General features: G+C 70.4%; 256 protein-coding genes, 2 tRNA genes, 3 pseudogenes and 1 riboswitch (2 of these 262 only partly in view). Of the genes and pseudogenes, 80 read left to right on the forward strand and 181 right to left on the reverse strand.

The genetic code is table 11. The features are described from left to right. Nucleotides 1-328: the final stretch of a Gfo/Idh/MocA family oxidoreductase gene (locus CP983_RS05360; RefSeq protein ID WP_150498715.1), read on the forward strand. It extends 665 nt beyond the left edge of the window; only the last 328 of its 993 coding nucleotides appear in the window; the start codon falls outside the window, past its left edge; the stop codon is at nucleotides 326-328. 64 nt (nucleotides 329-392) lie between these two features. On the opposite strand, the gene CP983_RS05365 is transcribed toward CP983_RS05360, so the two are convergent. Continuing rightward, on the reverse strand, nucleotides 393-1,412 hold the full coding sequence (locus CP983_RS05365) for a LacI family DNA-binding transcriptional regulator (protein WP_107908643.1): 1,020 nt from the start codon (nucleotides 1,410-1,412) through the stop codon (nucleotides 393-395). A 107-nt stretch (nucleotides 1,413-1,519) separates the two neighbouring features. On the opposite strand from CP983_RS05365, the gene CP983_RS05370 reads away from it, so the two are divergent. From CP983_RS05370 to CP983_RS05385, 4 genes are read left to right on the forward strand one after another with little or no spacing between them, the layout of a single operon-like run. After that, the gene (locus CP983_RS05370; protein WP_150498716.1) at nucleotides 1,520-2,686 is read left to right on the forward strand and encodes a phytanoyl-CoA dioxygenase family protein; all 1,167 of its coding nucleotides are present in this window, start codon (nucleotides 1,520-1,522) and stop codon (nucleotides 2,684-2,686) included. A 15-nt stretch (nucleotides 2,687-2,701) separates the two neighbouring features. Next, nucleotides 2,702-3,478, forward strand: a complete 777-nt coding sequence (locus CP983_RS05375) for an SDR family oxidoreductase (protein ID WP_150498717.1) — start codon at nucleotides 2,702-2,704, stop codon at nucleotides 3,476-3,478. A 47-nt stretch (nucleotides 3,479-3,525) separates the two neighbouring features. Beyond that, entirely contained in the window at nucleotides 3,526-4,530 is a 1,005-nt protein-coding gene (locus CP983_RS05380) for a Gfo/Idh/MocA family protein (RefSeq protein WP_125526169.1), read from the forward strand. Then, a complete protein-coding gene (locus CP983_RS05385) occupies nucleotides 4,527-5,549 on the forward strand; it encodes a Gfo/Idh/MocA family protein (RefSeq protein WP_150498718.1) in 1,023 nt (340 codons plus the stop codon). Before CP983_RS05380 ends, CP983_RS05385 begins: the two co-directional genes overlap by 4 nt. A gap of 88 nt (nucleotides 5,550-5,637) precedes the next feature. Here CP983_RS05385 and CP983_RS05390 read toward each other — a convergent pair whose 3' ends face one another. From CP983_RS05390 to CP983_RS05410, 5 genes are read right to left on the reverse strand one after another with little or no spacing between them, the layout of a single operon-like run. After that, a complete protein-coding gene (locus tag CP983_RS05390) occupies nucleotides 5,638-6,660 on the reverse strand; it encodes a Gfo/Idh/MocA family protein (RefSeq protein WP_107908654.1) in 1,023 nt (340 codons plus the stop codon). 25 nt (nucleotides 6,661-6,685) lie between these two features. Beyond that, a complete protein-coding gene (locus CP983_RS05395; RefSeq protein ID WP_150498719.1) occupies nucleotides 6,686-7,588 on the reverse strand; it encodes a sugar phosphate isomerase/epimerase family protein in 903 nt (300 codons plus the stop codon). A gap of 1 nt (nucleotide 7,589) precedes the next feature. Then, nucleotides 7,590-8,498 carry an ATP-binding cassette domain-containing protein gene (locus CP983_RS05400; RefSeq protein ID WP_125526172.1) on the reverse strand — a complete coding sequence of 303 codons (909 nt, stop codon included), beginning with the start codon at nucleotides 8,496-8,498 and terminating at the stop codon, nucleotides 7,590-7,592. A 5-nt stretch (nucleotides 8,499-8,503) separates the two neighbouring features. Then, nucleotides 8,504-9,583, reverse strand: coding sequence for an ABC transporter permease (locus CP983_RS05405; protein WP_107908659.1), 1,080 nt, complete (start codon nucleotides 9,581-9,583; stop codon nucleotides 8,504-8,506). Continuing rightward, the gene (locus tag CP983_RS05410; protein ID WP_125526173.1) at nucleotides 9,583-10,599 is read right to left on the reverse strand and encodes a sugar ABC transporter substrate-binding protein; all 1,017 of its coding nucleotides are present in this window, start codon (nucleotides 10,597-10,599) and stop codon (nucleotides 9,583-9,585) included. The genes CP983_RS05405 and CP983_RS05410 overlap by 1 nt, the downstream gene beginning before the upstream one ends. Before the next feature lie 298 nt (nucleotides 10,600-10,897). Between CP983_RS05410 and iolC the strand changes: the two genes are divergently transcribed. Genes iolC through CP983_RS05440 form a run of 6 tightly spaced genes read left to right on the forward strand, consistent with a single transcriptional unit; the run spans nucleotide 10,898 to nucleotide 17,903 of the window. Next, complete coding sequence (gene iolC, locus CP983_RS05415) at nucleotides 10,898-11,857, forward strand: 5-dehydro-2-deoxygluconokinase (RefSeq protein ID WP_125526174.1); 960 nt, start codon at nucleotides 10,898-10,900, stop codon at nucleotides 11,855-11,857. 34 nt (nucleotides 11,858-11,891) lie between these two features. Beyond that, nucleotides 11,892-12,770 carry a Cgl0159 family (beta/alpha)8-fold protein gene (locus tag CP983_RS05420; RefSeq protein ID WP_125526175.1) on the forward strand — a complete coding sequence of 293 codons (879 nt, stop codon included), beginning with the start codon at nucleotides 11,892-11,894 and terminating at the stop codon, nucleotides 12,768-12,770. 26 nt (nucleotides 12,771-12,796) lie between these two features. Then, nucleotides 12,797-13,684: a 5-deoxy-glucuronate isomerase gene (gene iolB / locus CP983_RS05425; protein ID WP_150498720.1), complete on the forward strand. Its 888-nt coding sequence runs from the start codon at nucleotides 12,797-12,799 to the stop codon at nucleotides 13,682-13,684. 8 nt (nucleotides 13,685-13,692) lie between these two features. After that, nucleotides 13,693-15,570: a 3D-(3,5/4)-trihydroxycyclohexane-1,2-dione acylhydrolase (decyclizing) gene (gene iolD / locus CP983_RS05430; RefSeq protein WP_150498721.1), complete on the forward strand. Its 1,878-nt coding sequence runs from the start codon at nucleotides 13,693-13,695 to the stop codon at nucleotides 15,568-15,570. Nucleotides 15,571-15,600: 30 nt separating this feature from the next. Continuing rightward, entirely contained in the window at nucleotides 15,601-17,094 is a 1,494-nt protein-coding gene (locus CP983_RS05435; protein ID WP_150498722.1) for a CoA-acylating methylmalonate-semialdehyde dehydrogenase, read from the forward strand. A gap of 23 nt (nucleotides 17,095-17,117) precedes the next feature. Beyond that, nucleotides 17,118-17,903 carry a GntR family transcriptional regulator gene (locus CP983_RS05440; RefSeq protein WP_093865545.1) on the forward strand — a complete coding sequence of 262 codons (786 nt, stop codon included), beginning with the start codon at nucleotides 17,118-17,120 and terminating at the stop codon, nucleotides 17,901-17,903. On the opposite strand, the gene CP983_RS05445 is transcribed toward CP983_RS05440, so the two are convergent. From CP983_RS05445 to CP983_RS05465, 5 genes are all read right to left on the reverse strand, one after another. Then, nucleotides 17,893-18,696, reverse strand: coding sequence for a DUF427 domain-containing protein (locus CP983_RS05445; protein WP_150498723.1), 804 nt, complete (start codon nucleotides 18,694-18,696; stop codon nucleotides 17,893-17,895). The two genes, CP983_RS05440 and CP983_RS05445, sit on opposite strands and share 11 nt — an antisense overlap. Nucleotides 18,697-18,742: 46 nt before the next feature. Further along, nucleotides 18,743-19,729, reverse strand: coding sequence for an aldo/keto reductase (locus CP983_RS05450; protein WP_150498724.1), 987 nt, complete (start codon nucleotides 19,727-19,729; stop codon nucleotides 18,743-18,745). An 83-nt stretch (nucleotides 19,730-19,812) separates the two neighbouring features. After that, nucleotides 19,813-20,475, reverse strand: coding sequence for an NUDIX domain-containing protein (locus CP983_RS05455; protein ID WP_150498725.1), 663 nt, complete (start codon nucleotides 20,473-20,475; stop codon nucleotides 19,813-19,815). Nucleotides 20,476-20,612: 137 nt separating this feature from the next. Next, complete coding sequence (locus tag CP983_RS05460) at nucleotides 20,613-21,044, reverse strand: HIT family protein (RefSeq protein WP_125526182.1); 432 nt, start codon at nucleotides 21,042-21,044, stop codon at nucleotides 20,613-20,615. Between the two features lie 137 nt (nucleotides 21,045-21,181). Beyond that, nucleotides 21,182-21,255: transfer RNA gene (locus CP983_RS05465), tRNA-Pro, on the reverse strand. A 116-nt stretch (nucleotides 21,256-21,371) separates the two neighbouring features. On the opposite strand from CP983_RS05465, the gene CP983_RS05470 reads away from it, so the two are divergent. The 3 genes from CP983_RS05470 to CP983_RS05480 all read left to right on the forward strand — a co-directional run bounded on the left by CP983_RS05470 (nucleotide 21,372) and on the right by CP983_RS05480 (nucleotide 24,917). Then, on the forward strand, nucleotides 21,372-21,890 hold the full coding sequence (locus CP983_RS05470) for a DUF309 domain-containing protein (protein WP_150498726.1): 519 nt from the start codon (nucleotides 21,372-21,374) through the stop codon (nucleotides 21,888-21,890). An 84-nt stretch (nucleotides 21,891-21,974) separates the two neighbouring features. Next, complete coding sequence (gene cobF / locus CP983_RS05475) at nucleotides 21,975-22,760, forward strand: precorrin-6A synthase (deacetylating) (protein WP_150498727.1); 786 nt, start codon at nucleotides 21,975-21,977, stop codon at nucleotides 22,758-22,760. 75 nt (nucleotides 22,761-22,835) lie between these two features. Further along, nucleotides 22,836-24,917 (forward strand): MDR family MFS transporter, encoded by a 2,082-nt coding sequence (locus CP983_RS05480; protein WP_107908316.1) that lies wholly within the window; start codon nucleotides 22,836-22,838, stop codon nucleotides 24,915-24,917. A 12-nt stretch (nucleotides 24,918-24,929) separates the two neighbouring features. Here CP983_RS05480 and CP983_RS05485 read toward each other — a convergent pair whose 3' ends face one another. After that, a complete protein-coding gene (locus tag CP983_RS05485) occupies nucleotides 24,930-25,676 on the reverse strand; it encodes a cobalt-precorrin-6A reductase (RefSeq protein WP_150498728.1) in 747 nt (248 codons plus the stop codon). Between the two features lie 274 nt (nucleotides 25,677-25,950). On the opposite strand from CP983_RS05485, the gene CP983_RS05490 reads away from it, so the two are divergent. Then, the gene (locus tag CP983_RS05490) at nucleotides 25,951-27,420 is read left to right on the forward strand and encodes an alpha/beta hydrolase family protein (protein ID WP_150498729.1); all 1,470 of its coding nucleotides are present in this window, start codon (nucleotides 25,951-25,953) and stop codon (nucleotides 27,418-27,420) included. A 73-nt stretch (nucleotides 27,421-27,493) separates the two neighbouring features. After that, the gene (locus CP983_RS05495; RefSeq protein ID WP_150498730.1) at nucleotides 27,494-28,312 is read left to right on the forward strand and encodes an HAD-IIA family hydrolase; all 819 of its coding nucleotides are present in this window, start codon (nucleotides 27,494-27,496) and stop codon (nucleotides 28,310-28,312) included. On the opposite strand, the gene CP983_RS05500 is transcribed toward CP983_RS05495, so the two are convergent. Together CP983_RS05500 and CP983_RS05505 are read right to left on the reverse strand one after the other, a co-directional pair. After that, nucleotides 28,292-29,065 (reverse strand): sulfite exporter TauE/SafE family protein, encoded by a 774-nt coding sequence (locus CP983_RS05500; RefSeq protein ID WP_030955907.1) that lies wholly within the window; start codon nucleotides 29,063-29,065, stop codon nucleotides 28,292-28,294. The two genes, CP983_RS05495 and CP983_RS05500, sit on opposite strands and share 21 nt — an antisense overlap. Nucleotides 29,066-29,131: 66 nt before the next feature. After that, nucleotides 29,132-30,319: a thiolase family protein gene (locus tag CP983_RS05505; protein WP_150498731.1), complete on the reverse strand. Its 1,188-nt coding sequence runs from the start codon at nucleotides 30,317-30,319 to the stop codon at nucleotides 29,132-29,134. 163 nt (nucleotides 30,320-30,482) lie between these two features. On the opposite strand from CP983_RS05505, the gene CP983_RS05510 reads away from it, so the two are divergent. From CP983_RS05510 to CP983_RS05520, 3 genes are all read left to right on the forward strand, one after another. After that, nucleotides 30,483-31,292: an alpha/beta hydrolase gene (locus CP983_RS05510; RefSeq protein WP_167537648.1), complete on the forward strand. Its 810-nt coding sequence runs from the start codon at nucleotides 30,483-30,485 to the stop codon at nucleotides 31,290-31,292. Nucleotides 31,293-31,480: 188 nt separating this feature from the next. Beyond that, entirely contained in the window at nucleotides 31,481-31,963 is a 483-nt protein-coding gene (locus tag CP983_RS05515; protein ID WP_107908312.1) for a Dps family protein, read from the forward strand. Nucleotides 31,964-32,015: 52 nt separating this feature from the next. After that, a complete protein-coding gene (locus CP983_RS05520; RefSeq protein ID WP_107908311.1) occupies nucleotides 32,016-32,348 on the forward strand; it encodes a DUF3140 domain-containing protein in 333 nt (110 codons plus the stop codon). 58 nt (nucleotides 32,349-32,406) lie between these two features. Here CP983_RS05520 and CP983_RS05525 read toward each other — a convergent pair whose 3' ends face one another. The 6 genes from CP983_RS05525 to CP983_RS05550 all read right to left on the reverse strand — a co-directional run bounded on the left by CP983_RS05525 (nucleotide 32,407) and on the right by CP983_RS05550 (nucleotide 37,218). Beyond that, nucleotides 32,407-33,099 (reverse strand): SDR family oxidoreductase, encoded by a 693-nt coding sequence (locus CP983_RS05525; protein ID WP_107908310.1) that lies wholly within the window; start codon nucleotides 33,097-33,099, stop codon nucleotides 32,407-32,409. Further along, on the reverse strand, nucleotides 33,096-33,971 hold the full coding sequence (locus CP983_RS05530; RefSeq protein WP_150498732.1) for a cupin domain-containing protein: 876 nt from the start codon (nucleotides 33,969-33,971) through the stop codon (nucleotides 33,096-33,098). Before CP983_RS05530 ends, CP983_RS05525 begins: the two co-directional genes overlap by 4 nt. Then, on the reverse strand, nucleotides 33,968-35,320 hold the full coding sequence (locus CP983_RS05535) for an amidohydrolase family protein (RefSeq protein WP_150498733.1): 1,353 nt from the start codon (nucleotides 35,318-35,320) through the stop codon (nucleotides 33,968-33,970). The genes CP983_RS05530 and CP983_RS05535 overlap by 4 nt, the downstream gene beginning before the upstream one ends. A 22-nt stretch (nucleotides 35,321-35,342) precedes the next feature. Next, nucleotides 35,343-36,323: an alpha-ketoacid dehydrogenase subunit beta gene (locus CP983_RS05540; RefSeq protein WP_150498734.1), complete on the reverse strand. Its 981-nt coding sequence runs from the start codon at nucleotides 36,321-36,323 to the stop codon at nucleotides 35,343-35,345. Further along, nucleotides 36,311-36,766 (reverse strand): thiamine pyrophosphate-dependent enzyme, encoded by a 456-nt coding sequence (locus CP983_RS05545; protein ID WP_229914646.1) that lies wholly within the window; start codon nucleotides 36,764-36,766, stop codon nucleotides 36,311-36,313. The genes CP983_RS05540 and CP983_RS05545 overlap by 13 nt, the downstream gene beginning before the upstream one ends. A gap of 212 nt (nucleotides 36,767-36,978) precedes the next feature. Beyond that, the gene (locus CP983_RS05550; protein ID WP_150498735.1) at nucleotides 36,979-37,218 is read right to left on the reverse strand and encodes a hypothetical protein; all 240 of its coding nucleotides are present in this window, start codon (nucleotides 37,216-37,218) and stop codon (nucleotides 36,979-36,981) included. Nucleotides 37,219-37,462: 244 nt separating this feature from the next. Between CP983_RS05550 and CP983_RS05555 the strand changes: the two genes are divergently transcribed. Next, nucleotides 37,463-37,702: a helix-turn-helix transcriptional regulator gene (locus tag CP983_RS05555; RefSeq protein WP_150498736.1), complete on the forward strand. Its 240-nt coding sequence runs from the start codon at nucleotides 37,463-37,465 to the stop codon at nucleotides 37,700-37,702. Between the two features lie 119 nt (nucleotides 37,703-37,821). Here CP983_RS05555 and CP983_RS05560 read toward each other — a convergent pair whose 3' ends face one another. Beyond that, complete coding sequence (locus tag CP983_RS05560; protein ID WP_150498737.1) at nucleotides 37,822-38,001, reverse strand: hypothetical protein; 180 nt, start codon at nucleotides 37,999-38,001, stop codon at nucleotides 37,822-37,824. Beyond that, nucleotides 37,998-38,195, reverse strand: coding sequence for a hypothetical protein (locus CP983_RS05565; RefSeq protein WP_150498738.1), 198 nt, complete (start codon nucleotides 38,193-38,195; stop codon nucleotides 37,998-38,000). Before CP983_RS05565 ends, CP983_RS05560 begins: the two co-directional genes overlap by 4 nt. A gap of 159 nt (nucleotides 38,196-38,354) precedes the next feature. Here CP983_RS05565 and CP983_RS05570 point away from each other — a divergent pair, with 159 nt between their 5' ends. The 4 genes from CP983_RS05570 to CP983_RS05585 all read left to right on the forward strand — a co-directional run bounded on the left by CP983_RS05570 (nucleotide 38,355) and on the right by CP983_RS05585 (nucleotide 39,626). Continuing rightward, nucleotides 38,355-38,621 (forward strand): GntR family transcriptional regulator, encoded by a 267-nt coding sequence (locus CP983_RS05570; RefSeq protein WP_150498739.1) that lies wholly within the window; start codon nucleotides 38,355-38,357, stop codon nucleotides 38,619-38,621. A gap of 57 nt (nucleotides 38,622-38,678) precedes the next feature. Further along, the gene (locus CP983_RS05575; RefSeq protein WP_150498740.1) at nucleotides 38,679-38,903 is read left to right on the forward strand and encodes a hypothetical protein; all 225 of its coding nucleotides are present in this window, start codon (nucleotides 38,679-38,681) and stop codon (nucleotides 38,901-38,903) included. 33 nt (nucleotides 38,904-38,936) lie between these two features. Then, a complete protein-coding gene (locus CP983_RS05580; protein ID WP_150498741.1) occupies nucleotides 38,937-39,140 on the forward strand; it encodes a hypothetical protein in 204 nt (67 codons plus the stop codon). Nucleotides 39,141-39,398: 258 nt separating this feature from the next. Further along, complete coding sequence (locus CP983_RS05585) at nucleotides 39,399-39,626, forward strand: hypothetical protein (RefSeq protein WP_189748455.1); 228 nt, start codon at nucleotides 39,399-39,401, stop codon at nucleotides 39,624-39,626. On the opposite strand, the gene CP983_RS05590 is transcribed toward CP983_RS05585, so the two are convergent. Both CP983_RS05590 and CP983_RS05595 read right to left on the reverse strand, forming a co-directional pair. Continuing rightward, on the reverse strand, nucleotides 39,623-40,024 hold the full coding sequence (locus tag CP983_RS05590; RefSeq protein WP_150498742.1) for a DUF6221 family protein: 402 nt from the start codon (nucleotides 40,022-40,024) through the stop codon (nucleotides 39,623-39,625). The two genes, CP983_RS05585 and CP983_RS05590, sit on opposite strands and share 4 nt — an antisense overlap. A gap of 103 nt (nucleotides 40,025-40,127) precedes the next feature. Next, entirely contained in the window at nucleotides 40,128-40,337 is a 210-nt protein-coding gene (locus CP983_RS05595; protein WP_150498743.1) for a hypothetical protein, read from the reverse strand. Nucleotides 40,338-40,361: 24 nt separating this feature from the next. Between CP983_RS05595 and CP983_RS05600 the strand changes: the two genes are divergently transcribed. After that, nucleotides 40,362-40,766: a DUF6233 domain-containing protein gene (locus CP983_RS05600; RefSeq protein ID WP_150498744.1), complete on the forward strand. Its 405-nt coding sequence runs from the start codon at nucleotides 40,362-40,364 to the stop codon at nucleotides 40,764-40,766. Nucleotides 40,767-40,831: 65 nt separating this feature from the next. On the opposite strand, the gene CP983_RS05605 is transcribed toward CP983_RS05600, so the two are convergent. The 8 genes from CP983_RS05605 to CP983_RS44650 form a co-directional block, all read right to left on the reverse strand. Continuing rightward, nucleotides 40,832-41,647 (reverse strand): recombinase family protein, encoded by an 816-nt coding sequence (locus CP983_RS05605; RefSeq protein ID WP_229914647.1) that lies wholly within the window; start codon nucleotides 41,645-41,647, stop codon nucleotides 40,832-40,834. A gap of 188 nt (nucleotides 41,648-41,835) precedes the next feature. Beyond that, nucleotides 41,836-42,114, reverse strand: coding sequence for a phage fiber-tail adaptor protein (locus tag CP983_RS05610; protein ID WP_150498745.1), 279 nt, complete (start codon nucleotides 42,112-42,114; stop codon nucleotides 41,836-41,838). 4 nt (nucleotides 42,115-42,118) lie between these two features. Beyond that, nucleotides 42,119-43,093, reverse strand: coding sequence for a hypothetical protein (locus CP983_RS05615; RefSeq protein WP_150498746.1), 975 nt, complete (start codon nucleotides 43,091-43,093; stop codon nucleotides 42,119-42,121). Between the two features lie 2 nt (nucleotides 43,094-43,095). Beyond that, on the reverse strand, nucleotides 43,096-43,542 hold the full coding sequence (locus tag CP983_RS05620) for a hypothetical protein (protein ID WP_150498747.1): 447 nt from the start codon (nucleotides 43,540-43,542) through the stop codon (nucleotides 43,096-43,098). Nucleotides 43,543-43,560: 18 nt separating this feature from the next. Continuing rightward, nucleotides 43,561-43,893: a hypothetical protein gene (locus tag CP983_RS05625; RefSeq protein WP_150498748.1), complete on the reverse strand. Its 333-nt coding sequence runs from the start codon at nucleotides 43,891-43,893 to the stop codon at nucleotides 43,561-43,563. Continuing rightward, a complete protein-coding gene (locus CP983_RS05630) occupies nucleotides 43,890-44,315 on the reverse strand; it encodes a hypothetical protein (protein ID WP_150498749.1) in 426 nt (141 codons plus the stop codon). Before CP983_RS05630 ends, CP983_RS05625 begins: the two co-directional genes overlap by 4 nt. Further along, on the reverse strand, nucleotides 44,316-44,687 hold the full coding sequence (locus tag CP983_RS05635; protein ID WP_150498750.1) for a hypothetical protein: 372 nt from the start codon (nucleotides 44,685-44,687) through the stop codon (nucleotides 44,316-44,318). An 18-nt stretch (nucleotides 44,688-44,705) separates the two neighbouring features. Then, complete coding sequence (locus tag CP983_RS44650; protein WP_229914648.1) at nucleotides 44,706-45,635, reverse strand: N-acetylmuramoyl-L-alanine amidase; 930 nt, start codon at nucleotides 45,633-45,635, stop codon at nucleotides 44,706-44,708. Nucleotides 45,636-46,001: 366 nt separating this feature from the next. On the opposite strand from CP983_RS44650, the gene CP983_RS05645 reads away from it, so the two are divergent. The 13 genes from CP983_RS05645 (at nucleotide 46,002) to CP983_RS05700 (ending at nucleotide 53,013) form a co-directional block, all read left to right on the forward strand. Next, nucleotides 46,002-46,397: a hypothetical protein gene (locus tag CP983_RS05645; protein WP_150498751.1), complete on the forward strand. Its 396-nt coding sequence runs from the start codon at nucleotides 46,002-46,004 to the stop codon at nucleotides 46,395-46,397. Next, entirely contained in the window at nucleotides 46,394-46,912 is a 519-nt protein-coding gene (locus tag CP983_RS05650) for a DUF6221 family protein (RefSeq protein ID WP_150498752.1), read from the forward strand. The genes CP983_RS05645 and CP983_RS05650 overlap by 4 nt, the downstream gene beginning before the upstream one ends. Beyond that, nucleotides 46,909-47,238, forward strand: a complete 330-nt coding sequence (locus tag CP983_RS05655; RefSeq protein ID WP_150498753.1) for a hypothetical protein — start codon at nucleotides 46,909-46,911, stop codon at nucleotides 47,236-47,238. Before CP983_RS05650 ends, CP983_RS05655 begins: the two co-directional genes overlap by 4 nt. Continuing rightward, entirely contained in the window at nucleotides 47,235-47,510 is a 276-nt protein-coding gene (locus CP983_RS05660; RefSeq protein ID WP_150498754.1) for a hypothetical protein, read from the forward strand. Before CP983_RS05655 ends, CP983_RS05660 begins: the two co-directional genes overlap by 4 nt. Beyond that, nucleotides 47,507-47,653 carry a hypothetical protein gene (locus tag CP983_RS43855; protein WP_167537649.1) on the forward strand — a complete coding sequence of 49 codons (147 nt, stop codon included), beginning with the start codon at nucleotides 47,507-47,509 and terminating at the stop codon, nucleotides 47,651-47,653. Before CP983_RS05660 ends, CP983_RS43855 begins: the two co-directional genes overlap by 4 nt. Continuing rightward, nucleotides 47,650-48,600, forward strand: a complete 951-nt coding sequence (locus CP983_RS05665) for an NAD-dependent epimerase/dehydratase family protein (protein ID WP_150498755.1) — start codon at nucleotides 47,650-47,652, stop codon at nucleotides 48,598-48,600. Before CP983_RS43855 ends, CP983_RS05665 begins: the two co-directional genes overlap by 4 nt. A 17-nt stretch (nucleotides 48,601-48,617) precedes the next feature. After that, the gene (locus CP983_RS05670; protein WP_150498756.1) at nucleotides 48,618-48,938 is read left to right on the forward strand and encodes a hypothetical protein; all 321 of its coding nucleotides are present in this window, start codon (nucleotides 48,618-48,620) and stop codon (nucleotides 48,936-48,938) included. Between the two features lies 1 nt (nucleotide 48,939). Continuing rightward, entirely contained in the window at nucleotides 48,940-49,953 is a 1,014-nt protein-coding gene (locus CP983_RS05675) for a glycosyltransferase family 4 protein (RefSeq protein WP_150498757.1), read from the forward strand. Between the two features lie 166 nt (nucleotides 49,954-50,119). Next, nucleotides 50,120-50,980 (forward strand): NAD-dependent epimerase/dehydratase family protein, encoded by an 861-nt coding sequence (locus tag CP983_RS05680; protein WP_167537650.1) that lies wholly within the window; start codon nucleotides 50,120-50,122, stop codon nucleotides 50,978-50,980. Continuing rightward, the gene (locus CP983_RS05685; protein WP_150498759.1) at nucleotides 50,977-51,735 is read left to right on the forward strand and encodes a glycosyltransferase family 2 protein; all 759 of its coding nucleotides are present in this window, start codon (nucleotides 50,977-50,979) and stop codon (nucleotides 51,733-51,735) included. The genes CP983_RS05680 and CP983_RS05685 overlap by 4 nt, the downstream gene beginning before the upstream one ends. Beyond that, entirely contained in the window at nucleotides 51,732-51,923 is a 192-nt protein-coding gene (locus CP983_RS05690; protein WP_150498760.1) for a hypothetical protein, read from the forward strand. The genes CP983_RS05685 and CP983_RS05690 overlap by 4 nt, the downstream gene beginning before the upstream one ends. Then, entirely contained in the window at nucleotides 51,920-52,786 is an 867-nt protein-coding gene (locus CP983_RS05695; protein ID WP_150498761.1) for a hypothetical protein, read from the forward strand. Before CP983_RS05690 ends, CP983_RS05695 begins: the two co-directional genes overlap by 4 nt. Further along, nucleotides 52,786-53,013, forward strand: coding sequence for a hypothetical protein (locus CP983_RS05700; RefSeq protein ID WP_150498762.1), 228 nt, complete (start codon nucleotides 52,786-52,788; stop codon nucleotides 53,011-53,013). Before CP983_RS05695 ends, CP983_RS05700 begins: the two co-directional genes overlap by 1 nt. Nucleotides 53,014-53,023: 10 nt before the next feature. Here the strand turns inward: CP983_RS05700 and CP983_RS05705 are convergent, their stop codons facing one another. The 23 genes from CP983_RS05705 to CP983_RS05815 form a co-directional block, all read right to left on the reverse strand. Continuing rightward, the gene (locus CP983_RS05705; protein WP_150498763.1) at nucleotides 53,024-53,254 is read right to left on the reverse strand and encodes a hypothetical protein; all 231 of its coding nucleotides are present in this window, start codon (nucleotides 53,252-53,254) and stop codon (nucleotides 53,024-53,026) included. A gap of 10 nt (nucleotides 53,255-53,264) precedes the next feature. Next, on the reverse strand, nucleotides 53,265-54,368 hold the full coding sequence (locus tag CP983_RS05710) for a hypothetical protein (protein WP_150498764.1): 1,104 nt from the start codon (nucleotides 54,366-54,368) through the stop codon (nucleotides 53,265-53,267). Further along, complete coding sequence (locus CP983_RS05715; protein WP_150498765.1) at nucleotides 54,361-54,942, reverse strand: hypothetical protein; 582 nt, start codon at nucleotides 54,940-54,942, stop codon at nucleotides 54,361-54,363. Before CP983_RS05715 ends, CP983_RS05710 begins: the two co-directional genes overlap by 8 nt. A gap of 7 nt (nucleotides 54,943-54,949) precedes the next feature. Beyond that, a complete protein-coding gene (locus CP983_RS05720; protein WP_150498766.1) occupies nucleotides 54,950-57,811 on the reverse strand; it encodes a phage tail protein in 2,862 nt (953 codons plus the stop codon). A 3-nt stretch (nucleotides 57,812-57,814) separates the two neighbouring features. After that, entirely contained in the window at nucleotides 57,815-59,029 is a 1,215-nt protein-coding gene (locus CP983_RS05725; RefSeq protein WP_150498767.1) for a hypothetical protein, read from the reverse strand. Then, complete coding sequence (locus CP983_RS05730; protein ID WP_150498768.1) at nucleotides 59,029-63,621, reverse strand: hypothetical protein; 4,593 nt, start codon at nucleotides 63,619-63,621, stop codon at nucleotides 59,029-59,031. Before CP983_RS05730 ends, CP983_RS05725 begins: the two co-directional genes overlap by 1 nt. 3 nt (nucleotides 63,622-63,624) lie before the next feature. Then, nucleotides 63,625-64,002, reverse strand: a complete 378-nt coding sequence (locus CP983_RS05735; protein WP_150498769.1) for a hypothetical protein — start codon at nucleotides 64,000-64,002, stop codon at nucleotides 63,625-63,627. 11 nt (nucleotides 64,003-64,013) lie between these two features. Continuing rightward, nucleotides 64,014-64,433, reverse strand: a complete 420-nt coding sequence (locus CP983_RS05740) for a hypothetical protein (RefSeq protein WP_150498770.1) — start codon at nucleotides 64,431-64,433, stop codon at nucleotides 64,014-64,016. Between the two features lie 41 nt (nucleotides 64,434-64,474). Then, nucleotides 64,475-65,035, reverse strand: coding sequence for a hypothetical protein (locus CP983_RS05745; RefSeq protein ID WP_150498771.1), 561 nt, complete (start codon nucleotides 65,033-65,035; stop codon nucleotides 64,475-64,477). 3 nt (nucleotides 65,036-65,038) lie between these two features. Continuing rightward, nucleotides 65,039-65,236, reverse strand: a complete 198-nt coding sequence (locus CP983_RS05750) for a hypothetical protein (protein WP_150498772.1) — start codon at nucleotides 65,234-65,236, stop codon at nucleotides 65,039-65,041. After that, nucleotides 65,233-65,463 (reverse strand): hypothetical protein, encoded by a 231-nt coding sequence (locus CP983_RS05755; protein ID WP_150498773.1) that lies wholly within the window; start codon nucleotides 65,461-65,463, stop codon nucleotides 65,233-65,235. The genes CP983_RS05750 and CP983_RS05755 overlap by 4 nt, the downstream gene beginning before the upstream one ends. Beyond that, the gene (locus CP983_RS05760) at nucleotides 65,460-65,927 is read right to left on the reverse strand and encodes a hypothetical protein (RefSeq protein WP_150498774.1); all 468 of its coding nucleotides are present in this window, start codon (nucleotides 65,925-65,927) and stop codon (nucleotides 65,460-65,462) included. Before CP983_RS05760 ends, CP983_RS05755 begins: the two co-directional genes overlap by 4 nt. After that, entirely contained in the window at nucleotides 65,924-66,295 is a 372-nt protein-coding gene (locus tag CP983_RS05765; RefSeq protein WP_150498775.1) for an HK97 gp10 family phage protein, read from the reverse strand. Before CP983_RS05765 ends, CP983_RS05760 begins: the two co-directional genes overlap by 4 nt. Before the next feature lie 110 nt (nucleotides 66,296-66,405). After that, a complete protein-coding gene (locus CP983_RS05770; RefSeq protein WP_150498776.1) occupies nucleotides 66,406-66,735 on the reverse strand; it encodes a hypothetical protein in 330 nt (109 codons plus the stop codon). After that, nucleotides 66,735-67,181: a hypothetical protein gene (locus CP983_RS05775; RefSeq protein WP_150498777.1), complete on the reverse strand. Its 447-nt coding sequence runs from the start codon at nucleotides 67,179-67,181 to the stop codon at nucleotides 66,735-66,737. The genes CP983_RS05770 and CP983_RS05775 overlap by 1 nt, the downstream gene beginning before the upstream one ends. 1 nt (nucleotide 67,182) lies before the next feature. After that, on the reverse strand, nucleotides 67,183-67,560 hold the full coding sequence (locus CP983_RS05780) for a hypothetical protein (RefSeq protein WP_150498778.1): 378 nt from the start codon (nucleotides 67,558-67,560) through the stop codon (nucleotides 67,183-67,185). Between the two features lie 66 nt (nucleotides 67,561-67,626). Then, nucleotides 67,627-68,541, reverse strand: coding sequence for a phage major capsid protein (locus CP983_RS05785; RefSeq protein WP_150498779.1), 915 nt, complete (start codon nucleotides 68,539-68,541; stop codon nucleotides 67,627-67,629). 138 nt (nucleotides 68,542-68,679) lie between these two features. Further along, nucleotides 68,680-69,399 carry a phage scaffolding protein gene (locus CP983_RS05790; protein ID WP_150498780.1) on the reverse strand — a complete coding sequence of 240 codons (720 nt, stop codon included), beginning with the start codon at nucleotides 69,397-69,399 and terminating at the stop codon, nucleotides 68,680-68,682. A 54-nt stretch (nucleotides 69,400-69,453) separates the two neighbouring features. Further along, nucleotides 69,454-70,470, reverse strand: a complete 1,017-nt coding sequence (locus CP983_RS05795) for a hypothetical protein (RefSeq protein WP_150498781.1) — start codon at nucleotides 70,468-70,470, stop codon at nucleotides 69,454-69,456. Next, a complete protein-coding gene (locus tag CP983_RS05800; protein ID WP_167537651.1) occupies nucleotides 70,470-72,002 on the reverse strand; it encodes a phage portal protein in 1,533 nt (510 codons plus the stop codon). The genes CP983_RS05795 and CP983_RS05800 overlap by 1 nt, the downstream gene beginning before the upstream one ends. A gap of 44 nt (nucleotides 72,003-72,046) precedes the next feature. After that, nucleotides 72,047-73,597 (reverse strand): hypothetical protein, encoded by a 1,551-nt coding sequence (locus tag CP983_RS05805; protein ID WP_150498783.1) that lies wholly within the window; start codon nucleotides 73,595-73,597, stop codon nucleotides 72,047-72,049. Nucleotide 73,598: 1 nt separating this feature from the next. Continuing rightward, a complete protein-coding gene (locus tag CP983_RS05810) occupies nucleotides 73,599-73,841 on the reverse strand; it encodes a hypothetical protein (RefSeq protein ID WP_150498784.1) in 243 nt (80 codons plus the stop codon). Further along, nucleotides 73,838-74,506, reverse strand: a complete 669-nt coding sequence (locus tag CP983_RS05815; RefSeq protein ID WP_150498785.1) for a hypothetical protein — start codon at nucleotides 74,504-74,506, stop codon at nucleotides 73,838-73,840. Before CP983_RS05815 ends, CP983_RS05810 begins: the two co-directional genes overlap by 4 nt. 111 nt (nucleotides 74,507-74,617) lie before the next feature. Here CP983_RS05815 and CP983_RS45175 point away from each other — a divergent pair, with 111 nt between their 5' ends. After that, on the forward strand, nucleotides 74,618-74,806 hold the full coding sequence (locus CP983_RS45175; RefSeq protein WP_425282252.1) for a DUF7218 family protein: 189 nt from the start codon (nucleotides 74,618-74,620) through the stop codon (nucleotides 74,804-74,806). A 614-nt stretch (nucleotides 74,807-75,420) separates the two neighbouring features. Here the strand turns inward: CP983_RS45175 and CP983_RS05825 are convergent. Continuing rightward, nucleotides 75,421-75,816, reverse strand: a complete 396-nt coding sequence (locus CP983_RS05825; RefSeq protein ID WP_150498787.1) for a hypothetical protein — start codon at nucleotides 75,814-75,816, stop codon at nucleotides 75,421-75,423. A gap of 105 nt (nucleotides 75,817-75,921) precedes the next feature. Between CP983_RS05825 and CP983_RS05830 the strand changes: the two genes are divergently transcribed. Then, nucleotides 75,922-76,170: a hypothetical protein gene (locus tag CP983_RS05830; RefSeq protein ID WP_150498788.1), complete on the forward strand. Its 249-nt coding sequence runs from the start codon at nucleotides 75,922-75,924 to the stop codon at nucleotides 76,168-76,170. A gap of 55 nt (nucleotides 76,171-76,225) precedes the next feature. Then, a complete protein-coding gene (locus CP983_RS05835; RefSeq protein ID WP_150498789.1) occupies nucleotides 76,226-76,420 on the forward strand; it encodes a hypothetical protein in 195 nt (64 codons plus the stop codon). A gap of 6 nt (nucleotides 76,421-76,426) precedes the next feature. On the opposite strand, the gene CP983_RS05840 is transcribed toward CP983_RS05835, so the two are convergent. The 14 genes from CP983_RS05840 to CP983_RS05895 all read right to left on the reverse strand — a co-directional run bounded on the left by CP983_RS05840 (nucleotide 76,427) and on the right by CP983_RS05895 (nucleotide 84,367). Further along, the gene (locus tag CP983_RS05840; RefSeq protein ID WP_150498790.1) at nucleotides 76,427-76,615 is read right to left on the reverse strand and encodes a hypothetical protein; all 189 of its coding nucleotides are present in this window, start codon (nucleotides 76,613-76,615) and stop codon (nucleotides 76,427-76,429) included. A 9-nt stretch (nucleotides 76,616-76,624) separates the two neighbouring features. Continuing rightward, nucleotides 76,625-77,143 carry a hypothetical protein gene (locus CP983_RS05845; protein WP_150498791.1) on the reverse strand — a complete coding sequence of 173 codons (519 nt, stop codon included), beginning with the start codon at nucleotides 77,141-77,143 and terminating at the stop codon, nucleotides 76,625-76,627. Nucleotides 77,144-77,156: 13 nt separating this feature from the next. Further along, nucleotides 77,157-77,792 (reverse strand): hypothetical protein, encoded by a 636-nt coding sequence (locus CP983_RS05850; RefSeq protein ID WP_150498792.1) that lies wholly within the window; start codon nucleotides 77,790-77,792, stop codon nucleotides 77,157-77,159. A gap of 176 nt (nucleotides 77,793-77,968) precedes the next feature. Then, complete coding sequence (locus tag CP983_RS05855) at nucleotides 77,969-80,035, reverse strand: FtsK/SpoIIIE domain-containing protein (RefSeq protein WP_150498793.1); 2,067 nt, start codon at nucleotides 80,033-80,035, stop codon at nucleotides 77,969-77,971. Between the two features lie 9 nt (nucleotides 80,036-80,044). Beyond that, nucleotides 80,045-81,214: a hypothetical protein gene (locus CP983_RS05860; RefSeq protein WP_150498794.1), complete on the reverse strand. Its 1,170-nt coding sequence runs from the start codon at nucleotides 81,212-81,214 to the stop codon at nucleotides 80,045-80,047. A gap of 22 nt (nucleotides 81,215-81,236) precedes the next feature. Continuing rightward, nucleotides 81,237-81,443, reverse strand: coding sequence for a hypothetical protein (locus CP983_RS05865; protein ID WP_150498795.1), 207 nt, complete (start codon nucleotides 81,441-81,443; stop codon nucleotides 81,237-81,239). A gap of 365 nt (nucleotides 81,444-81,808) precedes the next feature. Continuing rightward, nucleotides 81,809-81,982, reverse strand: coding sequence for a hypothetical protein (locus CP983_RS43860; RefSeq protein WP_167537652.1), 174 nt, complete (start codon nucleotides 81,980-81,982; stop codon nucleotides 81,809-81,811). A 98-nt stretch (nucleotides 81,983-82,080) separates the two neighbouring features. Beyond that, nucleotides 82,081-82,461, reverse strand: a complete 381-nt coding sequence (locus tag CP983_RS05870) for a RapZ C-terminal domain-containing protein (RefSeq protein ID WP_150498796.1) — start codon at nucleotides 82,459-82,461, stop codon at nucleotides 82,081-82,083. After that, nucleotides 82,461-82,637: a hypothetical protein gene (locus CP983_RS43865; RefSeq protein WP_167537653.1), complete on the reverse strand. Its 177-nt coding sequence runs from the start codon at nucleotides 82,635-82,637 to the stop codon at nucleotides 82,461-82,463. The genes CP983_RS05870 and CP983_RS43865 overlap by 1 nt, the downstream gene beginning before the upstream one ends. Before the next feature lie 35 nt (nucleotides 82,638-82,672). Then, the gene (locus CP983_RS05875) at nucleotides 82,673-82,870 is read right to left on the reverse strand and encodes a hypothetical protein (protein ID WP_150498797.1); all 198 of its coding nucleotides are present in this window, start codon (nucleotides 82,868-82,870) and stop codon (nucleotides 82,673-82,675) included. A 51-nt stretch (nucleotides 82,871-82,921) separates the two neighbouring features. Then, nucleotides 82,922-83,329 (reverse strand): hypothetical protein, encoded by a 408-nt coding sequence (locus CP983_RS05880; RefSeq protein WP_150498798.1) that lies wholly within the window; start codon nucleotides 83,327-83,329, stop codon nucleotides 82,922-82,924. Nucleotides 83,330-83,439: 110 nt separating this feature from the next. After that, nucleotides 83,440-83,658 (reverse strand): RNA-binding protein, encoded by a 219-nt coding sequence (locus tag CP983_RS05885; protein ID WP_150498799.1) that lies wholly within the window; start codon nucleotides 83,656-83,658, stop codon nucleotides 83,440-83,442. Then, nucleotides 83,655-83,897 (reverse strand): hypothetical protein, encoded by a 243-nt coding sequence (locus tag CP983_RS05890; RefSeq protein ID WP_150498800.1) that lies wholly within the window; start codon nucleotides 83,895-83,897, stop codon nucleotides 83,655-83,657. The genes CP983_RS05885 and CP983_RS05890 overlap by 4 nt, the downstream gene beginning before the upstream one ends. Further along, entirely contained in the window at nucleotides 83,894-84,367 is a 474-nt protein-coding gene (locus CP983_RS05895; protein WP_150498801.1) for a hypothetical protein, read from the reverse strand. Before CP983_RS05895 ends, CP983_RS05890 begins: the two co-directional genes overlap by 4 nt. Before the next feature lie 215 nt (nucleotides 84,368-84,582). On the opposite strand from CP983_RS05895, the gene CP983_RS05900 reads away from it, so the two are divergent. The 5 genes from CP983_RS05900 (at nucleotide 84,583) to CP983_RS05920 (ending at nucleotide 86,910) form a co-directional block, all read left to right on the forward strand. Continuing rightward, the gene (locus tag CP983_RS05900; protein WP_150498802.1) at nucleotides 84,583-84,918 is read left to right on the forward strand and encodes a hypothetical protein; all 336 of its coding nucleotides are present in this window, start codon (nucleotides 84,583-84,585) and stop codon (nucleotides 84,916-84,918) included. An 81-nt stretch (nucleotides 84,919-84,999) separates the two neighbouring features. Next, nucleotides 85,000-85,638: an NUDIX hydrolase gene (locus CP983_RS05905; protein ID WP_150498803.1), complete on the forward strand. Its 639-nt coding sequence runs from the start codon at nucleotides 85,000-85,002 to the stop codon at nucleotides 85,636-85,638. Continuing rightward, entirely contained in the window at nucleotides 85,635-86,045 is a 411-nt protein-coding gene (locus tag CP983_RS05910) for an NUDIX hydrolase (protein WP_150498804.1), read from the forward strand. Before CP983_RS05905 ends, CP983_RS05910 begins: the two co-directional genes overlap by 4 nt. Nucleotides 86,046-86,201: 156 nt before the next feature. After that, on the forward strand, nucleotides 86,202-86,501 hold the full coding sequence (locus CP983_RS05915; protein WP_150498805.1) for a hypothetical protein: 300 nt from the start codon (nucleotides 86,202-86,204) through the stop codon (nucleotides 86,499-86,501). Between the two features lie 163 nt (nucleotides 86,502-86,664). Further along, the gene (locus CP983_RS05920; protein WP_150498806.1) at nucleotides 86,665-86,910 is read left to right on the forward strand and encodes a hypothetical protein; all 246 of its coding nucleotides are present in this window, start codon (nucleotides 86,665-86,667) and stop codon (nucleotides 86,908-86,910) included. 50 nt (nucleotides 86,911-86,960) lie between these two features. On the opposite strand, the gene CP983_RS05925 is transcribed toward CP983_RS05920, so the two are convergent. From CP983_RS05925 to CP983_RS06005, 18 genes are all read right to left on the reverse strand, one after another. Beyond that, complete coding sequence (locus tag CP983_RS05925) at nucleotides 86,961-87,395, reverse strand: hypothetical protein (RefSeq protein ID WP_150498807.1); 435 nt, start codon at nucleotides 87,393-87,395, stop codon at nucleotides 86,961-86,963. Further along, on the reverse strand, nucleotides 87,392-87,634 hold the full coding sequence (locus tag CP983_RS43870) for a helix-turn-helix domain-containing protein (RefSeq protein WP_167537654.1): 243 nt from the start codon (nucleotides 87,632-87,634) through the stop codon (nucleotides 87,392-87,394). The genes CP983_RS05925 and CP983_RS43870 overlap by 4 nt, the downstream gene beginning before the upstream one ends. Then, complete coding sequence (locus CP983_RS43875; protein WP_167537655.1) at nucleotides 87,631-87,822, reverse strand: hypothetical protein; 192 nt, start codon at nucleotides 87,820-87,822, stop codon at nucleotides 87,631-87,633. Before CP983_RS43875 ends, CP983_RS43870 begins: the two co-directional genes overlap by 4 nt. 160 nt (nucleotides 87,823-87,982) lie before the next feature. Then, nucleotides 87,983-88,483: a hypothetical protein gene (locus CP983_RS05935; protein WP_150498809.1), complete on the reverse strand. Its 501-nt coding sequence runs from the start codon at nucleotides 88,481-88,483 to the stop codon at nucleotides 87,983-87,985. Beyond that, nucleotides 88,480-88,881, reverse strand: coding sequence for a DUF7736 domain-containing protein (locus CP983_RS05940; RefSeq protein WP_150498810.1), 402 nt, complete (start codon nucleotides 88,879-88,881; stop codon nucleotides 88,480-88,482). Before CP983_RS05940 ends, CP983_RS05935 begins: the two co-directional genes overlap by 4 nt. Nucleotides 88,882-88,949: 68 nt before the next feature. After that, a complete protein-coding gene (locus CP983_RS05945; protein ID WP_150498811.1) occupies nucleotides 88,950-89,426 on the reverse strand; it encodes a hypothetical protein in 477 nt (158 codons plus the stop codon). A 47-nt stretch (nucleotides 89,427-89,473) separates the two neighbouring features. Further along, complete coding sequence (locus CP983_RS05950) at nucleotides 89,474-89,773, reverse strand: hypothetical protein (protein WP_150498812.1); 300 nt, start codon at nucleotides 89,771-89,773, stop codon at nucleotides 89,474-89,476. After that, nucleotides 89,770-90,057, reverse strand: a complete 288-nt coding sequence (locus CP983_RS05955) for an FDXHR family putative zinc-binding protein (RefSeq protein WP_150498813.1) — start codon at nucleotides 90,055-90,057, stop codon at nucleotides 89,770-89,772. Before CP983_RS05955 ends, CP983_RS05950 begins: the two co-directional genes overlap by 4 nt. Nucleotides 90,058-90,216: 159 nt before the next feature. After that, nucleotides 90,217-90,435, reverse strand: coding sequence for a hypothetical protein (locus tag CP983_RS05960; protein WP_150498814.1), 219 nt, complete (start codon nucleotides 90,433-90,435; stop codon nucleotides 90,217-90,219). Continuing rightward, nucleotides 90,432-91,184 carry a hypothetical protein gene (locus CP983_RS05965; RefSeq protein WP_150498815.1) on the reverse strand — a complete coding sequence of 251 codons (753 nt, stop codon included), beginning with the start codon at nucleotides 91,182-91,184 and terminating at the stop codon, nucleotides 90,432-90,434. The genes CP983_RS05960 and CP983_RS05965 overlap by 4 nt, the downstream gene beginning before the upstream one ends. A 77-nt stretch (nucleotides 91,185-91,261) precedes the next feature. Beyond that, the gene (locus tag CP983_RS05970; protein WP_150498816.1) at nucleotides 91,262-91,633 is read right to left on the reverse strand and encodes a hypothetical protein; all 372 of its coding nucleotides are present in this window, start codon (nucleotides 91,631-91,633) and stop codon (nucleotides 91,262-91,264) included. 43 nt (nucleotides 91,634-91,676) lie between these two features. Continuing rightward, a complete protein-coding gene (locus tag CP983_RS05975) occupies nucleotides 91,677-92,054 on the reverse strand; it encodes a hypothetical protein (RefSeq protein WP_150498817.1) in 378 nt (125 codons plus the stop codon). Nucleotides 92,055-92,105: 51 nt separating this feature from the next. After that, a complete protein-coding gene (locus tag CP983_RS05980) occupies nucleotides 92,106-92,420 on the reverse strand; it encodes a hypothetical protein (RefSeq protein ID WP_150498818.1) in 315 nt (104 codons plus the stop codon). Then, nucleotides 92,417-92,722, reverse strand: a complete 306-nt coding sequence (locus CP983_RS05985) for a zinc finger domain-containing protein (RefSeq protein ID WP_150498819.1) — start codon at nucleotides 92,720-92,722, stop codon at nucleotides 92,417-92,419. Before CP983_RS05985 ends, CP983_RS05980 begins: the two co-directional genes overlap by 4 nt. Further along, on the reverse strand, nucleotides 92,719-93,027 hold the full coding sequence (locus CP983_RS05990) for a hypothetical protein (protein WP_150498820.1): 309 nt from the start codon (nucleotides 93,025-93,027) through the stop codon (nucleotides 92,719-92,721). The genes CP983_RS05985 and CP983_RS05990 overlap by 4 nt, the downstream gene beginning before the upstream one ends. Further along, complete coding sequence (locus tag CP983_RS05995) at nucleotides 93,024-93,779, reverse strand: zinc finger domain-containing protein (RefSeq protein ID WP_150498821.1); 756 nt, start codon at nucleotides 93,777-93,779, stop codon at nucleotides 93,024-93,026. Before CP983_RS05995 ends, CP983_RS05990 begins: the two co-directional genes overlap by 4 nt. Then, nucleotides 93,776-94,684: a hypothetical protein gene (locus tag CP983_RS06000; RefSeq protein ID WP_150498822.1), complete on the reverse strand. Its 909-nt coding sequence runs from the start codon at nucleotides 94,682-94,684 to the stop codon at nucleotides 93,776-93,778. Before CP983_RS06000 ends, CP983_RS05995 begins: the two co-directional genes overlap by 4 nt. Then, nucleotides 94,684-95,322: an HNH endonuclease gene (locus CP983_RS06005; RefSeq protein WP_150498823.1), complete on the reverse strand. Its 639-nt coding sequence runs from the start codon at nucleotides 95,320-95,322 to the stop codon at nucleotides 94,684-94,686. Before CP983_RS06005 ends, CP983_RS06000 begins: the two co-directional genes overlap by 1 nt. Nucleotides 95,323-95,526: 204 nt before the next feature. Here CP983_RS06005 and CP983_RS06010 point away from each other — a divergent pair, with 204 nt between their 5' ends. After that, on the forward strand, nucleotides 95,527-95,721 hold the full coding sequence (locus CP983_RS06010) for a hypothetical protein (RefSeq protein WP_150498824.1): 195 nt from the start codon (nucleotides 95,527-95,529) through the stop codon (nucleotides 95,719-95,721). A 57-nt stretch (nucleotides 95,722-95,778) separates the two neighbouring features. Here CP983_RS06010 and CP983_RS43880 read toward each other — a convergent pair whose 3' ends face one another. The 27 genes from CP983_RS43880 to CP983_RS06120 all read right to left on the reverse strand — a co-directional run bounded on the left by CP983_RS43880 (nucleotide 95,779) and on the right by CP983_RS06120 (nucleotide 107,909). Continuing rightward, the gene (locus CP983_RS43880; RefSeq protein ID WP_167537656.1) at nucleotides 95,779-95,937 is read right to left on the reverse strand and encodes a hypothetical protein; all 159 of its coding nucleotides are present in this window, start codon (nucleotides 95,935-95,937) and stop codon (nucleotides 95,779-95,781) included. Continuing rightward, nucleotides 95,934-96,782 (reverse strand): hypothetical protein, encoded by an 849-nt coding sequence (locus CP983_RS06015; protein ID WP_150498825.1) that lies wholly within the window; start codon nucleotides 96,780-96,782, stop codon nucleotides 95,934-95,936. The genes CP983_RS43880 and CP983_RS06015 overlap by 4 nt, the downstream gene beginning before the upstream one ends. Beyond that, the gene (locus CP983_RS06020) at nucleotides 96,779-97,114 is read right to left on the reverse strand and encodes a hypothetical protein (RefSeq protein ID WP_150498826.1); all 336 of its coding nucleotides are present in this window, start codon (nucleotides 97,112-97,114) and stop codon (nucleotides 96,779-96,781) included. The genes CP983_RS06015 and CP983_RS06020 overlap by 4 nt, the downstream gene beginning before the upstream one ends. Beyond that, nucleotides 97,111-97,251, reverse strand: a complete 141-nt coding sequence (locus CP983_RS43885; RefSeq protein WP_167537657.1) for a hypothetical protein — start codon at nucleotides 97,249-97,251, stop codon at nucleotides 97,111-97,113. The genes CP983_RS06020 and CP983_RS43885 overlap by 4 nt, the downstream gene beginning before the upstream one ends. Then, on the reverse strand, nucleotides 97,251-97,586 hold the full coding sequence (locus CP983_RS06025) for a hypothetical protein (RefSeq protein WP_150498827.1): 336 nt from the start codon (nucleotides 97,584-97,586) through the stop codon (nucleotides 97,251-97,253). Before CP983_RS06025 ends, CP983_RS43885 begins: the two co-directional genes overlap by 1 nt. After that, nucleotides 97,583-97,852, reverse strand: a complete 270-nt coding sequence (locus tag CP983_RS06030; RefSeq protein WP_150498828.1) for a hypothetical protein — start codon at nucleotides 97,850-97,852, stop codon at nucleotides 97,583-97,585. The genes CP983_RS06025 and CP983_RS06030 overlap by 4 nt, the downstream gene beginning before the upstream one ends. A 70-nt stretch (nucleotides 97,853-97,922) precedes the next feature. Then, complete coding sequence (locus CP983_RS06035; RefSeq protein ID WP_150498829.1) at nucleotides 97,923-98,558, reverse strand: hypothetical protein; 636 nt, start codon at nucleotides 98,556-98,558, stop codon at nucleotides 97,923-97,925. Continuing rightward, on the reverse strand, nucleotides 98,555-99,421 hold the full coding sequence (locus CP983_RS06040; protein ID WP_150498830.1) for a hypothetical protein: 867 nt from the start codon (nucleotides 99,419-99,421) through the stop codon (nucleotides 98,555-98,557). Before CP983_RS06040 ends, CP983_RS06035 begins: the two co-directional genes overlap by 4 nt. Then, nucleotides 99,414-100,286, reverse strand: a complete 873-nt coding sequence (locus CP983_RS06045) for a PD-(D/E)XK nuclease-like domain-containing protein (RefSeq protein ID WP_167537658.1) — start codon at nucleotides 100,284-100,286, stop codon at nucleotides 99,414-99,416. The genes CP983_RS06040 and CP983_RS06045 overlap by 8 nt, the downstream gene beginning before the upstream one ends. Next, complete coding sequence (locus CP983_RS43890) at nucleotides 100,283-100,480, reverse strand: V-type ATPase 116kDa subunit family protein (RefSeq protein WP_167537659.1); 198 nt, start codon at nucleotides 100,478-100,480, stop codon at nucleotides 100,283-100,285. Before CP983_RS43890 ends, CP983_RS06045 begins: the two co-directional genes overlap by 4 nt. Then, the gene (locus CP983_RS06050) at nucleotides 100,477-101,124 is read right to left on the reverse strand and encodes a 3'-5' exonuclease (RefSeq protein WP_150498832.1); all 648 of its coding nucleotides are present in this window, start codon (nucleotides 101,122-101,124) and stop codon (nucleotides 100,477-100,479) included. The genes CP983_RS43890 and CP983_RS06050 overlap by 4 nt, the downstream gene beginning before the upstream one ends. Nucleotides 101,125-101,255: 131 nt before the next feature. Further along, the gene (locus CP983_RS06055) at nucleotides 101,256-102,350 is read right to left on the reverse strand and encodes a DNA polymerase III subunit beta (protein ID WP_167537660.1); all 1,095 of its coding nucleotides are present in this window, start codon (nucleotides 102,348-102,350) and stop codon (nucleotides 101,256-101,258) included. 8 nt (nucleotides 102,351-102,358) lie between these two features. Then, nucleotides 102,359-102,517 (reverse strand): hypothetical protein, encoded by a 159-nt coding sequence (locus CP983_RS43895; RefSeq protein WP_167537661.1) that lies wholly within the window; start codon nucleotides 102,515-102,517, stop codon nucleotides 102,359-102,361. Nucleotides 102,518-102,600: 83 nt separating this feature from the next. Next, nucleotides 102,601-103,539 carry a hypothetical protein gene (locus CP983_RS06060; RefSeq protein WP_150498834.1) on the reverse strand — a complete coding sequence of 313 codons (939 nt, stop codon included), beginning with the start codon at nucleotides 103,537-103,539 and terminating at the stop codon, nucleotides 102,601-102,603. A gap of 100 nt (nucleotides 103,540-103,639) precedes the next feature. Further along, nucleotides 103,640-104,089 (reverse strand): hypothetical protein, encoded by a 450-nt coding sequence (locus tag CP983_RS06065; protein WP_150498835.1) that lies wholly within the window; start codon nucleotides 104,087-104,089, stop codon nucleotides 103,640-103,642. Beyond that, complete coding sequence (locus tag CP983_RS06070) at nucleotides 104,086-104,289, reverse strand: hypothetical protein (protein ID WP_150498836.1); 204 nt, start codon at nucleotides 104,287-104,289, stop codon at nucleotides 104,086-104,088. Before CP983_RS06070 ends, CP983_RS06065 begins: the two co-directional genes overlap by 4 nt. After that, entirely contained in the window at nucleotides 104,289-104,507 is a 219-nt protein-coding gene (locus tag CP983_RS06075) for a hypothetical protein (protein ID WP_150498837.1), read from the reverse strand. Before CP983_RS06075 ends, CP983_RS06070 begins: the two co-directional genes overlap by 1 nt. Further along, entirely contained in the window at nucleotides 104,504-104,806 is a 303-nt protein-coding gene (locus CP983_RS06080; protein WP_150498838.1) for a DUF6197 family protein, read from the reverse strand. The genes CP983_RS06075 and CP983_RS06080 overlap by 4 nt, the downstream gene beginning before the upstream one ends. Continuing rightward, nucleotides 104,806-104,979, reverse strand: coding sequence for a hypothetical protein (locus CP983_RS43900; RefSeq protein ID WP_167537662.1), 174 nt, complete (start codon nucleotides 104,977-104,979; stop codon nucleotides 104,806-104,808). Before CP983_RS43900 ends, CP983_RS06080 begins: the two co-directional genes overlap by 1 nt. Next, nucleotides 104,979-105,323, reverse strand: coding sequence for a DUF6197 family protein (locus CP983_RS06085; protein ID WP_150498839.1), 345 nt, complete (start codon nucleotides 105,321-105,323; stop codon nucleotides 104,979-104,981). The genes CP983_RS43900 and CP983_RS06085 overlap by 1 nt, the downstream gene beginning before the upstream one ends. After that, complete coding sequence (locus CP983_RS06090; RefSeq protein WP_150498840.1) at nucleotides 105,320-105,553, reverse strand: hypothetical protein; 234 nt, start codon at nucleotides 105,551-105,553, stop codon at nucleotides 105,320-105,322. Before CP983_RS06090 ends, CP983_RS06085 begins: the two co-directional genes overlap by 4 nt. Beyond that, entirely contained in the window at nucleotides 105,550-106,305 is a 756-nt protein-coding gene (locus CP983_RS06095; protein WP_150498841.1) for a hypothetical protein, read from the reverse strand. The genes CP983_RS06090 and CP983_RS06095 overlap by 4 nt, the downstream gene beginning before the upstream one ends. Beyond that, nucleotides 106,302-106,688: a hypothetical protein gene (locus CP983_RS06100; protein ID WP_150498842.1), complete on the reverse strand. Its 387-nt coding sequence runs from the start codon at nucleotides 106,686-106,688 to the stop codon at nucleotides 106,302-106,304. The genes CP983_RS06095 and CP983_RS06100 overlap by 4 nt, the downstream gene beginning before the upstream one ends. Next, nucleotides 106,685-106,969 (reverse strand): hypothetical protein, encoded by a 285-nt coding sequence (locus CP983_RS06105; RefSeq protein WP_229914649.1) that lies wholly within the window; start codon nucleotides 106,967-106,969, stop codon nucleotides 106,685-106,687. Before CP983_RS06105 ends, CP983_RS06100 begins: the two co-directional genes overlap by 4 nt. Beyond that, nucleotides 106,966-107,247, reverse strand: a complete 282-nt coding sequence (locus tag CP983_RS06110) for a hypothetical protein (RefSeq protein ID WP_150498843.1) — start codon at nucleotides 107,245-107,247, stop codon at nucleotides 106,966-106,968. The genes CP983_RS06105 and CP983_RS06110 overlap by 4 nt, the downstream gene beginning before the upstream one ends. Before the next feature lie 93 nt (nucleotides 107,248-107,340). Then, complete coding sequence (locus CP983_RS06115) at nucleotides 107,341-107,631, reverse strand: helix-turn-helix transcriptional regulator (RefSeq protein WP_150498844.1); 291 nt, start codon at nucleotides 107,629-107,631, stop codon at nucleotides 107,341-107,343. Nucleotides 107,632-107,669: 38 nt separating this feature from the next. Next, nucleotides 107,670-107,909, reverse strand: coding sequence for a hypothetical protein (locus CP983_RS06120; RefSeq protein WP_150498845.1), 240 nt, complete (start codon nucleotides 107,907-107,909; stop codon nucleotides 107,670-107,672). A 250-nt stretch (nucleotides 107,910-108,159) separates the two neighbouring features. Here CP983_RS06120 and CP983_RS06125 point away from each other — a divergent pair, with 250 nt between their 5' ends. The 3 genes from CP983_RS06125 (at nucleotide 108,160) to CP983_RS06135 (ending at nucleotide 110,516) form a co-directional block, all read left to right on the forward strand. Continuing rightward, entirely contained in the window at nucleotides 108,160-108,597 is a 438-nt protein-coding gene (locus tag CP983_RS06125) for a hypothetical protein (protein ID WP_150498846.1), read from the forward strand. A 164-nt stretch (nucleotides 108,598-108,761) separates the two neighbouring features. Continuing rightward, nucleotides 108,762-109,208, forward strand: a complete 447-nt coding sequence (locus CP983_RS06130) for a hypothetical protein (protein ID WP_150498847.1) — start codon at nucleotides 108,762-108,764, stop codon at nucleotides 109,206-109,208. Nucleotides 109,209-109,223: 15 nt separating this feature from the next. Beyond that, a complete protein-coding gene (locus CP983_RS06135; RefSeq protein WP_150498848.1) occupies nucleotides 109,224-110,516 on the forward strand; it encodes a tyrosine-type recombinase/integrase in 1,293 nt (430 codons plus the stop codon). A 100-nt stretch (nucleotides 110,517-110,616) separates the two neighbouring features. On the opposite strand, the pseudogene CP983_RS06140 reads toward CP983_RS06135, so the two are convergent. The 3 genes and pseudogenes from CP983_RS06140 to CP983_RS06150 all read right to left on the reverse strand — a co-directional run. Continuing rightward, a pseudogene (locus CP983_RS06140) lies at nucleotides 110,617-111,147 on the reverse strand (thiamine pyrophosphate-dependent dehydrogenase E1 component subunit alpha); the annotation flags it as partial. After that, on the reverse strand, nucleotides 111,147-112,484 hold the full coding sequence (locus CP983_RS06145) for a M24 family metallopeptidase (protein WP_107908413.1): 1,338 nt from the start codon (nucleotides 112,482-112,484) through the stop codon (nucleotides 111,147-111,149). The gene CP983_RS06145 and the pseudogene CP983_RS06140, both read right to left, overlap by 1 nt. 45 nt (nucleotides 112,485-112,529) lie before the next feature. After that, the gene (locus tag CP983_RS06150) at nucleotides 112,530-113,237 is read right to left on the reverse strand and encodes a helix-turn-helix domain-containing protein (protein WP_150498849.1); all 708 of its coding nucleotides are present in this window, start codon (nucleotides 113,235-113,237) and stop codon (nucleotides 112,530-112,532) included. 241 nt (nucleotides 113,238-113,478) lie between these two features. Here CP983_RS06150 and CP983_RS06155 point away from each other — a divergent pair, with 241 nt between their 5' ends. The 6 genes from CP983_RS06155 to rox all read left to right on the forward strand — a co-directional run bounded on the left by CP983_RS06155 (nucleotide 113,479) and on the right by rox (nucleotide 120,034). Then, nucleotides 113,479-114,288, forward strand: coding sequence for a hypothetical protein (locus CP983_RS06155; RefSeq protein WP_107908304.1), 810 nt, complete (start codon nucleotides 113,479-113,481; stop codon nucleotides 114,286-114,288). A 140-nt stretch (nucleotides 114,289-114,428) separates the two neighbouring features. Then, nucleotides 114,429-115,238: an SAM-dependent methyltransferase gene (locus CP983_RS06160; protein ID WP_150498850.1), complete on the forward strand. Its 810-nt coding sequence runs from the start codon at nucleotides 114,429-114,431 to the stop codon at nucleotides 115,236-115,238. Between the two features lie 59 nt (nucleotides 115,239-115,297). Next, the gene (locus tag CP983_RS06165) at nucleotides 115,298-116,701 is read left to right on the forward strand and encodes a type I glutamate--ammonia ligase (protein ID WP_150498851.1); all 1,404 of its coding nucleotides are present in this window, start codon (nucleotides 115,298-115,300) and stop codon (nucleotides 116,699-116,701) included. Between the two features lies 1 nt (nucleotide 116,702). After that, nucleotides 116,703-117,857, forward strand: a complete 1,155-nt coding sequence (locus CP983_RS06170; protein ID WP_150498852.1) for an amidohydrolase family protein — start codon at nucleotides 116,703-116,705, stop codon at nucleotides 117,855-117,857. 42 nt (nucleotides 117,858-117,899) lie between these two features. Further along, nucleotides 117,900-118,427 carry an NUDIX hydrolase family protein gene (locus tag CP983_RS06175; RefSeq protein ID WP_030955617.1) on the forward strand — a complete coding sequence of 176 codons (528 nt, stop codon included), beginning with the start codon at nucleotides 117,900-117,902 and terminating at the stop codon, nucleotides 118,425-118,427. Nucleotides 118,428-118,609: 182 nt separating this feature from the next. Continuing rightward, nucleotides 118,610-120,034 carry a rifampin monooxygenase gene (gene rox / locus CP983_RS06180; RefSeq protein ID WP_150498853.1) on the forward strand — a complete coding sequence of 475 codons (1,425 nt, stop codon included), beginning with the start codon at nucleotides 118,610-118,612 and terminating at the stop codon, nucleotides 120,032-120,034. Between the two features lie 13 nt (nucleotides 120,035-120,047). On the opposite strand, the gene CP983_RS06185 is transcribed toward rox, so the two are convergent. Further along, nucleotides 120,048-120,680: a TMEM175 family protein gene (locus tag CP983_RS06185; protein WP_150498854.1), complete on the reverse strand. Its 633-nt coding sequence runs from the start codon at nucleotides 120,678-120,680 to the stop codon at nucleotides 120,048-120,050. Nucleotides 120,681-121,056: 376 nt separating this feature from the next. Between CP983_RS06185 and CP983_RS06190 the strand changes: the two are divergent. The 4 genes and pseudogenes from CP983_RS06190 to CP983_RS06205 form a co-directional block, all read left to right on the forward strand. Then, nucleotides 121,057-121,920: pseudogene (locus CP983_RS06190) on the forward strand (chitinase); the annotation flags it as partial. Nucleotides 121,921-122,016: 96 nt separating this feature from the next. After that, nucleotides 122,017-124,221 (forward strand): RICIN domain-containing protein, encoded by a 2,205-nt coding sequence (locus CP983_RS06195; RefSeq protein WP_150506418.1) that lies wholly within the window; start codon nucleotides 122,017-122,019, stop codon nucleotides 124,219-124,221. A gap of 87 nt (nucleotides 124,222-124,308) precedes the next feature. Then, a complete protein-coding gene (locus tag CP983_RS06200) occupies nucleotides 124,309-125,424 on the forward strand; it encodes a chitinase (protein WP_189748459.1) in 1,116 nt (371 codons plus the stop codon). A gap of 13 nt (nucleotides 125,425-125,437) precedes the next feature. After that, a complete protein-coding gene (locus CP983_RS06205; RefSeq protein ID WP_150498856.1) occupies nucleotides 125,438-126,205 on the forward strand; it encodes an NPP1 family protein in 768 nt (255 codons plus the stop codon). Nucleotides 126,206-126,268: 63 nt separating this feature from the next. Here the strand turns inward: CP983_RS06205 and CP983_RS06210 are convergent, their stop codons facing one another. From CP983_RS06210 to CP983_RS06220, 3 genes are all read right to left on the reverse strand, one after another. Next, nucleotides 126,269-127,624 carry an MFS transporter gene (locus CP983_RS06210; RefSeq protein ID WP_150498857.1) on the reverse strand — a complete coding sequence of 452 codons (1,356 nt, stop codon included), beginning with the start codon at nucleotides 127,622-127,624 and terminating at the stop codon, nucleotides 126,269-126,271. Between the two features lie 50 nt (nucleotides 127,625-127,674). Next, nucleotides 127,675-129,150: an NAD-dependent succinate-semialdehyde dehydrogenase gene (locus CP983_RS06215; RefSeq protein WP_150498858.1), complete on the reverse strand. Its 1,476-nt coding sequence runs from the start codon at nucleotides 129,148-129,150 to the stop codon at nucleotides 127,675-127,677. 148 nt (nucleotides 129,151-129,298) lie between these two features. Continuing rightward, the gene (locus CP983_RS06220; RefSeq protein ID WP_125526501.1) at nucleotides 129,299-130,087 is read right to left on the reverse strand and encodes an IclR family transcriptional regulator; all 789 of its coding nucleotides are present in this window, start codon (nucleotides 130,085-130,087) and stop codon (nucleotides 129,299-129,301) included. Nucleotides 130,088-130,317: 230 nt separating this feature from the next. Between CP983_RS06220 and fae the strand changes: the two genes are divergently transcribed. From fae to CP983_RS06245, 5 genes are all read left to right on the forward strand, one after another. After that, complete coding sequence (gene fae / locus CP983_RS06225) at nucleotides 130,318-130,857, forward strand: formaldehyde-activating enzyme (RefSeq protein WP_125526502.1); 540 nt, start codon at nucleotides 130,318-130,320, stop codon at nucleotides 130,855-130,857. Beyond that, complete coding sequence (locus CP983_RS06230; protein WP_150498859.1) at nucleotides 130,854-131,966, forward strand: mandelate racemase/muconate lactonizing enzyme family protein; 1,113 nt, start codon at nucleotides 130,854-130,856, stop codon at nucleotides 131,964-131,966. The genes fae and CP983_RS06230 overlap by 4 nt, the downstream gene beginning before the upstream one ends. Further along, complete coding sequence (locus tag CP983_RS06235) at nucleotides 131,963-133,483, forward strand: aldehyde dehydrogenase (protein ID WP_189748462.1); 1,521 nt, start codon at nucleotides 131,963-131,965, stop codon at nucleotides 133,481-133,483. The genes CP983_RS06230 and CP983_RS06235 overlap by 4 nt, the downstream gene beginning before the upstream one ends. A 77-nt stretch (nucleotides 133,484-133,560) precedes the next feature. Beyond that, nucleotides 133,561-134,487, forward strand: a complete 927-nt coding sequence (locus tag CP983_RS06240) for an NAD(P)-dependent oxidoreductase (protein ID WP_150498860.1) — start codon at nucleotides 133,561-133,563, stop codon at nucleotides 134,485-134,487. A gap of 64 nt (nucleotides 134,488-134,551) precedes the next feature. Then, nucleotides 134,552-135,712 carry an iron-containing alcohol dehydrogenase family protein gene (locus tag CP983_RS06245; protein WP_150498861.1) on the forward strand — a complete coding sequence of 387 codons (1,161 nt, stop codon included), beginning with the start codon at nucleotides 134,552-134,554 and terminating at the stop codon, nucleotides 135,710-135,712. A gap of 82 nt (nucleotides 135,713-135,794) precedes the next feature. Here CP983_RS06245 and CP983_RS06250 read toward each other — a convergent pair. From CP983_RS06250 to CP983_RS06300, 11 genes are all read right to left on the reverse strand, one after another. Next, nucleotides 135,795-135,868: transfer RNA gene (locus tag CP983_RS06250), tRNA-Pro, on the reverse strand. Nucleotides 135,869-135,968: 100 nt separating this feature from the next. Next, nucleotides 135,969-137,276, reverse strand: coding sequence for an MFS transporter (locus CP983_RS06255; protein WP_373309803.1), 1,308 nt, complete (start codon nucleotides 137,274-137,276; stop codon nucleotides 135,969-135,971). 140 nt (nucleotides 137,277-137,416) lie between these two features. Then, on the reverse strand, nucleotides 137,417-137,776 hold the full coding sequence (locus tag CP983_RS06260; protein WP_189748465.1) for an MmcQ/YjbR family DNA-binding protein: 360 nt from the start codon (nucleotides 137,774-137,776) through the stop codon (nucleotides 137,417-137,419). 279 nt (nucleotides 137,777-138,055) lie between these two features. Beyond that, complete coding sequence (locus CP983_RS06265; protein WP_373309785.1) at nucleotides 138,056-138,535, reverse strand: GNAT family N-acetyltransferase; 480 nt, start codon at nucleotides 138,533-138,535, stop codon at nucleotides 138,056-138,058. A gap of 29 nt (nucleotides 138,536-138,564) precedes the next feature. Then, entirely contained in the window at nucleotides 138,565-139,155 is a 591-nt protein-coding gene (locus tag CP983_RS06270) for a helix-turn-helix domain-containing protein (protein WP_150498864.1), read from the reverse strand. A 46-nt stretch (nucleotides 139,156-139,201) separates the two neighbouring features. After that, nucleotides 139,202-140,104 carry a LysR family transcriptional regulator gene (locus CP983_RS06275; protein WP_150498865.1) on the reverse strand — a complete coding sequence of 301 codons (903 nt, stop codon included), beginning with the start codon at nucleotides 140,102-140,104 and terminating at the stop codon, nucleotides 139,202-139,204. Between the two features lie 37 nt (nucleotides 140,105-140,141). After that, a complete protein-coding gene (locus tag CP983_RS06280; RefSeq protein ID WP_150498866.1) occupies nucleotides 140,142-141,335 on the reverse strand; it encodes a glycine C-acetyltransferase in 1,194 nt (397 codons plus the stop codon). Between the two features lie 39 nt (nucleotides 141,336-141,374). Then, nucleotides 141,375-142,403, reverse strand: a complete 1,029-nt coding sequence (tdh, locus tag CP983_RS06285) for an L-threonine 3-dehydrogenase (RefSeq protein WP_150498867.1) — start codon at nucleotides 142,401-142,403, stop codon at nucleotides 141,375-141,377. Nucleotides 142,404-142,570: 167 nt separating this feature from the next. After that, entirely contained in the window at nucleotides 142,571-142,942 is a 372-nt protein-coding gene (locus CP983_RS06290) for a YybH family protein (protein ID WP_150498868.1), read from the reverse strand. 14 nt (nucleotides 142,943-142,956) lie between these two features. Next, nucleotides 142,957-143,670 (reverse strand): SDR family NAD(P)-dependent oxidoreductase, encoded by a 714-nt coding sequence (locus CP983_RS06295; protein WP_150498869.1) that lies wholly within the window; start codon nucleotides 143,668-143,670, stop codon nucleotides 142,957-142,959. Nucleotides 143,671-143,820: 150 nt separating this feature from the next. Beyond that, complete coding sequence (locus CP983_RS06300) at nucleotides 143,821-144,750, reverse strand: LysR family transcriptional regulator (RefSeq protein WP_150498870.1); 930 nt, start codon at nucleotides 144,748-144,750, stop codon at nucleotides 143,821-143,823. Nucleotides 144,751-145,140: 390 nt separating this feature from the next. Here CP983_RS06300 and CP983_RS06310 point away from each other — a divergent pair, with 390 nt between their 5' ends. After that, complete coding sequence (locus tag CP983_RS06310; protein ID WP_150498871.1) at nucleotides 145,141-145,755, forward strand: GPP34 family phosphoprotein; 615 nt, start codon at nucleotides 145,141-145,143, stop codon at nucleotides 145,753-145,755. Between the two features lie 19 nt (nucleotides 145,756-145,774). Here the strand turns inward: CP983_RS06310 and CP983_RS06315 are convergent, their stop codons facing one another. The 7 genes and pseudogenes from CP983_RS06315 to CP983_RS06345 all read right to left on the reverse strand — a co-directional run bounded on the left by CP983_RS06315 (nucleotide 145,775) and on the right by CP983_RS06345 (nucleotide 152,983). After that, entirely contained in the window at nucleotides 145,775-146,368 is a 594-nt protein-coding gene (locus CP983_RS06315) for a TetR/AcrR family transcriptional regulator (protein ID WP_107908282.1), read from the reverse strand. A 145-nt stretch (nucleotides 146,369-146,513) separates the two neighbouring features. Continuing rightward, nucleotides 146,514-147,092, reverse strand: coding sequence for a GAF domain-containing protein (locus tag CP983_RS06320; RefSeq protein WP_150498872.1), 579 nt, complete (start codon nucleotides 147,090-147,092; stop codon nucleotides 146,514-146,516). A gap of 61 nt (nucleotides 147,093-147,153) precedes the next feature. Further along, a complete protein-coding gene (locus CP983_RS06325; protein ID WP_030956515.1) occupies nucleotides 147,154-147,753 on the reverse strand; it encodes a GTP-binding protein in 600 nt (199 codons plus the stop codon). Further along, nucleotides 147,731-148,102 (reverse strand): DUF742 domain-containing protein, encoded by a 372-nt coding sequence (locus tag CP983_RS06330; protein ID WP_030956514.1) that lies wholly within the window; start codon nucleotides 148,100-148,102, stop codon nucleotides 147,731-147,733. The genes CP983_RS06325 and CP983_RS06330 overlap by 23 nt, the downstream gene beginning before the upstream one ends. 2 nt (nucleotides 148,103-148,104) lie before the next feature. Beyond that, entirely contained in the window at nucleotides 148,105-148,539 is a 435-nt protein-coding gene (locus CP983_RS06335) for a roadblock/LC7 domain-containing protein (protein ID WP_030956513.1), read from the reverse strand. A 794-nt stretch (nucleotides 148,540-149,333) separates the two neighbouring features. Then, nucleotides 149,334-151,253: pseudogene (locus CP983_RS06340) on the reverse strand (sensor histidine kinase); the annotation flags it as partial. Nucleotides 151,254-151,807: 554 nt separating this feature from the next. Further along, nucleotides 151,808-152,983 (reverse strand): MBL fold metallo-hydrolase, encoded by a 1,176-nt coding sequence (locus tag CP983_RS06345; RefSeq protein WP_150498874.1) that lies wholly within the window; start codon nucleotides 152,981-152,983, stop codon nucleotides 151,808-151,810. Nucleotides 152,984-153,254: 271 nt separating this feature from the next. On the opposite strand from CP983_RS06345, the gene CP983_RS06350 reads away from it, so the two are divergent. Together CP983_RS06350 and CP983_RS06355 are read left to right on the forward strand one after the other, a co-directional pair. Further along, nucleotides 153,255-154,451, forward strand: coding sequence for a Glu/Leu/Phe/Val dehydrogenase dimerization domain-containing protein (locus CP983_RS06350; RefSeq protein WP_107908279.1), 1,197 nt, complete (start codon nucleotides 153,255-153,257; stop codon nucleotides 154,449-154,451). Between the two features lie 67 nt (nucleotides 154,452-154,518). Beyond that, complete coding sequence (locus CP983_RS06355) at nucleotides 154,519-155,121, forward strand: TetR/AcrR family transcriptional regulator (protein WP_189748468.1); 603 nt, start codon at nucleotides 154,519-154,521, stop codon at nucleotides 155,119-155,121. Between the two features lie 109 nt (nucleotides 155,122-155,230). On the opposite strand, the gene CP983_RS06360 is transcribed toward CP983_RS06355, so the two are convergent. The 3 genes from CP983_RS06360 to CP983_RS06370 form a co-directional block, all read right to left on the reverse strand. Next, the gene (locus CP983_RS06360) at nucleotides 155,231-156,016 is read right to left on the reverse strand and encodes an SGNH/GDSL hydrolase family protein (RefSeq protein WP_150506427.1); all 786 of its coding nucleotides are present in this window, start codon (nucleotides 156,014-156,016) and stop codon (nucleotides 155,231-155,233) included. A 245-nt stretch (nucleotides 156,017-156,261) separates the two neighbouring features. Next, a complete protein-coding gene (locus CP983_RS06365; protein ID WP_150498875.1) occupies nucleotides 156,262-157,191 on the reverse strand; it encodes a LysM peptidoglycan-binding domain-containing M23 family metallopeptidase in 930 nt (309 codons plus the stop codon). Nucleotides 157,192-157,195: 4 nt separating this feature from the next. Then, nucleotides 157,196-157,361, reverse strand: a riboswitch (cyclic di-AMP (ydaO/yuaA leader). 299 nt (nucleotides 157,362-157,660) lie between these two features. Beyond that, nucleotides 157,661-159,730, reverse strand: coding sequence for an alpha-galactosidase (locus CP983_RS06370; RefSeq protein WP_150498876.1), 2,070 nt, complete (start codon nucleotides 159,728-159,730; stop codon nucleotides 157,661-157,663). 180 nt (nucleotides 159,731-159,910) lie between these two features. Here CP983_RS06370 and CP983_RS06375 point away from each other — a divergent pair, with 180 nt between their 5' ends. Further along, complete coding sequence (locus CP983_RS06375; RefSeq protein WP_150498877.1) at nucleotides 159,911-160,708, forward strand: tyrosine-protein phosphatase; 798 nt, start codon at nucleotides 159,911-159,913, stop codon at nucleotides 160,706-160,708. Nucleotides 160,709-160,720: 12 nt separating this feature from the next. On the opposite strand, the gene CP983_RS06380 is transcribed toward CP983_RS06375, so the two are convergent. The 20 genes from CP983_RS06380 to CP983_RS06470 all read right to left on the reverse strand — a co-directional run bounded on the left by CP983_RS06380 (nucleotide 160,721) and on the right by CP983_RS06470 (nucleotide 182,027). Continuing rightward, entirely contained in the window at nucleotides 160,721-160,840 is a 120-nt protein-coding gene (locus tag CP983_RS06380) for a DUF6126 family protein (protein WP_107908273.1), read from the reverse strand. Further along, nucleotides 160,837-161,469 carry a helix-turn-helix domain-containing protein gene (locus CP983_RS06385; protein ID WP_150498878.1) on the reverse strand — a complete coding sequence of 211 codons (633 nt, stop codon included), beginning with the start codon at nucleotides 161,467-161,469 and terminating at the stop codon, nucleotides 160,837-160,839. The genes CP983_RS06380 and CP983_RS06385 overlap by 4 nt, the downstream gene beginning before the upstream one ends. Nucleotides 161,470-161,623: 154 nt before the next feature. Next, complete coding sequence (locus CP983_RS06390; protein WP_030945604.1) at nucleotides 161,624-163,009, reverse strand: aspartate aminotransferase family protein; 1,386 nt, start codon at nucleotides 163,007-163,009, stop codon at nucleotides 161,624-161,626. Further along, the gene (dxs, locus tag CP983_RS06395; protein ID WP_150498879.1) at nucleotides 163,006-164,964 is read right to left on the reverse strand and encodes a 1-deoxy-D-xylulose-5-phosphate synthase; all 1,959 of its coding nucleotides are present in this window, start codon (nucleotides 164,962-164,964) and stop codon (nucleotides 163,006-163,008) included. The genes CP983_RS06390 and dxs overlap by 4 nt, the downstream gene beginning before the upstream one ends. Nucleotides 164,965-164,995: 31 nt before the next feature. After that, nucleotides 164,996-166,171, reverse strand: coding sequence for a flavodoxin-dependent (E)-4-hydroxy-3-methylbut-2-enyl-diphosphate synthase (ispG, locus tag CP983_RS06400; protein WP_107908270.1), 1,176 nt, complete (start codon nucleotides 166,169-166,171; stop codon nucleotides 164,996-164,998). A gap of 4 nt (nucleotides 166,172-166,175) precedes the next feature. Continuing rightward, complete coding sequence (gene hpnH / locus CP983_RS06405) at nucleotides 166,176-167,198, reverse strand: adenosyl-hopene transferase HpnH (RefSeq protein WP_030945596.1); 1,023 nt, start codon at nucleotides 167,196-167,198, stop codon at nucleotides 166,176-166,178. Between the two features lie 5 nt (nucleotides 167,199-167,203). Then, a complete protein-coding gene (locus CP983_RS06410) occupies nucleotides 167,204-167,845 on the reverse strand; it encodes a 5'-methylthioadenosine/S-adenosylhomocysteine nucleosidase family protein (protein WP_150498880.1) in 642 nt (213 codons plus the stop codon). Further along, nucleotides 167,845-169,878, reverse strand: coding sequence for a squalene--hopene cyclase (shc, locus tag CP983_RS06415; RefSeq protein ID WP_150498881.1), 2,034 nt, complete (start codon nucleotides 169,876-169,878; stop codon nucleotides 167,845-167,847). The genes CP983_RS06410 and shc overlap by 1 nt, the downstream gene beginning before the upstream one ends. A 143-nt stretch (nucleotides 169,879-170,021) precedes the next feature. Then, nucleotides 170,022-171,158, reverse strand: a complete 1,137-nt coding sequence (locus tag CP983_RS06420) for a polyprenyl synthetase family protein (protein ID WP_150498882.1) — start codon at nucleotides 171,156-171,158, stop codon at nucleotides 170,022-170,024. Then, nucleotides 171,158-172,585, reverse strand: a complete 1,428-nt coding sequence (gene hpnE, locus CP983_RS06425) for a hydroxysqualene dehydroxylase HpnE (protein WP_150498883.1) — start codon at nucleotides 172,583-172,585, stop codon at nucleotides 171,158-171,160. The genes CP983_RS06420 and hpnE overlap by 1 nt, the downstream gene beginning before the upstream one ends. Then, entirely contained in the window at nucleotides 172,582-172,725 is a 144-nt protein-coding gene (locus tag CP983_RS44655; RefSeq protein WP_229914651.1) for a DUF6380 family protein, read from the reverse strand. Before CP983_RS44655 ends, hpnE begins: the two co-directional genes overlap by 4 nt. Further along, complete coding sequence (gene hpnD / locus CP983_RS06430; protein WP_107908265.1) at nucleotides 172,725-173,672, reverse strand: presqualene diphosphate synthase HpnD; 948 nt, start codon at nucleotides 173,670-173,672, stop codon at nucleotides 172,725-172,727. Before hpnD ends, CP983_RS44655 begins: the two co-directional genes overlap by 1 nt. After that, complete coding sequence (gene hpnC, locus CP983_RS06435; RefSeq protein ID WP_150498884.1) at nucleotides 173,669-174,568, reverse strand: squalene synthase HpnC; 900 nt, start codon at nucleotides 174,566-174,568, stop codon at nucleotides 173,669-173,671. Before hpnC ends, hpnD begins: the two co-directional genes overlap by 4 nt. A gap of 389 nt (nucleotides 174,569-174,957) precedes the next feature. Further along, nucleotides 174,958-175,737 (reverse strand): ABC transporter ATP-binding protein, encoded by a 780-nt coding sequence (locus tag CP983_RS06440; RefSeq protein WP_107908264.1) that lies wholly within the window; start codon nucleotides 175,735-175,737, stop codon nucleotides 174,958-174,960. Continuing rightward, the gene (locus CP983_RS06445; protein ID WP_107908263.1) at nucleotides 175,730-176,659 is read right to left on the reverse strand and encodes an ABC transporter permease; all 930 of its coding nucleotides are present in this window, start codon (nucleotides 176,657-176,659) and stop codon (nucleotides 175,730-175,732) included. The genes CP983_RS06440 and CP983_RS06445 overlap by 8 nt, the downstream gene beginning before the upstream one ends. A 93-nt stretch (nucleotides 176,660-176,752) precedes the next feature. Next, complete coding sequence (locus tag CP983_RS06450) at nucleotides 176,753-177,625, reverse strand: glycosyltransferase family 2 protein (protein ID WP_150506429.1); 873 nt, start codon at nucleotides 177,623-177,625, stop codon at nucleotides 176,753-176,755. Between the two features lie 5 nt (nucleotides 177,626-177,630). After that, on the reverse strand, nucleotides 177,631-178,410 hold the full coding sequence (locus CP983_RS06455) for a CDP-alcohol phosphatidyltransferase family protein (RefSeq protein ID WP_150498885.1): 780 nt from the start codon (nucleotides 178,408-178,410) through the stop codon (nucleotides 177,631-177,633). Next, entirely contained in the window at nucleotides 178,388-179,449 is a 1,062-nt protein-coding gene (locus CP983_RS06460) for an iron-containing alcohol dehydrogenase family protein (protein WP_107908262.1), read from the reverse strand. Before CP983_RS06460 ends, CP983_RS06455 begins: the two co-directional genes overlap by 23 nt. Beyond that, on the reverse strand, nucleotides 179,437-180,189 hold the full coding sequence (locus CP983_RS06465) for a phosphocholine cytidylyltransferase family protein (protein ID WP_125525336.1): 753 nt from the start codon (nucleotides 180,187-180,189) through the stop codon (nucleotides 179,437-179,439). The genes CP983_RS06460 and CP983_RS06465 overlap by 13 nt, the downstream gene beginning before the upstream one ends. Then, a complete protein-coding gene (locus CP983_RS06470; RefSeq protein ID WP_150498886.1) occupies nucleotides 180,186-182,027 on the reverse strand; it encodes a DUF5941 domain-containing protein in 1,842 nt (613 codons plus the stop codon). The genes CP983_RS06465 and CP983_RS06470 overlap by 4 nt, the downstream gene beginning before the upstream one ends. 280 nt (nucleotides 182,028-182,307) lie before the next feature. On the opposite strand from CP983_RS06470, the gene galE reads away from it, so the two are divergent. The 3 genes from galE to idi all read left to right on the forward strand — a co-directional run bounded on the left by galE (nucleotide 182,308) and on the right by idi (nucleotide 185,185). Continuing rightward, a complete protein-coding gene (gene galE / locus CP983_RS06475; protein WP_150498887.1) occupies nucleotides 182,308-183,279 on the forward strand; it encodes a UDP-glucose 4-epimerase GalE in 972 nt (323 codons plus the stop codon). 157 nt (nucleotides 183,280-183,436) lie between these two features. Further along, a complete protein-coding gene (locus tag CP983_RS06480) occupies nucleotides 183,437-184,378 on the forward strand; it encodes a cation diffusion facilitator family transporter (RefSeq protein WP_150498888.1) in 942 nt (313 codons plus the stop codon). Between the two features lie 213 nt (nucleotides 184,379-184,591). Continuing rightward, a complete protein-coding gene (idi, locus tag CP983_RS06485) occupies nucleotides 184,592-185,185 on the forward strand; it encodes an isopentenyl-diphosphate Delta-isomerase (protein ID WP_150498889.1) in 594 nt (197 codons plus the stop codon). A gap of 105 nt (nucleotides 185,186-185,290) precedes the next feature. On the opposite strand, the gene CP983_RS06490 is transcribed toward idi, so the two are convergent. Next, nucleotides 185,291-185,800, reverse strand: a complete 510-nt coding sequence (locus CP983_RS06490) for an ATP-binding protein (protein WP_125525340.1) — start codon at nucleotides 185,798-185,800, stop codon at nucleotides 185,291-185,293. A gap of 174 nt (nucleotides 185,801-185,974) precedes the next feature. Continuing rightward, a complete protein-coding gene (locus tag CP983_RS06495) occupies nucleotides 185,975-186,568 on the reverse strand; it encodes an HdeD family acid-resistance protein (RefSeq protein ID WP_150498890.1) in 594 nt (197 codons plus the stop codon). 113 nt (nucleotides 186,569-186,681) lie between these two features. Between CP983_RS06495 and CP983_RS06500 the strand changes: the two genes are divergently transcribed. Then, complete coding sequence (locus tag CP983_RS06500; RefSeq protein ID WP_150498891.1) at nucleotides 186,682-187,437, forward strand: enoyl-CoA hydratase/isomerase family protein; 756 nt, start codon at nucleotides 186,682-186,684, stop codon at nucleotides 187,435-187,437. Here CP983_RS06500 and CP983_RS06505 read toward each other — a convergent pair. Next, nucleotides 187,424-188,059 (reverse strand): DJ-1/PfpI family protein, encoded by a 636-nt coding sequence (locus CP983_RS06505; RefSeq protein ID WP_107908257.1) that lies wholly within the window; start codon nucleotides 188,057-188,059, stop codon nucleotides 187,424-187,426. The genes CP983_RS06500 and CP983_RS06505 overlap by 14 nt on opposite strands. Before the next feature lie 40 nt (nucleotides 188,060-188,099). Next, the gene (locus tag CP983_RS06510; protein ID WP_150498892.1) at nucleotides 188,100-189,059 is read right to left on the reverse strand and encodes a GlxA family transcriptional regulator; all 960 of its coding nucleotides are present in this window, start codon (nucleotides 189,057-189,059) and stop codon (nucleotides 188,100-188,102) included. A 113-nt stretch (nucleotides 189,060-189,172) separates the two neighbouring features. Here CP983_RS06510 and CP983_RS06515 point away from each other — a divergent pair, with 113 nt between their 5' ends. Both CP983_RS06515 and CP983_RS06520 read left to right on the forward strand, forming a co-directional pair. Then, a complete protein-coding gene (locus CP983_RS06515; protein ID WP_167537663.1) occupies nucleotides 189,173-190,042 on the forward strand; it encodes an SCO6745 family protein in 870 nt (289 codons plus the stop codon). 272 nt (nucleotides 190,043-190,314) lie between these two features. Next, complete coding sequence (locus CP983_RS06520) at nucleotides 190,315-192,729, forward strand: Tex family protein (protein ID WP_150498893.1); 2,415 nt, start codon at nucleotides 190,315-190,317, stop codon at nucleotides 192,727-192,729. 99 nt (nucleotides 192,730-192,828) lie between these two features. Here CP983_RS06520 and CP983_RS06525 read toward each other — a convergent pair whose 3' ends face one another. The 5 genes from CP983_RS06525 to CP983_RS06545 form a co-directional block, all read right to left on the reverse strand. Next, the gene (locus tag CP983_RS06525) at nucleotides 192,829-194,469 is read right to left on the reverse strand and encodes an ABC-F family ATP-binding cassette domain-containing protein (protein ID WP_150498894.1); all 1,641 of its coding nucleotides are present in this window, start codon (nucleotides 194,467-194,469) and stop codon (nucleotides 192,829-192,831) included. Between the two features lie 45 nt (nucleotides 194,470-194,514). Continuing rightward, on the reverse strand, nucleotides 194,515-195,537 hold the full coding sequence (locus CP983_RS06530; RefSeq protein WP_150498895.1) for an oxidoreductase: 1,023 nt from the start codon (nucleotides 195,535-195,537) through the stop codon (nucleotides 194,515-194,517). Nucleotides 195,538-195,707: 170 nt separating this feature from the next. Next, nucleotides 195,708-197,411, reverse strand: coding sequence for a BCCT family transporter (locus CP983_RS06535; protein ID WP_150498896.1), 1,704 nt, complete (start codon nucleotides 197,409-197,411; stop codon nucleotides 195,708-195,710). Between the two features lie 88 nt (nucleotides 197,412-197,499). Beyond that, nucleotides 197,500-198,759 (reverse strand): M14 family metallopeptidase, encoded by a 1,260-nt coding sequence (locus CP983_RS06540; RefSeq protein WP_150498897.1) that lies wholly within the window; start codon nucleotides 198,757-198,759, stop codon nucleotides 197,500-197,502. Further along, nucleotides 198,756-200,729, reverse strand: a complete 1,974-nt coding sequence (locus CP983_RS06545) for a Xaa-Pro dipeptidyl-peptidase (RefSeq protein ID WP_150498898.1) — start codon at nucleotides 200,727-200,729, stop codon at nucleotides 198,756-198,758. The genes CP983_RS06540 and CP983_RS06545 overlap by 4 nt, the downstream gene beginning before the upstream one ends. Nucleotides 200,730-200,936: 207 nt before the next feature. Here CP983_RS06545 and CP983_RS06550 point away from each other — a divergent pair, with 207 nt between their 5' ends. Next, nucleotides 200,937-202,427, forward strand: coding sequence for a M1 family metallopeptidase (locus tag CP983_RS06550; protein ID WP_189748471.1), 1,491 nt, complete (start codon nucleotides 200,937-200,939; stop codon nucleotides 202,425-202,427). 79 nt (nucleotides 202,428-202,506) lie between these two features. On the opposite strand, the gene CP983_RS06555 is transcribed toward CP983_RS06550, so the two are convergent. From CP983_RS06555 to CP983_RS06565, 3 genes are read right to left on the reverse strand one after another with little or no spacing between them, the layout of a single operon-like run. After that, nucleotides 202,507-203,409 (reverse strand): PfkB family carbohydrate kinase, encoded by a 903-nt coding sequence (locus tag CP983_RS06555; RefSeq protein WP_150498899.1) that lies wholly within the window; start codon nucleotides 203,407-203,409, stop codon nucleotides 202,507-202,509. Further along, a complete protein-coding gene (locus CP983_RS06560) occupies nucleotides 203,406-203,894 on the reverse strand; it encodes a macro domain-containing protein (protein WP_150498900.1) in 489 nt (162 codons plus the stop codon). Before CP983_RS06560 ends, CP983_RS06555 begins: the two co-directional genes overlap by 4 nt. Nucleotides 203,895-203,934: 40 nt before the next feature. Continuing rightward, nucleotides 203,935-205,401: an amino acid permease gene (locus tag CP983_RS06565; protein ID WP_107908249.1), complete on the reverse strand. Its 1,467-nt coding sequence runs from the start codon at nucleotides 205,399-205,401 to the stop codon at nucleotides 203,935-203,937. A 221-nt stretch (nucleotides 205,402-205,622) separates the two neighbouring features. Here CP983_RS06565 and CP983_RS06570 point away from each other — a divergent pair, with 221 nt between their 5' ends. After that, nucleotides 205,623-206,354, forward strand: coding sequence for a MerR family transcriptional regulator (locus CP983_RS06570; RefSeq protein ID WP_107908248.1), 732 nt, complete (start codon nucleotides 205,623-205,625; stop codon nucleotides 206,352-206,354). Here the strand turns inward: CP983_RS06570 and CP983_RS06575 are convergent. Continuing rightward, on the reverse strand, nucleotides 206,331-207,056 hold the full coding sequence (locus tag CP983_RS06575; RefSeq protein WP_150498901.1) for an SDR family NAD(P)-dependent oxidoreductase: 726 nt from the start codon (nucleotides 207,054-207,056) through the stop codon (nucleotides 206,331-206,333). The two genes, CP983_RS06570 and CP983_RS06575, sit on opposite strands and share 24 nt — an antisense overlap. Before the next feature lie 164 nt (nucleotides 207,057-207,220). Between CP983_RS06575 and CP983_RS06580 the strand changes: the two genes are divergently transcribed. Genes CP983_RS06580 through CP983_RS06590 form a run of 3 tightly spaced genes read left to right on the forward strand, consistent with a single transcriptional unit; the run spans nucleotide 207,221 to nucleotide 210,784 of the window. Next, complete coding sequence (locus CP983_RS06580) at nucleotides 207,221-208,252, forward strand: ABC transporter permease (RefSeq protein WP_150498902.1); 1,032 nt, start codon at nucleotides 207,221-207,223, stop codon at nucleotides 208,250-208,252. 14 nt (nucleotides 208,253-208,266) lie between these two features. Further along, complete coding sequence (locus CP983_RS06585; RefSeq protein ID WP_150498903.1) at nucleotides 208,267-209,319, forward strand: sugar ABC transporter substrate-binding protein; 1,053 nt, start codon at nucleotides 208,267-208,269, stop codon at nucleotides 209,317-209,319. A gap of 1 nt (nucleotide 209,320) precedes the next feature. Then, on the forward strand, nucleotides 209,321-210,784 hold the full coding sequence (locus tag CP983_RS06590; RefSeq protein WP_150498904.1) for a sugar ABC transporter ATP-binding protein: 1,464 nt from the start codon (nucleotides 209,321-209,323) through the stop codon (nucleotides 210,782-210,784). Between the two features lie 65 nt (nucleotides 210,785-210,849). On the opposite strand, the gene CP983_RS06595 is transcribed toward CP983_RS06590, so the two are convergent. From CP983_RS06595 to CP983_RS06615, 5 genes are all read right to left on the reverse strand, one after another. Continuing rightward, nucleotides 210,850-211,278: a hypothetical protein gene (locus tag CP983_RS06595; RefSeq protein WP_167537664.1), complete on the reverse strand. Its 429-nt coding sequence runs from the start codon at nucleotides 211,276-211,278 to the stop codon at nucleotides 210,850-210,852. Between the two features lie 93 nt (nucleotides 211,279-211,371). Next, nucleotides 211,372-212,118 carry an IclR family transcriptional regulator gene (locus CP983_RS06600; RefSeq protein WP_150498906.1) on the reverse strand — a complete coding sequence of 249 codons (747 nt, stop codon included), beginning with the start codon at nucleotides 212,116-212,118 and terminating at the stop codon, nucleotides 211,372-211,374. Between the two features lie 59 nt (nucleotides 212,119-212,177). After that, a complete protein-coding gene (locus CP983_RS06605; protein ID WP_150498907.1) occupies nucleotides 212,178-213,806 on the reverse strand; it encodes a thiamine pyrophosphate-binding protein in 1,629 nt (542 codons plus the stop codon). 119 nt (nucleotides 213,807-213,925) lie between these two features. Next, complete coding sequence (locus CP983_RS06610; protein WP_150498908.1) at nucleotides 213,926-216,100, reverse strand: 3-hydroxyacyl-CoA dehydrogenase NAD-binding domain-containing protein; 2,175 nt, start codon at nucleotides 216,098-216,100, stop codon at nucleotides 213,926-213,928. Between the two features lie 34 nt (nucleotides 216,101-216,134). After that, on the reverse strand, nucleotides 216,135-216,295 hold the 3' end of the coding sequence (locus CP983_RS06615) for an acetyl-CoA C-acetyltransferase (RefSeq protein WP_107908241.1). 1,054 nt of this gene lie beyond the right edge of the window; the window shows 161 of its 1,215 coding nt (coding positions 1,055-1,215); its start codon lies beyond the right edge, outside the window; the stop codon is at nucleotides 216,135-216,137.

Here is a 216,295-nt window from a genome sequence, read left to right on the forward strand (position 1 = left end):
CGAGACCTTCCTCAACGCCCGCTACGGCTACGAGGTCCGCTGCGAGGTCGTCTGCGAGCGCGGCGCGCTGCAACTGGCCGACCCTGCGCTGGTCGTGAGCCACCTCGACCGGACGCGGTCCACCGGCCACCCGGCCGACTGGCGGCCCCGGTTCGCGGACGCCTACCGGCTGGAGCTGAAGGCGTGGATCGACGCCGTGGTCGCCGGCCGGCCCTCCCCGCTGGCCTCGGCCCGCGAGGGCCTGACCGCCTCTGCGGTCGCCGACGCGGTGATCACCTCCATGCGGGACGGCGGCCGAACGGTACCGGTGCCGGTCCCGACCGTCTGACGCCCGGGGCGCGACCAGCCCGACGCGCCCGCAACCACACCCGCACCCGCACCCGCGCGACGGCCTAACCCGGCATGTTGTACGGCGTGACCACCTGAATCGCCGAAGGCATCGTCACCCCGGCCGGCGGCAACGCCCCGTGGGCCCGCATCACCACATGACACGCCTCCCGCATGTCCTGCCGCAGATCGTGATGCAGCACGACGGACAGCCGATGCTCCCGCAGCAGCCGCGTGTTGTCGTGGTCGAGGTCGTGCGCGACGAACACGGCGCACTCACGGCCCGCGTCCTGAAACGCCCTCAGCGTCGCGATGTTGCCGCCGCCGATCGAGTACACGGCACGGATGTCCGGGTCGCGTTCCAGCGCGGCCCGGACGAGGTCGTACTGCGTGGCGTCCAGTCCCTGCCCCTCGGCGATCTCGACGAGCGTGCGGTCCGGATGGAGGGTGCGCATGGCGCTGCGGAAGCCCATCTCGCGCTCCTCCTCGTTGCGGAAGAACCCGCTGCTGAGGCTGGTCAGCACATTGCCGGGACGGTCGCCGAGCCACTGGCCCATGAGGTACGCGGCGGTCGCACCCGCGGCCCGGTTGTCGATGCCGACGTACGCGAGGCGCGCGGTGGCGGGCAGGTCCGTCACCAGGGTCACCACCGGGATACCGGCCTCGGCGAGCCGGGCGACGGCCGCGGTGACCTCGGGGACGTCCGGGGCCTTGAGGATCACGCCCTGTGAGCCGCGCCGCGCGATGCGGTCCAGCGTCCGGGTCAGCTCCGGCACCGGCCCGGTCTCGCGGAAGTGGAAGCGCGAGCGCACCACCGCCGGGTGCAGGGACGGCAGCTCGGCCTCCAGGGCGGCGCGTACGGCGGTGGTGAACCGCTCCGGCGCCTGCACCACCATGTCGATCATGAACGTACGCCCCACCAGCCGCACCTGGGTGCGCTGCCGGTCCAGGTCGGCTATCGCCTGCTGGACCTCCCGCACAGTGCTCTCCCGCACCCCTCCGCGCTCGTTGAGCACCCGGTCGACCGTGGCCTCGCTCAGGCCCGCCTGACGTGCGATCTCCCGGATCGGGAAGGGGTGCCCCATGCGACGGCTCCTTGAGGGGTTTTTGATGGTCGCCTGCTGGTTGTTCGACGGGATTGTCATGACAAGAATGGCATCGCTGAGTCGCCCCTGTCACCGAGAGGACACCGATGTCCTTCACCTCCGTACACCGCCGGACCTGGCTGTCCGAGCACGACTGCGACCTCGCGGACTTCCGTGAGCTGGTCGAACGCAGGACCGACCTCGCCGACTACCCGTACGCCTCCGCCGTGGAGCGCGAGGTCCTGGTCTACGACAGCGACCGGCTGCGCGGGGCCGAGGACGACCGGGAGGTGCGGGCCGAGCTGGCCCGTGCGCTGACCGACGGTCCGGGCATCGTGGTCTTCCAGGGTGCCTTCGCGGACCACGGCGTCGTCGACCGGCTCAGTGCCGTGTTCGACGCCCTGATCGCCGAGCAGCGCGCCTCGGGCGCGACGGCCGGGGACCACTTCGCCAGGCCGGGCGCCAACGACCGGGTCTGGAACGCGCTGGAGAAGGCGGCCCTGTACGACCCCGAGGCGTTCGCCGACTACTACGCCAACGACATCCTCGCGCTGGTCTCGACCGCCTGGCTCGGGCCCGGCTACCAGGTGACCTCGCAGGTCAACGTGGTCAACCCGGGCGGTGCGGCGCAGAGCGTGCACCGCGACTACCACCTGGGCTTCCTCTCCAACGAGGTCGCGGCGGCCTACCCGGCCCACGTCCACCGCCTCTCCCCCGTGCTCACCCTCCAGGGCGCCGTCGCGCACTGCGACATGCCGGTGGAGTCCGGGCCGACGATGTACCTGCCGTACTCGCAGGCGTACGAGCCGGGTTACCTGGCGTGGCGACTCCCGGAGTTCCAGGAGTACTTCGAGGCGCACCACGTCCAGCTCCCGCTCGCCAAGGGTGACGCGGCTTTCTTCAACCCGGCGCTGTTCCACGCCGCCGGAACCAACCGGTCGGCGGGCATCCGGCGCATGGCGAACCTGCTCCAGGTGTCCTCCGCCTTCGGGCGGGCCATGGAGACCGTGGACCGCGAGGCCGTCGCGAACGCCGTGTTCCCCGTGCTGCTGCGGCGTGCGGGCGAGGGCGCGGACGAGGCGTGGACGACGAACGTGATCGCCGCGAGCGCCGAGGGCTACCCCTTCCCCACCAACCTGGACAGCGACCCGCCGGTCGACGGGCTGGCCCCGCCGTCCCAGGCGGACGTCGTACGGCGTGCGCTGGCCGGGGCGTGGACCCCCGAGGCCCTGCGTGCCGAACTGCGGGCCGGCGCCGAGCGGCGCCAGAGCTGAAAGGACTCCGAAAGCATGGGACTTCTCGACGACAAGGTCGTCCTCGTCAACGGCGGCAGCCAGGGCGTCGGCGCCGCCATCGCGCGGGCGGCCGTCCGCGAGGGGGCGGTCGTGGCCGTCACCGGGCGTCGCCCGGAACCCGGCGAGGCCCTGGTGGCCGAGCTGGCCGCCGCCGGCGGCAAGGCCATGTTCGTGCGGGCCGACCTGACGGACGCCGAGCAGGCCAAGGCGTCCGTCGCCGAGGTCGTCGACGCCTACGGGCGGGTCGACTGCCTGGTCAACTCGGCGGGGCTGACGTCCCGGGGCACACTGCTGGACACCACGCCCGAGCTGTTCGACCAGCACATCGCGATCAACCTGAAGGCGCCGTTCTTCGCCATGCAGGTGGCCGTGACGGACATGGTCGGCCGCAAGGCGCCCGGCACGATCGTCAACATCATCACGTCCTCGGCGCACGGCGGGCAGTCCTTCCTCGCGCCGTACGTCTCCGCCAAGGCGGGCCTGATCGGGCTCACCCGCAACGCCGCGCACGCGCACCGCTGGGACCGGATCCGGATCAACGGCCTCAACATCGGCTGGACCGCGACCGAGGGCGAGGACGCCACGCAGAGGGCCTTCCACGGCGCCGGCGACGACTGGCGCGAGGAGGCCGCCGCGAGGCTGCCGATGGGCAAGCTGGGCCAGCCCGACGAGATCGCCGACTTCGTGGTGTTCCTGTTGTCGGAGCGGTCCGGGGTGGTCACGGGGTCGGTGATCGACTGGGACCAGAACGTCCTGGGCGGCCTGGACTGAAGAAGCAGCACGGACAGCAATCACACCCGACGAAAGCAGCACAGCTCATGCGTATCGGAATCCTCGGCCTCGGCCGTATCGGCGCCTTCCACGCCGAGACCCTCTCCGGACTCGACGCGGTCGACTCCCTCGTCGTCACGGACCCGTTCGCGGAGGCCGCCAAGGCCGCCGCGGAGCGGTTCGGGGCGGAGGTCGTGGACTCGCCTGAGGCCCTGCTGTCGGCCGGTGTGGACGGCATCGTCGTCGCCGCCGCGACCGACGCCCACCCCGCGCTGATCCTGGCCGGCGTCGAGGCCGGCATCCCCGTCTTCTGCGAGAAGCCCGTCGCGAAGACCATGGCCGAGGGCGTCGAGGTGCTCAAGGCCGTCCAGGGCCGGGACGTGCCGATCCAGATCGGCTACAACCGGCGCTTCGACACCGGGTTCGTCAACGCCCGCGCCGCGGTGCAGGGCGGCGAGCTGGGCAAGCTGCACACCGTGCGCTCGACCACCCTGGACCCGGCGCCGCCGCCGGCCGCCTACATCGCCGCCTCCGGTGGCATCTTCCGGGACTGCTCGGTGCACGACTTCGACATCATCCGCTGGGTGACGGGGCGCGAGGTCGTCGAGGTGTACGCCGTGGGCGGCAACCGCGGCGCCGACTTCATCAAGGAGGCGGGCGACGCCGACACCACGGGCGCGATCCTCACGCTGGACGACGGCACGATCGCGGTGGTGTCCAACTCCCGCCACAACGCCCGTGGTTACGACGTCCGTATGGAGATCCACGGCTTCGCCGACTCCATCGCCGTCGGCCTGGAGGACAAGCTGCCGCTGCGTTCGGTCGAGCCCGGGGTGACGTTCCCCGCGGGCACGCCGCACGACTTCTTCATGGACCGCTTCACCGCGGCCTACCGCGCCGAACTCACCGCGTTCACCGAGGTCGTCGCCGGCACGAGGCCCTCCCCGTGCACGATCGAGGACGCGCTGGAGGCGGGCTGGATCGCGGACGCCTGCACACTGTCGCTGCACGAGCACCGTCCGGTCACGATCGAGGAGGTACGTCAGGGATGAACGACACGGGCCGGGAACCGCTGCGCATCGGCGTGCTGGGCGCGGCACGCATCACCGAGCTCTCTCTCGTGGGTCCGGCCCGCACGACCGGCCACCGCCTCGTGGCGGTGGCCGCGCGCGACCGGTCCCGCGCCGCGGCGTTCGCCGACGAGCACGACGTGGAGCGGGTGGTGGACTCCTACGCCGACCTGCTCGCCGACCCCGAGGTCGAGGTCGTCTACAACCCGCTCGCCAACGGTCTGCACGGGCCGTGGAACCTCGCCGCGCTCGCGGCCGGCAAGCACGTCCTGTCGGAGAAGCCTTCGGCGAGCAACGCCGAGGAGGCGGCCGAGGTACGGGACGCCGCCGTCAAGTCCGGGAGCGTCTTCATGGAGGCGTTCCACTACCTGTTCCACCCGGTGACCCGGCGTCTGCACGAGATCGTCGAGAGCGGCGAACTGGGCGAGCTCCGGCGGGTGGAGACGCTGGTGGCGATCCCGGCCCCCGGCGACTTGGACCCGCGCTGGTCGCTGTCGCTGGCCGGCGGCGCCCTGATGGACCTCGGCTGCTACAGCCTGCACGCGGTGCGGATGCTCGCGCCCTGGGCGGGCGGCGCGCCACGGCTCGTCTCGGCACGCGGTGGACCGCGGGCGGGCGCTCCCGGCGTCGACGAGTGGCTGGACGCCGACCTGGAGTTCCCCGGCGGTGCGACCGCGTCGGCCCGCTGCCACATGGCGTACGACGACCTGGAGATGAGCTGCCGCGTCATCGGCACCCGCGGCGAGGCTCTGGCCCCGAACTTCGTCCTGCCCCATCTCGACGACCGTCTCGTGGTGCGCACCCCCGACGGTGAACGCACGGAACGCCTCGGCACCCGCTCGTCGTACACCTACCAACTGGAGGCCCTGGCCGCCCACATCCGCCGGGACGGTCCGCTCCCGCTGGACGCGGACGACGCCCTGGCGACGATGCGGCTGATCGACGAGTCGTACCGGGCGGCGGGGTTCGAGCCGCGGCCGCGTACGACGCTCACGGGCTGAGGGCCGCGGGCGAACCGGACACACGGGAGGGCCGGGGGAAGTTCCCCCGGCCCTCCGGTGCGTCGTGGCGACGTGCGGCGGATCGTCGTCAGGCGTACAGCGCGGGCCGCTCCACCAGTTCGACCCGCATCCGGCCGCCCTCCTCCAGGGCCCGTACCGCCGCCTCGCACACCGCGGCCACCGCATAGCCGTCCCAGGCACTGGGGCCGGTGACCTCGTCGCGGCGGGTGGCGTCCACCCAGGCCTGGACCTCGCGGTCGTAGGCATCGGCGAACCGTTCGATGTAGTCCTGGGCGATGATGCCGCCCCAGCGGCCGGCCGCGTTGGTGACCATGGCGTGGCCGTCGCCGACGCGGGCGGTGCCGCGTTCGCAGACGACCTCGGCCTGGACCTGGTAGCCGAAACCGCAGTTGACGTAGATCTCGACGTCGACGATGGCGCCGCCGTCCGTCTCGAAGACCACGAACTGCGGGTCGCGAATGCCGTCCGGGGCGTTCGCGGACGGCGTCGGGGCGAGCACCGTGACGGCCGTGATCTCGTGGCCGAGCAGCCAGCGGGTCACGTCCATCTCGTGCGTGACGGAGTCGTTGATGAGCATCTCGGAGGTCCAGCCCGGCGGGCTGGCGACATTGCGGTGCCGGTTGTGCAGCATCAGCGGACGGCCCAACTGGCCCGTCTCCAGGAGGGACTTGAGCTTCATGTACTCGGCGTCGTAGCGCCGCATGAAGCCGACCTGGACCCGGCGCCGGCCCAGCTTCTGCTCGGCCTGAAGGACCCGCAGCGCGGACGCCGCGTCCGGGGTGAGCGGTTTCTCGCACAGCACCGGCAGGTCGTGCTCGAAGGCGGCGAGCAGGGCCGCCTCGTGGGCGGGGCCCGGCGAGGCGACGATCACCGCGTCGACGTCGGCCGACGCCATCGCGGCGGCCGGGTCGGTGTGGACGGTGCAGCCGTCGACACGGGCCGCGACCGATTTGGCGCGTTCCGCGTCGACGTCCACGACGGCGGTCACCCGTGCCCCGCTGATGACCTCCTGGATGCGGCGCACATGGTCCGCGCCCATCCTTCCGGTACCGATGACTGCGACTCCGAGCGTGTGCGGACGCTGGGTCATGGTGATCGGCCGTCCTTTCGGATCATCAGGCGCCGCAGGACCTGAGGAACTTGCGGGTGCGCACCGCGATGGGCATCGGCTTGTCCGGCTCGCAGGGGTACATGTCCTGCTCGACGATGGCGAACAGGTCCACGTTCAGCTTCTGCGCGGCCTCCAGAACGGGCCCCAGCGCGGGTACGCCGGACGGGGGTTCGCACATCACGCCGCGCTGCACCGCGGGTCCGAACGGGATCTCGTTCTTCACCACGTCCGCGAGGATCTCCGGGTCCACCTGCTTGAGGTGCAGATAGCCGATGCGCTCGCCGTAGGTCTCGATCAGCTTGACGCTGTCGCCGCCGCAGTAGGCGTAGTGACCGGTGTCCAGGCAGAGGTTGACCAGGTCGGAGTCGGTCGAGTCGAGGAATCGCTCGACGTGGGCCTCGGTGTCGATGTGCGTGTCGGCGTGCGGGTGCACGACGATGTCGAGGCCGAACGTCTCCCTCACCTCGTGCCCGAGCCGCTCCATGCCCTTGGTCAGGTGGGCCCACTGCTCGGCGGTGAGCTCCGGCGGCTCCAGGATCTCGGCGGTCTTGTCGTCCCGCCAGAAGGACGGGATGACGACGAGGTGCTTCGCTCCCATGGCCTGCGTGAGCGCGGCGACCTCGCTGACGTGCTGCCAGGTCGACTCCCAGACGGCGGGGCCGTGGTGCAGGCCGGTGAAGATCGTGCCGGCCGAGACCTTGAGGTTGCGCTTGACGATCTCGTCGGTCAGACGTGCGGGGTCGGTCGGCAGATAGCCGTACGGGCCCAGTTCGATCCAGTCGTAGCCGGCCTCGGCGACCTCGTCGAGGAAGCGTTCCCAGGGCACCTGGACGGGGTCGTCGGGGAACCAGACGCCCCAGGAGTCGGGGGCCGAGCCGACCCGGATTCGGTCCAGCGCAGGGGCCATGTCAGGACTTCCCTTCCGAGGAGGCCACGGGTGCGGTGAGGTCGGACTCCTCGGGGAGTTCCTCGACGTCGACGCCGCGTACCTGGGACAACTCGTGCTTGAGTGCGGCGAGTTCGGTGCCGCCGGCCATGTGGTTGGTGAGCTCTTCCAGGCTCACCTCGTCACGGGAGGCGTTCAGCTCCATGGTGCCGAGGCGCAGGACGCTGAAGTGGTCGCCGACCATGTAGGCGTGGTGGGGATTGTGGGTGATGAAGATGACGCCGAGGCCTCGGTCGCGGGCCGCGGCGATGTACTTCAGGACCACGCCGGACTGCTTGACGCCGAGGGCGGCGGTCGGCTCGTCCAGGATGAGGACGCGGGCGCCGAAGTAGACGGCGCGGGCGATGGCCACGCACTGGCGCTGGCCGCCGGAGAGGGTCCCGATGGGCTGCTCCAGGTCGTCCAGGACGATGCCCATGTTGCGCAGCTCTTCGTCGGCGGTCTTCTTCATCTTCTCGATGTCGAGACGGCGCACGGGCCAGGGGCCCTTGGTCATCTCGGAGCCGAGGAAGAAGTTCCGCCAGACCGGCATCAGGGGGACCACCGCGAGGTCCTGGTAGACCGTCGCGATGCCCTTGTCCAGCGCCTCGCGCGGGGTGGAGAAGCGCACCGGTGTGCCGTCGACGAGGAACTCGCCCTCGGTGTGCTGGTGCAGACCCGAGATGATCTTGATGAGGGTCGACTTGCCGGCGCCGTTGTCGCCGAGCACGCAGGTGACCTGGCTGGGGAAGACCTTCAGGTCGACGCCGTGCAGGGCGCGGATGTTGCCGTACGCCTTGCCCGCGCCGCGCAGTTCGACGATCGGGGCGTCCTTGTCGGGAACCTCGTCCTGGAGGACGGCGCCGTGGGTGCCGGTTTCTTTGCTGGTCATTCGGGTCACCTCCGGGTCGCCGTGCGCTGGACCCACAGATTGATGAGAACGGCGCCGAGGAGCATCACGCCGAGGAAGGCCTTGAACCAGTCCGGGTTCCAGCCGGCGTAGACGATGCCCTGCTGGACCATGCCGAACATGAAGGCACCGAAGACCGGACCGATCGCGGAACCGGCACCACCGGTCAGCAGACAGCCGCCGATCACGGCCGCGGCGATGTAGATGAGCTCCTGGCCCACGCCCTCGCCGGACTGCACCGTGTTGAACGAGAACAGCTGGTGCATGCCGACGAACCAGGCGCCGAAGCCGACCAGCATGAACAGCGAGATCTTCGTGAACGTCACCGGCACACCGACGGCGCGGGCGCTGCCCTGGTTGCCGCCGACCGCGAAGATCCAGTTGCCGTACTTGGTACGCAACAGCACCCACGTGGCCAGCGCCGCGAAGACCAGCCACCACACCACGGTGATCTTGACCTGGACGCCGCCGATGTCGAAGGAGGACGCGAACAGGGCCTTGGCCTGCTCGAAGCCGTCCATGTCACTGATGTCGTCGGTCGCGACGTTGCCGGTGACCAGCTTGGTCACGGCGAGGTTCACGCCCTGGAGGATCAGGAACGTGCCGAGGGTGACCAGGAAACTCGGGAGCCCGGTCTTGACCAGCAGCCAGCCGTTGAACAGGCCGACCGCGAGCGACACGATCAGGGCGACGATCACGCCGACCCAGACGTTCATCGTCAGCTGGTAGCTGACCATGCTCGCGGTCAGGGCCGAGGTGATCACGGCGACACCGGCGGACAGGTCGAACTCGCCGCCGATCATCAGCAGCGCGACCGGGAGCGCCATGATCCCGATCGTCGACGACTGATACAGGATGTTCGCCATCGAGCTGCCGTCACGCACGGCCGGGGCCGTGATGAGGAAGAAGATCAGCACCGCGACGGCGCCGAGGAAGACGCCGACCTCGGGACGGGCGAGGAGGCGCAGCGCAAGGGGCCGCTGCCGGGTCCGCCCGTCGGATTCCTTGCCGGGGCCGGAGGCCGGCGGTGTGGTCACCGCCGGCTCAGCCTGTTGGGTCATGCTCATCACCGAGTGCCCTTCGCGGCGAACGCGTCGATCTTCTCGACGTTCGTCTTGTCGACGAAGGCCGGACCGGTCAGGACCGGGGCCTCGCCGCCGCCCATGTAGTTGCCGTTGTTCTTGTAGAGCCACAGGGAGTCGATCGCCAGGTAGCCCTGGAGGTAGGGCTGCTGGTCGACGGCGAACTCGATGTCGCCCTTGCTGATCGCTCCGGTCAGTTCCTTGTTGAGGTCGAAGGTCGCGACCTTCGCCTTGCTGCCCGACTCGTCCACGGACTGCGCGGCCGTCAGCGCGAACGGGGCGCCGAGGGCGACGACGTAGTCGATGTCCTTGTCCGTCTTGAGCTTGGCGGTGATCGTGGACTTCACGGACGGCATGTCCGTGCCGTTGACGTTCAGGGTCTCGGTCGTGCCCTCGAACGTCTTCTTCACGCCGTCACAGCGCTGGGTGAGGCCGATGTTGCCCTGTTCCTGGATGACACAGACGGCCTTCTTGGCGCCGGCCTCGTTCAGCCGCTTGCCGAGCGCCTCGCCGGCGACCGTCTCGTCCTGGCCGAAGAACTCCATCAGGCCGAGCTTCTGCCACTCGCTGACACCGGAGTTCAGGCCGACGACCGGGATGTTCGCCTTCTGCGCCTTGCTGACGACGTCCTTGAGGGCGTCGGGCTTGGCGAGGGTGATCGCGATGCCGTCGACCTTCTGGTCGATCGCGTTCTGCACCAGGTTGGCCTGGTTGCCCGCGTTCGGGTCCGCGGAGTAGATCAGCTTGATGTTGTCCTTGGCGGCGGCGGCCTCGGCGCCCTTGCGGACGATGTCCCAGAACGTGTCGCCGGGCGACTGGTGGGTCACCAGGGCGACCGTCATCCGGGGCGTGTTGGCCTTGCCCGCGGAGGCGTTCGCCCCGCCCTCCTCGGACTCCTTTCCACCAGAGCTGCTGGAGCAGCCTGCGAGAGTCAACGCGGCCGCGGCGGCCATGGCCACCATGGGGACCAGCTTGCGGGAGCGGGGGTAAGAGCGGTCCATCTTTCCAGCACCTCACTGTGCGACGGGGTGTGCGACGGGGGAAAGGGATTGATCACTGGGATCCATGACCCGGACCTCGTGGTCCGCGTCCTGTGTGCCGTGGAACACGGCGGTTTCGCTGGGACGGGATCCAATCCCTAGATGCGCCCGCTGTCAATACTTTGTTAAGACATCATTTCACACTCAGGTCCGAATGTAAGTACAAACTATTGACAGCGTCGGCCTCCACGACCTACACCTGGGAGGCGGCAGGCCCCTTGGGACCCGCAACCCCTGTCCAGCTCTAGGAGCGTCACGCATGGCCGAGTCAGCCAAGTCCTTCGACTTGATCACGATGGGAAGAATAGGAGTCGACCTCTACCCCTTGCAGTCCGGCCTCCCCCTGGCGCAGGTGGAGACGTTCGGCAAATTCCTCGGAGGCTCCGCCGCGAACGTCGCGGTGGCCGCCGCCCGGCTCGGCCGCGACACCGCCGTGATCACACGCACCGGCGACGATCCGTTCGGCGCCTACCTGCACGAAGCCCTCAAGGGCTTCGGCGTCGACGACCGCTGGGTGACGCCGGTCGCGGCCTACCCGACGCCGGTGACGTTCTGCGAGATCTTCCCGCCGGACGACTTCCCGCTCTACTTCTACCGGCAGCCTAAGGCGCCTGACCTGGAGATACATTCCGACGAGCTCGACTACTGGGCAGTTCGTTCGGCCCGGGTCTTCTGGATCACCGGCACCGGCCTGAGCGAGGAACCGAGCCGCTCCGCCACTCTCGCCGCCCTCAAGGCGCGCGACAAGGCGGGCACCACGGTCTTCGACCTCGACTGGCGCCCCATGTTCTGGCGCGACCCCGACCAGGCCCGCCCGTACTACGCCGAGGCGCTGCGGCACGCCACGGTCGCCGTGGGCAATCTCGACGAGTGCGAGGTCGCCACCGGGGTCCGTGAGCCCCGCGAATGCGCCGAGGCACTGCTGGCGGCCGGCGTGGAGCTGGCGGTCGTCAAGCAGGGCCCCAAGGGCGTGCTGGCGGTGCACCGGGACGGCACGGAGGCCGAGGTGCCGCCGGTGCCCGTCGAGGTCGCCAACGGACTCGGCGCGGGCGACGCCTTCGGCGGCTCGCTGGTCCACGGGCTGCTGTCCGGCTGGGAGCTGGAGAAGGTCATGCGATACGCCAACGCCGCCGGCGCACTCGTCGCCTCCCGCCTCGCCTGCTCTTCCGCGATGCCCACCGGGGCCGAGGTCGAGGCCCTCCTCGCACAGGCGTCGTGACGGCCGCCCCAGCCACCCCTGAACGGAGCTTTCCTTGAGCATCAGCATCCCCGACCTCACCGCGGTCAGAGCCCGGCACCCCGAGGCGATCGCGGAGGCCGCGGCCCGCCGGGTGCGCCGCCCGCTGATCGGCGACAGCGGCCGCATGATGATCGTGGCCGCCGACCACCCGGCCCGCGGTGCCCTCGGCGTGGGCGACCGGCGCCTGGCGATGGCCGACCGGGCCGATCTGCTGGAACGTCTCTGCACGGCACTCTCCCGGCCCGGCGTCGACGGAGTACTGGCCACCGCGGACATCCTGGAGGACCTGCTGCTGCTCGGCGTCCTCGAGGACAAGGTTGTCATGGGGTCCATGAATCGCGGGGGCCTGGCGGGCGCGTCCTTCGAGATGGACGACCGCTTCACCGGCCACCGGGCCGAGGACATCGCCCGGCTGCGCTTCGACGCGGGCAAGCTGCTGGTCCGTATCGACTACGACGACCCGGGCTCGCTGACCACCCTGGAGTCCACGGCCCGCGCCATCGACGCCATGGCGGAGCTGCGGCTGCCGCTGTTCGTCGAGCCCTTCATCTCCCGGCGCGTCGACGGCAGGGTGCGCAACGACCTGTCCGCCGAGGCCGTCACCAGGTCGATAGCCATCGCGTCCGGCCTCGGCGGCACCTCGGCCTACACCTGGCTGAAACTGCCCGTCACCGACGATCCGGACGACATGGCCGAGGTCCTGGAGACGTCCACGCTCCCCGTCGTCCTGCTGGGCGGCGAGGTCGGCGGCGACCAGGAGGGCGCCTACGAGCGCTGGCGCAAGGCGCTGCGGCTGCCCACCGTCCAGGGCATGGTCGTCGGCCGCTCGCTGCTCTACCCGGCCGAGGGCAGTGTGGAGACGGCGGTGGACACGGCCGTCGGCCTGTTGTGACACGCACTGTGACGCGGAGGAACACGATGACGTATCACCTTCCTGCGGGTAAGGCGCCCGACGGCCCCTACGTCGTGGACGTCACGCCCGAGAAGGCCGGCTGGGGCTACTCCGGCCTGAAGGTGCTCCAGCTGCCGCCCGGCGGCTCGCACACCTTCGAGACCGGCGACAGCGAGTGGATCGTGCTGCCGCTGAACGGTGGCTGCACGGTCGAGGCGACGGACGATTTCGGCCACGACATCTTTCAACTGACCGGCAGGGAGGGCGTGTTCAGCGGAGTCACCGACTTCGCCTACCTGCCCCGGGACTCCCGCGCGACCGTCTCGTCGGCCGAGGGCGGACGGTTCGCGCTGACCGGCGCACGCTGCTCGCGCCGGCTGCCCGCCCGCTACGGGCCGGCCTCCTCGGTGCCGGTGGAGCTGCGCGGCACCGGCAACAGCAGCCGCCAGGTGAACAACTTCGGCGCGGCCGGGGTCTTCGAGTGCGACAAGCTCATCGCGGTCGAGGTCATCACGCCCGGCGGCAACTGGTCCTCCTTCCCGCCGCACAAGCACGACGAGCACCGGCCCGGCGAGGAGTCGGTGCTGGAGGAGATCTACTACTTCGAGTTCGCCGACCACGAGGGCATCCCCGGCCTCGGCTACCAGCGGGTCTCCCCTTCCGGCCACGGCCGGAACACCGACGTCCTCGCGGAGGTGCGCGGCGGCGACGTCGTGCTGATCCCCGACGGCTGGCACGGGCCCTCGATGGCCGTGCCGGGCCACCACATGTACTACCTCAACGTCATGGCCGGCCCCGAGGCCGAGCGCTCCTGGCTGATCTGCGACCACCCCGATCACGCCTGGGTCCGCGGCACCTGGCCGGACCGGCCCGTCGACCCCCGTCTCCCCCTCTACACCGCTCCGTCCCAGTGAGGTCCCCGATGAGCCCATCCACCGTCCGTCTCACCGTCGCCCAGGCGCTGGTGCGGTTCCTGGCCGCCCAGTACACCGAGCGCGACGGCGTACGGCACCGGCTGATCGCCGGCACCTGGGGCATTTTCGGCCATGGCAACGTGGCCGGCCTCGGGCAGGCCCTCCTCCAGGCGGGCGAGGACGTCATGCCCTACCACCAGGGCCGCAACGAGCAGTCCATGGTGCACGCGGCCGTCGGCCACGCCCGTCAGCTCGACCGGCTCTCCGCGCAGGCCGTGACGACGTCGATCGGTCCGGGCGCGACGAACCTCGTCACCGGTGCCGCGCTCGCCACCATCAACCGGCTGCCGGTCCTGCTGCTCCCCGGCGACTACTTCGCCTCGCACGCCCCGGACCCGCTGCTCCAGCAGCTGGAGCACCCCACCGAGGCGGACGTCTCGGTCAACGACACCCTGCGTCCGGTCTCGCGTTACTTCGACCGGATCACCCGCCCCGAGGCCCTGATCCCGTCGGCGCTGAACGCCATGCGTGTGCTCGCCGACCCGGCCGAGACCGGCGCGGTGACGCTGGCCCTCCCCCAGGACGTGCAGGCGGAGGCGTACGACTGGCCCGAGGAGTTCTTCGCCGACCGCGTCTGGTACGTACGGCGTCCCGCGCCCGACCCGGTCGAGCTGGCAGCGGCCGTCGAGGCGATCCGCGCCGCCCGGCGCCCGCTGATCGTGGCGGGCGGCGGTGTCCACCACAGCGAGGCCGAGGCGGCGCTGAAGGCCTTCGTGGAAGCCACCGGCATCCCGGTCTCCTCCACCCAGGCCGGCAAGGGCTCGCTGCGCCACGACCACCCGGCCGACCTCGGCGGCATCGGCCACACCGGCACCTCGGTCAGCGACGACATCGCGCGCGCCGCGGACCTGGTGATCGGTGTCGGCACGCGGTACACGGACTTCACCACCGCCTCGGGCACGCTCTTCCAGCACCCGGACGTGCGCTTCCTGAACCTCAACATCACCGGCTTCGACGCGCACAAGCTCGCCGCGCGGACGCTGGTCTGCGACGCGCGCGCCGGCCTCACGGCCTTGACGGAGGCGCTTTCCGGCCATCGCGTGGAGGCCGCCTACGAGGCGGAGTACCGCGCCGGCAAGGAGCGCTGGGACGCGGTCGTCGAGGCCGCCTACCGCGCCGACGACGACACGGCCGTACCGACGCAGACCCAGGTGCTGGGCGCGCTGGACGCGGTCGTCGGCGACGACGACGTGGTGATCAACGCGGCCGGTTCGCTCCCCGGCGACCTGCACAAACTGTGGCGGGCCCGCTCGCGGCGCCAGTACCACCTGGAGTACGGCTACTCCTGCATGGGCTACGAGATCCCGGCCGGGATCGGCATCCAGCAGGCCGCTCCGGACGTCGCGGTGTGGTCACTGGTCGGCGACGGCACCTATCTGATGATGCCGACGGAGATCGTGACCGCGGTCCAGGAGGGGCTGCCGGTCAACATCGTCCTGATCCAGAACCACGGGTACGCCTCCATCGGCGGGCTGTCGAACGAGGTCGGCGGTGAGCGCTTCGGCACCGACTACCGCTACCGCGCCGCCGACGGCACCTTCACCGGCGCGGCGCTCCCGGTCGACCTCGCCGCCAACGCGGCCAGCCTCGGCATGGACGTGCTGCGCGCCAAGACGGTGGGTGAGCTGCGCGAGGCGCTGGCCAAGGCCCGTGCCTCCGACCGGCCGACCTGTGTGTACGTCGAGACGGACATCCTGAACCCGAACTCGCCGGGCCCCGAGGCCTGGTGGGACGTGCCCGTGGCCGAGGTCGCCGACCGCGAGGCCGCGGTCGAGGCCCGCGGACGCTACGACCAGCACGTCGCCGGACGCCGTCGTCACCTCTGAACTCCCCTTTACGAAAGGCACTTTCGCACCATGAAGACCATCACCCACTGGATCGACGGCAAGCCGGTCGAGGGCACCTCCGGCCGCTTCAGCCCCGTCTACAACCCGGCCACCGGCGCCCAGGAGAAGCAGGTCGCCTTCGCGACCGTCGACGAGGTCGACGCCGCCGTCGCCTCCGCCAAGGCCGCGTTCGAGAGCTGGGGCCAGTCGTCCCTGGCCAAGCGGACCGCGATCCTGTTCAAGTACCGCGAGCTGCTGGACGCCCACCGCGACGAGATCGCCGAACTGATCACCGCCGAGCACGGCAAGGTGCACTCCGACGCCCTCGGCGAGGTCGCGCGCGGCATGGAGATCGTGGAGCTGGCCTGCGGGATCTCCGTGCAGCTGAAGGGCGAGCTGTCGACGCAGGTGTCGACCCGGGTGGACGTGGCCTCGATCCGGCAGCCGCTGGGCGTGGTCGCCGGCATCACGCCGTTCAACTTCCCCGCCATGGTGCCGATGTGGATGTTCCCGCTGGCCATCGCGTGCGGCAACACCTTCGTGCTGAAGCCGTCCGAGAAGGACCCGTCGGCGTCGTACCGGCTCGCCGAGCTGGCCACCGAGGCGGGGCTGCCGGAGGGTGTGCTGAACGTCGTGCAGGGCGACAAGGTCGCCGTGGACCGCCTCCTGGAACACCCGGACATCGAGGCGGTCTCCTTCGTCGGCTCGACGCCGATCGCGAAGTACATCCAGCTCAAGGCGGTCGAGCACGGCAAGCGGGTGCAGGCCCTGGGCGGCGCAAAGAACCACATGCTGGTCCTGCCGGACGCCGACCTCGACTTCGCCGCCGACCAGGCGATCAACGCCGCGTACGGCTCGGCGGGCGAGCGCTGCATGGCCGTGTCGGTCGTGGTCGCGGTCGGTGACACCGGCGACGAGCTGGTCGGCAAGATCGCCGAGCGGGCGAAGAACCTGCGCATCGGCCCCGGCAACGACCCGGCCTCGGAGATGGGCCCGCTGATCACGCGGGAGCACCGCGACAAGGTCGCCTCGTACGTGGCGTCGGCCGCCGGACAGGGCGCCGAGGTCGTCGTGGACGGCACCGGCTACTCGGTCGAGGGCCACGAGGACGGCTTCTTCCTCGGTGTCTCCCTGCTGGACCGGGTGCCGCTGACGGCGGACGCCTACCGCGACGAGATCTTCGGCCCCGTCCTGGCCGTGGTGCGTGCGGAGACGTACGAGGAGGCCATCAAGCTGATCAACGACTCCCGCTGGGGCAACGGCACCGCGATCTTCACCCGGGACGGCGGCGCCGCCCGCCGCTTCCAGCTGGAGGTGAAGGCGGGCATGGTCGGCGTGAACGTGCCGATCCCGGTGCCGGTCGGCTACCACTCCTTCGGTGGCTGGAAGGACTCACTCTTCGGCGATCTGCACATCTACGGCAACGACGGCATCGCCTTCTACACCCAGGGGAAGGTGATCACCACGCGCTGGCCGGACCCGTCCGACGGCGGCATCAACCTCGGTTTCCCCAGCAACTCCTGACCCCCTGACAGGGAGGCCGTCCCATGGCGAAGACCCGCGGCTCCGCACGCACCGCGTCCGCCTCCGCGCTGGACTCGCTGAACTTCGCCCTGGACCGGGGCAGTCCCGTGCCGCTGTACTACCAGCTCGCGCAGCAGCTGGAGGCGGCGATCGAGCACGGGGCGCTCGCCCCGGGCAACCTCCTGGGCAACGAGGTGGACCTGTCGGTACGGCTGGGCCTGTCCCGGCCCACCGTCCGGCAGGCCATCCAGTCGCTCGTCGACAAGGGACTGCTGGTGCGGCGGCGCGGGGTGGGCACCCAGGTGGTGCACAGCCAGGTCAAGCGCCCGCTGGAGCTCAGCAGCCTCTACGACGACCTGGAGGCGGCCGGTCAGGGCCCGACCACGCAGGTCGTCCGCAACGAGCGGGTCCCGGCGACCGCCGATGTCGCGGCCGCGCTCGGCATCGCGGAGGGCGCGGAGGTCACGCTCCTGGAGCGGCTGCGCTGCACCCACGGGCAGCCCGTGGCCATCCTGTGCAACTACCTGCCCGCGAACCTGCTCGACCTCGACACCGCCCGGCTGGAGTCGACGGGCCTGTACCGGATGATGCGGGCCGTCGGCATCACCCTGCACAGCGCCCGCCAGACCGTCGGCGCCCGCTGTGCCACCGCCGAGGAGGCGCAGCGGCTGGACGAGAAGGAGGGCGCCGCGCTGCTGACCATGCAGCGCACGGCGTACGACGACACCGGCCGGCCGGTCGAGTACGGGACGCACATCTACCGCGCGTCCCGGTACGCGTTCGACTTCCAGCTGCTGGTCAGGACTTGAGGCTCGCGGTGAACGGCGTGACGGGCCGCTTCAGTCGCTCGCCGTCCACGACGATGTCCACCGCCTCGTTGTAGAAGGCCACCATCTCCTTGATCGGCCCCACCGCGGGCAGCGGCTCGGCATAGCTCCAGACGATGTTCCGCGGGACGTCGCCCTCACCGCGCCAGGTCCAGTACTGGGCCGTGCCCTTGTACGGGCACCCGGTGTGGTGGTCGTTGGGCTCGAACAGGTCGAGCCGGACATCCTCGCGGGGCACGTAGTACCGGATCGGCAGCCCGGTCTCGAACAGCAGCACCGGGCGCAGTGTGTCCGCGACGACCGTGCCGTCGATCTCGACCTGCACATGACGGCTGCTGGGCATGGCGTCCACCCGTTTGTGCGGGTCGCGGGGGTGGATGAAGATCTCTTCCTCCTCCTCGAACCAGTGGTCGAGGCCGCTGCCCCGGCGCCAGAACCACTCGAAGGCGATGTGCCCGGCGAGGTCGGCGGAGGGGAAGGTCCACGCCGCGTTCTCCACCTGCTCTCCGTCGGCCTGAAGGTCGTAGAAGATCTGCGATCCGGTGTGCGAGCCGGTCGGCGGGTTCTTCGCCGGGCTCAGCAGGTCCGTGCGGACCTCCTCGCGTGGGAACGCGTAGCACGGGACGGGCAGATCGGGTTCCCACACGAGGACGGGGTGCCGGCTGTCGACGACGGTGACGTCGCCCTTGAGGCCGCGCACCCAGCGCTCGCTGGGCTCCCACAGGAGACCTTCGGGGGTCGTGCGGACGGACCGCTCGTTGGGGAACAGAGGCATGGCCCACTCTCCTTCGGCTCCTCTTCGGAGCGTACTCCCGGGGTGGTCAGTGGGCCGCGTCGAGCCGGTCCCGCTGCTCCGGGGTGAGCTCCAGGTCCACGGCCGCCAGGCTCTCCTCCAGCTGGGCCACGGACGACGCCCCGACCAGGGGGAGGATCGGCAGTTCGGCGCCGATCTGCCAGGCCAGGACGACCTGGTTGACGGTGGCACCGGTCTCCCGGGCGACCTCGCGCAGCACCTTCAGCCGGGGCGGGGTGCCCGGGTGGTCGAAGTCGCCCGGCAGCGCGACGTCCGGGCGGGTGTACGCGCCCTTCAGCAGCGGTGAGTAGGCGACCAGCGTCAGACCGGGCTCGGCCCGCAGATAGCTCAGCAGCTCCGGGCCGGCGTGGCCGAGGCTGCCGTCGGGGAACAGTCCCTCGGGGACGTCGATGCGGGGCCGCAGATGGCTGTGGGCGTACTGGAGCACCTCGTAGCCGGGCAGTCCCGCCGCCACGGCGAGCGCGCGGGCCCGCTCGACCCGCCAGATCGCGTGGTTGCTGACGCCGAGGAGGCCGACCGTGCCCTCGGCGACCAGCTCGGCGAAGCCTTCGACGGTCTCCTGGAGGGGGACGTCCCGGTCCTCGATGTGGGCGTAGAGCACGTCCAGCTTGTCCACGCCGAGCCGGTCGCGGCTGCGCTCGGCGGACTCGCGGATCACCTTCGCGGACAGGCCCTCGGCGTTGTCGACGTAGCCGGTGCCCGGGGCGAGCGGGCGGGCGCCGAGCTTGGTGGCGATGACGATCTCGTCGCCGACGCCGCGGCTGCGCCGCCACCGGCCGAGGAGTTCCTCGCTCTGTCCGCCCTGGCCGCCGTCCTCCCAGAAGGCGTAGTTGTCGGAGGTGTCGATGAAGGTCCCGCCGGCCTCGACATAGCGGTCGAGTACGGCGAAGGAGGTCTCCTCATCGGTCCGTGAGCCGAAGAGCATCGCGCCGAGGGCGAGGACGCTGACCTCGCGGCGGGTGCTCGGGTTGGTGCCGATGGTGCGGTACTTCATGGATGAATCCCTCCCGTTCGCGCTCCCGGATTGGGGGCACGAACGGGAGTGTTCATCTTGAAGCGCACTTCAAGTCAAGGGCGTCACTTGGCGAAAGGGCCCTCCAGGGCGGCCCATTGGAGCAGCATGATGGTCTTGGCGTCGGCGATCTCCCCGGTGCGGATCATCTCCAGGGCCCGGCGGAAGGGCAGTTCGAGGATCTCGATGTCCTCGCCCTCCTCGTCCAGGCCGCCGCCCTCGTGGGTGCGGGTCGAGGGGCCGTACGCGGCGGCGTAGAAGCTGACGCGTTCGGTGACCGAGCCCGGGCTCATGTAGATGTCGAAGACGTGCTGGACGTCGCCGATGGTGTGCCCGGTCTCCTCGACGACCTCGCGCCGCACGGCGATCTCCGGGTGCTCGTCATCGTCGTCGAGCAGCCCGCCCGGCGTCTCGATCAGCATGCCGTCGGGGTGGCCGTTGACGTACACCGGGAAGCGGAACTGGCGGGTGAGCAGGACGGTTTCGCGTTCGGCGTCGTAGAGCAGCATGGTCGCGCCGTTGCCCCGGTCGTGCGTCTCGCGCTGCTGGGTCCGCCAGGTGCCGTCGGCGTGCCGGAAGTCGAAGGTGGTGGCGCGCTCGACGTACCAGTGGCTGGACAGGAGCTGCACGTCGCGCACCTTGACCCGGGGGTTGCCGGTCAGGTCCCGGCCCGTCCGGTCGAGTCCGGTGCGGCCGCGGCGGTCGGGGGTGTCGATACCGGCGGTCATCGGGCACCGGCCGGAGGGATGAGCGAGTTGGTCATGGCCCGCTTCTACCATCCGGGCGCAGCCGGCGTCGTACGGTCCGGGTGACGGGCGGGCGACCTCCGGGCGTCGTCACCCGCCTGCCCGGGCCTCGATAGCGGTCAGGCCCCGGGCGCCACGGCATGCTCGAAGCCGAGCTCGCGCAGTGCGACGCGGAGCCTGTCGGCGGCCTCGTCCAGGACCGCCGTGTCCGCCACGGGCTTGGCGTGGTCGAAGTTCAGGTTGCCCATGCCCCACATCGGCGCCACGTGAATGTGCAGGTGGGGCACCTCGAAACCGGCGATGAGGAGCCCGGCGCGCGGCGCGTCCCACGCCCGCTGCACACCCTGGCCGACCGCCTGCGCGACCTGCATGCAGTGGGCCAGCAGCTCACCGTCGGCCTGGGTCCACTGGTCGATCTCCTGCCGGGGCACGACGAGGGTGTGGCCGGGCGTGAGCGGCGCGTGGGACAGGAACGCCGTCGCGTGCGGGTCCTGCCACACGAATTGGGCGGGAAGCTCGCCGTCCATGATCCGGGAGAAGACGGTGGTCATGCGTGCCCCTTCGCTGCGGACGATCTCTCGACGCGGAGCCTACGCAGTCGGGCGGGCGCTCGGCCGCGTATTCGATCTCGCTCCGGCAACGCGAAAGGGCCTCCGCGGGCTGCTGCCCGCGAAGACCCTTCGCACCGTCGGGACGACAGGATTTGAACCTGCGACCCCTTGACCCCCAGTCAAGTGCGCTACCAAGCTGCGCCACGTCCCGGTGCCTCTCGCGCGGTGAACCGCGTGATCGCGCGAGCAGCACTTTACCTCACGACGACGACCGCACCGAAGCGGGCGTCCGTCCGCCCGGGGACGGGGCGATGGACAATCGGGGGTATGGGCAGCACATCGTCAGGACGGCAGGCGGCGGCACGGGACCGGGACAGCGAGGGGCGGGCGCGCAACGCGCGGCCCCGGGACGGTCTGGGGCGGCCCCTGCCGTATGGCGCGGACGGCGTCGCCCGCCAGCCGGAGGGTGTCGTACGCACTCCGCGGGCGTCGGTCGCGGAGGCACAGGAACTGCTGGACGCGGGGAAGCCGTTCCATGCGCACGAGGTCTTCGAGGACGCGTGGAAGACGGGACCGGAGGAGGAGCGGGCCCTGTGGCGCGGGCTGGCGCAGCTGGCCGTCGGGCTCACGCACTCGGCACGGGGGAACGTGACGGGAGGCGCGAGGCTGCTGCGGCGCGGGGCCGGGGCCGTGGAGGAGTGGGCCGCCGGGAGCGGTGAGTCGCGGCCGTACGGGATGGATCTCGCGGGGCTGACCGCTTGGGCGCGGGAGCTGGCGGGGGACGTGGAGGCCGGAGGTCGGGTGGACGCGCGGGAGCGGGCGCCTCGGCTGCGGGGGCGGGCGTAGGCGGGTCCGGTGCGCAGCAGGGCCGCCGGTCCGGTGCCTGGACTCGGTGACGGCTCTGTCAGTGGCGTGCGGCAGACTCGGGGCGTGCGAAAGATTCATGTCATCGGGATCGGGGCGGGTGACCCCGAGCAGCTGACGCTCCAGGCGGTCAGGGCGCTGCGCGGTACGGATGTGTTCTTCATCCTCGACAAGGGCGAGGTGAAGTCGGACCTCACGCAGCTGCGCCGGGACATGCTGGACGCGCACATACCCGAGGGGACGTACCGGGTCGTCGAGGCCCGCGACCCCGAGCGGGACCGCTCGGCCGGCGGCTCGGCCTACTCCCCCGCCGTCGGGGACTGGCGCAGTGCCCGCGCCGGGATCTACGAGCGGCTGATCGCCGAGGAGCTGGGCGAGGACGAGACCGGCGCGTTCCTGGTGTGGGGTGATCCCGCGCTGTACGACAGCACGCTCGGGATCCTTCAGGAAGTGCTGGACAAGGGCGCGGTGGAGTTCGAGTACGACGTGGTGCCCGGCATCAGCAGCGTCTCGGCGCTCGTCGCCCGGCATCGGACGGGGCTGAACCGGGTGGCGCGGCCGGTGCAGATCACCACGGGGCGGCGGCTGGCCGAGGGCTTCCCCGAGGACGTGGACGACGTGGTCGTGATGCTCGACGCCCACCAGACCTTCCTGCAGTACGCCGACCAGGACATCGAGATCTACTGGGGTGCCTACATCGGCACGCCGGACGAGATCCTCGCGTCGGGTCCGATCGCGGAGGCCGCGCCCCGGATCGAGCGGCTGCGCGCGGAGGCGCGGGAGCGCAAGGGCTGGATCATGGACACGTATCTGCTGCGCCGCCGGGATGCGGAGGAGCGGAAGGAGCAGTAGGCGGAGGGTTCCTTACGCCACCCGAGTGGCCCGGCCCCGCATGCGGCACGGGTTCCGCGCTGTGATCGTGGCCCCGTGACGCTCGCCGAGGAATCCGCGCCGCCGGCCGCCTCCCAGCCACCCGTGCTGGACAGGCGTCGCCGGAACGTCGTCTTCGTGACGATCATGCTGGGGATGCTGCTGGCGGCTCTCGACCAGACGATCGTGGGCACGGCGCTGCCGACGATCGTGTCGGACCTGGGCGGCGCCGAGCACATGTCCTGGGTCGTGACGGCGTATCTGCTCGCGGAGACCGTGGCGACGGTCCTGGTCGGCAAGTTCGGCGACCAGTTCGGGCGGAAGCTGGTCTTCCAGGTCTCCGCGATCGTGTTCATCACAGGCTCGTTCCTGTGCGGGCTGGCCTCGAACATGACGATGCTGATCCTGTGGCGGGCGATGCAGGGCGTCGGGGCCGGCGGGCTGATGGTGACGGCGATGGCGCTGATCGCGGACGTCATCCCGCTGCGCGAGCGCGGCAAGTACCAGGGCGCGATCGGCGCGGTGTTCGGTGTGGCGACGGTGATCGGGCCGCTGCTGGGCGGGTTGTTCACGGACCATCTGACCTGGCGCTGGGCGTTCTACGTCAACGTCCCGATCGCGATCGTCGTCGTCTTCGCGGCGGCCCGCACGATCCCGGTGGTCAAGTCGGCCGCCCGGCCGGTGATCGACTATCTGGGCATCGGGCTGGTCGCGGTCGGCGCGAGCGCGCTGATCCTGGCGACGAGCTGGGGCGGCAACGAGTACGCGTGGGGCTCCGGCGTCATCATCGGGCTGTTCGTCGGGGGCGCGGTCGCGCTCGGGCTGTTCTGCTGGGCGGAGACTCGGGCGGCGGAACCGATGCTGCCGATGCGGCTGTTCACCGACCCGGTCTTCTCGGTCTGCTCCGCTCTCAGCTTCATCGTCGGCTTCGCCATGCTCGGGGCGCTGACGTATCTGCCGACGTATCTCCAGTACGTCGACGGCGACTCGGCAACGGTGTCCGGGGTGCGGACCCTGCCGATGGTGATCGGGCTGCTCATCGCCTCCGTCTTCAGCGGCAACGTGGTCAGCAAGACCGGGAAGTACCGCATCTTCCCGATCGTCGGCTCCCTGGTGATGGGCGTCGGGCTGTTCCTGATGTCCATGATGGGGCCGTCGACCGGTGCGTGGCTGGAGTCGCTGTACATGTTCGTCCTCGGCACCGGCATCGGGCTGTGCATGCAGGTGCTGACGATCGCCGTGCAGAACACCGTCGACTACGCCGACCTCGGCACCGCGACCTCCGGCGTGACCTTCTTCCGTACGCTGGGCAGCTCGTTCGGCACGGCCGTCTTCGGCACGATCTACACCAACACGCTCACGCCGAACCTCGCCGACGGGGTCGAGGCCGCCGCGGGGGCGGGCTCCGGGCTCGATCCGGCGGCCATCAGCCGGGCCGCGACCAGCCCCGAGGGCCTGAACGGGCTGCCGTCGCCGGTCGCCGCGCCGATCGTCGAGGCGTACGCCGACACGCTCCAGACCGTGTTCCTGTGGACGGTGCCGGTCGCGGCCCTCGGCTTCGTGATCGCGCTGTTCCTCAAGCAGGTCCCGCTGCGCGACAGCGCCCGCATGGCCTCCACCGACCTGGGTGACGGGTTCGCGTCCCCGCACGACCCCAACGCCCAGCGGGTGCTGGAGGCGACCGTCGGGAAGATCATCGGCGGCACGGGCCCCGATGCCGCACGCCGGATCGTCAGCGCGTCCGAAACCCGCCTCGACGTGGCCGGCGCCTGGGCGGTGATGCAGGTGGAGATCCTGAACACCCTCGTCGGCCACGCCGGCCTCGGGCTGATCGCGGCCCGCCGCCACCTCCCTCCGGAGGTACTGCTCCCCGTCTTCGACCGGATGGTCGACGAGGGCTATCTCACCCGCGACGGCTCCCTCCTGTCCCACACCCCGGCGGGCGCCCGGGAGGCCCGCGCCATCGGCACGGCCTGGGCGTCCTGGCTGGAGGAACGGGTCCACGAGGACATCGGCCGCCCACCCGGCACGGACCTGCGCGCCGCCGTCCACACCATCGCCAAGCGCCTCCTGGTCGAGGACCTCACCGAGGGCCTGACGGGACGGGTGCAGGAGCGGGCGCTGAGCGAGCCCCGCTGAAGACCGGCCTCGTCAGGGCGTCAGGCCGAGTCGCTCCAGCACCCCCGCCACGTCCGGCACCGCGTCCACGCCTTCGGGCAACGGAGGGCGGCGTACGACCACGACCGGGAGGGCGAGGCTACGGGCGGCGGTGAGTTTGGCCGATGTGGCGGTTCCGCCGCTGTCCTTGGTCACCAGGACGTCGATGCGGTGGTCGCGCAGCAGGGCCGATTCGTCGGACGGGGTGAAGGGGCCGCGGGCCAGGAGCACATCGGTGTGCCGGGGCATGGGGGGCTCGGGCGGTTCGACGGAGCGTGCGACGAAGTGCAGGTCGGACAGGTGGGCGAACGCCGCGAGGCCGAGGCGGCCGGTGGTCAGGAACACGCGCCGGCCGAGGCTCGGCAGCAGCGCGGCGGCCTCGTCGAGGGAGGCGACGTCGTGCCAGCGGTCGCCCGGTCCGGGCTGCCAGCCGGGGCGGCGCAGGACCAGTGCCTGGACGGCCGCCGACCGCGCGGCGCGGACCGCGTTGGCCGTGATCGACTCGGCGAAGGGGTGGGTCGCGTCGACGAGGTGGTCGACGTGCTCGGCGCGGAGCCAGTCGGCCAGCCCTTCCGCGCCGCCGAAGCCCCCGATCCGCACGTCCCCTTCGACCGCGCCCGGCCGTGACACCCGCCCCGCGAGCGAGGTGGTGACGCGGAGATCGGGCCGCGCCGCGAGCAGGGCGGCGAGCTCACGGGCCTCGGTGGTGCCACCGAGGATCAGGATGTGGCGGGGGGACATGGGGTGAGCGTACGAGGTGGGGTCGCAGGGGCGGGCGGCGGAGGTCGGGGTGCGGCCGGAGTTCACGCCGCCCCGTCCCGCGCCCGTTCGGGCGGTCGCTGTGCCCGGATCCGTCAATTCCGGTGCCCGTGGGGGCTCGTGACCGTCCCCGTTCTTGTTCGACCCGGCGAACACTATGAACACAACGGTCAGACCGTGGCCCCTCGGCCCGCCCGCTCCCTAGCATCGCGGCGCACGGCTCGGCGACGCGCCGACTAGGACGAGGAGCAGCGTCTTGGACTGGACGAGAACCAACTCAGTGATCCGCAGGTCTGTCCCATCGCCCGCACGACGGCGCACCACGCTGGCCGCGGTGCTGGCGGGTGCGCTCGCCGTCGGCATCCTCGTCGGCGCCTCGAACGCCCGGGGCGAGACGGCGGAAGCACCGGCACTCGCCGCGTGCCCGGCGGATCTCGTGGGCAAGGCCGACTGCTACACCGGCCGGGACGCGAACGGCGCCTACTACGCCGTCGCCATACCCGACGACTGGAACAAGTCCCTCGTCGTGCACGCCCACGGCGGCCCCGACCTCGGCGCGGAGTCGGACCCCACGCGCAGCATCGACGACCTGGGCCGCTGGTCGGTGATGGTGAAGGAGGGCTACGCCTGGGTCGGCTCGTCCTACCGCCGGGGCGGCTACGGCACGCGCATGGCCGCCGCCGACACGGAGAGCGCCCGCCGGCTGTTCGTCGAGGAGTTCGGCAAGCCCCGGCGGACGTATGTGCACGGCCAGTCGTGGGGCGGGAACGTCGCCGCGAAGGTCGTGGAGACCTATGCCAAGAAGCCGGGGGCGTACGACGGGGCGCTGCTCACCAACGGCGTCCTGGGCGGCGGCTCGCGCGGCTACGACTACCGCGTCGACCTGCGCGTCGTCTACCAGTACTACTGCGGCAACCATCCCCGCCCGAGCGAGCCGCAGTACCCGCTGTGGCAGGGGCTGCGCGCCGGCTCGACCATGACGTCCGCCGGGCTGCGCGCCCGCCTCCAGGAGTGCACCGGGTTCTCGTCACCGGCCGCGGAGCGGACCGCGCTCCAGCAGCGCAACCTGGACGACATCCTCGCGGTCACGCGGATCCCCGAGCGCACGCTGGAGTCGCATCTGCGGTTCGCGACCTTCACGTTCCGGGACATCGTGCACGAGCGCCTCGGAGACCGGAATCCCTTCGGGAACGTGGGCGTCCGCTACTCCGGGTCGCACGACGACGCGGCGCTGAACGCCGGTGTCGAACGCTTCGCCCCCGACCCCACGGCCGTACGGGACCTGTCCTACGACAGCGATCTCACCGGCAAGGTCTCGATCCCGGTGCTCACCCTGCACGCCATCGACGACCCGACGGCGTTCATCGAGCACGAGGCGGCCTACCGGGCCACGCTCAAGGGCGCCGGGCGCGACGGGCATCTGGTGCAGACGTTCACGCGGGAGCACGAGCACAGCGAGCTGAGCGACGCCGAGTACGCCACGTCCGTCGCGGCCCTCGACACCTGGGTGCGCAAGGGGAAGAAGCCCACGCAGAAGTCGGTCGCGGCGGCGTGCGGCGCCTTCGACGAGAGGTACGGCACGGGCTGCCTGTACGACCCCGAGTTCCGCCCGGCGCCGTACGCCTCGCGCGTCGAGCCGCGGCCGGGCGGGCTGGACTGGCCGGCCATGACGTCCCGTCAGGAGCGGGCCTGGAGCGGCATCGCGGGCGTCGGTATCGCTCCCTGAGCGGAGGTGACGGGCCGGCCCGGTGAAGGCGACCGGGCCGGGCCGGGCGGGTTCCGGCCGCTATCGTCCCGGTATGGGATCCGTACGGGCCGTCCTCATCGACATCGACGGAGTCCTCACCGTCTCGTGGCAGCCGCTGCCCGGCACGGTCGAGGCGTTGCGGGAGATCCGCGGGGCGGGGCTCGGCGTCGCGCTGGTCACCAACACGACCTCGCGGACCCGGGCGTCGATCGCACGCACATTGGCGGACGCCGGGTTCCCGGTGTCCGCCGGCGACATTCTGACGGCGCCCGCCGTCACCGCCGCTCATCTCGCCGAGCACTACCCGGGTGCGCGGTGTGTGCTCCTGAACAGCGGCGACATCGCGGAGGACCTCGCCGGGGTCACCCTCGTCGACGAGGACCGGGGCGACGGTGAGCCGCCCGACGTCGTGGTCGTCGGCGGTGCCGGGCCCGAGTTCGGGTACGCGGCGCTCGACCGGGCCTTCGGGCATCTCCAGCGCGGGGCGCGCCTGGTGGCCATGCACCGGAACCTGTACTGGCGTACGGACCAGGGGCTGCGGCTGGACACCGGCGCGTTCCTGGCCGGGCTGGAGAAGGCCGCGCGGGTCGAGGCCGAGATCACCGGCAAGCCGTCGCCCGCGTTCTTCGAGGCGGCGCTGGCGCATGTCGGGGCCGGCGCCGACGAGGCGGTGATGGTGGGGGACGACATCGAGTCCGACGTGCTGGCGGCGCAGCGGGCCGGTGTCACGGGTGTGCTGGTGCGGACCGGGAAGTATCTGCCGCAGACGCATCGGGACGCCAGCGGTACGCCGGACCGGGTGATCGACTCGTTCGCCGATCTGCCCGCCCTGCTGAGGGATCTGCGGGGCTCAGCGCAGCAGCAGCTGTAGGCCGCCCACGACGGTCGCCGCGATCACGAGCTGCTCGAACAGCCGCTGGTTGATGCGGTCCACGGCCCATTTGCCGAGCACCGCGCCGGGCACGACGAAGATCACCAGCGCCGCGTCCAGCAGGAGCGAGTTCCCGTCGATGAGTCCGAGCCCGGCGCTGAAGGGCACCTTGGAGACGTTGACGATCAGGAAGAAGAAGGCCGACGTCCCCAGGAAGCCGAGCTTGCGGAAGCCCGCCGACAGCAGGTACATCGACATCACGGGGCCGCCCGCGTTGGCGACCATGGTGGTGAAACCGCCGAGGACGCCGTACGAACGGGCCTTGACCCGGCCGGCCCGGGTGGCGACGGAGTCGGGCTCGGCCTCCTTCTCGGCCGTGCGACGGCGCCACACCGTGACGCCCGCCATCAGCAGCAGGATCGCGCCGATCGACGTACGGACGATCTCGTCGTCGGCCCACACCAGGAACACCGTGCCGAGGACCACTCCGGCGGCGACCGCGGGGAACAGCCGCCACAGGGTGGGCCAGTGGGCGTGCCGCCGGTAGGTGAGCACGGCGAGCACGTCGCCCGCGATCAGGATCGGCAGCAGGATGCCGGTGGAGGCGCGGGCGGGCAGTACGGCGGCGAAGACCGCGAGGCTGACCGTGTTGGCCCCGCTCACGGCGGTCTTGGAGAAGCCGACGAGCAGGGCCGCGAAGGCGAGCGCGGCGAACTCCCACCCTGTTATGTGCCAAAGCGTCATCGTGTCCATGCGGAGACCGATGGTATGTGCAGACAACAGGTACTGGTAAGGACCGTCTCGCCAGATGGGAGGTTGCTAATGCCTCTCCACCAGCACCGCACTTCCCTGCCCGACACCTACACACATCGTCGCCAGCCCGCGCTCGGCGCCCGTCCGCCGCATCCGGTGCAGCAGCGTGGTGAGGATCCGTGCGCCCGAGCAGCCCAGCGGGTGGCCCAGCGCGATGGCGCCGCCGCTGGGGTTGACCAGTTCGGGGTCGATCCCGAGCTGGTCGACGCAGGCGAGCGCCTGGGCGGCGAACGCCTCGTTGAACTCGGCCTCCTGCACGTCGGCGACCGTCCAGTCGGCGCGGGCCAGGGCCTTGCGGGTGGCGGGGACCGGGCCGATGCCCATGACGTCGGGGTGGACGCCCGCGGAGGCGCCGGCGACATAGCGGCCGAGGGACTCCAGGCCCAGCTCGTTCAGGGCCTCCTCGCTGACCAGGAGCAGTCCGGCGGCGCCGTCGTTCATCGGTGAGGCGTTGCCCGCGGTGACGGTGCCGCCCTCGCGGAAGACCGGCTTCAGCCGGGACAGCTTCTCGTACGAGGTGTCCTCGCGGATGCATTCGTCGCTGTCGACGAGGACGCCGTCCGGGCGGGTCACCGGCAGGAGTTCGTCGTCGAAGTGGCCGTTCTTGCGGGCGTCGGCCGCTCGTTGGTGGCTGCGCAGCGCGAACTCGTCCTGGCGTTCGCGGGAGACGCCGTAGCGCCCGGCGACCTCCTCGGCCGTCTCGCCCATCGCCAGCAGGCCGTGGAGTTCCTTCATCGCCGGGTTGACCAGCCGCCAGCCGAGCCGGGTGTCGTACGTCTCGATGCGGTGCGGCAGCGCATCGTCGGGGCGGGGCAGGACGAAGGGGGCGCGGCTCATGGACTCGGAGCCGCCGGCGAGCACGATGTCGGCCTCGCCCGCCGCGATGGTGCGGGCGGCCGTCGTCACCGCCTCCAGGCCGGAGGCGCACAGGCGGTTGACCGTGGCGCCGGGCACGGACTCCGGGAGGCCGGCGAGCAGCGCGGCCATGCGGGCGACGTTGCGGTTGTCCTCGCCGGCCTGGTTGGCGGCTCCCCAGTAGACGTCGTCGACACGCGCCGGGTCGAGGGCGGGGACGTCGGCGACGAGGCCCCTGATCACGGCGGCGGCCAGGTCGTCGGGCCGGACGGACGACAGCGCTCCGCGCAGTTTGCCGATGGGGGTGCGGCGGGCGGCCGCGAAGTGGACGGGACGCACGACAGGACTCCTGACCGGGCAGTTTGGACGGCACCCTGTTAATTAGCACCGCTAGTTTTGGACTATAGACCGACCTGCCGCACCCTGGGAAGATCCCCTCGGTGACCTTCACCGACGCAGCCGAACACAGCCGATCGGGCAGCCGGTCGCAGCCGGAGGAGCCATGGCCGACATCCGCGAGCATGCCCTCGACGGACACCGGGGATCGATCGTCGTGACCGAATGGCCGAATCCCCGGCCCGGGTTCGTCGCGCTCGTGGTCCACGGCTACGGCGAGCACGTGGGCCGATACGCCGAGTTGGCGGACGTGCTGGTCGGGCGGGGCGCGGCGGTGTTCGGGCCGGATCACGTCGGTCACGGGCGGTCGGCGGGCGAGCGCGTGCTGATCGAGGACTTCGAGGACGTGGTCGCCGATCTGCGCGCCGTCGCCGCGCTGGCCCGCACCGCGCATCCGGACGTACCGGTCGTCCTGGTCGGGCACTCGATGGGCGGACTCGTCGCGGCCCGGTACGCGCAGCTGTACGGCGACGAGCCGGCCGCCCTGGTGCTGTCCGGGCCGGTGATCGGCGACTGGGAGCTGCCGCGACGGCTGCTCGCCCGTGACGAGATCCCCGACACGCCCATCAGCCCGGCCGCGCTGTCCCGCGATCCCGCGGTGGGGGCGGCGTACGCGGGGGATCCGCTGGTCTGGCACGGGCCCATGAAGCGGCCGACGGTGGAGGCGTTCGCCCGGATGCTGGACACCGTGTCCAGGAGCGGTGGGGTCGGAGGGCTGCCGTTGCTGTGGCTGCACGGCGACGACGACCGGCTCGTCCCGCTCGCCGGGAGCCGCGTCGGGATCGAGGAGCTGCGCGGGACGGACGTGACCGAGCGCGTCTACACCGGGGCCCGGCACGAGGTGTTCCACGAGACGAACAAGGCGGAGGTCTTCGCGGACCTGATCCGCTTCCTGGACGGCGTGCTCGCTCGCTGAGACACGTCGCGTTTGCACCGGTCCGGGCCTGGGCACCCGCGCCGCCATGGAGTGGTCGCAGTGACGGAAGCGGTCACGCACCGCAGTGCCCGGACAGGGCACTGACGCCAGTGACCGAGGGACCGGACACCGCTTCCGCACCGCATCGCTCCGTCCGGCCTGGACCAAACCAGAAGGAGGAGCCCGGAATGACTGGGGTGAACAGCACGCTTCCCGAGCCGGCCCGCCGGGTCGCCGGTGACGCACTTCAGGGCACGCTCGTCGACCTTCTCGGACTCTCACTGATCGGGAAGCAGGCGCACTGGAACATCGTGGGTCCGCGCTTCCGGTCGATCCATCTCCAGCTCGACGAGGTGGTCTCCACCGCCCGCTCGTACGCCGACACCGTCGCCGAACGCGCCTCGGCGCTCGGCGTGCCGCCCGACGGCCGGCCGGAGACGATCGCCGCGGCCTACACGCTGCCCGGCCCGAAGGAGGGCTGGATCCGCGACACGGAGGTCGTCCAGCTGGTCGTGGACACCCTGGGGGCGGCCATCGAGCGGCTGCGCGAACGCATCACCGCCACCGCCGAGCCTGACCCGGTGACCCAGGACCTGCTCATCGGCATCACCGGCGAGCTGGAGAAGCAGCGGTGGATGTTCGACGCCGAGAACTGGCCGCGCGACGAGTGATCCGAGCCGCCGTACCGGACGACCGCCCGCACCCGAAGACAAGGGGCACACCGTGACCGACGCCCTCGAACTCGACGCGCTGTGGGAGGACTTCCACCGCGTGGTGAACATGACCTCGCAGGAGCTGGCCGGCTGGCTGCGGGTCAGCGACGCCCAGGAGGACAGCGAGCCGCTGCCGGACCGGGCCGGCCCACCGACCGGGCAGCACGTCCTCTCGATCCTCCAGAAACGACGCACGGACCTCACTGACGCCGACATCCAGGTCATGTACGACGTCGTGGACACCGTGACCGAGGAGGCGGACCTCGAGAACGAACCCGAGCCCGAACAGACCCGCCGACGCCACCAGTTGATGACGATCGGCCACGACCCGCTGAAGCCGTGAGCGACGACAGGAGCGTCGCAGAGGAGGCCGAGCTGTCGGGCGAACGGTGGCTCGGCCCTCAGCCCAGCAACCACCCTCCGTCCACGGCGAGTTCGACCGCGTTCACCGATCGGTTGCGCAGCAGGAAGTCCACCGCGTCCACGACGTCCGCCATCGTGGCGAGCCGTCCGGCGGGCGTCCTGGCCCGTAGTCCCGCCAGCAGCTCCTCGGGTTTGCCGGCCCAGTAGGGGCTGTCACCGACGACGCCGGGATGCACGGCGTTGACCCGCACGGGGGCCAGCTCGACGGCGAGGGTGTTCACCAGACCCCGCACGCCCGCGTTGACCGTCGCCACGGTCGTGGCCCCCGGGTAGGGCCGTTCCTTGGCCTGGCCGCCGAACAGCACGACGGCGCTGTCGTCGTGCAGCCGTGGACCGAGGGCGTGCACGACCTCGGTGTAGCCGACGAGTTTGAGCGTGACGAGACGCAGGGCCGCCTCGATGTCGTAGTCGGCGACCCGGTTCTCGTCCCGTGAGACGCCCGCGATCACCAGATGGTCCACGCGTCCGGCCCCGGCGAGCGCGGCGGCGATCCCGGTCGGCCGGGAGAGATCGAGGGCAAGGCCCTGAGCAGCCCCGATCTCCTTGGCGACCGTGCCGGCGCGATGGGCGTCCCGGCCGGTGACGACCACTTCGTCGCCCCGCCGAGCGCGCATGCGGGCGAACTCACGGCCGATCCCGGACGTACCGCCCACCACAAGGACACTGCTCATCGGTCCAGCGCCTCCCTCAGATACTCCCAGTCCCGGGTGAACCGGTACGAGTGCCGCGGCGGCGGCTGCGGCGCCTGCGTCTCCAGCCAGCGCACCGGCCCCTGACCCGCGTTGGAGAACCCGTGCACACAGCCGGCGCCCGCCCACGCGACGTCCCCCGGCCCGAGCCGGTACCGCTCGCCGTCGAAGGTGGCGTCGACCAGGCCCTCGACGATCAGGTACGTCTCCTCGAAGGGGTGGTCGTGGCTGCCCGCGACGCCGTCGGGGGCGTACTGCACCATGAACATGGTCGAGGCGACCGCGCCGAGGTCGCTGTCGACCATCATCTTCACGGTGATGCCGCTGTACACGAGGAGCGCGGTCCGCATGCTCGCCGACACCGCGAGCAGGTCCTGCGACTGCTTGCCGGGGTCCATCTGCGCCGGTTCGAAGTGCCCGAAGGACCGCGTGCGCGGGTCGCGCACGTCGATGCGGACGGGGTCGCGTTCCGGCAGCGCGGGGACGGCCTGGGTGTCGTGGCCGTAGCGGGCCCGCGGCACCGGCGCGAGCATGTCGGCCCAGCGGCCGCCCGTGTCCCCGGCGCCGCGCCAGGCGTGCGGGACGCCGGCCGGGAGGAGGCCGTAGTCGCCCTCCTCCAGGAGGTACGCGCCCTCGGGCACGTCGAGGATCACGGCACCGTCGAGGATGTGGAAGCTCTCCTCGTAGGAGTGCACATGGGCGGCGACCCGGCCGTCGGGCCGCAGCTCGCACAGGCCGAAGCCGGTGTGCACGCTGCCGTCCGCCTCGCCCACCAACTCCCGCCGCCGGTGGCCGAGTTCGTCGTACGGCGGCTCGGGGACGTCGGCGGCGAGGCGCACCAGGTGTCGGGTCATGCGGCGCTCTTCGCCTCCTTCGCGGCCAGGAGCCGGTCGCGGGACTCCTGGACCAGCCGGCGGGCGCGGTCGACGTCGGCGACGAGCCTGCCGTCGCGCTTGCGGATCACGCCGTCGACGATGACGGTGTCGACGTTGGAGACGTCGGCCGACAGGGTCACCGCGGCGGCCGCGTCGTGCACGGGGGCGACGTTCAGCGCGGTGGCGTCGACGGCGACGACGTCGGCGCGCTTGCCGGGGGTGAGCGAGCCGGTGCGGTCCTCGACGCCCGCGACGTGGGCGCCGTTGAGCGTGGCGAACTCCAGCATCTGACGTGCCGTCAACATGGTTTCCGGCACCGGCATGTTGGCCTTCCAGCAGTCGGCGTTGACGCGGGCGCGCTCGGCACCGAAGGCGGCACGCATCTGGGTGAACATGTCGCCGGGCACGGTGGTGACGACGTCGATGCTCAGCGAGGGGCGCAGTCCGTACTCGACGGCCGTCATCACGGGCGGCCAGCCGTGCCCCATCTGGAGCTCGACCTGCGGCGCGATCGAGACCGTACCGCCGCTGTCGGCGACCATCCGCCACTCCTCCTCGCTGAGGTAGCAGCAGTGGATGTAGGTGGTGTCGGCGCCGAGGAGCCCCAGGTCGTTCAGCTGCTTGACCATGCCGAAGCGCCCGGCGAGGCGGCCCATGGCCACATGCACGGTGATCGGGATGTCCAGTTCGCGGGCGAGCGCCCACTCGGCGGTGACGACGTCGTTGAGGCAGAAGCCGGGACCGCGGGTGGCCAGCGCCATGGTGAGCAGGCCGTCGTCGGTGGCGAAGTACTTCCCCCGGATCCGCCGGACGTCGTCGCCGGGGATCGCGATCTTGCTCTCGAACCAGTAGTCGGCGAGGGAGGTGTTGGCGCTGCCGTACGCGTACTGGGCGCGGATGCCGCTCTCCGCGAGGCCCCGGATCGCCGCGTCCGGATGCTCGGGGGAGTTGTTGATGTGGGACCAGTCGACGAGCGTGGTGATGCCGGCGTTCAGACACTCCAGCGCGCCGGCGAGGTTGGCCGCGTACACGTCCTCGGGTGTGTACAGCGGGGCGAAGGTGTCGAGGATGTCGACGAAGTAGTCGTCGAGGGTGGCGTCGGGGGCGACGTTGCGGATGGACGCCTCCCAGGTGTGCCGGTGGGTGTCCACGAAGCCGGGGATCACGATCCGGCCGGTCATGTCGAGCACTTCGGCGTCGGCGCTGATGTCGGGCCGCACCGCCGCGATCCTGCCGTCCTCGATCAGGACGTCCCCCTGGGGCAGGTCCCCGATGTCGGGGTCCATCGACAGCACGTGACCGCCACGCAGGACTGTTCGATTGGTCATCGCCCTTCCTCCCATGGGGTGTTCAGTAGGCGGCGAGGCCGCGTACGGCCGCCACGACCTTGTCGACGGTGGGGATCACCCGTTCCTCCAGCGCGTCGGCGAACGGCAGCGGGACGCACTCCCCCGCCACCCGCCTGACCGGCGCGTCCAGCAGGGTGAACCCCTCGTCGGCGACGACGGAGACGAGCGTCGCGCCCCAGCCGCCCTGGTACGGGTTCTCCTCGACGGTGACGAGCCGCGAGGTCCGCCCGAGCGAGGTCAGTACGGTGGTGACGTCCAGCGGCACCAGGCAGCGCAGGTCGACGACCTCGGCCTCGATGCCCTCACCGGACAGCAGCTCGGCGGCCTTCAGGGCGAGGGGCACCATCGAGGCGAGTGCGACGAGGGTGACGTCGGCGCCCTCGCGGACGACGGCTGCACGGCCCAGCTCGACCACATGGTCCGCCGGCGGGGGCGCGCCCTTGGACGCGAGGAGCCCCTTGTGCTCGAAGAAGACGACCGGGTCGTCGCTGCGCACGGCCGCCGCCATCATGCCGATCACGTCGGCGGGGGTGGCCGGTGCGGCGATCTTCAGGCCGGGCACGGTGAGGGCCCAGTTCTCGGTGGCCTGGGAGTGCTGGGCGCCGAAGCCGAGCCCGCCGCCGTTGGCGGTGCGCACCACGAGCGGGACGGTGACCTGACCACCCGTCATGTACCGGACCTTCGGGATCTCGTTGGCGAGGTAGTCCCAGCAGCAGGCCAGGAAGTCGGAGAACATGATCTCGGCGACGGGCCGCATCCCGGTCATCGCGGCGCCCATGGCGGCTCCCACGATGGCCTGTTCGGAGATCGGCGTGTCCCACACCCGCTCGGGCCCGAACTCCTTGAACAGCCCGGCGGTCGTCTTGAACACCCCGCCCGCCTCGCCGATGTCCTCGCCCAGGCACACGACGGACGGATCGCGCCGCATCTCCCGCGCGATGCCCTCGGCGACCGCCTCCCGGTAGCTGATCACGTCCGCCACGCCGCACCTCCGTCCGCCCACACATCGGTCAGCGCCTGGTCCGGATCCGGCGGCGGGGCGGCCTTCGCGGCCTCGACGGCCTGCCGTACCACGGTCGTCGCGCGCTCGTCCGCCTCGCTGAGGACGGCCTCGGACACCCCCATCTCGACGAGCCGCCCCCGCGCCAGGTCCAGCGGGTCGTGCTTCAGCCAGCGTTCGACCTCCTCGGCCGGACGGTAGGTCGCCGGGTCGGCGCGGCTGTGCCCGAAGTGCCGGTAGGTCTGTGCCTCCAGCAGTGCGGGCCCGTCTCCTGCCCGGGCCCGCGCCGCGAGGCGGGCCACCGCCTCCTGGACGGCGACGACGTCGTTGCCGTCCACGACCTCGCCCTCGATGCCGTAGGCCGGCGCCCGGTCGGCGGCGGGCCGGGGGACGGCGGTGACGTCGGCGATCGGCGTGTACTCCATGTACTGATGTAGCTGAGGCTGCGACCTGCTGCTCTTCGATGGCGATCCCTCACGAGTGGCCCTGACCTGCTTACCTACGCTGACCGTGACTTACCGCAGACTTCACGCGGCCCGAGTTCGGCACTCCCCCCAGCCGCTCCCCGCGTGACTCTGCTCCCCAGATTCTCCCCAGGATCCCGGCCCGCTGACAGCCTGCGAGCTGCCTCGATGCCCTATCGCAGCACCTCACCGAGATGCCCCGGCTCGTACTCGCCCCCCGACCGTGCGGCGTCCTCACGCCTTATGTCTTCCATGCCGATGACGCACTCGGCGCAGCCGCGGACTTCGCGTTCGCCGTCCTCGCGGGGATGGACGTGGCCAACGACGGCGGTGGGGACCTCCCCCTTACTGGGATGGCGGAAGCAGACGCCGTCTTCCCACTCGTAGAGGCTGAGGATCTGCTCGCGGTCCATCTCCGTCTCCCGTGGGGTCGGCCGGCGGTTGGTGCGGGGGGTGTCGCCCTGATTCCCGCGCTGGTCAGTGGGATGCCTGGGCTAGTGGATGTTCACCCTTTCGAGCGAACAGGTGTGCGAATCTTGGACACTACCTGGAGCCTTGCGGCATATGCCAGGCCGCAAGGCTGCTGATTCGAGACGAAGATCGGAAGCGACAGTTTAGGTACTGACACAAGATCGGCAACCCTCAACGGTTTGTCGAGTGCCAGCCCGCCGCAACCCACGCCCCGACTGGGTCCGCTCCAGACAGATCGCCTTAGGTCGACGCATCGCCGACCTACGCCGGCAAGCCGAGCTCTCCCAGGACCAGCTAGCTGAGCGGATGGGCGTCGAGCGGCGGACCGTGCAGCGGTACGAGAACGCGGTCACCGACCCGCGCTACGCGGACCTGCTGCTCATCGCTCACGCCTTGCGGGTGCACGTCACCGACCTCCTCAGCTAACTGAAAATGAGTCAACAGGACGGGTTCCCGCCAGGAAAGCGTGAGTGTTGCATTTATGCGTGCAGACCCTGCGTGCGCCGTGTGAAAAAGTGACCGCCCGCCGATGCTCTGGCCTGCGGTTAGGCGCGCCTCGCCAGGCGAATCCCGCCGTGACAGCTGCACGCGCATCGGTGCAGCGGCACAGCAGGCCCGGCGCCGCCCTTGATGTCGTGGTTGCCGTAGCAGGCGCCGTGCTCGTCGTGGCGGCAGTACTCCGAGACGTCGTCGTCGCGGTCCTGCTCGGCCAGGCGGGCGTTCATAGCGCGCCTTGGAGGCCGTTCGCGGACTCGCCGGGGCACACGTAGACCGGGCCTATCCCGACGCCGGCGGCCGACAGGCGTTCCCCGATGCGGATGGCCTGGTGTTCGAGGCTGCCGCAGCGGCACGGCTCGGGTTCCGCCTCGCCCGTGTGTGTGGTCTGGCGTTCGGGCTGAGGATCTCTAGGCTCGTCCATGCTGACGGCTCCCGTGCTGTCGGCCATGCCCCCGGGCCGTGACCGCGGCCGCGGGGGTCTTGCAATTGCAGGCTAGCCCGACTTGTATCGGCCTGTCTCGCGACGTCTCGATACGTAGCTGAAGATGCTGACCTGTAGGGGCGTATCTAGCTTCGGATCATGGCGACTGATCCTGATGCGGAGATTGGCCACGAAGGTCCGGTGACGCCGTACCGGCAGCTGGCGGAGATCCTGAAGGCGCGGATCGCGCGCGGCGACTGGCAGGACGGGCGGCCGATCGCCAGCGAGACGCGGCTGGTGCAGGAGTACGGGATCGCCCGGACGACGGTGAGGCGCGCGCTTGACGTCCTCGTCGAAGAGCGCGTCGTGTGGAAGGTTCAGGGGCGCGGCACCTACGTTGGCCAGCCGCCCAAGACCGAGGCGTAGAAAGTCGCTCACCGTTTCCCCTTGGGAGCGGCACTCCCCGTAGTCGACGCTGGTCACATGAACGCAATCAACGCTGATGAGCGTGGGACCGAGGCTGCCCAGCCCGCCTACGACGGAGCAACCTGCGGATGCGGCGAGGCGTGGTTCGTCCTCGACGGCGACAGCACGGCACCCAATGGCGCCGTCTGTATGACGAAGGACGGAGTCGTCACCGGCTACGCGGGGAAGCCGCGCTGCATGTCCTGCGGGCGACGCTACGAGGTCGAGGCAGCGAAGGCGTAGCCCGTTGTCAGACCCCGCCGATACGATCTCTGTATGCCCCCCACTCCGCCTTCGCGTGGATGCGCGCGCACGGCCGCCGAGCTCGCGGCCGACCTGAACGAGCGCATCCGTGCGCTGTGGACCGGCCCCGGCGGGCATCCGACGGTGCGGCTTACCAAGGAGCAGCGGGCCGAGTACGACCGGCTGTGCGAGCAGCTGCGACGGGTGGAGCGCGGGGACATCACCACGGCGGCATGAAGAAACCCCGCCCACAAGGGGGCGGGGTGGGTTGTGCGTGGCCGCTCGGCTTGAGCCGGTGTGCATCCGTCCCTGACGGAGAGAGCCGGGTGCTCAGGTTCCCCGGAGCAGGCGAGCGTTCCGTGGACCATGATGCCAGACGCGACCGGGAGCCGCCTATCACTTTCGAGGGTCCTCGAAAGTGATAACGGTGCAGGCCAGCGCCACAGTTGGCTAGCCTGCGATGCTCCGGCGACGATGGCCGCTTAGGATCCCTGGGTGGCACATACCTTCGAAGATCTCGTGGAGCTTGAGCGCGCAGCCGTCACAGCCCACACCCAGCTCCACACCGCCGACGACTACCCCGCCGCCCGCGCGGCCTGGCTCGACGCCGCAGCCGCCTTCCAAGCCGCCGTCACCACACACGCGGCGGCGGAAGGCAGCAGCCGGTACGAGGTGGAGATGGCCGTGAAGAAGGCCGTCAGGCACCCGGAGACGGTGAGCTAGGGCCGCCACGCCTCGCGGTAGCCGGGCCGGTCCGCGTAGGGCAGGGCGAGCACCTTCGCGGCCTCGTAGGCAGCGCAGTCGAGGTGGTGCTCCAGCGGCGTCGTCCAGTTGGTGCCCGGGTTCTTGGGCTCGTTGTCCGGGTCGTCGCAACTGCTGGTGCAGAACGGACCGCCCCGTGCGATCAGCTTGCGCTTGGCGTCGATCTCCCGCAGCACTCGCGCCGGATCGTGGCGGTCGACGTGCTTCAGCTCGTCAGGGCGCAGCCAGTGTGCGTCTCCCAGCTCCGCGTCGTCGAGCGGTGTCGTCAGCTTCCATTGCAGGCTGCGCGCTCCCGCCTCCTTAGCGATCCGCTCGTCCTCATCGAGCTGCTCGCCGAGCCACCCCACCAGATCGTCCACAAACTCCTCCCGGGTATCGCAGCGCCCCGCCGGGCATCACACCGGCGGGGCGCCATTCGACTAGCTGTCCCGCAGAGCATGCACGGACAACGATGAGGCCATGCTACGAGGTGGCACCGACAACGCCGGGCCAGTCGTCCAGCGTCTCGCCCGTCTCCTCGTCGACGAGGGTGACGCGGGCGCCGGGCCGCCCCCAGTCGCCGACCCACTCGGTGAACTTGTCGCGGGCAGTCGCCTCGCTCCACCACCAGCCCTGCGCGGCGACGGGGCCCGCGACGGTGAGGTGGTAGCGGCCGGGGAGGTTGCTGTTCACGCCCACCATCATAGAATCGAACACGTGAACGATCTGCCGCCTGATGCGCGCCGCCTCCGCGTCATCCTGGAACACCTCGACCAGGAGCAGGCCGACAACGACACCGTCCTCACCTACCTGGGGCTGCAGCGCAAGGCCGTCCGGGCAGCACTCCAGCGGGCCGACGGGGAACCGCTGCAGCAGAGCGCGCCACCCCCGACCACCACCCCACCACCGAGCCGCGGCGCGCGTCCGGCCGGCTACCTCCTCGACCGGGCACGCACACCCGACGGCCCCATCCCCTCATCCATCCACACCGGCGACTGCCACATGACCAGCCCCCTCGCCCGCACCATCAGCGGCCACGAAGCCGCCACGTTCATCGCCGACGGGCTCGAAGCGTGCGCGTTCTGCCGGCCCGACAGCGCGCTCGGGCTGCTCGACGGATAGCAGAAGCCCCGCCAAGACGGGGGAGCCTGGCGGGACCTGACAGCAGTGTGGCACGCGATCGGCGGCTACAGGACCCGCCCCAACACCTTGTTGGCCCGCGTGCGCTGCTGCTCTTCCTTGGCCCGCTTCCGACCGAGGGCCGCCTGAGCGTTCGCCTTCTCGCGAGCAGCGTTGCTCAGCATGCGCTGGACCGTGGTCGCATGCCACTCGCCGCCCCGCTTCGCCTTCCATCCCAGCGCGTTGGCGCGCTGGGCGATGGCGCGGTAGCCCAGGCCCTCCTCTGCATGCCAGCGCTCCATCTGCCGACGCCGGTCCTCCTCTTCAGGGAGGACCGTGAGCTCCTTGTCCTTCGTGGTCTGCTGGCCATATCGCGGAGCACCGTGGGCGTACCCACCGACGGCGGCCTTGTTGCGGCGCCCGTTGCGGAGCCGCTTAGCGATCAGGCCGCGCTCCAGTTGGGCGGCCGCACCCATGACCTGGCGGACGAAGGTGCGCATGGGGTCATCTTCATCGTCGGGGACTACTTCCCCGCCGTCGGCAGAGAAGGCCCGTCCGCCGTGGGCCCAGACCACGGCGAGGATGGCCTCCTGCTGGGTCATGTTGCGGGCCAGGCGGTCCATGTTGGGGAAGACAATGCCGTCGGCGTCCCCGTTGGCCACCATCGTCAGGGCTTCGGCGAGCCCGAGGCGGTCGTCCTCGTCGGCCCGCCCAGTGACAGCTTCGTCTCGCAGGGTCTTGACGATGCGGTGAGGCGAGGAGCGTGCCCAGCGCTTCACGTCCTTGTCCTGGCTGTCGAATCCGTAGCCGTCGACCTGGCCCGCGGTGGAGACGCGGAGCAGTGCGACGAGGCGCAGGCGGGGCGCTTCTGAAGGCTTCACCATGCCGAGAGCGTACACAATATTTGGCATAGATGTAACACGGCAGGTCAAAGAGATGCCCTCGCCGCCAGGTGGTGGCGAGGGCGCCTCTCACTCGCCTTCGTCGTCGGGTGGCGGCAGGTCCGGTTCGAGAAACGGGTGCGGCGACAGCCAGAACGGCGGGGCTTCGTCATCGGCCATGGGATGCCCCTTCACCGCTCGGCGATCGTGAGGTAGATCGACCGCTCATCGATCAGCCCGCCGACAGTAGTGATCTGACAGACCAGGGTGTACGCGACGTCGACAATCCCACCCGATACCCGCTGAGTCACCATCGTGTCGCCGACCACCGGGCTGCCGACAGCCGTGAGCCCCTCGGGCACGGTGACCGTCGCAGAGCTGATCATGTCGTCGACCTCCGCGAGCCACAGCGACCAGTCCCAGCTGTAGTCCAGCAGCGCCGCCGGGTCCTTGGTGTAACTGTCCGACATGGGCCTACCTCACTGTCAGGGTGCGATGCTCGGCCAGCACGGCGAGCCGTCGGCGCTCGGCGGGGATCCTGTACGTGCGCTCCGGGCTCGGCATAGTCGTCGACGGCACGGTGAGCGGGCGCGCCGTATCAACCTCCAGCGCGGTCGACAGGGCTGCGGTCTTGGAGCCGACGAGCGGCATCGCCACCTCAACGGAGACGGCGGTACCGAGCGTGGCCGTCTTCACCCCAGCGAGCGCCTGCGCAGTGTCCTGTTCGACGACCGGCGCGAGGGAAGCCGCCTTGGCCCCGACCAGTGGCTGCGCGGACTCGACCGTACTGGCGACGCCGAGGGCGGCAGCCTTCGTTCCGGTGAGGCCCTGCGCTGTCTCCGTCGACGTGGCTGGAGTGAGCGTCGCGGTCTTGGCCCCGCTGAGCGGCTGGGCGCTGTCGACCTCCGTGGCAGTACCGAGGGCTGCGCCGGCCACCACGTCCGCAGCGGCGAAGTCGTCGTAGCGAATCGCGGACGCCGACTCGCTGCGAATGCCGACGCTGGTGCCTGTCGTGACGCCGGTGTCCGTGACGCTGATGCGTTGGACGCCGTTGACGTAGGCGGTGATGGTGCTGCCGACGGCCTGGACCTTCGCGACGTCGCCCGGTGCGGCTGCCGCCGCGTAGGTACCGATGACGCTGAAGCTGCCGCCGATGACGCTGAAGAGGTCCCAGGTCGAGCCGTCGTTGCGGAACAGGTAGCCGGAGCTGATGTTGCTGTTGCCGCGGCACCACACGCCCTGGCTGACGCTCGTGGTCGCGGCGATCGTCATCTGCGCGTAGTGATCGTTGCTGTCCATCGCCCCGGCGGCGCGCAGGATGATCGTGCCGCCCGCTGCGCCCGGCGAGAGCCGGTTGGTGTCAATGGACCATTCGCCGGACACCTCGACCCACCCGGCCCCCAGGTCAGACGAGTTGGCCCTGTTGAAGTCGTCGGTGAAGATCGCCATGACTACGCGCTGGAGCTGGCCCGGACGAAGTCCGCGATGCTCAGCGTGAAGTTGTTGCCGTCCGGCGTCCAGGTCACGTCGTGCTTGCTGAGCGGGATGAGGTCGGCGTCGGTGCCGGTGGTGGTGTCCGGGTCGTAGCAGATCACCACCGCCCCGACCGCGCTGCCGGTCGGCGCAGTCCAGGTCACGTCCGCGGCGTCGGACTCGACGCGGTCGCTGCTGTCGTTGACGGTCACGGACACCGACGTGAGGCTCTTCCTGCCGACCGTCGTCTGCTCGTTGGAGGCACCGGCGAGGAGGTCGGCGAGGGTGTCGTAGTCGCGCATGGTCGAGTCCGCGACGAGCCCTGACGATTCCAGCGGCACCAGGACGAGACCGTCGTTGGCGTTGGGCAGGGCGGCCAGCGAGGCGACGCGGCCCAGCGCCACGTTAAAGACAAGGTTGGCCATGCTGTTGTACTCCAGTTCTCACAGCTCGATGTGCTCGAGGAACGGCCTAGCCCGTGCAGGGATGGCACGCGGGGCCGGCGGCTCGAGGCCCGCCTTACGGATGTAGCCGACGAGTCGGCCGCGGTCGTCGACGAGCCACGCGATTGCCGCGCCTTGGCCGGTGAGCTGCTCCTGCTGCAGATCGAGCTTCTCGCCCTGCCGCTTCAGCTCCTTGTCCATGCGGTCCGTGACCACGGAGAAGTCGTCGCGCTTCTCCTGTCGCTTGGTGCGGCGGGCGGACCGGGCGGCAACCACACCGCCCGCTGCGCCTACGATCGCCAGCCCTGCCTGAACCCAGGTGTCGACGGTCATGCGTTGCTCACTCTCTTCATGCGGGGCGGCTCACGCCATCCCGCCACGACCAGCACGGGTACGGCGATCACAGCCCATACGAGAGCGGCAACCCACCCTCTCGGGAAGTCGCCCGCGACCCAGGCCCCGAGGTAGGAGGCCATCCAGGGCAGCACCATCAGCGGCAGCGCCAGGAAGCCGGGCCAGTCGCGTCCCTGCGGCATCCAGGCTGAGACGATCGCGACCAGCCCGGTTGCCACCCACAGCCAGCCCCACACGGTGAGCGACATCAGCTCCAGCAGGGGCTGGAGTCCGCGTTGGTCGGGCTGTGGGGAGGTGATCTGCGCGAAGCCGTAGAGGCTCCACACGGCGCCGTAGCTGAGGAGGATGGCGCCGCGGCGGCCCAGCGTTCTGCCCAGCCGCCGGACCACACGGCGCGGCATCTACGCCGCCTTGACGACGCTGGACTGCTCCAGCTTCATCGCCGCGATCGGGGCAGTGACCTGCGGACGTATCACGACCAGGGCGAGACCACCCTCGATGAGCAGCATCCACAATGCCTGCGTCTCTGCGCTCATCTCCAGGCCGAAGCCGAGGAACAGGGCGAGGGCGCCATGGCCGAGGTTGACGAGCGCAGCGAACGCGGCGCCGGTCTTGAGGATGAACGCCTCGGCGACCGCGACGACACAGGCGAGGAACGCCATGACGAGCGCCTGCTGGTCGGCGGTAACGCCGAGGCCATAGGCGGCGCCCAGCTTCAGGGTGAGGGCAATGAACGCGAGGATCGTCGCGGGCTCGCGACCGAAGATGCGCATGGCGGGTCTCGTTTCTGGTCAGGCGTCGGGGACGTCGAGGTGGATGGTGATGTTCTCGAGTTCGGCGCGGAGTTCCGCGACGATGGCAGCGGGGTCGAGGTCGCCGATGTTCGCGGCGAGGGTGGCGACGGCGCCGACGAGCTTGTCGTTGGTGGCTGTGAGCGTGGCGAGCTTCTTCTCGAGGGCGCGCACGCGGGCGTTGGTGTCCTTGAGGAAGGACTGGTACTGCCAGGTGGGGTTGGTGGCCCGGTCGGGGGCGTCGTCCGGGGCGGCGGCTTTGTCGCTTTCCCAGACTGTCTTGCGGACCTTCTCGAGGTCGTCGGCGCTCAGCGCCATGTCATCCTCCTGCTGCTGGTTGCCGCCGAGGCGGGCCGCGATCCGGCCGCGCATGTCCTGCATCGTGAAGCCGCGCGGATCCGACTTCCCGGGCTGCCACTCCAGGTGTCCGATCACGGAGCCCGCACCCCACCCGTGGTGGCGGCAGATCGCCGCGGACACCTTCTCGATCGCGAGCTTCTGCACTGCGGGCCACGGGTCGGCGCCGTCGCCGAGGTTCTCGCACTCGAAGCCGTAGAAGTGGCGGTTGCCGTCGGTGTCCGCCTCGTTGTCGGACGGCAGGGAGGTTTCGTTGATGACCGCCTGGAGGACGTCGCCGTCGCCGAGGCCGGCATGGTTAGCGCGGCCGTTTCCGACGAGGTGGACGTGCCCCTGCTTGTCGATGACGCCATGGCACAGCGGGCCGGGTAGCCCGGAGTAGCCGTCGTAGCAGATGGCCACGGTGTTGTCGGTGCCCTTGGTGACGGTGTGGTGGATCATCACGCCGTTCACCGGGCCCCAGGCGCCCTTGCTGTTGCGGTTGTGGGTGCGCCAGCTGCGGACCTCGTGGACCGTGAGGCCCTCCTTGCGGAGGATCTCCACCAGCTTGGACGCGCTCAGTGGTTCAGCCATGCGTATCCTCCCGCGCGAACACTCCCCTTGGAATCGTAGCCTTGAGCGGGGCATCTACCTACGATTCGTAGGCTACAGTTCAAGCAGCCTTTGCTCAGAGGCTGCGCGGCAGGGGGGTTCTCTTGCGGGTTGCCCCCTGCCGCACCAACCCGCAATGAGCCCGCAGGAGAAGCGCCATGGCCGAACCATTCGCCGCCCAGGGCCTCTGCGAGGGCGAGCGCCCGCTCCGCGTCGCCAACGTCCCGGTCGACGGAGGTGGGTCGTGAGGGTCATCTGCCAGGCGCTGGCCTGCCTGTTCGCGATCGTCGCCCTGTCGCAGCCCGGCGTCGTCCGCTACGACTACCAGCCCGCCGTGTGGAGTAGCCGATGAGCAGGCCCAGGTTCCGATTCATCGACGTCGGCGACGGTTGGAGGTGGGAGTGCGCCTGCTGCAACGGCTACAGCCGAAAGTTCCAGACCGAGCAAGAAGCGCGTGACAACGCCCGCACCGATCACGCCACATGCCACCCCGAGGCCGAGGAGCGCGACGCGAAGTCCGAGGGCGTGGGCTCATGGCAGCTTGCCCCACCCCAGCCGCCGACCATCGCCATCATTGGCGAAGACGGCCGCACGCCGCTCGTCACGATCCATCCCGACGGTGAGCTGGAGTACGGGCCCGACTACACCCCGGACGAAGCCGCACGCCGCTTCTGGGACGCACTGCGCCACCTTGCGCCCGCCCGCTGCCCAGCATGCGGCCACCTCGGGCTGGAGGTGCCGTGACGGACCTCCACGGCTGGATCACCCAGCAGATCAAGCGGTATGAGACGGCGGCCAACGACGCCACCGACGGCCCCTGGTTCGCCGAGCACCCAGACGAAGCCTGGGGCGAACAGAAGGACGCGTACCTAATCGGCGGCGGGAAGTGCCTCGCCACCCTGCGGTACGACCGCAACGGGCACCTCAACGTCGACCACATCGAACTCAACGAGCCGGCCGCCGTGCTCCGCAGGTGCGCGGCCGACCGGAAGATCCTCGAAGTGCACGAGCCCGTCGGCTACGAGCGCGCGTGCGACGGCTGCGGTTTCGACCGTGAAGAGGGCTACTACGTCGACCACATCAACGACTGCCCCACGCTGCTCGCGCTCGCCGAGGGCTACGGGCTGACGCCGGCCATCCTCGCCACCCTCGACCGGCCCGAACCACTGAAGCCCGCGTACAAGCCCAGAGGGCCCCTGCCCGACACCAGCCGCGTCCCGCCCGCGCTGCGCGGCCCGAACTGGAAGGCGCGGCGATGACCGAGCAGCCCATGACCGTCCGCCGTGTCGAAGACGCCACCGGCAGCCGCATCGAGCCCGACTTCGATCAGACGTGGGACGAGGAGACCAAGCTCCGCTGGAAGACCGCGCTCACCGCCCACGACACCGGGCTTGTCATCGCGCTCTACCCGCACCCCACGCCTGGCAGGCCGACCCAGTACGGCGTCACCATCGGCGAGGTCAACAAGGGTGGTCAGCAGTCCCTGAGCCTGGGCCGCTACTTCGACGCGTGGGACGCCCTCACCCTCATCGGGATCGGCGCCGAAGCGGTCCGCAACGCGATCGCCCACGGGGAGGCGCCGTGACCGAGCAGCAGCCGACCAGTGAACGCCCCCGTGCGTCCGTCATCGAGATCATCGCCAAGGGGCAGCAGCCAACCGAAGACGGCGCAGGCAGCATCATCGTCCCCCGCGAAGTCCGCATCAACGGCGTCTCCGTCTACACCGCCGACCGCGACAACCGCATCAAGGTCAACGACATCAGCCTCGGCGACGACATGGTCACCGTGACCCTCACCCTCGTCGCCCGGAAACTCGTCATCGCCGCCGACGGCGACCTCAACGAGGAGCAGCCGTGAACACCGCCGCCACCATCACCGCGATCATCGCCGCCGTGGTCGTCATCAACATCATCGTCACGGCCATCCGAGACACCGCCGCGGCAAAGCACAAGACCTGCCCCAACTGCGGGCGCGACAAGACCAAGGAGAACAGCGCATGAGCGTCTACGGAGTATCGGGCGGGCAGGGCTTCATCGGCTCCTACGTGAGGCGTGAACTCCTCGCACGCGGCCACGAGGTCGTCGTCTTCGACCGCCACCCCCACACCGAGATGGCGCCCGGCGAGACGTTCTTCCTCGGCGACATCCGCGACGAGACCAGCGTCGTCGAACTGGCCGCGCACGTCGAGGGCATCGTCCACCTCGCCGCTGTGCTCGGCACGCAGGAGACGATCGGCAACCCGCGGCCCTCGGCGGAGACGAACATCCGGGGAAGCCTCAATGTGTTCGAGGCCGCCAACCAGTACGGGATCCCCGTCGTCTACGCGGGAGTCGGGAACGCGTTTATGCGCGACATCGGCACCGGCTCCTACACGATCAGCAAGACCGCGGCCGAGGACTATGCCCGCATGTTCAACGCGTACCGAGACGGCCGCATCACGATCGTCCGCCCCGTCAACGCCTACGGCCCCGGCCAGAGCATCGCAGCCCCGTTCGGGACCTCCCGAGTTCGCAAGATCCTCCCGGCCCTGACGTGCCGTGCCCTCACCGGCGCGGACATCGAGGTCTACGGGGACGGCACCCAGATCAGCGACTGCGTGTACGTCGCCGACGTCGCCCACACCTTCGTCGCCGCGCTGGAGCACACCGCCGCCCACGGGCCCACCAAGCGGCCGGTCGAGGTCGGCCCGCTCACCTCGGTCACCGTCAACGACATCGCCCGCCTGGTCGCCGAGTACGCGGCCAAGGTCACCGGCCGGGAGCCAGTCGGCATCGTGCATCTGCCGATGCGGCCGGGCGAGGTCCCGAACGCGGTCGTCTCCTCGGACACGTCGACGCTCCAGCAGGTCGGGATGACGGCGGCGGACTTCGTGTCGCTGGAGGACGGCATCGGCCGGACCGTCGACCACTACGCCGAGCACTGGCTCCCCGGCTACCTGGCCGCCTGACACAGAAGGAGGCCATCGTGGCCCGCTACCGCAAGAAGCCCGTCGAGGTCGACGCCGTCCAGCTCACCTGGCCCACCTGGGGCGAGGTGTGCGAGTTCGTCGGAGAGTTCCCCGACGGCATGCGCGGCGTGTACGTCGACGAAGACGGCACCGCCCGCGACGACTTCCCCGGTGACCAGTCCGACGGAAACGTCGCCCGCATCGGCCTGCTCATCCCGACACTCGAAGGGACCATGCTCGCCGTGCAGGACGACTGGATCATTCGTGGAGTCCAGGGCGAGTTGTACCCCTGCAAGCCCGACATCTTCGCCGCCACCTACGAGCCCGTCGAGGCCTGACGTGCGCGTGCACATCTGGACCGCCGACACGGCAGGGTCAGGCTGGTACCGCGGCCACCTCACCGCCACCGCCCTCTCCTGGCTCGGCCACCTTGTGTCCGCCGGCATGCGCCTCCCCCGCGCACCGCTCGACACGATCATCGGCTGCCGCATCGCCATGCCCGGCCCGTCAAGGGCGTGGCGCGAGCTGAAGGACCAGGGCGTCAGGCTGGTCCTCGACCTGGACGACGACTACTTCCACCTCGACCCCTCCAACGCACGAGCCGTCGAGGTGTGGACTCCGGAAATGCAGCTGTCGCTCGCGGCGAACCTCGCGATCTCCGACGTCGTCACCTGCTGCTCGGAGCCGCTCGCCGAGGTGCTCCGCGAGTTCGCCGATGACGTCCGGGTCGTGCCGAACGGTCTGCCCGCCCAGTTCCTCGGCACGCCGCGCGACTACCAGGCGGAGGGCCGGCCGCTGTACGTCGGCTGGGCAGGGTCGGGCAGCACCATCGCCGAACTCCCACTCGCGGTACGGGCACTGAACCGGATCTCCCAGTATCGGCGGCCCGGCGGCGGCGAGGTGATGGTGCGCCTGGTCGGGATCACGCCCGAGGATGCGATGGCGCGGGGGATGAAGGGCAAGCAGGTCGGTGCGCTGGGCTGGGTGCCGCATCCGGAGCAGTACGTGCGGGATGTGGTGTCCGAGTTCGATGTGTGGTGTGCGCCGTACCGGGACATCGCGTTCAACCGGGCGAAGTTCCCGACGAAGTGGTTGGAGTCGTCGATGCTGGGGATTCCGCTGATCGCCTCGGATATCGAGCCGTACCGGCGGGTGATCCGGCATGGGGAGACCGGGTTCCTCGTGCGGTACGAGCACGAGTGGGGCCGGTACTTGAAGCAGCTCGCGGATGATCCGGAGTTGCGGCAGCGGATCGGGATGGCGGCGCGGGCGGAGGCGTCGGGGTCGATCCTTCAGGCGGTGCAGTTCCAGTGGGACGCAGTCGTACAGAGGCCCGCGGAGGTGGCGACATGAGGTGCATTCACCCGCCCGACGGGCCAGCCGTGGCGCGCTGGAAATGCCAGAACGGGAACGTCGTCCACCTCTGCCAGGCATGCCTGGACGCCTGGTTCGACAATGCGGACGATGACGAACTGTTGGAGCCTGCCGCATGGTCGTGGCTGCCGCAGGGGGTGGCGGCGTGAGAGTCCTCGTCACCGGCGCGGCCGGATTCATCGGCAGCCACCTCGTCACCCAACTCGCCGCCCGCAGCCACCACATCATCGCCATGGACAAGCGGAACGGGCTGCCCACGACCGACCTGTCACGCCTCCAGCGAATCGTCCGCCGCACCGAACCGGACATCATCGTCCACCTCGGCGCGTCCTGCTCCACCCAGGTCTCCCTCGAAGACCCCGCCCGGGACTTCACCGACAACGTCGTCGGCACGTTCAACGTCGCCGAGGCCGCCCGCCAGGCCAGCGTCCCCGTCATCTACACCAGCACCGTCAAAGTGCACCACGGGGCCGACGGACTCATCGCCCCGCTCGGCCTGTCCAAGATGGTCGGCGAGGACTACCTCGCCCTCTACGGCGACCTCTACGGACTCCGCCACATCATCCTCCGCCCCTCCACCGTGTACGGGCCCGGCCAGGACGGCAGCCCGGAAGCCGGCTGGGTGACCTGGTTCCTGCGCGCCTACCTCGACCAGCAGCAGATCACCATCCACGGCGACGGCAGGCAGAGCCGCGACATTCTCCACGTCGACGACTTCACCACCCTCCTCGTCGACATGGTCGAGCGCTTCCCCGAGTACGGCGGCTTCCCGCACATGGGCCGCACCTACGACGTCGGCGGCGGCCCGGAGAACGAGGTCTCCCTGCGCGCCCTGCTCGCCCTCCTCGGCCACGACAACGTCATCCACGGCCAGCGGCTCCCCGGCGACCTCCAGCGCGTCGTCACCGACAACACGGACGTCAGCGCGGTCCGAGGCTGGAAGCCCTGCGTGCCCTGGAAAGACGGCGTCCTCGCCACCCTCGACCACATGCGGAGGCAGCCGTGAAGGTCGGCATCGTCATCCCCGCCCGCAACGCCACGCCGTACCTCGCCGAGATGCTGGGAACCATCAGGCGGCAGACCCATCCCCTGCACACGTACATCGTCGAGGACCGCGGCGACGACGGCACCTACGACTGGCTCAAGCAGAACCCCGACTGCTGGTCTGGCCTCAGCCGCAACCGCACGCGGAAGGGATGGGCGGGCACCCTCAACGCCGCCGCGAAGCTCGCGCTCGACGACGGCTGCGACGCCATCTTCACCGCGTCCGCAGACGACCGACTGCACCCGGAGTGCATCGCCCGCTGCGTCGCGGCCCTCAACGGAGACGGCGGCCAGGACTTCGTCATCCCCTACGCGCAGCAGTTCGGCGAGGCAGACCACGTCCAGGCATCCCTGCCGGACTGCGGGCTCGACGACCTGGTGGTGTGGCCGCCGCTCATCGACAAGGGCCTGTTCCGCCGTGAGACGTGGGAGACGGTCGGCGGGTACAGCGCGAAGGCCACCATGCCTGGCACCCACGGGACCGCGGAGGACTGGGAGTTCTGGATCCGCGTCTGGAAGGCCGGGCTCACCCGGTACGCGGTGCTCAAGCAGCCGCTGTACTTCGTGCGCGTCCACCCCGGCCAGCTGTCCCACGACCGCGGCCAGTGGCATGCAGCCTCCGTCGATCTATTCCGGAAGCTGCACCCTGACCTGCCGTGGACCGCCGACTCCGGTATCTGGCCGCCCCGGCACCGCACCACAAGGAGGCCAGCATGAACGGGCCCGAGCACTTCCGTGAAGGGCAGCGGCAGCAGCAGGAGGCCTACAACAACGCGTCCACGGCGCAGGAGGAGTTCTTCCACCTCGCTCAAGCGCAGAACCACTTCCTGGCCGCGCTCGTAGCCGCCGTCGCAGACCACTTCCACCCCGACAGCCTGTCCTGGCAGGAGGCCATCCACCAATGATCGACAACCACCGCGTCGTGGCCTGGACCCCATACGGCCGAGTCCGGACCTACAGCATCTTGATCAAGTACCTGGAGCGCGATGTGCGACGGGGACTGATCGACGAGGTCTGGGCCTACATGAACACCGACTCCGTCGGCCAGGAAGACGACATCGCCTACGCCCACGAACTCGCCGAGCAGTTCGACTGGTTCAAGCTGAAGCACCGGCCCGAAGGCATCGACCTCGGCAACCTGCCCAAGCAGAGGTACACCGGCCTAGCCTTTCGTGAGATGACCGATCCGGACGCGGTCTACTTGAGGCTCGACGATGACGTGGTCTACATCCACGAGCGGGCCGTCGAGAACCTCGTCCGGGCCCGCATTCAGATGCCCGCGCCGACGGCCATCTTTCCCGTCATCATCAACAACGCGATCTGCTCCCACTTCCTCCAGCACTGCGGGAAGGTACCGCGCGAGTGGGGCGAGGTCGGCCTCTACTGCATGGACTCGAACGGATGGGCCAACGGAGCTTTCGCGGTCAAGCTGCACGAGCTGCTGCTGTCACACATCGAGGCGGGCACAGTCGAGGACCTGTACCTGTACCAGGACTTCCCGCTCCAGCCCGGCACCCAGTTCAGCGTCTCGTGCTTCGCCAGCCTCGGCAGCATGTACGCGGGCCTCCCAGGAGGCCCCGGAGTTCTCATTCCGGATGAAGAGGAAAGCTTCCATACAATTCACCACCCGCTGTCGACAGGAGTGCCCAACATCCTCCGGGGCGACGCCGTCGTGTCGCACTGGACCTTCATGACTCAGCACGCGTTCCTCAACCAGACCGATCTCCTGGACCGCTACCGGGAACTCGCAGACAAGGCGGTGGCGTAATGGGCCAGCAGATCAGCGTCGAGGACGCCTTCCCGACCTTCCAGAAGCGCTGCCGGGAGCTGTTCGAGGAGAACATGCTCCTGCGCGCCCAAGTCGACGTCCTGGAACGTCGGGTGGCCGCGCTCGAAGAGGAGAACGCGGGGGCCCTGCCAGCGGCGCAGGCTCCTACAATCGGTGACTCAGAGCCTGCGCCGACGGATGGGCAGCGCGCGGAAAGCCGCTATTAGCGAACGACGGCTACAGGACCGTCCCATCTATATCGAGCCTCGTAACGCTGGTGACCGTCGTGCTCCACAACGTCGCCACAGCGTCGGCAAAGTCCTGCACCTTGGCGTCGATCGAAGACGGGCCGCCGGAACTCGCCTGCGAGTTAAAGCCAATTGTGATCGGCGAGTTCTCCCCGGCTCCGGCGAAGAGGATCTGGTAGACGGGGAATTGGGTGTTGAGATCGTCGAAGTTGGCGGCCATGGCTTGTCTCCTAGGCGATTCGCTCGAAGATGACGCGGGCGGTGAGCGTGTTGCTGGCGCTCGCCGCCGCCCACTGCGCGGTGATGACGAAGGCGTTAGACGCGGTGGTGTCGCGGGTCACCGTGCCGTCAGTTGAGACGAGCTGAACGCCACCCCCGACGCTACCCGAGGCACCTCCGACAGATCCGGTGTCCTGTGTGTTGCGGGTCTCCTGGAGCATCGCGAACCACGTGCCGGATGCCCCCGTGGAGACGCAGACAAGGTCCGTTTGAACGACGGATTCCTTGTTGGTCTGTCCGGTTCCGCTGAGTGTGGTGGGCCCCAAGGTGCCGAGTGCGGTTCCGGCGACGCCGCCAAGCCGGGCGCGCCAGGTGAGTTGCGCGGACGCCAGGAAGGACACGTTGGCGATCAGGCGGGCGCGGTAGGTGGCTCCCACGACGGCGTCGCTGGCGGGGATCGTGAATGTGCCGACTACCGTCTCTGTGGTCGTGTTCGCCACCGTAGTCGCCGCGGCGGTGAGCGCGTTCTGGTAGGTGGCGGAGCCGATGACGAGTCCGGCACTGGTTCCGGTGAGGGCGAGCCGGCCGGCGGCGGAGCGGGAGAGGGAGACGTCTGTCGAAGAGGCTCCACCGGGGCCCCAGGCCATGGCCCCGTCCGCGTTGACAAACCAGCGACTTGCGGTGTCGCCGGTAACCCGCGCGGAGAATGAGTTACTGCCGGCGCTGCTGCGGTAGGAGCGGAACAGGCCGTCGGTGGCGACGGCGCCGGCTGCGTCTCGGCGGAGGTTGGTGTCGCCGCCGAGGGTGATGCTGGAGCCGCTGGCCATGGCGAGGTTGCCGCCGTAGGTGCCGCTGCTGTTGGGGATCTCCACCCAACTGGCCGAGGCGGGCGCCGTGCCGTTGGAGAAGTAGCTGCGGTACGACGTGTCGGACTCGGTGATCGGCTTGCCCGGGTACGGCGACGACGGCCTGGTCCCCGAAGTGACGATCTGGAAGCCGGCCGCGGTGTCGAGCTTGTCGAGGTTCTGGCCGATGTCCTGGGTGTAGGAAACGTCCTCGGAGCCGTCCGATGCCGACTTGTACAGGCCGAGGCGGGTAGTGGGGCTGTCAGGCACGGGTGTCCTCCTTCATGCCCCGGCGGCGCGCCTCGGGGTCAAAGACAATGTCCGGCTGGGGCATCGGCGCCTCGCCCCGGGCGCTGCGACGTGCAGCGTCCACGAGCGCCACCTTCTGCCTCAAGCCTTCGTCGGTGACGCCGTACTGCCGGATCGCGTCGAGGGGATCCGGCTTGCCCTTCGGTGCTTTCACCTGCACGCGGTTCTTGGCATCGCTGATGCGGACGCGGTGGGCGTCGCGTGCGTCCTTGATGGTGTCGGCGCTGTGGAGGGTGATCGGTTCATAGTCGAGGGCCGGGCCGGGTGCGCGGACGACCATTCCGGCGCGCACGGCGGCGTCATCGCGGGCTTGCAGCGGGTCGGCCGGGTTGGTGGCGAAAGGCTCGTGCAGCACTACGTCCAGCGCCTCGTCGACGTCGCCCAGCTGGTACTCGGCCATGCGCCATTCGATTGCCGAGGGCGGGAAGGCGTGGCAGTGGATGGTGCCGTCCGGCTTTTGCATGGACACCAACCAGATCGGTGATCCCTGCCTGTTCGACGTCTGCTCGGCGCTCTGCACCACGTATTCGTCCATGCTGTCCTCAGATCCTGAAGCACCAGAAGTAGACCGCCCATGCGCCGCTGGCGGCCGGGCTGATGGTGAGGGTGAAGCCGGTAGTGTCCGATGCCGTGATCGCATATGAGTGGACGATGTCGTCACGGATCGATGTGATCGGCAGCGGCTGTGTGAGCATGGTCGGGCCATAGGTTGCGCTGAAGCTGGTCGCCCCGGATGTCGCGTTGACGCTGCCTGTGAACAGGCCCTCGTTGCTTTCGGCGGCGGCAAAGTCACGCCATCGACCGAAGTGCCTGGTCTGATTCGACTGGAAGTAGAACTGGTTCGTCGTGGCGTCGGTGCCGTCGTTCCATCCGATCCGTGCGGTTGACGTGGTCGCCAGGTAGATGCCGCCGTCCAGACCGTCGGAGTGGAACCCGGAGTAGAACACGTCGGGTTCGAGGCGGACGAAGCCGCCGCGGCGGTCCTGCCCCTCGGTGACGATGGCGATCTCACTTGTGTTGGTCGAGAGGAAGACTCGCGCGAAAACGTCGGTGCCTCCGCCGTCGTCGAAGAGACCGCTGTTGACGCCGATGTTGGAGTCGGTGCCGCCGCTGCTGGCGTTGATGTAGGCGTAGTTGCTGCCCTCGTTGGCGAAGAACCGCAGCTCTGGGAGGAATGTGGCGGTCGGGTTGATCTCAAGGCGCTTGCCTGACGAACCGGAGACGAGCTGCCCGATGATGGATACGTTCCCGGTCGCGGCGTCGGCAAAGAAGGTACGGTCACCGCCTGCGTTGTAGGCCTCGAATCCGGACGCGGACATCTCCGCGCGGGGTCCGGTGTCGGCGGTCTTGAGGCGGGCCGCGACGACCCAGTCCGCCAGGATTGACCCGGCGGTGACCTTGGAGACGGTCAGGTCGGAGATGTGCGCGTCGTCGATGAGCAGGGCCGTGCTGGACGCGGCTTCGGACGGGCCGGACTTGTTACCGGCCTTGTCGACCGCGACCACTCGGACGTACCGGGTGGAGGTCTCCTCGATCTGCACGGTCGCGACGACGGGGATCTGAGCCTGGATCATGCCCGCCGTTGCACTGACCTTGCCCTTCAGCGTGCTGGCGGACGGGGTGAAGTAGGGCTCGTAGTCGACGTGGATCTCAAGATGCTGGAGGTCGGACTCGAGGTTGAACGTGCCGCCGCTGCTCTTGCCGAGCTCGTGCGTGATCTGCAACGCGATCCGCGACCCGGCCACCGACGGCGCGGCCGGTGTGCTGGGTGGGATGTTGTCGGACGTCGCCACGAACGTCGTCGTCGCGCTCCAGGCGCCGACGTTGCCCGCCTTGTCGACGGCGCGGATCTGTACGTCGTAGCCGATCCCGGGTGAGAGGTCGAGGAGTTCGGCGGTGCCCTGATCCCACCCGACGGTCATGTACTGCCACTCGGCGTTCGGGGCCGCGAACGGCTGCGCCCAGATCTGCATGTCCTGCCAGCGGACCTGGGAGACCTGGGACCAGGTGGCCGGGTAGATCATGTCGGTGTCGATGGCGAAGCGGACGTCGTAGTGGTCGCCGTCGAGCACGGTCGACCCGTCGACGTTGAGCGGGGCGTTCCAGGTGAGGATGACCCGGGCCCGGGTGTAGCCGCGGTCGTCGAGGTACGCGGCCCCGACGAACGGCTCCACGAACGTGGGCACACCCGGGATGCTGGTGTCGGTGTTGGGGCGGGAACCGACCGGCTCGGTCCCCGCCGCGGTGAGGGCACGCTGGATGTCGCCGACGGTCACGGAGACCGTGGTGTCGGTCTCGGGCACGAAGTAGCGGGACAGGTCCCACCAGGTGCCGTCCCCGGCCCGGTAGGCGACCGTGTACGCGTCGGTGACCGACCACTGGACCTCGGTGACCTGAAGCTTGATTGGGTTCAGGCGGTGGCCGCGAAAGGTGACCTCGTTCGCGGTGTCGACGAGTCCGGCGTCCGGGTCGTACACCCACACGTAGTCGCCGACGTCGAACGTCCCGTGGATGTCGTAGTCCGCGGTGCTGAGGGTGAGGGCACTGCGCGTCGACGTGAATCTGTTGAGCTGGAGCTGGGCGCGCGTGTTGGCGTTGCCGGTGGACGTGTCGGACTCCGACACCATCCGCGTCATCACCAGCGCATTGCCGTGGATGTCCTTGTATCCGGTGGCCGGGAAGACGTTCGCCGACCCGGTCGCGATGCTCGCGCCCTCACCCTCGGCGAGGAGCAGCACCCGCGTCGAGTAGTCCTCCACATCCCGGGTGACATCGGTGGATCCGACCAGGGCGCGCATGGCCATGTCCTCGCCGGCGCCGCGGGTGACGATGATGCACTGCGGTGTGGTGACGTACAGGTCGCTCTCGGGGCCGGCGTCGAGGGTGCCGTTGCCGTTGACCCGCCACGACACCGGGACCGACTCGGTGGACATGGTGTCGCACACGTAGTCGATCGCGGCGCGCGGCGTCTCGTACTGGTGGCGGCCGGTGTACTGGCCGGACACCGAGTGGATGGTGCCCGCGGTGACCGCCCCGGAGGCGGGCAGCAGCATGTTGATCGTCGTCGCGAACGTCGCACTGGCCGGGGCGATCGCGTTCTCGAAGACGTCGCCCTTGTCGTCCTCGTCGCCGAGCCACATCGCCATGCCGACGCCGCCGACGCTGAGGTCGTCGCCGACGGCGTTGGTGCGGCCGTCGTCACCCCAGGTGCGGGTGCGGACCACGCCGACGTAGCGGGCCACGTCGAGGAGCGCGTCGCCGTACTGGGCGACGGGGATGTTCCGGCCGGGCACGATCGCGACATGCCCGAAGTACTCCAGGGCATCGAGGGTGTCGCGGGGGATACCGGGGGCGAGCTTGATTTCCCAGGAGCCTAGCTTGCGGACGGCCTCGGAGACGGACACCAGTCACCTCCTCACGGCGTAGGTCGACTCCGCCAGGCAGGCGATGTACATGTTCCGCAGGTCGGTAGCGGCGTCACCGGACACGGCGGACGATCCTCCGGCCTCGACGCCGAGCCAGAAGTCCAGGGCCGCGGTGGCGGCCAGGGATACGCCGCCGTTGGCGTGCGCGGTGAAGGTGTGCGCGGATCCGGCGGCAAAGCGGTTGCCGTCGAGGTCGTTGCTGGTGGCGCGCACGTACCCGGACGCGGCGAAGCTGGTGTTGGTCTCCAGCGTCTGCCGGTACACGGCCAGCGTGGCCGCCGACCCGGATTGCAGGTAGCCCTCAACGAACCGTGAGCCGCGGCGCAGTGTGAGGTCGAGGGTGGCGCGGCCCGGGCTGCGGCTGGCGGTGAGGCGGATGATGCACTGCTCGGGGTCGTTGCGGAGGATGCTCGCCGCATCCCACGCCGCCATCGTGCTGCCCCCCACCGTGACGTTCCAGTACTTCGAGTGCCAGCCGCCCCCGGTGTACGCCTGCACGTCAAGGACGCCGGCCGACGCGGACGGGATGACGTTGACGAGCCCGTTGGACATGGCCCAGTCGTCGGCGGGCAGCGGCCGGTCGGTGCCGTCGACTTCGTAGGCGGACGCTGAGGCGGTGTCGTTGATGCGGACCCGGCCGTCGAGGAAGTCGCCGGGATCGCAGCCCCACCGGGGCGAGGTGTTCGCGGGCACGCTGCGGTAGACGGTGATCGCACCGTCCGCCCCGGTCCGAGTCATGCTGGTCGGACTACTGGCGCCGGTGTAGTAGGCGTAGTGCCCGATCGGCGGCGCGTGCCAGCGCTCCCCCAGCAGGCTGAAGTCGTTGTCGCGGACCGTGCCCGTCAGCCGGGACTGGAGGTCGATCTCACCTTCGGACCCGAGCCGCTCCAGGTTGATCTTCCAGTTGGCGGTGGCCACGTCGCCGACGTACTCGGTCCACGTGCTGTCGGCGTCCTTGACCTGGTAGTAGCCGTTGCGTTCCGGCTTGTCGGTGAAGGTGACCGCGATCGGGGTGCCCCGGTCGAGGGCGTTGATGCTGTCGTGGACGGCGACTACGTCGGCGCGGGCGCGCGGCGGCCACGACTCCTGCCCGTCCAGGGCGAGGGTGCGGGAGTCCCCGCCGGCCTCGGCCGCGGTGAATGTCTCCCGCAGCGTGAGCCGGCCGAGCCGTACATCGCCCCAACCGAAATCCGCCATCAGGCACGCTCCCTGTCAAACTTGCGCAAGGCTTCCTTCATCTCGACTACGAGCGCCCGCGCCGCAGCGCGCCGGTCGGCCGGGCTGGAGAAGTCGAACGTGCCGCTCACAGTGATGTTCTCGATCTTCACGCTGCCGCCCGCCCCGCTGTTGCTGACGAGCCGCTCGAAGAAGGCGTTCTGCTCCGGCGTGAGGATCCGCTCCGGCCTGCCGGTCGCGTTGACGGCCATCGTCGCCCCAGGCTGGAGCAGGCCGCCACTGTCGAACTTCGCGGCTGGCGCGAAGCCCCAACGGCTGGTGAAGAGGCTGTCCTTGTAGGAGCGGGCGCCCTTGCCGACGATGACGCCGTCCCCGCCGCGGCTCTCCACGTTGACCCCGGCGATCGTGCCCGCCGTGTGACCGACACCGGCGTTCGTGATTCCGATCATGAAGGGGGAGTTCAGGTTCCGCACCCAGCCGCCCGGGCCGCTGCTTCCGGAGAATGCGCCCGTCGCCCACCGGCGGTGCGGCCGCTCACCCCGGATCACAGACTCGATGGCGGACATCAGACCCGAGCAGTCCCAGCTGGGGTTTCCGTTGCCCGCCCACTGGTACGGCAGCCCGTTCTGTGTGCGCACCCACGACAGAGCCCGCTGCACCGCAGGCCCCCCGGCCGCCTTCTTGTCCTCCTTGCCGAACCACGACAGCATCCCGTCCAACGCCTTGTTCGACAGGCCGCGCATCAGCGAGCCGACGCCGCCGCCGGGGATCTGGTTGATGAGCGGCCGCACCATCGAGTTGATCGCCTTCTGCGCGGCCGCCTTCAGGCCGCCGACGACGATGTTCTTCGCCCAGGAGGCGACGGAGCCGATCGCGCTGGTGATGGAGCCGACGATGCCGCCCTCGGCGAAGTGCTGGGCGCCGGCCTGCTGGCGCGTCTTCTCCTGCTGCTTGGTGGGGTTGCCGCCGGTGCGGGTGGGCTTGTCCCTGCCGAGCATGGCGTCGATGCCTCGGTGTCCGCCGAGTTGGGCGACCTGCTGGTTGGACAGGATGCGCTCGCCGGGGGTGAGCATGGCGGGGACGGTGTCGCTGTTGCCCTGGCCGGGGACGACGCCGCCCTTGTTGAAGCCGAGGCTGATCGCGGGCAGGGTCAGCTTCGAGGAGATCTTCCCGGCGATGGTGTTCCACATGGAGCGGATGCCGCCGTACACGTTCTTGATGACCCACTTGACCGGGGCGCCGATCGTCGACTTGATGCCGTTCCAGATCGTGCCGAGCGCGTTCTTGAGGTTGGTGAACGCGGACCGCATGCCTGAGCTGAACTCGGAGATCTTCGAGCGGACCGTGGAGAAGATCGACGACACCTTGTCGCGGGCGCCGTTCCACAGCGAATTCCACGTGCTGGTGATCGCATTCTTCAGTCCGGTCACGCTGGCCTTGAAACTCGTCCACGCGCTGGTCACTGCGTTCTTCAGGCCGGACCAGAAGCTGTTCCACTTCTCCCGGACGCTGTTCCACAAGCTGTTCCAGGTGCTGACCAACCAGTTCTTCAGCCCAGTGAAGATCTCCTTTGTCTTCGTCCATAGCGACGTGAACCATCGGATGATCGCCTTGACGAGGTCGGGGATGACCGAGTGGCCGACGAGGAAGTCGTACAGCCAGGTGAATTTGTCAGCGACCCACTTCACGGCGCCGCTGATCTTGTCGACGAACGTCGTGATCCAGCCGATGATCGTCGTGATGACCGGGATGAGGATGCCGATCGCCCCGGCCAGGATCCCCGTGAACATCTCCGCCAGCTTCACGATCAGCGGGATCAGCGGCGTGAGGACCTGGATCGCCAGGTTCGCCAGCGCCAGCGCCAGCTGCGACAGGGGCGGGATCAGCGGGATCAGCGCCGTGATGATCGGCGGGAACAGCGGCGCCAGCTGCGCCACCAGCTGACCGAACATTCCGACGATCGGCAGGAGCGCCGCGATCACAGGCTGCAAGCCCGACACCAGCGCGCCCACCAGGATCGACACGCTCTGCCCGATGGCCGGCAGGTACGGGGCCAGCGCCGAGATGACCGCGGCGATGAGCTCGCCGATCGGCTGGAGCAGCGGGGTGAGCTGCTGCGCCAGGTCGAGGAGGATGCCACCGATGTCCTCGATCACCGGCAGCAGTGCGTCGATGATCGGCATCAAGGCTTCGCCCAGCGATGCCGCCAGTTCGGCCAGCACGGGCCCGAACTTCTCCGCCAGTTCCGTCACCACCGGGGCGAGCGCGGCCAGCAGCGGCAGCAGCGCCTCGATCACCGCGCCGAGCGTGCCGGCCACCAGCTTGGCGACCGCGTGGACCGCTTCGAAGATCGACGTGAGTGCCTTCTGTACTTCCGGCATCTCGGTGATCCGACGCAGTTCGGCGAACATCGCGCCGAGCGATCCGAGTGCGTCGCCTCCGCCCGCGGCAGCGGCGTCCATGATGTTGCCGAAGGTGTGGCCGATGTCGCTGAGCAGGTCTTTGAACTGCTTCGCCGTATCGATCGCCCGGTTGATCGACTCCTCAAGCGAGCCCGACGCGAGCCCCTTGCTGATGCGCTGCGCCCAGCGGTCCGTGGTCTCCGCCACCGCATTCGTCAGCCGTGCGAACGCGGGCGCCGCCGCAATGGAGATCTGCGACAGGCCCGTGATGATCTGCGCGGGCAGCTTCGACAGCGGCGCCAGGCCGCCGTTGAGGCTGGCAAACAGCTGCCGCATCTGCCCGGTCTTCGCCAGTTCGATGACCGCGTTGGCGGCGTTCTTCGCCATGAGGTTCAGCACGTTGGCCGTGCCCACCAGGCCGTCCCGCAGCGGCGGGATGATCGTGGTCGACATCTCGGTGAACTTCTGCCCGAGCCCGGCGAACAGGGCGTCCTGCACGTCCAGCTTCAGGCTCCGCCACGCTGCGGCCTGCGAGAGGACCGCGTTGACGAACTCCTGGGCGACCGGGGACAGCTTGGCCATGGCCTCGCCGAGCTTGTTCGTGGCCGTCGCGCCGGAGGTCTGCGCGTCCGCGAGGGCCTGCGCTGCGACCCGGGCGGCTTCCTGGGCGTCGGCGATCTGCCGGGCCCCGTCCTTCGCGGCCTGCGCTGCCGCGGCATGGGCGTCGGCGACGTCCCGCTGTGCCCGGGCGACCTGCTGCGCGCCCTCCTGCTGCGTGCGCGAGGCCTCCAGTTCCGCGTCCCGCAGTGCCTGCGTGCGGTCCGTGATCTGCCGGGTGGCGTCTGCGATGTCCTTCTTCGCGCCGGTGACCTTCTCCGAGCCCTCCACCCCGGCCGCGTTCGCCGCTGCGGCGTCCTCTTGCAGCCGCGCGGTCTCGGTCTGCTGCTCCTTCAGTGCCTGGACGGCCTTGTCGTAGGCGAGCTGTGCCTTGTCCAAGTCCTCCTGGCTGGCGGCGGCGCCCTTGGCCTTGACGGCGGCGAGTTCCTGCTCGGCGTCCTGGAGGTCGAGGACGCGCTGCCGCTGGTCCAGTTCGGCGCCGACGAGCCGGTTGTTGAGGTCTTCGAGATCCTCGGCGGCCTCACGGCGGGCGTCGTTGAGGTCTTCCTGCGCCTCGCGGGCGGCGCGCTGCGCGTCGGCGAGGTCCCGTTCGGCGTCCGCGACGGACTGCGCGGCCCGCCGGTTGGCGTCGGCGACGGACTGGACGGTGTTCTTCAGCTCCAGCTGGGCGTCCGCGATGTCCCGCGCGGCCCGCACCCGAGCTTCGGCGGCGGCGACTTCGGCGTCCTTGACGGCCTGCTGCGCCTTCGCCAGCGACCGCTGTGCCGTCTCGACCTTCCGGGTCGCGGACTCGGCGGCGCCGGCGGACTTGGTGGCCGGGGCGAACGCGGCCTTGAACGCGTCGCCCATCCCGGCCGTGCCGAGCTTGATGACGGTGAACGCGGACGCCAGCGACAGGATCGCGGGCGCTGCGAGGGATGCGGCCGGGCCCATCGCCGCGATCGACTGCCCGAGCGCGGCGAGGGTGGGCAGTGCGCCGACGATGATGGAGGCGAGCATGGCGATCCGCGACGACAGCATGCCGACCCCGCCGGCGGAGCTGCTGGCGCTGCCTCCCAGCCCGGCGAGGCCGGCGAGGCTTCCGAGCATGCGGGCGCGGACGTTGACGGTGCGGTCGCGGGTGAGGAACCGCAGGGACGCGTTGGCGTCGGCGGTGTCGGCGCGGGCCTGCACGGTCATGGTGCGCCGGCGGACCAGGTTGGCGATGCTGTCCGCGGCGACGCGGGTGTCGACGTCCAGGCCGATGCGGACGGTGCGGCGCTGGGTGAGATTGCGAATCTCCTGCGCAGCCACACGGGTGTCGACCGACGCGCGGATGTTGACGACGCGGTCCTTCGTCAGCTCGTCGAGCTTGGCCCGGACCCGCTGTGCGGATGTGGTGGACAGGTCGGCGTCGATGACCGCTTTGAGGACAGTGCGGGAGTGCTGGTCGGCGAATCGGCGCAGCTTCGCGAGGGCGACGGAGTCATCGAGGTCGAGGGTGACCGTGGCCTTGTTCTTCGACTGGCGCAGCCGCTGCATGGCCCGGTCGTAGTTCGACTCGTCGGCCGTGACCTCGACGTAGCCTTCGGCGATGCGGAATGCGCCTGCCACGGTCTACCCTCCCTGCCCCACGCTGACCACGCCCGGGAATTTGGCCCGGAGCTGGGTCAGGCTCAGCTCTGTCACGTCACCCCGCTCTGCTGGTGCGGGGCTGCTGCTGCGGGTTGGGGTGGTGCTGCGTGCTGGTTCGCGGCGCTCGCGTTCGGCTTCGACGCGGGCTGCCATCACGCCTTGGTAGGCGGTGAGGCGGTGCGCGAGGGCGAAGTAGCGGCGGGCGCTGATGTCGACTTGCTCAAGGTCGATGCGGTAGATGGCGAGGAAGTCGGCGTCCAGGTCGTCCTCGTGGTCGAGGACCCAGCTGACCTCAGCGATGCGGTCCCAGACCGGTTCCGAGAGGTCCGTCCGGCCGAAGCGCTCCCGTAGGAGCCGCATCCACTCGGGGGTTACCGGGTCGCCGCTTTTCCCTCCTTCTTCTCTCCCTTGCCGAGGGAGAGGTCGATGACGATCTGGATGATCTTCTGTAGTTGGTCGTCCTTCAGTGCCCGCGACGACTCCAGCGCTTCGTAGGCTTCCGCCCCGAGCACGCGAGTGAGGAGGGTCGGGGCGGCGAACTGCTCGCCGATCTCGCCTGCTGTGCGCAGGTACTGGAGGGCTACGCCTGGCGGGATGTCCTTGGGGATCGTGTACTCGGTGTCACCGATGTAGAACAGCGGGACGCGCTCTTCCGGAACCTCGTCGTCGGCGGCGATCCGGATCGGCTCGAAGTCGAGGTCTCCGGGCGCGCTGCCGTTGACGGGCTTGGCCGCCGCCCTCTTGCGGGCGGCGGTCGCCTGGCGGGTGGAACGACTGGTGGTGGATGCCATGGGTGGTGCTCCTCGGGTGGGCAGGGTCAGGGGGCGACGGGTCAGGTGACTTCGTCGACGATGTGGAAGGGCTTGATGCCCTCGGACACGTAGTGACCTGCGAACTTCGCCGGGACCAGGGTCATCTTGTCCTTGGTGTACGCCTGCTCGACGCTGTCAATGTTGAGCATGCGGCGGCCGATCACCCGGCGGGTGAGCTGCTCGGGAGCCAGGCCGTCGAGGATGATCGCGAAGTAGTCCGGCTGGTTCGCGCTGGACGAGACGTCCGGGTCGAAGGACTTGTAGCCCACGCCCGACGCGGCGGTGCCGCCGTTCAGGACGATCGCCAGGTTCTCCAGCGTCGCCTCCGCCAGGGAGGTCTCGATGGTGAAGTCCTGCTTGGTGCGGCGCGACCCGACGCGGAGGGTGATCTGGTCGACCTCCAGCTCCACGTAGGTCTGGTCGATGACGAGCTTGACGCCGTCCTGGGTGCCGCCCAGGTCCGTCCACGACGACGCCGGGGGCGCGGTGTTGACGGCGGTGTCGGCGGGCTCGGTCGCGCCGAAGTTGCCCTTGTACAGGGTCGCCGGACCCTGCACCAGGTTCGTTGTGGTGACGGCCATGGCTTAGTTCTCCTTGCTGCGGGCCGTGCCGGAGACGGCGGCGGGCTTCTTGGTCGCGGGCGGGGGCCCGGCGTCAGCGAGAATCCCGGAGGGCTCGTCGTCGGCGAGCAGGAGCTTCTGTCGCTTCAGGTCGAGGTACTCCGCCTCGCCGACCTCGATCGGCTGGTCGGGTCGCATGGTGGTGCGGACGGTCCGCGTCATCGGTAGGCACTCCTCACGAGCGGGAACTGGTGGTGAGAGAACTGCGGATGGAAGCGGAGCTCCAGGCAGTCCTCGGGGCGCAGACTCGGCGGGCACGGCACGACCCGGATGTCGCCGGCCAGCAGGAACTCCAGCTCAGCCCGGTCGCCGTGGATCAGCGTCTTGCCGTTCCAGCTGAGGAGCTGCCCGTGCGGGGTGTTCTCCTGCACGGCCCACATGCGGGTCATGACGGGACCTCCGTCCATGCGATGACCAGGCCCGGGATGTCGTAGCGGGCGTATGGAGAGGCGTCGTCCGGGACCCGCCGTGGATCCCCGGTGGTGTACGCGGACTTGACCTGCACGTCGGGGAAGTTGCCCGGCAGTGACAGGCGGGTCTTCGGCACGTTGTCGTGGTCCAGGCACGCGGCGACGATGGCCTCGGCGAGGTTCGATGCCTGCCCCCACGGCGGCTTCTGTGAGTCCGGGTTGACGGCCCAGCAGCTCAGGCCCATCACGGGGGTGCGCAGCGGGACGTAGATGTTCGAGGAGCCTCCGGCGACAACGTGGGTGACGAACCCTCCGTTGGCCCAGGAGATGGTGCCGTCGTCTGCGGGCTTGGGCAGGGTGGTGGCGACACGGTCTCCGACGACGGTCTTGAGCCAGGCGGTGGTCACCAGTTCCGGGGTGGCGTGCAGGACGGGTGTGCTCATGCCGTCCTCCTCTGGAAGAGGGCGGGGCGCAGGTACGGCATCGGCGGGGTGCCGGGGTGGTTGACGCGTGCGACGGGGTGGTCGGCGTCCGGCCAGTGCAACGCCTTCTTGGTGCTGGGGACGATGACGTGCGGGCCCGTTCCGAGTTCCACATCGGTGGAGTAGTTGCAGTCCAGTGAGCCGACGCGCAGCACCTTGTCGTGGCATTCGGAGCGCAAGGAGTCGTGCAGGCGGCCTGAGCGCTTGTGCACGTAGTCGCGGGCGTCGCCGAGGATGGCGGGGCCGATGGTGTCGCCGAGCCAGTCGTTGATGGCTGCGTCGACGTGTGCGCGTGCGGAAGGGTCGATCCGCACACCGGATCGCGCCATGGCCGCCTCCTCTCCGAAGGTGGTCGTCGTGCTCGATGGCCGCCCGGTCTCCCCGAGCATGTGGCCCTGTTCGGTTGTCGCCTTCTTCCTGCTGTCAGGAAAAAGGCAGGTCAGGTAGTGCGTCGGAGGTCGACGCGCCGGTCTACTTGGATCGCCGGGTTCGCCATCCCGGAGACGGCGTCGACGATGTACTTGTCGCCGGTGCGTTCATCGAGGACCCGGTCGTTGTCGGTGATGTCCGTGCCGGCCGGTACCCGGGCGACGGCGTAGCGGACGGTGCGCGGGGTCGGGTTCTCCCTGCCGGACACGCGTCGTGTCTGCTCGACGAGGCTGGCCGGGATCCCGGTGGCGATCGGGGTGTCGGTGTCCCGCTCGTCCCCGAACTCGTCCTCCTCGGTGCCACGGAGGATGGTGACCTTGGTGGTGGCGATCGCCTGCATCACGGCCCCCCGCCGGTCGGGGCCCAGACGAACGAGTCGTCCGAGCTGTCCGAGAGCGGATTACCGACGGGGAGGCTGGCGCTCTCGACCGCCGAGCGGATGTGTACGGTCCGCGACCGCATCCACGACACCCTGCGCAGGGCGCGGGCCGCCATGGGTGCGAGGACCAGGCCGTCGTCCTTCAGGCTGGACGACACCTGGTCCTGCTGGATCTGCGTGGCATCCAGCCGCGTCTCCAGCCCGAACTGGCCTGCCGCCCATGCTGCCTGTCGGGCGACGGCCCGGCCCAGCCAGTAGAGATCCCGCGTCCGGATCCGCGGCGTGTCCTCGTACACCCGGCCGCTGAAGATCTCGATGTCGTCCTGCGCCTGGGCAAGCTGCTGGACCGTCACCGACACGCCGGTGACGTTGTTGACCTGCTGCACGGTCGCCCAGGCGTTGACCATGTCAGTCGCCGCCCTCGATCACGTCGCGGGGCGTGGTGGTGTCTGCCGGGTTGTGGTCGACCGACGCGGGGACGGTCTCCACGGAGTACGTGAGCGTCAGCGACTTCCCGTCGCGGTGCTCGACGGAGCCGTCGAAGGACACGTCGCCGCGCGGGTGCAGGCCCCGCTGGATCGCCTCGTTCACGGTGCCGGCCTTGTTCGCGTCGTGCGCGTCGTCCTCGTCGGTCCACTGCGAGGCAAGGACGACGAACTCCTTGACGAAGCTCATGCCCTCGGCGCCGTCCGCGGTGCGCTCGTCGACCTCGACCTCAGGCTCACCGGCCTTCGCCGGGTGCTGCTTGGCGCGTGCGCTGCTGGCGGTCTTCTTCGCTGCTGCCACGGCTCACCTCCCTTGCGTTGCTGTCGCGCCGCCCGGAGCCGTCGGGCGGCGCGACACGAAGAGGGGTCAGCCGACGAGGATGGAAGCGCCGGCCGGGTGGCCGTAGGCCCAGCCACGGCGGGCGCGCATCTTCAGGATCGACTCGTCCGTCAGCGCGGACAGGCCGTCGCGGCCGTCGATGAACACGGACTCCGGGCCGGACCGACGGCCGAGGAGCATGAGCTCCGGGTTGACGAACGCCATGATCGGACGGCCCGACGGTGCGGCGCTGGCCGTGGCGTTCAGGCGTGCGCCGAGGCTCCAGCGGACGGGAACGTTGAAGATGGTGTCCGGGGTGCCCGCAGTGCCCTCGACGAAGATGGGCCGGCTCTCGCCGTCCTTCACACCGCGCAGGAACTTCCTGAACGAGGTGTGGGCGATGGCGTAGGTGTTGCCCGGGTCGAAGTAGTCGCCGGTCTCGACCGCGCCGACGGCGGTGGAGAACTCGTCGTAGGTCGGGGCGTTCGCGGACGCGGCGGTGGTGATGTTCGCGCCGCCGGTGTACCCGAGGTCGGAGTCCGTGGTGTTCAGCAGCTGGTAGAGGCTGGTGAACGGGATCGTGGTGCCGTTGGACGCGGCGGACACCGCGAGGCACGCGTTGTCGATCATCTTGGCGTAGGACTTGCCCCAGCCGAGCATCTTCGCGTTGATGAGGTCGGCGACCGAGTCGTCGATGTCCTCCTCAGCGAGGCGGACGGCCTTGCCGAACTTGCGGGCGGTAAGCAGCACTTCGTCGTTGAGGCTGACGTCCTCGCCGTAGGTGCCGCCCTTGGCGACGACGTCGACGCCCATGCCCGCGGTGCGCGGGACGTGCTTGGTGTCGGACCCCATGGTGATCGGGGACGCGAGGGCCTCGACGGCGGAGATCTGGAGTACGGCCTGGATGACCTGGGATGTCTCCCACTCTTCGGGAATCCAGGCTTCAGCGGTGTTGCGTGCCACGGGAGCCCTCCTGCGGGCGGCGTGATGGGGAATCGAGTCGTGGGCTCGGGCCCCATCACGGGCGCCTTCGCAAGCAAGGGCGGTGGCCGGCTCCGATCACCGGAGCAATTCACCTGGTGACGAATATACCTCCGGGTGTCAAGCCCTGCCGAGGATCCGGGCCGCGTGCAGCTCCGCCGTCGACTTCGGCTTCTCGGCGGCCGGCGGCTTCGGCGCCCCGGTCGGCCGGGGCTTCGGCTTGGGCTTGTCCTGCGGCAGCAGCTCCGGGTACTCGGACTTGACCCGGTCCACCTCAGCCTCGGCCCCGACGAGGTCCCCCTCGTCGTCGACGCTGATCGCGTCCCAGTCGATGAGCTTCATCAGCCGGTCCGGCGCCGTGAACCCCGCCTCCGCCAGCGCCGCGCGGACGCCGGACTTCTTCATCGGCTCCCGGAACCGCTTCTCGCCCTCCTCGCGCGCCTCGCGCAGGGCCTTCTCGTGCTCCGTCTCGCCCGCGCGGGCGGCTTCCTCCAGCTCCTTGTTGCGGAGCCGGTGCCGCTTGCCGTCGTCGTTGGACTTCTTCAGCGCGGCCTGCGTCCGCTCCCACTCCTCCTTAGACGGCGGCTTCCACGGCTCCGGCTCGGTCTTGCCCGCGGGCGGCTTGGGCTTCGGCTTGTCGTCCGGCTCCGGGGCGGGATCGGGCTCCGGGTCCGGGTCGTCGGCCGGGTCGGGCTCGGGGTCGTCGTCGACGATCACGTCCGGCTCGTCGTCGTCGGCGCCGCCGGCGATGATGTGGATCGGCCGGCCATCGGCCCGGTATCCGAGGATCGAGCCGGGCGGCCGGGTGATGCGGCGGCGGGTGGTGGTGTGGATGCCCATCTGTGTTCTCCCATCACGGGGTTGGCGGCGGCCCATCGTCGGGCCGCCCGGGGTCTATGCGGCGGCCGGGAAGCGGCCGTTCCTGACGGCGGTACGGGCGACCGTCTGCACCGCCGGCAGCAAGTCATCGACGGTGCGCAGCAGTTCGCGGGCGGCCCGGATACGGACGGTCGTCGACTCCGAGGGGCGAGCACGGCCGTAGCCGATCGACCGCTCGGCCTCTCGGCGCAGAGCCTCCGGGAAGGCGATGCCGACCGCGGGCCACCGGTTCGACCAGGGCACGGTCCGGCACCGGCAGTGCTGGTGCAGCGGCGGCCCGGGCACACCGGCCGCCCGCAGACGGCGCTGTCGGGGGTCCCACGACAGGCCGCCCGGGAACGACTCGTCCTGCTGGACGATGAGGCCGCTGTAGGCGAGGCAGCGCACGCAGGCGTCGGCCTCGGCGACCCACAGCCGCAGGGTTCCCGCCGATCGGGCGACCGCGTCGAGGCCCTCGGCGACGGCGGCGGCCGTGACCCAGGCGATGTGGCCGCGCGACAGCGACACCGCCGCGCGGGCCGCGCCCAGTCCGGCCAGTACGTGCGACCAGCGCGAGACGTTGCCGCTCGCGAGCATGTGCAGGGCCCGGTCCCGGCGTTCGGTGACCATGTTGGCCAGCCGTGCGGCCTCGGCCCGCAAGTTCCGTGACGGCTGCGGGATGGCCGGGACGCGGAGCCGTCGGCCGGTCGCCGCGGCCATGAACGCCGCGCCCTGCTGCGCGCCGAGGGTCACCGCATCCTCCACTGCACCGGTGAGCGCCGCGGTGGCGCGGGGGCCGAGCGCTCCGAGGATGCGACGGACGGCCGCGCGGGCGGCGGCGAGGAGCCGGCGCAGCAAGTCCCCTGCCGTGGCGGGCCGGTTGGGGCCGCCGAAGGCCCGCGTCCACGCCGTCAGCGTCGCCTCGATGAGGCGCTTCAGAGAGCGGTCCGCGGACCCAACGCCGGCAGTGGTGATGCCGTCCTCCAGCGCGGCGACCTCGTCGGTGTGCTCGACCTGGACCAGGCGCAGCAGGTCAGCGGACTCGTAGGCCATCAGCTGTCCTCCTGGGCCTGCGCGAGCGCCTCCAAGTCGTCGATCGCGCCGGACATGAGCGCGGTGACCTGCTCGCTGGTGATGACGCCGAGCGCGGCCGCAGCGCCGAGCTTCTGTGCGGAGTCGGCGAGGGAGGCGAGGACGTCGACGCGGCGCTGAAGCTCGGCGTCGTCGGTGCCCGTGAGCCAGGCGTCGACCTGCTCGGACCGGTAGCCGGCCTCCATGAGGGCCTGGCGGCGCGGCACTCCGGCTTCGATCTTTGCCTTGACGGTCTGCCAGCCCTCTGCGGAGGAGACGGAGCGGGCGGGTACCCAGTCCACGGTGACGACCGGATCCTCGACGCCGAGGCGGCGCAGGGCGAAGGTGATCGCTTCGTGGAGGCTGGCGCCGTAGGAGGTCTGCCGGTTCTCGACCTTGCTGATGTAGGGGCCGTCTTCCTCGCGGTAGGACTCGCCGGACCGCTGGGAGGACTGCGGGTCGAACATGCGCAGCGGCGTGTCCGTGATCTGCGCCATCGCCCGCACGTTGAACATGATCGGGTCGAGGAACACGTCCGGGTCCGCGGCAGTGAACTGGCCGACAGCCTTGTAGCCGCGCAGCAGCCACATCTCGCCGGGCCCGGCCTTCAGGCTGGAGTCGTCACCGGAGTCGGACGGGCCGGTGCCCGCGTCGTCGGGCGGCCAGTCATCGTCATCGAAGTCGCCGGGCTCCAGGTCGGACGTGTCCGTGGTCGCGGTCTCGGTGAGCGCGTACCGCTGCGGGGCACCCTGGTAGTCGACGGTGCCCATGTGCGTGGCCTGGAGCTTGGTGATGGCGTTCTGCGGGCCGTAGGCGCCGTAGTGCTCCGGGACGCCGTAGGGCCGGTCGGTGCGGAAGTGGAAGACCGGCTGTTCGTTCCAGTCGTGCTCGATCAGCCACGACTCGGGGTCTTCCTCGTCGGCGGGCCAGTGAGTCCAGTCGGCGGCCTTGTCGCCCTTGGAGTCCTTGCCGGTGGTCCACCGTTCGGTGCGGTCGTCGTAGTACAACTCGGCGCGATGGTAGGGGCCCTCGCACCACTTCTTGATCGTGTACGCCTTGCGGCGGGGGTTGTCCTCGGCGTAGATGACGCGGACGGTCTGCGGGGAGTTGTAGAACATCTCGACCCGCACCACTTTGCCGGCGTCGTCCTCGACCGGGACGACCATGAGGTAGGCGTCGCCGTACTCGCAGCCGCGGCGGAACAGGTCGGGCAGTTCGAGGTTGAGCTGGTTGTCCTGCCAGATCTTGGAGATGAGGTCGTTCGTCGCGTCGTCGGGGCTGGTGATCGAGGCGACCTTCAGCCGGTGGGCGACGGCGTTGACGGGGGTCTTCGCGAAGTTGAGGTCGAAGTCGATCTGGTGGGCGGCGAGGGCGCGGCGCAGGCGGGCGCTGGTGAAGACTTCGGGGACCTTGCCGTCGTAGTAGGTCTGGGCCTGGTCGTAGCCGGGGCGGGCCTCTTTGAGTTCATCGATGCCGAACATGAGGTCTGTGCGGTCGACCGTCTCGTCTTCCAATGCGACCTCCCCAGTCAAGGCAAGCATACGCAGTCACCTTCGAATCAAAGGTAGCTTGCGCTACTAGCCTTGGATACTTCTCTCTGCTTCGTCGGCAGGAACCGTTTGACCGCACTGCCCACCGCGTCCACAAGGTCGTCATGCGGGGCTCTCGGGAAGGCGCACATCTGCTCCTCCAACTCCCGCAGCCGGCGGGCATGCAGCACCCGGCCCCGCTGGTAGTGGTTCAGGACCCCCTCGGCCCTGGTGAACTTCGGTTCCGACTGCGACACCGTCTTCACCTTGACCGGCATGTGATGAAACACGGACTGCCAGGTGTCCTGACCCTGGTTCACCTCGAGCAGGATCAGCCCGACCTGCGGCCACTCGTCGAGGAGCGCCAGGACCCGCTCCCTCATATGCACCCCGGGCGGGATCTTCACGGCCAGCGCCTCATGCACGGTGCAGCGGCGCGCCTGCGCCGACCACGACACCACGGCCAAGCCGGTGAAGTCGGAGCCCTTCTTCGCCGTGACCGCGGGGTCGATCGACAGCATCATGTGCGTGACCGGATCCGGGCCGTCCGGGCCCGGGTAGCGGAAGTCGTCCGGCACCCACAGCGCACCGTCAGCGCCCATCGGATCGTTGGCATAGTTCTTCGCGAACGACCGCGTCGCTTCGATGGACTTCAGGTAGCCGATGGGCCACTTCGCCGGCCACACGCTGCGCTCGTAGCCGCCCGCCGTCTTGATGATCGGGGGCGTGTAGTGGGCGGCGAAGCCCTCCTCGCTGATCCATGCAGCGGTCTCGACGCCGCGGGCGTGCTTCACCAGCTGGTGGACGATGCTGCCCGGCATGGTGACTGTGCCGGAGATGACCACCCTCGCGTACACGTTGAGGGGGAGGATCGAGTCGACGAGGGTGGTGCGCCGCTTCCGGGCCAGCTCCAGCGAGTACGACGACTCGTCCGGTTCGATGTCGTCGCACAGGATGAGGTCGGGTCGCCGTTCCTCGACCTTCATGCCGAGGTTGGAGGAATCGATGCCGCGGGCCGCGAACACGAATCCGTTGCGGGCAATGAACATGGACTGGGTGTCGGCGACATTCCCGCCCGACGGCCGCTTCGCCGGGCTGCACAAGTCGGGAAAGTCCTGGCGCAGCAGCGGGTTCGTGTCCAGCTCCCGCTTGAAGGTGCTCAGGTGCGTCTCCGCCTGGGTGGCCGAGGACGCGAACGCCGCGGCGAACCTGACGTGACCGTGCGCCGCAGCCCACATCGGCAGGATCAGGAACCACCAGGTGGACTTCCCCATGTTGCGGGGGGCGATGTAGGCGTCACGGTGCACGGCCGGCTGCCTGGGCGGCCGCACCCAAGAACGCGCGGCGCGGCACCAGTCGAGGTGGGCATCCCCGAACGTGATGCGCCCTTCGGCATCGCGGAGATGGTGGCGCAGGTAGGTGAGGCCGAAGAGGAGAGGGTCGAGACGTGTGAGCGTGCGACGGCCTTCAGGGTTGGCGAGGAGCTTGGCGTCGAACTGGGCAAGGTGGGCTGCCAGGCCGAACGTCTCGGCGTCGAGGCCGCCCAGGTATGCGGGCGGTGTGCGGGTTGGGGCCGTCACGTCAGTTGCCTTCGTCGACTTCGACGTCGAACTCCTCGACCTCTGTCTCGACGCGCAGCATCACCATCCCGACCGGCGGCGGGACGTCGCCGTCGTCGCGGCGGATCCGGATTGGGGCGACGATCTCGTAGCCCTGGAAGGTGAGCCGGTCGCGGAGGTGCTGGGTGAGGGCGGCGCGATAGCCGCCGTCATGCTGAAGCCAGGACGGGACCAGGGAGTTGAGGTAGTAGCCGCTGCGGGTCATCCGTCGCCGCCGTCGATGATCTGCTGCTCCTCCAGTTGCATCTGCGCCTTGGCGTCGCGGAGCATCTCCTGCAGCTCGAGATCCTGCTGCGTGGTTTCGGTGACGGTGGCGTCGACCTTGACGGGCATGTCGAGGCCGAGGATGCGGCGGAGGGCCTCGCCGTTCCGGAGCCGTGCTTCCTCGATCTTCACGAGGCGGTCGATGGCGGCAAGGACGGGGCCGTCGTCGAGGAGAGGGACGCCGTCGTCGAGCTTGATGATGCGGCCATTGTTGACGGTGATGTGCTCGCGCTCCAGCACCTTGTGTGCGGCTTCCTCGAGGCCGTCGAGGCGGGCGAGGGCGGCTTCGATGCGGGTGACTTGGACGGCGCGCCATTCGTCGACCTTGGGGTCGATGCGGCGGGCGGCTTCCTCGCGGATCATTTCTTTGGCGGTGGTGGCGCTGATCCGGTGGCCGCCGGTGGGCCCGTTGGGGTCCTGAGTGAGGGCGTCGATCTTGCGGATGCTGAGGCCCTCGAGCGTGAGGTCGAAGACGATCTCCGCGTACTCGGCGCGCTTGGCGCGGTTCCTGCGCTTGTATGGGTCTGGTCCGCCGGCCATCACGACTCCCTCGGATCCATTGATTCGTTTGACAATCACTGTCAATACCTTCGAATCGTAGGACATTGAGGCCGATTAGTCGCCCACTCCCCTACCACGCCCCGTCCTTGAGGGGCACCATGGAGGACATGGCAACGACGATGACCGCCGCGCACCGACGCCCCGGCGAGCGCTGACATGGTCTCCGCGAAGGGCGGCCGCGCCGGATTCGTCTACCGAACACGCTGGGACACGTACAGGGCCCTGCGCCGGAAGGGCATGTCGAAGTCGAAGGCCGCCAGGATCAGCAATGAGGGCGTCGCCCGATCCGGGCGGTCCGCCATGGCCCGCAAGGCTGCACGCACCCGCAGACGTAGCAACCGGTGAGATGAGACCACCCGGATGGCGGGTTGGGTGAGACCCCCGGAGTATGTGGCGCTCCGGGGGTCTCGACATGTTCCCGGGGCGGGGGCCCGTGTGCGGCGGTAGCCTTCCGGAACTGCGCGCAGGGGGTGCGTGCGATGAGCCGGGGGGCTTGTGATGGCTGGTGGCTGTCGTGATTGCCGGACGTGCACGATGCCGGGGTTCGGCCGGCTGGGGCAAGACTGGATGGTGGGGTTCCTGCACTTGTGCACAGCCGGCATCAGTTGGGTGTTGAAGCGGGGCACGGCGTCGCATTGCCCACAGTGCAGGCACCTTCGGTCGCGCCATCGGACCAGGTCCGACGGCTCATACATCGACTGACGGCGACATAGGGGCCGACTCTGCAAGGGGGCGGGCCTTTGCTGCGCCTACTGACCGTAGGCGTCGGACGGGTCGTCGGGCTCGCCGGGCCGGCAGTCCGGGTCGTGTGGGCAGCGGGAACAGCAGCGGTCGCAGTCGCACGGCATCGACTACTCCTCTTCAGTGTCGTAGTCGAGGTCGCGGTCGCCCCAGAGGCGGTCCCAGGCGGCGGCCTCTTCGGGGGTCTCCTCCCACGCGGGGAGCGCAGTGGGGTTGGTTCAGGCGGCCTCCGTGTAGGCGGCCTGGAAGAGGGCGGGCTGGGCGAGGTGCTTGGTCTGCTTGTAGCTGACGAGTCCGATGTAGAGCGCCATGTCGAAGGGGCTGTAGACGTGGACGTGGATCCACTTGCCGGTGGTGCGGTGCTGCACCCAGCAGCGGACGGGCTCGGTGCCGGTGGCGGTGATGAACGCCTTCTTGACGTGGCGGCCGTACCAGGACTGGTAGCCGTCTTTGAGGTCGCTGGCGCCGAGGCGGTCGAGGATGTCGCCGGTTCGGACGAGGCGGCCGGCTTCCAGTTGGGCGGCGATGCGGCCGCTGCGGGCGCGGTAGGCGAGGGCCTTGGTGACGCGCTGGGCTGCGGCGTGGGTCCGGCGGATTTGGGTGGTGACGTTCATGCGCGGGTCCCCCTGAGCGGTTCGTTCTCTGTGGCTACACAGTATCCATAACCGTGTAGCCACACAAGCTATTCGGGAGAGAAACCCTGTGGGAACATTGACCGCATGACCGACGCCAGCGACCACACCTTCGTCACCCGCTTCCGCATCCCCCGCCGCATGTGGGACGCCTACGGAACCGCCACCACGCGACAGGGCGTTGACCGCAGCGCCGACCTCGTCGACCACGTCCGATCGTTCATCGAGCAGCACGGCAACGACCGCGAGCGCGCCGAGCTCAAGGCGGCCGAGCAGGAGCTCGCCGAGCGGCGAGCACGCAAGGGTGGCCGCCCTAGGCGGGAAGTCGACCAGTAGCCCCTGATTCACCCAATCCGCCCCGCTCCCCCACCTCGAGGGCCACACTGCCGGTATGGCTCTGAGGTTCGCGGTGCAGGCGGATACCGAGGCGGAGTGCGCCCGCGGACTCGCCGAGCTGTGCGACCGGTTGGGGTTGCGGCCGGCGATGATGCCGCGGCTGCTGACCGACGACCGGTGGATGGCGCGGGCGGTGCCGGGCAAGCCGAAGGCCCCGGCCGAAGACCGGGGCCTGGAGGATGCGAGCTGATCAGGGTCAGCGGTCGATGCGGCGGGTCATGACGGCGCCGCCAACGACGGCGATCGCCAGGTATACCGCCAACCCGATGAGCATGCCGCTGGTGCTGGGGTCGCCGGGGAGTGCGATCAGAATGAGAGCGATCAGGCCCAGCAGGAGCGGACCGAGGATCACGTACATCCAATACAGGGAGTGATAGCGCTCCATCAGTTCCTCTCACTTCTCGTTGATGTTCTTGGCCCACACGGACCGGCTGTGGGTCTCGCTGTGCTGCTGGTAGACGTTGCCGCTGTAGTGCTGGTGGATCTCGGCGGGTGCCGCTTCGCCAGCCCGGCGGAGGAGGCGGGCCGCGGCGAGAGCGAGTGCGGCCAGGCCGCCGAAGAACACGCCGATCACTGTGGGGTTGGCGTAGTCGGAGGCCACCATGACGATGCCGATGCCTGCACCGGTGAGAAGGATCATCCCTCCGAAGCAGATCATGCGGACGCTGTCGTCGGTCGCCTGCTTGCTCATCGCGGCCCGGCCGGGCTGGTCGACGGGGGCTGCGGTCCCGATCTGGGTGCCGTCCTTGTGGCTGGGCAGGTCGGGGTTGTCGTAGCGGGTCTGCTGCTTCTCGCGGGTGATGGCGTCGTTGAGGGCGGCGAGCATTTCCTCGGCGCGCTCGTTGATGGTGGCGTCTCGGTGGGCCTGCCCGGCCGCGGGGGCGGTGGGCGTCGGCTCGGGCAGGACGGTCATGACGGGTGGTCTCCTAGTCGATTTCGCCGGTGCCGTGGCATACGGAGCAGCGGACGCGGGTGGCGTCGTGCAGGTGGGTGTCGAGTTGGATGTAGCCGCCGGTGCAGGCGGCGCACGGGTTGACTGGCTCGGGCGTGTAGTTGGGGTCGGGTGTTGTGCCGCCGGCCTGCCAGCCCCAGGCGGCCCCGATGGCGGCGGCTTTGGCGGCTGCAACGGTGTCGGAGGTGGCTCCGGCGACGGCGGCCTTCGCCGTCTTGATCGGCCGCTTCACTGCGCGGACGGCCTTGTTCTTGCGGCGCCGGATGGCGGGCTTGATGATCCGCTTCCAGTACACGTCGCCGGCTCGCATGAGGTCGTCGAGGATGACGTCGGGGTGGAGGGTGCCGGCGAGGACCGCGCCGCCGATCTGGATCGCGAAGGTGTCGTCGTCCTCGGCGCGTTCGCGGCCGGTGCGCACCTCGTTGATCAGCTTGAGGTGGCCGAGGGTGATGAGGGGCTCTTCCCAGCCGTGGGACTGCCAGCAGTTGCCGCGGACAGGGAGTGCGTCGATGAAGCCGACGCCGTCGAGGGTGAAGGCTTCAGAGGCGCACTCGGGGCACTGGTAGGGGTGGTCGTTGATGGTCATCTGCTGGATCTTCAGGGTGAGCATGTGGGCCTCCTTTCGGTCTGTCAGAGGTCTGTCGTGGGTGGTAAACGTGCAGGTGGGAGGTCTGCCAGAGGTCTGCCGCCGGCTGCCGCGGCCACCGGGCTGCGGCTGTACTTGGCAGACCTGCGGCAGACCTGTGGCCTGGGCTTATCCGCTGGCTGGCAGACCTGTGTCAGACCTCAAGCCGGGACATTCCGGGCGGTGATGATGTCGGTGAGGAGGTAGCCGGGGGTGCGCTCGCCGTCCGGCCCGGTGACCCGTTTGACGTCGAGGTCGACGCCGAGTCCCTCGATCTCGTCCTTGAGGAGCTTGCCGACGCGGGTGGTCCAGCCGCGGTCCGTCTCGCCGCCCTGCCGGCCGTACTTGGCGCTGTTCGTGGCGGCCAGCGCGGCGAACACTTCGGCGTTCGTCGCTCCCCCGCGGTTGGTGGCGCGGGCGATCGTCTCCAGTCGCTCCAGGAGAGTGACGCGAACGATGCGCCCGTTACCGCGCTCCCCGCCCGCGGCCGACGAGACGCCGGTCCAGGCGATGAGCTTCTCCTCGATCGGGTCGCGCCACTGGCCGGGCAACCGGCCTGCCGCCTTCCGCAGTTCGTAGCCCTCGGCGATGACCGGCGGCCGGTCGTCGTCCTCGACGAGACCCGACCGGGCGGGGATGGTGCCGGTGTCGGGGGTGGTGAACCAGCAGCGTCCTCGCTGGTCGAGCGGGATCAGGGAGGCGTCGAAGCCCTGCCCGGCCATACCGTCACCCATGATCGTGTTGGATGCCTGCGGCGACTCCGTGTTCATCGCGGCCCGAGCCACGAGATTCTGGCGCAGCCGGCCGCGCACCACGTCAACCTCCGGCACCTGTGTGGCCAGTTCCAGGAGCACACCGAGGCCGGCGCCGACAGCGGCGATCTGGCAGAGGTTCTCGACGATCTCCTCGACGAACGGGCTGGTGCCCTTGGCGGTATAGGTGGCGAGCTCGTCGATCTCGATGACCTCGATGCCGCCGATCTCTTCGATCAGGTCCTCGGTGAGCTTGGACTTGCCGCGCTCGTCGAGGAAGTCGGCCCGTCGGTCCAGGTCCTCCAGCACGGCTCGCGTGAACATCACGAGCCGCTCGGGGTTCTTCTTCACGAACGTGGCCAGCAGTGGGGCGAGGGCGTTGTGCTCGCCGGATGCCTTGCCGTCGAAGAGGCGCAGGTTGATGCGGACTTCCTTGGCCATGGCGAGGTTCAGGTTGGCGAGGAGCATGCCCTTGCCGCTGCGGGTCCGGCCGCCGATCAGCATCATCAGGTCGCGCAGGCGCATCCGGATGACGTTGCCGCGCTTGCCGAAGAGGATGGGTGCGCCGTCGTTCCACAGGTCGAGGGCGCCCTTGTGGCCGATGAGCGGCGACCTGCGGCTGACGCCGAACGGGTCCTCGCTGGCAACCCAGATCAGCAGCAACGTCTCGACACTGCCGACGCTGAGGTCGATCCAGTCGGAGTGCACGCCGAGCGCGGCGGCCACCTGCTGCTTCTTGGCGACGGCGACCGAGGCGGGAATGCCGGACGGGGTGTGGACGGCGTAGGCGATGCCGGGGCCTTCGGTGTGCGGGATTCCGACACCGCGGATCTCGTCGCCGCGCTTCTCCGGCACAGCCCCGGCCTCGACGAGGACGCGCCGCATCGTCTCCTCGCCCAGGTGACTGGTGCGGGTCGGGCCCTGAATCGGCTTCACCGCGGGCTCGGCGGGCCGGCCGAAGCAGGCGCCGACGACGATGTAGGCGAGCGTCATGAGGAGCTGTACCCACCAGCTGCCGAGCAGGAAGGCGGCGCTGGTGCCGCCGACGATGATGAGCCCGCTAATTCCGGTGCGAATCCAGTGCCGCTTCTTGTGGGCCTTGTACTCGGCGCGGCGCACATCGACGAGCGCCTTGTACTTGGCTTCGTCGGCGGGCTTGCCCTTGGAGGCGCGCAGCATCAGCTTGGCGGTGGCAATCTGCTGCCGGTAGTCGTCGTGCCGCGCCTCCCACCAGCGAAGGCACAGGCGCCGGTATCCGCGCAGCGACCAGCCGAGGTAGTAGGGGCTGTGGGTGGCGTGGAAGCGGATCGCGTCGACCGTGTTGTCGGCGGCGTACACGGCCCACTGGCGGAGCTGCTCGCCGGACAGCATCCACCCCGGGCGGGGGCGCTTCTCGAACTCGAAGACGGTGGCCGTCTCGGGGGTGTTCTCGACGAGGGTCAGCGGCGGACGCTCGTCACTCAGCGGGGTAGCCATCTGATGCTCCTAGTGGTGGCCGTTGACGACGGTGTGCTTGCGGGCGGTGTCGGCGGCCTGGGTCCTGGCGAGGGGGTGGAAGGGCAGCGCGTCGCCCTTGCTGCGGCGGTGCGGCGGGGGCTGCCGACGGGCCCCCTTGGCGGGCTTCTCGGATACCTTCGTCTGGGCAGGGGGGAGATCGGTAACGACCTGCGGCTTTCCGGTCACTCCGAGTGCCTTCGCGGGAGGCGTCGGGAGCACGTACCTCAGCGACTCTGCCGGGGACTTCGCCGGGCGGCGGAGCAGGTCGAGGATCCGCTGCCGGATCGTCTTCGCGTCGAGCTCCACCTGCTCCATCGCAGCGTCGAGGGCGGAGGACGACCGGACCGCATAGGCGTGCAGCCTGGGGGTCATGCCCAGCCGGTCGGTTCCGTGCACGATCGACCACGCCTGTGCCCACGCGTCCTCGAACTTGAGGGCGCCGTAGGGGGCTGCGGAGATGAGGCGGTCCGCGATGTCGGCAACAGTCTTGTGGTGCCGGCGGCGCCGCTTCTCGTGCACGGCGCGCGCCTTCTCCTCGGCTCGCTTCTTGGGGTCGATGGCGGCGGCGGTGAGGGTGAGGACCCACTGACGGACTTCGAAGAACAGTGGCCCGAGCATGGTGACGGCGGCCAAGCCCCAGCCGACCGCGGCAGCGTCCGATGCGGACAGGCCGTGGCCTTGCAGGCTTAGCCCGTACCCGTAGTTGATGTTCGCGGCGTATCCGGCGGCACCCATGGACAGCCCGCGCAGCAACCAGCGCACCCAGACCGGCAGCTTCCGCTCGTCGGCGTAGGCGACACCTGCCGCCATCACCCAGGCCGCGCCTTCGAGGGCAGGCCCGATCGGGAACAGCATCCAGTGCAGCGTGACGAAGTGGATGATCTGCGCGGGCAGCGACGCCAACGCGGACAGGGTCACCAGGCCGAGCGTGCCCTTGCGGTACACGTTGCCGGGGGTGAGGGTCTTCTCCCGGCGGGCGGCGCGGGCCTGACGGCGCTGCGCCTTTTCCCGGCGGGCCTGGGCCTTGATCTCGCGGGCTTCGTCTCGGTCTTTGCGGCGTTCGTCGCGACGCAGCTTGGCTCGGTGCTCGTCGTCACGGCGGCGCTCCGTGGCGTCAGCGGCCTTGTCGGCGCGACGCTCTTCTCGCCAGCTGGTCACGGTGATCGGTTTCCTCTCGGGTTCAGGCGGTGGCGGGCTTGGTGGTGTTGGTCCGGTGGCGCAGTTCCCAGGCGACGGCGGCGGCGCCGAGCAGCACGATCGCGGGGATCTTGCTGGCGATGACGCCGGCGCCGGTGACGGCCAGGCCGATCGGTGCAGCGGCAGCCGGCCAGGCGCCGACGACGAGCAGGAAGATCGCAAGCAGCGACCAGAGGATCAGACGGAGCATGACGGCCTCTCAGGGCAGTTGATGCGGACGGTGGGTGGTGCTGGCCGGTTCTCCTTGCCGCCCGGCCGGGGTGGGCCGGGCGACGCGGACAGCCGGTCAGCCCTCGTCGTCGTTGGTGGGCTGCTGCGGGAGCTGCATGGAGAAGGTGACGGTGTAGTCGCCGTCGTCCTCAATCTCGATCTCGCTACCGGTGTTCGGGTTGATGGCCATGAGGAGTCCTCTCGGTTCGGTGGGTGGTTGGGTTGGTGCTGGTCGTGCTCGGGGCCGCCCCGCGCGGGGGTTTCGCGGGGCGACCTCGGGCCCGGCCAGAAGCCGGGGTGCCGTGGCGGCGGGAGGGGAACTGCCGCCACGGCGGACTGGAAGGCTCAGCGGTCCTTCTGCTTGGCGTCGGCGATCGCACCGGCGATCATCGCTTCGACGCTGTCGGAGCCGTGGCGCTGGATGGCCTTGAGGTAGTCGTATTCGGCGCTGGTGTCCTGCACCTTGTTCGGGTCGTAGTCGCCACGGTGCGGGTCGCGGTCTGCCCACTTGTTCGCCATGAGAGCTCTCCTTGATCGATGGATTCGGTTGGGTGGTGCAAGCGCCCTCGCCCGCTGTCGAGGCGTAGACCCAGTGGCGGTCTGGCGGGGGCTGGTGGTCACCGCTGGACGACGGGCTTGTCCAGGTCGCGGTGGTGGATGATCACGGCGTGTCCGGCGTCGATCAGGCGTGAGGCGAGGGCCCGTGCGAACGTCGGCGCCCGATGCCGGCCGCCTGCACATCCGTCGGCGACGGTGACCGTGCTGGCGGACGGGCCGGCGGCGAACGCTGTGACCGCTGCTGCGGTGGCCTCCACCAGCGCCCGGATTCCGGGCGTTCCCAGCACTGCCCGCCTGACCGGCTCGTCGTTCGCCGTCATGTAGCGGAGTTCCGGGGAGACGTGCGGGTCGCGGAAGTGGTGCCGCAGGTCGATGACCAGGTCCGCGGTGGGTGGGGCGTCGTGGAGGTAGCCGAAGCTGGTGATCTCGACCGTGGCCATCACGCCGCCTCCGACCGCAGCTGCTCGGCGGTGAACGTCGGGAACCCGAGCAGGTGGTCCACCGCGAGCTCGCGCAGCCCGGCCACCTGCCACCGGCCATCCGCCGGCGGGTACGTGTTCGCGACCGTCCCCGTGCGACCGACCAGACCGGGCAGGTTCGGGGCGGACAGGACCATGACCGGCTCGTCACGTCGGAACGCGTGGCCCGCCATCACGCGGCTGCCTCGTAGTCGAGGGCGGCCAGCTCGTCGACGAGGAGGACAAGTTCGTCGGCCAGGGACGGCTCGAACGGGTGCTCCCGGTCGTAGGCGGTCGCGGCGGCCATCACCTCGGCGATCCAGGCCTGACTTCCGGAGTCGAAGGCGGCACGGTACTCGGCCAGGAACGCGGTACGGGTCTGCGTAGACATCGTGGATCACGGGCCCTCTCGGGTCAGTAGGTGCAGGTGGGTGGTGCGGGGTCAGCGGGTGTAGGCCTGGGCGCGGCACGTCTCGGCGTGCGCCTGCGCCCACTCACGGGCCTTCTGGACCAGCGGCATGGCCGCATCGCTGGTCTCGTCGGCGTTGTCGTCCAACGCGACCGGCTCGGCGAACGGCTCCTCGTGCTTCGGGTCGACGCAGCCGTAGCCGTTGCACATGGCGGACGCCCCGGCCGAGACGATGCGGTCGTTGCTCGGGTAGCGCTTCTGCTCGAACTTGACCAGCCCGCGCACCTCAACGGTGGCGCCAGCCTGGTTGCTGAACCGGCCGACCACCTCGTGCGAGGTGTAGAACTCGGTCGAGTACCTGCCGCCGAGCTGCTTGCGGTGCTCGCGGATCAGCTCGGCCATGGCCTCGGCCGGGTCCGGGGCGGTCTGGGTGTACGGCATGGAAGCCCTCCAGGGCAGCGAAAGGTCAGATGGGTGGTGCGGAGTTGGAAGCCGCGGGCGGAGAGACGGGGGGATAGTCGTCGATCGCCGCCCGCGGCGGTCTAGGGGTCCTACTTGGGCAGGGGGTGCTCGCTGCGGTCGTTCACCACGCGGAGCCGGCGCATCATGCGGTCGTAGTTGACGAAGCCAGTTCCGAGCCGCTGCCCGGTCTCAACATCGGTGACCGCAACCCGCAGCAGCGGGCCCGCCTGCGGCGCCTCGGCCACCTGCCGGACTACTTCGTCCGCCTTCGCCTGCGCGGCCATCAGGCGCTCCAGCTCGCCGCTCACGACGCGGCCTCGATGATGACGAGGTACGAGTCGGAGTCGAGGTCCATGACGACGCGGGCCGGGACACCGTCGCGGCGACGGTCGGCGGCGAACTCCTCCGCCGGCCAGGAGCCGCGCGGCGCGGACGCCGGGAACCGCTCCAGAACCTTGCGGGCCAGCTTCGGGGTGCGGGCCGTGCGGACCGGGCCCTGCGCCGCGAGACGGGCTGCGGCGTCGGCCGGGGAAAGGGCGGTCGTCACGACGCCACCGCCAGAGTGCGGGCGGCCTCAGCGATCTGAGCGAACGGAACCCGCAGGTTCAGGCCCTGAATGCTTTCGGCGGAGACCCCGGTGATGACCTGGAACACGTCATACACGTCGCGCATGACCGCCGCGTAGACGTCCCTGGCGGCCTCGTCGGCTGCCCGGTACGCCGCGTTCCTGGCCCTCCAGCTGGCCGGGTCGGCCACGTTGAGGAGGCGGTTGTTGGCGAGGCGCCCCAGTCGGTCGACCTCGTCGTCGATGGCGCGAAGGTTGTAGATCGGGCGGGCGTGGATCCGGAGCACGTTCAGCAGCCGGAAGCCCTCGATCGCGCCGTTCTGCCGGTGCGAGCGGGACGCCCAGGCGCCGACAGCGGCGACCAGGCGGTCCGCAGCCTCGGCGGCCGACGGAAGCGGGGACGTGCCCGTGTGCTCGGCGCCCTGGAGCGCCGGTACGATCTCAGTAGCCATGAGGGGACCCTTCAGAGATTCCTCGTGGTGAGGCCCTGGCCTGGGAGTGGAGTCCCGGTGCTGGGGCCGTTTTCGTTTGTGTGGTGCGGCCGGTGGAGCGGTCGCTGAGGCTCCCGGCGGTGGAGCGCCGTTCGCTTCAACACCATCCTGAAGGCAGTCTGAGGGTCTGTCAACACCGTCTTGAGAACTGGCGTGTTGACTCCTACTCTGACCTCATGACAGATGCGTTCACGGAGTCCCTGGAGGCGAAAGTCGCCGAAGTCGCAGCCATTGACGATCTGCTCGCCCGAGGGCGCGCCGCACTCGAAGCCCGGCAGAAACTGGCGGAGCGCGACCAAGACCTCTACGCGATTCAGCAGGCCGCCATCCAAGGGCTGCGCCAGGGCCGCACGTGGGCCGAAGTCGGAGAACTCTTCGGGCGCAGCTACGGCTGGGCCGAAGGCATCGCCAAGGGGCGGAGCGCGAAACGCGGCAAGAAGAACCATGCCGCCGAGTCAACGCCTCGCGCGGGCGCGGCAGAAGGACACGACCCCGACGCCGATCAGCCGTAACAGCAACACCTAGACACGGCGGCGCCACCAAGTGGACACCGCCCCGCCAGACCCGAGCGCAGCGAGCACGGGAGCCCGATAGTGGACGTCGTCGGCACATGGACCGGCCGCACAGCATGCCTTCTGCAGGAGGCGATGCGGATGACGAACGAGGCGTTCGGTGAACGCCTCGGGATCTCACCGCGCACCATCACCCGGTGGCACCAGGCACCGGAGATGGTCCATCGAACCGAGGTTCAACAGATCCTCGACACGGCATACGAACAGGCGGGTGAGGCGGTGCAGCGACGGTTCGCGCTCTTGATGCGCCCAGCCGAGCCACGCATGGAAGCGCAGGCGCTGCGGGTAGCGATAGCCGTCGTGCTGCGAGGAGACGAAGTCCTACTGGTTTGCCGGCGCGGGGACGGTGAACTGCGGTGGCAGTTCCCGGCCGGCATGGTCAAGCCGGGCACCGACCCGGCGACGACCGCGGTCCAGGAGACGCACGGCGAGACCGGCGTCCACTGCGCCGTCCGCGAGTATCTCGGCGAGCGCATCCACCCCGTTACCGGCGTGATTGCCGAGTACCACCTCTGCGACTACCTGGCCGGTGACACCTCGAACCGTGACCCCGTGGAGAACGTCGACGTGGCCTGGGTGCCGCGGGCCACGGTCACCCGCTTCATCCCGCACAGCCAGATCTACCCGCCCATCCTGAACGTCCTGGAGGTAGCTGCATGACCGAGACCACGACCGAGAAGCCGGGCATCTCCGCCGCGATCATCGTCTCCGAGGGTCGCGTGCTGATGGTCCGTCGCCGGATCTCCGAGGGCGAGCTCATGTGGCAGTTCCCCGCGGGCGCCATTGAGGCTGGCGAGGCCGCGGAAGTGGCCGCTGTGCGGGAGACCGTCGAGGAGACGGGGCTCGTCGTCGCGGCGACCAAGCTGCTCGGCGAGCGCGTGCACCCGAAGACCGGCCGGCTCATGTCGTACACGGCGTGCGAGGTGCTGCAGGGCGAGGCGAAGGTCGCGGACGAGGAGGAGCTGGACGCGGTCGCCTGGGTCGCCCACTCGGAGATCAAGGACTACGTGCCCTATGGCCTGTACGGGCCGGTGCAGGAGTACCTCGACGAGGCCCTGCCGCACTGAGATGAATCCGTAACAGTAGGGGCCGATTGACCACTCCGCCCTCACCTACGGTTGGCCCCTGACACGCGAACGGCCCGGTGCTGTGAACACCGGGCCCGTTCTACCAGCGGGTTCAGGCCCGCCGATCTGGTAACCCACCCGGGAAGGAAGGGAACCTTGCAACAGCTTACCCACGCCGCCTTAGAGCGGCCCGTGAAATCCCCCACTGTCGACCGCCTGCTCGACGCACCCCTCGATGATCTGCTCGCCGAGTTCGGTGTGGCCGTCCGCGTCCTCGACTGCGACCGGGCCTTTACCGGCGGCGCGGCAGTTCGAGAGGACGGCTCGCTCCTGTTTGTGAAGCCGGCCGGGCGTCCGGCGGTCGAGTGGGAGTTGATGGCGCGCGCCCTGCTCGGCAAGGCGCTCCGGGTGCCACTGCCGGAACTTCCGGAGGCGTATCAGCTGACAGAGATGTAGCTCCGCCAACGTCGCTGGAGGCGCCCCGCGTCTGATCATCCGTCTCATGAGCACCGTCCGTGTTGCACGGGCGGTGTTCTGCGTTGTGCGCCCTTGTGCCGCCTCTCCCCTGCCGTGACGGTGTCCATTCAGCGGGGTGGCGTTCGACGTCAGGGGGATCTGCATGGCGCGTAGGTGGGATGACGTGGCGGGCCGGCTGCTGCTGCGGCTGGCGGTGGTACTGCACCGGACGGTGGCGGGTGCTGCTGCGCGGGAGCGGTTGCAGGCCCGCAGGAACAGAGCGCTGCGGGCGGCGTATCGGCGGGGTGTGTCGGTGGATGAGCTGGCCGCGCAGCTGCGGCTGTCACCGGGCTGGGTACGGCAAGTGCTCGCCGGCAAGAGGCCGCCGGCGGTGGAGGAAGCCGCGTAGTCCGCACGCATCGAAGGCGCCACCCCGCCGGAATCGGGGTGGCGCCTTCGTCATTCGCCTGCCTTCTCCAGTGGCCAGCGCCGGTCGTTGGCGGCGACCTCGCGAACGCTGGGGCCGGTGTCGTGGGGCGCACCCTTGCGCGGCCAGCTGCTGATGCCTTCGACGTGGCGGCCGTCGTGTCCGGCGGGAAGTCCGCAGCGTTGGGTGCCGAGGCTGTTCGCGGCGTCGTTGGGAGCTCCGCATGCGGCGGTGGGCTGCCTGTCGGCGATCTCCAGGCGGATGGCGGAGCAGAGGTCACGGACGGCGGAGGCGAGTTCGTGGATGGCGCCTGCGGTGAGCTCACTGCTGCCGGGCTGGATGTGTTGCTGGCGGATGTAATTGTCTCCGCGCCAGGAGATGACCGTGCCGTCCTTGCTGGCGAAGATCTCGGGGCCGAGGACGGTGACGTCACCGTCGTCGTAGGGGTAGCGGGTCTGCTCGCTCATGCGGCTACCTCTCTCTGCTGGTCGGGGATGTGGATTTGGTGGATGCCTAGTTCGCCGACGGCGAGGGCGATGGCGACGGCTTGGGCGCGGTCGGCGGCGCCGAGCCGGCGGTAGGCGGCGGTGAGGATCTCGCCGACGGAGTGGGTTGTGACGCCTCGCCAGGTGGCGATTTCCTGGTTGCTGTTGCCGTTCGCGGCGAGGAGGAGAACCTCGCGTTGCCGGCTGGTCAGGGATCTCACGGCTGCCTCCGTCGGTGTCCGGGTTGGGTGATGACGTGTCCGCGGGTGTCGAGGAGTCCGTCGGCTTGGGCGAGGAGTCGTAGCGCCCGCCGGAGGACGGATCGCAGGGGTTCGCGGCGGCGGCTGTAGGCGGCGAGGATGGCGGCGGATTGGTCGTCGGGCTGCCAGCGCAGCGGCGGGCGGGTCATGTCGGCCTCCTGCGGATGGCGCCGATCCATGCGGGTCCGACGCGTATGGCGCAGAGGGCTGCGAGTGGCCAGCGGTTGCGGCGGAGGTGGCGTCGGTGGGGGCAGTTGAGGGCGGCGTGTTCCCACGCGTCGTAGTGGCGGGCGAGGGCGCGGGCGGCTCTCACGGCAGGTCGCCTGTCGGCATGGTGTCGGTGCGGGCGGGCTTGGGCCGGATGTCGGGTGCGGGTGTGCACCAGGGGCAGCTGTCGATGGTGCGGCCTTTGTGCTCTTCGGCGTGGACGGACTGGCGGCAGATGCACGGGCTGAGCGGGGGCTGCGGGTCGGCGCCGTTGATCTGGCGGGCTGCGGCGAGTGCCGGGGCGAGCCAGTGGGCGGTTTCGTCGAGGTCGAGTCCGTGCCGGGTGACGGCGTCGCACGTCTCGGCTGTGGTGCGCAGCATGTGCGCGTAGCAGGCGTCGAGGTCGGGGTATTCGACGGCGAGGCTCGGGGACGTGTCGGTCGCGGGCGCCAGCGTGTCGGCTGCCGCTCGGAGTTCCTCGGCGGGTGTCGCCGCGGCTTTGGCGTCCCGATAGCTGGTGCCGCAGTTCCGGCAGTTGCCGATCTGGTCGACGGGCTGCGGGTACGGGTCGGGGAAACTGTGGGTGCAGGCGGGTGTGGTCATCGCTGCTCACCGCCGTCCGGGACCGGCATGGCGTACACCTTCTCGGCGCCGATCTTGTCGCAGAGTTCCTCGATCGGGTTGCGGTGTTCCCAGGCGTCGGGCGGGAGCGGGGCGACCGGGAGGTGCTGGCCGTGCTGCCGTTCGGTGTCGGAGAGCCAGGCCATGAGGTCGGGTGCGTCGATGTCGTCGGGCGGGGCAACGTCGGTCAGTTGCGGGTGCTGGGCGAGGAGTGCTTTCCCGCAGGCGTCGGCGGCGCGCGGGATTTGGTGGGTCATGAGGTTGTCGCCGGTCATCCAGTTGGCGATGTCGTAGACGCCTTCCATGTGGCGGCTGCTGAGGAGGCGACCGGTGGTCATGGTGAGGATGTCGGCGAGGGCGAAGTCGCGGGTGTCGGTCATGGTGTGCTCCTTGAAGGTCCGGCCCGGGGTGGGCGGGCCGGACGGCGGGGGTGGGATCAGGCGGTGGGTTAGCCCCAGTACGAGCACAGGAGCCAGCGCGGCTGCTCCTGGGTGGGGCGGAGTTCGAGGGCCTCAAGCGCGGCCCTCAGCTTGGCGTCGGCTCCGGCCTGCTCCGTCTCGGCTTGAAGGGCGGCGAAGTCGATCTCCTTGGCGTCGCCCCGGTAGGCGGTGATGCTCTTGGCGGTGAGCAGGTACATCGGGTAGTCGCCGGAGCAGTGGAATTCGAGCTCGACGCCGAGCCGGGCTTCCGCCTCGCGCTTGCGGTCGTAGTAGCCGTCGGCGCTCCAGTCCGTCTCGGTGAAGCCGACGGAGGCGAGGAGGCGGAGCTCGACGTCGGTTCCGAAGTCGGCGTCGTCGCTTTCGGATTGGTGCCAGCTGAGGGTGGGGAGTTCGCCGTACTCGCCGACGCCGCGGACGAGCCAGCCTCCGTCGTCGCTGCCGAGGTGGTAGCCGTAGACGAGCATGGCGTTGGTGGACATTCCCATGGTCAGTTCTCCTTGATCGGTTGAGTGTTGGCCCACGAAGGCGCAGGTCAGGCGGTGGGGGTCCACTTGGGGCAGTGGCTGATCGGGAAGGTGGCGCCTGCTGGCGCGGCGTCGATGTCGCAGGCTTCCGGGTAGTCGCCGCAGGCGCACCACTCGCCGGGGTTGCAGGACTCGCCCTGGGTGGCGGGCAGATGGTGCTGGCAGGTCTTGCAGTTGCGGAGTGCCGGGTTGCGCCAGCAGCGCGTCATGTGGTCCTGCACGGCTGTGGCGCTGGCGCGGGTGTGGCGGCGGCAGAACGGGCACTGGTGGCGGGTGACGACGATCGGGGCGGGGAGGTCGACGGTCATGCGGCTGCCGCCTCCTCGTTGCTGGCGTTGAACCACTGTTCGCCGCCGGGGTTTTGCCACATGACGCCGTAGGGCTTGTCGACGAGGACGAGGCCGACGGTGGCGGGGTCGGCACAGTGGCGGTCTATGCCGTGGCGGCCTTGGCGGTGCTTGTCGGCGGCGCTGTCGCAGCTGAAGGTTCGGCAGCAGGCGGGGCAGTGGGCGCGGCTGAGGCCGGTCCACCAGCCGCCGCATTTGGGGTGGCGGACGGCGGTGTACGGGAGTTGGGTCTTCGGGGTTGTCATTTCCTGCTCCGATTCGGTCGCTGGGTTCTTGTGAGACGGCCTGTGGGGGGTGGGTGAGTGTGACGGCCTCGGGAGGGGGGTCGAGGCCGTCAGGGAGTTAACCGGCGGGTAACTAGGCAGCGACCGCGACGACGAGCACGACGAACACGACGGCGGGGGTCACCAGTCGGCCGCGATCGTGTACGCGGTCGTCACCCGAACCAGCCGGTACCGGCACGTCGGGTTGGTGGCACGGCGCTCGGCCAAGAACGCCTCAGCCCTCTTGCGGCCGAAGAGGTTGCCCGTGTGGTCGTGCCAGGGGTCTCGCGGCTTATGCTGGATCTGGAGCAGCCAGGACACCTCATCCGGGCGCTCACGCTTGCCGACCGGTCGCGTCACGACTGCGCCCCGTCCTGCCGCGCCCCGGCGGCGGGCTCGGTGGGCGGCCGTCCGTTGAGGAGGTCGCGCATGTCGCGCTGCGCCTCCCGGTAGCCGTCACCGAATCCACTGCGGGCGGTGACGACGTCGCTCGTCACCCACTCTCGGACGCGAACGAGTGCGGCTTGGTCGCGGCCTGCTTGTGCGGCGAGTGCGACGTGCGCACGCTTCAGGGCGCTGGGCTGCGCCTCGGTGTCGGCCGGTGTCTCGCCAGCCAACCGGCGCAACTCGGCCTGCTCGGCGTCCGCGACAGTCATGACGGCCTTGAGCATCTCGTCGGCAGCCGAGTCCAGAGTCCCGGCGGCGTCAGGCCCCAACAGGGCTGCCGCGTACCGCTCACGGCGCTCAGCGGCGGCCCGGGTGTCTGCCGTGCCGTACAGCACCCGGCCGGCAGGCAGCACGGGCAGGACCGCGTCGGCGCAGCAGTCGTACTCGTCGGCGGGCACCTGGTCACCGAGGTGCACCACGCCGTGCTCGCGCATCGTGGCGGCGATGCGGTCGCGCAGGGCGTCCCGGTCCACGGGCGGCACGGCGGCAGGCTCCTCGGCGAGGACCTCACACATGCCGCACCTGAACGCGGGCGGCTGGACGTCACCCCGGGCCAGGATGCACGTCTCTCGGTGGATGTCGCGGGCGCGCTGAAGCAGATCGATCGCGCGCACCCGGTAGGCGCGCAGGTTCTGGTCGGTGGTCGGGTCGGGCTGGTTCATGCGTCGTCTCCTCGGGACAGGTCGGATACGGTCGGGGTGCGCCCCCGCTGCTTCCTTCAGCGGGGGCGTCCGGGAGTTCACTTGGTGGCGGACTTCAGGCGTTCGATCTCGCACCAGGGGCAGGCGTGGGTGCGCTCGCTGTCGACGAGCCAGTCGGCGTGCTTCCCGGCCGGGCACTGCTGCGGGTTCATGACCTCGTACTCGCTGAGCTCGTCGCGGAGGCGGCGGACTTCGGCGACGTCGAGGTCGTGCTGCTCGCGGAGGCGCTGCTCGTAGGAGCGCAGGTCTGCCTGCTCGGCGTCCGCGAGGGCGATAGCGGCGTCGGCGCGGCGCAGGTAGTCCTGCTCGTCGCTCTCGTACTGGGTGGGCCAGGTGTCTCCGTCGCGGACGGCCATGGCTGCCGCGTACCGGGTACGGCGGTCGGGCTGCTGGTTGGTGGTCGGGTTCACGGTGTGCCTCTCTCGGGTGGGGTGATGCGGGATGACGGGGGGCTTAGGCGGTGGGGGCGGCGAGGACCGGCTCCCAGGTGGCGCGCAGCGTGCTGGCGCAGTCGGCGAGGAACGCGCGCACGGCGGGCTCGTCGGCCTCCGTCACGTCGATCTCGACGGAGCAGTTGAAGCTCTTGCGCTGGAGGACGAAGAACAGCAGCAGCTGCTCCGGCCCCTCCCACTCGTGGAAGCCCGGCTTGTGCCAGTCCCAGCGGAAGCAGAAGTTGAGGTCCCGGTCGCCGGTGGCGAAGACGGTCTCCTCGGTGAACTCCTGCCAGGAGGCGAAGCGGGTGTGCTGGCCGTTCTTGAAGAAGTTCCCCGGCTCGCAGTAGTACGGGTGATCGAACTCCCACAGGTGCTGGGTCTCGGGCGTTGTGGTCATTTGGGCGCCTTTCGTGGCCGTGGTGTGGGTGGGCGGGGGACAACGCGCGGACTAGGCGGCGGGGTGGTGCTGTTGCCGGCTGGCGGGGTTGGCGTCGCATTTCGCGCAGGTGCACGTGCCGGGCGGCGGGGTGGAGACGAGCTGCAGGTGTGCGCGCTGTTCGCGGTAGCGGTCGCGCTTGTTGTTGGCGTAGGCGTCGTCGAGCTCGAAGCCGTTGAGGGCGGCGTCGAGTTCGGCGCGGTGCCGGGCCTGCTCGGCGGGCGTCCACGCGGGCGCGGGCTCGGTGCGCTGGTGCTTCGGGGGCCGAGCGTGGCCGAAGGTGCCGGTCGGGAGCGCCTCGGCCATCAACTTCTCGTAAGGCGTCATGCGGCGGTGTCCTCCGCTTCCTGGTAGCGGCGGGCGTGGACGGTGGTGCGGGCTCGCCCGTCTTCGTGGCACGGCGTCTCGGGGGTGACCTGGCACTGGGGGCAGCAGGCGGTGGCCTGCGCCCAGTCGGAGACCCGCTGCGGGTGCGGCTCGGTGAGGAGCCGGCCGGAGGTGCGGAGCTTGCACGGCTTGTGGGCGGCGACCCCGCAGTGCGGGCACGGGACGGAGCGGGCGGGGTGCTGGCCGGCGCGCATGAAGTGCCGGAGTTCGGCGGGCATCGGGGCGGAGTAGCGGATCGTCACTGGTTCTCCTCGTCGAGTAGCTGGCGTTGCTCGGTGCGGTAGCGGCGGACCGCGTCGGCCCAGACCTCGGGCGGCAGACTGCGTTCGGGCGCCGGTCCCGGCGGGCTGGTGCCGGTGGGCCAGGCGCCGGGACGGTGGCCGGGCGGCTTGGGTGTAGCTGGCTTGGCGGGTGGTTCGCGGCGGGCTTTGCCGATCGCGATCTGCGCCCGCATCAGGGCCCGCAGTTCGTCGCGGCCCTCGGCGCGGATCGCCTTCATGTCGGCGACCTGGATGCCGTCGTCCTCGGGGATCGCTTCGCCGGTCATGACGCGGCCTCCTCGTCGACGATCACGGCGTCTTCGATCTCGTCGGCTTCGCGGGCGAGGGCACGGGCGGACATCTGCCGGATCCGCTGCTCCTGCGCGGCCCGCTCCTCGCTGGCGGCCTCAGACTCGCCGTTGGCGGCCCGTATGCGGGCGCTGTGCGGCCTCAGGCGCGGCTTGCCCAGCGGCTGCTTCTCGCTGCCCCCGGGGCCCTTGCACGGCTTGCCGATCGCGGCCCGGCACTTCTCCACTGGGCACTCGACACCCAGCGGGCCGGAACGGCGCACCTGGTCGGCAAGCTCCGCGGCCTCGTCGCCGTCCTCAACCGGCCGGCCGACCTCCCAGCCGCGGGCCTCCAACTCGGCCACGAACTGCTTCGACGGGCCGCCCTCGAGCGCCAACCGGCCCGTCGGCGCCGGGACGGCACCGGAGGCGATCGCCTGGACCTGGCCGCGATAGCGGGCGATGAACTCAGCCGGGGTCTCGTCCGGGACGGGCTCGTACTGGAAGTTCTCCAGCCGCGCGGACCGGATTCTCGTGCGGAGGGTGCGGACATTGTGGGGCTGGATCCACAGCTTCTGGCTGGGGTCCTTGGGCGGGGTGCCGTAGAAGGCGGCGACTGCGGCGACTGCGTCGTCGTCGAAGGGCACGTCGTGGAGTGCGGCTGCCCATGCGCGGGCGTCGACCTTGCCGACCGTGCGGTTGTCGAACGCGGCGCAATGGCCGAGTAGTTGGGCGGCTTCGGACGGAGTCACTGGTTCTCCTCTGCTGCGAGTTCGGCGGCGAGGTCGAAGGCGGCGCCGGCTCGTCGGTCGGCGGTGGACATGGGGCGAGATGGGAAGTCGAGGACGTTCTCCGCTCCAGCGGCGGCGGGGAACTGTTGCGGCTGGGCGTTCATGGCCTGGTTGACGAAGCCGGGGATGGCGGAAGGGGCGGAGCCTTTGCGCATCCACAGGGAGAGGCCGGCCCGGATGTCGTCCGGGTGGATGTCCTCGTCGAGCAGCTTCTTGATCTGCTTGGAGGCCTGGCCGATGACGTTTCCGGGCGGACGCTTCGTGCAGCGGTCGATCCACTCGGCGACGATCGTCTGCGCCGTAACCGTTTCGAGTTGCTCGGGCGCTGCTTCTGCTGCGCCGACGAAGTCGGAATCGTCGACGACGACGAGCTCGACTTGGCCGTCCGCCTCAGCCCGCGGGACCCCTTCCTTTCCCTGTTCCCTGTTCCCTGTTCCTTTCCTTTCCTGGGGTGAGCCCTCAGTGCGCGCTCCGTGAGGAGTGCGTGAGTCCTCATCCCTGCTGGTCGGAGGCTCAGGGTCGGGTCGTTCTGCCTCGTCAGGGGCTGGAAGCTTGCTTTTCGTCGGACGGTTGATCCTCTGGTGCTCACGCCAGTTCGTCACGGCGATGTACCGCTTCTGCTTGAGCGTGTAGCGAGTAATCAGTGAGGACTCAGTGAGTGCCTTCAGGTCGACCTCGATGTCGGCCGCGGTGCGGTCGTCGAGCGGCCAGACTGCGGCCTTGATGAGACGAGGGTCGTCGACGCAGCGGCCGGCGTCGTCGGCGTGCGTCCAGAGCCCAATAAAGGTGAGCCGTTGCTCGGGCGTGAGGTCGGCGATCGTCAGCGACGTGAAGAACTCGGGCTTGATCGTGCGAATGCGGGCCATCAGACTCGGGCCCCTTTCGAGGTGTTGCAGCTGGTGCACAGCACCTGGAGGTTGTCGATGTCGCCGGATCCGCCTCGTGACCGCGGGTGGACGTGGTCGATCTCCAGGCCGCGGTACAGCGGACGTCCCGTAAGTGCGGGCGGGATGTAGTCGCCGGGCGACCAGCCGCATCCGCGGCACTGCCATCCGTCGCGGCGCAGCACCTGCGCGCGAACGCCCCGGGGTGCTGCGGGAGCAGGGGCCTGCGCGACGGCCTCACTCAGCTCGATCGAGGCCACGCCGCGGAGACTGAACGAAGCGGACTTGACGATCGCGTCGTAGGCGGCGGCCACCACGCGCGGCTGCCCGCCGATGCCGGCGTGCCGGAAGTAGCCGCAGATGAACAGCTCTTCTTCGAGACTGTCGGTTTCGGCGAGCCCGGCTGCTTCCAGTGCTTCGAGGCGCCAATGGAGTTCGGCCTCACTGAGGCCGCGGACCTTGCCCGCCCAGCGTCGAATGGTGAGAGGCAGCAGGCCCGCGTGGCTGATGTTGGGCTGCGAGAGGAGGAACAGGTAGAGACGCTGTTCTCCTTCACTGAGCTTCAGGAAGTCGGGGTCCTCCCAGATCGAGGTGAGGATCCGGCCGTGTCCACGGGCCATGAGTTGGTGTCCTTTGACGAGTGCTGATTGGGGGCTTTTGGGCGCACGGAACCAAGCCCTTCAGGGCGGCTTCTTCTGTGGATCTGGTGCCGCCTTGGCACGTCTCCACCCTACCCCAGGGTGTATAGTCACCCGCAACACATCAGCAATACGAATCGAGGTCGCGGGGTGTATAGGCACTGCACGGTCAGCTACGCTGGCCGCATGACGACGAAGGGGACGCCCGGCCGCATGGTCCGCATCGACGACCTGGTCTGGGCCGAGTACGGGCAGCTGTGCGAGGAGGAAGGGACGTCGCGCGCCGACGACATCCGCCGCCACGTCCACGCCCGCGTCCAGGCCTGGCGCAAGAAGCAGGCCGTGCAGCGTCGGCTCGATCGCCTGAACGACTCCGACTGATCCCATCCCCTGCTCCCCTCCTTGGCCTCGCCGTAGCGGGGCCTTTGTCGTGTCCGGCTAGTTGCTGGTGAGGTGCCAGGCGTTGCAGCTGGCGCAGTGGTAGGCGCGGTGTTCTCGTCGTTGCCGGCGGGGGTCACGTCGCCGGTTCGCGGAGGCGATGGCGGTGCGTGCGGCCTGCTTGCTGGGGTAGGGGCGTTTGCCGGTCAGGCAGGTCACGCGGCCACCTCCACGGCGTACTCCGGGTGGTCGCGGAAGGCGTGGTCGATGTAGGCCTTGGAGACCCCGAGGCGCGCGGCGGCGGCTTCACGGTTGAGGCCGCTGAACCGCATCACTTCGTTGGCGTCCTGGGCGACGATCAGCCGGCGGGTGATCCCGTACAGGGGCTCGAAGTCCGGGTCGTCGATGACGTCCATCCGCTCGGCCCAGTAGGCGACGGTCGGCCAGTTCTGCCGGTCGGCCCAGTTGCGGGCTCGCTTCGCCTGAACCTTGTCGACGCCGTGCCGCTCAGGCTTCAGGCCCTTCAGCCCTTCGTAGGCGCTGGCGACGGCCTTGGCGGTGCTTGCGTACACGGTCTCCCGGTGCAGCAGGTCGGTCATGTTCGGCGGGCTGAGCTCGGCGTGCACGGCGATGTGCTTGAGAGGCCAGCCTGCAGCTACCAGGGCCTTGATGCGGCGTGCGCTGCCTGCGCCAGGCACCTTGCCGCGGAGGTGGTTCTCCTCCGTGACGGCGAGGATCTTGGCGGCCATGTCGGGGCTGGTGCGTTGCCTGCGTCCCCGCCCGCGGCTGATGTTGGGGACGAGGAAGTCGCGGATGGTCTGAATGGACAGACCGGTCGTGGCGGCCACCCAGCCGGGCCCAATGCCGGCGGCTTCGAGCTGGAGGAGGTGCTGGCGGACGGGTTCGGCGTCGACGAATCCGTCCCAGATGCCCGCCTTCTTGGCGCGGAGGCGGGCCATGTTGCGCTCGTTGTACCGCTCGACGCACTCGGTCCGCCGGCAGCGGTAGTCGGTGTAGCAGGTGAGGTTGCGGTGGTGGGGGGCTTCGCGGACGGCGGTGGTCACTGGGACTCCTTCCGGGTGTCGGCGGTCCATGCGTCCCAGCAGGCGTCGAGGAGCTGGTCGTCTTGGCCGTGCTGGGTGGGGATGAGGGGTGCGTTTTCGATGTCGCGTGCGAGGCGGGCCATCTGCTCGACTTCGCGGAGGAGTTGGCGGCGTCGGGCGGTGCGCGCCCGCCGTGCCTCCCGGCGGGCGCGGAGGCGGGGTGCGAGGCGGGTGGCGGCGACCCAGCAGCCGCCAGCGACGGCCGCGGCGAACAGGCCGGGCCCGTACTCGCCGACGAGCTCCCACGTCTTGATGAGCCCGTTGGTGACGGTGTCGATCTGCTCGGGAGTCACGGCCGCCTCCCGATCGCACGCTTGTCGCGGCGACGCTGGAGGACGCCTTCGTAGATGGCGACGCCGAGCCCGACGATGGCGAGGACTGTGAACGGCCACCACAGGTTGGAGGCGGCGAAGTTGGCGGCGAGGCTCATCACGCCGCCGCCCGGTCTGCGTCAGTGCGGCGCCTGTAAACCGCTATGCGGTGGCCCTTGGTGGCGGGCGCGGTCGACGGCACGTACTGCCCGGTGTGGATGAGGTAGTTGCGGGACATGCCGCGCAGGGTTCCGGCGAGTACTCCCCCGGCGATGTCGGGGAGTTCTGCGCGCAGGTCGTTCGCGGAGACGGTGTCGTGGTCGCGAAGCCAGATGAGGATGGCCTGCGCGGCGACCTTGTTGTCCCAGTCGGATGCCTGGCGGACCAGCTGGGCGAGCGTCTTGTCGCGGGCGTCGCCGGCGACCTGCTCGGCGAGAGTGAGGCGGCGGCTCATCGGTTCCCCCGGTCCTGCTCGAAGTTGATGGCGGTGAGAGTGCGGAGCTCGTCCGCATGGCGGCGCTGCATGGCGTACAGCGCCTTCTCGTGCGGGTGGCAGAGAGCGAGGGCCCCCCATCCGGGGCGCATGCCGGGGATCCAGGTGGCGCCGTAGCCTCCGCAGCTGTTGCAGCGCAGGTTGTGGCCCATGCGCCCGGCCTCGGCGGCTTCCTCGGCGGTCGGGAGGGGCGGCCCGAACGGGTCGTGGACGGTGGTGTCGGACACGGTGTGCTTTCCTTCTCTGGGTGAGGGGCCGGCCCGCATTGCCCGCGGGCCGGCCTTCGCTGTGTGCGGGCTAGAACGGCGGGTCGGACGGGTCGGGGCCGAGGGTGAGTGCGGTGATCCGCTTCTCGATGTCGCTGGTGAGGTCGGCGCCGGCATGCTTCAGGGCGAAGGTGATCGTCTGGCCCACGCCCTGGGCGTCGCCCTTGCTGAGGAGCGCGGCGGCCAGGTATTCGGCGAGGACTCGACGGACGGGCTCGGGGATCTCGGCGGTGATGTCAGGAGTCGGGGCCCACGGGGTGTTCCTGTCTGCCGGGGCTGCCGGGAAGGTCCAGGGCGTCTTCGTGTCCCAGCCGTCGTCGGAGAGCTGGGCGTCGACGAGGTCGTCCACGTTGTTGTGGGCCTCGTCGAGCCCCTGCGCGAGGTTGCGGGCGGCCTGCCACCGCTGCTTGTCCCGGCTGGCGAGCCCCTTCGCAATGTGCGAGGCAACGAGACTGCGGGTGTCGTTGAAGCGGCGGCGCAGGGAGTGGAGCGCTTCCTGCAGATCGGCGGTGCGGGCTGCCTGGTCCTCGTCGCGGGCGAGGGTGGCGTAGCCCTGGCCGATCCAGGCGGCGACTTCGGCGATCCGCATGTCGGGCGGGTTCTCGTTGCAGTGGCGGGCCGCGGTGTCGAGGTGCTTCTCGGCTTCGGCGCGGTGGTCGATGTTCATGCGGCACCGCCGTTCTGCGCCGCGTTGCGCAGCTTGGCGACAAGCTCACGGATGGCGTTCGCGGACACGTGCTCCAGCGGGGCACCGAGGGCCTCGTAGGCGAGGACGTCGATGTCGTCCGTGATGCCCTGGTCTTCGCCGAAGTCGCGGAGTTCGCGGACCGCGGCGGCGTGGTCGTCGTCTGTGTCGACGTCCACCACGTCCGTCGGCGCGGGCTCGGCCGGCGCCTCCGTGACCGGGGCGGTGAGTGCGGCGACGGACAGCGGCGCCTGCTTCTGCTGGACGATCTCGCCGTGGACGTAGCCGCCGAGTTCCTCGGCGACATACGGCATGCCGTGCAGGGCGTCCGCTGCGACGAGCCTGCAGATCTCGCCCGTGGCGCGGGCGATGAGCATCGTCTTCGGCTGCTTCTTCCACTCGGACTTCTCGGTGAGCTTCATCTGGGCGGCCCGCCCCATGTCCCACTCGACGGTCTGCCACGCCTCGGCGCCCTTGCGGCGGCCCCGCATGACGCAGTGCCGCGCATCGGACTCGACGAGTTCGATCTCGTGCCCGGCCTTGAGGACGATGGCGCGCATGGCGTGGGCCCTCAGGGCGGGCTGCCCCTGGATGACGTCGATGCTCTTGAGCGAGGTCATCGGCTTGAGGCCGACCTCATGTCCAGCGAGGATGACGGCGACGATGGCGTCGCGGTCGTTCCGGTAGGCGCCGGCGAGGCTGGTGCCCGCGATGGCGTTGGCGATGCCGGAGATGGCGGACGCTTCCTGCGCCCACTTCTGGAGGCTTGATTCGACGGGCTGGTTGGCGGGCTGCTGGACGGCAACGACCTGCTGGTTGTCGCGGGTGGCGATCTCGTTACTCACCGATGTACTCCTCGAACTGTCGGATGGTTGCCCAGGCCGGCATGCCGAGCTGGGGGATGGTGGGGACGGGTCCGGTCCAGTCGGGCCAGATGCCGGTCTGCTCGCACTCGGCGTAGATGCGGAGGGCGCGTTCGTTGCGGGCGCGGCCGATGTCCTGGTCCTGGTCGGCGAGTTCGCGGACCGTGATCAGGTATGGGGCTTTCTTGGACTGGAAGGCGTAGAAGAAGCGGGCGCCTTCGGGGGCGAGTCCGGCGGCCTGGACGCCGTCGATGTAGAGGGCGCCCTGCTGGTGGTAGCTGTAGGACTCGATGGCCTTGCTGCACGCCTCGGGGTTGGCGTCGGTCGTGGTCTTCAGGTCGACGATGACCGTGACTTCGGGGCGGATGATCAGCCAGTCGGGGCGGGCCCTGCACCTGACGCCGGTCGCCGGATCCGTCCAGTAGATCGACCGCTCCGGGATGCCCATGCCGGGTGCGAGCAGAGGTCCGGCGTCCCGGTGCTCGCGGACCGCCTTCGCCATGGCGTCGACCTGAAGCTTCTCCTTCGGCAGGAGCGGCACCTTGCCTGCCGCGTAGGCGGCGTCACGCAGGATGCGGGCGTCGGCCTTCTTATAGTCGGAGAAGCCGGTGATCTCGACGATGTCGCAGCCCTCCCCCAGCACCGCCGCGTGGACGGCGTGCCCGAGGTCGAACTCCCGCTTGGGCGGGGCCGGGTTGTCGCGGTCGTACTTGAACTGGGCGGGGCAGCCGGGTGCGAGGAGGGCCCGCAGGCCGGTCGACGAGATCGACGTCTTGTCGGCGTGGTAGGACTCGGCGGCCAAGCCGTCGACGAAGCGAGGCGCCTCCGCCTCCACGGTGGCGGTCACCGGTTCAGCTCCCGCGCCAGCTCTTCGACCGTGTCCTTGGCGGTGTCGACCTTCTCTTCGAGCTCGTCGTGGCGGCGCTTCAGCTCGTCGCGTTCCTCGGTGAGCTCGCGGATCTTGTCGCTGGCCTCGTCGAGTTCGGCCTCGAGCTGTTCGATGCGGGCTTCGAGCTCGTCGGGTTCGATGGTGGTGGTCACGCGGCACCACCGATCACCGCGTCGTACACGTCGCGGGCCCATCGGGCATCGCCCAGCGCGGTGTGCGCGTCTTCCTTGGTGGGCGGCTCGACGCCGACGGCGCGCGACAGGTCATAGGACTTGAACGGCAGCTGCGGGCAGTCCGCCTGGAAGGCGAAGTCGCCTCCGTAGGCGCCTGACGCGGCCTGCCCGTACCGGTAACCGGCCGCCAGCGTGGCGATGTCGACGGGCCGGTAGTGCCAGGGCAGCTTGCGGCCGTGGGCCTGCAGCAGCTTGGTCAGGAACGCGATGTCAAAGCCGGGGTTCGAGCCGATGGCGACCGCGCCCGATAGCGCCTCTTGGAGGTCGAAGAGCATCTCAGGGATCAGCGACCGGAACGGCGGACCGGACTTCATGAACTCGACGGCGTCCCAGCCGTCCGGGATGGCGAACCGCTCCTCGAAGCGGCCGATCTTCAGCGCCTCGGGGTCCGCGGTGGCTAGGTCGGGGCGGACCTGCCAGACGTATTCGACGTCCACCCCGTCTTCGCGACGGCGGATGACGGCGATCTCCCAGGCGTCGCCGTAACGCGGGTCCAGGTGCGTCGTCTCGCAATCGACGAACGCCAGCGGCGCGGCGGGTTTTGTGGGGCTGGTGGTGCTCATGGCTCTCCGTTTCTGGGTGCACTGAAGGCGGGCCAGCTCCGCTCGGGGCTGGGGGTTGCTCCTCGCGGAGCTGGCCCTGGGGTGCCGCGGAGCCTTGAGGGAAAGCTCGACGCGGCGTATGGGGTTGTGGGCTAGAGGCGGACGGGCATGACGAGGTGCTGGTAGTCGGTGTCGTCGCCGACCGCGTGTACGAGTGCGGGCTTCGTCGGCCCAGTGAGGCCGATTCGGACTTCGTCGGTGCCGGCCACCGTGAGGGCGTCGAGGAGCGGCCCAGGCTGGAATGCGATCTGCAGGGACGGTCCGTCGATGTGGCGGCCGTCGACGTAGTCCATGGCGACCGCGCCGGTGTCGTCGCCGGCGGCCCGCACGGAGATGTCGTCGGATCCGAAGCCGAGAAGGATCTTCGGCTTGCCGTCGCCGGCGACGAGACAAGCCCGCTTGACAGTGGAGATCAGGTCGGCGGCCGGTGCGACCGCCTCGGTGGTGAACTGTGCGGGAATGAAGCGGTGCGGGTCCTGCCGGCCGGCCTCATCAAGCCGGTCGAGGGTGGAGTAGCGGACCCGGTCGCCGATCCCGACTGTCTTCCCGGCCAGCGACAGGGAGATGGCGCCTTCGAGGCCGAGGACGGCGTCGACGAGCGACCTGCCGACGACGAGGGCGCCCACCGGCTCCTGGTCGCGGGCGGGCGTCCAGGCGATGGTCCGCTCAGCCATGCGGTACCGATCGGTGGCCCACACCGTGAGCCGGTCGCCGCCTGCGGTCAGTTGGATGCCGGAACGCCACACCTGGAGGTCGTTGACCTTCGGGTCGGTGGCGGACACGGCCTGGCGGACCGCTTCGGCCAACTCTGACCCGTCGACGGTGCCGTCGGGGTCGGGCTGGTCTGCGACGGCGGGGTAGTCGCCAGCCGGCAGCAGGCTCAAGCGAAACAGGTCGCGGCCCGCGGCGAGTTCGACCTGCTCCTGGGCCGTGGCGAGTTCGATGAGCTCGGACCGGTAGGCGCCGACCACTTGGGCGGCCATGCGGCCCGGGACGACGATGCGTCCCGGCTCCATCACATCGGCCGGCAGAGTGGCCCGGGCGCCGCCGCCGTGGGAGGCGGCCCCGATCGTGACCGTGTCGTCGCCGGCATCGATGAGCAGTCCGGCATAGATCGGCTGGGTGGGCTTGGCGTCCAGTTGAGCGGCGGCCCAGGCGAGGAGGTCGGCGAACTGTCGCCGCGTCACGCGGGCCTTCATGCCGCGTCCCCGGCGTCGTCGAAGGCGAGCTGGTTCGGGTCCTCGCCCGGGTGCGCCTCACGGGTGTCGCCATCGGCGGCGGCCGGCCACGGGCCGGGTTTGCCGGTGCCGACAATCTCGTCGTCACCGAACAGTGCAAGCTGCTTGGTTTCCATCAGGGTCTCCATGGGATGCTGGTGTTCGACCCCCGGGCGTTCCGAGCGCTCGGGGTTTCTTCTTGGGTGCCGCAGCGGCGGGTCTATGCGGCGGCGTCGGTGAAGCAGCCGCCGCAACCGCCCCAGTCGTTGCGGTCGAACGCCTCTTTTTGCTCGTCGGCGAGGGAGTCGAAGGAGGGGCGGTCGCGGTCTGCGGCTTCGAGCCGTTCACGGAACTCGCTGAGCGGCAGCGGCCGCCCGCCGTCCTTCCAGTCCCGCAGGATCGCCACGTCGGCGTTCTTTTCGCGCCGGAAGCGGGCCTCCTCGGCCTCCATGTAGTCGTACCGGTCACGGTGGATGCGGTACGTCAGCTCCCAGTACGCCTGCCCGCCGCGCACGCACAGGCCGGCGCAGTTCGCGTGCGGGTAGCCTTCGTCGTACATGGCGGGGGCGGCGATCCCCGCCTCGGCTAGCCGTGCGACGGTCTCGCTCTGCTCGTAGTACGGCGGCTTCGTCAGCTGGAACTCGACCCGCCAGGCCTCAGCCTCAGGCATCAGGTTCGAGCAGCCCGCGCCTGGCAGCCGGCCGTCCTCGGTGAACAGCGGCCCGCGCAGTGTCTTGTTTCGGCAGCGTTTGCCGTTGTGGTGGTAGCCGGCCAGGATGCCCGGGATGCGGTGTTGCTCGTCCCACTTGATGCCGATGTGGATGACCGTGTCGGCCGGGTCGCAGTTCTTCCAGAGCCACTCGTAGCAGGGCTCCTGCTTGAGGGCCCGCGAGCATGGGGTGAAGCGCGAGTTTCCGAATATGCCCTCGTCGAAGAACACGTCGACGGGGGTGCGCTTCTGTGGGTCCGATACTTCAACGACTTCGATGCCGAGGTGTACGGCCGTCTCTTTCAGGAACCGGTAGTTGTCGGCGTCCTCAGCGTGGACGTTCGCGAACAGGGCGACGGTGTTCGTCACGCCGTGCTCGGCGATGGTCCGCGCCAGCAGTTCGTAGCTGCTGAGGCCGGTCGAGTACATCACCACCTGCTTGGTGGCCATTGCTGTGTCCCTCCGTTTGAGATGCTGTGTGGTGGGCCGTTCGGTCCCTCTTCTTGGGCGCCGGCCGTGGCGGGACCGGTGTCTCCGCCAGGCCGGCGGGTCAGGTGGTGGTCTGTCCCGGGTCGGTGACGGGTCCGAGGCGTCCGGCGTCGCGGGCGGCCCACAGGGTGGTGACGTCGATCGGCCCGGTGGCCTGGTCCTCGACGGCGCTGGTGTCACGCACCATCGGCGGCACGGTGACCCGGTTGGCGTTGGCCTCCGCGGCGAGCTGCGGGCCGAACTGGGCACGCAGGCGGAGGGCTTCGTCGCGCCACTCGTCGCGCTCCATCTGCATCTGGGCGGCAGCCTCTTCGGCCTCGCCCCGCAGCTGCTTCTCCTGCTCCCAGGCGGCGTTGGTGGTGACGACGTCGTGCATGAGGATCGCGAAGAAGTCGTCGGCGGCGGCCTGCCGGTTCATGACCGCGGCCATGTCCTGGCGGAGCCGACCCACCTCGTCGACGGCGCGGTGCTTGCGGTCACGGCGGGTGGGCCACGGAATGGTGAGGCTCACGGCTGCTCCTTGTTCAGTCCGAGTGCGGCGAGGAGGTCGCGCTTGTCGGCGGTGATGTGCGGGTCGGCCGCGAGCTCGGCTGCGGTCAGCTGCGGGTGTTCGGCAGCGATCCAGCGGTCGACATAGTTCGCTGCGGCCTGCTGGGTCTCCGGGTCGATGGCGCAGGGGCCGAAGTCGAATTCGAGCTCGTGGCCGCCCATCACGCCTCCAGGAAGCTGCGGTCGATGTAGCCGGCGCCGTCGCTGTCGGCGAAGTCGCGGGCGGTGGTGAGTTGCTGGTTGCGGTTCCGGGCGTCGGCGATCTGGGTGTTGAGCTCGCCGATCCGCTTGCGCAGGAGCCGGTTGACGTGGCGGACGAGGGCGTTGAACAGGCCCGCCATCGGCGACAGGCGCGGCGACGGCAGCGGCGCGGTAGTCATGACGCCGCCTTGTCAGCAGCGGCCCGCAGTGCGTCCTGCACGTCGCCCGCAGCCCGGCCGGGCTGCTGCTCCCATTCGCGGGGGTCGCAGCCGAGGTGCGCGGCCAGCTGGTCCCAGGCGGCGAGGGAAGTCTCCTCCGCGTTCCGGCTGCCCTTCCCGGGAACCAGCCCGATGGCCTGGTCGATGAGGGCGATCAGGCTGCGGTCGCGGGCCGGGTCCCAGCCGCAGCAGGCGACGAGATCACTCGCGCCGCGCAGGACCGCGGCGACACGGAAGCCGGTCACGGACAGCGTCACCATCACGCCACCACCCATCCGGCGTCGAGGCGGGCGGCGTCGAGGCGCAGTTCGTACTCGCGGACCTGGCCCGGCGTCCACTCACGCTCGTCCGGGCCGAACTCGCGGTGCGCCTCGGTCCAGACTCGGATCAGGGCGTCCTCGACGACGTCGGCGAGACGGATCGGGGAGCCCATCACGCCACCTTCCGCGCTGCCTGCTCGAACGCGGCGATCACGTCGCCCGGGGTGCGGTCGAATTCGTCGTTCCACTCGCTGATGGCGATGGTCGGCCAGGAGTCGGGCATCGGGAGGCGGAGGTGCTGGGCGAAGTCGAGGGCGATCACGTCGACTTCGTCGCTGCACGGGACCGGCTGCCCGTCGACTGCGATGCTGAGTGCGCCGACCGCGCAGACTGGCGACTCGGCCGGGGTCAGCTGGATGCCGACTCCGGACTCGCCGACCCCGTAGTAGGAGCCCTTGTAGTGGCCGTTCGTGCGGATGACGTCGGCGGCCTTCAGGTAGGTCTCAGAGAGCTTCACGACGCGGCCTCCTCGGCGGCAGGTGCGTGGGTGTAGTCGAGGGCGGGGTCGAGGAGGTGCCTGTATTCGGCGGCGATGCCGTCCGACTGGCGGCCGGTCGGCCACTCCGGGTGCCGGATCAGCCAGCCGACTCGGCCGAGACGCTCCTCGACCTTCCGGCGGGCAATGTCACGCGCCAGTTGTTCGGCCGGAACGTCGAGGGCGGCGATCGGCTTCACCGGGGCGTTCATGACGTCACCTCGGACCCCTCGGCCGCCTGGTCGGCGAGCTTCTCCAGGCGCTCCGCGGCGTCCTGCACACCGTCCGAGTAGCCGTCCAGGTAGGCCTGCGAACGGTCGCGATCCTCCGGCGCCTGGCCGTCCAGCTTCTCGACCTCCGTGGCGGCCTCGGAGAAGACGCTGGAGCGGAAGGCGCGCGGCTGGGCGAACGGGTCGTCCGCCTGCGGCATCGCCTGGTGGTAGAGCCACTGGGCACCCAGGGCGTCAGCGCCGGGATCGTCCGAGTCGAAAATGAAGGACGACAACGACCGGCCGGTGGCCGCCAAGGCGGTTTCAAGCTGGACGATGCGTGCGGCCTGCTTCTTCGCTGCTGTCTCCGCCTCGTGCTGCGGGGTGAAGACTTCTTTGCCGTGCTTGATGGCGGTGGCGCACGGCCAGCCGGTGACGACTCCCTCTTCCTGGCAGACCGCGCACAGCCAGGAGTTCGGCACCCCGCAGTCGTCGAAGACGGGGACGTGGAAGCGGGCCGGCAGCTTCGCGTTCTCCTCCAGCGAGAAGCCCGCGAGGATCTCGTAGTACGGGTGATCCGGGGCGTGCAGGAGCGTGGCCCGCTGCGCGCACCCGTCGTGCTCCACCGGCTTGCCATCGGCGACGTTGCTACGGCAGGTGCCGCACGCGGACGGGTCGGCGCTGGTGCTCTTCGCGGCGAGGAACTCGGCGCGCCGCTCGACCCAGAACGGGTCCATGTCGGAGTGCTGGCTCATGACGCGTCCTCCGTCCGCTGCTCGCCGGGGTGGGTGAGGTTGCGGACCGGCTTCCACGGGGCCCTGCCAGAGCCGGGGCACGGCTCGGACCAGTCCTTGCCTCCCCAGCGGTGGTTGCCCATGACGCCTTCGCGGGTCATCGCCCGGTCCTTCACGCAGTGGGCGCACCAGCCGCGGGGGCGAGCAGGCTCGGGGACGGCCGGGTAGACGATGCGGTAGCAGGGGTGGCCGACGGTGCGGCGCTTCTCGCCGTCGAGGCGGAAGCGCAGGTACCCCCCGCCCGCGCCGACGATCGTGGCGGGCTTGCCGTCGTAGGTGATGCGCATGCCGTGTCGCGCGGGCACGTCGTAGGTGCGGCGGATCCACTCCATCGTGCTGCTCACGACTTGCCCCCGTCCTGCACGGCGTGGGCTTCGCGGTCGGCGAGGACGCCCGTCCAGTAGACGTAGAACAGTTCGTCCAGCGCGGCGGCCTTCTCCGAGGCGGGCAGCTCCTCGAACGCGAGGCGGCCGATCTGCTCCGCCTCGAACCCGTCCGGGTGCGTAGCGATCAGCAGCTCCTCCGCCTCGTTCCACAGCGCACGGAATGCCGACACCATCGGGACGGACGACGTGATGCGGTCGAACTCGGTCAGCTCGACGTACTCGGGGCTCGGGTCGCTCACGACTCGTCACCGCCCGCCAGGAAGTTGGCGGTGTGCACCGAGTAGGTCGTCCAGGAGAACCGGCGGCCCTTGCCCGCCTCGCCCTTGCGGCGCTGCATGAGGCGCCACACCTTGCCGGGCAGGTACTCGTCCCAGCGGTACTCCCACTGGTCGGCGCCAGCCCAGTCAGTTTGGCGGGTCAGCGCGGCGGCCTGTGCAACGCTCAGGTCGGTGGCCACCGCGAGCGGCTTCTCACCGATCACGACCACGTAAGCAGTGGTCTGGGATGATGGCTTCACGTGAAGCCCCTTTCGTTTCGTGAGGTTCGTGAGGGGTGGAGCGCTGCGGTCGTCCCTGGCTTGGCAGTAAGGGGCGGCCGCTTTGTATGCCGCTCAGGCGGCGGCGCGGTGCTGACGCGGGATGCGGGGCTCCGGCGGCCGGGACTCGTGGACCCGGTCGGCGTCGTCGGCTACAAGGGCGTCGAGCTCGGCCTTCTTGTAGGCGTCGATGCCGGCGATCGCGTAGACGAGGCGGCCGTGGTAGCGCTGGCCCTTGGGGCCCTTGCCGGTGTGGCGCCAGTTCCAGAGGGTTCGGCGGGTGATGCTGAGCCGGCGGGCGGCTTCGTCACTCCAGACGAAGCCTTCCGGCGGCGCCGGGGGGCCTTCCTTCGAGAGGCGGGGCACTGGTTTTCCCTTCGTGGGGGCGGCGTGGGGACGGTATGTCATTGAGCCAATGACGTCGGGGGCATGAAGAGCACCAGGACGGTGACGCCGAGGGCCTCCACTACGCGATGCGCTTCGTTGACGTCGAGCCAGTCGAGGTCGCCACGCGCGATGCGCTCGATTTTCGACTTGCTGACCTGAGCCGTGGTGGCGAGGTCTCGGATGCTGTAGGACTGGCCGCGACCTGGGTGTTCCATGATCTTCAGGAAGGTTTCCAGGTCTCTCAGGACGTAGCGCACGCTCAATGGATCCCCCGAGTGCAGAGGTGCCTTTCGATGACCCCAACTTACTCGCCCCAGGGACGATTCGTCAATGACTCAGTGACGACCGGATAGCCGGTATCGGCCAAGCTTCGGTCTAGATAGCATCGAGTCGTAGACGTTTCGTCTCAGGTCCAGGATGGTTGTACGGACTGACCTGCTAGTTTTTCGCTGCACGCTTCTGCTACTAGAGACAGCCGGTGAGAGAGTGACGCGAGAGGACGACGATATGAAGGCCCCGGCCACCGCTCCAGACCCTGGGACGGCCGACGCCTCGAAGCTCGGCGCCCTCTCCCAGCTCGTCCAGGAAGCCAACGACAAAGGCCTCTCCTACCAGGACATGGCCGACCGAGCCGTCGACCCGGAAACTGGCACTCGCTACTACAAGCAGTCACTGCAGAAGCTGGTCCGCAACCCGCCGACCAACCCGCCCACGCCGGCCCAGATGCAGGCCATCGCCAACGGCATCGGCCGGCCGCTGCGCATCGTTCAGGCCGCCGCGGCCAAGCAGTGGCTGCTGTACGAGGCGACCGAGCTGAGCGGCTACGACGCCGAGGTGCGCATCATCGTCGGCCACCTCGCCGGGAAGTCGCGGGCGGAGCTGCTGCGCTGGCGCATGATGATCGAGGCCGACGAGAAGGCCCAACGTGAGGCCGACGAAGGCTAGTTGACGCCCCGTCACGGAGTCCGCACGGAATTCGATCGCGAATGTCCGTATGTAGACATTTCTTCAACCGGTTGTTGACGACTCTCAGTAGACGTACCCTTCACCAACCGTGCACATCCGGCCGATCTGGCTCGTCGTGCACTGTTGAGACGCGGGGAGGGTTCGTGCTGGACGTTGCCTACATAGCCGTCGATGACCTGCCGACAGGCAGGCTTGCGCAGATCGACGAGGACCGCGGAACCATCCGAGTACGCGTCGACAAGAATGCGCCCCTCCCCGACGTGATCCGGAAGCTCAACGACGAGATCGACCACTTCCTCGCCACCAGCCACTGGTTCCAGCTGTGGAACGACGAGATCGTCTCCCGCGCCACCCCCGGCTGCTCGCTCCGCGTCATCTACCGACTCGACCCCAGGGTGCCCGAACTGGACATCGGCATCGGCGAAGGCAAAGGGCGTATCACCGTCTACATCCCGCCCGAGTTCGACACCGAGCAGTTCGCCGTCGCCATGAACCCGGTCACCAAGGAGTTCCTCGCCGGCGGGCGCTGGTTCCAGATGTACGCCGGTGAGATCATCGACAACAGCCCGGAGCCCATGAGCCAGGTGTGACGAACGGGGGCGGCGATGGCGGGATACGTCGAGGACCGGTGGCTGACCAAGAAGCCCGACCCGGCCACCGGCAAGAGACGCGAGACCGCCCGCCACGGCAAGGGAAAGCGCTGGCGTGTGGCCGGTGTCCCCGGCGTGAAGGACCGGTCGTTCACGACCGAGGCGGCGGCGAAGAAGTGGCTGAAGGAGTCGGCCACCGACTCTGAGCGCGGCACCTTCTACGACCCGCGCGACGGCGAAATGCTGTTGCAGGAGTACGTGGAGAAGCACTGGTGGCCCAACCTGCGCAGGGCGCCGACCACAAAGCAGTCCATGAGGCCGCGGGTCTTCAACCACATCCTTCCCCACGTGGGCCATCTGCCGCTGAACCGGATCGGGCACGACGAGGTGAAGGCCTGGCAGACCCGGGCCGAAGAGGACATCGACACCGGCACGCTGGTGGTGACCTGGCGGAACTTTTCGTCCATCATGCAGGCCGCGCACAAGGCCAAGCGGATCCCCGTCAACCCGTTCCGCGACCCGGACCTCGTGGCGCCGACGGTGCCCAAGTCGAAGGCGAAGGCGTGGTCTGACGCCACGCTTGCGGCCGTGCGTGCAGAACTGGCGACCCGCTACCAGATGCTGGCCGACCTCGGGTTCACGTCCGGCCTGCGGCAGGGTGAGGCGTTCGGAGTGTCCCCGGATGACGTGGACGGTGACGTGCTGCGGGTGGTCCGGCAGATCATCAACGTCAACGGACGGCTGGCGTTCGGGCCGCCCAAGGGGAACAAGGAACGGGAAGCGCCATGCCCTCCCGAACTGGCCCGCGCCATCAAGGAGTACGCGGACACCTTCCCGCCGGTCGAGGTGACGTTGCCGTGGGTGGACCCGGACAGGCCGAACCTGGCGTGGGAGGCGCGGCCCTCGCGGACCGTGCGCCTGCTGGTGACGACTGGCCACACGGGCAAGGTTCGCGGCGGAGCGGTGAGCCGGGACATGTTCAACGAGCTGCACTGGAAGCCGGCCCTCGCCGCGGCCGGTGTGATCCCTGCGTCGACCGAGAAGTCCGGCCGGCGCGTGAAGTACAGGATGCCGCGCGAGGATGGTTTCCACGTCCTACGGCACACGTTCGCTAGCGTGGTGCTGGCGGAGGGTGAGACCATTGGGCAGCTGGCCGCATGGCTCGGTCACGCGGACCCGGCCTTCACGCTGCGGACCTATGTGCACTTCATGCCGAAGTCGGGTATCAAGGCAGTGGCCGCCCTGGGCGGGATGCTGAGCCGCGTTGCGAGTGCGGCTGATGCGGGCGGGACTCCTGAGAATCTATAGCGGTTCTGGATCTCCCCAGATTCTCCCCAGCGCATGATCATTACATGAACCGAGCGCCGTTCGCCCAGGTCAGAGGGTATGAGAGTCGAGGAGTTGCTCAGTACTCCATGTACAGGTTGTTCTCGCAGACGAACAGCACGGGCAGCTTCCATACGGCGGCCAGGTTGAGCGCCTCGTGGAAGGCGCCGATGTTGGTGGCGCCGTCCCCGAAGAAGGCGACGGCGATCTGGTCTGTGCCGCGCAGCCGTGCCGACCACGCGGCGCCGGCCGCCATCGGGAGGTGGGCGCCGACGATGGCGTAGGAGCCGAGCATGCCGGTGGACGCCTTGGTGAGGTGCATGGAGCCGCCCTTGGCCCCGCACAACCCCGTTGCCCGGCTCATGAGTTCGGCCAGGCACTCCTCCGGCGTGGCGCCCCGCGCCATCGCGTGGTGGTGGCCGCGGTAGGTGGCGAAGACGTAGTCGTCGGGCCGCAGGGCGGCGCTCGCGCCGACGGCGACGGCCTCGTGTCCGGCGGCGAGGTGGGTGGTGCCCTTCACCAGCCCCTGGAGGAACAGGTCGTGGGCGGCCTTCTCCGTACGGCGGATGACGGTCATCTGCTCGTAGGCGGCGAGGAGTCCGGCCGGTTCCATCAGCGACTCCCGTTGCCGCGCGAGGTGTTGAGGTGGGACTGCGACTCGCGGCGGGTGTCGAGCGCGCCGCCCACCGTCCAGTACTTGCGGCCCGCGACGAGCAGTTCCTCCGCCGGGAACTTGGTGATGACCTCGCAGCCGTCGGCGGTGACGACGACTTCCTCCTCGATCCGCGCGGCGGACCAGCCGTCTGCGGCGGGCCAGTAGGTCTCCAGGGCGAAGACCATGCCCTCTTCGAGGACCTCGGGGTGGTCGAGGGAGACCAGCCGGCTGAAGATCGGCTTCTCCCAGATCGACAGGCCCACGCCATGGCCGTACTGCAACGCGAACGCGGCGGTCTCGTCGGCGAAGCCGAACTCCTCGGCGCGCGGCCAGACCTCGACGATGTCCGCGGTCGTGGCGCCGGGCCGGACGAGCGCGATGGCCCGGTCCATGTACTCACGGCAGCGGACGTAGGCGTCGCGCTGGGCGCCGGAGGCGCTGCCGACCGCGAAGGTGCGGTAGTAGCAGGTGCGGTAGCCGAGGTGGCTGTGCAGGATGTCGAAGAAGGCGGGGTCGCCGGGCCGGATCAGGCGGTCGCTGTAGACGTGCGGGTGCGGTGAACAGCGTTCGCCGGAGATCGCGTTGACGCCCTCGACGTACTCGCTGCCGAGGTCGTACAGGACCTTGCTGACCACGCCGACGCATTCGTTCTCGCGCACGCCGGGGCGCAGATAGCCGTACAGCTCCTCGTACGCCGCGTCGACCATCGCGCAGGCCTGGGTGAGCAGGGAGATCTCGTCCGGGGTCTTGATGCGGCGGGCCTCCAGGAAGACCTGCTGGCCGTCCACGACGTCGATGCCCTCGGCGCGCAGCGCGGTGAGGATCGGCATCTCGGCGACATCGATGCCGAGCGGCTCGCCGGCCAGGCCGTGCTCGCGCAGCTCGGCGGCGATCTTCGCGGCGACGTCCTCGGCGATGCCCGCGTCCGGGTGGAAGGCGCCGCGGAGCGTGGAGATGCCGGCGCGGGCGCCGGTGGGCGGGCCGCCCTTGCCGTCGCTGTAGTCGAGCCACGGGTTGTACAGCTGGTGGTGGCGGGCGGCGGAGCCGAAGTCCCAGACGATCGGCTCGCCACCGCGGACCAGCAGGGCGAAGCGGATCAGCTTGTCCATCGCCCAGGTGCCGATGTGCGTGGCGGTCATGTAGCGGATGTTGGCGAAGTCGAAGCTGAGCACCGCACCGAGCTCGGAGCGGTTCAGGGTCTCGTTGAGGCGGGCCAGCCGCTGCCTGCGCAGCCGGTCCAGGTCGACGCGCTCTTCCCAGTCGACGGCATTGGGTCCGAATGTGCGGATCGCCATGGCGACCACCCCCACTTCGGAGTGAACGACTGTCCGGGACGGGTGTCAAGTGTCACTGAACATCTCGGTGGACACGAACCAGGTACCGACCGCCGGTACGTCTCCATCGTTGCGGTAGCGGTGCGGGGTCGTCGACTCGAAGCAGACGGCGTCCCCGGGGCGCAGCGTGTACTCGTCGAAGCCGAGGGTGAGGATCAGCTCGCCCGAGGTCAGACACCCGTACTCGGTGCCGGCGTGGCGCATGAGGCCGCCGGAGCTGGAAGAGGCGCCGCCGGGCCGGTAGGTCACCTGGAGAAAGTCGACGTGCGTGCCGGGGACGTGGCCGAGCCGCTCCCACACCACACCGGAGTCCAGCTCCAGCACCTCCCGCTCGTCCGGCGTGACCACCGGCCCGATGCGGCGGCCGGGGTCGGCGGCGAAGGAGGCTAGGGCGTGCAGGACGGTGCCGGGGGCGGGGTCCGTGGCGGTGCCGGGTGCCGTGCCGGGCCCGGGGGTGAGGGCCGTCGCGGGTGCCGTCGCCGCGGTCGCGATGCCGCCCTCGCCCGCGTCAAAAAGCGACTCGATCGAGATGCCGAGGGCGGTCGTGATGGCGTAGAGGGTGCTGACCGAGGGCTGGCTCTTGCCGTTCTCGATCTGCGAGACGAGGCTCGCCGACACGCCGATCTCACGCGCGAGCGCCCGCAGGCTCGTCCCGTGTGCGAGGCGCGCCTGCCGGATGCGCGCACCGACGGGCGGGACCGCGGCGGGTGACATGGGGCGGCTCCTCTCGGGCACCGGGAGACGGCACCGTTCGCTCTCATTGAACAGCGAAGAGAGCCCGAAAGGTACCGGTACCGGAAATCGGGGGCGCCAGGACCTCCCCGCCGGGCGGTCCGGGCCGGCTGACGGACGGGCCGTCCCGTGGCGCTCACCCGAACGGTCCGGCGTAGCTGGTGGGCCGTCAGAACCGGTGGTGCGCTGGGGACACCCGTCGCGTCCACAGGAGGCATCCCAGATGATCCGTCGCCCGTCCCGTCCTGTCCGTGTGCTCTCCTCGGCCCTGGCCGTCGGTGCGTTGCTGACCACCGCGGCCTGCTCGGACGACGGCGGCGACGTCTCCCAGGCCGGTGCCGTCGCCCGGCAGACACCGAGCACGTCCCCGACCACCACCCTCACCCAGGCCGGTGCCGACGCCGCGCTGATCACCGCGGCGGACATCGAGGACGACTGGACGCAGGTGAAGGACTCGGACGTCGCCAACTGGCACGACAGCCTGCGCATCGGCGACGTCGACGTGGACGACTTCCTCAGCGGCAAGACGGACTCCGCGGACTGCCAGCGGCTGCTCGACGGCCTCTACACCGACCAGTTGCTGGGCAAGCCGTCCGGGGCGTCGGCGCTGCGCGGTTTCCAGCAGGGCGAATCCCGCCTGCTGTACCAGGTGGCCGCCTACGAGCGGACCGACCCGCAGGAGGCCCTGGCCTGGCTCGAGACCCTTCCGCAGGAGTGCGACGAGTTCACCGTCACCGGCAACGGCGGCGAGGAGCGCACGGTCCAGGTCATCGAGACGACGCTGCCCGATGAGGGCGACGACCGAGTCGGCCTGCGCGTCAGCATCACGGGGACGTCGAACGGCCAGTCGGCGACCCTGACCGAGGACGTCGCCGCCGTGCGCGTCGGCACCGACGCGATCACCGTCACCGCGGGCGGCCTCAACGGCGGCCAGCCGGACTCCGTCGAACAGGCCGTCAAGCTCGGCACGCAGCGTCTGAAGGACGTCCTGGCCGGGAAGACGCCGGCGCCGACCCCCAGCGAGTTCGACTAGCCGGACCACGCCCGTTCTCTCCCCGCACGCGCGCCAACGGCCCCGTCCGCTGTGCCGATTCCCGGGACAGCGTGATCAACGGAGCGGCACAATGGCGACGATGACCGGTTTCGGTCGTTCGTGCGAGGAGAGGACGAGTCGTGAGTGATGGCCACACCCCGTCGGGCGGGTCGGCGAGGCTGAACACCGGTGTGGCGCACAACGCGCGGGTGTGGAACTACTGGATCGGCGGCAAGGACAACTACGAGGTCGACCAGCAGGTCGGCGAGCATGTCGCCGGGATGTTCCCGATCATCCGGGACATCGCCCGCGCCGACCGCGACTTCCTCGGCCGCGCCGTCCGCTTCCTGGCCGAGGAGCAGGGCGTACGGCAGTTCCTGGACATCGGCACCGGGCTGCCGACGGCGGACAACACCCATGAGATAGCCCAGCGCATCGCGCCCGACTCACGGATCGTGTACGTCGACAACGACCCGATCGTGCTGGTGCACGCCCGCACCCTGCTGACGGGCACTCATGAGGGCGTCACCGCGTACATCGACGCCGACGTTCACGACCCGGACGCCATCGTCGAACGCGCCTCGCAGACCCTGGACTTCACGCGGCCGGTCGCGGTGATGATGCTGGGCATCCTCAACTTCGTCCTGGACTACGACAAGGCCCGCGAGATCGTGCGGCGCGTCATGGCCGCCGTTCCCTCCGACAGTCTCCTGGTGCTCACCCACCCGACCTTCGACTCCGAGGTCGGCGGCGAGGGCCAGATCCCGGCGATGGAGTTCTGGAACGAGAACGCCACGCCGCCGATCACCGCCCGCAGCGGTGCGGACATCGCCGCCTTCTTCGAGGGCCTGGAGCTGCTGGAGCCGGGGATGGTGTCCTGCTCGCAGTGGCGCGCCCCCGGTTCTCCCGCCGCGGTGCCGCAGTACGGAGCGGTGGGCGTGAAACCCTGACGGCCGGCGGGGCACAACCGGACCCGCCGCGCAACGGCCGAGTTCGTCGAGGAGACCGTATGACCACCCTGGCCGACCCAGTCCCGGGCGGACGTCCCGGTGACGTCGAGCGGGCCACCGCGCTGAGCGGCGAGCTGGCCGGGCGGGGCGTGCACGGGATCGTCCTGGCCTACGTGGACACCGCGGGCATCTGCCGGGTGAAGACGGTCCCGACGGCGAAGCTGGCCTCGGCGGCGGCCTGGGGTGTCGGGATGTCGCCGGTGTTCGACACGTTCCTCGCGAACGACTCCATCGTCACCACCGACGTCCTCGGTTCCCCGGACGGCGATCTGCGGCTCTACCCCGACCTGGATCACCTGGTGGAGCTCGCCGGCCAGCCCGGCTGGGCGTGGGCGCCGGTCGACCGGATCACGCAGGAGGGCGAGCAGCACCCGGGATGTGGCCGCACTTTCCTGCGGAGGACGGTCCGTGAGGCCGCCGAGCGCCATGGCGTCACCTTCCGGGCGGCCATCGAGATCGAGTGGGCCGTCGCCCGGCCACCGGGCGCCGACGGCGCGTTCGTGCCCGCGGTCACGGGTCCGGCGTACGGCGCCACCCGGCAGGTCGAGCTGAGCGACTGCTCCGCCGATCTGCTGGCGGCGCTCGCACGGCAGGGCGTGGAGGTCGACCAGTTCCATCCGGAGTACGCGGCGGGGCAGTTCGAGCTGTCGGTGGCCGCCCTGGATCCGGTCGCGGCGGCCGACCGCAGTGTGCTGGTCCGGCAGACGATCCGGGCGGTGGCGCAGCGGCACGGACTCGCGGTGTCCTTCGCCCCTGCGGTCCTCGGGCAGGGCGTCGGCAACGGCGGCCATGTCCATCTCTCCGCCTGGCGTGACGGGGTGAACCTGCACGCGGGCGGTGACCGCAGGCACGGGATGCGGCCCGAGGCGGAGTCCTTCGTCGCCGGTGTGCTCGGCCACCTGCCCGCCCTGACCGCGGTGACCGTGCCCAGTCCGGCCGGCTATCTGCGGCTGAGGCCCTCGCAGTGGGCCGGGGTGTTCACCGCCTGGGGGCGGGAGACCCGGGAGGCGGGCCTGCGGGTGGTCACCGGCACGGCGGGCCACCGCGAGCAGGCCGCGAACCTGGAGGTCAAGCCGGTGGACCTGGCCGCAAACCCGTATCTCGCCCTGGGCTGCCTGATCGCCGCCGGCCTCGACGGTGTCGAGTCGGGCGCGCTGCTGCCCGAGGAGATCACCGGCGACCCGGCGCGTCTCGGCGCGCAGGAGGCCGCCGCGCGCGGGGTGCGCAGGCTGCCGGTCTCGCTGGGCGAGGCCGTCGAGGAGTTCCGCGCCGACGGGCCGCTGCGGGCCGCGCTGGGCCCAGTGCTGGCGGACGCCGTGATCGCCGTACGGCAGGGCGAGATCGACGCCGTCGCCGGGCTCGACGACGACCAGGTGGCCGCCGCGTACCGGTGGAAGTACTGACATGGGTGCCACAGGGCCGGTCCACGAGGCGCTCGCGGCGCTGCCGCTGGTGGACCATCACTGCCACGGGATCGTCACCGCCGAACCGGACCGGGCCGGCTTCGAGTCCCTGCTCACCGAGGGCGAGCCATGGCCCGGCATCTCCCCCTTCGACACCCCGCTCGGCCTCGCCGTACGCCGTCACTGCGCGCCCCTGCTGGACCTGCCCCGGCACGCGCCCCCGGACGAATACCTGGCCCGGCGTGCGGAACTGGGTGCGCGGGAGGTCGACCGGCGCTTCCTGACCGCGGCCGGAACCGAGGTGTTCTGCGTCGACACCGGCTACACGCCCCACCCGATCACCACGCCCGGGGAACTCGCCAGGACCGCCGGCGCGACCGCGTACGAAGTCGTACGGCTGGAGTCGGTGGCCGAGGCCGTCGCGGCCGCCGGAGTCGAACCGGAGGCCTACCCCGCCGCGTTCCGCACGGCCGCCGAGGAGGCCGTGCGCCGGCCCGGGGTGGTGGCCGTGAAGTCGGTGGCCGCCTACCGCACCGGCTTCGACCTGGACCCGGCACGCCCGCCGGAGGCGCTCGTCGTCGCGGCGGCCCGGCAGTGGCTCGCGGACGGCGGCCGGCTGGCCGACCCGGTCCTGATACGGCATCTGCTGTGGACGGCCGTCGACCTGGGGCTCCCGCTCCAGTTGCACACCGGCTTCGGCGACAACGACATCCGCCTGCACCGGGTGGACCCCACCCACCTCACGGACTGGCTGCATCTGACCCGGGGCACGATCCCCGTCCTGCTCCTGCACTGCTGGCCGTACCAGCGGCAGGCCGCCTATCTCGCGGCGGTCTTCGAGCAGGTGTACCTGGACGTGGGCCTGACCCTGCACCACGTGGGCCCCGCCCGCTCCCGGGCGATCCTGGCGGAGGCCCTGGAGATCACGCCGTTCCGCAAGCTGCTGTACAGCTCGGACGCGTATGGTCTGGCCGAGTTGTACCGGCTCGGCGCACTGGCGTTCCGCCGCGGCCTGGGCGAGCTGCTCCAGGACCTGGTGGACGCCGATGAGCTCGGCCTGCCGGACGCGCTGCGGATCGCGGCGTGGGCGGCCGGTGACAACGCCCGCCGCCTCTACGGACTGCCCGACCCCGTCCCCCGTTCCGATCGCGACTGAGCGTTCGCAATTCCCGGAAAGTATGATCAAGCAATGTCTGACATGACCGAAACCACGCCCGGCTGGCTGAGCAGCGACGAGCTGGAGCAGGCACGCGCCAACATGCCCATCCTGTACGTCGAGGCAGTGCCCGTGCGCGTCGACGACAGCGGTGAGGTCACCAGCATCGGCCTCCTCCTGCGGATCGGACCGGACGGTACGGTCAGCCGGACCCTGGTCTCCGGCCGCGTACTGCACCACGAGCGGGTCCGCGACGCACTCCTGCGCCACCTGGAGAAGGACCTCGGCCCGGTGGCGCTGCCCCGGGTGCCGACGTCGCTGCAGCCGTTCACGGTCGCGGAGTACTTCCCGACGCACGGTGTCACGCCGTACCACGACCCGCGCCAGCACGCGGTGTCCCTGGCCTACGTCGTCCCGGTCACCGGCGACTGCCGGCCTCGCCAGGACGCCCTGGACCTGGTCTGGTTCAGCCCGCAGGAGGCCCTGTCGCCCGCGGTGCAGAGCGAGATGCCGGGCGGGCACGGGGTGCTGCTGAAGCAGGCGCTGGCCCATGTGGGCTGCGTGGTCTGAGGGCCCGACCCGCCTCGGCGCGTCACGTCGGAGACGACGAAGGCTCGGAAACGACGAAGGCAAGGAGGTCATCGACTCCTTGCCACTCTCAACGTATAGCGCACCGGGGGCCTTGCGGCAAGGCCCCCCTGGTGCAGCACAATCACCGACCGAAGCCAGGACCTGCGGAAACGGGGATTGTGATGATCGATGTGATCGTGGTCGGCGGTGGCCCCACCGGCCTGATGCTGGCAGCGGAACTGCGGCTGCACGACGTGCACGTGGTCGTGCTGGAGAAGCTGACGGAGCCGACCCCGCAGTCCCGTGGGCAGGGGCTGCACGCGCGCAGCGTCGAGATGATGGACCAGCGCGGCCTCCTGGAGCGGTTCCTGGCGGTCAGTGAGAAGTTCCAGGTCGGCGGTCTGTTCGGTGGTATCGCCAAGGCGTGGCCGGACGGCCTGGACACGGCTCACCCCTACGGTCTTGCGACCCCGCAGCCGGTCACCGAGCGGCTGCTGAACGAGCGCGCGCTGGAACTCGGCACCGAGATCCGGCGGGGCTGCGAAGTGGTCGGGCTGAGCCAGGACGACGACGGTGTGAGCGTGGAGCTGGCGGACGGTACGCGGCTTCGCTCGCGCTACCTCGCCGGCTGCGACGGCGGTCGCAGCGTGGTGCGCAAGCTGCTCGGCGTCGGCTTCCCCGGCGAGGCCGCCACGGTCGAGACGCTGCTGGGCGAGATGGAGCTGACGGAGGATCCGGAGAGGATCGCCGCCGTGGTCGCCGAGGTCCGCAAGACCCAGCTGCGGTTCGGTGCGGGCCCCGGCGAGAACGGGGTCTACCGCGTCGTGGTGCCCGCCGACGGCGTGGCCGAAGACCGCGCGAGCGAGCCGACCCTCGAAGAGTTCAAGCGGCAGTTGCGGGCCACCGCGGGCACCGACTTCGGTGCGCACTCGCCGCGCTGGCTCTCCCGTTTCGGTGACGCCACCCGGCAGGCCGAGCGCTACCGGGTCGGCCGGGTGCTGCTGGCCGGCGACGCGGCGCACATCCATCCGCCGACCGGCGGGCAGGGCCTCAACCTCGGTATCCAGGACGCGTTCAACCTGGGCTGGAAGCTGGCCGCCGCGGTCCGGGGCCGGGCGCCGGAAGGGCTGTTGGACACCTACCACGCCGAACGGCACCCGGTGAGCGCCGCCGTCCTCGCCAACACCCGGGCGCAGATCACCCTCCTGGGCAGCGAACCGGGCCCGACCGCGCTGCGGGAGCTGTTCTCGAAGCTGATGGACTTCGCGGAGGTGAACCGGTACGTCACCGGGATGATCACCGCGGTCGACGTCCGCTACGACTTCGGCGAGGGCCACGACCTGCTCGGCCGGCGCATGCGGGACCTCCCGCTGAAGCAGGGCCGCCTCTACGAGTTGACGCACGACGGCCGCGGGCTGCTGCTCGACGGGACCGGCCGGCTGTCGGTCGAGGGCTGGGCGGACCGGGTCGACCATGTCGTCGACGTGAGTGAGGACCTGGACGTGCCCGCGGCGCTGCTGCGGCCGGACGGCCATGTGGCGTGGGTCGGTGAGGCCCAGGAGGAACTGCTCGAAGCGCTGCGCCGGTGGTTCGGGGACGCCGACTGAGTTCGCGGCGCCGTCACTCTTCCTGGTCGGCCGGCTTGCGGTAGAGCATCCGTGTCCCGACGGCCAGCAGCCACCAGTACTTGGCGAGGGTCGGCGAGTAGAAGGCCACCGGCACCGAAGTGGCGAAGACGAGGACCAGCAGGACACCGTGCCGGATCTCCACCTTCAGCAACGTGCGAGAGGTCTCCGGCGCCGCCACCTCGGGGTTCACCAGCAGGCGCACGTACATGCCGCACATCAGGGCCACGGCCAGGGCGATCGCCCCCGCGTAGCAGGCGGTCGCCGTGGTCGTCTCGCCGTACTCGCTGATCAGCCGGGTCGGGAAGGGCAGCGCGGCGACCGTCGCCAGGAGCGCGAAGTAGAGCAGGAGCAGCCAGCGGTCGAGTGTCGCGATCAGGCGGAACAGGCCGTGCTGGACGAGCCAGAGCGTGCCGATGACGAAGAAGCTGAGCAGATACGCGCCGATGGTGGGCACCGCGTCCGCCACGGCGTCGGCGACCTCGGCCTCGGCCAGGCCGTCCGGGACGGTGATGTCGAGCGCGAGCAGTGTCATCGCGATGGAGAACACGGCGTCACCGAGGGCGAGAAGGCGTTCGGGACCCACGGCCACATGCGGGCGGCGCAGGCCGAAGGGGTGGTTCGTCATATCGGTGCCACCAGGCGGATCGGCGACGGCTTGGTACGGCAGCGAGGCCGGGAAGGCAAGAAGTACCACGTGCCGCGGCGGGGCTCCGGGAGGCGGGTCGGCCCGTTCCGACCGGGGCCGCAATTAATTGTTGCCAAAGCTTACTTCACGTCTTGACGTAAGTGGTCCAGACCTTTAGGTTCACGGGTCAACCAGACACCCACGAGACGCACTCACCGTTCAGAAGGTGAACGCGGCCCCGGTTGCTCACCCCCCACGAAGGGCTTCCGCGCGCATGTCCAAATCCCTCCCCGCGGCCATATCCCTCACCGCACTCTCGCTCACCACCGGCCTGCTCTCCACTCCCCCCGCACAGGCCGCCGCCCCCTTGGCGTCATCGGCCGTGGCGCCCTACCTCTACAACGGCTGGGGCAGCCCGCCGAACCCCACCACGGTCAGCAACGCCACCGGCGTCAAGTACTTCACGCTCGCCTTCGTCCTCAGCAACGGCTACTGCAACCCGCAGTGGGACGGCGGCCGGGCACTGACGGGCGGGGTCGACCAGCGCACGATCGAGACCGTGCGGGCGAACGGCGGTGACGTCGTCCCGTCGTTCGGTGGCTGGAGCGGCAACAAGCTGGAGAGCTCCTGCTCCAGTGCGAGCGAACTGGCCGCCGCCTACCAGAGGGTCGTCAGCGCCTTCGGGCTGAAGGCCATCGACATCGACCTCGAAGCCGACGCCTACGACAGCCCGACCGTGCAGCAGCGCACGGTCGACGCCCTGAAGAAGGTCAAGGCCGACAACCCCGGCCTGAAGGTGTACATCACCATCGGCACCGGCCAGAACGGCCCCGACACCTCCCTCATCGGCCGTGCCGCCGGCACCGGCCTGACGGTGGACGCCTGGACGATCATGCCGTTCAACTTCGGCGGCAACGGACAGAACATGGGCGACCTGTCCGTGCGGGCCGCCGAAGGGCTCAAGAACTCGCTGAAGTCGGCGTACGGCTACAGCGACGACCAGGCCTACCGGTCCATGGGCATCTCGTCGATGAACGGCATCACCGACCAGAACGAGACCGTCACCGTCGACGACTTCAGGACGATGCTCGCCTACGCCCGGCAACACCACCTGGCCCGGCTGACGTTCTGGTCCGCCAACCGCGACCGCCCCTGCACCGGTGGCCCCGCCGACAGCTGTTCCGGCGTGAACCAGTCCGACTGGGACTTCACGCGTGTGTTCGCCGGATACGCCGGCTGATCCAGCCACCCCCACCAGCGTCGACCCCTCCCCCGGCTCCGGCCGGGGGAACCCCCGTATCGCTTCGCTCGGCGAGGAGAATCAGTGCCCACCTTCGTGCGTCCCGCGCTCAGGCGCCTCCGCAGATCCACCGCCGTCACGGTCGTCACCGTGGCGGCCGCGTCCCTGCTCACCTCGGCGCCCGCGCCGGCCGGCGCCGCGGAGAGCGCGGCGGCCGCGCTGCCCGCCGACTACTCGACCGTCATGAACGCCGCGAGCGGCAGATGCCTGGACGCCCGGGCGGCCGCCACCGCCAACGGCACCGTCGTGCAGCAGTACGCGTGCAACGGCTCGACGGCCCAGAACTGGAGCTTCACGCCGACCAGTGACGGCTACGTCCGCATCAACAACCGCAACAACACCGGCCAGGTCGTGGATGTCGCCGACGTCTCCACCACCGACGGCGGGCCGGTCCATCTGTGGGCCTACGGCGGCGGCGCCAACCAGCAGTGGCTGCCCGTCGACGAGGGCGGCGGCATCTACCGCTTCGTCAACCGAAACAGCGGCAAGTGCCTGGACGACCCGGGCGCATCGCTCGCCGACAGCGTCCAGTTCGTGCAGTACACGTGCAACGGCAGCGCCGCCCAGCGGTTCCAGGTGGTCCCGGTGAACCAGTCGGCCGCGAACCCGGACCTCGGCCCGAACGTGGTCGTCTTCGACCCGTCCATGTCGCCCTCGACCATCCAGAACCGGCTCAACTCGATCTTCCAGCAGCAGGAGACCAACCAGTTCGGCTCGCAGCGCTACGCCGTCCTGTTCAAGCCGGGCTCCTACAACGCGAACGTCAACGTCGGCTTCTACACCCAGGTCGCCGGGCTCGGCCTGTCCCCGGACTCGGTCACCGTCAACGGCGCGGTGCACGCCGAGGCCGACTGGTTCCCGCCGCAGAACGCCACCCAGAACTTCTGGCGCGGTGCAGAGAACCTGTCCGTCAACCCGACGGGCGGCGCCGACCGCTGGGCGGTCTCGCAGGCGTCGGCGTACCGCCGGATGCATCTGCGCGGCAACCTCGCCCTGGACGACGGCGGCTGGTCCAGCGGCGGTCTGCTCGCCGACACCAAGATCGACGGCCAGGTCAACTCAGGCAGCCAGCAGCAGTGGCTGACCCGCAACTCCCAGCTCGGCAGCTGGACCGGCTCCAACTGGAACATGGTCTTCGTCGGCAGCCAGGGCGTCCCCGGCACCAGCTTCCCCAACCCGCCGTACACCACGGTCGCGCAGACCCCGGTCAGCCGGGAGAAGCCGTTCCTGTACGTCGACGGAGCCGGCGCCTACAAGGTGTTCGTGCCGTCGGTGCGGTCCAACTCCAGCGCGACGAGCTGGGCGGGCGGCTCCCCGTCCGGCAGTTCGCTGTCCCTCGACTCCTTCTACGTCGTGAAGCCCGGCGCGACGGCCGGCGACATCAACGCCGCGCTGGCCGCGGGCAAGAACCTGCTCGTCACGCCCGGCGTCTACCACCTCAACCAGACCCTCCAGGTGAACCGCGCCGACACCGTCGTCCTCGGCCTGGGCCTCGCCACGTTCATCCCGGACAACGGCGTCACCGCGATGAAGGTGGCCGACGTCGACGGTGTGAAGGTCGCGGGCGTCCTCTTCGACGCGGGCACCACCAACTCGCCCACCCTGATGGAGGTCGGCCCGGCCGGTTCGTCCGCGTCCCACGCCGCCAACCCGACCTCACTGCACGACGTGTACTTCCGCGTCGGCGGCGCAGCCGTCGGCAAGGCGACCACCAGCCTCGTCATCAACAGCGACAACGTCATCGGCGACCACATGTGGATCTGGCGCGCCGACCACGGCAGCGGCGTCGGCTGGAACACCAACACCGGCGACACCGGCCTGATCGTCAACGGCGACGACGTCACCGCGTACGGCTTGTTCGTCGAGCACTACCAGAAGTACCAGACCATCTGGAACGGCAACGGCGGCCGGACGTACTTCTACCAGAACGAGATGCCCTACGACCCGCCGAACCAGGCGGCGTGGATGAACGGCTCCACGCAGGGCTACGCGGCCTACAAGGTCGCCGACTCCGTGACCAGCCATCAGGCCTACGGCCTCGGCAGCTACTGCTTCTTCAACGTCAATCCGAGTGTGACCGCCGAGCGGGCCATCGAGGCACCGAACAAGGCGGGAGTCCGCTTCACCAGCATGGTGACGGTCTCCCTCGGCGGTACAGGCACCATCCGGCACGTCGTCAACAACACGGGCGGTCCGTCCAACTCCGGCTCCAACGTGGCCAATCTGACGAACTACCCGTAGCGCGTCCCTGAGCTCTGCCGCCGGCCGTCCCTTGAGAAGAGGGGCGGCCGGCTCACCCCGCGACACCTCAAAGGAGCGTCCTCGACCATGTCCATGACCCTGCTCAGACCCCGGCTCGCGATCTTCGCGGTGCTCACCGCCGTCCTCACCGCCCTGCTCACCGTGACCCCCGCGCGGGCCGCCGACGGCACGATCACCGGCCTCGCCGGCAAGTGCGTCGACGTGGCGGGCGCGAGCAACGCCAACGGCACCGCCGTACAGCTCTACGACTGCAACGGGACCGGCGCGCAGATCTGGTCCAACTCCGGCGACGGCACCCTGCGCGCGCTCGGCAAGTGTCTGGACGTCGCCGAGCGCAGCACGGCGGACGGCGCGGCGGTCCAGCTGTGGGACTGCTCGGGCGGCGCGAACCAGCAGTGGGTGGTCAGCGGCGCACGCGACATCGTGAACCCGGCCGCGAACAAGTGCCTGGACGTCCGGGACAACAACAGTGCCAACGGCACCCGGCTGCAGATCTGGACCTGCACCGGCACCGCGAACCAGAAGTGGAACGCGCCCGCGAGCGGGGGCGGCGGCACCCCGTCCGGCTTCGTGGTCAGCGAGGCGCAGTTCAACCAGATGTTCCCGAGCCGGAATTCGTTCTACACGTACAGCGGCCTGGTCGCCGCGCTGAGCGCCTACCCGGGCTTCGCCAAGACCGGCAGCGACACCGTGAAGAAGCAGGAGGCGGCGGCCTTCCTCGCCAACGTCAACCACGAGACCGGCGGCCTCGTGCACATCGTCGAGCAGAACACCGCCAACTACCCCCACTACTGCGACTGGAACCAGCCCTACGGCTGCCCCGCCGGCCAGGCCGCCTACTACGGCCGCGGTCCGATCCAGCTGTCGTGGAACTTCAACTACAAGGCCGCCGGTGACGCCCTGGGCATCGACCTGCTCAACAACCCCTGGCGGGTGCAGAACGAGGCGGCCGTCGCCTGGAAGACCGGTCTTTGGTACTGGAACACCCAGTCCGGTCCCGGCACCATGACCCCCCACAACGCCATGGTGAACCAGGCCGGCTTCGGCCAGACGATCCGCTCCATCAACGGCTCCCTGGAGTGCGACGGCAGGAACCCGGCGCAGGTCCAGAGCCGCGTCGACGCCTACAACCGGTTCACCTCGATCCTCGGCGTCTCGCCGGGCGGCAACCTCTACTGCTGAACCGGGAGCCGTGATGCGCAAGTCGAGATCCCTCGCCAAGCTCGCCCTCGGCGCGCTGGGCGCGATGACGCTCGTCGTGGCCCTCCCCGCGAGTGCCCACGCGAACGTCCTGACCCTGCTACCGCAGAACGCCGACGGCCTGGAGCAGACGTTCTCCCCGGCCTACGACTACGACGGCGACGGCTGCTACGCCACAGCCGCCATCGGCGCCGACGGGACCCTCAACCCGGGTCTCAAGCTCGGCGGCGACGTCAACGGCAAGTGCCACGACTACGCCCAGCTGGCGAACGCCAACACCTACTCGCGTGCGAAGTGCAACAACGGCTGGTGCGCGGTGATGTACGCCAGCTACTTCGAGAAGGACCAGATCACCCTGGGTCCTGCGGCCCTCGGGCACACGCACGACTGGGAACACGTCATCGTGTGGATCCGCGACAACCAGGCCGAGTACGTGTCGGTGTCCCAGCACAACACCTACCAGCTGGCCGCCCGTTCGGCGATCCGCTTCGACGGCACCCACCCGAAGATCGTCTATCACAAGGACGGTGTCTCCAGTCACTGCTTCCGGTTCGCGGGCAGCAACGACGAACCGGCGGAGAACGCCACCGGCAACTGGTTCTTCCCGCGTCTGGTCGGCTGGAACGGCTATCCGGCCGGCTACCGCGACAAGCTCATGAGCGCCGACTTCGGCTCCGCCACGATCAAGATCGACGACGGCGACTTCCAGTGGGCTCTCGACTACGCGAAGCCGTCCGGGATCCCCTTCGACGCCTACGCCTGACGCCCGACGGCGCACGGCCCCGCAGGCACTCGCCTGCGGGGCTGTTGCGTGGTGTGGGGGTGGCTACGCCCCGCGCGCCTTGCGTGCCGCCCGGGCGAGGTCCATGTCGGTCGTCTCCGGGGCGAGGAACTGCGAGACGAGACCGCCGAGCGCGAGCACCCCGGCGCCGATCAGCAGGACGAACTCCGCGCCGAACCGGTCCAGGCCCATCGGCAGCAGGAAGGTGCCGATGGCCGCGCCGACCCGGCTCATCGCGGTGGCGAAGCCGACGCCGGTGGTGCGCAGGGAGGTCGGGAAGACCTCCAGCGGGTAGATGGCGGTGAGTGCGCTGGAGGCGGCGTTGAGGAAGATGAAGAACAGGAAGCCGCCGACGATGACCGGGGTGGACGTGGGCCACAGCGCGACCAGCGCCAGGGCGCCCGCGGTGATCCAGAACGGCGGGATGAGCAGCCTGCGCCGGCCGATCCGGTCCACGACGAGACAGCCCGCCGTCACGCCCGCCACCGCGGTGAAGGAGTAGACGAGCAGCGCCGCGACGGCGTTGTCGCCCATGTTCAGGGCCTCGAAGACCTGCGTCCAGAACGTGCCGATGGCGAAGTACGGCAGGACGAGCGCCGCCCAGAAGACGCTGGCGAACACCGTGCTGCGCAGGTGCCGTCGGCTGAACAGCGCCCGGAACCCCTCTCGCGCGGGCGCCTGGGACTCGTCGAGCTCGGCGTCGATGTCCACCTCGATGCCGTACTTCTCGATCAGCGCCTCGGCCTCCTCGCGGCGCCCCCTGCTCAGCAGCCAGCGTGCCGACTCCGGTATGCCGCCGCGCAGTGCGACGCACACCACGGCGATGACCGCGCTGCTGGCCAGGGACCACCGCCAGCCGCCGTCGACGTCCGCGAACAGCGCGCCGACGACCGTGGCCAGCGCGTAGCCGACGTACCAGCTGATCTCCAGGCTGGCCAGCAGCCGGCCGCGGCCCTGCCGGGGCGCGTACTCGGAAAGCAGCGGGGCGCCGATGGCGTACTCGCCTCCGATCGCGACGCCCATCAGCAGACGGATGAGGAAGAGCTGGGTGCCGTCGGTGACGAAGAACTGCAGGACCGAGCCGATCAGGAAGATCAGCATGTCGACGAGGAACACCGGGCGGCGGCCGAAGCGGTCGGCGAGCCGGCCGAAGAGGGGGCCGCCGATGAAGATGCCGATCAGCGGGGAGGCGCCGACCAGGCCCTGCATGAACGTGGAGAGATGGAGGTCGGTGGTCAGCGCGGCCATCGCCATGCCGATGCCGCCGATGATGTAGCCGTCGATGCCCTGCCCGATCTGGGTGGCGAGCTTCAACTTGGTGTGCAGACGGCGGCGTTCGCGGTGCAGGCCGGGCACTTCGGGTGTGCTGGGCTGGTGCTGGGTCGCAGGCGTCATTGCCATGGGCGGTCCTTGTCGTGAGCGGAGGGAGGGGAGCTGGGTGCGGGGGAAGGTCAGTCGGTCCAGTCCAGGGCGATGTACTGCGTCTCCAGGAAGGCTTCGATGCCTTCGCGGCCGCCCTCCCTGCCCAGGCCGGACTGCTTGACGCCGCCGAAGGGGGCGGCCGGGTCGGACAGCAGGCCGCGGTTGACGCCGACCATGCCGGCCTCCAGACGTTCGGCGATGCGCAGCGCACGGCCGACGTCGCGGGAGTAGACGTACGAGGCCAGGCCGTGGACGGTGGCGTTGGCGCGGGCGAGCATCTCGTTCTCGTCGGTGAAGGTGGTGAGCGGCGCGACCGGTCCGAAGACCTCCTCGTGCAGGATCCGGGCGTCGTCGGGGACGTCGACGAGGACGGTCGCGGGGTGGAAGTGGCCGGGCCCGTCGGGTGTGCCGCCCCGCGCGGCGATCCGTGCTCCGCGGGCGACGGCGTCGTCGACGAGCGAGCGGATCTTGTCGACGGCCCCCTCGTTGATCACCGGTCCGAGGGTGACGCCGTCCTCCAGGCCGGGTCCGACGCGTACGGCGGCCATGGCGGCGCCGAACTTCTCCGTGAACTCGGCGGCGACGTCGGCGTGGACGTAGAACCGGTTGGCGGCGATGCAGACCTCGCCGCCGCCGCGCATCTTCGCGTCCATCGCCCCGCGCACGGCCGCGTCCACGTCGGCGTCCGCGCAGACGACGAAGGGGGCATTGCCGCCGAGCTCCATGGTGACGTTGACGACGTTCGCGGCGGCCTGCTCCAGGAGCACCTTGCCGGTGGCGGTGGAGCCGGTGAAGGAGAACTTGCGGACCCGTTCGTCGCCGAGCCAGGCCGAGACGACCTCGGGGGCGCGGTCGGTGGGCAGGACGTTCAACAGGCCGTCCGGCAGGCCGGCTTCGGCGAGCAGCGCGGCGACCGCGAGGGCGGTGAGCGGGGTCTCCGGGGCGGGCTTGAGCAGGACGGGGCAGCCGGCCGCGAGGGCCGGGGCGATCTTGCGGGTGGCCATGGCGGCCGGGAAGTTCCAGGGGGTGACGAAGGCGGTGACGCCGACGGGGTGTTTGCGTACGACGTGGCGGTAGCCGCCGGCCGGGGCGTCCCCGAAGGCGGAGCCGACGCGGACGGCCTCCTCGGCGAACCAGCGGAAGAACTCGGCGGCGTAGCCGACCTCGGCCGCCGCGTCCCGGTACGCCTTGCCGTTCTCCAGGACGATGAGCCGGGCGAGGGTGTCGGTGTGCTCCCGCATGAGCGCGAAGGTGTCGTGCAGGATCTCCGAACGGCGCCGGGGCGGTGTCGAGCGCCAGCCGGCCGCGGCCGAGTGCGCGGCGTCGATCGCCGCGCGGGCGTCGTCCGGTCCCGCCGAGGAGACGTGGCGGATGAGGTCGCCGGTGGCCGGGTCGTGGACGGGGTAGGTCCGTCCGTCGGCGGCCGCGAGCCATCGGCCGCCGAGGAACACATCGCCTTCCGCTGGTGGCGCCTTGGCCAGGAGGTCGATGCCGGCGAGGTTCATGAGCTGCTCTTTTCTCCGTTTCGGACGGGGCTCGTCCGATGCGCGGTGAATTTACGAGCGCGTCATGGGGCCGACAAGGCAACTCCGGCGGATCGAAACGGGGGTTGCTCTGAGGGCAACTCGCCGATCATGTGCGGGTGTACGTGGGTCAGGTGAGCCGGGCCCGCAGCAACGGAGTGCGCCGGGGCTCCCAGCCCAGCAGCGACGACACCCTTGCCGCCGCCCGGGCCGTCGTACGGCCCGCCTCGTCGAGACGCTCGCCGAGCCGGGCCTTGGGGGCGGAGATGTTGATGGCCGCGACGACCCGGCCCCGGAAGTCGCGCACCGGGGCGGACACGCCGACCAGGCCCTCCTCGAACTCCTCGCTGACACGGGCGTAGCCCTGCCGCCGGGCGTCCTGGATGAGGGTCCACAGGTCCTGCACGGGCATCTCACCGGTCGTGCCGAAGCGGACGTACAGCTCGTCGGGCGTGGCGTCGGCCAGCAGGACGCGCCCCGCGGACAGCCGCCAGGCGGGCACACCGCGTCCCTCCCAGCCGTGGACGCGGAAGGAGTGCCCGGAGACCGACAGCAGGGTGAGGACCTCGCGGTCGCTGAGGACGCACAGGTGGCTGGTCTCCTCCAGATCCGCGGACAGGGTGTGCATGACGGGTTCGGCCACGCGCACCAGACGGCTCTCGGAGGTGCGGGCCACCAGGGAGAACAGCCGCCAGCCCAGGCGGTACTCCAGGGTGTCGGGGTCGCGCTCCACGATGCCCTCGGCGGCGAGGGCCTTCAGGGCCCGGGAGACCTGGGTCTTCTCGCGGCCGACCAGCTGTGCGAGGCGTACGACGCCGAGGCCGCCGGCGTTCTGCGCCTCGTCGGAGGCGAGCGCCTCCAGCAGGTCTATGTCACGGCGCAGGCCGTGTCCGCGGGAGGCCGAGGAGGAGTCGGTCACGGGGTCATCGTATGCGCGCTCACCGGCAAAGGAACCCCCAGGTCAGGGCGGAAGTTGTCAGGAGAGCAACCGGCATTTCGATTCCCGCGGGCGCCTTGCGACGGGGTGGCGGCGGACCTAGATTCGCCGCATCGGGCCGGATGAACTGCGAGGTATGCGAGCTTTGCTCCCGCCTCGCCTGATCCCCCGGTCCGCCGCCGCTTCCCGGTCCCGGAGATCCAGGAGATTCCATGCCTTCGCCCTTTGCCCCGACCGCGCTCATCGGCGAGTCCTTCGTCGGTGAGGGCGCCGACGCCGCGCACACGAACATCGTGATCGGACGCAAGGGCGGCCCCGTCGAGACCGCCTGGGCGACGGCGCTGGCCACCCCTAGCGCCGGGCACGTGCCGTTCATGACGGTCGTGCGGCCGTCCGTGCCGGTGAAGCCGCTGACCCTGTTCGTGGCCAAGGCCGCCGCGGAGGGCGAGCTGCACCAGCGGGCCACCTGGGGTGCCGCGCAGGCCGGCCTCGCGCAGGGGGTCGCGGACGCGGTCGACGACGGGCTGATCCCGGCCGAGGAGGCCGACGACCTGCTGATCATCGCCGCGGTGTGGGTCAACCCGGCGGTCGGCGACCTGGACGCCTCCTTCCGCAACCAGCGCGCCGCCGCGTACGGCGCTCTGCGGGCCGCCGTGACCGGCACGCCCACCGTCTTCGACGTACAGGCCGCCGCCAAGGAGGGCCCGGCCAACCCCTTCTACACGCCGACCGCCGAGGTGCTCGCCCGATGAAGATCACCGACATCACCCTTGACCGGCTGCGCCTGGAGCTGGACCCCCCGTTCCGCGCCGCCTGGGACCCGGAGCCGCGCCGTACCTTCGACGCGACGATCGTGCGCGTCCACACCGACGAGGGCGTCACCGGCATCGGCTCCGGCGACCTCATGGACGGCTTCGAGACGTACAAGCACCTGTTCGTCGGCGAGGACCCCCTCGACATCACCCGGCACGTCAGGGCCATCGAGACCGCCAACTTCCACGGCGCCCACTACTGGCCGCTGGAGGCAGCGCTGTGGGACGTCATCGGCAAGGTGCACGGCCGCCCGGTGTCGGAGCTGTTCGGCAACGCGGCGAAGAAGCTGCCCGCGTACGCCTCCTCGGGCGAGCTCAAGTCCCCCGAGGAACGGGTCGCCACCGCGCTGAAGGTGCGCGAGGCCGGTTTCCGGGCGCTGAAGATCCGGATCGACCGCAATCGTGTCGACGAGGGCGTCGCCGCGGTGCGTGCCGTGCGCGAGGAGCTCGGCGCCGACTTCGAGATCATGGTCGATCTCAACCAGTCCTGGCGGATGGCGGGCGACACGGCGAACGCGTCCGACCTCGCCAAGACCCGCAGGACCATCGCCCGCCTCGCCGAGCTCGACGTGTTCTGGGTCGAGGAGCCGCTGCCGTACGCCGATCTTTCCGGCTTCAAGCGGCTGCGCGCCGAGAACCCCGGGGTGCGGATCGCCGCGGGCGAGATGCACCACTCCCCCACTGAGCTGCTGCGCTACCTCGAGGAGGACGCGCTCGACATCTACCAGATGGACGTGGTGCTGGCGATCGGCATGCAGCGCGCCCGCACCCTGGCCGAGCTCGCCCACCTCAAGCACCGCCAGTTCACCCCGCACAGCTGGACCAACGGCATCGGGGTGCTCGCCAACCTGCACGTCGCGGCCGGCGTCGGCGGCGGCCCCTTCTTCGAGTTCCCCTACGACCCGCCCGGCTGGACCCCCGAGCGCCGCGACTTCATGCTCGCCGAGCCGGTCCGCGTGAACGCCGAGGGCGACCTGGAGATCCCGGACAGGCCCGGCCTCGGCGTCGAGCTGGACGAGGACGCGATCGACCGCTGGAGGATCAAGTGACTTACACCATCGAGGAGTTGCTGGCCCGCTCCCACGACGAGTGGCTGGCCGCGGCGGCCAAGCTGTCCTTCGAGACACGCCTGTTCATCGACGGCGCCTTCACCGACGCGGCCTCCGGCGACAGCTTCACGAGTGTCTCGCCACGCGACGGCGCGGTCCTGGCCGAAGTACAGGCGGCAGGTGCCGAGGACGTCGACCGCGCGGTGCGGTCCGCGCGCACCGCGTTCGAGGACGGCCGCTGGCGCGACCTGGCGCCCAAGGAGCGCAAGCGGATCCTGCTGCGCTGGGCCGGGCTGATCCGGGCGAACGCCGAGGAACTGGCCCTGCTCGACACGCTGGAGATGGGCAAGCCCATCACCGAGTCGGTGCGCATCGACGTGGACAAGGCCGCCGAGACCATCGCCTGGTACGCCGAGACCCTGGACAAGACCTACGACGAGGTGGCCCCGACCCCGGGCGACGCGCTGGCGCTGATCACCCGGGAGCCGCTGGGCGTCATCGGCGCGGTCGTGCCGTGGAACTACGCCCTGCTGATCGCCAGTTGGAAGCTGGGCCCGGCGCTCGCCACCGGCAACAGCGTCGTCCTCAAGCCGGCCGAGCAGACCTCGCTCGCCGCGCTCCGCCTGGCCGCGCTGGCCACCGAGTCGGGGCTGCCGGACGGCGTGCTCAACGTGGTCCCCGGGCGGGGCGAGGTCGCGGGCCAGTCCCTCGGCAGGCACCCCGAGGTCGACAAGATCGCCTTCACCGGCTCGGCGGAGGTGGCCCGGCTCTTCCAGGTGTACGCGGGCGAGTCCAACGGCAAGCAGGTCGCCGTGGAGGCGGGCGGCAAGTCGCCGCAGCTGGTGCTGGCCGACGCCGATGTCGAGGCCGCCGCGTCCGCCGTGGCGTGGGGCATCTTCTACAACGCGGGGCAGACCTGCAACGCGGGCTCGCGCGTCGTCGTCCACGCGGCGGTGAGGGAGCAACTCCTGGACGCCGTACGGCGGATCACCGCCGAGACCTTCCGTGTCGGTGACCCGCTCGACCCGGCCACCGTGATGGGTCCGATCGTGGACGAGGGCCAACTCGCCAAGATCCTGGGCTACATCGAGCGCGGCAGGCAGGACGGGGCGCGCGTCCTGCTGGGCGGCGGGCGCACGCTCACCGAATCCGGCGGCACCTTCGTCGAACCTACGGTGCTGGACGGCGTGGACAACGCGTCCGTCGTCGGCCAGGAGGAGATCTTCGGCCCGGTGCTGGCGGTCGTGTCGTACGACGGCGACGTCGACGAAGGCGTACGGCTGGCGAACCAGAGCGACTTCGGCCTCGTCGCCTCCGTCTGGACCCGGGACGTGAAGGTCGCCCACCGCACGGCCAGGCGGCTGCGAGCGGGCACGGTGTGGATCAACACGTTCGATGCCAGCGACGTCATCACCCCCTTCGGCGGCTTCAAGGCCACCGGCGCGGGCCGCGACAAGTCCCTGCACGCGCTCGACGCGTACACGGCACTCAAGACCACCTGGATCGACCTGTCCTGAACGGCCGGCCCCGGTCCGCCCGCACATCCCCTTTCACTCACCCATCCCCTTTTCACCGGTACATAGCGAGGACATCGATGAGGATCGGTTTCATCGGCCTGGGCAACATGGGAAGCCACATGGCCCGCCATCTGATCCACGCGGGACACCTGGTCACCGTGCACGACTCCCGGCAGGAGGCCGCCGTAGAGCATCTGGCGCTCGGCGCCCGCTGGGCCGACACCCCGGCGGCGTGCGCGACCGACGCCGAACTGCTGATCACGATGCTGCCGAACCCGCGCATCGTCGAGGAGGTGCTGCTGCGCGGCGGCGCCGCCGAGGCTCTGCCCGAGGGCGCCCTGTGGATCGACATGTCGACGTCCACTCCGGCCGCCGCGGACCGGATCGCCGCCGAGGTGCTGGACCGGCGTGGAGTACGCCGGCTCGACGCGCCCGTCAGCGGCATGGCGCACGGTGCCGAGGCGGGCCGGCTGCAGATATTCGTCGGCGGGGCCGGGGACGACTTCCGGATGTGCCTGCCCGTCCTGGAGACCCTGGGCGACCCCGACAAGGTCCTGCACGTGGGCCCGCTCGGCGCCGGCTACACGGTCAAGCTGATGATCAACCTGCTGTGGTTCACCCACCTCGTCGCCACGTCCGAGGTGCTGGCCATGGGCACGAAGGCGGGCGTCGACCTGGGCGTCCTGCGCAGCTCGCTGCTCGCCAGCCCGGCCGCCTCGCACTTCCTGGAGCACGACGTACTGTCCGTGCTGGTCGAGGGCGACTATGACGACTCCTTCGCGATGGCCCTGGCCTGCAAGGACCTCGGACTCGCCGTCGACCTGGGCCGCGATGTGGGTGTGTCCACCGAACTGTCCGCCCTCGTGGAGCAGATCTTCCGCCGCTCCAGGGCCCAGCACGGCGACCTGGCCGGGGAGATGAGCCCGGTCCGCCTGTACGAGTCCCTGGCCGGCCGGGAGTTCCGCCTCCCACACCCGGAGGAGGCGCTGATCGGCACCGCCTGACTCAGGACCGTCACCCCCTTCCCTCCCGTCTCCCTTCCCGCCGCGTTTCCAGGAGCCGCACGCCATGGGCGAGTCACTCACCAACCAGCTGGCCATCGATCCCACCTGCCGTATCGAGTTCGGCCCGGGCCGCCTCACCCATCTCCCGGAGCTGGTCTCCTCCCTCGGCATGGACCGCGCGTTCGTGGTCACCGACCGCGGTCTGCGGGCCGCCGGCATCGTCGACCAGGTGCTGAAGGTCCTGGACGCGGCGGGCGTGGAGCACGGGGTGTACGACGAGGTGGGCGCCAACCCGTCCACGGGCAACGTCGACGAGGGCGCCGCCCGGGCGCGTGCGTTCGGCCCGGCGGTCGTCGTGGCCCTGGGCGGCGGCTCGGTCCTTGACGCGGCGAAGGGCATCTCGCTGCTGGTCGGCAACGCGGGCGCGGCGGCGGCCGACGCGGACGCGCTGTGGGAGGCGCTCGACGGCCTGCCGCTGATCGCGATCCCCACCACCTCGGGGACGGGTGCGGAGACCAACGGCTTCGGCGTCATCGAGGACACCGCCGCCTGCCGCAAGGTGTACCTCGGCCACCCCTCGGTCAAGCCGAGGATCGCCCTCCTGGACCCGGAGCTCACGCTCGGCCTGCCGGCCCGGATCACGGCCGCCACCGGCATCGACGCCCTGGTGCACGGCATCGAGTCCCTGGCCTCGCGCGGCGCCAACCCTGTCTCGGTGGCGTACGCGACGCAGGCGGTGGCCATGGTCGGGCGCTGGCTGCCGGTCGCCCACCGCGACGGCTCGGACCTTCAGGCCCGTGCGCAACTGATGCTCGGCGCCCACTTGGCGGGCCAGGCCCTGACCATCTCCGGCCTGGGCCTGGTCCACGGCATCGGCCACGCCCTCACTGCCCACACCGGCACCCCGCACGGCATCGCGCTCGCCGCCGTCCTGGAGGAGGTCCTGGAGTTCAGCGCCCCGAACGCGCAGGAGGCCTACGAGCAGACGGCCCGCGCGCTGCGCCTGGACCCGCCCGCCGACGGCGACTGGGCCCGCGCGGCGATCGACGCGGTCCGTGAGATCTCCGGCGAACTCGACATCAAACGGCCCCTGCGTGAACTCGGCGTCCGCCCGGACCTGTTGCCCCCGATCGCCTCAGGCGCCCTCGCGGACGCCGTGACCCGCAACGCACCCCGCCAACCCACCGAACAGGACATCCTCGGCATCCTCGAATCGGCCTTCTAGAGCGGCGCGATCAGCACCGTCGCAAAACGAAAAAGGCCGTATCGGCAATTCCGATACGGCCTCTGACTTGCTGCTTCACAAGTCGGGACGACAGGATTTGAACCTGCGACCCCTTGACCCCCAGTCAAGTGCGCTACCAAGCTGCGCCACGTCCCGGTGCCCGTCTGACCTGGGGTTTCCCCTGGCCGAACGTGCAGGGAAACAATACCGCACTCGGGTCGGTGGTCGCGCACCCGTTTATGCGGACCCGTCCGCTTCAGTGCGGCTCGGGCCGCACGCGTTCGTCCGTCGGCACCGGAGCCGACCGTGCCGCCGCCGGAGCGTCCGCTCGCACCAGGCCCCGGATCGACCGCACCGACAGCAGCGCGCCCGCGACGACGAGGCTCATTCCTCCGGCGACCAGGAGCACATGACCGGCGCCGAGGGTCGCGGCGGCCGGTCCGGCGATGGCCTGGCCGACCGGCATCATCGCCAGGGAGCCCGCGACGTCGTACGCGTGGATGCGGTTGAGGACGTCGGCCGGGACCTGTGTCTGGACGCTGGTCGCCCACATGACGCTCCAGAAGGCCATGCCCGCACCGGCGACGGCCGCTCCGGCGGCCATGGCGGGTACGCCGAGACCGGCGCCGACGGTCACCGGGAAGCCGGCGAAGGCGAAGAGCCCCATCGCGCCGGCGCGGAGCATCCGGCGGGGTCTCAGCCGCAGCGCGAGCAGGCCGCCGGCGACGGTGCCCGCGCCGAGGGCGGAGTTGATCAGGCCGTAGGAGCGCGGGCCGTGCTGCTGGACCACCTCGGTCGCCACGAGCGGGACGGTGGGGCCCCACACGGTGATCATGTAGACGCACCAGACGACGATGACGCCCCAGAGCCAGGTCCGGGCTCTGAACTCCCGCCAGCCCTCGACCAGATCGGCGCGGAAGGCCCGTGCTCCGCGAGCGGTTCGGGCGTCGCCCGGCGACCGGGTCTGCGCGGGCAGGCGCAGCAGGAGGAGGCACAGGGCGCTGACGGCGTACGTGGTGGCGTGGGCCGTGAACACGCCGCCGGGTGACGCGAAGCCGACGAGCACTCCCGCGCAGGCCGGTCCGGCGAGCTGGGCGACGGCCTCGGCGATCCGCATGGTGCCGTTCGCGCCCTGGACGTCGGTGGCGAGCCGCCGGACCGTGCCGGGGACGCCGGGCTGGAACACGGCGCCCGCGACGCCGTTGACGAAACCGATCGCGCAGATCTGCCACAGGACCACGTGCCCGGAGAAGAACAGCACTGCGGCCAGGGACTGGGTGCACAGCCTGACCAGGTCGGCGCCGATCATCAGTCTGCGGGTGCTGAAGCGGTCGGCGATGACTCCGCCGAAGATGATGAGCCCGGCGAAGGCGGCGGACGTCGAGGCCAGGGCGAGACCGACCGCGCCGGCGCCGTACCCGTGCTGGAGGAGCCCGGCGGCGAGGGCCACGGGCAGCATCGTGTCCCCGAGCTGGGCGACGGCACGGGCGACGAAGAACAGGGCGAAGTCCCGCGACCACACCGGCCGGACACCGGCCTCCTTGCCCGGCTTCATCCCCCTCATGTCCGTCGCGCCCTCCCCGGTCGGACCGCCGCCCGCGCCGCCGTCACTCAAGCCTCCGTGGTAGCCGAGGCCCCCTCCGCCCCGGCTCCCACACCTGCCCTCGGATCATGACACGGGGCACTGACAACGCCCCACGGATTTCAGTTCCCCGTCGCCAGCCCCAGCTCCGGATAGGCGTCCAGCAGGCGGGTCGGAGCGGCCTGGCGCCAGGAGTCGGCGAGGATGTCGCGCAGTTCGCCCTCGTCCTCGACGGCGGCGAGCCGGGCCCGTACCCACGCGAACTGTGCCTCGTGGTCGGCGATCCAGAACTTCCCGGGCTCGGCCATGACCAGTTCGTCGCGCTCCTCCTTCGGGCAGCGCACCGCGATGGAGGTCTCGTCCTCGGGCAGTGTGGCGAACATCTTGCCCGCGACCCGGAACGTGGGCATGCTCCAGGCGATCTTCTCCGTCGTGTCCGGCAGAGAGAGGGCGATACGGCGTACGTCTTCGGCATCGGGCATGAGAGGCACGGTAGCGCCCATCACTGACAATCACCTGGTGAGAGCGGGCAGCCCGCTCCGGGGCCATCCGCCCGAGCCCCGCCCGCCCCAGGACCCGGTTCCTCGTCGGGGCCGCAGTCGGGCCGGTCCGGCAGCGGATGGTCGACGCCGTACAGGTCGGACCCACGCTGCTCCGCCCAATTCGGGTCCTTCTCCGCCCTGTCCAGCTCCTCCGTCGTCGCGCTGATGAACGAGATGCTCACGCCCATGACAGGTGATCCCTCTTGCCGACCGGAACGGTCACACGTACTTGAAGTAGATCGTCGTGGGCCGCAGCACTCCCGCCGGGCTCGCCGCGTAGTCCGGGATCACCCCGGCCCGGGTCCAGCCGGCCGAGTCGTAGAGGCGCTCGGCGGGGCTGTCGGTCTCGGTGTCCAGGTGGAGGAGGGTGACACCGGCGTCGGTCGCCGCCTCCTCCGCGGTCGCGAGGAGTCTGCGGCCGAGACCCTGACCCCGGGCGTCCCGGTGCACCATCAACTTGACGAGTTCGGCGCGGTGGCGGCTGTTGGGCTTGTCGGCGAAGGCCAGGCTCACCGTGCCGACGGTCCGCCCGTCCCGGCACGCCACCCACACCGCCAGCCGCCCGTCCCCGACGGCGCCCGCGCGCTCCTTCCACCAGGCCAGGGCCGCCGTACGGCCGAGGGGTCCGAGGAATCCGACGGAGGCGCCGTCCGCCACGGTGTCCACCAGCAGGTCGGCCAAGTCCTCTATGTGGTCCATCAGTTGAGGCTCATCCAGCCGCGTCACGTTCACGGCAGCACCACCGCCAGCGCGTACCGCACCGCCCCCGGCCCGGCGCACCGGAACCGCGTCGGCCCCCACACCCGCATCCGCAGACAGTCCCCGGCGTCGAGGCGGTGCTCGACGTCCTGGACCGTGACGTCGAGGGTGCCCTCCAGCACCCAGACGTGCTGCTCCAGCCCCGGCACGGGCGGCCGGTCGTACGCGATGTCGGCGCCCTCGACGAGACGTCCCTCGACGAGTTCGGCGCGCAGCCCGGCGTGCGGCGGCGAGACGGAGCGCCGTACGAAACCTGCGGAACGGTCCTCCCACACCGGCTGCTCGGCCGCCCGCACCAGCAGGGCGGGCTCGGACTCGACCTCGCTGAGCAGTTGGGACATCGTGCGGCCGTAGACATTGCAGAGGCGGTTGAGCATGGACGCGGTGGGGCTGATCTCCGCCCGCTCGGCCCGGGAGAGCGTCGAACGGCTGATGCCGCTGCGTTCCGCCAACTCGCCCAGAGACCAGCCGCGTTCGGTCCGCAGCGCGGCCAGCCGAGAGCCCAGGCGGGTGTCGAGTTGAGCGTCGGGAGCTTGGAGGCCATCCGGCGGGCGTTTCATATCCGGGACGGTATCCCGAATATGAAACAGCTGTGTTACGGCAGCCTCACTCCCCGGCCGCCTCGTCGAGCGCCTCCAGCACAGGACGGATCAGCGGATGCTCCTCCGCTCCTCGGCGCACGGCCGCGAAGACCCGGCGCGTGGGTGCCACCCCGTCCACGGGCCGTACGACGACCCCGGTGAGGTCCATGCCGCGCAGCGCGGAGCGCGGGACGAGGGCCACTCCGGCGTCGGCCGAGGCGAGCGCGACGACCGCGCGGAAGTCGTCCGAGGAGTGTTCGAGGCGGGGCTGGAAACCGGCGTTCTCGCAGGCCAGGACGACCACGTCATGGCAGGGGTTGCCGGGGTAGGGGCCGATCCAGGTGTCCTCGGCCAGCTCGGCGAGCGGGACCTCGACCGCGTCGGCCAGCCGGTGGCCGACCGGGACGACGGCGTCGAAGGGCTCGGCGTACAGCGGTACGTGCGTCAGGCGCGGGTCGTCGGCGGGCGGTGCCCCGCGATATTCGACGGCCACCGCGATGTCGACCTGCCGGTCCAGCACCATCGGCAGGCTGGCGTCGCCCTCGGCGTCCTGTACGCGGATGCGGATGCCGGGGGACGTCTCGGCGAGGCGGGCCACCGCGGGCGCGACGACCAGGCCGATGCCGGTCGCGAAGGAGGCGACCGTGACCGTGCCGGCCGCGCCCGAGCTGTACGCCGCGAGCTCGGCCTCCGCCCGCTCCAGCTGGGCGAGCACGGCGTTGGTGTGACTGAGCAGGATCTCGCCTGCCGGGGTCAGCCGTACGCCCTTGGCGCCGCGCTCCACCAGGCGGTGGCCGGTCTCCTGCTCCAGGGCCGCGAGCTGCTGGGAGACCGCGGAGGGGGTGAGATACAGCGCGGCGGCAGCCGCCGTCACGGTGCGGTGGTCGGCCACCGCACGGAGGATGTGGAGCCGCCGCGCTTCGATCATGAGATCGATTATCGCAAGGTCCGGAGCGAGCCGGACGTCAGCCTTCCAGTTCGGCCCTGGCCGAGACGAAGGCGTCCACGGCACGGTTGACGTCGTCCGTCGAGTGCGCGGCGGACAGCTGGACGCGGATACGGGCCTGGCCCTGGGGCACGACCGGGTAAGAGAAGCCGATCACGTACACGCCGCGCTCCAGCAGCAGCTCCGCCAGCCGGCCGGCCTTGGACGCGTCGCCGATCATCACGGGCGCGATGGCGTGGTCGCCGGGGAGGATCTCGAAGCCCTCCTCGGTCATCCGGCGGCGGAACAGCTTCGTGTTCTCGGCGAGGCGGACGCGCAGGTCGTCCGCGGACTCCAGCAGGTCGATGACCTTGAGGGAGGCCGCCGCGATCACCGGGGCCAGGGTGTTGGAGAACAGGTACGGCCGGGAGCGCTGGCGCAGCAGGGCGACGATCTCGGCGCGGGCCGCCACATAGCCGCCGGACGCGCCGCCGAGGGCCTTGCCGAGCGTGCCGGTGATGATGTCGACGCGGTCCATGACGCCGTGCAGCTCGGGCGTGCCGCGGCCGCCGGGGCCGACGAAGCCGACGGCGTGCGAGTCGTCGACCATGACCATCGCGTCGTAGCGGTCGGCGAGGTCGCAGATGTCCTTCAGCGGCGCCACGTAGCCGTCCATGGAGAAGACGCCGTCGGTGACGATCAGTCGGCGGCGCGCCGACTGCGCCTCCTTCAACTGGGCTTCCAGGTCGGCCAGATCACGGTTGGCGTAGCGGAAGCGGCGGGCCTTGGACAGCCGGATGCCGTCGATGATCGACGCGTGGTTGAGGGCGTCGGAGATCACCGCGTCCTCCGGGCCGAGGAGCGTCTCGAACACGCCTCCGTTGGCGTCGAAGCAGGAGGAGTACAGGATCGTGTCCTCCTGGCCGAGGAACGCCGAGATCCTGCCCTCCAGCTCCTTGTGCACCTCCTGGGTGCCGCAGATGAAGCGGACGGAGGCCATGCCGTAGCCCCAGCGGTCCAGCGCCTGGTGGGCGGCGGCGATGACCTCGGGGTGGTCGGCGAGGCCGAGGTAGTTGTTGGCGCAGAAGTTGAGGACCTCGCCGGGGCGGCCGCCCGCGCTGACGTTGACGGTCGCGGACTGCGGGGTGTCGATGACGCGCTCGGGCTTGTGCAGGCCGGCGGCGCGGATCTCGTCGAGGGTGGCGCGCAGGTCGTCGCGCACGGAGTCGAACATCTCAAAGCTCCCAGGAATGCAGGTGACTTACGCGGTGACTTACGCGGTCCAGTCGAGGATGACCTTGCCGCCACGGCCGCTCGCCGCGTCGGCGAAGGCCGCCTCGAAGTCGCGGTAGCCGTACCGGCCGGTGATGACGGGCGCGAGGTCGAGGCCGCCTTCGAGCAGCACGGACATGGCGTACCAGGTCTCGAACATCTCACGGCCGTAGATGCCCTTGATGGTGATCATCGAAGTGACGATGCGGGCCCAGTCGACCGGGAACTCCTGGGCGGGCAGGCCGAGCATGGCGATACGGCCGCCGTGCGTCATGTTGGCGATCATGTCGCGCATGGCCTCGGGGCGGCCGGACATCTCCAGGCCGATGTCGAAGCCCTCGCGCAGCCCGAGCATGCGCTGTCCGTCGGCGATACTCGCCTCGGCCACGTTCAGGGCGAGGCTGACGCCGACCTTGCGGGCGAGCTCCAGCCGCTCCTCGCTCACGTCGGTGATCATGACGTGACGTGCGCCCGCGTGCCGGGCCACGGCCGCCGCCATGAGGCCGATCGGGCCGGCGCCGGTGATCAGGACGTCCTCGCCGACCAGCGGGAACGACAGCGCGGTGTGCACGGCGTTGCCGAACGGGTCGAAGATCGCGGCGACGTCGAGGTCGACGGGCACCCGGTGCACCCACACATTGGCGGCGGGCAGGGCGACGTACTCGGCGAAGGCACCGTCGCGCCCGACGCCGAGGCCGACGGTGGCGCGGCACAGGTGGCGGCGGCCGGCCAGGCAGTTGCGGCACTTGCCGCAGACCAGGTGGCCCTCGCCGCTGACCCGGTCACCGGGCTTGATGTCGGCGACGTCCCGGCCGGTCTCCACGACCTCGCCGACGAACTCGTGCCCGACCACGAGCGGGGTGCGTATCGCCTGCTGTGCCCAGCCGTCCCAGGACCTGATGTGCAGATCGGTGCCGCAGATGCCGGTGCGAAGCACCTTGATCAGTACGTCGCCGGGCCCGACGGCCGGTTCCGGAACGTCCGCGAGCCACAGCCCGGGCTCCGCCTTCTCCTTGACCAGCGCCTTCAACGCTACGGCTCCTGTTGCACTCGAGTCCCGGCTGCGGGCATACCGAGTGAGCCCGCAGCCGGGGAGGGGGGTGGAATCGCGTAGCAATCTGCCGTACGGCGCCGCCCCGGTCCATCGAGGATTTCTTAAGCGGCGCCACAGCTTTCCTTCACGCCCTCGGTCGGGGCCTATGGGAGGCGGGAGACCTGGTAGTGGCTGATGTACCAGTTGTCCTCGACGCGGGCCGTGAGTACCGCGAGTTTGACGTCCAGCGCGGGCCGGTCCGTGAACGAGAACCGGACGTCGAGATACCCGAGGACCAGGCCGTCGGCAGGCTGTCTGGTTTCCAGGACGGTGTAGTCGGCTCGCATACCGAGCGGCTGCGAACTGTAGTACTCGGCCACACCTGCCCGGCCCACACTGTAGGGGTGCAGCCCCTGGAAGACGGCGTCCTCGGTGAAGAGGGAGGCGACGTCCTCGGGCCGGTGCCCGTCGACGGCGTCCTTCCACTGGTCGAGGACGCCACTCAGGATCTCCTTCGCGTCCTTCGTGGTGGTCATGTCCGCTCCTTCTGTCAGTGTCCGGCGCTCATGCCACCGTCGACGTGCAGGATCTCGCCGGTGACGAACTGGGCCGTCTCCAGGTAGAGGACGGCGTCGACGATGTCGCCGACCTCGCCCATCCGCCCGACCGGGTGCAGGGCGGCGAGGAACTCGTGGTTCTCCTCCGGGTGCATGGGTGTCTTGATGGTGCCGGGCGACACGGCGTTGACGCGGATGCCACGCGTCGCGTACTCGATGGCGAGGGACTTGGTGGCGGCCTGCACACCGCCCTTGGTCAACGACGCCAGTACGGACGGGACCTTGGCGTCCGCGTTGTCGACCAGGCTGGTGGTGACCGCCACTATGTGGCCGCCGCCCTGTGCGAGCAGATGGGGCACGGCCTGCTGGGTGAGGTGGAACACGCCGGCCAGGTTGATCCCGGTCACGGCGGCGTAGTCCTCGTCCGTGTACTCGGTGAACGGCTTGGCGACGAAGATGCCCGCGTTGTTGACCACGGTGTCGATCCGGCCGAACCGCTCGACGGCGGCGGCGACCACGCGCTCGGCGGTGGCCGGGTCGGCGATGTCGCCCCGCACGGTGAGGACGTCGGCGTCGTCGACGGGGGCGATGCTGCGCGAGGTGGCGACGACGGCGTATCCGAGCTTGCGGTACCCCTCGACGAGGGCGGCGCCCATGCCCTGCGAGGCGCCGGTGATGATCGCAACCTTCTGCTGCCGAGTGCTCATGATGACCTTCTCCGAAGCTGATGACCGATTACTAGCCGACCGGTCGACTATTTGGAACGTAGGCCGGTCGCACGGCAACGTCAAAGGTCAGAGGGGGTCTGCGCGGGACCCGTTTCCTCCCGTGTGGGAGGCGCAGGCTCCCAGCACAGGTCAGGGCCGGAGCGCGTGCGGGTCGTCCGGCGGGAGCCAGGAGTCCGGGGTGTGGATCCCGAGGTCGCCGACGGCGTCGCACAGGGCGTCGACGACGGCCAGGACGCCGGCTCGCGGTTCGTTCTCACGCCGGACCAGGGACCAGGTCCACCACACCTTCGGTCCGACGACCTCCCGGCGGACCAGGTCGGGCGGCAGCGCGGCGGTCTGCCCCTTGGGCGAGTTGACGACGGGCCGGGTACAGCGGCGGACGTGGTCGAAGAAGGCGGGTCCGGTGATGGCCCCGTCGGAGATGCGTACGGCCCGGGAGCCGGTGTCCCGCGTCAGCTCCTCGGCGTACGCGTTCCAGGACGCCCAGGACGTGACGTCGTCGTCGATCAGGACGTCGGTGTCCCGCGCCGCCACGTCGCCGGAATCGGTGCCCTTGGCCACGGCGTAGAGCCGGTCGGCGCCGATGAGCCGGGCGCGCAGCCCGAGCCGCTTCAGGTCCTCGTTCCGCACCCAGCACACCGCGAGGTCCAGGCTGCCGTCGGCGACCCGGGCGGCCTGGGTGTGGGAGGGCGCGACCCATGCGTCGATGTGCACCCGGGCCACCGCGGCGGTACGCGAAGTCACGTCCGTGGGGAGCCAGTTGACGTACCCCAGCCGTACGGACTCCGAGCCCGCCAGGCGTCCGGCCCGGCCCTTGAGGTCGTCGGCCCGTTCCAGCAGGGCCCGGGTGTGCGGGAGCAGGGCGGCGCCGGCCGGGGTGAGGGAGACCGAGCGGCGGTCGCGGTCGAACAGCCGCACACCCAGGTCCCGTTCCAGCGCCTTGATCTGCTGGGAGAGCGAGGGCCCGGCGATGAGCAACCGCTCGGCGGCCCGGCCGAAGTTCAGTTCCTCGGCGACGGCGACGAAGTACCGCAACTGACGCAGTTCCACGGCGGTCATGCTACGCGCGCTGGGAGGCTGCGCCTATCAGCAGCGAGAAAGCCGATCGTGGCATCCGCGCAGGTGGCGGAGCCACGATGGGGGAGGTTCGGTAGGCGGAGGTCCGGCCTGCGCCGGGCGCAGCGCGTGCTCGCCAGATCCTGGGCCCCCTCCTGGTCGCCCCGCTGCTGCACGACGGCTACCGTCCCGCCCTGCTCCCTGGCCGCCCTCCTGGTCCTCGCCGCGGCCTCGGCCGCTGCCGTGCTGAGAATCGGGTTCCCGCACGACATGGTGGTAGTACGACATACGGTGCCCGAAGGACAGCGAGAATCGGTGTAGGACGTCCGGACCGCCCAGGACAGCCCCCCGTTGTCCGCTCCCCGCACTCGGCCGACCGACCAGGAGCCGCTCATGAACACCGCACGGGATCTCGCGATAGTCACCCTGGACACGGCGTCGGACCACGCAGTCGAGCAAGGCGATCTGTCGCTCGCGCTCGCGGCGGCGGAGATGTTCGACCTTCTCGACGCCCACGCCCTCGTCCTGGACGGCGACCTCATCACCCCCAGCGCACAGGCGCCCACGGGTGACCGACTGCTGGACGAGGCCGCCTCGGCACTCGTACGACAGGAGCCTTACGAGTCCGTCGAGGACTGGCTGTGGCGCCGGGGCCGGGGCCTGTCCGCGGCCTACGTCGAGGATCTGGAGCGCGTGGGGCTCACGGCCCGGGCGCCGGGTCCCCGGTTCGCGCTGCGGGCCGCTCCTTCGGTGCCGGTCGACTCGGCGGCCCGACGGCAGGCGGACGAGCGCTGGACCTCGGGCGAGCCCGTCCTCGCCGCCCTGGGCACCGCCGCCGGCATCCGTGACGAGTCGGGCGAGGACGCCGAGGAAGCCGAGAAGCTCACCGACGAGACGGTCACGACCGTCCTGGCCGCACTCGGCAACGCGGTCATGGAACTGGAAGCCGTACGGCAGCGGCGGGCGATCGAGGACGCCGCGTTCGACAACGTGTGGCGGGGCTACTAGGGCGATCGGGCACCGAGGCTCAGCGGGCGCCCAGCAGCGCGAGGCAGTTGTTCCACAGCGGGGTCAGGCGTTCCGTGCTGTTGTACAACTTCGCGAACATGACCTGGCCCTCCAGCTGGGCCACCACCGCCCGCGCCGCCTCGCGCGTGTCCGCCACGGTGACGTCGCCGCGCTCCCGGGCCTCCTTGACGACCGTCTCGACCATGTCGACCTGCGCGTCGAAGATCTCCTGAAGCCGCCGGCGGACCGCCTCGGTCTGATTGCTCAGCTCCAGCGTGAGATTCCCGAACAGGCACCCCGACACGGTCCCGCAGCCCTCCTGGACGGCCCGCTGGCCCGCCTGGGTCTCCTCGAACAGTCCCCTGAGCCGCTGCAACGGTTCGCCGTCAGCCTCCAGGACACGCGCCCAGTCGCGTCGCTGCGCCGCCCAGTGCTCGTCGACGACCGCGAGCGCGAGGGACTCCTTGGACTCGAAGAAGTAGTAGAAGCTGCCCTTCGGCACCCCGGCCGCCTTGCAGATCTCGGCCACACCCAGCGCCGAGTAGCCGCGTCCCTCGATCAGCGAGCGCGCGGCACCGAGGATCTTCTGCTTGGCATCACTGGTACGTCCCACGGGACAAGTGTACGAAGTACTAGACCGGTCGGCTAAAAGTCCCGGGCAGCCAGGAGTCCCGGGCGCTTGGAGTCAGGGGCACGCCAAGTCGGACCGAAGCGGCCGAGGAGCCGAAAGCAGCCGTCGGACACCGCCGAAGCCGCCGTCAGAGCGGCGGGAGTCCGTCGGCCTGCCGTCGTTCCAGCCGGGACATCAGGTCCACCGCGGTCGCCTTGATGGTGTCCAGGCCCGCCCTCCCCCACGGCCGCGGCTCCACGTCCACGACACACACGGTGCCCAGCGCCATCCCGGTGCTGTCGATGAGCGGCGCGCCCATGTAGGAGCGGATGCCGAACTCGTCGACGATCGGATTCCCGGCGAACCGCGGATAGTCGCAGACGTCCTCCAGGACCAACGCCTTGCGTCGCACGACCACATGGGGGCAGAACCCATGGTCTCGCTCCATATGGCGCCCCAGCTCAGGCTTGGAGTCATCGGCCCGTGTGAGGGTCACCCTGTGCTGTGCGTGCAGCCCGGCGAAGAACTGCCGGTTCTCGTCGATGAAGTTGACCATGGCGTACGGCGCCCCGGTGAGCTCGGCGAGATGGTCCGCGAAGACATCGAGGGCCGGATCGGCATGATCCCCCAGTCCCAGCCGGAGCAACCGCTGGGCGCGGGCGGGGGCCTCCTTGTCCTCGGGGGTCAGCAGCAGTCGAGCGACCGGGTGGGGTGGGCCGTAGCTCATGGGCGGATTCCGTCCCTGTGGGCGTACGTCATATGCGGCTCCGTGCGGGTGTGTGTTGCTGTCACATGTGGGCGCCATGGCTGGGCGCGGGTGCCGGTGTGTGGGCGATGAGGTGCCTCACCAGGGTGAGCAGGGTCTGCACGCCGGAGCTGGAGATCCGGGCGTCGCAGCGGACGATGGGGATCTCCGGGTCGAGGTCGATGGCGGCGCGGACCTCCTCCGGGTCGTACCGGTAGCCGCCGTCGAACTCGTTGATCGCGACGATGAAGCCGAGACCCCGCTGCTCGAAGAAGTCGACGGCGGCGAAGCAGTCCTCGAGGCGCCGGGTGTCGGCGAGGATCACCGCGCCGAGCGCGCCTTCCGAGAGTTCGTCCCACATGAACCAGAACCGTTCCTGTCCGGGTGTGCCGAACAGGTACAGGACGTGTTCCGGGTCGAGCGTGATGCGGCCGAAGTCCATGGCCACCGTCGTCTCGACCTTGTTCTCCACCCCTTCGAGGCTGTCGGTCGCTGCGCTGACCGTGGTGAGCAGTTCCTCCGTACTGAGCGGCGCGATCTCGCTGACCGCGCCCACGAAGGTCGTCTTGCCGACCCCGAACCCTCCCGCCACCAAGATCTTCAGTGCGGTGGGGAAGGGATCAGAGCTGTCGTCGTAGTCCATCGAGCACTGCCTCCAGAAGGGCCCGGTCTGTCGGGTTGTGGTGGAACTCGGGGGGCTTGGTGGTGAGCGCCCCGCAGTCGACGAGGTCCGACAGCAGCACCTTGGTGACCGCCGCCGGCAGCTTCAGGTGGGCTGCCACCTCGGCGACCGAGACGGGAGCACGGCACAGGTCGAGCGCCAGCTCGTGCTCGGGGCCCAGGTAGCCGAGGGGGGTCGCCCCGGTGGCCATCACCTGCGAGATGAGGTCGAGCGCGACGGTGGGACGGGTACGGCCGTTGCTGACCGTGAAAGGGCGCACCAGCCGTCCGGCCGCGTCGTCGAGCCAGGGCCCGTCGCCGGCCGCCGTCATGTTCAAGGCCTCAACGCCGAGGGTTCGACGGAGTGCTGCCGGGGCGCGGTGACCAGGTACGGGCGGACGCTCTTGACCAGCATCGCCATCTCGTAGCCCAGCACCGCCGCGTCGGCCTCACGGCCCGCCAGCACGGCCAGACAGGTGCCGGAGCCGGCCGTGGTCACGAAGAGCAGGGTCGAGTCGAGCTCCACGACGACCTGGCGGACCTCGCCCCCCTCGCCGAAGCGGACGCCGGCGCTGCGGCCGAGGGAGTACAGCCCGGAGGCCAGGGCGGCCATGTGGTCGGCGCTGTCCGGGTCGAGGCCGTGAACGGACTTCACGAGCCCGTCGCAGGAGAGCAGGACCGCGCTGGTCGTGTGCGGTACGCGCTGCACGAGGCCGCTCATCAGCCAGTCGAGATCGGAGACATGGGCGGTCGGCGCTTCGCTCGCCATGGTGGATCGACTCCTTGAGGTACGAAGGTCTGCGGGAGCGCCGGGGTTGGGGGTGGTCTCCCAGGCGGACTTCGAGCTGGTCACAGTCGTGGTCATCCGGCTGGAGCGCTCCCGTCAGGCCAAGTGGTGTGGTCGGTACCGGGCGCGGGCCCGGGGTGGGGCTCGGTCAAATGGGCCGGGTCCATGGGCGAGACGTCCATGGAGGGCCGGGTGGTCATGGGGGTCACGTCCATGTGGAGTCCATCCAGGGACGTCGGGCGCAGACGTGTGGGCTGAGGTCGAGCCGCGTCGAGGCTCGTCGGCTCCGGACGGCTGGGCGCCGGGCGTACGGACTCCAGTCGGGTGGGCTGGGAGACCAGGGGGTCCGGGTGGGTCGGCTCCGGGGTGGGTGACGTGGTCTCGGACGTCGTGTGGAGTGAAGGGATGTAGGCGGGAGTGATCCCGTGGGTGATGGGGGCGATCCCGTGGGTCGTGGGGGTGTGCGCCGAATCCATGTGCCCTGCGCCCACGTAGCCCGCACCCATGTGCCCCGTGGCTGTGTGGCCGGTGCTGGCCTGCCCGGTGGTCGTGTGGCCAGTGCCGGTGCTGGTGTGACCCGAGTTCATGTGGCCCGCTGCCGTGTGGCTCGTCGGCGTGTGGCCTGTGCCCGTGCCCATGTGGTCGGCGGACATGTGGTCGGTACCCATGCGGTCAGTGCCGATACGGTCGGCGCCCACATGATCGGTACCCATGTACTCGGTGCTGGTGGGCTCGGCCCCCATGTACCCCGCATCCACATGCTCGGCGTCCCCCCGCGCCGACTCCATGTGCTGCTGCGTCTCAGCCAGCCCGATCCCCCGTTGGAAGGCGGCCATCAGCCCCGGGTCGTGCCCGGCGAGTTGGTCGGACTCCTGCCGTGGTACGGGACCACCACGGAGTTGGGGTGCGATGTGCTCCTGGGCACGTCGGCGCGGCAGTTGGGGCTTGCCCATGGTGCCGCGGACGGTGCTGACACGCGGGGTCGGCGGCGCGCCGGCGTTCTCCTCCACGCGTCGGCGTTCGTCGGGCCTGATGCCGGGCACGGCCTCGGCCGGGTTGGCCCGTTCCTCCCGGGCGCCGCGCACGGGCAGCGGCGCCGGTCCCGCACCGTTCGCCCTCGGGACCGCACCCCTCGCACCGCCCTGCGGCGGCTCCTGCCGATGCGGTGCACCGTGCGATGCCGACGACGCCTGGGACGCTTCGCCCACGCCTCGCCGCCCACCGCTCTCAGCTGCGCCCGAAGCAGCCCCTGCCGCTGCTGCCGCCCCTGACGCCGACCCTGCCGCTGTCCCCGCCCCGGTCGCCCCGGTCCCTCCGGTCGCCCCGGCGTGCCTGCGCTGCTGAGCCGGCACCGGCCCCTGTTGCTGACGCACCTGCGGCGAGGACGGCGCGGCCTGTGCGAGAGCCTGCGCCGACATACCCGTACCGGCACCGGCGACGGCCCCTTGCTGCACCTCAGGCCCCCGCCCCGCACCCGCCCGGGCCCCGGGTTCGTCGCCCAACAGCCCCTGCGGCACGACGAGTACGGCCTGCACTCCGCCGTAGATATTCGTCTGGAGGCGCACATGGATGCCATGGCGCTTCGCGAGCTGCGAGACGACGAACAGGCCGATGCGTCCGTCCGCCAGCAGGCTGGCGACGTTGACCTGGTCGGGGTCGGTGAGCAGGGCGTTCATGCGGTTCTGTTCGCCGACGGGCATGCCGAGCCCGCGGTCCTCGACCTCGACGGCGAGTCCCGAGGTCACGAGGTTGGCCCGGAGCAGCACCTGGGTGTGCGGGGCGGAGAACACCGTGGCGTTCTCGACCAGTTCGGCCAGCAGGTGGATGACGTCGGCGACGGCGTGTCCGCGCAGGGTGCCGTCGATGGGCGGCACGAGCTTCACGCGCGAGTACTGCTCGACCTCGGCGATGGCGGAGCGCAGTACCTCGGTCATGGAGACGGGGTTGCTCCACTGCCGGCGGGAAACCGCGCCGCCGAGGACGGCGAGGTTCTCCGCGTGGCGGCGGATGCGGGTGGCGAGGTGGTCGACGTGGAAGAGGCCCTTGAGCAGGTCGGGGTCCTCGATCTCGTTCTCCAGCTCGTCGAGGATGGAGATCTCCCGGTGCACCAGCGACTGAAGGCGCCGGGCGAGGTTGACGAAGACCTCCAGCTTCTGTTCGCTGCCCGCCTGGCTGGAGAGCTGCGCGGCCTGGACGACGGCGGTGACGGCGCCGTCGTGGGCGCGGGCCAGATCGCCGGCGAGCAGTTCGAAGTCGTCGGCGTCCTCGGGCGGACCGCTGCGGGACTTGCGCTTCGGCGGCGCCTCGCCGCGTCTCAGTGTCTCGACCAGGGCCCGCAGATCGGCCTCGCCGCGTGCGCTGTTGCGGCGGAGCGCGCGGATGCGGTCGCTCACGGATCTGGCGGTGCGGTTGGCGGCCACGGCCGCGATCAGGATGCCGGCGAGGGTGACCGAGACCGCGCTCGCGAGCACGGCCCACACGGTGAGGCTCGGCCGGATGCCCGTGGAGCGGATCACGAACAGTACGGCCGCGCAGGCGCTGAGGGTCACCGCGACGGGTGGCAGCACGGCCAGCCGCAGCAGTTGGGGCCGTATATGGGTCTCGGGCAGCGCGGGTGCGGTGCGGGCGGCCGGGCGCCCGTGCCGCCCGCCCTCACGGCGGTCTGCGCGTGCGGCCGGGGCGCGTAGATGAGACATCGGGGTCCTCGTACTGGTCCGTCGGTCGGGGGCCCGGGGGTGCGCGCGGTCCGCGCGGCCCGGGGCGTGCGCCATGGCGATGTCGGTCGACAGAGCTGACGAATTCGGCTCCGCGTCGCCCGACGGACACTGACAGTAGTCGCCTTCGCATCAAGTGCGGTGGGCAGTTGACAAACTCCCGCAGCGAGCGTCCCGCTCTGGTATGAGGTCTCGCACGGCAGACCGATAACCCATCACGTCGTTCCCTCACAAGGAGCAATCGAACGATCGGACCTGGTCAGAAGCGGTCACGGGAAAACGCCGAGGGGCGGGGCACTTTCCGTACCCCGCCCCTCGGCCCAGCCTCGATCCCCGACCCCCGACCGCGCCGGTGGGGACGTTTCAGCACCTCACACGCCCACCGCGCCGACCCCCAGAGCATCACGGACAGTAGCGGCGCGCGGTGTCACGCAAGTGCCCAGACACACCCCTGCGCGCCCCGCGTGAAATGCCGCATGGGGGCGCGAGTGATGATCACTCACGCCCCCATGGGTCGTTCCTCTACGGCGGTCGCGCTACGAGACCGGCGTACTGTCCGGCGCCGGAGCCACCGGCGGCCACGCCGGCCACCCCTCGGCGGGCGCCTGGGCGACCTCGCGCCACCACGGCGTCACGGGCCCCAAGGAGGCCGGCTCGAAGGGCTCGCCGCAGCGCGGCGCCGCCATCGTGACCCCGGCCTTGTGCGTGGCCCGCATCATCCGCTCACCCGGCTCCGCCCACGGGTGCGGCGCCAGATTGAAGGTCCCCCAGTGGATGGGCAGCATGACGCCCGCGGTCGGGTCGCCGCCCTGAAGGTCGAGATGGGCCCGGACGCCCTCGTCCGGCGTCATGTGGATGTCGGGCCAGAAGTCGGAGTAGGCGCCGACCTGGATCATCGTGGCGTCGAACGGGCCGTGCTCGGCGCCGATGTCCTTGAAGCCCTCGAAGTAGCCGGTGTCACCGCTGTGGTAGATCCGGTGCTCGTCGGAGGCCACGGTCCAGGACGCCCAGAGCGTGTGCTGGGTGTTGCGCAGTCCGCGGCCGCAGAAGTGGCGGGCCGGGGTGGCGGTCAGGGTGAGCCCGCCGACCTTGGTCGCCTCGTGCCAGTCCAGCTCGCGCAGCCGGTCGGCGGACACGCCCCAGTGTTCGAGGTGGCCGCCGACGCCGAGCGGCACGGCGAAGACCGTGTCGGTGCCGGCCAGCGCCTTGATCGTCGGCATGTCGAGGTGGTCGTAGTGGTCGTGCGAGATGACGACGACGTCGACCGGGCCGAGCGCGGCGAGCGGCAGTGGCACGGGGTGCAGCCGCTTCGGCCCGGCGAAGGGGAACGGGGAGCATCGCTCGCCCCACACGGGATCGAAGAGGACCCGGTGGCCGTCGATCTCCGCGAGGATGCTGGAGTGCCCCATCCAGGTAATGCGCAGCCCCGTGGCGGGCGGCCTGGCCAGGTCGGCGTAGGTGGTGGGGTGCACCGGAATGGTGCCGTCCGGGGTCCGGCGGGGCCGGGACTCCTTGTCGAAGAAGACCTTGGCGAACTCCAGCATCGACCCGGAGGGCCTGGTGCGGGCCTCGCCCCCCGGGTTCTGGAACACCCCGTCCTTGAAGTGCGGTGATCTGCGGATACGCGCCATGCGCTCACCGCTCGGATCCACGCCGAAGGCCTCGGGCCGCAGGGCGCGCAACCCGGAGCTCGGGAATCGGAAACCGGCCACGGTACCTCCAGCTGGATTCGGTGAGGAGTTCCATTATGGGCGGCCCGTCCGACACCCTCGGATCCCCCCTGGCCTGGAAGGGTCCCGTGACCCCCACGGCTCACCCCGCCGCTTCCGATCCACGCAGATCAACCCGCCACATTGACATGTCCCCACCCCCCTTCGATACTGACTCCTCGTTCAGTAGCAGCACAGCCGCGCCTCGCCCTGGAAGCCCGTTCCAGGCCCCGGACCCCCGCTCCCGGGAGACGACCCCGACCCCGGAGACCCCATGACCACCCCACCCGCCCCGACCACTCCCCTGCTGTCCCTGACCTGGACCGACCACATCACCGGCCGTCAGGGCTTCCTGGTCGTCGACCGGCTGGTGCGCGGCGTGGCCAGCGGCGGGCTGCGGATGCGGCCGGGCTGCACGCTGGAGGAGGTCACGGGCCTCGCGCAGGGCATGAGCATGAAGGAGGCCCTGCACTACGACCCGGAGGCGCGGTACGTCCCCCTGGGCGGCGCCAAGGGCGGCATCGACTGCGATCCCCGGGACCCGGAGGCGTACGGGCTGCTGGTGCGCTACCTGCGGAGCATGCGGCCGTACATCGAGAACTTCTGGACCACCGGCGAGGACCTCGGTCTCGCCCAGGACGTGGTCGACCGGGCGGCGGTCGAGGCGGGGCTCGTCTCGTCGGTCCAGGCCGTGTATCCGCTGCTCGACGACGAGGTGGGTGCCCGGCGGCGGCTCGCGGAGGCGTTCGCGGTCGAGGTCGACGGCATCGGGCTGGACGAGCTGGTCGGCGGCTGCGGGGTCGCGGAGTCGGTGCTGACCGCGCTGGACCGGGCCGGCGTGCCGTACTGGAGGACGCGCGTCGCCGTGCAGGGTCTGGGGACCATGGGAGGTGCGACGGCTCGTTTCCTCACGCGCGCGGGGCTCACCGTCGTGGCCGTAGCCGACATCAAGGGCACGATCGCCAATCCGGCCGGGCTCGACGTCGAGAGCCTGCTGGCGGCACGCGACGCCTACGGCACCGTCGACCGGGCCGTGCTGCGTCCCGGGGACCGCGAGCTGCCGGGCGACGCCTGGCTGTCGACCGAGGCGGAGGTGCTGGTGCCGGCGGCCGTGTCGTACGTGATCGACGGCGCGAACCAGGGCCGCGTCACCGCGCGTTGGATCGCCGAGGCGGCCAACATGCCCGTACGGCCCGACGCTGAGGCGCTGCTGGCCGCCCGGGGCGTCACCGTGCTGCCGGACGTCGTGGTCAACTCGGGTACGAACGCCTGGTGGTGGTGGACGCTGTTCGGGGACATCGCCCCGGACGCGGACGAGGCGTTCGCCCACACAAGGCGTTCGATGCGCGCCCTGACCGACCTCACGCTGGCGCGTGCCGAGGCGGACGGGACGGCTCCGCGGGCCGCCGCGCACGCCATCGCGGCGGACCGGCTGCCGTTGATCACCGAACGGTTCGGCTGGCACCGGTGACGGCCGTCGCGGGGCCCGGCCGGACCTGGCCAGGGAACGGCCGGTGACGAGGCTTTAGGGTGACGACGTGGCAAGAGTGCGGTTGAGCGTGGCGGAACGGCGTGAGGAGTTGCTGAGCGCCGCCGTCGAGCAGATAGAGGCGCGGGGCGTGGCGGCGGTGAGGATCGCCGACGTGGCCTCGGTGCTCGGCGTGAGCAACGCGCTGGTGCTGTATCACTTCGACACCAAGGAGAAGCTCGTCGCGGCCGCGTTCACCCATGCGGCCGAAGGCGACCTGGCCCATCTGCGCCGGCTCCTCGGACGCCGTACGACGGCGCTGCGGCGGCTGCGGGCTGCCGTGCGCTGGTACGCGCCGACCGGTCAGGCCAAGGGCTGGCGGCTGTGGATCGAGGGCTGGGCGGCAGCGCTGCGCGAACCCGCGCTCCAGGAGGTCACCCGGGACCTCGACCGGCAGTGGAAGGGGGCCATCGCCGAGGTGATCGTCGAGGGCGTCGCCGCCGGCGAGTTTCCCTGCCCGGACCCCGCCGGCACGGCCCTGCGCCTGACGGCCCTGCTAGACGGGCTCGCCGTACAGCTGACGTCGTACCCGGGCGCGATCTCACGCACGCGTGCCCAGGACTGGGTGGACGAGGCGCTCGCCCGGGAACTCGGGCTGGAGCGGAGGCGTTGACGGCGTCGAACCGGTGAGGCCGTATGTGATGCGAGCACATGTGGTGTGACCACATACGTCCGGGCCGCACCGATCGACCATCGGTACGGCCCGGAGCAGCGATTCGCCCTCAAGCCACCGCTCGGATCCGCATCTTGATGTCGTCCGGGGACAGCGCGCCCTTGGCCGTCACATGGTCGCCCGACGACTCGCCGCGCAGTCGCCGGCCGATCCACGGCACCAGGTACTCGCGTGCCCAGTGGACGTCGTCCCGGCGGACCTCGAGGGTGCCGCGGGGCGGGAGCGGCGGCCAGGGCTGGTCCGGGTCGGCGGGGATCTCCAGGCCGAGGACCTGGCCCGCGCGGAGCGCCACGCGCGTGTGCCCCTCGGGAGAAAGGTGGAGCCGGTCGTCGTCCCAGGCGCGGCGGTCCTGAACGGTCTTCAGGGACCACAGGTCGAGCACCGGACAGCCGTACCGGTCGGCGATGGCCCGCACATGTCCGTTGTACGTGGCGATCTTGCCGCGCAGATGCTTCAGCACGGGCACGCCGCGGGTGTCGAAGCCGGTCGTCACCATGACGGTGCCGACGGCCGAGGTGAGCCGGACGATCGCCCGCTCGAAGCGCTCGGCGACCTCGTCTGGGTCGGTTCCGGGTCGGATGATGTCGTTGCCGCCCGCACAGAACGAGACCAGGTCCGGGGCCAGTTCGGCGGCCTTCGGGAGCTGGTACTCGATGATCTGGTCGAGCAGTTTGCCGCGTACGGCGAGGTTCGTGTAGTTGAAGTCGCCCTCGGGGCGCCGGTCCGCGAGCAGGACCGCGAACCGGTCGGCCCAGCCGACGAACGCGCCGTCGGGGCCGGGGTCGCCGACGCCCTCGGTGAAGCTGTCCCCCACCGCAACGTACGACCCGATCACTGCACTGCTGTCACTCTTCGAATCGTCTGCCACATCGGCCCATGATTCACCTTCGAATGTGACCTACGCGACCGTAGGAAAGGGTTGACGATCGGTGAGATAAGCCACTCCTAAAGTGTTCACCAAACGTGGAATAACCCTTTGAACAGGGGTGTTGTGGGCGCAACATACCGAAGGCCGGACCCGGGGATCGGGGTCCGGCCTTCGGCCGTGTGTCAGGCAGGTGGTTCTGGCGTGGCGCCGCGTCAGCCGATGGCGACACCCTTGGCGCGCAGGTAGGCGACCGGGTCCACGTCCGAGCCGTAGTCCGGCGTGGTGCGGATCTCGAAGTGCAGGTGCGGGCCGGTGACGTTGCCGGTCGCGCCGGAGAGGCCGATCTGCTGGCCCGCGGTCACGGTCTGGCCGCTGGAGACCGAGAGCGAGGACAGGTGGGCGTACTGGGCGTAGTAACCGTCGGCGAGCTGGATGACGACCTGGTTGCCGTACGCGCCGCCCCAGCCGGCCGAGACGACGGTGCCCGCGCCGACCGCCTTCAGCGGGGTGCCGGTGGCGGCGGCGAAGTCGACGCCGGTGTGGTAGCCGCTGGACCACATGCTGCCCGCGACCTTGTAGCCGGTGCCGAGGGAGGCGCCGGACAGCGGGGCGGAGAAGCCGTTGACGGTGCTGGTGGTCTCGGCGGCCGCGGTCGCCTTCTTCGGCGCGGCGGGCTTCGCGGCGGACGAGTCCTTCGCGGACGACTTGGACGCCGAAGAGGGCTTGGAGGGCGACGACTTGGGGGCGGTCGTCGCGGCCTTCTTGCCGCCGACGGCGAGCTTGAGACCCGGGTGGATCAGCGACGGGTCGGAGCCGACGGCCTCACGGTTGTCGGCGTAGAGCTTCTTCCAGCCACCGCTGACGTTCTGCTCGTCGGCGATCTTCGAAAGGTAATCGCCGACCTTCACCGAATAGGTCCGCACGTCCGCCTTCTTCTGGGCGGCCTTCTTGTCGGCGGCCTTCTGGCCGGCGATCGGAAGGGACTGAACGGCCTTTTCCGAAACGGACTGCGAGGGAGCGGCGTGGGCGCCGGTGGCTCCCATGAGGGGAAGAGCGAGAGCGGCGCCACCGGTTCCGGCGACGGCGATGGAGCGGGTGAAGCGCAGGGACTTCGGACGGCGATGCTTACCCTTCGCGGGCATGACGAATTCCTCTCCGGCGCCTGCGAGGTGAGCTGTCGGGTGCGGGCTGGAGATGCCCGGCCGCGCCGTGGCGCGACTTGACCCCTAGCCGTTCCGGAGACCGGAACAGGCGGTTGTACCTGTGGGTCCCCCGCTCCTGCCGTGCACGGGTGAGTTTGCGCGGAATCCGAGCGGCGGCAGGATTGGGCGTCCGTCCGGATTGGTGGCGAACGTAAGCGAGGAAGACGCATGGGAACAAGTGAGAGGTTCCGTCCGAATGCGTTCCTGTTGATCCCTTGTGGGAATTAGCCGTCACCGTGCGTGAAATATGGGACTGTCGTCCGACTCAAAGCCCCTTGAAAAGCCTATGAATTACGTGGACATGACGGGCGACGCACCGTCACGGCTATGACGCTCCTCACGTGACACTGCTCCAGCTTTCTTTATTGCAGAGCGAGTTGGAATGAAGACGCCAATTCGGACAGATCACCTAGATGCGACGGAGGCGAATAACTGCCGCATCGAGGTCACCCTTCAAGCCGGCCCGCAGTCCGTGATGCACCAATACGGCCCCTCGGTGAATTTCGCCCGTTTCAAGGCATTGATACGCAGCTGTCGGATCCAGACCCCGCAGCCGGAGCGCCGGAAGAGGCTCGCCGTAGCTCTGCGCCTGGAGCCAGGCCAGAACGACCGTTTCGCCCCCGAGCACGTACTGCACCGCGCTCAGCCCGCCCCGCGGAGGCCGCAACCGGTACAGGTCGCCGCGCTGCACCAGGGGCCGGATCTCCTTGTAGAGCGTCACCCACTCCCCGGCCTCGGCGAGCTCCTCCTCGGTCCACCGCGCGAGGTCGCCGCCGACCCCGAGCACCCCGGCCATCGCGCTCACGAAGCGGAAGCGCAGCGAGCTGGCACGGTGGTTGAGCATGGCGTTCGGGCTGTCGGTGACCCAGGCGGCCATGGCCCGGGCCGGGTGGATCTGGCTGAAGCCGTGCTGGATGGCGAGCCGGTCGAGCGGGTCGGTGTTGTCCGAGGTCCACACCTGGTCCGTACGGCCGAGCACGCCGAGGTCGATGCGCCCGCCGCCGCCCGAGCAGGACTCGAAGGCGACGCCGGGGTGAGCGGCGCGCAGCCGGTCCAGCAGGTCGTACAGGGCACGCACATGGTCGACCCACAGGCGCTGCGGATACGCCTCACCGGGCCAGCCGGCGTCGCTGAAGCAGCGGTTGAAGTCCCACTTCACATAGTCGATCGGAGCGCTGGAGAGCAGCCCGTCGAGCCGCTCCCAGAGGTACTCCCGGACGTCGTCGCGGGCGAGGTTCAGCACCAGCTGATTGCGAAATTCCGTCCGCTTTCGTCCCGATTGATACTGAATCCAATCAGGATGTGCGCGATACAGCTCACTGTCAGGATTGACCATTTCCGGCTCGACCCAGATGCCGAACTGCATGCCGAGCGCGTGCACGTACTCGGCGAGCGGCTTGAGGCCGGAGGGGAAGCGGTCGGGGTTGGGCGTCCAGTCGCCGAGCCCGGCGCGGTCGCTGGTGCGCGTCCCGAACCAGCCGTCGTCGACCACGAACAGCTCGACGCCGATGGCCGCGGCCCGCCGCGCGAGGAGGCTCTGCTGCTCCTCGGAGATGTCGAACTCGGTCGCTTCCCAGGAGTTGAACAGCACCGGCCGGTCCTGATCGGCGTCCGGGATCACATACGCGCGCTGGTACGCGTGCCAGGCGCGGCTCGCCCCGCCGAAGCCGCCGTCGCTCCAGAGGCCGGCGAAGACGGGCGTGGTGAAGGTCTCCCCCGCGGTCAGCCGCAGCAGGCCCGAGTCGTCGTACCCGGCGCCGCCGGCGACCTGCACGCGCGCGTCCGGGAGTTGGGCCACGGCGATCCGCCAGGACCCGGACCAGCCGAGGGCGCAGCCGTAGACCTCGCCACGCTCCTCGGTGGCGTCCGTGTCGAGCGCGACCCACGGCAGGTGCTGGTGTCCGGTGTGCCCGCGGCGGCTGCCGATGACCTTCTCGCCGTAGGTGAGCGGGGCCTGCGCAAGCCGTGACTCGGCGCCCCAGCGGCCGTGCAGCTGCGACAGCCGCCAGCCCTCCCGGTCGGGCAGGGTCCAGGCCGCGGAGTCGGCGCGCAGCAGTTCCAGGTCGGCCCCCCGGTTGTCCAGGGTCACCCAGCGCTCGACGACGTCCCCGCGCATCCGGTAGTGCAGCGTGACGTTCAGTCCGCCGTCACGGAAGCGCAACCGCAGTTCGTCACCCTCGGAGTCGTGGCGCTCGAAGTTCCACTCGGTGCCGCGCCGCTCGTCGGTGCGCACGGACAGGGCGGGCCGCACGAAGCGGGGGCCGCCCTCGACGGGGTACTCCTCGCGTCCGTCGAGCGGGGACTCGAAGGGCCAGTACTCCGGCAGCGGGCGCACGGCGAGGGCCTCGGCGTCGGCGAGTCCGATCCGCGGTCCCCAGTGGAGGTGCAGCAGTTCGTCGCCGCCGGTCAGGTGGAGGGCGTAACTGCTGGTCGGCCCGGAGAGGAGCCACGTACGGCCGTTGTCGGAGATCTCCAGCATCAAGCCCCCACAGAGACGAACAGGTGCGATCAAGTACCAACATCATCAAGGGCCGCGAGGCTCCGAGGCAACGCCTGTGGACAACTCATTGCCTCAGGAATCCATGTCGTATGGTCGAGAGCGCACCCCGTCGGCCGCATCGCCGAGCCGCGCCGCCGGGGCTGACTGGGAGGAGCCCCCGTGACGCAGCAGATCCCGTCTACCGAGCCCGAACTGGCGGGCGTTCGCAACTTCCGTGATGTGGGCGGCCTGCCCACCGTGGACGGACGACGGGTGCGGCACGGAGTGCTGTTCCGCAGCGGCCACCTCGCGCACGCGACGGCCGAGGACGCCGACTTCCTCGGCACGCTGGGGCTGCACACGATCTTCGACTTCCGCAACGCCGCCGACCAGAAGCTCGAAGGACCGGACGTCGCGCTGCCAGGTGTGCGCAACGTCAACCTGCCGCTCTCCGACCCGGCGGACGGCGCGGAGTTCTGGAAGATGGTCCGGGACGGCGACCTCGACCAGCTGCGCGGGATCCTGTCGGACGGCAAGGGCGCGAACCGGATGATCGTCTCCTACCGCTCGATCATCAAGGAGCGCACCGGCGAGCACTCCCAGGTGCTGCACTCGCTCGCCGAGGACAGCATCCCGGCGCTGATGCACTGCGCGGCCGGCAAGGACCGCGCGGGTCTGTCCATTGCCGTGACACTGCTGGCCCTCGGCGTCGAGCGTGAGGCCATCGTCGCCGACTACCTGGAGTCCAACGCCAAGCACCGCCGCTACAAGGTGCGGCGCAACGGCAGCGACGCCTCCGCCTACTCACCCGAGGTGATGGAGCTGCTCAGCCCGCTGTTCGACGCGCGGGCCGAGTATCTGACGGCTGCCTTCGAGACCATCGAGGAGACGTGGGGCGGCGTCGACACCTATCTGGAGCAGGGTCTGCGGCTGAGCCCCGAGTCCCGGGACCGGCTGCGGGAGCGGCTGCTCGACTGACGCCGCGTCCGGCTACTTCGCGCCCGCCTCGAACAGGAAGTAGACGAAGGCGGCGAAGACGTGCCCCACCGCGATGTAGATGATGAGCCGCACCCACAGGGCACGCGGGAACTTCTCCTCGATGTTGCTCATGGCGTCTCTCCAGGGGTGGGGCCCAGGCACAGGGTGGCCGTGGGGCTCTGCAACAACGTGTGGACGAACAGCAGCTCCACCCCGCCCGGGTCCAGGGCGGCGATGCGGTGCGGGGTGAGCGAATCGAAGTGCGCGCTGTCTCCGGGCGCGAGCCGGTGCGTGGTGTCCCCGAGGCGCAGCCGCAGCCGTCCTTCGAGGACGTAGAGCCACTCCTCGCCGGGATGCACCCGCACCATGTCGCCCTGCGAGCCGTGCGGCACATGGACGCGCAGGGCCTGCATCCCGCGTCCGGGGGCGCCGGCCTGCCAGTACGTCCATCCGCCGGCGGCGGTCGGTTCCATGTCGGCGGAGCGCACGACGGCGTCCCGGTCGGCGACCGACTCGCCGAGCAGTTCGGAAACCGTCGTACCGTAGATGCGGGCGAGCGCGAGCAGCATCGGCAGCGAGGGCTGGCGTTGCCCGGTCTCCAGCCGGGAGAGGTGGGCCGGTGACAGCCCGGCGGAGCGGGCCGCGGCCTCCAGGGTGAGGGCGGCGCGCCGGCGCAGGGCCCGGAGCTGGGGCGCGACGACGGGGAGTGCCTCGGCCGGCACTTCCGCCTCCCCCTCGGGCGAGGTCTCGGGAGAGCTCATGCTCCCCATTCAGCCGCAGGTTTGCCTCTGCGGCAAATTTCTTGCCTCAGAGGCAAACCAGGCGGAACACGAGCCGAGAGTCCGACCCTGCCCTTCACAGGGACGACGGGGCCCTCACAGGGACGACCGAACCCGCGGCGTGCCTACCCCGCCCTCACCGGTTGGCGACCGCCTGCTTGATCAACGTCTTGCCGAAGTCCCACATCAGCCCGCCCCCGCTGTGCGCGTCGTCCATCACCTCGGTGAAGGCGTCGACGAACCGGTCCACCTCCCGCTCGCCGATGATCAGCGGCGGGATCAGCTTGATCACCTCCAGGTGATCGCCGGAGACCTGGGTGAGGATCCGGTGCCTGCGCAGCAGCGGGACGACGACCATCTGCGCGAACAGTCCCTTGCGGGCCGCCTGGAGCATGGTCCAGCGGCCGCGCAGCTTCAGCGAGTCGGGACGGCCGAACTCGATGCCGATCATCAGGCCCCGGCCGCGGACGTCGGCGAGCAGCTCGTACTTGCCGACCAGCGCCGCGAGCCGCGACCGCAGCTGCTCCCCGGTCGCCCGCGCGTTCGCAACGATCTGCTCGTTCTCCATGACGGACAGCACGGCGAGCCCGGCCGCCATGGCCTGCGCGTTGGACCCGAAGCTCGCCGAGTGCACGAGCACCCGGTCCATGGACGAGTAGACCTTCTTGAAGATCCAGTCCTTGCCGAGGGTGGCCCCCACCGGCACATAGCCCCCGGAGAGCGCCTTGGCGACGCACACCAGGTCCGGCTCGACGCCCTCCTCGTGCTGGTAGGCGTAGAAGTCGCCGGTGCGGCCAAGGCCCGTCTGCACCTCGTCGGCGATGAGCAGCGCCTTGTGCTTGTGCAGCAGCTCCTGGGCGGCCCGCAGATAGCCGGGCGGGGCCTCGTGCACGCCCTTGCCCTGGATCGGTTCGACGATCAGGGCGGCTACGTCGCCCTTCTTCAGCTCCCGGGCCAGGGCGTCGAGATCGCCGAGCGGCACGGCCGTGTCCGGGAGCAGCGGGGCGAAGCCGTCGCGGAAGCCGGACTCGCCGTTGACGGACAGGGAGCCCGTGGTCAGCCCGTGGAAGGCGTGGTCGCAGTACAGCACCCGCGGCCTGCCCGTGACGAACCGCGCGAACTTCAGAGCGGTCTCCACCGCCTCCGTCCCGCTGTTGCCGAAGAACACCCGGTCCAGGTGCGGGCTGTGGGTGAGGAGCCGCTCCGCCAGCAGCCCGGGCAGCGGCTGGCAGTCGAAGCGGGTCAGGTCGGCGAGCTGGGCGTCGAGGACGTCGTGCAGCGCCTTGCGGACGACGGGGTGGTGGCGCCCCAGGCCCATCACCCCGAACCCGGCGAGCATGTCCAGGTGGTCCTCGCCGTCCGCGTCCCAGAAGTAGGCGCCCTCGGCCCGCTCGTAGACCTTGTCGAAGCCGATGGTGTGCAGCATGCGCGGGAGCTGGTGGTTGAGGTACTTCGTGTGCAGCTCGTAGCGCTCGGCTCCGCGCTCGGCGAGGAGCCTGCCGAGGTCGAACTCGCTCGTCATTCAGCTTTCTCCTTGACCGGCACGACGGTACGACCGTCGTGGCTCCCCTCGGCCCGCGCCGCGTCGGCCACGCTCTCCTCGGCCTCCTTGAGGGCGAGGCTCGCGCTGATCCGCCCGGCGACCTCGACGGGCGTGAGGCCGATGTCCGCGAGCACCTCGCCCCGCTTGGCGTGCGCGAGGAACTGCTCCGGGATGCCGAACCGCCGCACCGGTACGTCGACGTCGGCGTCGCCCAGTGCCAGCGCCACGGCGGAGCCCACGCCGGAGGAGCGGCTGTTGTCCTCGACGACGGCCACCAGCCGGTGCTGCGCAGCGAGGGGCGCGAGCGCGGGGTCGACGGGTTTCACCCACCGCGGGTCGACGACGGTGCAGTTGATGCCGCGGGCCTGGAGCAGCTCGGCCGCCTGGAGGCACACCGGCGCCATCACACCGACGGCGACGAGCAGGACCTCCGGCTCGCCGGCATCCCGGTGCAGCACGTCCAGCCCGCCCACCCGGTCCACCGCCGGGACCGACGGGCCGACCGACTCCTTCGGGAACCGTACGAGGGTGGGCGCGTCGTCGCAGGCCACGGCCTCGCGCAGCTGGGCCCGCAGCTGGTCGGCGTCGCGCGGCGCGGCGATCCGCAGGCCGGGGACGACCTGGAGGATCGACATGTCCCACATGCCGTTGTGGGAGGCGCCGTCGACGCCCGTGACGCCGGCCCGGTCCAGCACGAACGTCACTCCGCAGCGGTGCAGCGCGACGTCCATGAGGAGCTGGTCGAAGGCACGGTTCAGGAACGTGGCGTAGACGGCGACGACCGGGTGCAGCCCGCCGGTGGCGAGGCCCGCCGCGGACACGGCCGCGTGCTGCTCGGCGATCCCGACGTCCCAGACCCGGTCCGGGAACCGTTCGGCGAACCTGCCCAGCCCGACGGGGTGCAGCATGGCCGCCGTGATCGCCACGACGTCCTCCCGCTCCTCCCCGATCCGCACGATCTCCTCGCCGAACACCGACGTCCAGGACGGCCCGCCCGACGGCGCGAGCGGCTCGCAGGTCAGCGGGTCCATCACGCCGACGGTGTGGAAGTGGTCCTCCTCGTGGGCGAGGGCGGGTTCGTAGCCGCGCCCCTTCTCCGTGAGGCAGTGGATCAGCACGGGCCCGTGGAACCGTTTCGCCCGCCTCAGCGCGGACTCGACGGCCCCGATGTCGTGCCCGTCGATCGGGCCGACGTACTTCAGTCCCAGGTCCTCGAAGAGCCCCTGCGGCGCGAACGCGTCCTTGAAGCCCTTCTTCGCGCCGTGCAGCGCCTCGTAGACGGTGTTGCCGACGACGGGCGTGCGCTGCAGCACGTCCTTGCCCCAGGCCAGGACCCGCTCGTAGCTGTCCGTCGTGCGCAGGGTGGCCAGGTGGTTGGCGAGCCCTCCGATGGTCGGCGCGTACGAGCGCTCGTTGTCGTTGACGACGATGATCAGCGGCCGGTCCTTGGCCGCCGCGATGTTGTTCAGCGCCTCCCAGGCCATGCCGCCGGTCAGCGCCCCGTCGCCGATCACCGCGACGACGTGCCCCTTCTCCCCCTGCACCTGACGGGCCTTGGCGAGCCCGTCGGCCCAGCCGAGCGCCGTGGAGGCGTGGCTGTTCTCGACGATGTCGTGCTCGGACTCCTCGCGCGAGGGGTAGCCGGACAGGCCGCCCTTGCCGCGCAGCTTGGAGAAGTCCTGGCGTCCCGTCAGCAGCTTGTGCACATAGCTCTGGTGACCGGTGTCCCAGACGATGCGGTCGACCGGCGACTCGAAGACCCGGTGGAGCGCGATGGACAGTTCCACCACGCCCAGGTTGGGCCCGAGGTGTCCGCCGGTCCTGGCGACCGCGTGCACCAGGAACTCCCGGATCTCGTCGGACAGTTCACCGAGTTCCGCCTCGGACAGCGCCTTCAGGTCGCGTGGTCCCCGGATGCTCTCCAGAATCGTCACGCTCGGGCCCCCTCTCGGTCCGTGCCTTGCTTCAACTCACAGTCACTGCCGGTTTCCCCGTGACGGTGGGGGCGCCCGATGCGGCCCCGTCCTGCTCCATCTGTTCGGCGATCTTCATCGCCTCCTCGATCAGGGTCTCGACGATCTTCGACTCGGGGACGGTCTTGATGACCTCGCCCTTCACGAAGATCTGACCCTTGCCGTTGCCGGAGGCGACCCCGAGGTCGGCCTCCCGCGCCTCGCCGGGGCCGTTGACCACACAGCCCATGACGGCTACCCGCAACGGCACTTCCATGCCTTCCAGGCCGGCCGTGACCTCGTCGGCGAGCTTGTAGACGTCGACCTGGGCCCGCCCGCAGGACGGGCAGGAGACGATCTCCAGGCGCCGCTGCCTGAGGTTCAGCGACTCCAGGATCTGGATGCCGACCTTGACCTCCTCGGCGGGCGGGGCGCTCAGGGACACGCGGATGGTGTCGCCGATGCCCCGCGACAGCAGCGCCCCGAAGGCCACCGCTGACTTGATCGTGCCCTGGAAGGCGGGCCCGGCCTCGGTGACCCCGAGGTGCAGCGGGTAGTCGCACTGCGCCGCGAGCTGCGTGTACGCCTCGACCATGATCACCGGGTCGTTGTGCTTCACCGAGATCTTGATGTCCCGGAAGTCGTGCTCCTCGAACAGCGACGCCTCCCACAGCGCGCTCTCCACGAGCGCCTCCGGAGTGGCCTTGCCGTACTTCTGGAGCAGCCGCCGGTCGAGCGACCCTGCGTTGACGCCGATCCGGATCGGCGTGCCGTGGTCCCTGGCGGCCCGCGCGATCTCCTTGACCTTGTCGTCGAACTGCTTGATGTTCCCCGGGTTGACGCGTACGGCCGCACAGCCGGCCTCGATCGCGGCGAACACGTACTTCGGCTGGAAGTGGATGTCCGCGATCACCGGGATCTGGGACTTGCGGGCGATGGTCGCGAGGGCGTCCGCGTCGTCCTGCGTCGGGCAGGCCACGCGCACGATCTGGCAGCCGGACGCCGTCAGCTCGGCGATCTGCTGCAGGGTGGCGCCGATGTCGGACGTCCGGGTCGTCGTCATCGACTGCACCGACACCGGGGCGCCGCCCCCGACCGCCACCGGGCCGACCTGGATCTGCCGCGACACACGTCGTTCGGCGACCGGCCGGACCGGTACCTCGGGGACGCCCAAGGAGATGGCGGTCATGGCGTCACTCCCGGTTTCCGGAGACCGTCTCGCGCATGGCGCGCAGGGACTCCTTGAGCGAGCCCATGGTGGCGAGGACGGCGGTGGGCTCGTAGCCGCAGTGCGCCATGCAGTTGGCGCAGCGCGGGTCCTTGCCGCGGCCGTACTTGTCCCAGTCGGTGTCCTCGATCAGCTCCCGGTACGTCGGCACGTACCCGTCGCTCATCAGGTAGCAGGGGCGCTGCCAGCCGAACAGGGAGTAGTTCGGGATCGCCCACGCGGTGCACGGGAAGTCGACCTTGCCCTCGAGGAAGTCGAGGAACAGCGGCGAGTGGTTCAGCCGCCACTTCCTGCGGTTGCCGCCCGCGAAGGCCTTCTTGAACAGCTCGCGGGTCTGCTCGACGCCGAGGAAGTGCTCCTGGTCGGGGGCCTTCTCGTAGGCGTAGGCGGGCGAGATCATCATCTCGTCGACCTTGAGGTCGTCGTTGAGGAAGTTCAGCACCTCGACGATGGTCTGCGGGGTGTCGGTGTTGAAGAAGGTGGAGTTGGTGGTGACCCGGAAGCCGCGGCGCTTGGCCTCCTTGATCGCCTCCACCGCCTCGTCGAACACGCCCTCCTTGGCCACCGACTCGTCGTGGCGCTCGCGCAGGCCGTCGATGTGCACGGCGAAGGCGAAGTAGGGCGAGGGGGTGAACTTGTCCATCTTCTTGCGCAGCAGCATGGCGTTGGTGCACAGGAAGACGTACTTCCGCTTGGCCACCAGCTGCCGCACGATCTCGTCGATCTGCGGGTGCATCAGCGGCTCGCCGCCGGCGATGGACACCATGGGCGCGCCGGACTCGAGCACCGCCCCCACGGCCTGGGCCACCGGCATGCGCTGCTTCAGGACCCCGGCCGGGTGCTGGATCTTGCCGCAGCCCTCGCATTTGAGGTTGCAGGCGAACAATGGCTCCAGCTCGACGATCAGCGGGAACTTGTCACGCCTGCGGAGCTTCTGTTCGGCCAAGTAAGTAGCGACCTTGATGGACTGACGCAGCGGCATGGCCATCTGGCTCACCTCCTGGGGAGCAGCAAAGAACGGTGCCATTCATAGAATGCGGGTAGAACGGTACGAAGGACGCGGAAAGCTGATATTCCACCGCGCAACGTGCCGATCCGGACGAGTTCATGTTCTGGAGCGTCCACGACCACCCGGACGGCCGCAACCGGGCGCTCGCCCGTACGGACGGCGCTCAGTAGCGTCGCCGCCGACTCCATGTCGACCGCGATCGCGCCGGTCGTGAGCAGATCGGACCGTTCCTGACCTCGGACGACATGGTCCGAGCCGGTGAGCGGTCCGGTGTGGACGGTGCGGCCCGGGACGGTCCGCACTAGTTCTTTGACGAGTAGGTCGGTTCCCACGCACGGAACGGTTCCCGCCGGATCCCGGGTCTCCTCGGCGACCACCAGATCGCCGGGGTGCATCCCGGGGGCGAGCCCCGCGCAGAAGCCGGTGGCGAGGACCGCGGCCCCGGCGAGGGCCGGGTCGGCGAGCACCCGGGTGACGGAGCGTTCCGCCGCCCGGGGCCCCATGCCCGTACGGAGCACGGTGACCGGCCCGCCCGCACCGCCGCGCTCGCCGGCGCGCAGGGCGAACTGCTCGATGCCGAGCGCGCAGGCGATCAGCAGCGGGGCCGGGGCGGGCTGTGGGCTCATCAGCTCCCCTTGGCCTCGACGGCCGCCGTGTCCTCGACGACCACCCGGACCACCGAATCGGTGAACGGCTCCCCGTGGACGTACCGGCCCAGCGCGGTCAGTGGGAAGACCTGCCGGTAGAGGTGGTAATTGATGGAGAAGTCCCAGGGGAACCCGGTGCCGGTGAAGTACGGCTCGTCCCAGGAGCCGTCCGCCAGCTGGGTGGCCGCGAGCCACTCGACGCCGCGCTCGACGGCCTTGGAGTCCCTCTCCCCCGCCGCCAGCAGCGCCATCAGCGCCCACCCGGTCTGCGACGCCGTCGAGGCGCCCTTGCCGCTCCACTCCTTGACGTACCTGTAGGAACGCAGGTCCTCGCCCCAGCCGCCGTCGTCGTTCTGGACGGACTCCAGCCAGGTGACGGCGCGCCGGATCGCGGGGTGCGAGCCCGGCATACCGGCGGCCACCAGGGCGGGTACGACGGATCCGGTGCCGTAGATGTAGTTCACGCCCCAGCGGCCGAACCACGAGCCGTCCGGTTCCTGCTCGGCGAGCAGCCACCGGATGCCGCGCCGGGTGCGCGGGTCGTGGGCCAGGCCCTCGACGGCGAGCATCTCGACGACGTGCGCGGTGACGTCCGCCGACGGCGGGTCGATGACCTCGCCGAAGTCGCAGAACGGCAGCCGGTTGGGGAAGGGGCTGGTGTTGTCGACGTCGAAGGCGCCCCACGCCCCGTTGCGGGACTGCATCCCGAGGTTCCAGCGCACCCCGCGGCCGATCGCCTTCTCCAGCCGCTCCGGGTCGTGGTGCCGGACCCGGCGCAGGGCGAGGACCACCTCGGCGGTGTCGTCGATGTCGGGGTAGTTGTCGTTGTGGAACTCGAACGCCCAGCCGCCCGGCGGCAGTTGGGGCCGCTTGACCGCCCAGTCGCCGGGCCGGACGATCTCCTCGCCCAGCATCCAGTCGGCGGCCCTGACCAGCTGCGCGTGATCGGCGGGTACGCCGGCGTCCGCCAGCGCGATGGTGGCGAGGCAGGTGTCCCAGACCGGCGACTGGCAGGCCTCGATCATCCGGGCCCCGTCCTCGCGCCAGACGGCGAAACGGTCCAGCGAGGCGAGCCCCTCGCGCATCACGGGGTGCTGGAGGTCGTAGCCGAGCAGATGCAGCGCGATGATCGAGTACACCGCCGGGGGCTGGATGCCGCCCCAGCAGCCGTCGTTCTCCTGACGCTCGATGATCCAGCGGGCCGCGGTGTTCATGGCTGCTCTGCGCAGTCTGCGCGGGGCGACCTTGCGCAGCTGGTGCAGCGCCTTGTCGAGCCGCTGGAAGGCCCCGTCCCAACTCGCCGCCGGGGCAAGGGGCTTCAGCGGGTTGGGGTCGGCGGGGTCCTTGTGCAGTTCGTCGAGGGGGAAGGGCGCGGGCCGTACCGGGCGCTTCGCGGAGACGATCGTCAGCGGGACGATGGTCTGCCGGGCCCAGCAGCCGAAGTCGTAGATGTTGAGCGGGACCCACTTGGGGAAGTAGATGAGCTCCGGCGGGAGTTCGGGCAGGTCCTCCCACTTCCACCAGCCGAACAGGGCCAGCCAGATCCGGGTGAAGACCCGGGCCGCGGCGATGCCGCCCTGCTCGCGGATCCAGGCGGAGGCCCGCGCCATGTGCGGTGCGTCCGGCGCGTCACCGGCCAGGCGCAGGGCGACGTACGCCTCGATGGTGGTGGAGAGCTCGCCCGGCGCGCCGTAGAAGGTGCCCCAGGTGCCGTCCTCGCGCTGCTCGCCCCGGATGAAGAGCGCGGCGGCCCGAGTGGTCTTCTCGTCGCGGACGCCCAGGAACTGACGGAGCAGAAGGTCCTCGGCGTCCATGGTGACGTTCGTCTCGAGGTCGCCCTTCCACCAGCCCTGGGCGTCCTGCTTCGCCAGCAGGAAGTCGGTGGCGCGCCGGACCGCGCCCTCGGCGGCTTCGTACACCCCGGCCGCCACGGGGTTCTCGCTGTCGGTTTCCCTGGCCGCGGCTGCCCGGGGCGGCCGCGCCCCGGTGCTTCCGTCGGTCGTCGCTGTCATGGCTTCCCCTTCGTGCAGTGCTACTGGCAGTGCGTCTGCTGTGGGTCCGCCGTCGGCCGGTGCGCTTCTTCCAGCGACACCGGCCGGCGACTACGCAAGGGCTATTCGACCGATACTGATCATCTCTTTTCGCCCGGTGGTGATCATCTCTTTCGTACGACGACGAAGTCGGCGAGCGCCGTGAACTGCGCCCGCACCCGGTCCGGCATGTCGACGGCGTCCAGGGCCTCGACGGCGACCGCGTGCTGGCGGCGCGCCTCCTCGGCGGTCCACTCGCGGCCGCCCGCCTCCTCGATGAGGGCGGCGCGGGCGGCGAACTCCTCCTCGGAGAAGTTCTCGAAGTCGCTGCTCTTGGCGTCCGCGGCGAGGATCTCGCCGAGCCGCTCGGAGGCGGGGCCGCCCGCCGCGAGCGCGGCCACGACCGGCAGGGACTTCTTGCGCTGGCGCAGGTCGCTCCAGGTCTGCTTGCCGGTGGAGACCGGGTCGCCCCAGATGCCGAGGAGGTCGTCGACGGCCTGGAAGGCGAGCCCCAGGTGGTAGCCGTACTTCTCCAGGGTGTCGGCGGTGTGGTCGTCCGCGCCGGCGAGCACCGCGCCGATGGAGCTGGCGCTGGCGAGCAGGGCACCGGTCTTGTTGCCCTCCATCTCCAGGCACTCCTCGACGCCGACGCGGTCGCGGTGCTCGTAGGAGATGTCCTGGGCCTGACCGTCGATCAGGGCGCGGGTCGCGGTGGTCAGGCGGCGGGTGGCGCGGCCGGCCTCGACGGTGCCGAGCTCCAGCAGCACCTCGTTGGCCAGCGCGAACATGGCGTCACCGACGAGGATGGCCTGGGCGGGGCCGTGCACCTTCCAGACGGTGTCGCGGTGGCGGCGCTGCTCGTCGCCGTCCATCAGGTCGTCGTGCAGCAGGGAGAAGTTGTGGACCAGCTCGACGGCGACGGCGCCGGGGATGCCGACGTCGGGAGAGGCGCCGGTGACCTCGGCGGAGAGCAGGGCGAGGGCGGGGCGTACGGCCTTGCCGCCGTCACCGGCCGTGGGCCTGCCGGCGGCGTCGATCCAGCCGAAGTGGTAGGCGGAGACGGTGTCCATGGGAGGAGCCAGGCGGTCGACGGCCGCACGCAGGACCGGTGTGGTCAGGGTCCTACCGCGCTCCAGGAGCGCGGTCACCGACACCGCGGTCTCTTCAGCGGCCTTCTCGGCCGGGGGCACAGTGGGCACGTTCTCTCCTCTTGTTGCGCTACGGGGGGTGCGGGGGCCTGCCGCCGAGTGCTCGTTCAGCATCACGCCGCCTCCTCGACGTCGAAGAGGTGGCTGGGGCGAGGCCGGCCCAGAGCGCTCAGCGCGGCTTCGGCCGCACTCACGCCGCTGCGGACCGCACTCTCCATGGTCGCGGGCCACCCTGTGGCAGTCCACGCGCCGGCCAGGTACAGGCCGGATGCCTTGGTGCGGGCGCCGGGCCGCAGCCGCCCGACGCCGGGGGTGGGGGCGAACGTCGCCGTGCGCTCCCTGGTCACGAAGAAGTCCTGCACCCGGGCGCCGCGCGCCCCGGGCAACAGCCGCTCCAGCTCCGGCAGATACCGCTCGCGCAGGGTGGCCACGGGTTCGTCGATCTCGTCCTGGGCCGCCGACTGGGAGACGGCGAGGTACTGGCCGTCCTTGAGCCCGGAGGCGTCGGTGCGGTCGAACACCCACTGGAGGGGGCTGCCGAGGGCCGTGAGGAACGGCGTGCTCAGCACCTTGCGGTCGTAGACGACATGCACGTTGAGGATCGGCGCGGTGCCGATCTCCAGGAGCCGTTCGGGGGCGTCGAGAGCACCGCCGGGCAGCAGGTCGTACGCCTCGCGCTGGGCCACGGCGAGCACGACCGCGTCCGCTTCGAGCGTCTCGCCGGGAACCTGAACGCTCCAACGTCCGTTCTCGTCAGAGGAGATGGAGGTGACGCGTGTACGGACCTCGGTACGGACGCCCGCGGTGTCGAGCGCCTTGCGGGCCAGCCGGTCATGCAGTTCGCCCAGCGGGACGCGCGCCCATCCGATGTCGGCGGCGCCCGCTTCGGACAGCAGACCGGTCTTGAACACCATCGCGGCGAGCCCCAGCGAGGCGTCGCCCGCGACCGCGTTGAGAGTGGCGACCCCGACCAGGTCCCACAGGGCCTCGACGGCACGCGCCGACTGACCGTGCGCGGTCAGCCAGCTGCCGAAGTCCTGGGTGTCCAGGGTCGGATCGGCGAGGTCGAGCCCCTTGAGCGCGAGCGCGGCACGCCCGACCCTGGCGCGTTCGGCGAGGGAGAGATGCGGATACGTCGCCAGGCTCCGGCCCAGGTGCAGGGGCACGGGCAGCGCGTCGCGCCGCAGTCTGCCGAGCCGTCGGCCCTCGGGCTTGTCGACGTCGACCACGGGGACGTCGAGCCGGTCCTGGAGCGGCGCCAGCGCCGTCCCCTCGATCCGGTCGAGGAACCAGCGGTAGGCGGTGCAGCAGCGCAGGTACACGTGCTGTCCGTTGTCGACCGTCAGATCGCCGCGCTGGAAGGAGAAGGCCAGGCCGCCCAGCCTCGGCCTGCCCTCGATCAGGGTGACGCGGACGCCCGCGTCGGCGAGTGCGAGCGCGGCGGTGACGCCGGCGAGCCCGCCGCCGATCACGACGGCGTCCCTCCCGGCGCGTGGCGGGATGTCCGCGAGCGACCCGTCCGGCCGCGTGCCGTCGGTCATCGTGCACCCTCCCCTGAGCGACCGCCGTGCCGATGGTTCAACGGTGTACCGCCGGTCGTCTCAGTCAGGGACGCCGCATGACGGTGGAGGGTTGCCTGCCGCTTTTCCCCGGTGGCATCACCTTGGGCCGAAATGTCCATCAGGCGCGCCTCCTGACGGTTCGGGTGACATGCCGGGCGTCCAGACCGGACAGACCGCGCACGGCGACGTACGCCTTCTCACGCCCGGGCAGGGAGACCCGGCCGCGCAGCACGGCCTCCGGGTCGCGCTCGATGCGGTCCAGCAGACGGCGGTAGATGCCGGCCATGGCGGCGACGCACGCGCCGCTGCGCCGGTCGAGCATGGGGAGCAGCCGGTAGCCCTCGGCGAAAAGGGCGCGGGCCCGTCGCACTTCGAAGTGCACGAGGCCCGCGAAGTCGGAGCCCTCCGGTGGGGTCGGCCCGCTGAAGCCGGCCGAGCAGCCGAATTTGGCGAGGTCGTCGGAGGGCAGGTAGGTGCGCCCTCCCTCGGCGTCCTCACGGACGTCACGCAGGATGTTGGTCAGCTGCAGCGCCAGGCCGAGCGTGTCCGCGTACTCGGACGCGCGTTCGACGCCGCGGGCCGCCGGTTCGGTGCCGAACACGCCGAGCGACAGGCGGCCGATGGCGCCCGCCACACAGCGGCAGTAGACCTTCAGGTCGTCCCAGGTCTCGTAGGTCTCGCCGCGTACGTCCATCAGGACGCCGTCGATCAGCTCGTCCAGTCCGCCGAGCGGGATCGGGAAGGCGTCGGCGGCGTGGGCGAGCGCGACGGCCACGGGGTCGGTGTCGTCCTCGTCGACCTCGTGCTCGCGGATCCGGGTCAGCAGTTCCCGGGTGTCCTCCAGCCTGGCGATCTTGACGTCGCTGCTCAGGGCGCCGTCGCCGATGTCGTCGACGCGGCGCGAGAACGCGTACAGCGCCGACATCGCCCGCCGCTTGGGCGTGGGCAGCAGCCGGATGCCGTAGGCGAAGTTCCGTGCCTGCTGTCCGGTGACGGCCTCGCAGTAGCTGTAGGCGGCGAGTACCGGTGCGGACGCGTGTGGTGCAGACTCCACGGTCCGGATCACCCCTCTCCTCGCAGAGTCACGCCCACCTCGCGCAGCAGTCGGAGCTTGCTGGCCTTGGGCGGGCCCGGCAGTACGTCGTATTCGGCGGCGGCGATCGCGCCGATCGCCGCCCTTCCCCCCGCCACGAAACCCGCCAACAGCAGCTTGAGCCTGCCGTGGACGCTACCCACCAAGGGGGTGCCTTCATTCAGGAGGTTCCGGGCATGTTCGGCTTCGTATGCAACCAGTGCGCGCACCGATGCGCCCGCCGTTTTCGCCCCGAGATCGGTTTCGTCGACGTGAAAGCGTTTCATGTCCGCTGCGGGCAGATAGATCCGGTCACGGCCGAGGTCCTCGGCGACGTCCTGGAGGTGCTCGACGATCTGGAGTGCCGTGCACACCGCGTCGGAGCGGCGGATCCGCTCGGGCGTCGCCGTGCCGGTGACGGCGAGGACGAGCCGGCCGACGGGGTTGGCCGACAGTTCGCAGTAGGCAAGCAGATCGTCGTAGGTCTCGTAGCGCCCGACGAGCTGGTCCTGGCGGTTGGCGGCGATCAGGCCGAGGAACGGCTCGGGGGTCAGCGAGCAGCGGCGGACCGTCGGCTGGAGGCGGCGCAGCAGGGGGTGGCCGGGGGTGCCGTCGAAGACGCGGCGCAGGTCGGCCTCGAAGGCGTCGAGCAGGACAAGGCGGTCCTCGGCCGACTCGGGCGACACGCCGAGCAGGCGGGCGTCGGCACCGCCGGGGGCGAGATCGCCGTCGCCGATGTCGTCGACGAGGCGGGCGAAGCCGTACACGGCCATCAGGTCGTCGCGCCAGGCCCTGGGCAGGAAGAACGGCGCCACGGGGAAGTTCTCCGCGGCGGCCTTGTCGAGCGTGCCGCGCGCCGGATCGTCAGGGCGCGCGTCCGTTCCCTTCACCGTGGACTGCCCGGGGCGGGGACGGCACAGGCGGGTGCGTTGAGCTGGGGAGTTTCCGTAGCCATTGCCGTCACATCTCCCGTTCTACACCGCTGACCCAATGCACACTATTTCGGACACGCCGCCCGGCTGTCCGCGCCGCAGCCCGGAGAGAGGGTGTCGCGCCTTATCGCCCCACTTGCCGCGTTTCGGTACCGCTACAGCTTACGTTGTACAACGCAGCGTGGCCCGTGAGGGTGTCCTGCACATCACAACAACACACCGATTGGCGTCAAGATTCCTGGCGTTGGCCGGAGTTGACGTTTCCTTTGCAGACGCGGGCCCCGCCGGTGCAGTTCCGGCGGGGCCCCGGGAAGCTTGCTGGGCCGCACGGCCCATGTCCGGGTGGACTACTTGCCCGTGAACTTCTCGTACTCCTTGAGGACCTCGTCCGTCGGTCCGTCCATGCGCAGCTCGCCGCGTTCCAGCCAAAGGACGCGGTTGCAGGTGTCGCGGATCGACTTGTTGTTGTGGCTGACCAGGAACACCGTGCCGGCTTCCTTGCGCAGCTCACGGATGCGGTCCTCGGAGCGCTTCTGGAACTTGCGGTCGCCGGTGGCCAGCGCCTCGTCGATCATCAGGACGTCGTGGTCCTTGGCCGCCGCGATGGAGAAGCGCAGCCGGGCCGCCATGCCGGACGAGTAGGTGCGCATGGGCAGGGTGATGAAGTCGCCCTTCTCGTTGATGCCGGAGAAGTCGACGATCCCCTGGTAGCGCTCCTTGATCTGCTCGCGGGTCATGCCCATGGCGAGCCCGCCCAATATGACGTTGCGCTCGCCGGTGAGGTCGTTCATCAGGGCCGCGTTCACACCCAGCAGGGAGGGCTGGCCGTCGGTGTAGACCTTGCCGCTCTCCGGCGGGAGCAGGCCGGCGATGGCACGCAGCAGGGTGGACTTGCCGGAGCCGTTGGAACCGATGAGGCCGATGGCCTCGCCGCGGTAGGCGATGAAGGAGACGCCGCGCACGGCGTGCACCTTGCGTACGCCCCGCTCCTCGCCGCGCTTGACGATGCGGCTGAGGGCCGCGGTGGCGCTGCCCTTGCCGGACTTGGCGCCGTTGACGCGGTAGACGATGTGGAGCTCGTCCGCGATGACGGTGGGGATGTGCGCATCCGTCCTCTGCTCAGCCACGGCCGTACCTCTCCTCCGCCTTCCAGAAGTACACGAAGCCGCCGACCGCGAACAGCACGGCCCATCCGGCCGCCGCCGCCCAGACGTGGTCGGGCAGGTTCGAGGAGCCGTAGCCGTCGATCATGGCGAAGCGCATCAGGTCCATGTAGACCGCGGCCGGGTTCCACTGCAGGACGGTGGCGATCCACTCCGGCTTGTCCTTCAGCATGACCGGGATGGAGAACATCACGCCGGACGCGTACATCCACGTACGCATCACGAACGGCATCAGCTGGGCCAGGTCCGGGGTCTTCGAGCCGGCGCGGGCCATGATCAGGGCGAGGCCGGTGTTGAACAGGAACTGCAGGGCCAGCACCGGCAGGATCAGCACCCAGCTCAGCTTCGGGTAGCTGCCGAAGCCGATCGCCACGACGAACAGCACGATCATCGAGTACAGCAGTTGCTGGAGCTGCTGGAGCGCGAAGGAGATCGGGAGGGAGGCACGCGGGAAGTGCAGCGCGCGCACCAGGCCCAGGTTGCCCGAGATCGCGCGGACGCCCGCCATCACCGAGCTCTGCGTGAAGGTGAACACGAAGACGCCCGTGACCAGGAACGGGATGTAGACCTCGCGGGGCATGCCCCGGTCGGCCTCGAGGATCACGCCGAAGATGAAGAAGTACACGGCCGCGTTCAGCAGCGGGGTGGCCACCTGCCAGAGCTGGCCGAGCTTCGCCTGGCTGTACTGGGCGGTCAGCTTCGCCCGCGAGAACGCGAGGATGAAGTGCCGCCGGTCCCAGAGCTGGCGGACGTACTCGAACAGCGAGGGCCGGGCGCCGCTCACAGCGAGCCCGTACTTGGCGGCCAGCTGGGACGCCGTGAGTCCCTCGTCGGGCGACGGCGGCGCGCTCACCGCGACCGAGCCGTCGTGCGTTGTCTCACTCACCAGTTGAAACTTTCGTCTTCGAGATGCGCAGACTGTGCGGGTCTGGCATGAACCTGGGGCCGTCGGGCCCGGTCGCTCTCAGGGTCGAGCCTGTCAGATGACGGGTGGTCGGCCCAGTCGAGTCAGCCGCCACACCGTACGCCACTTCATGGGCCTGCGGGGACCGCACGAAGTGGACCAGCCTTCCCGGAATCCGCCGAACCATGCTCGCAGAGCGGGGCGGGAGGGGCGCCGGGCCAGGGTGAGGAGCAGCCAGACGCCGAGATAGACCGGGACAAGGGGGGCGGGGAGGTTGCGTCGGGCCAGCCAGACGCGGTTGCGGGCGACCATGCGGTGGTAGACCGCGTGCCGCGAGGGCGCGGTCGTCGGGTGGTACAGCACCATGTCGGACCGGTAGTCGATCATCCAGCCCGCGTCGAGGGCCCGCCATGCCAGGTCGGTTTCCTCGTGGGCGTAGAAGAACTCGTCCGGAAGCCCGCCGACCTCGGCGAAGACCTGGGTGCGCACGGCGTTGGCGCCGCCGAGGAAGGTGGTGACCCGGGAGGAGCGCATCGGGTCGGAGGCGCGCAGCCGGGGGACGTGGCGGCGCTGGGTGACACCGGTCTCGGGGTCGGCGATGCGGAAGCTGACGATGCCGAGCTTCGGGTCGGTCGAGAATGCCTCGCGGCACAGCTCGGCGGTGTCGTGGTGGGCGAGGAGGCCGTCGTCGTCGAGGAAGAGCAATATGTCGACGCCACGGCCGCTCGGGCCGAAGGCCTCGATGCCGACGTTGCGCCCGCCGGGGATGCCGAGGTTCTCGGGCAGCTCGATGGTGCGCACGCCCTCGGGGACGTCCGGCACCGGGGAGCCGTTGCCGACCACGACGACCTCGACCGCGTCGCCGTCCTGCTTGGCGACCGAGTCGAGCAGGGCGCGCAGCTCGTCGGGGCGGTTGCCCATGGTGATGATCACCGCGCCGACCTTCATGCCGTTCACTTCAGCCTGCTGGAGGCGAGGATGGACACGAGGTGCAGCAGGGTCTGGAGCAGCGCGATGCCGGCGAGCACGGCGACGCCGAGCCGGGAGAAGAACAGGTCGCCGCGGACCTGGTCGGCGATCGCCAGGACCAGGATGAGCAGCGACGCCTCGATGCCGAGGATCAGGCGGTGGAACTTCAGCAGGGCGGCGGCCTTGCGAGCCATGGCCATGCCGGAGGAGCGCATCTCGGACGCCGCCTCCTGGACCGGCGGCTTGCCGGCCTGGTGGCGGGCGACGCCGACGAGGTCGGTCTCGGCCTTGATCAGGATGGCGCCCAGCGCGGCCAGCGTGCCGAGGAAGGCCCACAGCCAGTCGATACGGCCGCTGCCCCACAGGTCGGCGGCGCGCAGGCCGAAGCCGACGAGCACGGCGGCGTCGGTGAGGTACGCGCCGACGCGGTCGAGGTAGACGCCGTTGAGGGAGTACTGCTTCTTCCAGCGCGCGATCTCGCCGTCGACGCAGTCGAGCAGCAGATACATCTGGACGCACACCACGCCCAGCACGGCCCCCGGGACCCCTGGCACCAGGAGCGCCGGGGCCGCGAGGACACCGAAGACGGTCATCAGGTACGTGAGCTGGTTGGGCGTGACCCTGGTGTTCACCAGGTAGCGGTCGACCCGCAGGGACACCTCGCGCATGTAGAGGCGTCCCATCCAGTGCTCACCGCTGCGCCGGTCCTTCACCCCCGCGGGGTGAACGACGGGGCGGAGTTCAGCTACCGATGGCCTTGACATAGTCGGCGTAGATGTCCTTGATCTGGTCGGTTGTCAGGTCGAGGTGTTCGAGGATCGTGTAGCGGCCGGGCCGGGTCTGCGGAGCGAACTCCACCGCGCGGACGAACTCGTCGTCCGAGAAGCCGATCTCCTCCGGCAGTACCGGCAGGCCGTGCCGGCGCAGCACCTCGGCCATGTGGGCCGACTCCTCGTGGGCTCCGCGCAGGTACATCGCGAACGCCGCGCCGAGCCCGCACTGCTCGCCGTGGGCGGCGGCGCGCCGGGGGTACAGCAGGTCGAAGGCGTGGTTGATCTCGTGGCACGCGCCGGAGGACGGACGGGAGTCGCCCGACACCGACATGGCGATGCCGCTGAGCACCAGCGCCTCGGCCAGGACCTGGAGGAAGTCGGTGTCCCCGATGCCGCCGGGGTGGCGCAGCACGGCCTCGCCGGCCTGCCGGGCGATCGCGGCGGCGAGGCCGTCGATCTTCTCGCCCTTGACCCGGTTGGCCAGCTCCCAGTCCGCGATGGCGGAGATGTTGGAGACGGCGTCACCGATGCCGGCCCGGACGAAGCGCACGGGGGCGTCGCGGATGACGTCGAGGTCGATGACGACGGCGATCGGGTTCGGCACTCCGTAGGAGCCGCGCCCGGCGTCGTTGTCGAGGGTGGCGACCGGCGAGCACAGGCCGTCGTGCGCGAGGTTCGTCGGTACGGCGACCAGCGGCAGGCCGACGCGCGCCGCGGCGAACTTGGCGCAGTCGATGATCTTGCCGCCGCCGAGCCCGACGACGGCGTCGTAGTGGCCGGCCCTTATGTCGCCGGCCAGCCGGACCGCGTCGTCGAGGGTGCCGCCGCCGACCTCGTACCAGGTGGCCCCGGGCAGTGCGGGAGCGAGCCGCTCCTTGAGCCGGGCACCGGAGCCGTTGCTGACCGCGACGGCCAGCTTGCCGGAGTGCGAGATCCGTTCGTCGGCGAGCACACCCGCCAGGTCGTCGAGAGCGCCCGGGCGGATGTCGACGACGACCGGCGAGGGGATCAGCCGGGTCAGTACTGGCATGCGATCTCCCGTCCCCGGGCGAGGTCGTCGTGGTTGTCGATCTCCACCCAGTCGACGTCGCCGATCGGCGCCACGTCGATGCGGAAGCCGCGGTTCACGAGCTCTTGGTAGCCGTGCTCGTAGAACTGCTGCGGGTCGGTCTCCCACACCGCCTTGAGGGCGTCGGCCAGCTCGGGGGCGGCGTCGCCCTCGATGAGGGTGACGCCGATGTACTCACCGGTGGCCTCGGCGGGGTCCATCAGCTTGGTGATCTTCGTCATGCCCTTGGCGGGGTCGACGACAACCTTCATCTCCTCGTCGGCGAGGCTCTTCACCGTGTCCAGGGCGAGGATGATCTTCTTGCCGTCGCCGCGGGCGGCGAGCAGCGTCTTCTCGACGGAGACCGGGTGCACGGTGTCGCCGTTGGCGAGGATCACGCCGTCCTTGAGGGCGTCACGGCCGCACCACAGGGAGTAGGCGTTGTTCCACTCCTCGGCCTTGTCGTTGTCGATGAGGGTGAGCTTGAGGCCGTACTTCGCCTCCAGCGCGGCCTTGCGCTCGTACACCGCTTCCTTGCGGTAGCCGACGATGACGGCGACCTCGGTCAGCCCGATCTCGGCGAAGTTGGCGAGCGTGAGGTCGAGGACCGTGGGCTCGCCCTCTATACCCGCAGGACCCACCGGCACCAGAGCCTTGGGAAGGCTGTCGGTGTAGGGGCGCAGACGCCGTCCGGCGCCGGCTGCCAGCACGAGGCCGATCATGCGGGTTCTCCTTCATCGTGTACGGCGGGCGCCCCGGAGGACACCCAGAAGCGGATGCTCTCGACGAGCACCACGAGCGCCACGGCCACGGCGAGGACCGTGAGCGCGACCTTGAACTGCGAGGCGGAGAGCACCGCGGCGAGGACGGTGACGAGCAGCGTCCGTCCTTCGTGCCCCCCGATGGCGCGCACCAGCCAGGCCGGGGGCGCTCCGGCGTTGCCGCGGATGCGGTACACCGTGTCGTAGTGATGGTAGGCGACGGCGGCCACCAGGCCGAAAGCCGCCGGAAGCACTCCGTTTACCCCGGCTTCAACCGCGAGCGCAAGGACGGTGCCGTATTCGGCGGCCCGGAAGAACGGCGGGACCAGCCAGTCGAGGGCGCCCTTGAGCGGCCGGGCGACGGCCACGGCCGAGGTCACGGCGTACACCAGCGCGGCCACCACCGGCCAGGGCCCGCCGAAGTCGGTGAGCGCGGCCGTCGCGACGACGACGGCGCCGCCGAGCAGGGCCACGGCGGGGACGGCGAAGGCCGGAAGGCGCCGGGCCCGGTTCTTCAGGGCACCCGCGAGGCCCTGGGCGAGCGGGCCGGAGTCCGCGAGGTCGGCGAGGGCCTCGGCGGCCCGGTCGGTGCGGCGGGCCTTGCGGGTCAGCGAGCGCAGCACGCGCCCGGCCGTCGTGTAGGTGGCGGCGAACGCGCAGCCGATGAGGAGCGCGTAGAAGGTGATGCGCGGCGTCGTGAACGCCGTCAGGATCGCGATCATCGCCCAGCGCTCGCCGATCGGCAGGACGATCATCCGGCGCACCCAGACCGTCCAGCCGACGCTGTCGAGCTTGTCGGAGAGGGCGGCCGTGGGGCTGGTGTTGGCGGTGGCGTCGTGGTTGGCCTCGTTGAAGGAGAAGTCCACGACGTGCCGGCAGGTCTGCAGGACCATCGCGCCGAGGGCGAGGGCCCATACGTCGTCGCCGCCCCGGGCCGCGCCGAGGGCGAGGCCGGCGTAGTAGGCGTACTCCTTGGCCCGGTCGAAGGTGGCGTCGAGCCAGGCTCCGAGCGTGGAGTACTGCAGGGAGTAGCGGGCGAGCTGGCCGTCCGTGCAGTCCAGGACGAAGGAGAAGATCAGCAGCAGGCCGGCCGCGACGAACCCGGGCCGGGTGCCGGTGGCCGCGCAGCCCGCCGCGACGAGCGCGGTGACCAGGGAGGCGGTGGTGACCTGGTTGGGGGTCAGGCCCCGTCGGGCACACCAGCGGGCGATGTAGCGGGAGTAGGGGCTGATGCAGTACGTCGTGAAGAAGCCGTCGCGGGCCTTCACGGCCGACTTCAGGCGTACGGCCTCGTCGTCGACGGACGCGACGGCCTGCCGCGCCTCGTTGCGGGCCTGCGGGTCGGCCGGTACGGCGGCGACCAGGCTGCCGAGCTCGGGGCGGTGGACGTCGGTGCCGTCGTCGTCGAGCGCGACGACGATGCGGTCGGCGAGGCTGTCCACGGCGACGGTGGCTCCCGCCTGGTCCGGCGACGCCGAGAACTCGGCTGCGCCGCCCGAGGAGTTCTCGCGGGCCATCGCCCGGGTCAGGGCCTGCCGGCCGGCCGGCTGCGCGGTCATCGCTCCCGGGATCGCCGCCAGCGGGAAGCGCGGGTCGGTCAGACCGAGGCGCAGCGCGTGCTGGTGGCCGACGAAGCGGGCGTCGACGAGGGCGACGCGCTGATCACCGGGTACCTGGGCGAGGAGCGTCTCGGTCTCGGCCGCGTCCGCGGCGACCCGCACGTCGTAGCCGAGGGACCGCAGATCGCCCTCGATCGACGAGCCGGGGACCGGCTGACCGGTGAGGATGGCGGTCGACAACCGAACTCACTCCCTGGGTGCCGGCATGTCCGCGCCGGTCGTGTACGTGGGTGGCAGCGCCTGTCGGCGGTGCGGCCGGGCGATGTGTCGGCAGAGGCTATCGGATGATTGGAAGCCAACGTTCACCGGCCGTTTGGCGAAGCGATCAACGTGGTTTGCCCGGCCCTCCGCCGCGATCATCATCAGGGATTCCGGGGTCCGCCCACAAACCCGAGCGCACAGAACGGGGCATCGAAGACATTGCGCAGCGCGCGAAAAGCTGCGCATAGGGTGGGCGACCATGACATGGCTGATCACAGGCGGAGCCGGCTACATCGGGGCACATGTGGCGCGTGCCATGACCGGCGCCGGGGAACGCGTGCTCGTACTGGACGACCTCTCGGCCGGGTACCCCGCGCGGCTCCCGGAGGACGTCCCGCTCGTCCAGGGTTCCTCGCTGGACGGTGACCTACTGAAGCGCGTGTTCGCCGAGCACTCGGTGACGGGTGTGGTGCATCTCGCGGCGCGCAAGCAGGTCGGTGAGTCCGTGGCGCAGCCCACGCGCTACTACCGGGAGAACGTGGGCGGTCTCACCACGCTCCTGGAGGCGGTCGCGGAGGCGGGTATCAAGCGGTTCCTGTTCTCGTCGTCCGCCGCCGTCTACGGCAACCCGGATGTGGACCTCATCACGGAGGACACCGAGTGCGCGCCCGTGAACCCGTACGGCGAGACCAAGCTCGCCGGGGAGTGGCTGGTGCGCGCGGCCGGCCGGGCACACGGGATCTCCACCGTTTGTCTGCGCTATTTCAACGTCGCCGGCGCCGCCTCGCCCGAGCTGGCCGACACGGGCGTCTTCAACATCGTCCCCATGGTCTTCGACCGGCTCACCCGCGGTGAGGCCCCGCGGATCTTCGGCGACGACTATCCGACGCCCGACGGCACCTGCGTCCGCGACTACATTCACGTCGCCGATCTCGCCGAGGCGCACCTTGCCGCGGCCCGGCGGCTGGGCGAGCCGGACGCGGGCGGCGATCTGACGGTCAACATCGGCAGCGGCGATGGCGTCTCGGTGCGCGAGCTGATCACCGTCATCGGCGAGGTGAGCGGCGACCGGCGCCCCGCCGTCGTCGAGCCCCGGCGCCCCGGGGACGCCCCGCGGGCGGTCGCCTCGGCCGCGCTCGCCGCCGAGCAGCTCGACTGGACGGCCCGGCGCGGGGTACGCGAGATGGTCGAGTCGGCGTGGGCGGGCTGGCAGCGGCACCACGGCCTCTGATCATGGGAAGCACCCTGACCTGCGGATCGTTTCCGCAGGTCAGGGCACATGACAACGGTGTTCAGTGCCGCGTTGCCGGATACCCCCCACCCGTAGTTCACTGTGATCCCGGGACGGAAATTCCGATCGTCCGACGGACACAGAAGGGCGGCCTTTCATGGGGGCTGGACACGACCACGGGCACGGGCACTCGCACGCGCCCCCGACCGGTACCGCGGCCGCCGCGTACCGCGGGAGGCTGCGCGTCGCGCTGGCGATCACGCTCGGCGTCATGGTGGTCCAGATCGTCGGCGGCGTCCTCGCGGACTCACTGGCCCTGATCGCCGACGCGGCGCACATGGCGACGGACGCGCTGGGACTGGGCATGGCCCTCCTCGCGATCCACTTCGCGAACCTCCCGGCGAGCACCAACCGCACCTTCGGCTACGCCCGCGCGGAGATCCTCGCCGCCCTCGCCAACTGTCTGCTCCTGCTGGGCGTCGGCGGTTACGTCCTCTACGAGGCGATCCAGCGGTTCTTCACGCCGGCTGAGACCGAGGGCGGCCTGATGATCGTGTTCGGTGCGATCGGCCTGGTCGCGAACATGATCTCGCTCACGCTGCTGATGCGGGGCCAGAAGGAGAGCCTGAACGTGCGCGGTGCCTTCCTGGAGGTCGCCGCCGACACCCTGGGCTCGCTCACGGTGCTGATCTCCGCCGCGGTGATCCTCACCACGGGCTGGCAGGCGGCCGACCCGATGGCCTCGCTGCTCATCGGCGTCATGATCGTGCCCCGCACCCTGAAGCTGCTGCGCGAGACCCTCGACGTCCTGCTGGAGTCGGCCCCCAAGGACGTCGACATGGCCCAGGTGCGGGCCCACATACTCGCCCTGGACGGGGTCGAGGACGTCCATGACCTGCACGCCTGGACGATCACGTCCGGCATGCCGGTGCTGTCGGCCCACGTGGTCGTGCGCTCCGACGTACTGAACGCGATCGGGCACGAGAAAATGCTGCACGAGCTCCAGGGCTGCCTCGGCGATCACTTCGACGTGGAGCACTGCACGTTCCAGCTGGAGCCGATCGGGCACGCCCAGCACGAGGCCCGGCTCTGCCACTGACACACGCGCATCACGGACACCCCTAAAACAACCGTACGGTCCGACAAGACGTCAGTACGGGCGGAATGCAGCTTTCCGGTGGTCCGTCGCGTCCTCGTGCTCACAGCCCCCTCTCCGACGGTTCCGTGCCCGCCGCGCCGGGCACGATCAACTGCCGGGAGTGCCGTGGGAGTACGGCACACTTGGGGCGCAAGACCGATGTGAAGGATGGGTATGCCGATCACACCTGCCACCACGACGCACAGTCCGTCGAACGGCACCGCTGACGCGATTTTGCTGGAGCTCGTCGACGAGAACGGTGTGACGATCGGCACCGCGGAGAAGCTCGCCGCCCATCAGCCGCCGGGACAGCTGCACCGCGCCTTCTCGGTGTTCCTCTTCGACGAGCAGGGCCGGCTGCTGCTCCAGCAGCGCGCGCTCGGCAAGTACCACTCCCCCGGCGTCTGGTCCAACACCTGCTGCGGCCACCCCTACCCCGGCGAGGCCCCGTTCGCGGCCGCGGCCCGGCGGACGTTCGAGGAGCTCGGCGTCTCCCCGTCACTGCTCGCCGAGGCGGGCACCGTCCGCTACAACCACCCGGACCCGGCCTCGGGTCTGGTGGAGCAGGAGTACAACCACCTCTTCGTCGGCATGGTGCAGTCCACGCTGCACCCGGACCCGGAGGAGGTCGGCGAGACGGCCTTCGTGACGCCGGCCGAGCTGGCCGAGCGCCACGCGAAGGACACCTTCTCGGCGTGGTTCATGACGGTGCTGGACTCGGCCCGTCCCGCGGTCCGCGAGCTGACGGGCCCGTCGGCCGGCTGGTGACCGTCCCGGGGGTGTCCCGCGGACGCGGGACGGTCCGGCGGACGCGGGACGGTCCGGCGGACGCGGGACGGTCCGGCGGACGCGGGACGGTCCGGCGGACACCCCCTAGGGCACGTGCACGGGCTTGAGCGGCACGGCGGCCCAGATCACCTTGCCGCCGCTCGCCGTGTGCTCGACGTCGCACACACCGCCCGCCTCCCGGGCCACCTCGCGCACCAGGAGCAGCCCCCGGCCGCCCGTCTGGCCGTGGTCGGCCTCCAGGGCGGTCGGGCGGTAGGGGTGGTTGTCCTCCACGGACACCCGCAGCCACTCGGCACCGACGGCGACCTCCACGGCGAGCATCGGCGACAGCAGCGCCGCGTGCCGGACGGCGTTCGTGACCAGCTCCGAGACGATCAGCAGCAGTCCCTGGACGAGGTCGTCCGAGACCGGTACGCCCTGGCGGTACAGCAGGTCCCGGACGGCGTGCCGGGCCTGCGGGACGGAGGCGTCCACCGCGGGGGCGGTGAACCTCCAGACGCCTTCGTAAGGCAGGGCATTCGGCGGCCGCGGATCGACGGGCTCGTTCGCGCCGTCTGCTGGGCGTGGGCCTGACCCGCGCCCGTGGTTCTCCATCGTCCGGTCGCCACCCTCGCGCTCGATTGTCACCACAACTCGAGTGTTGGTAACGCGCAGGTCCGGACCGTTGAACTGAACAGAAGTCAGCAGATATCGAGCGTTTCTGACCGTTGGCGTATGACGCGGTCAGTTGTGGGACCGCTCCTGTGCAGCTGGTGCAACCTTGGGGAACTATTCGGGTTGTACGGGTTTGCCGGCACCCTCGGAGACCATGCCGACGACCCGGCGGCCGCCGAAGCCGGTCGCGAGCAGGCCGAGCCCGTCGAAGAGCAGGGCGAGCGAGAAGAGCGTGCCCATCACATAGCGGCTGCTGGGCCAGACGCTCAGCACCAGGATGCCGAGGAACAGGTCGAAGGCACCCTGGAGCAGGGTCCAGCCCATCTGCGGCCCGCGCACCACCAGGCTGCCGGCCAGCCGGAACAGCCCGCCCGTCAGGAACAGAAGGGCACCGAACATGGCCAGCGCCTCTGCCGTCGCCTCCGGTCTGCGGATCACCACCACGCCGGCCGCGATGTTCAGTGCCGCGACCACCACGCCGAGCCAGAAGAAGTTGGTGCCGCGCGCCTGGACCGCGTGCAGCAGGCCGACGAGCCCGCCGACCAGCAGCAGCCAGCCGAACAGCAGCATCGTCGTCAGGGTCGCGAAGGCGGTGTACAGGAGCCCGATCACCCCGCCGATGACGAGCAGTACGCCGAGGGCGGCGAGCAGGCCGAAGCCGCGCTGGAGCTTCGCCGCCTCGCCCGTGGGCTTGGTGGACCTTGCCATCGGCGCCTCCTGGATCGTTCGTGTCCTTCTGCCCCTCTTCGAACCCTGGGTCGTGATCGACTTCATGGCCCTTCGTGATCGGCCGTTCGGCGCAAGCGGATAGCATCCGCCGCATGGAGCCCCAGCTGCTGCACGAGGTCACCGACTCGGTGGCCACCGTCGTCGTCCACCATCCGGCCAAGCGCAACGCGATGACGGCCGCGATGTGGCGCGCGCTGCCCCCGCTGCTGGACACACTGGCCGCCGACCCCGCCGTACGGGTCCTGGTGCTGACCGGTGAGGGCGGGACGTTCTGCGCGGGCGCCGACATCAGCACGCTGCAGGGGTCTCCCCAGGAGGCGCAAGAGCTGGCGGTGGCCGCCGAGGAGGCGCTGGCCGCGTTCCCGAAGCCGACGCTGGCCGCGATCCGGGGGCACTGTGTGGGCGGTGGTTCGCAGCTGGCGGCGGCCTGTGATCTGCGGTTCGCCGAGGAGGGGTCGCTGTTCGGGGTGACGCCGGCGAAGCTCGGGATCGTGTATCCGGCGTCCTCCACCCGGCGGCTGGTGTCGCTGGTGGGGCCGGCCGCGGCCAAGTACCTGCTGTTCTCGGGCGAGTTGATCGACGCGGCCCGGGCGCTGCGGACGGGCCTGGTGGACGAGGTGCTGCCGGAGGGCGAACTCGGCAAGCGGGTGGCGGACTTCACCCGGGTCCTGGCGTCGCGCTCGCAGCTCACGCAGGCCGCGGCGAAGGAGTTCGCGAACGGGCGCACGGACCGTGACGCGCACTGGACGGAGCAGGCGCGCGGAAGCGGCGACACCGCGGAGGGGGTCGCCGCGTTCCTGGAGCGCAGGCAGCCCCGGTTCACCTGGAGCGTGCCTACGCCAGGCTGAACCTGCTGTTCGTGCGGAACTCCTCGACGAGGTGCGCGGGCGCCTTCTGCGGCGATCCGGCGTCGTAGGGCGGCTGCGGATCGTACTCGGTCAGCAGCTGCACGGCCTGTGCGTGCTCGTCGCCGGCGATCTTCCCGACCAGGGCCAGGCCCATGTCGATGCCGGAGGAGACACCGGCCGCGGTGACGTACTTGCCGTCGGGCACGACCCGCTCGCCCGTGGGCTCGGCGCCGTACTGCGCCAGGAAATCGAGGGTGAGCCAGTGGGTCGTGGCGCGGCGGCCGTCGAGGAGGCCGGCGGCGGCGAGGAGCAGCGAGCCGGTGCAGACGGAGGTCGTCCAGGTGCTCGTGCCGTCGGCGGTCCGCAGCCAGTCCAGAAAGGTCTCGTTCTCGATCTGGGCGAACGTTCCGGGGCCGCCCGGCACCACGACGATGTCGGGACTCGGAACGTCGGCGAGGGCCTTGTCGGCCGTGATGGCCAGGAACCCGGTGTCGGCCCGCACGGGTCCCGCGGTCTCGGCGACGAAGACCACCTCCGCGTCCGGGAGCCGGCTCAGTGCCTCGTAGGGCCCCACGATGTCGAGGGCGGTGAATCGGTCGTAGAGGGCCATCGCGATCTGCATGGGTCTGCCTTTCGGTTGCGGTGCTGCTCGGTCGGTGGGTTCAGCGGGCGGGTGCCGGGCGGAACCGGCGGCGGTACTCGGCCGGGGCGGCGCCGAGGGCCCTGACGAAGGCCCGGCGCATGGCTTCCGGGGTGCCGTAGCCGCTGGCCCGGGAGATCTCCTCGACGCCGTCGGAGGTGTCCTCCAGGAGCCGGCGGGCGTGTTCGAGGCGGACCCGGTCGACGTACCTGCCGGGGGTCATGCCGGTCTCGGTCTGGAAGGCGCGGGCGAAGTGGCGCGGTGAGAGGCTCGCGCGGGTGGCGAGGGACTCGACGGTGAGGTCGGCGTCGGGGTGCTCGGTGATCCAGCGCTGGACGTCCCGCAAGGGCTCCCGCTGGGCGGTCTGGGCGGCGAGCTGGGCGCTGAACTGGGCCTGGTTCCCGGGCCGGCGCAGGAAGACGACGAGGTGGCGTGCGATGCCGAGGGCCACGTCCCGGCCCAGGTCCTCCTCGACCAGGGCGAGGGCGAGGTCGATGCCGGAGGTCACACCGGCGGAGGTGGCGACGTGTCCGTCGCGCACATAGATGGGGTCCGGGTCGACCTCGACGTCCGGGTGGTCGCGGGCGAGCTTGTCGCAGTACGCCCAGTGGGTCGTGGCGCGGCGGCCGTCCAGCAGGCCCGCGGCGGCGAGCAGGATCGCGCCGGTGCAGACGGAGACCAGCCGCTCGGCGCGGGGGCCGTGCTCGCGCAGCCAGCCGACCAGGGCGGGGTCCGGGGTGCGGGTGCCCTGGCCGCCGGGGACGACGAGGGTGTGCGCGTCGAGCGGGTCGTCGAGGGCCTGGTCCGGTACGAGGGTCAGGCCGCTGGAGGTGCGTACGGGAGCGCCGTCCAGGGAGGCGGTGCGGATGCGGTACGTGCCCGGAGCGTGCTGCTCGGCCCCCATGAAGACCTCGAGCGGCCCGGTGACATCGAGGCTCTGCACCGCGTCGAAGAGTACGAAGAGAACGGTTCGCTGCGCCATGCCTTCAATTCTTCGGCGCCTACGCGGTGGCCGCAATGACGGGCTCCCCACCTTTTCTGCCATCATGCGCTCGGACCCGAGCGACGTACCAAGCGGTTGGTAACCTGCCGGGCATGACTACTGCCGCCCTTGAGCCCCGTGCCGGCCGCCGCTGCCACAACATGCTCAACTCCCTGCACGCGACGTCGTACTTCGCTCCCGAGCTGGGCAGGGAACTGGCCGCTCTCGGGATCACGCACCCGAGGGCCGTCAACTTCGCGGTACGGGCCGCCGCGCTGGGGCCGGTCGGCGCGGGCGCGGTGACGGCGACGTTCTACAACTACAAGCACGAGCTGGTCGCCCGGCACGTCCCCGCCGTGTGGGCGATCGCCTCCCCCGAGGACGTGCTCGCGGCACGCGTGCGTGCGGTCGACTCGGCACTGCGGCGGCTGCTCGGCGAGGAGACTCCGGCGTCGGCGGAGATGACGGAGGCCGCGCAGCTCGCGCTGCGGGCGACCGAGGCGTGTTCGCGCAGCGCCCGGCCGTTGTACTCGGCGCACGCGGATCTGCCGGTGCCCGAGGAGCCGCATCTGGCGTTCTTCCATGCCACGACACTGCTGCGTGAGCACCGGGGAGACGGTCATCTCGCCGTGCTGATGGCTGCCGGGCTCGACGGCCTGGAGGCGGTGGTGACCCACACGGCGACCGGCAAGGGCATGACGCCGAAGTGGATCTTCTCCACGCGCGGTTGGACGCAGGAGGACTGGGACGCGGCGTCGGAGCGCCTGCGCGGGCGCGGTCTGCTGGACGCGGGCGGTGAACTGACGGACCAGGGCACTGCCTTGCGCAAGGAGATCGAGTCCGAGACGGACCGCCTGGACCGGGCGCCGTACGAGCACCTCGGGGCGGAGGGCGTCGCGCGGCTGACCGAGCTCGGGGCCGGGTTCGCGGGGGCCGCGGTGACGGCGGGGGCGTTCCCGGCCGATCTGCTCGGCAAGGGCTGAGGCGCGGATTCTCGCCCCCGCCGCCCCTACCCGTCCCTCCCCCAAGCTCTCGGCTTCGCTCGAGCAGGGGGGACCCCCATCCAGTGGCTCCGCCCCTTCAACCCCTGGGGCTGCCTCCCCAGACCCCGCTTCGGCCCGAACGGCCTCGTCCTCAAACGCCGGACGGGCTGAAATGCATGGCGCGACGGGCCGGGTTGGTGCCCTGATCCCCGGTTGTCGGTGTCACCTGCCACAATTGCCGCGCAACCTCAGTGAGAAGGCGGGACGGGATCGTGACGACACCCCTCGTAGGGTCCATCGAAGGCAGGATCGCCGCGGAGCTCGGCGTACGGGAGCGGCAGGTGAAGGCTGCCGTGGAGCTGCTCGACGGCGGTTCGACGGTGCCTTTCATCGCCCGCTACCGCAAGGAAGCGACCGAGATGCTCGACGACGCGCAGTTGCGCACGCTCGAGGAGCGGCTGCGCTATCTGCGTGAGCTGGAGGAGCGGCGGACGGCGATCCTCGACTCGGTGCGCGAGCAGGGCAAGCTGACCGAGGAGCTTCAGGCCCGGATCCGCGGCGCCGAGACCAAGGCGCGGCTCGAGGACATCTATCTGCCGTACAAGCCCAAGCGGCGGACCAAGGCGCAGATCGCCCGCGAGGCCGGCCTTGAGCCGCTGGCCGACGGGCTGCTCGGTGACGCGACGGTCGAGCCGCTGGCCGCGGCCGCCGCGTTCGTGGACGCCGACAAGGGCGTGGCCGATCCGCAGGCCGCCCTGGACGGCGCCCGGGCGATCCTGACGGAGCGCTTCTCGGAGGACGCCGACCTCATCGGCGAACTGCGTGAGCGCATGTGGGTGCGCGGGCGGCTGGCCGCGAAGGTCCGCGAGGGCAAGGAGGAGGCGGGCGCGAAGTTCGCCGACTACTTCGACTTCGCCGAGCCGTTCACGGAGCTGCCCTCGCACCGCATCCTGGCGATGCTGCGCGGCGAGAAGGAGGAGGTCCTCGACCTCGTCCTGGAGCCCGAGGAGCAGACCGACGGTCCTTCGTCGTACGAGGGGATCGTCGCCCACAAGTTCCAGATCGCCGACCGCGGGCGTCCCGCCGACAAGTGGCTGACGGACACGGTCCGCTGGGCCTGGCGGACCCGGATCCTCGTGCACCTCGGCATCGACCTCAGGCTGCGGCTGCGCACCGCCGCCGAGGACGAGGCGGTCGACGTGTTCGCGAAGAACCTCCGCGACCTGCTGCTCGCCGCCCCGGCCGGCACCCGCTCGACGCTGGGCCTGGACCCCGGTTTCCGCACGGGTGTGAAGGTCGCCGTCGTCGACGCCACCGGAAAGGTCGTGGCGACGGACGTCATCCACCCGCACGTCCCGGCGAACAAGTGGGACGAGGCGATCGCCAAGCTGGCGCGCCTGGCGAAGGAGCACGCGGTCGATCTGATCGCGATCGGCAACGGCACGGCGTCCCGCGAGACCGACAAGCTCGCCGGTGAACTGATCACCAAGTACCCCGAGTTGAAGCTCACCAAGGTGATGGTGTCCGAGGCAGGCGCCTCGGTGTACTCGGCGTCCGCCTTCGCCTCCCAGGAACTGCCCGACATGGACGTGTCGCTGCGCGGTGCCGTCTCGATCGCCCGCCGGCTCCAGGACCCGCTGGCCGAGCTGGTGAAGATCGACCCGAAGTCGATCGGCGTCGGCCAGTACCAGCACGACCTGTCCGAGGTGAAGCTGTCGCGCTCGCTGGACGCGGTGGTGGAGGACTGTGTGAACGGCGTCGGGGTCGACGTCAACACCGCCTCCGCGCCGCTGCTCGCCCGCGTCTCCGGCATCACCTCCGGGCTCGCCGAGAACATCGTGTCCCACCGGGACTCCAACGGCCCGTTCATGTCCCGCTCGCAGCTGAAGAACGTGGCGCGGCTCGGCCCGAAGGCGTACGAGCAGTGCGCGGGCTTCCTGCGCATCCGCGGCGGCGACGACCCGCTGGACGCCTCCAGCGTGCACCCGGAGGCCTATCCGGTGGTGCGGCGCATGGTGAAGACCTCGGGCCAGGAGGTGGCCTCACTCATCGGCAACACGGGCGTGCTGCGCTCGCTGAAGCCGAACGAGTTCGTGGACGAGACGTTCGGTCTGCCGACGGTCTCGGACATCCTCAAGGAGCTGGAGAAGCCCGGGCGCGACCCGCGGCCCGCCTTCAAGACGGCCACCTTCAAGGAGGGCGTGGAGAAGATCTCCGACCTGACGTCCGGGATGGTCCTGGAGGGCGTCGTGACGAACGTGGCGGCGTTCGGCGCGTTCATCGACGTCGGTGTCCACCAGGACGGTCTCGCGCATGTCTCCGCGCTGTCGAAGACGTTCGTCAAGGACCCGCGGGACGTCGTGAAGCCCGGTGACATCGTCAAGGTGAAGGTCCTCGACGTCGACATCCCGCGCAAGCGGATCTCTCTGACGCTCCGCCTCGACGACGAAGCCGCCGGCCAGGGCCAGCAGGGCGGGGGCGGCGGCGAGCGCCGTCAGCGCGGCGGGCGTCCGCCGCAGCAGCGGCAGGGCCGCGGCGGAGGCGGAGGCGGCGGTTCCCGTCAGGGCAGTGGCGGTTCCCGTCAGGGCGGTGGTGCTTCCCGTCAGGCGCCGCCGCCGGCCAACAGCGCCATGGCCGACGCGCTGCGCCGCGCGGGTCTGCTCGACCCGAAGAAGGGCAAGCGCTGACCCGACCCCCGAAAGGGGCGCCGACGCGACAAAGGGCCCGGCCCCTCCGGTACGACTCGGAGGGGCCGGGCCCTTTCGTGTGTGGGGCGACGGGGCGTTCTAGCGTTCCGTCACCTTGCCGTCGGCGACGTCCAGGCGGCGGGTGAGATGGACCGCGTCGAGCATGCGCCGGTCGTGGGTGACCAGGAGCAGCGTGCCCTCGTAGGCGTCCAGGGCCGACTCCAGCTGCTCGATGGCCGGCAGGTCGAGATGGTTGGTGGGCTCGTCCAGGACCAGCAGGTTGACGCCCCTGCCCTGGAGGAGGGCGAGGGCGGCGCGGGTCCGCTCGCCCGGCGAGAGGGTGGCGGCGGAACGCAGGACGTGGTCCCTCTTCAGGCCGAACTTGGCCAGGAGGGTGCGGACTTCGACCGGTTCGGTGTCGGGGACGGCCGCGCAGAAGGCGTCGAGCAGGGACTCCTCGCCGTGGAACAGCTTGCGGGCCTGGTCGACCTCGCCGATCAGCACGCCGGAGCCGAGCGACGCCTGGCCCGCGGTCAGCGGGACGCGGCCCAGCAGGGCGCCCAGCAGCGTGGACTTGCCCGCGCCGTTGGCGCCGGTGACGGCCACGCGGTCCGCCCAGTCGATCTGGAGGGAGACCGGGCCGAGGGTGAAGGCGCCGCGTCGTACCTCGGCGTCGCGCAGGGTCGCGACCACGGCGCCCGAGCGGGGCGCCGAGGCGATCTCCATGCGCAGTTCCCACTCCTTGCGGGGCTCCTCGACGACGTCCAGGCGCTCGATCATGCGCTGGGTCTGGCGGGCCTTGGCGGCCTGCTTCTCGCTGGCCTCGCTGCGGAACTTGCGGCCGATCTTGTCGTTGTCGTTGTTCGCCTTGCGCCGGGCGTTCTTGACGCCCTTGTCCATCCAGGAGCGCTGCATCTGGGCCCGGTCCTGGAGGGCGGCCTTCTTGTCGGCGTACTCCTCGTAGTCGTCGCGGGCGTGCCGGCGGGCCACGTCGCGCTCTTCGAGGTACGCCTCGTAGCCGCCGCCGTAGAGGTTGATCTGCCGCTGGGCGAGGTCGAGTTCGAGGACCTTGGTGACCGTGCGGGTGAGGAACTCGCGGTCGTGGCTGACGACCACCGTGCCGGCGCGCAGGCCGGAGACGAACGCCTCCAGGCGTTCCAGGCCGTCGAGGTCGAGGTCGTTGGTCGGCTCGTCCAGCAGGAAGACGTCGTAGCGGGACAGCAGCAGCGAGGCCAGTCCGGCGCGGGCCGCCTGGCCGCCGGACAGCGAGGTCATCGGCTGGTCCAGGTCCACGGCGAGGCCCAGCGAGTCGGCGGTCTCCTCCGCCCGCTCGTCGAGGTCGGCGCCGCCCAGGTCCAGCCAGCGCTCCAGGCTCGTGGCGTACGCGTCGTCCGCGCCCGGCGCCCCGTCCACGAGGGCCTGGGTCGCCTCGTCCATGGTCCGCTGGGCCTCGGCGACTCCGGTGCGGCGGGCCAGGAACTGCCGTACGGTCTCGCCGGGGCGCCGCTCCGGTTCCTGCGGGAGGTGACCGACGGTCGCCGTCGGCGGGGACAGCCGTAGCTCGCCCTCCTCCGGCGCGGTCAGCCCGGCGAGCAGGCGCAGCAGCGTGGACTTGCCCGCGCCGTTGGCCCCGACCAGGCCGATCACGTCTCCGGGTGCGACGACGAGGTCGAGCCCGCTGAACAGGGAGCGGTCACCGTGGCCGGCGGCGAGGTTCTTGGCGACGAGGGTGGCAGTCACAGAGGGCGATCCTAATCGCCCCGCCGGGCCCCGGGCACCTTCGTTTCATCTCGCCATCGCCTCCACCAGCACGCTCCCGGACGTCCTCGCCACGACGAACGACTCCCCCTTCACCGCCTTCGCGTCCAGCGTGATGCGGTGCCGGCCCGCCTCCAGGATGCCGTCGAAGACCTCGTGGGTGTGGGTGCGGTAGAGGCGGTCGAGGCGGTACGCGGTCAGACGTACCCGGCACGGCGAGGTGACCTCGACGCCGGCCTCGCCGTCGGCGGCGACGAGCCGGGTCAGGCGACGCTGTTCGACGGGGCTGCGGTCCAGGGCGTGTTCGATCTGCGCCACGAGCAGCGGCACGATCGGCGCGAGGCCGTCGACGTACGCCACCTCCACCCCGGCGTCGGTGAAGGCGCGGCGTACGGCGGCGCGCTGTTCCCCGCCGATGCCGCGGCCGAAGGCGACGGCGCCGTAGGCGCGCAGTTCGTCGGCGGGGACGTCGCCGAGTTCGTGGGTGATGTCGGCGCCGATGCCGATGGTGCGCAGGGCGGCGGCGAGCTTGGCGAGGAGGGCGACGCGGGCGCCGATGAGGAGCACCCGGCGGCGGGGTGCCTCCGCGGTGCCCTGGAGCAGGGCGCCCAGGGCCGCGCGGTACTCGGCGCCCTGGAAGCGGAAGGGGCCGATGCCGTGGTAGCCGTTGAGTTCCAGGTCGGCGTGTTCGTCGGTCTGCCAGGCGAAGTCCTGCCAGATGTAGTCGTCGTCCTCCTTGTCGATGACCGCGGTGACGGCGCCGCAGGCGAGGTCCGCGCATTCGGGGCAGCCGTAGATGACGTACCGCCCGCCCGGCAGCGGGGGTTCCGCCTCCAGCAGCAGGCTGCGGACCTGTGCGGTGAAGATGGCGGGCGGGACGTCGGAGGCGAGCGGGGAGACGGCGTCGAGGTCGGAGAGCTGGAACAGCAGCGGGCGTCCGTCGACGATGAAGTCCACGAAGTCCCGGTGCACCTGGAAGTCACCGTTGGCGAGGACGCCACCGGCACGCATCGCCGGTGCCAGGCCGAAGGTCGCGTACGCGGCAGACATGCTGTGAGTATCCCCAGAGCGGGACCGATATGAGCGCGGCATGACATATTCCGCTACGTCCCGGCATGCGAAACGGACAGGTGGCCGAGGTTGTCGCCGTAAAGAGGGGGCGTGAAGGCGCGCGGGGCGGAGGCGTTCCTACTCGCCTCCGCCCCGCGCGTGCGCGTCACTCAGACGTGGTCGTGCCCCAGCGGGTCGCCCTCCGCCTCGGTGCCCGCGCCCGGACCGATCTTGATCTCGAACTCGCCGTCGTACTCCTTGTGCCCGGCGATCACGGCGAGTTCGACGGCCTCGGAGCCCATCTCGCCGCGCACGATGACCGGGTCCCGGCGCAGATCGCGCATGAGGGCGAAGCACATGCCGATCATCACGAGCACGAACGGCGCGGCGGCCAGGATCGTGAGGTTCTGCAGGCCCGTGAGCGCGTCGCCCTGGCCGCTGCCGACGAGCAGCATGATGGCGGCGACGGCGCCGGTCACCACACCCCAGAACACCACGACGAACCGGCCGGGTTCGAGGGCGCCCTTCTGGGAGAGCGTGCCCATCACGATGGAGGCGGCGTCGGCCCCGGAGACGAAGAAGATGCCGACCAGGATCATCACGAGCAGGCTGGTGACCGTGGCGATGGGGAACTCCTGGAGCAGGCCGAAGAGTTGGCCCTCGGGCGTGTCCTCGCCGCCGAGCCCGCCGCCTTCCTTGACCTTCATGGCCGTACCGCCGAAGATCGCGAACCAGATGAGGCTGACGGTGCTGGGCACGAGGATGACGCCGCCGACGAACTGCCGGATGGTGCGGCCGCGGCTGATGCGGGCGATGAACATGCCGACGAAGGGCGTCCAGGAGATCCACCAGGCCCAGTAGAAGACCGTCCAGCTGCCCAGCCAGTCCGCGACGCCCTCGCCGCCGCTGGCCTCGGTGCGGCCGGCGAGCTGGGGCAGGTCACCGAGGTAGGCGAAGATCGACGTCGGCACCAGGTCGAGCACGATGATCGTGGGGCCCGCGATGAACACGAAGACCGCGAGGACCAGCGCCAGCACCATGTTGATGTTGGACAGCCACTGGATGCCACGCTCGATGCCGGAGATGGCCGAGGCGACGAACGCCAGCGTGAGCACGGCGATGATCGCGACGAGCAGGCCGGTGCTCACGTCGTCCATCCAGTCCAGCTCCCGGAAGCCGGAGCCGATCTGGAGCGCGCCGAGGCCGAGCGAGGCCGCGGAGCCGAAGACGGTGGCGATGATCGCGAGGATGTCGATCACCCGCCCGCCGGTGCCGTTGGCGTGCTTCTCACCGATCAGCGGGGTGAACACCGCGCTGATGGTCTGGCGGCGGCGTTTGCGGAAGGTGCTGTAGGCGATGGCCAGTCCCACCACCGCGTAGATCGCCCAGGGGTGCAGCGTCCAGTGGAAGAGGGTGGTGGCCATCGCCGTCTCCATGCGTTCCCCGGAGTTGGCGGGGTCCGTGCCGGGCGGCGGGGTCGTGTAGTGCGCGAGCGGCTCGCTGACGCCGTAGAACATCAGGCCGATGCCCATGCCGGCGCTGAACATCATCGCGACCCAAGACACCGTGCGGAACTCGGGCTCCTCGCCCTCGGCACCCAGGTGGATGCGGCCGTAGCGGCTGATGGCGAGCCACAGCGCGAAGACCACGAAACCGGAGGCGGCCAGCATGAAGGCCCAGCCGCCGTTGTGGATCAGGCCGTTGAGCATCTTGGTGGACACGCTCTCCAGCGAGTCCGTGCCTGCCCAGCCCCAGATCACGAACGCCAGCGTGATGGCGGCCGTGACCCCGAACACCACTTGATCGGTGTGGCGGCCGGAAGCGTCGGCATGACCTTCCGGGCCGCCACCCCTCTTCATCAGATCGTCTGTCATCAGCGGCACCTTCCCCTGGAACCCGTGGATACGCCGGTTTCCACGTCGTTTCCCAGGACCTACCACAGATCCCGCCGATCACAGCAGCTCAGCAGTCGGTGTCGGGCTCGCCGACCGTGAGGTGGTACGGGGCTCGTTCGTCGAGGAGCAACGGGACGAGGGCGCGCAGGGACTGGCGGAGCGGGACGTAGGTGCCGTGGGTCCGCACCCCGTGCAGGGCCAGTTCGTCCTTCACCTGGGCGTACTGGTCGTCGGTGAGCCGGTAGCCGCAGGGCGGGTCCTGGATCACCTCGGTGATCTCGGGCGGGTCGTTGTCGGCTCCGCCCACGTACACGGGCCCGGTGTCGGCGTAACCGGTCAGACGGGCCAGGCCGGTGGCCGCCTCGATCCGGCCGCGCCGGTCGTCGGTGAAGTCGAACAGCCCGCCCAGCGCGGCGAGTTGGGAGTGCACACGGCGCCGGTTGTTCAGCGCCGGGTCGGCCTTCTCCGCCTCGGTGAGGGGGTCGACGCGGCTCTCGATGAGCAGGCCGACGGAGTGCTTGACGCCGGACATGTTCCGCAGGATGCGTTCCTGACCGTCACCGGCGACCTGCCGGATCGGATCGCCCGTCTCGGGGTCGGTCCAGATGCCGTAGGTGCCGGTCGAGTAGCCGCCGTCCGCCGCGGCCGGGCGCACGTACGACTCGGACAGGGCCCGCGCCTCGTCGTGGACGTCGTCGTCCGTGTTGAGGTTGCGGGGCCACAGGTCGAACAGGTCCTTGTCGTAGTACGGGGGTGTGGCGCCGTACTCGTGGAGGTCGTAGATGACGTCGGGCCGGCGGTCGCGGACGAGCGCGGCCATGGCGCGTCCCTCGGCGGTCGCCAGCGCCAGGTGGTCGCGGTTGATGTCGACGCCGTCGCTGTTGCCGCGTGTGTCGGCGGCCCTGCCGTCCGGGTTGGCGGTGGGCACGACCAGCAGGGTGGTGCGCTCCAGGAAGCGCCGGGTCTGCCGGTCCTTGGCGTAGGCCAGGTCGCGGATCGTGGAAAGGCACGCCTCGCGGCCGGAGGGTTCGTCGCCGTGCTGGCTGCACACGAGGAGCACCTTGTTCGCCGCGGGGCGTTCTCCGATGCGGACCAGTTGGAGCGGGCGGCCCTGCTTGGTCGTCCCGATCCGGTCGACGGAGACCCTCTCGCTCGCCCTGTCGACGGCGGCCAGGAAGTCCTGCTCCTCGGGCTGGCTGGTCCAGCGGGCCCCGTTCGTCTGCTCGAAGCCGGTGCGGGGCGGGGAGTCGGCGGCTCGGGCGGGCACGGCCACCAGGGACGCGGCGAGGGCCGCCGCGGTCAGGGTGAGGGCTCGGACGCGGTTCAACGGGCTCCCTCCGGGATGCGGTGGGCGGGTCGCGGCGCGCTCGTCACGCCGTCGAGGGGCTCGGCCGCGGGTGCGGCCGACGGGGCGCCGGCGATGGCGCGCGCGAAGGCTCCGGCGCCGCCGACCAGCGGGACGCGGGCCTTGGTGCGGGAGAGGTCGAGGGTGAGGGTCGGCCTGGACGACGGAGGGTCGATCAGGTCCTTGTCCGTGCCCGCGACGATCAGGGCCAGGCGATGGCCGGCCGGGACGACGTGGTCGGTGGCGGCCAGGTCGAGGGTGATCGTGTACGCCTTGCCCGGGGTGAGCGGTACGCCCTTGTGGTCCGAGGCGTGGTTGCCGAGGTCGGCCCAGCCGCGGCTGACGACCGTGTGGTCGACGTCGGCGGTCCTGGCCTTCGTCTCCTTGAAGCAGGCGCTGTCGCCCGTGGTGCTCGCGCCCCAGCAGGTGCGGTCGGTGAGCGTGCTGATGCCCTCACCGCTCGCCGCGTAGTCGCGGATGGTGTCGGGGCCGAGGTCGACCAGGACGGCGGAGAGGTGGGCCGTCGAGGTGGACGGGGTGGCGGTGACGGTGACCTCGGAGGAGCCGGACAGACGCAGGTCGCGGGTGAGCGGGCCGGTCGTGAAGCCGGCCTTGTCCGGGGTGGACGCGTCGATCTGCGTGGCCCAGTCGGTCTCGCTGTGCTGCGGGTCGTCGGTGAAGGTCTCGGTGCCCTTGCCGGGGCGCAGGCCGAGGGTACCGACGCCGGCCTGGGTGCCCTTGGCGGGCCGCAGGGTGGCGGTGTCGGTGCCGCGCGGCGGCCAGGCTTTGGAGGTGACCCACTGGTCGGGGTGGCGCTCGATGTCGGCCATCGGCTCGCGGTCGATGCCGTTGTCGTAGCCGAGGAGTTCGTGGTCGAACCAGCGGTGCAGGGTCTTGACCCAGTCGGCGCGGCGGAAGTCGAAGGGGTCGACATGGCCGGTCTGGGAGAGCCAGATCTTGCGCTCGACGCCGTTCTTCGCGAGGGCGTCCCACCACTGGCCGAGGTGCTTCATCCGGACGTTGAGGTCCTGCATGCCGTGGATGGCGAAGACGCTGGCCTTCACCTTGCGGGCGTCCTTGACGTAGTCGCGCTCGGTCCACAGGGGCGTCCAGTCGCCGGTGCGCGGGGCGCCGTCGGCGAGCATCTGCTGGACGGCGCCGCATTTGGCGCGGGCGTCGGGGCTGTCGACGTAGTCGGAGAGCCAGTCGGGGCCGGAGTCGTAGAGCGGGGCGCCCTGCTGGAAGTAGTAGTCGTACCAGGAGGAGATGGCGCTGATCGGGACGACGGTCCGCAGTCCCTTGACACCGGTCGCGGCGACGCCGTTGGCGATGGTGCCGTCCCAGCTCTTGCCGATCATGCCGGTTCTGCCGTTGGTCCAGGTCGCCTTGGCGGTGGTGGTGCCGGTGCGGGTCGTGTACGCCTTCGCGCGGCCGTTCAGCCAGTCGACGACGGCCTTCGCGGAGAGGATGTCGGAGCGGCCTCCGACGTCCACGCAGCCGTCGGAGCGGTTGGTGCCTGCGAGGTCGACGCCGACGAACGCGTAGCCGCGGGGCACGAAGTAGTTGTCGTAGTACAGCGGCGCCTGGACCATGTTGCCGCTCGCGTCGTACGTCTTCTTCTGGCTCTCGTTGCCGCGTCCGCAGCAGGAGTAGTACGGGCTGGCGTCCATGATGACGGGCACCTTGCGGCCCTCGGCGGCCGCTTCGCGGGGCCGGACGATGTCGACGGCGACGCGGTCGTGGCCGCCGTCGCGGTCGAGGTCGAGTCCGGTGTCCACCCAGACGGCCTCGCGGACGGCGTTGTCGTAGGAGTAGACGGGTGTGCTCTCCCGCGGGCCACTCGCCCCGGGGCCGGCTTGTGCCGTCGTGGGCACGAGGAACATGGCCATCAGGGCGGCTGCGGCCGCCGTCGCGAGCGGTCTCCAGATCGTGAAGCGCGTGCGTTTCGGCATGCGCGGACGGTACATCGGTCAACTCCTGTGCAGAAGAGGGCGACTGACGCCGCATGAGGTCACGGGTGGCCGATAAACACCCTTGTGGCGGATCCGCTCATGTCGGCCGAATGGCGATCGTGTGACACGGGTGGTCATGGACACGCAGGAGGCACAGGTACTCAATAGGCTCCGGACAGACTCCACCCCCTACGACTTGGAGCTTTCGTGCACCGCAGAATCATGGCGCCGGGCGCGCTGGCTGCTGCCTCGCTGATGCTGGCGATCCCGGCGTCGGCGGCGAGCCTCTCCCCCGGAGCCCCGGGCATCGGCGACCCCTACTACCCGGCCTACGGCAACGGCGGCTACGACGTCTCCCACTACGACCTGCGGCTGAAGTACCAGCCGGCCACGGACGAGCTGGAGGGCACGGCCACCCTGCTGGCGAAGACCACGCAGGACCTTTCCCGGTTCAACCTGGACTTCCTGCTGGACGTCAGCGAGGTGCGGGTGAACGGCGCGAAGGCGTCCTTCGCGACCTCGGGCGAGCACGAGCTGGAGATCACGCCGAACAAGGCGCTGGCCAAGGGCACGTCCGTCACCGTCGTCGTGCGCTACCGCGGGGTGCCGTCGACGAAGGAGGCGTACGGCTTCAACGCGTGGCTGCGCACCTCGGACGGCGGTGTCGCCGCAGGTGAGCCCGAGGGGGCGTGGTGGTGGTTCCCGAGCAACGACCACCCGCTCGACAAGGCGACCTACGACGTGTCGGTGCAGGTGCCGAACGGTACGCAGTTCATCTCCAACGGGACGCTCCAGTCGACGAGTTCGCGGGCGGGCTGGACCCGGTACAACTGGCGTTCCAACAAGCCGCAGGCCACATATCTGGCCACGTTCGCGGCGGGCCGCTTCGACGTCACCACGGGGACGTCCGAGAGTGGAATTCCGGTCATCAACGCCTACAGCAAGGATCTCGGCGACCGGGCGGGGGCGGCGCGGGCGAGCATCGAGCGGACCGGCGAGATCGCCGACTGGCTGAGCGAGTACTTCGGGCCGTATCCGTACAACGCGCTCGGCGGGTATGTGCCGAACACGAACACCGGGTACGCGCTGGAGACGCAGACCCGGCCGTTCTACAGCCCCTCGAACTTCGCGAACGGGTCGAACACGTCCGTCGTCGTGCATGAGCTGGCCCACCAGTGGTGGGGTGACCTGGTGTCCGTGAAGAAGTGGAAGGACATCTGGATCAACGAGGGCTTCGCGCGGTACGCGCAGTGGCTGTGGTCCGAGCACGAGGGTGAGGGGACGGCTCAGGAGATCGCCGACTACGTGTACGCGTCGCGGGCGGCCGACGACGCGTTCTGGTCGGTCGAGCCCGGGGATCCGGGGCCGGAGAACCAGTTCCACATCGCCGTGTACGACCGGGGGGCGCTGGCGCTTCAGGCGCTGCGCAACGAGATCGGGGACGACGCGTTCTTCGCGATTCTGAAGGGGTGGCCTGCCAAGTACGCGTATGGCAACGCCTCGGTGGCCGACTTTGTGCGGTACGCCGAGGAGGTGTCCGGCAAGCCGCTGGCCGCGCTGTTCGACACGTGGTTGTTCCAGCCGTCCAAGCCGGGGGCGCCTGCGGCGCGTAGTGCGTCGATCGCCAAGTCGGCGGCGACGGTGCAGCCGAAGTCGTGGAAGAAGATCGCTGCGACGAATGAGGTGCACGGGCACTGAGTTCGCCACTGGGGTGCCGCGTCGGGTTGTCGGGCGGCTGCGGGTGCGCTGTGGTTGATCGCGCAGTTCCCCGCGCCCCTTAGGGGGTTGCGGCCCACGTGAGCAGATCGTCCAGGCCAATTGCCGCCGCCTCCGTCGACGGGATCGTGCAGGCGTGGGCGCCTGCGATGGTGCCGTACAGGGCGCTGCGGGCCGGGGTCTCCCGGTTGAGCCAGGCGTAGAGGAACGCGGCGGCGAAGGCGTCGCCCGCGCCGTTGGAGTCCACCACCGGCGCGGGCGGGGTCGCGGCGGGCAGGCGGGTCAGTTCGTCGTCGGCGAGTACGTACGCGCCCTTCGCGCCCGCCGTGGCGACGACCACCTCGGCCCGGCCCCGGTCGGCGATGCGGCGCATGGTGCGCTCGGGGTCGGTCAGGGCGGTGGCGGACAGGAAGACTACGTCCGCGGCCTGTGCGAAGGACTCGTGGTACGGGTTCTCGCCGTCCCAGTCGTGCAGGTCGGTGGAGAGCGTCGCGCCCGACTCGCGCAGGAGGGGCAGGGCGTGGGCGCAGGGCTGGGTGATGGCGACGTGGACGTGGCGGCTCGCGCCGGCCAGGGCGGTCACCGTGGCCTCCGGGAGGCGGTCGTCGGCGTGGCCGCGGCTGGTGTCGTACAGCGACAGCCTTCTGCCGTCGGGGCTCACGAGGTTGACGGCCCGCTTCGTCCCCGCGGGCTGCGGGATCGCGGTCAGGGCGATGCCCTTCTCAGCGTGGAGGGCGCGGACCAGGTCGCCCTCGGGGTCGTCGCCGAGCATGTCGAGGTGATGGACCCGCAGGCCGAGCGCGGTCAGGCCCAGGGCGACGAAGTCACCGGTCTGCCCGGCGCGGGTGCGGATACCCGAGTCGATCATGTAGCTGTCGGCGTACGGCAGCGGCAGTTCCGGCACGTACACGATGGTGTCGACGCCCGCCCCACCCAGCACGAGCACATCGATGTCGCGGCTCAACTCGGGCCCTCCCCATGGTCGTAGACCGTCACGGCGATCCCTCGTCGCACCAGCCGATCGGTGATCAGCGGCTCGACCCGGGACCACTTGCCGCCGGCCAACCCGCACCCTATCCGGGGCATGTGGACCGACGCGCCGAGGTCGGCGGCCTTCTCGGCCAGCCTCTCCAGCGCGGCGTCGATCGCCTCGTAGCGCACGGGAACGCCCTTGCTGCCCGTGCGGATGCCGCGCTGCCCGACCATGTTGGCCACCCAGACGTAGGGCTCGACCTGGACGAACCGGACCGCGCCCAGCCCGAAGTCGTTGGACGCGCGCTCGCGGTGCCAGGCCCGGTAGGACTTCTCCGGCTCCGGCCAGCGGCGCGATATCGCGAGGACGAAGCCCTTTCCCCATCCCCCGATGTCGTTGCAGACATGGGCGATCACCTTGACGCCCTTCACCGACGGAACGGTGGCGTCACCCCGGATGTAAGTGATCTCCGACATGACGCCACCGTAGAGGCCGGGACTGACAGCGGCCCCGGAATTACTTCGTGAGCTCGGACAGTTCCTGGTCCTCCGTGTGGTTCACGCGGCGGCGGACCGCGTACCAGCCGGTGACCAGCATCGCGGCGATCACCGGGATGAGGAGGAGGGTCTTGCGGCCGACCTCGGGGTCGTTCCACATCATGCCGAGGCAGGCGAGCAGGAAGACGACCGTGGCGATCTCGGTGACGGGGCTGCCGGGGAGGCGGAAGGAGGGGCGCTGAAGCAGGCCGGCCTTCGCGCGGCGGACGAAGACCAGGTGGCAGACCATGATGATCACCCAGGTGGAGATGATGCCGAGGGACGCCACGTTCAGCACGATCTCGAAGGCCTGGCTGGGCATCAGGTAGTTCAGGCCGACGCCGAGCACGCACACCGCGCAGGTGAGCAGGATGCCGCCGTAGGGCACCTGGCTGCGGTTCATGCGGGCCGTGAACTTCGGGGCCGAGCCCGCCATCGCCATGGAGCGCAGGATGCGGCCGGTGGAGTAGAGGCCGGAGTTGAGGGAGGACATGGCGGCCGTGAGGACCACCAGGTTCATCACGTCACCGGCCGCCGGGACGCCGATCTTCGACAGGACGGTGACGAAGGGGCTCTCGTCGGCCGAGTAGACCGAGCCGGGGAGGAGGAGCGCGAGCAGGACGACCGAGCCGACGTAGAAGAGGCCGACGCGCCACATGATCGAGTTCACCGCGCGCGGGACGACCTTCTCCGGCTCCGCGGTCTCACCCGCGGCGACACCGACGAGTTCCAGCGCGGCGTACGCGAAGATCACGCCCTGCATGACCAGGACGACGGGCATCATGCCGTGCGGGAAGACACCGCCGTTGTCGGCGATCACGCTCACGCCGGGCGTCGTGCCGCCCACCTCGTGCTGGGTGGCGAGCAGGAAGATGCCGACGAACATGAAGCCGACCAGCGTGGCGACCTTGATGATCGCGAACCAGAACTCCATCTCGCCGAAGATCTTCACCGAGATCAGGTTCACGGCCAGCACGACCGCCAGCGCGATCAGGGCCAGCACCCACTGCGGGATGTCGGTGAACAGGCTCCAGTAGTGCGTGTAGAGCGCGATCGCGGTGATGTCGGCGATGCCGGTCGTCGACCAGTTCAGGAAGTACATCCAGCCGGCGACGTAGGCGCCCTTCTCGCCGAGGAACTCACGCGCGTACGACACGAACGAGCCGGACGAGGGGCGGTAGAGGACCAGTTCGCCCAGGGCGCGCACGACGAAGAAGGCGAAGACGCCGCAGACGAGGTAGGCGATCGCGAGGGCCGGGCCCGCGTTGTGGAGGCGACCGCCGGCGCCGAGGAAGAGGCCGGTGCCGATGGCCCCGCCGATGGCGATCATGTTGACGTGGCGGGCCTTGAGGTCCTTGCTGTAACCGGCGTCGCCCGCGTCCGCGGGCACCTGGGCCGCGTCGGTGCGGGATGCGGCCACTGCCGTGTTCACGGCGTCCTTGCTCACGGGTGGTACCAATCTCTGGTGCGCCCGAGCGGGTCGCGCTCGGGTGTCCGGACGAACGTATGGCCTGCGCCCTCCGTAAAAGGCACAGACCAAGGGGCCACCTTCCCCCACGGAACGCTCCCCATGCGGTGGCATACGTCACAGAGCGTTACTTCTCACACGGCCGTCCCAGTGGTCCCGGCAGGTGTCACAGCAGTGGTGAGACAGCGATACTGCTGCACATGACGACCGGCACCGAGGAACCGACCCAGCCCACCCTCACGATCGACGAACTGGCCGCGCGCGCCGGGATGACGGTCCGCACGGTGCGGTTCTACGGCACCAGGGGTCTGCTGCCGCCGCCGGTGATCGGCCCGCGCCGGGTGGGGCACTACGGGCGCGAGCACCTGGCCCGGCTGGCGCTCATCGAGGAGCTTCAGCAGCAGGGCATGACGCTCGCGGCGATCGAGCGGTATCTCCAGCAGCTGCCGGCGGATCTGGACGCCCACGACCTCGCCCTGCACCGGGCCGTGGTGGCCTCCTGGGCGCCGGAGACCGTGGAGACGGTGTCGCGGGAGGAGCTGGAGCGGCGGGCGGGGCGCGCCCTCGGCGACGACGACCTGGAGCGGCTGGCCGCGATGGGTGTGGTCGAGGCCGGTGAGGGGGACGGCGAGTACCGCGTGGACCTCGGGCTGCTGCGGCTCGGCGTCGGGCTGCTGGACGTGCCGCTGTCCCAGGACGCGATCCTCGCGTCGCGCACGGTCCTCATCGAGCACTCGCGGGCGGCGGCGCACGAACTGTCGCAGCTCTTCCGCGACGAGGTGTCGGAACGCGACGCGCAGGACGTGAAGTCGCTGTCCGCCTATATGCAACCCGTCATCGTGCAGGCCCTGCTGACGACCTTTCAGCGGTCCCTGCGCGAGGAGCTGCGGCAGTGGCTGGGCGGCGGCTCAGAGGAACGCGGATCCGCCTGACACGTTGAGCGTCTGCCCGGTGAGGAAGCCGCTGCCCTCGTCGACGACGTACAGCAGCGTCGACACCAGGTCGGACGGTTCCTGGGTCCGGGGCACGGCCTGCCGCTCGCGGACCGACTCGAAGCCGCCGCCCGCGCCCACCGTGCGCTCAGCCGTCGCCGTGCGGACCATGCTCGGCGCGATCGCGTTGACCGTGATGCCGTTCGGCGCGAGGGCCGCCGCCAGCGCGCGGGTGAAGCCGATCAGGCCCATCTTCGAGGCGACGTACGGGACCATCGTGGGCGGCGCGGTGAGGACGGCCGCCGAGGCGATGTTGACGACACGGCCCCACCCGGCGGCCTTCAGATACGGCAGCGCGGCCCGGGTCACCAGGAACGGCGCCTCCAGGTTGACCCGCATGATCCGGCGCCACTCCTCGACCGACGTCTCCTCGAAGGGCTGCGCCGGGTACACGCCCGCGTTGTTGACGACGACGTGCAGCGCGCCGAACCGGTCGATGACACGCTCCAGCCCCCGGCGGACCTGCGTCTCGTCGGTGACGTCGGCCGTCAACTCCACGTAGTCGAGGATCTTCCCCGCGGTCTCCGGCTGGGGGACGAGGTCCAGGCCGGCGACCCGGTAGCCGCGCCCCGCGAGCGCGACGGCGAACTGCTGTCCGAGGCCCTGTGCCGCTCCGGTCACCAGGGCGGTACGCGTCTCCATGGGGCGAGTGTGATGACCCGTCAGCGGTCGGGCAAGGGCGCATTCCACTCGCCGGAACGCCGTGGTTGCCGCCCGGCCCCGCCGGACCGACGCTGCGGGACGACGCCTCAGCGCCACCGCCGACGCCGCCCCGGCGCAGGCCGTACGTACGGGAGCCGTGCCCGATGACCGATACCGAGCGTGCCGTGGACGACGCCTCCCACGCCCCGCGCGCCCGTGCACGGGACGGCGGGAAACGGTGGCCCGGGCGGCGCCGACCGGTGCGGGACGAGCTCGGCGTACTGCTGGTGCTGGCGCTGCTGGTGGCCGCGATCGGGATTCCGTACCCGGACTTCCTCGACACGGACAACCTGCTGTCCACCGCGCACAACTCGGTCTACATCTCGCTGATGGCGTGCGGGATGGTGTTCGCGCTCGCCATGCGCGAGGTCGACCTTTCGGTGGGCGGCGGCTACGCGATGTGCCTGGTCGTCGGGGCGCTGCTGGTGCGCGAAGGCGTACCGCCCTGGCTGGCGGTGCCTGTGGTCCTGGTCACCGGGATCGTGCTGGGTGTGTTCAACGCGCTGGTCACCACGCTGCTCGCGCTGCCGTCGTTCATCGTCACGCTGGGCACGCTGATGCTGTACCGGGGTGTCGGGCTGGCGCTCGCCGACGGCAGGCAGATCACCGATCTGCCGCTGGACGACTCGTTCTTCACGTTCGCGGGCGGCGATCCGGGCGGGGTGCCGTTCGCGCTGTGGGTGCTGCTGACGGTGGTCGTCGTGCTCGCGGTCGTGCTGGCCCGCACCCGGTTCGGGGCGCGGGTGCGGGCGATCGGGTCCAATCCGGACGCCGCCGAGTTCAGCGGCATCCCCGTCGTCCGCACCCGGATCCAGGCCCTGGCGCTGTCCGGGTTCACCACGGCCTGCGCCGCCGCGCTCGCCCTCGCCTTCTACGGCGCCGGCGACCCCACCCTGGGCCAGGGCTACGAGTTGCAGGCCATCGCCGCGTGCATCATCGGCGGCACCCCGCTGGCCGGCGGACGCGGCTCGGTGGTCGGTGCGGTGGCCGGCGCGATGATCCTGTCGGTCGTGGCCGCCGGGCTCGTGTTCTTCGAAGTCCCCATCAACTGGACGTCGTTCGCGACCGGCGGGGTGATCCTCGTCGCGGTCGCGGCGGACAGCGCCCTGCGCCGCGGCGGACGCCGTCGCGAGTGAGCCTGGAGGCCGTGATGCACCCCCGATTCCGTACGGTGGCCGCCGCGCTGGTGCTGCTCACCGCCGTCGGCTGCGGCGACAGCGGCCCCGGCGAGGGCGACCGGCTGGACATGGGCATCGCCGTCGCCAACATCTCCCTGAACTTCGCCCACGAGATGGTGCTGGGCGCCGAGAGCGCCGCCGAGCACGCGGGCGACGTCGACTTCAAGGCCGTCGGCCCGCCCAACACCGACGGACCGGCCGAGGTGCAGCTGTTCCAGAACCTCACGACCCGCGCCGAGGACGGCATCGTCCTGGAGAACCTCGACCCGCCGATCTTCACGCGCCCCGCCGCCCGGGCCGTCGACCGGGGCATCCCGATCGTCGCCCTGGACACCGCGCCCACCGACGGCAGCAAGGTCACCTTCTACGTCGGCAACGACAACTACGCGCTCGGCGAGCTCATGGCGAAGGAGGCTCTGAAGCGGCTCGGCGACGACCCGGAGGGCCAGATCGTCATCGGCGTGCCCAACCCCGGCACGCCCGTGCTGGACAGCCGGGCCCAGGGCATCGCCGACACGTTCGGGAAGCAGGCGCCGGGCGTGAAGGTGCTCGGCCCCTTCCAGACGTACAGCGATCCCGGGCAGAACTACAGCTCCTGGTCGGCGCAGGTGAACGCGCACCCGGACGCGCTCGCCTTCCTCGGTGTCGGTGACGCCGACAGCTACAACCTCGCCAGGATCAAGAAGGCGAAGGACGGGAAGTGGCTGACCGCGGGCTTCGACGTCGATCCGAAGACGCTCGAAGCGGTCCAGGACGGCTCGAACTTCGTCACCATCGACCCGCAGCACTTCCTCAAGGGCTATCTGTCCACGGCGATGCTGATTAAGTCGGTACGCGAGAAGGACGGCAGGCTGCCGGACGGCTGGTTCCTCTCCCCCGGCGGCGTCGTCGACTCCGCCAACATCGACGACATCATCGCCCGGCAGAAGTCGGCGAAGGCGGCCTACGACTGGTACCGGCCGGCGATCGACAAGCTGCTCGGCGACCAGGCCGGCAACATGCACCCGTTGAAGGACGCCCGCTGAGATGACGTACGGCGACGTCCTCGTGGCGCGGGGCCTGGTCAAGTCCTACGGCGGTGTGCGGGCGCTGGACGGGGCCGGCATCCGGCTGCGGGGCGGTGAGGTGCACGCGCTGGTCGGGGAGAACGGCGCGGGCAAGTCGACGCTGGTGCGGATCCTGTCGGGGACGCGGGCGGCGGACGCGGGTGCCGTGCGCGCGGCCCCGGGCACCCGGATCGCCATGGTGGCCCAGGAGTTGAGTCTCTTCCCGGACCTCACGGTGCGGGAGAACCTCTTCCCGCACCGGCCACCGCGCCGCCACGGCCTGCTCGACCGCGGCGCCATGGACCGGGCGGCCCGGCCCGTCCTCGACGAGCTGGGGCTCGACGTCGACCTGGACGCGCGGGTCGGTGAACTCCCGCTGGCCGACCAGCAGTTGACGGAGATCACCCGGGCCCTGCTGCGCGACCCCGGGCTCCTCGTCCTCGACGAGCCGACCTCGGCGCTCCCGGCCGCCGCCGTCGACCGGCTCGAACGGGTCCTGCACGCCCTCACCGGACGCGGAATCGCCGTCCTGTACGTCACCCATTTCCTGGCCGAGGTGATGCGGTTCGCGCACCGGGTCACGGTGCTGCGGGACGGGCGGGTCGCGCTGTCGGGGGTGCGCCGGACGGAGGTCGACGTGCCCGAGCTGGTGGCCGCGATGCTCGGCGGCCGTCCCGAGCAGCCGGAGCGCCGGACCCGGACCGTGGTCGATCTGGCGCCGCCGGTGGTGCTGTCGCAGGTGAGCGTGCCGGGGCGGCTGGCGGACGTGACGTTAACTGTGCGGGCCGGCGAGGTGGTGGGGGTCGCCGGGCTGCAAGGTGCCGGGCATCTCGACGCGCTGGAGGTGGTGTGCGGCCGTACGGCGATCTCGGCGGGCCGGGTGGACGTCGGCGGCCGTGGTCTGCCGCGCTCGCTGCGGGACGCGATCCGCGCGGGCGTCGCCTTCGTGCCGAGCGACCGCAAGCGGTACGGGCTGATGACGGACCGCGCGGTGTGGGAGAACGCCACCGCGGTGAGCTGGCTGGGCCTGGGGCGCGGCGGCGTCATGCCGTCACGGGCCGAACTCGTGCGCCGTACGGCCGGGTTGACGGAGCGGCTGCGGCTGCGCGGCGGCCCGTACGACGTCGTGGCCCGGCTGTCCGGCGGCAACCAGCAGAAGGTCGTCCTCGCGAAGTGGCTGGCGACGGAGCCGAGGATCGTGGTGCTGGACGACCCGACGCGGGGTGTGGACGTCGGGGTACGGGGCGAGATGCACCGCATCATCGGCGAGTTGGCGGCGGGCGGGGCGGCCGTGCTGATCGCCTCGACGGACCTCGCGGAGCTGACGGAGGTGTGCGACCGGGTGCTGGTGTTCGTGCGCGGGCGGGTCGACGGAGAGTTGAGCGGCAGCCGGCTGACGGAGCGGTCGCTGGCGGTCGCGATGCAGCGCCCGAGCGGCGACTGAGGCGGACGGGCCCGCTCCACCGGACAGGGAGCGGGCCCACGCGTGTCGTCAGTGGCGGCCCGGCGTCACGGGCTGCCGTAGATCTTGCTGTAGTCGGCGCAGGTCCAGTCGGCGCCCTGTTCCGTGAGGCACTCCTTGGCCTCGAACCAGGACACGGTGTCGTCGAAGTTCCAGGTGTAGCTGTTCTCGGCGCCCGATCCCGAGGCGGAGAGGACCTCGGTCCGGTCGCCGCCCCACCCGTCCTGGTAGGTCGCCCGCAGGTACACCCGGGCGCCGTGCGAGTCGGCCTTGGTGTCGCGGATGTTCACCTTGACGTAGTACCGCCCGCCGGACAGGCTGACGGTGCCCCAGGCGTGCGCGCCCACCAGGTCGCCCTGGGTGTACTGGAGGTTCCAGCTCGACGCCGCGTTGGCGGTGCCCGCCGAGACACCGACGGCCAGTGCGGCCCCGGCGGCGGCAACTCCGAGTGAACGCATGATCTGCTTCGTACGCATAGGTCCCCTGCTTCCCGGTCGTGTTTCCGGATACGTCCATGAAGCTAGGGACACCGCTTTGCGCGGACCTTGGACGATTCTTGAAACCCCTGTTCAGGCCGACAGCGCCCGGGTCAGCGCCCGTGCCGCGGCGCACACCCGGGCGCCGAGGCGTTCCACGTCGAGCCTGCGGGTGCCGCCGGTGACGGAGATCGCGGCGATGGGGCGGGAGTCACGGCCGCGGGCGTAGACGGGGGCGGCCACGGCCGAGACGCCGACCTCGGCCTCCTCCAGGTTGACGCCGAAGCCGCGGGCCCGGGTCAGCGCCAGGTCGCGGGCGAGCTGGCCGGGCAGGACGAGGGTGCGCGGGGTGAGGCGGGGCAGGGTGCGGTGCGGTGGACGGCCGTCCTCGGCGAGCGCGAGGAAGACCTTGCCGGTGGCGGTGCAGTGGGCGGGCAGCCGGCCCCCGGTGCGGGACACGATGGGCGTGGCGCGGCGGCCGGTGACCTTCTCCAGGAACAGGGTGTCGGTGCCGTCCGGGACGGCCAGGTGCACGTTCTCCTGCGTGGCGTCGTGCAGGTCGCCGAGGTAGGGCAGCGCGGCGTCGCACAGTTCGCGCACGGACGGCGCCGACTGGCCGAGGACGAAGAGGCCGAGCCCGATGCGGTAGGTGCCCTCGGGTGTGCGCTCGACGAGGCCGAGCCGGACCAGTTCCCCGATGAGGCGGTGCGCGGTCGGCTTGGGCAGCCCCGTGCGCAGGGCGAGTTCGGCGAGGGTGAGGGCGGTGTCGGAGCCACCGCAGGCACGCAGCAGCAGGACGCCGCGCGCGAGCACGGACTTGGGCAGCGGGCCGTCCGTCATGGACCGATGGTGGTGGCTCGGGGGTGCGGTGACAAGGTGCGGGTCCCTGTGAGTCGCCGTCACGCGCGCAGCGGTACGTCGACCAGGAGCGGCCCGCTCAAGTGGCCCGCCCCGGCGACCAGTTCACGCAGGTGGGCCGCGCTCTGGGCGCGTACGGCGTCGACGCCGAAGAAGCCTGCGGCCCGGGTGAAGTCCAGCTGCCCGAGGTCGGTGCCGGGGCAGACGCCCTTGCCGCCCATCGCCTCGTAGGTGTCCTGGAGGGTGCGGTAGGCGCCGTTGCCCATCACCACGAACAGCACGGGGACGGCCAGCCGTGCCGCGCTCCACAGGCCCTGGAGGCCGAACAGGGTGCCGCCGTCGCCGAGGACGGCGACCACGGGCCGGCCGGGTTCGGCGAGTGCGCGGCCGACGGCGGCGCCGATGCCCCAGCCGAGTCCGCCGCCGACGGTGTGGGTGTAGCTGCCGGCTCGCTCCAGGCGCACCATGCGGCGTAACAACAGGCCGACGGTGATGGCCTCTTCGACGACCACGGCACCGGGCGGCAGGCCGGCGGCCACGGCATGCGCGGCGGCCCAGGGGGCGAGCGGGGCCGGGGAGTAGGCGGCGCGGGCGGCGGCCTCGGCGCGGTCGCGCTCTACTGCGTGCCGTTCGCCCGCCCGCTCGACGCGGCCCTTCGCGGTGTGCTCGGGGACACGGTCGGCCACCAGCGTGGCGAGCCGGTGCAGGGAGGGTCCGAGGGCGCCGACGAGCCCGGCGTCGACGGGGAAGTTGCGGCCGATCTCGTCCGGGTCGGAGTCGAGTTGTACGACGGTGAGGCCGGGGGGCAGCGCGGGGCCGGGCGTGTAGTGGTGCGGGGTGAAGGCGTGCGCCCCGGCGATCAGCACGGCGTCGTACGCGCCGAGCGCGGAGCGGATGGCGTCGTGGCGCGGCGGCAGCATCCCGGCGTAGAGGGGGTGCGTGGTCGGGAAGTTCAGGCCGTCGCTCATCGGCTGGTGATGGACGGTCGCGCCGCAGGCCTCCGCGGTGCGCACGAGCGCGCCGAGGGCGTCCTCGCGGCCCACGCCGTCCCCGGCGACGATCGCGGGGCGGGCTGCGTCGCCGAGCAGGAGGGCGGCGCGTTCCAGGCCCGGGGCGGGTCCCTGGGCGGGTGCGGGGGTGCGGGCCGGGACCTCGATCTCGGTGTCCTCGGCGAGCAGGTCCATGGGGAGGGAGAGGAACACCGGCCCGGCGGGCGGCCGTACCGCGAGCGCGAAGGCCCGGCGCAGGGCGAGCGGCAGGTCATGGGCGTACCGGATGTCGTACGCAGCCTTCACCGCGGGTGCCGCGAGGCCCGTCAGATCACCGGCGAGCATCGGGTCCTGCTGGAGGTGCCGGCGGTCCTGCTGGCCGGCCGTCACCACCAGCGGGGTGCGGGAGCGGCGGGCGTTGAGCAGGCCGATCAGCCCGTTGGCGAGGCCCGCTGCGATGTGCAGGCTCACGAACGCGGGGCGGCCGGTGCCGCGCGCGTATCCGTCGGCCATCGACACGACGGCGCCCTCGTGCACGCCGAGGACGTACTCGGGGGCGCCCTCGGTCTCCGACAGCGCTGCCAGGAAGGGCAGTTCGGTGGTGCCGGGGTTGCCGAAGACGCGGTCCACGCCCTCGCCGCGCAGGATGTCCAGCAGGGCGAGGGCGGGGCGGGATCCCATGGGGGGGCTCCTCGGGGAAGGGGACCTGTGCGGGAGGACGGTTCGTCCGCCAGCTTGGGTGCCCCGTTCCCCGGGGAGCAAGGTCGGCGTATCGCTGAACGGTATGTGGCGCTACGGCGTCAGTCGCCGAAGTTCTCCCCGTTCTCCGCCTTCTCCACCAGCAGCGCGGGCGGGGTGAACCGCTCGCCGTACGTCTGCGCCAGTTCACGCGCGCGTGCCACGAAGCCGGCGACTCCGCCCTCGTAGCCGTTGATGTACTGCAGGACACCGCCCGTCCAGCCGGGGAAGCCGATGCCGAAGATGGAGCCGATGTTGGCGTCGGCGACGGAGGTGAGGACTCCCTCCTCCACCAGCCGGACCGTGTCCAGGGCCTCGGAGAAGAGCATGCGTTCCTGCATGTCGCGGAACGGGATCTGCGCGCCCTCACGGGTGAAGTGCTCGCGCAGGCCCGGCCACAGCGCGGCCCGCTTGCCGTTCTCGTCGTAGTCGTAGAAGCCGGCTCCGCCGCTGCGTCCGGGGCGCTCGAACTCGTCGACCATGCGGTCGATGACGGCCTCGGCGGGGTGCGCGGTCCAGGTGGCGCCCGACTCCTCCACGGCCCGCTTGGACTCGTTGCGGATCTTGCGGGGCAGCGTGAGCGTCAGTTCGTCCATCAGGGACAGGACCTTGGCGGGGTAGCCCGCCTGGGCCGCCGCCTGCTCGACCGACGCGGGCTCGATGCCCTCGCCGACCATCGCCACGCCCTCGTTGATGAAGTGGCCGATGACGCGGGAGGTGAAGAAGCCGCGGGAGTCGTTGACGACGATCGGCGTCTTGTTGATCTGCCGGACCAGGTCGAACGCGCGGGCCAGCGCCTCGTCGCCGGTCCGCTCGCCCTTGATGATCTCGACGAGCGGCATCTTGTCGACGGGCGAGAAGAAGTGCAGTCCGATGAAGTCGGCCTGGCGCTCCACGCCTTCGGCGAGGACGGTGATCGGCAGCGTCGAGGTGTTGGAGCACAGCAGCGCGTCCGGCTGGACGATCCCCTGGATCTCCTGGAAGACCTTGTGCTTGAGCTCCGGGTTCTCGAAGACGGCCTCGATGACCGCGTCGCAGCCGGCCACGTCCTGCGGGTCGCCGGTGGGCGTGATGCGAGCGAGGAGCGCGTCGGCCTTCTCCTGCGTCGTACGGCCCCGGGAGACCGCCTTCGCGCACAGCTTCTCCGAGTACGCCTTGCCCTTGGCGGCGGCCTCCGCCGACACGTCCTTCAGGACGACGTCGATGCCCGCGCGGGCGCAGGAGTAGGCGATGCCGGCGCCCATCATCCCGGCGCCGAGGACGGCGACCTTGCGGACCTTGCGGGGCTCGATGCCCTTGGGGCGGTTGGCGCCGGAGTTGACGGCCTGGAGGTCGAAGAAGAACGCCTGGATCATGTTCTTCGAGGTCTGGCCCGCCGCCAGCTCCACGAAGTAGCGCGCCTCGATGACCTGCGCGGTCTCGAAGTCGACCTGGGAGCCCTCGACGGCGGCCGCTAGGATGTTGCGCGGGGCCGGGTAAGGCGCGCCGGCTGTCTGCTTGCGCAGGTTGGCCGGGAAGGCGGGCAGGTTCGCGGCGAACTTGGGGTTGGCGGGCGTGCCGCCGGGGATGCGGTAGCCCGGCTTGTCCCAGGGCTGCTGCGACTCGGGGTGGGCCTCGATGAACGCTCGTGCCTTGGCGAGCAGTTCGTCCTGCGTGGTGGCCACGTCGTCGATGAGGCCGTTCTGAAGGGCGCGCTGCGGGTTGTACTGGGTGCCCTGGAGGAGGACCTTCAGCAGGGCGTCGGCGATGCCGAGCAGACGGACGGTGCGCACCACGCCGCCGCCGCCCGGCAGCAGGCCGAGGGTGACCTCGGGGCAGCCGATCTTGGAGCCGGGCGCGTCGAGGGCGACGCGGTGGTGGCAGGCGAGGGCGATCTCGTAGCCGCCGCCCAGGGCCGCACCGTTCAGCGCGGCGACGACCGGCTTGCCCAGGGTCTCGATGCGGCGCAGCTGGCGCTTGATCGCCATGCCGCCCTCGAAGAGGTCCTGCGCGGTCTCCGGGGTGACCCGGATGAGGTCGCGCAGGTCGCCGCCGGCGAAGAAGGTCTTCTTGGCGGAGGTGATGATGACACCGCGGATGGTGTCCTTCTCCGCCTCCAGCCGGTCCACGATCACGGCCAGGGAGTCGCGGAACGCCTGGTTCATGGTGTTCGCGGACTGGTTCGGGTCGTCCAGGACGAGGGTGACGACGCCGTCGCGGTCCTGTTCCCAGCGGATGGTGGTGGATTCAGTGCTCATGTGGAGGTGCTCCGTGTGATCCGTCGGGAGGGGGTCAGATGCGCTCGACGATGGTGGCGATGCCCATGCCGCCGCCGACGCAGAGCGTGGCGAGGCCGTACCGCTTGTCCTGGCGCTCCAGTTCGTCGACGAGCGAGCCGAGGATCATGGCACCGGTCGCGCCGAGCGGGTGGCCGAGGGCGATGGCGCCGCCGT

It is taken from the genome of Streptomyces chartreusis, from assembly GCF_008704715.1.
Taxonomy (GTDB): domain Bacteria; phylum Actinomycetota; class Actinomycetes; order Streptomycetales; family Streptomycetaceae; genus Streptomyces; species Streptomyces chartreusis.

Bases quoted from the DNA above. Each gene is read 5' to 3' on its own strand.
- CP983_RS05365 (WP_107908643.1), bottom strand. From the start codon at position 1,412: ATGGGGCACCCCTTCCCGATCCGGGAGATCGCACGTCAGGCGGGCCTG.
- CP983_RS05370 (WP_150498716.1), top strand. From the start codon at position 1,520: ATGTCCTTCACCTCCGTACACCGCCGGACCTGGCTGTCCGAGCACGAC.
- CP983_RS05375 (WP_150498717.1), top strand. From the start codon at position 2,702: ATGGGACTTCTCGACGACAAGGTCGTCCTCGTCAACGGCGGCAGCCAG.
- CP983_RS05380 (WP_125526169.1), top strand. From the start codon at position 3,526: ATGCGTATCGGAATCCTCGGCCTCGGCCGTATCGGCGCCTTCCACGCC.
- CP983_RS05385 (WP_150498718.1), top strand. From the start codon at position 4,527: ATGAACGACACGGGCCGGGAACCGCTGCGCATCGGCGTGCTGGGCGCG.
- CP983_RS05390 (WP_107908654.1), bottom strand. From the start codon at position 6,660: ATGACCCAGCGTCCGCACACGCTCGGAGTCGCAGTCATCGGTACCGGA.
- CP983_RS05395 (WP_150498719.1), bottom strand. From the start codon at position 7,588: ATGGCCCCTGCGCTGGACCGAATCCGGGTCGGCTCGGCCCCCGACTCC.
- CP983_RS05400 (WP_125526172.1), bottom strand. From the start codon at position 8,498: ATGACCAGCAAAGAAACCGGCACCCACGGCGCCGTCCTCCAGGACGAG.
- CP983_RS05405 (WP_107908659.1), bottom strand. From the start codon at position 9,583: ATGAGCATGACCCAACAGGCTGAGCCGGCGGTGACCACACCGCCGGCC.
- CP983_RS05410 (WP_125526173.1), bottom strand. From the start codon at position 10,599: ATGGACCGCTCTTACCCCCGCTCCCGCAAGCTGGTCCCCATGGTGGCC.
- iolC (WP_125526174.1), top strand. From the start codon at position 10,898: ATGGCCGAGTCAGCCAAGTCCTTCGACTTGATCACGATGGGAAGAATA.
- iolB (WP_150498720.1), top strand. From the start codon at position 12,797: ATGACGTATCACCTTCCTGCGGGTAAGGCGCCCGACGGCCCCTACGTC.
- iolD (WP_150498721.1), top strand. From the start codon at position 13,693: ATGAGCCCATCCACCGTCCGTCTCACCGTCGCCCAGGCGCTGGTGCGG.
- CP983_RS05435 (WP_150498722.1), top strand. From the start codon at position 15,601: ATGAAGACCATCACCCACTGGATCGACGGCAAGCCGGTCGAGGGCACC.
- CP983_RS05440 (WP_093865545.1), top strand. From the start codon at position 17,118: ATGGCGAAGACCCGCGGCTCCGCACGCACCGCGTCCGCCTCCGCGCTG.
- CP983_RS05445 (WP_150498723.1), bottom strand. From the start codon at position 18,696: ATGCCTCTGTTCCCCAACGAGCGGTCCGTCCGCACGACCCCCGAAGGT.
- CP983_RS05450 (WP_150498724.1), bottom strand. From the start codon at position 19,729: ATGAAGTACCGCACCATCGGCACCAACCCGAGCACCCGCCGCGAGGTC.
- CP983_RS05455 (WP_150498725.1), bottom strand. From the start codon at position 20,475: ATGACCGCCGGTATCGACACCCCCGACCGCCGCGGCCGCACCGGACTC.
- CP983_RS05460 (WP_125526182.1), bottom strand. From the start codon at position 21,044: ATGACCACCGTCTTCTCCCGGATCATGGACGGCGAGCTTCCCGCCCAA.
- CP983_RS05470 (WP_150498726.1), top strand. From the start codon at position 21,372: ATGGGCAGCACATCGTCAGGACGGCAGGCGGCGGCACGGGACCGGGAC.
- CP983_RS05485 (WP_150498728.1), bottom strand. From the start codon at position 25,676: ATGTCCCCCCGCCACATCCTGATCCTCGGTGGCACCACCGAGGCCCGT.
- CP983_RS05495 (WP_150498730.1), top strand. From the start codon at position 27,494: ATGGGATCCGTACGGGCCGTCCTCATCGACATCGACGGAGTCCTCACC.
- CP983_RS05500 (WP_030955907.1), bottom strand. From the start codon at position 29,065: ATGGACACGATGACGCTTTGGCACATAACAGGGTGGGAGTTCGCCGCG.
- CP983_RS05510 (WP_167537648.1), top strand. From the start codon at position 30,483: ATGGCCGACATCCGCGAGCATGCCCTCGACGGACACCGGGGATCGATC.
- CP983_RS05515 (WP_107908312.1), top strand. From the start codon at position 31,481: ATGACTGGGGTGAACAGCACGCTTCCCGAGCCGGCCCGCCGGGTCGCC.
- CP983_RS05525 (WP_107908310.1), bottom strand. From the start codon at position 33,099: ATGAGCAGTGTCCTTGTGGTGGGCGGTACGTCCGGGATCGGCCGTGAG.
- CP983_RS05530 (WP_150498732.1), bottom strand. From the start codon at position 33,971: ATGACCCGACACCTGGTGCGCCTCGCCGCCGACGTCCCCGAGCCGCCG.
- CP983_RS05535 (WP_150498733.1), bottom strand. From the start codon at position 35,320: ATGACCAATCGAACAGTCCTGCGTGGCGGTCACGTGCTGTCGATGGAC.
- CP983_RS05545 (WP_229914646.1), bottom strand. From the start codon at position 36,766: ATGGAGTACACGCCGATCGCCGACGTCACCGCCGTCCCCCGGCCCGCC.
- CP983_RS05550 (WP_150498735.1), bottom strand. From the start codon at position 37,218: ATGGACCGCGAGCAGATCCTCAGCCTCTACGAGTGGGAAGACGGCGTC.
- CP983_RS05560 (WP_150498737.1), bottom strand. From the start codon at position 38,001: ATGAACGCCCGCCTGGCCGAGCAGGACCGCGACGACGACGTCTCGGAG.
- CP983_RS05565 (WP_150498738.1), bottom strand. From the start codon at position 38,195: ATGGACGAGCCTAGAGATCCTCAGCCCGAACGCCAGACCACACACACG.
- CP983_RS05570 (WP_150498739.1), top strand. From the start codon at position 38,355: ATGGCGACTGATCCTGATGCGGAGATTGGCCACGAAGGTCCGGTGACG.
- CP983_RS05575 (WP_150498740.1), top strand. From the start codon at position 38,679: ATGAACGCAATCAACGCTGATGAGCGTGGGACCGAGGCTGCCCAGCCC.
- CP983_RS05580 (WP_150498741.1), top strand. From the start codon at position 38,937: ATGCCCCCCACTCCGCCTTCGCGTGGATGCGCGCGCACGGCCGCCGAG.
- CP983_RS05605 (WP_229914647.1), bottom strand. From the start codon at position 41,647: ATGGTGAAGCCTTCAGAAGCGCCCCGCCTGCGCCTCGTCGCACTGCTC.
- CP983_RS05610 (WP_150498745.1), bottom strand. From the start codon at position 42,114: ATGTCGGACAGTTACACCAAGGACCCGGCGGCGCTGCTGGACTACAGC.
- CP983_RS05615 (WP_150498746.1), bottom strand. From the start codon at position 43,093: ATGGCGATCTTCACCGACGACTTCAACAGGGCCAACTCGTCTGACCTG.
- CP983_RS05620 (WP_150498747.1), bottom strand. From the start codon at position 43,542: ATGGCCAACCTTGTCTTTAACGTGGCGCTGGGCCGCGTCGCCTCGCTG.
- CP983_RS05625 (WP_150498748.1), bottom strand. From the start codon at position 43,893: ATGACCGTCGACACCTGGGTTCAGGCAGGGCTGGCGATCGTAGGCGCA.
- CP983_RS05630 (WP_150498749.1), bottom strand. From the start codon at position 44,315: ATGCCGCGCCGTGTGGTCCGGCGGCTGGGCAGAACGCTGGGCCGCCGC.
- CP983_RS05635 (WP_150498750.1), bottom strand. From the start codon at position 44,687: ATGCGCATCTTCGGTCGCGAGCCCGCGACGATCCTCGCGTTCATTGCC.
- CP983_RS44650 (WP_229914648.1), bottom strand. From the start codon at position 45,635: ATGGCTGAACCACTGAGCGCGTCCAAGCTGGTGGAGATCCTCCGCAAG.
- CP983_RS05645 (WP_150498751.1), top strand. From the start codon at position 46,002: ATGAGCAGGCCCAGGTTCCGATTCATCGACGTCGGCGACGGTTGGAGG.
- CP983_RS05655 (WP_150498753.1), top strand. From the start codon at position 46,909: ATGACCGAGCAGCCCATGACCGTCCGCCGTGTCGAAGACGCCACCGGC.
- CP983_RS05665 (WP_150498755.1), top strand. From the start codon at position 47,650: ATGAGCGTCTACGGAGTATCGGGCGGGCAGGGCTTCATCGGCTCCTAC.
- CP983_RS05690 (WP_150498760.1), top strand. From the start codon at position 51,732: ATGAACGGGCCCGAGCACTTCCGTGAAGGGCAGCGGCAGCAGCAGGAG.
- CP983_RS05695 (WP_150498761.1), top strand. From the start codon at position 51,920: ATGATCGACAACCACCGCGTCGTGGCCTGGACCCCATACGGCCGAGTC.
- CP983_RS05700 (WP_150498762.1), top strand. From the start codon at position 52,786: ATGGGCCAGCAGATCAGCGTCGAGGACGCCTTCCCGACCTTCCAGAAG.
- CP983_RS05705 (WP_150498763.1), bottom strand. From the start codon at position 53,254: ATGGCCGCCAACTTCGACGATCTCAACACCCAATTCCCCGTCTACCAG.
- CP983_RS05715 (WP_150498765.1), bottom strand. From the start codon at position 54,942: ATGGACGAATACGTGGTGCAGAGCGCCGAGCAGACGTCGAACAGGCAG.
- CP983_RS05725 (WP_150498767.1), bottom strand. From the start codon at position 59,029: ATGGCGGATTTCGGTTGGGGCGATGTACGGCTCGGCCGGCTCACGCTG.
- CP983_RS05735 (WP_150498769.1), bottom strand. From the start codon at position 64,002: ATGCGGCTCCTACGGGAGCGCTTCGGCCGGACGGACCTCTCGGAACCG.
- CP983_RS05740 (WP_150498770.1), bottom strand. From the start codon at position 64,433: ATGGCATCCACCACCAGTCGTTCCACCCGCCAGGCGACCGCCGCCCGC.
- CP983_RS05745 (WP_150498771.1), bottom strand. From the start codon at position 65,035: ATGGCCGTCACCACAACGAACCTGGTGCAGGGTCCGGCGACCCTGTAC.
- CP983_RS05750 (WP_150498772.1), bottom strand. From the start codon at position 65,236: ATGACGCGGACCGTCCGCACCACCATGCGACCCGACCAGCCGATCGAG.
- CP983_RS05755 (WP_150498773.1), bottom strand. From the start codon at position 65,463: ATGACCCGCATGTGGGCCGTGCAGGAGAACACCCCGCACGGGCAGCTC.
- CP983_RS05760 (WP_150498774.1), bottom strand. From the start codon at position 65,927: ATGAGCACACCCGTCCTGCACGCCACCCCGGAACTGGTGACCACCGCC.
- CP983_RS05765 (WP_150498775.1), bottom strand. From the start codon at position 66,295: ATGGCGCGATCCGGTGTGCGGATCGACCCTTCCGCACGCGCACACGTC.
- CP983_RS05770 (WP_150498776.1), bottom strand. From the start codon at position 66,735: ATGCAGGCGATCGCCACCACCAAGGTCACCATCCTCCGTGGCACCGAG.
- CP983_RS05775 (WP_150498777.1), bottom strand. From the start codon at position 67,181: ATGGTCAACGCCTGGGCGACCGTGCAGCAGGTCAACAACGTCACCGGC.
- CP983_RS05790 (WP_150498780.1), bottom strand. From the start codon at position 69,399: ATGGGCATCCACACCACCACCCGCCGCCGCATCACCCGGCCGCCCGGC.
- CP983_RS05795 (WP_150498781.1), bottom strand. From the start codon at position 70,470: ATGGCCTACGAGTCCGCTGACCTGCTGCGCCTGGTCCAGGTCGAGCAC.
- CP983_RS05810 (WP_150498784.1), bottom strand. From the start codon at position 73,841: ATGACCCGCAGCGGCTACTACCTCAACTCCCTGGTCCCGTCCTGGCTT.
- CP983_RS05815 (WP_150498785.1), bottom strand. From the start codon at position 74,506: ATGTCCTACGATTCGAAGGTATTGACAGTGATTGTCAAACGAATCAAT.
- CP983_RS45175 (WP_425282252.1), top strand. From the start codon at position 74,618: ATGGTCTCCGCGAAGGGCGGCCGCGCCGGATTCGTCTACCGAACACGC.
- CP983_RS05825 (WP_150498787.1), bottom strand. From the start codon at position 75,816: ATGAACGTCACCACCCAAATCCGCCGGACCCACGCCGCAGCCCAGCGC.
- CP983_RS05830 (WP_150498788.1), top strand. From the start codon at position 75,922: ATGACCGACGCCAGCGACCACACCTTCGTCACCCGCTTCCGCATCCCC.
- CP983_RS05835 (WP_150498789.1), top strand. From the start codon at position 76,226: ATGGCTCTGAGGTTCGCGGTGCAGGCGGATACCGAGGCGGAGTGCGCC.
- CP983_RS05840 (WP_150498790.1), bottom strand. From the start codon at position 76,615: ATGGAGCGCTATCACTCCCTGTATTGGATGTACGTGATCCTCGGTCCG.
- CP983_RS05845 (WP_150498791.1), bottom strand. From the start codon at position 77,143: ATGACCGTCCTGCCCGAGCCGACGCCCACCGCCCCCGCGGCCGGGCAG.
- CP983_RS05850 (WP_150498792.1), bottom strand. From the start codon at position 77,792: ATGCTCACCCTGAAGATCCAGCAGATGACCATCAACGACCACCCCTAC.
- CP983_RS05855 (WP_150498793.1), bottom strand. From the start codon at position 80,035: ATGGCTACCCCGCTGAGTGACGAGCGTCCGCCGCTGACCCTCGTCGAG.
- CP983_RS05865 (WP_150498795.1), bottom strand. From the start codon at position 81,443: ATGCTCCGTCTGATCCTCTGGTCGCTGCTTGCGATCTTCCTGCTCGTC.
- CP983_RS43860 (WP_167537652.1), bottom strand. From the start codon at position 81,982: ATGGCGAACAAGTGGGCAGACCGCGACCCGCACCGTGGCGACTACGAC.
- CP983_RS05870 (WP_150498796.1), bottom strand. From the start codon at position 82,461: ATGGCCACGGTCGAGATCACCAGCTTCGGCTACCTCCACGACGCCCCA.
- CP983_RS43865 (WP_167537653.1), bottom strand. From the start codon at position 82,637: ATGGTCCTGTCCGCCCCGAACCTGCCCGGTCTGGTCGGTCGCACGGGG.
- CP983_RS05875 (WP_150498797.1), bottom strand. From the start codon at position 82,870: ATGTCTACGCAGACCCGTACCGCGTTCCTGGCCGAGTACCGTGCCGCC.
- CP983_RS05880 (WP_150498798.1), bottom strand. From the start codon at position 83,329: ATGCCGTACACCCAGACCGCCCCGGACCCGGCCGAGGCCATGGCCGAG.
- CP983_RS05895 (WP_150498801.1), bottom strand. From the start codon at position 84,367: ATGGCTACTGAGATCGTACCGGCGCTCCAGGGCGCCGAGCACACGGGC.
- CP983_RS05900 (WP_150498802.1), top strand. From the start codon at position 84,583: ATGACAGATGCGTTCACGGAGTCCCTGGAGGCGAAAGTCGCCGAAGTC.
- CP983_RS05910 (WP_150498804.1), top strand. From the start codon at position 85,635: ATGACCGAGACCACGACCGAGAAGCCGGGCATCTCCGCCGCGATCATC.
- CP983_RS05920 (WP_150498806.1), top strand. From the start codon at position 86,665: ATGGCGCGTAGGTGGGATGACGTGGCGGGCCGGCTGCTGCTGCGGCTG.
- CP983_RS05925 (WP_150498807.1), bottom strand. From the start codon at position 87,395: ATGAGCGAGCAGACCCGCTACCCCTACGACGACGGTGACGTCACCGTC.
- CP983_RS43875 (WP_167537655.1), bottom strand. From the start codon at position 87,822: ATGACCCGCCCGCCGCTGCGCTGGCAGCCCGACGACCAATCCGCCGCC.
- CP983_RS05935 (WP_150498809.1), bottom strand. From the start codon at position 88,483: ATGACCACACCCGCCTGCACCCACAGTTTCCCCGACCCGTACCCGCAG.
- CP983_RS05940 (WP_150498810.1), bottom strand. From the start codon at position 88,881: ATGACCGACACCCGCGACTTCGCCCTCGCCGACATCCTCACCATGACC.
- CP983_RS05945 (WP_150498811.1), bottom strand. From the start codon at position 89,426: ATGGGAATGTCCACCAACGCCATGCTCGTCTACGGCTACCACCTCGGC.
- CP983_RS05950 (WP_150498812.1), bottom strand. From the start codon at position 89,773: ATGACCGTCGACCTCCCCGCCCCGATCGTCGTCACCCGCCACCAGTGC.
- CP983_RS05955 (WP_150498813.1), bottom strand. From the start codon at position 90,057: ATGACAACCCCGAAGACCCAACTCCCGTACACCGCCGTCCGCCACCCC.
- CP983_RS05965 (WP_150498815.1), bottom strand. From the start codon at position 91,184: ATGAACCAGCCCGACCCGACCACCGACCAGAACCTGCGCGCCTACCGG.
- CP983_RS05975 (WP_150498817.1), bottom strand. From the start codon at position 92,054: ATGACCACAACGCCCGAGACCCAGCACCTGTGGGAGTTCGATCACCCG.
- CP983_RS05980 (WP_150498818.1), bottom strand. From the start codon at position 92,420: ATGACGCCTTACGAGAAGTTGATGGCCGAGGCGCTCCCGACCGGCACC.
- CP983_RS05990 (WP_150498820.1), bottom strand. From the start codon at position 93,027: ATGACCGGCGAAGCGATCCCCGAGGACGACGGCATCCAGGTCGCCGAC.
- CP983_RS06000 (WP_150498822.1), bottom strand. From the start codon at position 94,684: ATGGCCCGCATTCGCACGATCAAGCCCGAGTTCTTCACGTCGCTGACG.
- CP983_RS06005 (WP_150498823.1), bottom strand. From the start codon at position 95,322: ATGGCCCGTGGACACGGCCGGATCCTCACCTCGATCTGGGAGGACCCC.
- CP983_RS06010 (WP_150498824.1), top strand. From the start codon at position 95,527: ATGACGACGAAGGGGACGCCCGGCCGCATGGTCCGCATCGACGACCTG.
- CP983_RS43885 (WP_167537657.1), bottom strand. From the start codon at position 97,251: ATGAGCCTCGCCGCCAACTTCGCCGCCTCCAACCTGTGGTGGCCGTTC.
- CP983_RS06025 (WP_150498827.1), bottom strand. From the start codon at position 97,586: ATGAGCCGCCGCCTCACTCTCGCCGAGCAGGTCGCCGGCGACGCCCGC.
- CP983_RS06035 (WP_150498829.1), bottom strand. From the start codon at position 98,558: ATGAACATCGACCACCGCGCCGAAGCCGAGAAGCACCTCGACACCGCG.
- CP983_RS06050 (WP_150498832.1), bottom strand. From the start codon at position 101,124: ATGAGCACCACCAGCCCCACAAAACCCGCCGCGCCGCTGGCGTTCGTC.
- CP983_RS43895 (WP_167537661.1), bottom strand. From the start codon at position 102,517: ATGGAAACCAAGCAGCTTGCACTGTTCGGTGACGACGAGATTGTCGGC.
- CP983_RS06060 (WP_150498834.1), bottom strand. From the start codon at position 103,539: ATGGCCACCAAGCAGGTGGTGATGTACTCGACCGGCCTCAGCAGCTAC.
- CP983_RS06070 (WP_150498836.1), bottom strand. From the start codon at position 104,289: ATGGGCGGCCACGAGCTCGAATTCGACTTCGGCCCCTGCGCCATCGAC.
- CP983_RS06075 (WP_150498837.1), bottom strand. From the start codon at position 104,507: ATGACTACCGCGCCGCTGCCGTCGCCGCGCCTGTCGCCGATGGCGGGC.
- CP983_RS06080 (WP_150498838.1), bottom strand. From the start codon at position 104,806: ATGGTGACGCTGTCCGTGACCGGCTTCCGTGTCGCCGCGGTCCTGCGC.
- CP983_RS43900 (WP_167537662.1), bottom strand. From the start codon at position 104,979: ATGGGCTCCCCGATCCGTCTCGCCGACGTCGTCGAGGACGCCCTGATC.
- CP983_RS06090 (WP_150498840.1), bottom strand. From the start codon at position 105,553: ATGAACGCCCCGGTGAAGCCGATCGCCGCCCTCGACGTTCCGGCCGAA.
- CP983_RS06095 (WP_150498841.1), bottom strand. From the start codon at position 106,305: ATGAGCCAGCACTCCGACATGGACCCGTTCTGGGTCGAGCGGCGCGCC.
- CP983_RS06125 (WP_150498846.1), top strand. From the start codon at position 108,160: ATGAAGGCCCCGGCCACCGCTCCAGACCCTGGGACGGCCGACGCCTCG.
- CP983_RS06135 (WP_150498848.1), top strand. From the start codon at position 109,224: ATGGCGGGATACGTCGAGGACCGGTGGCTGACCAAGAAGCCCGACCCG.
- CP983_RS06145 (WP_107908413.1), bottom strand. From the start codon at position 112,484: ATGGCGATCCGCACATTCGGACCCAATGCCGTCGACTGGGAAGAGCGC.
- CP983_RS06150 (WP_150498849.1), bottom strand. From the start codon at position 113,237: ATGTCACCCGCCGCGGTCCCGCCCGTCGGTGCGCGCATCCGGCAGGCG.
- CP983_RS06155 (WP_107908304.1), top strand. From the start codon at position 113,479: ATGATCCGTCGCCCGTCCCGTCCTGTCCGTGTGCTCTCCTCGGCCCTG.
- CP983_RS06165 (WP_150498851.1), top strand. From the start codon at position 115,298: ATGACCACCCTGGCCGACCCAGTCCCGGGCGGACGTCCCGGTGACGTC.
- CP983_RS06170 (WP_150498852.1), top strand. From the start codon at position 116,703: ATGGGTGCCACAGGGCCGGTCCACGAGGCGCTCGCGGCGCTGCCGCTG.
- CP983_RS06175 (WP_030955617.1), top strand. From the start codon at position 117,900: ATGACCGAAACCACGCCCGGCTGGCTGAGCAGCGACGAGCTGGAGCAG.
- rox (WP_150498853.1), top strand. From the start codon at position 118,610: ATGATCGATGTGATCGTGGTCGGCGGTGGCCCCACCGGCCTGATGCTG.
- CP983_RS06185 (WP_150498854.1), bottom strand. From the start codon at position 120,680: ATGACGAACCACCCCTTCGGCCTGCGCCGCCCGCATGTGGCCGTGGGT.
- CP983_RS06200 (WP_189748459.1), top strand. From the start codon at position 124,309: ATGTCCATGACCCTGCTCAGACCCCGGCTCGCGATCTTCGCGGTGCTC.
- CP983_RS06205 (WP_150498856.1), top strand. From the start codon at position 125,438: ATGCGCAAGTCGAGATCCCTCGCCAAGCTCGCCCTCGGCGCGCTGGGC.
- CP983_RS06210 (WP_150498857.1), bottom strand. From the start codon at position 127,624: ATGGCAATGACGCCTGCGACCCAGCACCAGCCCAGCACACCCGAAGTG.
- CP983_RS06215 (WP_150498858.1), bottom strand. From the start codon at position 129,150: ATGAACCTCGCCGGCATCGACCTCCTGGCCAAGGCGCCACCAGCGGAA.
- fae (WP_125526502.1), top strand. From the start codon at position 130,318: ATGCCTTCGCCCTTTGCCCCGACCGCGCTCATCGGCGAGTCCTTCGTC.
- CP983_RS06230 (WP_150498859.1), top strand. From the start codon at position 130,854: ATGAAGATCACCGACATCACCCTTGACCGGCTGCGCCTGGAGCTGGAC.
- CP983_RS06240 (WP_150498860.1), top strand. From the start codon at position 133,561: ATGAGGATCGGTTTCATCGGCCTGGGCAACATGGGAAGCCACATGGCC.
- CP983_RS06245 (WP_150498861.1), top strand. From the start codon at position 134,552: ATGGGCGAGTCACTCACCAACCAGCTGGCCATCGATCCCACCTGCCGT.
- CP983_RS06255 (WP_373309803.1), bottom strand. From the start codon at position 137,276: ATGAGGGGGATGAAGCCGGGCAAGGAGGCCGGTGTCCGGCCGGTGTGG.
- CP983_RS06260 (WP_189748465.1), bottom strand. From the start codon at position 137,776: ATGCCCGATGCCGAAGACGTACGCCGTATCGCCCTCTCTCTGCCGGAC.
- CP983_RS06265 (WP_373309785.1), bottom strand. From the start codon at position 138,535: ATGGACCACATAGAGGACTTGGCCGACCTGCTGGTGGACACCGTGGCG.
- CP983_RS06270 (WP_150498864.1), bottom strand. From the start codon at position 139,155: ATGAAACGCCCGCCGGATGGCCTCCAAGCTCCCGACGCTCAACTCGAC.
- CP983_RS06275 (WP_150498865.1), bottom strand. From the start codon at position 140,104: ATGATCGAAGCGCGGCGGCTCCACATCCTCCGTGCGGTGGCCGACCAC.
- CP983_RS06280 (WP_150498866.1), bottom strand. From the start codon at position 141,335: ATGTTCGACTCCGTGCGCGACGACCTGCGCGCCACCCTCGACGAGATC.
- CP983_RS06290 (WP_150498868.1), bottom strand. From the start codon at position 142,942: ATGACCACCACGAAGGACGCGAAGGAGATCCTGAGTGGCGTCCTCGAC.
- CP983_RS06295 (WP_150498869.1), bottom strand. From the start codon at position 143,670: ATGAGCACTCGGCAGCAGAAGGTTGCGATCATCACCGGCGCCTCGCAG.
- CP983_RS06300 (WP_150498870.1), bottom strand. From the start codon at position 144,750: ATGACCGCCGTGGAACTGCGTCAGTTGCGGTACTTCGTCGCCGTCGCC.
- CP983_RS06310 (WP_150498871.1), top strand. From the start codon at position 145,141: ATGAACACCGCACGGGATCTCGCGATAGTCACCCTGGACACGGCGTCG.
- CP983_RS06320 (WP_150498872.1), bottom strand. From the start codon at position 147,092: ATGAGCTACGGCCCACCCCACCCGGTCGCTCGACTGCTGCTGACCCCC.
- CP983_RS06325 (WP_030956515.1), bottom strand. From the start codon at position 147,753: ATGGACTACGACGACAGCTCTGATCCCTTCCCCACCGCACTGAAGATC.
- CP983_RS06330 (WP_030956514.1), bottom strand. From the start codon at position 148,102: ATGACGGCGGCCGGCGACGGGCCCTGGCTCGACGACGCGGCCGGACGG.
- CP983_RS06335 (WP_030956513.1), bottom strand. From the start codon at position 148,539: ATGGCGAGCGAAGCGCCGACCGCCCATGTCTCCGATCTCGACTGGCTG.
- CP983_RS06350 (WP_107908279.1), top strand. From the start codon at position 153,255: ATGACCACCCCACCCGCCCCGACCACTCCCCTGCTGTCCCTGACCTGG.
- CP983_RS06365 (WP_150498875.1), bottom strand. From the start codon at position 157,191: ATGCCCGCGAAGGGTAAGCATCGCCGTCCGAAGTCCCTGCGCTTCACC.
- CP983_RS06370 (WP_150498876.1), bottom strand. From the start codon at position 159,730: ATGCTGGAGATCTCCGACAACGGCCGTACGTGGCTCCTCTCCGGGCCG.
- CP983_RS06380 (WP_107908273.1), bottom strand. From the start codon at position 160,840: ATGAGCAACATCGAGGAGAAGTTCCCGCGTGCCCTGTGGGTGCGGCTC.
- CP983_RS06385 (WP_150498878.1), bottom strand. From the start codon at position 161,469: ATGAGCTCTCCCGAGACCTCGCCCGAGGGGGAGGCGGAAGTGCCGGCC.
- CP983_RS06390 (WP_030945604.1), bottom strand. From the start codon at position 163,009: ATGACGAGCGAGTTCGACCTCGGCAGGCTCCTCGCCGAGCGCGGAGCC.
- ispG (WP_107908270.1), bottom strand. From the start codon at position 166,171: ATGACCGCCATCTCCTTGGGCGTCCCCGAGGTACCGGTCCGGCCGGTC.
- hpnH (WP_030945596.1), bottom strand. From the start codon at position 167,198: ATGGCCATGCCGCTGCGTCAGTCCATCAAGGTCGCTACTTACTTGGCC.
- CP983_RS06410 (WP_150498880.1), bottom strand. From the start codon at position 167,845: ATGAGCCCACAGCCCGCCCCGGCCCCGCTGCTGATCGCCTGCGCGCTC.
- shc (WP_150498881.1), bottom strand. From the start codon at position 169,878: ATGACAGCGACGACCGACGGAAGCACCGGGGCGCGGCCGCCCCGGGCA.
- CP983_RS06420 (WP_150498882.1), bottom strand. From the start codon at position 171,158: ATGCTGAACGAGCACTCGGCGGCAGGCCCCCGCACCCCCCGTAGCGCA.
- hpnE (WP_150498883.1), bottom strand. From the start codon at position 172,585: ATGACCGACGGCACGCGGCCGGACGGGTCGCTCGCGGACATCCCGCCA.
- CP983_RS44655 (WP_229914651.1), bottom strand. From the start codon at position 172,725: ATGGACATTTCGGCCCAAGGTGATGCCACCGGGGAAAAGCGGCAGGCA.
- CP983_RS06450 (WP_150506429.1), bottom strand. From the start codon at position 177,625: ATGAAGGTCGGCGCGGTGATCATCACCATGGGCAACCGCCCCGACGAG.
- CP983_RS06455 (WP_150498885.1), bottom strand. From the start codon at position 178,410: ATGTCAAGGCCATCGGTAGCTGAACTCCGCCCCGTCGTTCACCCCGCG.
- CP983_RS06460 (WP_107908262.1), bottom strand. From the start codon at position 179,449: ATGCCAGTACTGACCCGGCTGATCCCCTCGCCGGTCGTCGTCGACATC.
- CP983_RS06465 (WP_125525336.1), bottom strand. From the start codon at position 180,189: ATGATCGGCCTCGTGCTGGCAGCCGGCGCCGGACGGCGTCTGCGCCCC.
- galE (WP_150498887.1), top strand. From the start codon at position 182,308: ATGACATGGCTGATCACAGGCGGAGCCGGCTACATCGGGGCACATGTG.
- CP983_RS06480 (WP_150498888.1), top strand. From the start codon at position 183,437: ATGGGGGCTGGACACGACCACGGGCACGGGCACTCGCACGCGCCCCCG.
- idi (WP_150498889.1), top strand. From the start codon at position 184,592: ATGCCGATCACACCTGCCACCACGACGCACAGTCCGTCGAACGGCACC.
- CP983_RS06490 (WP_125525340.1), bottom strand. From the start codon at position 185,800: ATGGAGAACCACGGGCGCGGGTCAGGCCCACGCCCAGCAGACGGCGCG.
- CP983_RS06495 (WP_150498890.1), bottom strand. From the start codon at position 186,568: ATGGCAAGGTCCACCAAGCCCACGGGCGAGGCGGCGAAGCTCCAGCGC.
- CP983_RS06500 (WP_150498891.1), top strand. From the start codon at position 186,682: ATGGAGCCCCAGCTGCTGCACGAGGTCACCGACTCGGTGGCCACCGTC.
- CP983_RS06505 (WP_107908257.1), bottom strand. From the start codon at position 188,059: ATGCAGATCGCGATGGCCCTCTACGACCGATTCACCGCCCTCGACATC.
- CP983_RS06510 (WP_150498892.1), bottom strand. From the start codon at position 189,059: ATGGCGCAGCGAACCGTTCTCTTCGTACTCTTCGACGCGGTGCAGAGC.
- CP983_RS06515 (WP_167537663.1), top strand. From the start codon at position 189,173: ATGACTACTGCCGCCCTTGAGCCCCGTGCCGGCCGCCGCTGCCACAAC.
- CP983_RS06530 (WP_150498895.1), bottom strand. From the start codon at position 195,537: ATGTCTGCCGCGTACGCGACCTTCGGCCTGGCACCGGCGATGCGTGCC.
- CP983_RS06535 (WP_150498896.1), bottom strand. From the start codon at position 197,411: ATGACAGACGATCTGATGAAGAGGGGTGGCGGCCCGGAAGGTCATGCC.
- CP983_RS06545 (WP_150498898.1), bottom strand. From the start codon at position 200,729: ATGCCGAAACGCACGCGCTTCACGATCTGGAGACCGCTCGCGACGGCG.
- CP983_RS06560 (WP_150498900.1), bottom strand. From the start codon at position 203,894: ATGTCGGAGATCACTTACATCCGGGGTGACGCCACCGTTCCGTCGGTG.
- CP983_RS06570 (WP_107908248.1), top strand. From the start codon at position 205,623: ATGACGACCGGCACCGAGGAACCGACCCAGCCCACCCTCACGATCGAC.
- CP983_RS06575 (WP_150498901.1), bottom strand. From the start codon at position 207,056: ATGGAGACGCGTACCGCCCTGGTGACCGGAGCGGCACAGGGCCTCGGA.
- CP983_RS06580 (WP_150498902.1), top strand. From the start codon at position 207,221: ATGACCGATACCGAGCGTGCCGTGGACGACGCCTCCCACGCCCCGCGC.
- CP983_RS06585 (WP_150498903.1), top strand. From the start codon at position 208,267: ATGCACCCCCGATTCCGTACGGTGGCCGCCGCGCTGGTGCTGCTCACC.
- CP983_RS06590 (WP_150498904.1), top strand. From the start codon at position 209,321: ATGACGTACGGCGACGTCCTCGTGGCGCGGGGCCTGGTCAAGTCCTAC.
- CP983_RS06595 (WP_167537664.1), bottom strand. From the start codon at position 211,278: ATGCGTACGAAGCAGATCATGCGTTCACTCGGAGTTGCCGCCGCCGGG.
- CP983_RS06600 (WP_150498906.1), bottom strand. From the start codon at position 212,118: ATGACGGACGGCCCGCTGCCCAAGTCCGTGCTCGCGCGCGGCGTCCTG.
- CP983_RS06605 (WP_150498907.1), bottom strand. From the start codon at position 213,806: ATGGGATCCCGCCCCGCCCTCGCCCTGCTGGACATCCTGCGCGGCGAG.
- CP983_RS06610 (WP_150498908.1), bottom strand. From the start codon at position 216,100: ATGAGCACTGAATCCACCACCATCCGCTGGGAACAGGACCGCGACGGC.